The sequence below is a fragment of the Pseudomonas sp. 1152_12 genome, from assembly GCF_052850675.1.
In genome coordinates this window covers 400,639-596,041 of record NZ_VXCW01000002.1, presented here as the reverse complement: position 1 = coordinate 596,041, position 195,403 = coordinate 400,639, and the positions used below count along the sequence as shown (strand labels likewise).

General features: G+C 59.6%; 163 protein-coding genes, 1 tRNA gene and 12 pseudogenes (1 of these 176 cut by a window edge). 80 read left to right on the top strand and 96 right to left on the bottom strand.

Annotation, left to right across the window (positions count from 1 at the left end):
* The first annotated feature begins 477 nt into the window (after positions 1 to 477).
* The gene (locus tag FW764_RS05385) at positions 478 to 819 is read left to right on the top strand and encodes a DUF6124 family protein (RefSeq protein ID WP_446433072.1); all 342 of its coding nucleotides are present in this window, start codon (positions 478 to 480) and stop codon (positions 817 to 819) included.
* Positions 820 to 869: 50 nt separating this feature from the next.
* Here FW764_RS05385 and FW764_RS05380 read toward each other — a convergent pair whose 3' ends face one another.
* Positions 870 to 1,394, bottom strand: a complete 525-nt coding sequence (locus FW764_RS05380) for an N-acetyltransferase family protein (protein ID WP_446433071.1) — start codon at positions 1,392 to 1,394, stop codon at positions 870 to 872.
* A gap of 261 nt (positions 1,395 to 1,655) precedes the next feature.
* Here FW764_RS05380 and FW764_RS05375 point away from each other — a divergent pair, with 261 nt between their 5' ends.
* Both FW764_RS05375 and FW764_RS05370 read left to right on the top strand, forming a co-directional pair.
* Positions 1,656 to 2,120, top strand: a complete 465-nt coding sequence (locus tag FW764_RS05375; RefSeq protein WP_446433070.1) for a hypothetical protein — start codon at positions 1,656 to 1,658, stop codon at positions 2,118 to 2,120.
* A gap of 4 nt (positions 2,121 to 2,124) precedes the next feature.
* Positions 2,125 to 2,451, top strand: a complete 327-nt coding sequence (locus FW764_RS05370) for a hypothetical protein (protein WP_446433069.1) — start codon at positions 2,125 to 2,127, stop codon at positions 2,449 to 2,451.
* Between the two features lie 46 nt (positions 2,452 to 2,497).
* On the opposite strand, the gene FW764_RS05365 is transcribed toward FW764_RS05370, so the two are convergent.
* The 5 genes from FW764_RS05365 to msrA form a co-directional block, all read right to left on the bottom strand.
* Positions 2,498 to 2,839: a hypothetical protein gene (locus FW764_RS05365; protein ID WP_446433068.1), complete on the bottom strand. Its 342-nt coding sequence runs from the start codon at positions 2,837 to 2,839 to the stop codon at positions 2,498 to 2,500.
* Positions 2,840 to 2,852: 13 nt separating this feature from the next.
* Complete coding sequence (locus tag FW764_RS05360; protein WP_446433067.1) at positions 2,853 to 3,095, bottom strand: hypothetical protein; 243 nt, start codon at positions 3,093 to 3,095, stop codon at positions 2,853 to 2,855.
* A gap of 12 nt (positions 3,096 to 3,107) precedes the next feature.
* Entirely contained in the window at positions 3,108 to 3,587 is a 480-nt protein-coding gene (locus FW764_RS05355; protein ID WP_446433066.1) for a hypothetical protein, read from the bottom strand.
* Positions 3,588 to 3,642: 55 nt separating this feature from the next.
* Complete coding sequence (locus FW764_RS05350; RefSeq protein WP_446433065.1) at positions 3,643 to 4,125, bottom strand: GNAT family N-acetyltransferase; 483 nt, start codon at positions 4,123 to 4,125, stop codon at positions 3,643 to 3,645.
* Positions 4,126 to 4,242: 117 nt separating this feature from the next.
* On the bottom strand, positions 4,243 to 4,749 hold the full coding sequence (gene msrA, locus FW764_RS05345) for a peptide-methionine (S)-S-oxide reductase MsrA (protein WP_446433064.1): 507 nt from the start codon (positions 4,747 to 4,749) through the stop codon (positions 4,243 to 4,245).
* Between the two features lie 510 nt (positions 4,750 to 5,259).
* Between msrA and FW764_RS05340 the strand changes: the two genes are divergently transcribed.
* Positions 5,260 to 6,513: a ferredoxin reductase family protein gene (locus tag FW764_RS05340; protein WP_446433063.1), complete on the top strand. Its 1,254-nt coding sequence runs from the start codon at positions 5,260 to 5,262 to the stop codon at positions 6,511 to 6,513.
* 617 nt (positions 6,514 to 7,130) lie between these two features.
* Here FW764_RS05340 and FW764_RS05335 read toward each other — a convergent pair.
* A complete protein-coding gene (locus FW764_RS05335) occupies positions 7,131 to 8,552 on the bottom strand; it encodes a serralysin family metalloprotease (protein ID WP_446433062.1) in 1,422 nt (473 codons plus the stop codon).
* 563 nt (positions 8,553 to 9,115) lie between these two features.
* On the opposite strand from FW764_RS05335, the pseudogene FW764_RS05330 reads away from it, so the two are divergent.
* Positions 9,116 to 9,309: pseudogene (locus tag FW764_RS05330) on the top strand (IS5/IS1182 family transposase); the annotation flags it as partial.
* A gap of 99 nt (positions 9,310 to 9,408) precedes the next feature.
* Here the strand turns inward: FW764_RS05330 and FW764_RS05325 are convergent.
* The gene (locus FW764_RS05325; RefSeq protein ID WP_446433061.1) at positions 9,409 to 9,627 is read right to left on the bottom strand and encodes a LysR substrate-binding domain-containing protein; all 219 of its coding nucleotides are present in this window, start codon (positions 9,625 to 9,627) and stop codon (positions 9,409 to 9,411) included.
* Here FW764_RS05325 and FW764_RS05320 point away from each other — a divergent pair.
* Positions 9,556 to 9,981 (top strand): nuclear transport factor 2 family protein, encoded by a 426-nt coding sequence (locus tag FW764_RS05320; RefSeq protein WP_446433060.1) that lies wholly within the window; start codon positions 9,556 to 9,558, stop codon positions 9,979 to 9,981. The genes FW764_RS05325 and FW764_RS05320 overlap by 72 nt on opposite strands.
* Before the next feature lie 8 nt (positions 9,982 to 9,989).
* Here FW764_RS05320 and FW764_RS05315 read toward each other — a convergent pair.
* Positions 9,990 to 10,109 (bottom strand): annotated as a pseudogene (locus FW764_RS05315) (hypothetical protein); the annotation flags it as partial.
* 103 nt (positions 10,110 to 10,212) lie between these two features.
* On the opposite strand from FW764_RS05315, the gene FW764_RS05310 reads away from it, so the two are divergent.
* A complete protein-coding gene (locus tag FW764_RS05310; RefSeq protein ID WP_446433059.1) occupies positions 10,213 to 10,836 on the top strand; it encodes an SMI1/KNR4 family protein in 624 nt (207 codons plus the stop codon).
* A 57-nt stretch (positions 10,837 to 10,893) separates the two neighbouring features.
* Here FW764_RS05310 and FW764_RS05305 read toward each other — a convergent pair.
* Positions 10,894 to 11,265, bottom strand: a pseudogene (locus tag FW764_RS05305) (NADAR family protein); the annotation flags it as partial.
* 86 nt (positions 11,266 to 11,351) lie between these two features.
* On the opposite strand from FW764_RS05305, the gene FW764_RS05300 reads away from it, so the two are divergent.
* A complete protein-coding gene (locus FW764_RS05300; protein ID WP_446433058.1) occupies positions 11,352 to 11,759 on the top strand; it encodes a hypothetical protein in 408 nt (135 codons plus the stop codon).
* A gap of 108 nt (positions 11,760 to 11,867) precedes the next feature.
* Entirely contained in the window at positions 11,868 to 12,908 is a 1,041-nt protein-coding gene (locus tag FW764_RS05295; RefSeq protein WP_446433057.1) for an alpha/beta hydrolase family protein, read from the top strand.
* Between the two features lie 409 nt (positions 12,909 to 13,317).
* On the opposite strand, the gene FW764_RS05290 is transcribed toward FW764_RS05295, so the two are convergent.
* From FW764_RS05290 to FW764_RS05275, 4 genes are all read right to left on the bottom strand, one after another.
* Positions 13,318 to 14,541: an amidohydrolase family protein gene (locus FW764_RS05290; RefSeq protein WP_446433056.1), complete on the bottom strand. Its 1,224-nt coding sequence runs from the start codon at positions 14,539 to 14,541 to the stop codon at positions 13,318 to 13,320.
* A 71-nt stretch (positions 14,542 to 14,612) separates the two neighbouring features.
* Positions 14,613 to 14,852: a DUF2790 domain-containing protein gene (locus tag FW764_RS05285; protein ID WP_446433081.1), complete on the bottom strand. Its 240-nt coding sequence runs from the start codon at positions 14,850 to 14,852 to the stop codon at positions 14,613 to 14,615.
* 77 nt (positions 14,853 to 14,929) lie between these two features.
* The gene (cynS, locus tag FW764_RS05280; RefSeq protein WP_446433055.1) at positions 14,930 to 15,400 is read right to left on the bottom strand and encodes a cyanase; all 471 of its coding nucleotides are present in this window, start codon (positions 15,398 to 15,400) and stop codon (positions 14,930 to 14,932) included.
* A 30-nt stretch (positions 15,401 to 15,430) separates the two neighbouring features.
* Positions 15,431 to 16,072 (bottom strand): carbonic anhydrase, encoded by a 642-nt coding sequence (locus FW764_RS05275; RefSeq protein ID WP_446433054.1) that lies wholly within the window; start codon positions 16,070 to 16,072, stop codon positions 15,431 to 15,433.
* 111 nt (positions 16,073 to 16,183) lie between these two features.
* On the opposite strand from FW764_RS05275, the gene cynR reads away from it, so the two are divergent.
* Positions 16,184 to 17,062: a transcriptional regulator CynR gene (cynR, locus tag FW764_RS05270; RefSeq protein WP_446433053.1), complete on the top strand. Its 879-nt coding sequence runs from the start codon at positions 16,184 to 16,186 to the stop codon at positions 17,060 to 17,062.
* On the opposite strand, the gene FW764_RS05265 is transcribed toward cynR, so the two are convergent.
* Together FW764_RS05265 and FW764_RS05260 are read right to left on the bottom strand one after the other, a co-directional pair.
* Positions 17,059 to 18,366: an FAD-binding oxidoreductase gene (locus FW764_RS05265; RefSeq protein ID WP_446433052.1), complete on the bottom strand. Its 1,308-nt coding sequence runs from the start codon at positions 18,364 to 18,366 to the stop codon at positions 17,059 to 17,061. The genes cynR and FW764_RS05265 overlap by 4 nt on opposite strands.
* 107 nt (positions 18,367 to 18,473) lie before the next feature.
* Positions 18,474 to 19,103 (bottom strand): YebB family permuted papain-like enzyme, encoded by a 630-nt coding sequence (locus FW764_RS05260; RefSeq protein ID WP_446433051.1) that lies wholly within the window; start codon positions 19,101 to 19,103, stop codon positions 18,474 to 18,476.
* A gap of 109 nt (positions 19,104 to 19,212) precedes the next feature.
* Between FW764_RS05260 and FW764_RS05255 the strand changes: the two genes are divergently transcribed.
* Together FW764_RS05255 and FW764_RS05250 are read left to right on the top strand one after the other, a co-directional pair.
* Entirely contained in the window at positions 19,213 to 19,947 is a 735-nt protein-coding gene (locus FW764_RS05255) for a helix-turn-helix domain-containing protein (RefSeq protein WP_446433050.1), read from the top strand.
* 116 nt (positions 19,948 to 20,063) lie between these two features.
* Positions 20,064 to 21,449 (top strand): aminotransferase-like domain-containing protein, encoded by a 1,386-nt coding sequence (locus FW764_RS05250; RefSeq protein ID WP_446433049.1) that lies wholly within the window; start codon positions 20,064 to 20,066, stop codon positions 21,447 to 21,449.
* On the opposite strand, the gene panB is transcribed toward FW764_RS05250, so the two are convergent.
* A complete protein-coding gene (gene panB / locus FW764_RS05245; protein ID WP_446433048.1) occupies positions 21,437 to 22,252 on the bottom strand; it encodes a 3-methyl-2-oxobutanoate hydroxymethyltransferase in 816 nt (271 codons plus the stop codon). The two genes, FW764_RS05250 and panB, sit on opposite strands and share 13 nt — an antisense overlap.
* A gap of 141 nt (positions 22,253 to 22,393) precedes the next feature.
* Between panB and FW764_RS05240 the strand changes: the two genes are divergently transcribed.
* Positions 22,394 to 22,561, top strand: a complete 168-nt coding sequence (locus tag FW764_RS05240) for a DUF2986 domain-containing protein (RefSeq protein ID WP_446433047.1) — start codon at positions 22,394 to 22,396, stop codon at positions 22,559 to 22,561.
* On the opposite strand, the gene FW764_RS05235 is transcribed toward FW764_RS05240, so the two are convergent.
* The 5 genes from FW764_RS05235 to FW764_RS05215 form a co-directional block, all read right to left on the bottom strand.
* Positions 22,532 to 23,515 carry a GlxA family transcriptional regulator gene (locus tag FW764_RS05235; RefSeq protein WP_446433046.1) on the bottom strand — a complete coding sequence of 328 codons (984 nt, stop codon included), beginning with the start codon at positions 23,513 to 23,515 and terminating at the stop codon, positions 22,532 to 22,534. The two genes, FW764_RS05240 and FW764_RS05235, sit on opposite strands and share 30 nt — an antisense overlap.
* Positions 23,516 to 23,519: 4 nt before the next feature.
* A complete protein-coding gene (locus tag FW764_RS05230) occupies positions 23,520 to 24,062 on the bottom strand; it encodes a cysteine hydrolase family protein (protein WP_446433045.1) in 543 nt (180 codons plus the stop codon).
* Positions 24,063 to 24,201: 139 nt separating this feature from the next.
* A complete protein-coding gene (locus FW764_RS05225) occupies positions 24,202 to 24,627 on the bottom strand; it encodes a VOC family protein (RefSeq protein ID WP_446433044.1) in 426 nt (141 codons plus the stop codon).
* Positions 24,628 to 24,737: 110 nt separating this feature from the next.
* Positions 24,738 to 25,613 carry a LysR family transcriptional regulator gene (locus FW764_RS05220; protein WP_446433043.1) on the bottom strand — a complete coding sequence of 292 codons (876 nt, stop codon included), beginning with the start codon at positions 25,611 to 25,613 and terminating at the stop codon, positions 24,738 to 24,740.
* Positions 25,614 to 25,635: 22 nt separating this feature from the next.
* On the bottom strand, positions 25,636 to 26,847 hold the full coding sequence (locus FW764_RS05215; RefSeq protein WP_446433042.1) for a YeeE/YedE family protein: 1,212 nt from the start codon (positions 26,845 to 26,847) through the stop codon (positions 25,636 to 25,638).
* A 118-nt stretch (positions 26,848 to 26,965) separates the two neighbouring features.
* Between FW764_RS05215 and FW764_RS05210 the strand changes: the two genes are divergently transcribed.
* The 5 genes and pseudogenes from FW764_RS05210 to FW764_RS05190 all read left to right on the top strand — a co-directional run bounded on the left by FW764_RS05210 (position 26,966) and on the right by FW764_RS05190 (position 28,835).
* Positions 26,966 to 27,184 carry a hypothetical protein gene (locus FW764_RS05210; protein ID WP_446433041.1) on the top strand — a complete coding sequence of 73 codons (219 nt, stop codon included), beginning with the start codon at positions 26,966 to 26,968 and terminating at the stop codon, positions 27,182 to 27,184.
* A 58-nt stretch (positions 27,185 to 27,242) separates the two neighbouring features.
* Positions 27,243 to 27,848, top strand: a pseudogene (locus tag FW764_RS05205) (MFS transporter); the annotation flags it as partial.
* On the top strand, positions 27,846 to 28,121 hold the full coding sequence (locus FW764_RS05200) for a metal/formaldehyde-sensitive transcriptional repressor (RefSeq protein ID WP_446433080.1): 276 nt from the start codon (positions 27,846 to 27,848) through the stop codon (positions 28,119 to 28,121). The pseudogene FW764_RS05205 and the gene FW764_RS05200, both read left to right, overlap by 3 nt.
* Positions 28,118 to 28,623, top strand: a pseudogene (locus FW764_RS05195) (cation diffusion facilitator family transporter). The gene FW764_RS05200 and the pseudogene FW764_RS05195 overlap by 4 nt, the downstream one beginning before the upstream one ends.
* Positions 28,624 to 28,655: 32 nt before the next feature.
* A complete protein-coding gene (locus FW764_RS05190) occupies positions 28,656 to 28,835 on the top strand; it encodes a DUF1289 domain-containing protein (RefSeq protein WP_446433040.1) in 180 nt (59 codons plus the stop codon).
* Between the two features lie 34 nt (positions 28,836 to 28,869).
* Here FW764_RS05190 and FW764_RS05185 read toward each other — a convergent pair whose 3' ends face one another.
* Both FW764_RS05185 and FW764_RS05180 read right to left on the bottom strand, forming a co-directional pair.
* Positions 28,870 to 29,742: a DNA/RNA non-specific endonuclease gene (locus FW764_RS05185; RefSeq protein WP_446433039.1), complete on the bottom strand. Its 873-nt coding sequence runs from the start codon at positions 29,740 to 29,742 to the stop codon at positions 28,870 to 28,872.
* Positions 29,743 to 29,789: 47 nt separating this feature from the next.
* Positions 29,790 to 30,413, bottom strand: a complete 624-nt coding sequence (locus FW764_RS05180) for a TetR/AcrR family transcriptional regulator (RefSeq protein WP_446433038.1) — start codon at positions 30,411 to 30,413, stop codon at positions 29,790 to 29,792.
* Between the two features lie 134 nt (positions 30,414 to 30,547).
* Here FW764_RS05180 and FW764_RS05175 point away from each other — a divergent pair, with 134 nt between their 5' ends.
* Positions 30,548 to 30,988 (top strand): hotdog fold domain-containing protein, encoded by a 441-nt coding sequence (locus FW764_RS05175; protein WP_446433037.1) that lies wholly within the window; start codon positions 30,548 to 30,550, stop codon positions 30,986 to 30,988.
* 47 nt (positions 30,989 to 31,035) lie between these two features.
* Here FW764_RS05175 and FW764_RS05170 read toward each other — a convergent pair.
* Positions 31,036 to 31,200, bottom strand: a pseudogene (locus FW764_RS05170) (MFS transporter); the annotation flags it as partial.
* Between the two features lie 13 nt (positions 31,201 to 31,213).
* Here FW764_RS05170 and FW764_RS05165 point away from each other — a divergent pair.
* A pseudogene (locus FW764_RS05165) lies at positions 31,214 to 31,525 on the top strand (TetR/AcrR family transcriptional regulator); the annotation flags it as partial.
* Here FW764_RS05165 and FW764_RS05160 read toward each other — a convergent pair.
* Positions 31,428 to 32,060: pseudogene (locus FW764_RS05160) on the bottom strand (substrate binding domain-containing protein); the annotation flags it as partial. The pseudogenes FW764_RS05165 and FW764_RS05160 sit on opposite strands and share 98 nt — an antisense overlap.
* An 805-nt stretch (positions 32,061 to 32,865) precedes the next feature.
* Positions 32,866 to 33,253: pseudogene (locus FW764_RS05155) on the bottom strand (IS5 family transposase); the annotation flags it as partial.
* 171 nt (positions 33,254 to 33,424) lie between these two features.
* Between FW764_RS05155 and FW764_RS05150 the strand changes: the two are divergent.
* Both FW764_RS05150 and FW764_RS05145 read left to right on the top strand, forming a co-directional pair.
* The gene (locus tag FW764_RS05150; protein ID WP_446433036.1) at positions 33,425 to 33,724 is read left to right on the top strand and encodes a hypothetical protein; all 300 of its coding nucleotides are present in this window, start codon (positions 33,425 to 33,427) and stop codon (positions 33,722 to 33,724) included.
* 338 nt (positions 33,725 to 34,062) lie between these two features.
* Positions 34,063 to 34,434, top strand: a complete 372-nt coding sequence (locus FW764_RS05145) for a hypothetical protein (protein WP_407020433.1) — start codon at positions 34,063 to 34,065, stop codon at positions 34,432 to 34,434.
* 108 nt (positions 34,435 to 34,542) lie between these two features.
* On the opposite strand, the pseudogene FW764_RS05140 reads toward FW764_RS05145, so the two are convergent.
* A pseudogene (locus FW764_RS05140) lies at positions 34,543 to 34,878 on the bottom strand (transposase); the annotation flags it as partial.
* A 311-nt stretch (positions 34,879 to 35,189) separates the two neighbouring features.
* Here FW764_RS05140 and FW764_RS05135 point away from each other — a divergent pair.
* The gene (locus FW764_RS05135; protein WP_446433035.1) at positions 35,190 to 37,052 is read left to right on the top strand and encodes a DUF3857 domain-containing transglutaminase family protein; all 1,863 of its coding nucleotides are present in this window, start codon (positions 35,190 to 35,192) and stop codon (positions 37,050 to 37,052) included.
* 66 nt (positions 37,053 to 37,118) lie between these two features.
* On the opposite strand, the gene FW764_RS05130 is transcribed toward FW764_RS05135, so the two are convergent.
* The 5 genes from FW764_RS05130 to FW764_RS05110 form a co-directional block, all read right to left on the bottom strand.
* Positions 37,119 to 39,953 carry a TonB-dependent receptor domain-containing protein gene (locus FW764_RS05130; protein WP_446433034.1) on the bottom strand — a complete coding sequence of 945 codons (2,835 nt, stop codon included), beginning with the start codon at positions 39,951 to 39,953 and terminating at the stop codon, positions 37,119 to 37,121.
* A 96-nt stretch (positions 39,954 to 40,049) separates the two neighbouring features.
* On the bottom strand, positions 40,050 to 41,015 hold the full coding sequence (locus FW764_RS05125; protein WP_446433033.1) for a DUF4880 domain-containing protein: 966 nt from the start codon (positions 41,013 to 41,015) through the stop codon (positions 40,050 to 40,052).
* Positions 41,012 to 41,518, bottom strand: coding sequence for a sigma-70 family RNA polymerase sigma factor (locus FW764_RS05120; protein WP_446433032.1), 507 nt, complete (start codon positions 41,516 to 41,518; stop codon positions 41,012 to 41,014). The genes FW764_RS05125 and FW764_RS05120 overlap by 4 nt, the downstream gene beginning before the upstream one ends.
* A 134-nt stretch (positions 41,519 to 41,652) precedes the next feature.
* Positions 41,653 to 41,728 (bottom strand) — tRNA-Asn (locus tag FW764_RS05115).
* A gap of 86 nt (positions 41,729 to 41,814) precedes the next feature.
* Positions 41,815 to 42,699, bottom strand: a complete 885-nt coding sequence (locus FW764_RS05110; RefSeq protein ID WP_446433031.1) for a LysR family transcriptional regulator — start codon at positions 42,697 to 42,699, stop codon at positions 41,815 to 41,817.
* 101 nt (positions 42,700 to 42,800) lie between these two features.
* Between FW764_RS05110 and lldD the strand changes: the two genes are divergently transcribed.
* Positions 42,801 to 43,943, top strand: coding sequence for an FMN-dependent L-lactate dehydrogenase LldD (gene lldD / locus FW764_RS05105; protein WP_446433030.1), 1,143 nt, complete (start codon positions 42,801 to 42,803; stop codon positions 43,941 to 43,943).
* A gap of 281 nt (positions 43,944 to 44,224) precedes the next feature.
* Positions 44,225 to 45,151 (top strand): GGDEF domain-containing protein, encoded by a 927-nt coding sequence (locus tag FW764_RS05100; RefSeq protein ID WP_446433029.1) that lies wholly within the window; start codon positions 44,225 to 44,227, stop codon positions 45,149 to 45,151.
* Positions 45,152 to 45,173: 22 nt separating this feature from the next.
* On the opposite strand, the gene FW764_RS05095 is transcribed toward FW764_RS05100, so the two are convergent.
* The 5 genes from FW764_RS05095 to trhO form a co-directional block, all read right to left on the bottom strand.
* Positions 45,174 to 45,947 carry a TenA family transcriptional regulator gene (locus FW764_RS05095; RefSeq protein WP_446433079.1) on the bottom strand — a complete coding sequence of 258 codons (774 nt, stop codon included), beginning with the start codon at positions 45,945 to 45,947 and terminating at the stop codon, positions 45,174 to 45,176.
* 78 nt (positions 45,948 to 46,025) lie between these two features.
* Positions 46,026 to 48,500 carry an EAL domain-containing protein gene (locus FW764_RS05090; RefSeq protein WP_446433028.1) on the bottom strand — a complete coding sequence of 825 codons (2,475 nt, stop codon included), beginning with the start codon at positions 48,498 to 48,500 and terminating at the stop codon, positions 46,026 to 46,028.
* Positions 48,501 to 48,571: 71 nt separating this feature from the next.
* A complete protein-coding gene (locus FW764_RS05085; protein WP_446433027.1) occupies positions 48,572 to 50,392 on the bottom strand; it encodes an ABC transporter ATP-binding protein in 1,821 nt (606 codons plus the stop codon).
* Positions 50,385 to 51,020 (bottom strand): DsbA family protein, encoded by a 636-nt coding sequence (locus tag FW764_RS05080; protein ID WP_446433026.1) that lies wholly within the window; start codon positions 51,018 to 51,020, stop codon positions 50,385 to 50,387. The genes FW764_RS05085 and FW764_RS05080 overlap by 8 nt, the downstream gene beginning before the upstream one ends.
* Before the next feature lie 3 nt (positions 51,021 to 51,023).
* Positions 51,024 to 51,965, bottom strand: a complete 942-nt coding sequence (gene trhO, locus FW764_RS05075) for an oxygen-dependent tRNA uridine(34) hydroxylase TrhO (protein ID WP_446433025.1) — start codon at positions 51,963 to 51,965, stop codon at positions 51,024 to 51,026.
* Positions 51,966 to 52,201: 236 nt separating this feature from the next.
* Between trhO and FW764_RS05070 the strand changes: the two genes are divergently transcribed.
* The 3 genes from FW764_RS05070 to FW764_RS05060 all read left to right on the top strand — a co-directional run bounded on the left by FW764_RS05070 (position 52,202) and on the right by FW764_RS05060 (position 59,925).
* The gene (locus FW764_RS05070) at positions 52,202 to 54,637 is read left to right on the top strand and encodes a Tc toxin subunit A (protein ID WP_446433024.1); all 2,436 of its coding nucleotides are present in this window, start codon (positions 52,202 to 52,204) and stop codon (positions 54,635 to 54,637) included.
* Positions 54,638 to 54,673: 36 nt separating this feature from the next.
* Positions 54,674 to 59,539: a Tc toxin subunit A-related protein gene (locus tag FW764_RS05065; RefSeq protein WP_446433023.1), complete on the top strand. Its 4,866-nt coding sequence runs from the start codon at positions 54,674 to 54,676 to the stop codon at positions 59,537 to 59,539.
* A gap of 140 nt (positions 59,540 to 59,679) precedes the next feature.
* Positions 59,680 to 59,925, top strand: coding sequence for a toxin TcdB middle/C-terminal domain-containing protein (locus tag FW764_RS05060; protein WP_446433078.1), 246 nt, complete (start codon positions 59,680 to 59,682; stop codon positions 59,923 to 59,925).
* A 361-nt stretch (positions 59,926 to 60,286) separates the two neighbouring features.
* Here FW764_RS05060 and FW764_RS05055 read toward each other — a convergent pair whose 3' ends face one another.
* Positions 60,287 to 63,043 carry an RHS repeat-associated core domain-containing protein gene (locus FW764_RS05055; RefSeq protein WP_446433022.1) on the bottom strand — a complete coding sequence of 919 codons (2,757 nt, stop codon included), beginning with the start codon at positions 63,041 to 63,043 and terminating at the stop codon, positions 60,287 to 60,289.
* Between the two features lie 345 nt (positions 63,044 to 63,388).
* On the opposite strand from FW764_RS05055, the gene FW764_RS05050 reads away from it, so the two are divergent.
* On the top strand, positions 63,389 to 67,978 hold the full coding sequence (locus FW764_RS05050) for a SpvB/TcaC N-terminal domain-containing protein (RefSeq protein WP_446433021.1): 4,590 nt from the start codon (positions 63,389 to 63,391) through the stop codon (positions 67,976 to 67,978).
* Positions 67,979 to 68,153: 175 nt separating this feature from the next.
* On the opposite strand, the gene FW764_RS05045 is transcribed toward FW764_RS05050, so the two are convergent.
* From FW764_RS05045 to FW764_RS05035, 3 genes are all read right to left on the bottom strand, one after another.
* Positions 68,154 to 71,144 carry an RHS repeat-associated core domain-containing protein gene (locus tag FW764_RS05045; RefSeq protein ID WP_446433020.1) on the bottom strand — a complete coding sequence of 997 codons (2,991 nt, stop codon included), beginning with the start codon at positions 71,142 to 71,144 and terminating at the stop codon, positions 68,154 to 68,156.
* Positions 71,145 to 71,281: 137 nt separating this feature from the next.
* Positions 71,282 to 71,575, bottom strand: coding sequence for a BolA family protein (locus FW764_RS05040; RefSeq protein ID WP_446433019.1), 294 nt, complete (start codon positions 71,573 to 71,575; stop codon positions 71,282 to 71,284).
* Between the two features lie 6 nt (positions 71,576 to 71,581).
* Positions 71,582 to 72,100 carry a DUF2059 domain-containing protein gene (locus FW764_RS05035; protein ID WP_446433018.1) on the bottom strand — a complete coding sequence of 173 codons (519 nt, stop codon included), beginning with the start codon at positions 72,098 to 72,100 and terminating at the stop codon, positions 71,582 to 71,584.
* Positions 72,101 to 72,293: 193 nt separating this feature from the next.
* Here FW764_RS05035 and FW764_RS05030 point away from each other — a divergent pair, with 193 nt between their 5' ends.
* Positions 72,294 to 73,682 carry a class II fumarate hydratase gene (locus tag FW764_RS05030; protein WP_446433017.1) on the top strand — a complete coding sequence of 463 codons (1,389 nt, stop codon included), beginning with the start codon at positions 72,294 to 72,296 and terminating at the stop codon, positions 73,680 to 73,682.
* Here the strand turns inward: FW764_RS05030 and FW764_RS05025 are convergent.
* The 4 genes from FW764_RS05025 to FW764_RS05010 all read right to left on the bottom strand — a co-directional run bounded on the left by FW764_RS05025 (position 73,679) and on the right by FW764_RS05010 (position 82,715).
* Complete coding sequence (locus tag FW764_RS05025) at positions 73,679 to 74,635, bottom strand: DMT family transporter (RefSeq protein WP_446433016.1); 957 nt, start codon at positions 74,633 to 74,635, stop codon at positions 73,679 to 73,681. The genes FW764_RS05030 and FW764_RS05025 overlap by 4 nt on opposite strands.
* Before the next feature lie 180 nt (positions 74,636 to 74,815).
* Positions 74,816 to 76,000, bottom strand: a complete 1,185-nt coding sequence (locus FW764_RS05020; RefSeq protein WP_446433015.1) for a thiolase family protein — start codon at positions 75,998 to 76,000, stop codon at positions 74,816 to 74,818.
* Between the two features lie 250 nt (positions 76,001 to 76,250).
* Positions 76,251 to 77,765, bottom strand: coding sequence for a polyphosphate:AMP phosphotransferase (gene pap / locus FW764_RS05015; protein ID WP_446433014.1), 1,515 nt, complete (start codon positions 77,763 to 77,765; stop codon positions 76,251 to 76,253).
* A gap of 102 nt (positions 77,766 to 77,867) precedes the next feature.
* Positions 77,868 to 82,715, bottom strand: coding sequence for an NEL-type E3 ubiquitin ligase domain-containing protein (locus FW764_RS05010; RefSeq protein WP_446433013.1), 4,848 nt, complete (start codon positions 82,713 to 82,715; stop codon positions 77,868 to 77,870).
* A gap of 198 nt (positions 82,716 to 82,913) precedes the next feature.
* Between FW764_RS05010 and mnmC the strand changes: the two genes are divergently transcribed.
* The 5 genes from mnmC (at position 82,914) to FW764_RS04985 (ending at position 90,229) form a co-directional block, all read left to right on the top strand.
* Positions 82,914 to 84,914, top strand: coding sequence for a bifunctional tRNA (5-methylaminomethyl-2-thiouridine)(34)-methyltransferase MnmD/FAD-dependent 5-carboxymethylaminomethyl-2-thiouridine(34) oxidoreductase MnmC (mnmC, locus tag FW764_RS05005; RefSeq protein ID WP_446433012.1), 2,001 nt, complete (start codon positions 82,914 to 82,916; stop codon positions 84,912 to 84,914).
* A gap of 134 nt (positions 84,915 to 85,048) precedes the next feature.
* Positions 85,049 to 86,821: an N-acetylglutaminylglutamine amidotransferase gene (locus tag FW764_RS05000; protein WP_446433011.1), complete on the top strand. Its 1,773-nt coding sequence runs from the start codon at positions 85,049 to 85,051 to the stop codon at positions 86,819 to 86,821.
* A 3-nt stretch (positions 86,822 to 86,824) separates the two neighbouring features.
* Positions 86,825 to 88,573, top strand: a complete 1,749-nt coding sequence (gene ngg, locus FW764_RS04995; protein ID WP_446433010.1) for an N-acetylglutaminylglutamine synthetase — start codon at positions 86,825 to 86,827, stop codon at positions 88,571 to 88,573.
* A gap of 169 nt (positions 88,574 to 88,742) precedes the next feature.
* Positions 88,743 to 89,927, top strand: a complete 1,185-nt coding sequence (locus FW764_RS04990) for an osmoprotectant NAGGN system M42 family peptidase (RefSeq protein WP_446433009.1) — start codon at positions 88,743 to 88,745, stop codon at positions 89,925 to 89,927.
* A gap of 74 nt (positions 89,928 to 90,001) precedes the next feature.
* Positions 90,002 to 90,229, top strand: a complete 228-nt coding sequence (locus FW764_RS04985; protein WP_053257215.1) for a YheU family protein — start codon at positions 90,002 to 90,004, stop codon at positions 90,227 to 90,229.
* A gap of 7 nt (positions 90,230 to 90,236) precedes the next feature.
* On the opposite strand, the gene csrA is transcribed toward FW764_RS04985, so the two are convergent.
* Together csrA and FW764_RS04975 are read right to left on the bottom strand one after the other, a co-directional pair.
* Complete coding sequence (csrA, locus tag FW764_RS04980; protein WP_446433008.1) at positions 90,237 to 90,428, bottom strand: carbon storage regulator CsrA; 192 nt, start codon at positions 90,426 to 90,428, stop codon at positions 90,237 to 90,239.
* Positions 90,429 to 90,798: 370 nt separating this feature from the next.
* Positions 90,799 to 91,614 (bottom strand): SDR family oxidoreductase, encoded by an 816-nt coding sequence (locus FW764_RS04975; protein WP_446433007.1) that lies wholly within the window; start codon positions 91,612 to 91,614, stop codon positions 90,799 to 90,801.
* Between the two features lie 327 nt (positions 91,615 to 91,941).
* Between FW764_RS04975 and FW764_RS04970 the strand changes: the two genes are divergently transcribed.
* Entirely contained in the window at positions 91,942 to 92,094 is a 153-nt protein-coding gene (locus tag FW764_RS04970) for a DUF3309 family protein (RefSeq protein WP_003236711.1), read from the top strand.
* Between the two features lie 53 nt (positions 92,095 to 92,147).
* Here the strand turns inward: FW764_RS04970 and FW764_RS04965 are convergent, their stop codons facing one another.
* The 5 genes from FW764_RS04965 to FW764_RS04945 form a co-directional block, all read right to left on the bottom strand.
* A complete protein-coding gene (locus FW764_RS04965; RefSeq protein WP_446433006.1) occupies positions 92,148 to 94,235 on the bottom strand; it encodes an LTA synthase family protein in 2,088 nt (695 codons plus the stop codon).
* Positions 94,236 to 94,651: 416 nt separating this feature from the next.
* Positions 94,652 to 94,843, bottom strand: coding sequence for a PLDc N-terminal domain-containing protein (locus tag FW764_RS04960; RefSeq protein WP_003172956.1), 192 nt, complete (start codon positions 94,841 to 94,843; stop codon positions 94,652 to 94,654).
* 67 nt (positions 94,844 to 94,910) lie between these two features.
* Complete coding sequence (locus tag FW764_RS04955; RefSeq protein WP_446433005.1) at positions 94,911 to 95,441, bottom strand: hypothetical protein; 531 nt, start codon at positions 95,439 to 95,441, stop codon at positions 94,911 to 94,913.
* A 41-nt stretch (positions 95,442 to 95,482) separates the two neighbouring features.
* Positions 95,483 to 95,998, bottom strand: a complete 516-nt coding sequence (locus tag FW764_RS04950; protein WP_446433004.1) for an ankyrin repeat domain-containing protein — start codon at positions 95,996 to 95,998, stop codon at positions 95,483 to 95,485.
* 112 nt (positions 95,999 to 96,110) lie between these two features.
* Complete coding sequence (locus FW764_RS04945; RefSeq protein ID WP_446433003.1) at positions 96,111 to 97,937, bottom strand: long-chain-acyl-CoA synthetase; 1,827 nt, start codon at positions 97,935 to 97,937, stop codon at positions 96,111 to 96,113.
* A 396-nt stretch (positions 97,938 to 98,333) separates the two neighbouring features.
* Between FW764_RS04945 and FW764_RS04940 the strand changes: the two genes are divergently transcribed.
* Positions 98,334 to 98,612 (top strand): DUF3509 domain-containing protein, encoded by a 279-nt coding sequence (locus FW764_RS04940; RefSeq protein WP_016970113.1) that lies wholly within the window; start codon positions 98,334 to 98,336, stop codon positions 98,610 to 98,612.
* A 61-nt stretch (positions 98,613 to 98,673) separates the two neighbouring features.
* Here the strand turns inward: FW764_RS04940 and FW764_RS04935 are convergent, their stop codons facing one another.
* From FW764_RS04935 to aroC, 4 genes are all read right to left on the bottom strand, one after another.
* Positions 98,674 to 98,943: a response regulator transcription factor gene (locus FW764_RS04935; RefSeq protein ID WP_446433002.1), complete on the bottom strand. Its 270-nt coding sequence runs from the start codon at positions 98,941 to 98,943 to the stop codon at positions 98,674 to 98,676.
* Positions 98,944 to 99,166: 223 nt separating this feature from the next.
* Positions 99,167 to 99,697: a 1,2-dihydroxy-3-keto-5-methylthiopentene dioxygenase gene (locus FW764_RS04930; protein ID WP_446433001.1), complete on the bottom strand. Its 531-nt coding sequence runs from the start codon at positions 99,695 to 99,697 to the stop codon at positions 99,167 to 99,169.
* Positions 99,694 to 100,857 (bottom strand): MFS transporter, encoded by a 1,164-nt coding sequence (locus tag FW764_RS04925; protein ID WP_446433000.1) that lies wholly within the window; start codon positions 100,855 to 100,857, stop codon positions 99,694 to 99,696. Before FW764_RS04925 ends, FW764_RS04930 begins: the two co-directional genes overlap by 4 nt.
* Positions 100,858 to 100,918: 61 nt before the next feature.
* Positions 100,919 to 102,010 carry a chorismate synthase gene (aroC, locus tag FW764_RS04920; protein ID WP_446432999.1) on the bottom strand — a complete coding sequence of 364 codons (1,092 nt, stop codon included), beginning with the start codon at positions 102,008 to 102,010 and terminating at the stop codon, positions 100,919 to 100,921.
* 143 nt (positions 102,011 to 102,153) lie between these two features.
* Between aroC and FW764_RS04915 the strand changes: the two genes are divergently transcribed.
* Positions 102,154 to 103,116 carry an alpha/beta hydrolase gene (locus FW764_RS04915; RefSeq protein ID WP_446432998.1) on the top strand — a complete coding sequence of 321 codons (963 nt, stop codon included), beginning with the start codon at positions 102,154 to 102,156 and terminating at the stop codon, positions 103,114 to 103,116.
* 99 nt (positions 103,117 to 103,215) lie between these two features.
* Positions 103,216 to 104,022, top strand: coding sequence for a hypothetical protein (locus FW764_RS04910; RefSeq protein ID WP_446432997.1), 807 nt, complete (start codon positions 103,216 to 103,218; stop codon positions 104,020 to 104,022).
* Positions 104,023 to 104,086: 64 nt separating this feature from the next.
* Here FW764_RS04910 and prmB read toward each other — a convergent pair whose 3' ends face one another.
* Positions 104,087 to 104,995, bottom strand: a complete 909-nt coding sequence (gene prmB, locus FW764_RS04905; protein ID WP_446432996.1) for a 50S ribosomal protein L3 N(5)-glutamine methyltransferase — start codon at positions 104,993 to 104,995, stop codon at positions 104,087 to 104,089.
* Between the two features lie 239 nt (positions 104,996 to 105,234).
* Here prmB and FW764_RS04900 point away from each other — a divergent pair, with 239 nt between their 5' ends.
* The 5 genes from FW764_RS04900 to FW764_RS04880 all read left to right on the top strand — a co-directional run bounded on the left by FW764_RS04900 (position 105,235) and on the right by FW764_RS04880 (position 108,030).
* The gene (locus tag FW764_RS04900) at positions 105,235 to 105,825 is read left to right on the top strand and encodes a cysteine hydrolase family protein (RefSeq protein WP_083357565.1); all 591 of its coding nucleotides are present in this window, start codon (positions 105,235 to 105,237) and stop codon (positions 105,823 to 105,825) included.
* Positions 105,826 to 105,968: 143 nt separating this feature from the next.
* Entirely contained in the window at positions 105,969 to 106,289 is a 321-nt protein-coding gene (locus FW764_RS04895) for a hypothetical protein (protein WP_446432995.1), read from the top strand.
* 75 nt (positions 106,290 to 106,364) lie between these two features.
* The gene (locus FW764_RS04890; protein WP_446432994.1) at positions 106,365 to 106,922 is read left to right on the top strand and encodes a Smr/MutS family protein; all 558 of its coding nucleotides are present in this window, start codon (positions 106,365 to 106,367) and stop codon (positions 106,920 to 106,922) included.
* A gap of 78 nt (positions 106,923 to 107,000) precedes the next feature.
* Positions 107,001 to 107,546, top strand: coding sequence for a GTP cyclohydrolase I FolE (gene folE, locus FW764_RS04885; protein WP_083357562.1), 546 nt, complete (start codon positions 107,001 to 107,003; stop codon positions 107,544 to 107,546).
* A 112-nt stretch (positions 107,547 to 107,658) separates the two neighbouring features.
* A complete protein-coding gene (locus tag FW764_RS04880) occupies positions 107,659 to 108,030 on the top strand; it encodes a glutathione S-transferase N-terminal domain-containing protein (RefSeq protein ID WP_446432993.1) in 372 nt (123 codons plus the stop codon).
* A gap of 124 nt (positions 108,031 to 108,154) precedes the next feature.
* Here FW764_RS04880 and FW764_RS04875 read toward each other — a convergent pair whose 3' ends face one another.
* Positions 108,155 to 108,757: a glutathione S-transferase family protein gene (locus tag FW764_RS04875; protein WP_446432992.1), complete on the bottom strand. Its 603-nt coding sequence runs from the start codon at positions 108,755 to 108,757 to the stop codon at positions 108,155 to 108,157.
* A gap of 10 nt (positions 108,758 to 108,767) precedes the next feature.
* Positions 108,768 to 109,934, bottom strand: coding sequence for an aminotransferase-like domain-containing protein (locus FW764_RS04870; RefSeq protein ID WP_446432991.1), 1,167 nt, complete (start codon positions 109,932 to 109,934; stop codon positions 108,768 to 108,770).
* An 81-nt stretch (positions 109,935 to 110,015) separates the two neighbouring features.
* On the opposite strand from FW764_RS04870, the gene FW764_RS04865 reads away from it, so the two are divergent.
* The 3 genes from FW764_RS04865 to FW764_RS04855 all read left to right on the top strand — a co-directional run bounded on the left by FW764_RS04865 (position 110,016) and on the right by FW764_RS04855 (position 112,651).
* Positions 110,016 to 110,450 (top strand): MarR family winged helix-turn-helix transcriptional regulator, encoded by a 435-nt coding sequence (locus FW764_RS04865; protein ID WP_446432990.1) that lies wholly within the window; start codon positions 110,016 to 110,018, stop codon positions 110,448 to 110,450.
* Positions 110,451 to 110,638: 188 nt separating this feature from the next.
* Complete coding sequence (locus tag FW764_RS04860) at positions 110,639 to 112,000, top strand: NCS2 family permease (protein WP_446432989.1); 1,362 nt, start codon at positions 110,639 to 110,641, stop codon at positions 111,998 to 112,000.
* 12 nt (positions 112,001 to 112,012) lie between these two features.
* Positions 112,013 to 112,651, top strand: a complete 639-nt coding sequence (locus FW764_RS04855) for a LysE family translocator (protein ID WP_446432988.1) — start codon at positions 112,013 to 112,015, stop codon at positions 112,649 to 112,651.
* Here the strand turns inward: FW764_RS04855 and FW764_RS04850 are convergent.
* Both FW764_RS04850 and uraH read right to left on the bottom strand, forming a co-directional pair.
* Positions 112,629 to 117,914, bottom strand: coding sequence for a dermonecrotic toxin domain-containing protein (locus tag FW764_RS04850; RefSeq protein ID WP_446432987.1), 5,286 nt, complete (start codon positions 117,912 to 117,914; stop codon positions 112,629 to 112,631). The genes FW764_RS04855 and FW764_RS04850 overlap by 23 nt on opposite strands.
* A gap of 156 nt (positions 117,915 to 118,070) precedes the next feature.
* Entirely contained in the window at positions 118,071 to 118,424 is a 354-nt protein-coding gene (uraH, locus tag FW764_RS04845) for a hydroxyisourate hydrolase (protein WP_446432986.1), read from the bottom strand.
* Positions 118,425 to 118,813: 389 nt separating this feature from the next.
* Between uraH and puuE the strand changes: the two genes are divergently transcribed.
* The 7 genes from puuE (at position 118,814) to FW764_RS04810 (ending at position 126,073) form a co-directional block, all read left to right on the top strand.
* Positions 118,814 to 119,740 (top strand): allantoinase PuuE, encoded by a 927-nt coding sequence (gene puuE, locus FW764_RS04840; RefSeq protein WP_094951456.1) that lies wholly within the window; start codon positions 118,814 to 118,816, stop codon positions 119,738 to 119,740.
* A complete protein-coding gene (uraD, locus tag FW764_RS04835; protein ID WP_446432985.1) occupies positions 119,737 to 120,252 on the top strand; it encodes a 2-oxo-4-hydroxy-4-carboxy-5-ureidoimidazoline decarboxylase in 516 nt (171 codons plus the stop codon). The genes puuE and uraD overlap by 4 nt, the downstream gene beginning before the upstream one ends.
* 78 nt (positions 120,253 to 120,330) lie before the next feature.
* Complete coding sequence (alc, locus tag FW764_RS04830; RefSeq protein ID WP_446432984.1) at positions 120,331 to 121,326, top strand: allantoicase; 996 nt, start codon at positions 120,331 to 120,333, stop codon at positions 121,324 to 121,326.
* Positions 121,327 to 121,450: 124 nt separating this feature from the next.
* Positions 121,451 to 121,954, top strand: a complete 504-nt coding sequence (locus FW764_RS04825; protein WP_375070746.1) for an ureidoglycolate lyase — start codon at positions 121,451 to 121,453, stop codon at positions 121,952 to 121,954.
* Between the two features lie 51 nt (positions 121,955 to 122,005).
* On the top strand, positions 122,006 to 123,307 hold the full coding sequence (locus tag FW764_RS04820; protein WP_446432983.1) for a urate hydroxylase PuuD: 1,302 nt from the start codon (positions 122,006 to 122,008) through the stop codon (positions 123,305 to 123,307).
* Positions 123,308 to 123,501: 194 nt separating this feature from the next.
* Positions 123,502 to 124,845, top strand: a complete 1,344-nt coding sequence (locus FW764_RS04815; protein WP_446432982.1) for a nucleobase:cation symporter-2 family protein — start codon at positions 123,502 to 123,504, stop codon at positions 124,843 to 124,845.
* Between the two features lie 442 nt (positions 124,846 to 125,287).
* On the top strand, positions 125,288 to 126,073 hold the full coding sequence (locus FW764_RS04810) for an outer membrane protein OmpK (protein ID WP_446432981.1): 786 nt from the start codon (positions 125,288 to 125,290) through the stop codon (positions 126,071 to 126,073).
* A gap of 103 nt (positions 126,074 to 126,176) precedes the next feature.
* On the opposite strand, the gene FW764_RS04805 is transcribed toward FW764_RS04810, so the two are convergent.
* Positions 126,177 to 127,307 carry a patatin-like phospholipase family protein gene (locus tag FW764_RS04805; protein WP_446432980.1) on the bottom strand — a complete coding sequence of 377 codons (1,131 nt, stop codon included), beginning with the start codon at positions 127,305 to 127,307 and terminating at the stop codon, positions 126,177 to 126,179.
* Positions 127,308 to 127,336: 29 nt separating this feature from the next.
* Positions 127,337 to 128,272 carry a lipid A biosynthesis lauroyl acyltransferase gene (locus FW764_RS04800; RefSeq protein ID WP_446432979.1) on the bottom strand — a complete coding sequence of 312 codons (936 nt, stop codon included), beginning with the start codon at positions 128,270 to 128,272 and terminating at the stop codon, positions 127,337 to 127,339.
* Between the two features lie 117 nt (positions 128,273 to 128,389).
* On the opposite strand from FW764_RS04800, the gene minC reads away from it, so the two are divergent.
* The 8 genes from minC to FW764_RS04760 all read left to right on the top strand — a co-directional run bounded on the left by minC (position 128,390) and on the right by FW764_RS04760 (position 136,528).
* Entirely contained in the window at positions 128,390 to 129,127 is a 738-nt protein-coding gene (gene minC, locus FW764_RS04795; RefSeq protein WP_446432978.1) for a septum site-determining protein MinC, read from the top strand.
* 200 nt (positions 129,128 to 129,327) lie between these two features.
* Entirely contained in the window at positions 129,328 to 130,140 is an 813-nt protein-coding gene (gene minD / locus FW764_RS04790; protein ID WP_446432977.1) for a septum site-determining protein MinD, read from the top strand.
* A 3-nt stretch (positions 130,141 to 130,143) separates the two neighbouring features.
* Positions 130,144 to 130,398: a cell division topological specificity factor MinE gene (minE, locus tag FW764_RS04785; RefSeq protein WP_003175252.1), complete on the top strand. Its 255-nt coding sequence runs from the start codon at positions 130,144 to 130,146 to the stop codon at positions 130,396 to 130,398.
* A 97-nt stretch (positions 130,399 to 130,495) separates the two neighbouring features.
* On the top strand, positions 130,496 to 131,131 hold the full coding sequence (locus FW764_RS04780) for an RluA family pseudouridine synthase (protein WP_446432976.1): 636 nt from the start codon (positions 130,496 to 130,498) through the stop codon (positions 131,129 to 131,131).
* Between the two features lie 110 nt (positions 131,132 to 131,241).
* Entirely contained in the window at positions 131,242 to 132,531 is a 1,290-nt protein-coding gene (locus FW764_RS04775) for a M18 family aminopeptidase (RefSeq protein WP_446432975.1), read from the top strand.
* A 219-nt stretch (positions 132,532 to 132,750) separates the two neighbouring features.
* On the top strand, positions 132,751 to 132,927 hold the full coding sequence (locus FW764_RS04770; protein ID WP_167353709.1) for a hypothetical protein: 177 nt from the start codon (positions 132,751 to 132,753) through the stop codon (positions 132,925 to 132,927).
* Positions 132,928 to 132,999: 72 nt separating this feature from the next.
* The gene (locus FW764_RS04765) at positions 133,000 to 135,165 is read left to right on the top strand and encodes a mechanosensitive ion channel family protein (protein ID WP_446432974.1); all 2,166 of its coding nucleotides are present in this window, start codon (positions 133,000 to 133,002) and stop codon (positions 135,163 to 135,165) included.
* 16 nt (positions 135,166 to 135,181) lie between these two features.
* Complete coding sequence (locus tag FW764_RS04760) at positions 135,182 to 136,528, top strand: amidohydrolase (protein WP_446432973.1); 1,347 nt, start codon at positions 135,182 to 135,184, stop codon at positions 136,526 to 136,528.
* Positions 136,529 to 136,641: 113 nt separating this feature from the next.
* Here FW764_RS04760 and FW764_RS04755 read toward each other — a convergent pair whose 3' ends face one another.
* The 5 genes from FW764_RS04755 to FW764_RS04735 form a co-directional block, all read right to left on the bottom strand.
* Positions 136,642 to 136,866: an MbtH family protein gene (locus FW764_RS04755; protein WP_446432972.1), complete on the bottom strand. Its 225-nt coding sequence runs from the start codon at positions 136,864 to 136,866 to the stop codon at positions 136,642 to 136,644.
* Positions 136,867 to 136,949: 83 nt separating this feature from the next.
* The gene (locus tag FW764_RS04750) at positions 136,950 to 138,362 is read right to left on the bottom strand and encodes a diaminobutyrate--2-oxoglutarate transaminase (RefSeq protein ID WP_446432971.1); all 1,413 of its coding nucleotides are present in this window, start codon (positions 138,360 to 138,362) and stop codon (positions 136,950 to 136,952) included.
* Positions 138,363 to 138,527: 165 nt separating this feature from the next.
* On the bottom strand, positions 138,528 to 139,295 hold the full coding sequence (locus FW764_RS04745; RefSeq protein WP_446432970.1) for an N-acetylmuramoyl-L-alanine amidase: 768 nt from the start codon (positions 139,293 to 139,295) through the stop codon (positions 138,528 to 138,530).
* Between the two features lie 135 nt (positions 139,296 to 139,430).
* Positions 139,431 to 140,750 (bottom strand): ATP-binding protein, encoded by a 1,320-nt coding sequence (locus tag FW764_RS04740; protein ID WP_446432969.1) that lies wholly within the window; start codon positions 140,748 to 140,750, stop codon positions 139,431 to 139,433.
* A complete protein-coding gene (locus tag FW764_RS04735; protein WP_446432968.1) occupies positions 140,750 to 141,445 on the bottom strand; it encodes a response regulator in 696 nt (231 codons plus the stop codon). The genes FW764_RS04740 and FW764_RS04735 overlap by 1 nt, the downstream gene beginning before the upstream one ends.
* A gap of 174 nt (positions 141,446 to 141,619) precedes the next feature.
* On the opposite strand from FW764_RS04735, the gene dsbD reads away from it, so the two are divergent.
* From dsbD to dsbG, 3 genes are read left to right on the top strand one after another with little or no spacing between them, the layout of a single operon-like run.
* The gene (gene dsbD, locus FW764_RS04730) at positions 141,620 to 143,362 is read left to right on the top strand and encodes a protein-disulfide reductase DsbD (protein ID WP_446432967.1); all 1,743 of its coding nucleotides are present in this window, start codon (positions 141,620 to 141,622) and stop codon (positions 143,360 to 143,362) included.
* On the top strand, positions 143,362 to 144,207 hold the full coding sequence (locus FW764_RS04725; protein WP_446432966.1) for a prolipoprotein diacylglyceryl transferase family protein: 846 nt from the start codon (positions 143,362 to 143,364) through the stop codon (positions 144,205 to 144,207). The genes dsbD and FW764_RS04725 overlap by 1 nt, the downstream gene beginning before the upstream one ends.
* A complete protein-coding gene (gene dsbG, locus FW764_RS04720; RefSeq protein ID WP_446432965.1) occupies positions 144,183 to 144,944 on the top strand; it encodes a thiol:disulfide interchange protein DsbG in 762 nt (253 codons plus the stop codon). The genes FW764_RS04725 and dsbG overlap by 25 nt, the downstream gene beginning before the upstream one ends.
* Before the next feature lie 200 nt (positions 144,945 to 145,144).
* Here the strand turns inward: dsbG and FW764_RS04715 are convergent.
* The 4 genes and pseudogenes from FW764_RS04715 to FW764_RS04700 all read right to left on the bottom strand — a co-directional run.
* Positions 145,145 to 146,143: pseudogene (locus FW764_RS04715) on the bottom strand (chitinase); the annotation flags it as partial.
* Between the two features lie 40 nt (positions 146,144 to 146,183).
* Positions 146,184 to 146,819, bottom strand: coding sequence for a lytic polysaccharide monooxygenase auxiliary activity family 9 protein (locus FW764_RS04710; protein ID WP_446432964.1), 636 nt, complete (start codon positions 146,817 to 146,819; stop codon positions 146,184 to 146,186).
* 368 nt (positions 146,820 to 147,187) lie between these two features.
* Positions 147,188 to 160,084, bottom strand: a complete 12,897-nt coding sequence (locus tag FW764_RS04705) for a non-ribosomal peptide synthetase (protein WP_446432963.1) — start codon at positions 160,082 to 160,084, stop codon at positions 147,188 to 147,190.
* Positions 160,085 to 160,135: 51 nt separating this feature from the next.
* On the bottom strand, positions 160,136 to 160,888 hold the full coding sequence (locus FW764_RS04700; RefSeq protein ID WP_446432962.1) for a thioesterase II family protein: 753 nt from the start codon (positions 160,886 to 160,888) through the stop codon (positions 160,136 to 160,138).
* Between the two features lie 298 nt (positions 160,889 to 161,186).
* Between FW764_RS04700 and FW764_RS04695 the strand changes: the two genes are divergently transcribed.
* The gene (locus FW764_RS04695) at positions 161,187 to 161,738 is read left to right on the top strand and encodes an RNA polymerase factor sigma-70 (RefSeq protein ID WP_005789991.1); all 552 of its coding nucleotides are present in this window, start codon (positions 161,187 to 161,189) and stop codon (positions 161,736 to 161,738) included.
* Between the two features lie 64 nt (positions 161,739 to 161,802).
* Here the strand turns inward: FW764_RS04695 and FW764_RS04690 are convergent, their stop codons facing one another.
* On the bottom strand, positions 161,803 to 162,591 hold the full coding sequence (locus FW764_RS04690) for a substrate-binding periplasmic protein (RefSeq protein WP_446432961.1): 789 nt from the start codon (positions 162,589 to 162,591) through the stop codon (positions 161,803 to 161,805).
* Positions 162,592 to 162,684: 93 nt separating this feature from the next.
* The gene (locus FW764_RS04685; RefSeq protein ID WP_446432960.1) at positions 162,685 to 163,308 is read right to left on the bottom strand and encodes a TetR family transcriptional regulator; all 624 of its coding nucleotides are present in this window, start codon (positions 163,306 to 163,308) and stop codon (positions 162,685 to 162,687) included.
* Positions 163,309 to 163,461: 153 nt separating this feature from the next.
* Between FW764_RS04685 and FW764_RS04680 the strand changes: the two genes are divergently transcribed.
* From FW764_RS04680 to ppnP, 8 genes are all read left to right on the top strand, one after another.
* Positions 163,462 to 165,240 (top strand): acyclic terpene utilization AtuA family protein, encoded by a 1,779-nt coding sequence (locus FW764_RS04680; RefSeq protein WP_446432959.1) that lies wholly within the window; start codon positions 163,462 to 163,464, stop codon positions 165,238 to 165,240.
* Positions 165,241 to 165,252: 12 nt separating this feature from the next.
* Positions 165,253 to 166,125 carry an SDR family oxidoreductase gene (locus FW764_RS04675; protein WP_446432958.1) on the top strand — a complete coding sequence of 291 codons (873 nt, stop codon included), beginning with the start codon at positions 165,253 to 165,255 and terminating at the stop codon, positions 166,123 to 166,125.
* A gap of 3 nt (positions 166,126 to 166,128) precedes the next feature.
* Entirely contained in the window at positions 166,129 to 167,745 is a 1,617-nt protein-coding gene (gene atuC / locus FW764_RS04670) for a geranyl-CoA carboxylase subunit beta (protein ID WP_446432957.1), read from the top strand.
* Positions 167,746 to 167,760: 15 nt separating this feature from the next.
* Entirely contained in the window at positions 167,761 to 168,918 is a 1,158-nt protein-coding gene (gene atuD / locus FW764_RS04665) for a citronellyl-CoA dehydrogenase (protein WP_446432956.1), read from the top strand.
* The gene (locus FW764_RS04660) at positions 168,915 to 169,676 is read left to right on the top strand and encodes an enoyl-CoA hydratase/isomerase family protein (protein WP_446432955.1); all 762 of its coding nucleotides are present in this window, start codon (positions 168,915 to 168,917) and stop codon (positions 169,674 to 169,676) included. The genes atuD and FW764_RS04660 overlap by 4 nt, the downstream gene beginning before the upstream one ends.
* 108 nt (positions 169,677 to 169,784) lie before the next feature.
* Complete coding sequence (locus FW764_RS04655; protein ID WP_446432954.1) at positions 169,785 to 171,713, top strand: acetyl-CoA carboxylase biotin carboxylase subunit; 1,929 nt, start codon at positions 169,785 to 169,787, stop codon at positions 171,711 to 171,713.
* Between the two features lie 66 nt (positions 171,714 to 171,779).
* Positions 171,780 to 172,322, top strand: a complete 543-nt coding sequence (locus FW764_RS04650) for an exonuclease domain-containing protein (protein ID WP_446432953.1) — start codon at positions 171,780 to 171,782, stop codon at positions 172,320 to 172,322.
* A gap of 63 nt (positions 172,323 to 172,385) precedes the next feature.
* Positions 172,386 to 172,670: a pyrimidine/purine nucleoside phosphorylase gene (ppnP, locus tag FW764_RS04645; protein WP_049712179.1), complete on the top strand. Its 285-nt coding sequence runs from the start codon at positions 172,386 to 172,388 to the stop codon at positions 172,668 to 172,670.
* 65 nt (positions 172,671 to 172,735) lie between these two features.
* Here ppnP and FW764_RS04640 read toward each other — a convergent pair whose 3' ends face one another.
* Positions 172,736 to 173,542: an MOSC domain-containing protein gene (locus FW764_RS04640; RefSeq protein ID WP_446432952.1), complete on the bottom strand. Its 807-nt coding sequence runs from the start codon at positions 173,540 to 173,542 to the stop codon at positions 172,736 to 172,738.
* 39 nt (positions 173,543 to 173,581) lie between these two features.
* On the bottom strand, positions 173,582 to 174,517 hold the full coding sequence (locus FW764_RS04635; RefSeq protein WP_446432951.1) for a chemotaxis protein CheV: 936 nt from the start codon (positions 174,515 to 174,517) through the stop codon (positions 173,582 to 173,584).
* Positions 174,518 to 175,051: 534 nt separating this feature from the next.
* Here FW764_RS04635 and FW764_RS04630 point away from each other — a divergent pair.
* From FW764_RS04630 to FW764_RS04620, 3 genes are all read left to right on the top strand, one after another.
* Complete coding sequence (locus tag FW764_RS04630) at positions 175,052 to 175,501, top strand: hypothetical protein (protein ID WP_446432950.1); 450 nt, start codon at positions 175,052 to 175,054, stop codon at positions 175,499 to 175,501.
* A gap of 348 nt (positions 175,502 to 175,849) precedes the next feature.
* Positions 175,850 to 176,743, top strand: a complete 894-nt coding sequence (locus FW764_RS04625) for a sensor histidine kinase (protein WP_446432949.1) — start codon at positions 175,850 to 175,852, stop codon at positions 176,741 to 176,743.
* Positions 176,740 to 177,399, top strand: a complete 660-nt coding sequence (locus FW764_RS04620) for a response regulator (protein ID WP_446432948.1) — start codon at positions 176,740 to 176,742, stop codon at positions 177,397 to 177,399. The genes FW764_RS04625 and FW764_RS04620 overlap by 4 nt, the downstream gene beginning before the upstream one ends.
* Here FW764_RS04620 and yegS read toward each other — a convergent pair.
* The 3 genes from yegS to FW764_RS04605 form a co-directional block, all read right to left on the bottom strand.
* On the bottom strand, positions 177,358 to 178,278 hold the full coding sequence (gene yegS / locus FW764_RS04615) for a lipid kinase YegS (protein WP_446432947.1): 921 nt from the start codon (positions 178,276 to 178,278) through the stop codon (positions 177,358 to 177,360). The two genes, FW764_RS04620 and yegS, sit on opposite strands and share 42 nt — an antisense overlap.
* Before the next feature lie 92 nt (positions 178,279 to 178,370).
* Positions 178,371 to 178,916, bottom strand: coding sequence for a hypothetical protein (locus FW764_RS04610; RefSeq protein WP_446432946.1), 546 nt, complete (start codon positions 178,914 to 178,916; stop codon positions 178,371 to 178,373).
* 33 nt (positions 178,917 to 178,949) lie between these two features.
* Entirely contained in the window at positions 178,950 to 179,276 is a 327-nt protein-coding gene (locus tag FW764_RS04605; RefSeq protein ID WP_446432945.1) for a hypothetical protein, read from the bottom strand.
* Positions 179,277 to 179,573: 297 nt separating this feature from the next.
* Between FW764_RS04605 and FW764_RS04600 the strand changes: the two genes are divergently transcribed.
* Both FW764_RS04600 and FW764_RS04595 read left to right on the top strand, forming a co-directional pair.
* On the top strand, positions 179,574 to 179,915 hold the full coding sequence (locus FW764_RS04600) for a c-type cytochrome (RefSeq protein ID WP_446432944.1): 342 nt from the start codon (positions 179,574 to 179,576) through the stop codon (positions 179,913 to 179,915).
* A gap of 3 nt (positions 179,916 to 179,918) precedes the next feature.
* Positions 179,919 to 180,128: a hypothetical protein gene (locus FW764_RS04595; protein WP_446432943.1), complete on the top strand. Its 210-nt coding sequence runs from the start codon at positions 179,919 to 179,921 to the stop codon at positions 180,126 to 180,128.
* 9 nt (positions 180,129 to 180,137) lie between these two features.
* On the opposite strand, the gene FW764_RS04590 is transcribed toward FW764_RS04595, so the two are convergent.
* The 14 genes from FW764_RS04590 to flhA all read right to left on the bottom strand — a co-directional run bounded on the left by FW764_RS04590 (position 180,138) and on the right by flhA (position 194,315).
* Complete coding sequence (locus FW764_RS04590; protein WP_446432942.1) at positions 180,138 to 180,530, bottom strand: DUF2802 domain-containing protein; 393 nt, start codon at positions 180,528 to 180,530, stop codon at positions 180,138 to 180,140.
* A complete protein-coding gene (locus FW764_RS04585) occupies positions 180,531 to 181,013 on the bottom strand; it encodes a chemotaxis protein CheW (RefSeq protein ID WP_446432941.1) in 483 nt (160 codons plus the stop codon).
* An 80-nt stretch (positions 181,014 to 181,093) separates the two neighbouring features.
* Entirely contained in the window at positions 181,094 to 181,897 is an 804-nt protein-coding gene (locus FW764_RS04580) for a CheW domain-containing protein (RefSeq protein ID WP_446432940.1), read from the bottom strand.
* Complete coding sequence (locus FW764_RS04575; protein WP_446432939.1) at positions 181,897 to 182,685, bottom strand: ParA family protein; 789 nt, start codon at positions 182,683 to 182,685, stop codon at positions 181,897 to 181,899. The genes FW764_RS04580 and FW764_RS04575 overlap by 1 nt, the downstream gene beginning before the upstream one ends.
* A 51-nt stretch (positions 182,686 to 182,736) precedes the next feature.
* A complete protein-coding gene (gene motD, locus FW764_RS04570) occupies positions 182,737 to 183,624 on the bottom strand; it encodes a flagellar motor protein MotD (protein ID WP_446432938.1) in 888 nt (295 codons plus the stop codon).
* A gap of 15 nt (positions 183,625 to 183,639) precedes the next feature.
* Positions 183,640 to 184,380 (bottom strand): flagellar motor protein, encoded by a 741-nt coding sequence (locus FW764_RS04565; protein WP_446432937.1) that lies wholly within the window; start codon positions 184,378 to 184,380, stop codon positions 183,640 to 183,642.
* Positions 184,380 to 185,501 carry a protein-glutamate methylesterase/protein-glutamine glutaminase gene (locus FW764_RS04560; protein ID WP_446432936.1) on the bottom strand — a complete coding sequence of 374 codons (1,122 nt, stop codon included), beginning with the start codon at positions 185,499 to 185,501 and terminating at the stop codon, positions 184,380 to 184,382. The genes FW764_RS04565 and FW764_RS04560 overlap by 1 nt, the downstream gene beginning before the upstream one ends.
* A gap of 48 nt (positions 185,502 to 185,549) precedes the next feature.
* Entirely contained in the window at positions 185,550 to 187,835 is a 2,286-nt protein-coding gene (locus tag FW764_RS04555) for a chemotaxis protein CheA (protein WP_446432935.1), read from the bottom strand.
* An 11-nt stretch (positions 187,836 to 187,846) separates the two neighbouring features.
* Complete coding sequence (locus tag FW764_RS04550) at positions 187,847 to 188,635, bottom strand: protein phosphatase CheZ (protein ID WP_446432934.1); 789 nt, start codon at positions 188,633 to 188,635, stop codon at positions 187,847 to 187,849.
* Positions 188,636 to 188,653: 18 nt separating this feature from the next.
* Positions 188,654 to 189,028: a chemotaxis response regulator CheY gene (locus tag FW764_RS04545; protein ID WP_242151595.1), complete on the bottom strand. Its 375-nt coding sequence runs from the start codon at positions 189,026 to 189,028 to the stop codon at positions 188,654 to 188,656.
* Positions 189,029 to 189,196: 168 nt separating this feature from the next.
* Complete coding sequence (gene fliA / locus FW764_RS04540) at positions 189,197 to 189,937, bottom strand: RNA polymerase sigma factor FliA (RefSeq protein WP_446432933.1); 741 nt, start codon at positions 189,935 to 189,937, stop codon at positions 189,197 to 189,199.
* Positions 189,934 to 190,767, bottom strand: coding sequence for a flagellar synthesis regulator FleN (fleN, locus tag FW764_RS04535; RefSeq protein WP_003192912.1), 834 nt, complete (start codon positions 190,765 to 190,767; stop codon positions 189,934 to 189,936). The genes fliA and fleN overlap by 4 nt, the downstream gene beginning before the upstream one ends.
* Before the next feature lie 105 nt (positions 190,768 to 190,872).
* Positions 190,873 to 192,189: a flagellar biosynthesis protein FlhF gene (gene flhF / locus FW764_RS04530; RefSeq protein WP_446432932.1), complete on the bottom strand. Its 1,317-nt coding sequence runs from the start codon at positions 192,187 to 192,189 to the stop codon at positions 190,873 to 190,875.
* 11 nt (positions 192,190 to 192,200) lie between these two features.
* Positions 192,201 to 194,315, bottom strand: coding sequence for a flagellar biosynthesis protein FlhA (flhA, locus tag FW764_RS04525; protein WP_446433077.1), 2,115 nt, complete (start codon positions 194,313 to 194,315; stop codon positions 192,201 to 192,203).
* A 411-nt stretch (positions 194,316 to 194,726) separates the two neighbouring features.
* On the opposite strand from flhA, the pseudogene FW764_RS04520 reads away from it, so the two are divergent.
* A pseudogene (locus tag FW764_RS04520) lies at positions 194,727 to 194,988 on the top strand (DUF6124 family protein).
* Positions 194,989 to 195,037: 49 nt separating this feature from the next.
* On the opposite strand, the gene FW764_RS04515 reads toward FW764_RS04520, so the two are convergent.
* The gene (locus FW764_RS04515) at positions 195,038 to 195,241 is read right to left on the bottom strand and encodes a cold-shock protein (protein WP_446432931.1); all 204 of its coding nucleotides are present in this window, start codon (positions 195,239 to 195,241) and stop codon (positions 195,038 to 195,040) included.
* 44 nt (positions 195,242 to 195,285) lie between these two features.
* On the bottom strand, positions 195,286 to 195,403 hold the 3' portion of the coding sequence (locus FW764_RS04510) for a cold shock domain-containing protein (protein ID WP_446432930.1). Its footprint extends 83 nt past the window's final position; the window shows 118 of its 201 coding nt (coding positions 84-201); its start codon lies beyond the right edge, outside the window — the gene reads right to left on this strand; its stop codon occupies positions 195,286 to 195,288.

Below are 195,403 nucleotides of genomic sequence, written 5' to 3'. Positions count from 1 at the left end.
CGCCACATCTCTAGATCCCTCTATATGGCACTGAGCCACTAATTGGCGGCGATAATAGGATGGCGAAATGATGGCGTCAATTAAATGTACAAAAATGTGTCAGGACTGATGCAGGGATAAGCGGTAATAAGGACATGTCCTACAACCAACCCTGAAACAGGAAAGTCCGAGGCGACAGCGCCTTGCTCCCTTGCCTACGCTTGCGTCAGAATCCGCCGGCTTGTGCGCTTGGGTGATCGTCTCTAAGGTTGCTCGGTCGCTGAAAACTCAGTGATCGGGTTTAGTAGCCCGAGTGACAACATGAAGTGCATAAGCCTCATCTCTCAGATGCTCTTGTCTGTGCTTGATGGTGGCTGTGCGCAGGGCGCCTTCGGGCGCGCCGGCTTTGTGTGTTTCCCCGGTCTACTAACCTGTGCACAGCTGCCACCCCTTCGTTTAGTAGCGAAGAGGTGTTGGCCCTCACCAGGTACAACACACATGTTCAAAATAACGCCCAACCCTCCAAACGAGCCGGACCTGAAACTCGATCAGGCAGCGCATCGCACCATTGATCGCTATCTCAACTCAGAATCTGACTCACCTTCCCCACCGCCAGGTTTGTTCAGCGTTGCCGCCGACGCCAGCAACGAAACCCTGATCACCAACAGCTACGAAACCTTTTCCTCGGTGACCGCCTTGCTGCTTGACCCGCCGGAAGACCTGACCGGGAAACAGCGCGATGTGGCGCTGGCGATTCATCAGTTGAGTGAGCTGGGGGTTTTGTTGCTGGACAGGTTGATGGCGCGGGAGGTCAAGCTTTCAACGGCACTGCCCGATTAAACAACAGGGCGCAGGCCACCGTTAAAAGCGTGGCCTGCCTCTAAGCTTGCCTAACCCACCCGAATACACGGCAATCGATACCTCACCTCGACCAACGTCACACCACCGCGTTCAAGCGTGCGCTCACTGCCCGCTTCTTCAGCGCAGCCCGCCCTGCGATAAAAGCGGATAGCGCGCTCATTGCGCGCCAAGACCCAGAGCGTTAACTGTTGAAACCCTTGCTCAGTCAAAAACTGTAAGCCTGCGTTCCACAACGCCAGCCCAACGCCGGTTTGCCAATGCTCCGCTTCAACGTAGAGGGCCATGACCTCACCGGTGTTATCCGCATGAGCATCTTCATCACGGCTGGCGCCGACGGATATCCAGCCGACCACCTGCTGGTTCACTTGCGCGACCCATACATTGGATTCGCCGGATTCAATTGAGCTAATCCAAAACGACTCCCGCCTGGCCAACGTCGCACCCAATGAGTTCAAGTAGTCGGCGGGCATCAGGTCGCGATAGGCTTGCTGCCAACTGCTGATGTGCACTTGGGCAATGGCCTTGGCGTCTGCGGGTGATGCGTGGCGAATCATCGAGGCATTCCTTGTCCGGACATCGAGCGGTAAGCGTAAGCCAGCCTCGATTACGATTTGGCGATACGATTAGATTTTTTAGGCACGGTGAGTCAGAGCAAAATGGTCATGGTCTGTACTCACACTAGATGCGCTTAGCTATGAAACCATGCGGGCCCACATCAAGCTTGAACTACAGATTAATAGCCGTTACCTGACGTCTTCCATCCTTAGGTCATTTAGGTAACTTCACACATTCGCAGTGCATACAGGCTCGCCAAAATGGACATCAGCACCCTCACACTTCAACCATTGCTTCGCCAGGGAAGCGAGTTGAACGGTTGCACGGTGGCCAAACGGTGTTCAATTGATTTTCTGATTAACCAATGTTCGTTGCTCAATACGCTCGTCACCGCTGGCGGTGATCACTCAGACTATATGAGCTGTTTCGTCAAAGGCTTCCCAGTGGCAAACGATCTGTCTTGCGCTCGTCTGCTTTTGCGAGAACCCGCCGGAACGGAAAGCGGCCGTGTCCTGCTGTACGTTTGCCCCGAGTGCGGCGACATCAGTTGTGGCGCTTACTCAGTGCAGGTCAGCCAAAACGATGACGGCTTTACGTGGTACGCGTTTGCTTACGAGAACGGGTATGAAGAGCCCGTCATCATCGATGGCGTTGGCCCCTTTGCCTTCGAACAGCATGCGTATGAAGCAGCCATAAACAATGCCGCAGGGCTAATGAAGGAGTAATCACATGGCGCGCTTTTCAATTTACAGCGGATCGATTTTGGTCGGCTATTCAGCGCTTGAACAGGGCGACCCTTCGATGGGTGTTGCCTTCGGCGCCTTTGAGCCCACCGACGGCTATCGATTGATCCACAGTGAATGTCGCAACAATCACCGCGATCAGTCCGCTTTGTTACTGTCTGTTCAAACCGAGGAAGGCCTGGTGATTGATTGTTCAGGCGTCTCCATCCTGGATTACTCGGAGAAGGACTTCGAGGATGTTATCGAGGTCAACGTTCTGGGTATTTCGTCGCCTCCGTATGAAGCGCTGTTTCCTCAGCACCTACCCCGATAGGTACGCCTGTTTCGTCAATCAAGCTCTCCAGTGGCGCCCGCTGTTATCACACTGGGTATGCGCCCGCCTCAAACATCGGCCCACCAAAGGTGAAGAATCTAAACGTTATCTTCTCGTGCCTGACATCTCGCAGCTCATACCGAATTCGGTCAAGCCCATCATTTATGCGCATCACGTTGAGGCGCATAAATTGGGTAATCCCGCCGCCAAATTCACTGAGGTTGAGCGCGCTGACATCGTGAAAATGTATCGTCACCGTATCCCAGTCTGTTGTATCGACGGACAGCGTCAACGCCAGGTCGTATTTGAAGTCTTCGAACTGGATGTCGATGGCGATGACACAGTCACGCTCGCGCAGCAGCTCGTTCAGACGATCAAGTCTATCCATGTGCCACCCGCCTTCAGCCCATTTGCTCAAACCGCCGCCGCTTCAGGAACAACCCCACCCCGAGCGCCACGGCAAAGATCGACAACAACCCCAGATCAAACCCAACCAAGCGCACCTGGCTCGCAGCAACGCAGCCGAGCACACCGCCCACCACCAGCAACACGCCCAGCCACTTGCGCAGCGGGTAGGACTTAAGAAAGCGATCCAACAAAAAGAACAGCACCAGGGCAATGACCAGCTGGGTAATTTCGGACATGGGTGTCTCCGGTCAGGTCTTGATGATCAGTGTCGAGGCGGTGCGTTGCGGGCCGATACCGCCGTTGACCTGCGCCTCGATGCTGACCAGTACGTCGCCTGCGTGGTAGGTGGGCAGGATTTGATTGGCATACATGCGCACGCCGACCCCGACAGGCGCACCCACGTAAGGGGTAGCAACATAAGAAGTGGCGGAAGCGAAGGCCGCGGCGGCAAGGTTAGCGACCTTGGTGCGTTGCGCATTGAGGGTATCGCCCTGTTGCCGGGTCAGCGGCTTGGAGATGCCGACCATCATCATGCACGGCAGGCCCTTGGCCAACATTTTGTCGTACACCTCGACGACCTTGCTGTTGACCTCGTAGTGGGCGGCTTTGGCTTCGCCAAAATGCAGCTCGCGCAGGCGTCCGCGTTCGTTGTCGGTGAGGGTGATCTGCGATACGTTGAAAACGATCCCGTGATTGCCTATGTATTGGAAAGTCCCTTCGAACTTCATCGCGCGCATCCTTTCGAGCCAAAGACGGCGATTCTCTACAAGGAAGGCGTTGGATTCAATGCATTTCACCCTGCCGGCAAGCTGCGTTGCCTGGCGTAAGGTTCTGACGGACATAATAATTGTCGAATTCACTGGTTTCGACGAACTGGAAGCCATGGCGGGTGTAAAACCGGTTCGAGGCGCTTTCTTTGAGGGCGCCGACTTTAACAGGCAGTGCCGCCGCATCTGCCTCGTTGAAAATCTGGGTGAGCACCGCAGCGCCTATTCCTGATCCTTGCGCGCTCGGTCGCACGTATAAATGGTCGAGCACGAGTTCATTGGGGTGATGCTTGAGCACCACAAAGCCAACCTTGTTTCCAGCCACTTCAATGAAACGGGTGTTGTGGGCTTCAAAGCCGCTTACAAACCGCTCGCGTGCCCGCACTGGGTCAAATCGCCCGACACGCTCCAAACTTTCGCGCATGGCCTCAATTCGAATGGCGACTAGATCATCTACGTCGCTTGGTTGAGCGAGGACTAACTTGAGTGTGATGGGCATATTCTTCGCTCTACGTCCCCATCCTGGTATGGCCAGTGTGGGAGGCCGAGGCCAGACCACGTTTATACGGTTTCCCGGATCGTGGTCTGGCCCATTTTTCTTGGGTGCTGCTCACGCTCAGGCGCGCTTGGGCAATTTCCAATTCGGCCGGATGAAGTGGCAGGTATAGCCATTGGGGATGCGCTCCAGGTAATCCTGATGCTCCGGCTCCGCCTCCCAAAACGGCCCGGCCGGTTCTATTTCAGTGACCACCCGGCCCGGCCATAACTTGGAGGCATCCACGTCGGCAGCGGTGTCTTCGGCAATGTCCCGTTGTTGTTCACTCAGGTAATAAATCGCTGAACGGTAGCCTGGCCCCAGGTCATTGCCCTGCCGGTTAGGCGTGCTGGGGTCGTGTATCTGAAAAAAGAACTCAAGAATCTGCCGGTAAGTGATCACCGCAGGATCAAAGACAATCTCAATCGCTTCGGCATGGTTGCCATGGTTGCGGTAGGTGGCATTCGGCACATCGCCACCGGTGTAGCCGACGCGCGTGCTCAGCACGCCGGGGTAGCGTCGCAACAGGTCTTGCATGCCCCAGAAGCAGCCGCCAGCGAGGATGGCGGTTTCGGTTGGGTTGGTCATGGTTTGTCCTTGTGCTGAATGGGTACAGGGGTAGTTATGGGGCTGTGTTGGGCAATAGCAAGGTTGAACGTCGGGTTGAAGTTCGTGTTCGCCTCACTCAAAAACTCCTCGGCCAACAAATTGGCTGCACAGCGCTGCCATACGGTCGATGCCACGGCGTCCGCCTGGGCAGGTCACGTGCTGGCCGCTGCCCAAGAAGCCGCCGCATCGAGAAACGCGTCAACCGATTCGTTTTCCCAGCCTGGCGCACTTGGCCCATAGGGCGATGAACCCATTGCCCAATAAAAAAGTAAAGAGGACGTGTTGGTCTAAGTGATCAGTAAACACGTCGGGATGCCCAGTCTGCAGAGTGGTGGTGTGTACGAGCGGACTCATTTGGTTTTTCGCCCTAATCATGACTGAGGTCATGGCCCTGTTTCAGCCTTCTGCTAGGGTCTGAAGCCGCTGAAGAATCCAAGGAAGGTGAGATTTCAGTCTTGTAACATCGGACTAATGATTGGAGCGTTCGCGTTGAAAGCCTCGCACTGCATACTCGCCATCTTGCTGATTACAGCAGCACTGCTGCTGATAGACATACCTGTCGATACTTGGCTGACGTCAGCAACCCTTAGCTTGATTCTCGGGACTAGCGCACTGGTTTACATGGCAACTGCCTGCCTGCTGGCGAGTCGCTGGGGTGTAGTTGAGAGTCTGTTTGGCGGCCTGGATCGCGTCTATGCGGCACACAAGTGGCTAGGCATATGGGCTCTGGTGTTTGCCTCGTATCATTTTGTGTTCAAGGCGAATCTGGACGTTTGGAACAGCGTGCCTATCCTGGAACTCCCCAAATACTGGACGCGACTGGTACGCCAGTTGAGCTATGTGGCACTGGGTCTGATCGTGCTGCTGGCGCTGAACCGCAACATTCCTTACCGCCTATGGCGATGGTGGCACAAGCTTTCCGGCCCATTGTTCCTGATCGTGATCTTGCATTGGCTCAGTTTCAAATCGCCGATCACCCTGCTCAGCCCTTCGGGTATCTGGTTGACGCTGTTCTGCGGGTTGGGTGTGCTCGCTGCCCTCTACAAGCTGGTGCTCTATCCATTTGTTGCCCGGGCCGGCGAGTACCGGGTGACCGCCGTGAATAGCGTCAATGACGCACTGCATTTGACACTGGAGCCGATCCATAAAGGGTTTGACTTCAAAGCGGGGCAGTTCGCGTTTCTGGCGATGCAGCAAAAGGGCCTGCGGGAGCCACACCCTTTCACGATAGCAAGCGCCAACGATTCGAATGGGCAGGTTTCGTTCATGATCAGAGGGCTGGGGGATTACACTAAAAAGCTCTGCGAGTGCGCAAAAGTCGGAATGTTCGCGACCCTCTACGCCCCTTACGGACGCTTTAAACGCGCCCCTCAGGCCGAGCGGGAAATCTGGATTGGTGCAGGTGTGGGCATTTCGCCCTTCATTTCTTGGTTACAAGACCCAGACGCAAAAGACTTCGAAAAAGCGACGCTGGTCTATTGCTTCACGCCGTCGCGCGCCTTCCCTGCGCCCGAGGAGTTGCAAGCCATGACCACGATGCGTGGGGCACAATTCGTTCGTAATGTCGGCGGCATCGAACCGTTGGCCGAAACCTTGCGCCAAGCGGTGATTCACACCCAACCACACAAGGTTCACGTCAGTTTTTGCGGCCCCAAAGGTTTACTGGCCAAGGTGCATGAACTGATGGATATCAACCGGATCCCGAAAGCCAATCTGCACTTCGAACTCTTCGAATTCCGTTGAGTCTGCGGGATGCAACCTACTCAATGGCCTCAGGTTGTGTCGCCTCATTTGACCGGCTTACTTTGCTGGCTTAATCAGTTGTCAATGGCAGCAATGGGCCGGAGCAGCCCTTCGTGGGTGGCTGCTTGCGACCGAGACTGTGTAAAAACGCATCCATCGTACTTAGATCTGCAACGTTAAATCTGCCAACCTTAATCAGTCACAGGAGCGTTCAAGGCTGGGTTTATCCCAGTTATCTTGTGAGGAAAGTAATGGAGGCTCTTCAACGTGCTCCCATTCCAAGTACCACTCGTATGTTTCGTTGTCAGCCTTGAATTCATGTTTAACAGTCCAGCCAAGCGCCACTAGCTTTTGAGCCCTGTGAGAGGCATGTGTCTTAGTCAGTCTCGGCGCTTGCATAAATGTCATCACATGTATGATTGCTGGAGATTTTAACGCAGGTATTGCCTGATGAAACGCTTCACTCAAGGCGAATATCGCGGGCAAAGCACCTTGCTCCCCGAGAGCCTCGACGATGACGTCAGCAGTTCATGGGTGACCTCCAAGTGCTGGCGGATAGAACATCTATAACCCGTCAGATGGAGGTCTAATTTCTGAGACTGCAAAACAGCGATGGCTTAAGCGATGATATCAGTCGTCGCGGCCTGCCCGATCGTACCGACTGCAAAGCTCACCAGGCCACTGCCAGTGAGGTCGATCATCAGACTGCTCTGATTACTCTCTTGGAAGTAGGTCAGGATGGCGTCGCCAGCATGACCTGTGAAGCTGCTCACGAAGTTCAGCGTTGCGCTGGCCGACGAGAACGCGGCAATGCCTGACAGGTCTATTTTGTCTTGCCCTGTGGTGAAGTCCATGATCCAGGCAGGCGCTGTCATCGTCGAGTCGCTAGCGTGGCCGAACACAAAAGTGTCTGCCCCGGCACCGCCCCACAAGGAATCCCCACCGCCACCCCCATAGATGATGTCGTTGCCGGCACCGCCTTCAAGAATGTTGGCCGCCGAATTACCCATCAAGAGATCGTTGCCAGCGCCTCCGATCGCGTTTTCCAGTGTTACACCATGAGCAATAGATACGTTACCCACCAGGCCGCCCACATCGGAGAACGAACCTGCATTGAGGTTGATTTTCTGGTTCTGGCTGAAACCGGAGAAGTCCAGGGTGTCGTTACCACCGCCATCCCACACCGAAAACACCAGTTTGTCGCTGGATGCGGTCGCCGTGTAATAGTCGCGCTCGGTGTTCGAGTTGAACCCGTAAACGGTGTTGCCACTGCGGGTATCCAGGTTCGCCCCGTAGAGCTTCTGGATCGCCACGATGTCATCCATTAACGGCGCTGACGAATAAGTACCACTGAAATTCTGCTGGGTATTACTTTCGCTCCAATAACTCATGAGGCTATAGCCACGCGTGTCCTCAGCATAAGTGACATCGTTGTACGTCGGGTTGCCGTTTCCAGCGTTGTAGTTGCCGGGGTGAGACAACCCCAGGGAGTGGCCAATTTCGTGGGTGAGCGTTTGCCGGCCGTAGTTACCGTTGTCCGGCGTGGTGTTGACCTGATACTGATCATTGACCCAATACCAGGACTGACCGTCACGTGAACCACCGGTTGGCAAGTACGCGAAGGCTGCACCGCCGGTATAGTTGCTGTAGTTGCCAAACGTCAGGTGACCATCGGCCCCGCCAGGGGTGTCAGCGAAGGTCACATTGGCAACATCAGACCAAGACTGCAAAGCGAGCACGGTCTGGGCCTTTTGCACGGCATTGAACTCACTGAAATTACCCAGGTTCGGGTTGAAGTCAGCGGGCTTGGAGGTCAGAAATGTGTAGCTGAGGCTGACTTTTCCATCCCCGTTCTGATCGTGCCAGCTTGCGCCTTTACGCAGTAATTCGTCCGCAGCCTGGTCGGCGGTGAACGAAGGCTTACCGTTCACCAGAACAGGCCCGCCACGGTCATACGCATGGTGAAAACTATCGACCTGCTCGTAAGCCGTGCTGGTCTGACTGGTAGTAAGTACTTTATTTTCTTTTAGTTTTGACATATACGTCCTTGTTAATCACTGATAAAGAACCCCTGAGTGGAGAAGGCGCTTCTGAAGAATCAAATGTTTACATTGTTGGCGGGGGCGTGATTGATGACTTAGTGTTGAGCTGAGTTATTAATGTTGCCCCGGGCATGCCAAAGCCCTATTTAAAATATTTAGTGTGCATTGATCACCGTTTGATTATTGTTAAGGGGTTGTAGTGTCCTGAGACATCAGCATTAGCGTTTAAGCACGCGATAAATGCTTTAAAAAGTCATTATCTTTACCCGAAGAGCAAGATAACAGCCACGCACGAGGCTTGGGTGGCCATTGTCAATTCCTAACCTGCGTTGTCCCTGATATCGGGGGCAAGAGCATCGACCAGACCAAACTCTCGTTACAAAATAATCGGTTTGGTACAGTTATTGGATAGCCGGATTCAGTGCGATAAGTCCGCACGGGCAGCGCTGCTCACCCACTTTTTTATCAACCAGCCTCAGCACAACACTTACATGCTCAACACGAAACACCCCCTGAATTAATAGAATAACTGCAACGTTTGAAACGAGTTGCATAAAGCCAGACTGAGCAACGCGCCGGACATGAGGCGAGTCCGCAAGCGCAAGGTGGAGCATCCCTTCGGGACACGCCTTTCCTGACACGAAAGCTGAACGGAGTAAGTGCGTAGATGAGCTTGAACGTACTCGCCTACACCCTGAAGCGGGTCATGAACATTCTCGGCACCCGCGGTTTAATGAAGGCGCTGTGGGCCTGAAGAGGTGTTTATTTTGTCCAACCCGCACGGTAGAAACGACGCTGAGGGCTCCCAAGCCCGAGGGATGATCCGCAGGACTTTTTGCGAGCAATTACTCAGCTAACAGCCTTCTGCACTGCGCATGAAATCAACAAATGCACGCAACTTGCCTGGCATGTGTTTACGATGGGGGTAGTAAAGATGAAACGCATCGTCCATGCCGCTGTGCGGCTTCAATATCTGACTAAGCGTACCGTTTTCTAACGCTTGCTTCGCGAAGTCCTCGAAAACGAAGCCAATGCCTTGGCCTTGTATTGCCGCATCAAGGACGGACCTCATTTCGCGAGCAAGACTTGTGACAAGGAGTCTCTGATCAAAGCGAGCGCAGGTGCTAATGCTGCGCTCAATGACGCGCCGGCCTCCGTCAGGCTGACACTGCGTGTTGTTCGATTGAATAGCCGCACATTGAGTTGTGCTTCCATACTTTTGATCGTGCGTGATACCGCGTTCCGCCCGTCTCCCGAAGCTCAAGGTGTAATCGTCAACATCGACATCGTAGGCACCGCTGCCAGCGTGCGCATCGACACCACTGACGTATCGGACTTTTGCTTTACAGATTTCTTCAACCGGCTAAAAGTCGATGGCAAGTGGACGGTGGTTAGCAAGATTTACTACACACATCCAAAGCATTAAACCCTGTTTTCTCCAAACACTCCCAACGGCCGACACAGCACAACGAACTGGCGACAGACGCCGCGGATGGCCTTGCTGTTATCGTTTCGGAAGTTGGCAATGGTCTTGAATTCGGGTATCAATCGCCCGCCCCGCCCTTCAACAGCCCCCTGCTGGAAGGGGGCCGTGTGCTGACGGTGTTTACTTCAAACCCTTCCCCGATGTTTTTTACTAAGGTGTTGCGAGCCCTCAATGACTGACTACCGTGGATTGACCTTTGACGACACCCGCGAGGGCGCATCCGACCACACCCTCTCGCAACTGGAGGCCCAACTCGGTGCCCGCCTGCCGGACGATTACCGGCAGTTTCTCAAGGTCTGCAACGGCGGCAATGTGGATTACGACGTGCTCGCCACTATGAGCAATGGCGAAGAGGAACTGCTGAGTTTTTCGCTGTATGGGCTGCAGCCCGGCGACGCGTATGAATCCAACCCTTTTGAACTGGAGCAACTGCGCCAGCAACCTGACTTCCCGGCTACGGGGTTGTTGCCGATCGGCCGCGATGGCGGTGCGAGCGTCTTGCTGCTTGACCTGCGCGACGGTCGCCAGGACGTAGGTGCGATGGTCGCGGGTTTGCCCGCATGGACGGGTCGCCGCCAACAAGGCGATGAATACGTGGTGTTGGCGAACAGCTTCACTGCCTACCTGGACGCGCTGCACCTGTCGCAGGAACGGATCGCGGAACATATCAATCACTTTGTCATCAGCGCGGATACGATTGAGGCGACATTAGCGTGGCTGGATCAAGGCAGCCCGGGCTGGCGCGAGCGCTATCGGGACGTCTGGAATGCACGGGTGGTGGACAGGCAGATCTGATACCGGCCAAGCGACGAGCGCGATTTGAATGACCTTTCAAGAGGCGGCGCATTGACCTTGCGGATTCTGAGCGAACTTGGCCTGGTTCGCCCGAACGACGATGTCGTATCGGTGTTGCAGCCAAACCTTATCATCGAATCCGCGCACGTTACGGCCCAGTGCTTTGGCGGCATTAGGCGTAGGCGCGTGGAGCACTTGCGCACGAATGTCCTGATCGTCAAACAAAGCGGCTTTCTCGGCCATCATGAAGTGTTCGGCTGTTGGGTAATGTTGCCCCTCGACAATGAACCCGGCCTCGAACCATTGGCTGAAGCACGACGCGGTGACGACATGTTTGCTGCGCTGGTGCCCCCAGAAAAACGTGAAACTCAGATCTTCTCCCGCGTTGAAACGGGCACACAGTTCTTTGCGGTGGTCAGAGTCGTTCAATGAGATATCCTCGCTAACTGAAGATCGAAGTTACCGCTGTTGTGCCGACCAAGGCAATCACACACCCTCTTTCTCGGAACCCCGCCATGCCGCGACGTCTCACGCTCTTGCTCTTACTTCTCCCCGGCCTGGCGCACGCCCTCCCCGCCCTGAAAGACACCACTCTCTACACCGCCACCGCCCACGACTGCCACGATGTCGACCTCGCCACCTGGCAGCACCCCACTCGGACACTGCTGGAGAAAAACAACTTCCAGCTAGAACGCATCCAACTGTGTAACGGCGGCCACTATCCGATTTTCCAGGTGCAAGCCCCCTACGACCCACGCGGTCAGACCAAGGATTTTTTCCTGCCGCTGTATGAACACATGCGCAAGGCCAACGGTAAGTGGCCCTACGCATTGGTCGTCAGCAGCGATGCGGTGGTGGTGTATGTGAGTTATCCGAAAGACGATGGCATCTCCCTGGATTACGAGGGGTTCGAGGCGCCGTAGAAGTGCTTTCAACTCCGCCCGGACACGCTGCATGCGTCCCAGCAGGGGATGCAGCGCGATAGGATTTCAGGTAATGATGCGCCACCAAATTCAAGGAAGATAACAACAATGAAAACCGCTTCCCGCGCCCTGTTCCTGCTCTGCCTTTCCACGCCCGCCTTCGCCGCCGAAAGCCCGGTCGGGTTCAAAACCGCCACGCTGCCCGATGCCCAGAACCACCGCCCTCTGGAACTGGTGGTCTGGTACCCCGCCGCTGCCACGGCCAAACCTGAGCTGATCGCTGACAACGCGGTGTTCATCGGTGCCCTCGGTGTGCGCGATGCTGCGCCGGCTGCCGGCGAGCATCCGCTGGTGGTGCTGTCCCACGGCTACGGCGGCAATTGGGGTAAGCAAGTGTGGCTGGCCAGTGCATTGGCGCACAAGGGTTACATCGTGGCGGCGGTCAATCACCCTGGTACCACCACCAAAGACCGCAGCCCGCAAGCTGCCGCACAGTTGTGGCAACGCCCGGCCGACCTGAGCCGCGCTATCGACGCGGTACTCGCTCAGCCAAAGCAGTTTGGCGCGGTCGCGAACCACCAGATTGCTGCGGTGGGCCATTCACTCGGCGGCTGGACCGTGATGGAAATCGCCGGTGCACGTTTCGACCCTGACCTGTTCAGCCGCGACTGCGCCGAACACCCTAAATTGGGCGGCTGTATCGGCTACAACGAGATGAACCCTGCCGCTGCGCCAGCGGGTAAGGCGCAGTTGGCCGCGGATTTGAGCGACAAGCGCGTCACCGCCATTGTGTCTTTGGACCTGGGCCTGTCACGCGGCTTCACCAGCGCCAGCCTGAGCACACTGCCGGTGCCCGCGCTGGTGATTGCGGGAGGTGTGCCAACGGAGGATATGTCACCGCAATTGGAGTCCGCCGACATGGTCAAGCGCCTGCCAAAAGCTTCGACGCAGTACGTGGAGATAGGCGACGCCACGCACTTCAGCTTTATGTCGATCTGCAAGCCGGGAGGTATGGCGTTGATTGAAGAGAGCTCGCCCGGCGATGGCATGATTTGCCGGGATGGTGAAGGGGCTCGGCCACGGGCGGTGATTCAGCAGCAGGTGGTGGAGCTGATTACTGGGTTTCTGGGGCGGACAGCTCACCATTAGAAAAAAGGGTGACTTCAGAAGGGCTGCATCTCCCGCCACTCGGCTCAGACGGTGCAGAACGCCAAGCTGTCGAGATCTATCTCTGCATAATTTCCCAACTCACCCCTGCAGAGATAGATTTTTGAGATAGCTAGCTGGGACTTTAAGCACTCAACGAGGTTTCTAAGGTTTTGGTTTTTAGACATTGTTGTCGGCGACATTACATTCGCCGCACCGGGCTCGTCGTCATACGTTCTTACGAGAAACTCATCATTTTCGTTGTGTATGACGTAGTGAAAACCGCGGTACGCATAGCCTATTTCGTAGTCGACGTCATCGAAGCGCGTAGTTTTTACTAGCTTCAAGGGAGTCCTCACTAAAGTAGTCGCTCTAAATCATCAACACCGCTCAGGGTACTACCGCGACAGCATCAAAAAATGATGGAACGCTGACAAACCGACGTCGCCACAACCTTCCCGCGCTTAAGCACCATCAACCGCGCCGGCAAGTCGAGAATCACATCACCCACCGAACGCGTATCCAGCAACACCAAGTCAGCAGCCTTGCCCGGCGCCAATCCATAATCCTTCAGCCCCAGCGCTTTCGCCGGGCTCGTGGTGAGCATCGGCAACACCGTGGCCTGGTCATCCGCCCCGCCCAGGTGGCAGGCAGGAATTGCCAGTTGCGCAATGTTGAGCAAATCGCCGGTGCCAAACGGGGTAAACGCGTTGCGGATGTTGTTGGTGGCCAGGCATACATTCACGCCGCCATCACGCAGTGCTCGCACCGGCGTCAGGGTACGGCGTACGTTATGGCCGTCACCGCGCGCACCGAGGTGCAAGTCGGTGGCGGGCAGGCACATGACGCTGATGCCCGCCTCGCGGATCAAGGCAATGATCTCGCGCTGTTTGTGCGCCGGTACGGCGCCCAGACTGGTCAAGTGGCCGACACACACACGCCCTTGATAGCCTTCTAGAAGGGTCTTGCGCGCGAGGTATTCAATGCTCATGTGCTCGGCGTTGTCGGCGAAGTCCTGATGGAAGTCGATGTCCTTGCCGTAGCGCTTAGCCAGCTTGAATACGTAGTCGATGTGTTCATGCGCTGAGTCATCGTTGTAAGGAATGCCGCCCACTACATCGGCGCCTTTTTCCATGGCCTCGACCATCATTGCCTGCATGCCCGGTAGTTTCAGGATCCCTTCCTGTGGGAAGGCGACCACTTGGATGTCGATGACGTCGCGCAGCCTATCGCGCAGTTCCAGCACCACATCAAAGCCGGTGAAGCCTTGCACCGGGTCGAACTCGGCGTGGGCGCGTACGTGGGTAGTGCCGGCCTGCACGAGAGCACGCAATACTTGGGTGGAACGCTCGAGGATGTCGTCGCGGGTCAATGTGGGTTTGAGTTCGGCGGTGACCGCTATCGCCTCCTTTAAGGTGCCGGAGCGATTGGCCTTGCGGTGCATGACATTGGCCTTTTCCAGGTGCAGGTGCCCTTCGACAAACCCCGGGATCAGCACGTTGCCGTGGCCTTGAACTTCCTGCGTGGCTTGGGCTGAAATGTTCGGCGCAACTTCGATGATTTTGCCGTCGCGCACCGCGACGTCCATCAGCGGTTGTGCGTCGTCGACGCGTACGTTACGAAAGATTAAATCCATGACGATGGCCCTCAATGCTGCTGTCCTCAGGCGCACCGGGCGCAGCGGTAAAAAAACAAACCATGGGTGGTTCAACCGTTGGAGCAGCCGTTACCCATTACGTGGTATTCGAGAATGTGTCGCTGGCCCTTGGAGTCTTCGTAGGTCATGCGCACGGGCACCACGGCGCAGACGTGCGCAACCTCGCTGATGGACATGACGCGGGCGATGTCAAGGTGCTGGGCATAGCTGTATTGCTCAACGGGTAATGGCTCGTCGGCCATCGCCACAGCGCAAAAAGCGCCGAATAGAAGTACAAGTAAGGCTTTCATATTCATCTGACCTCTTGCAGATCTGCAGGAAAGTGGAACCCGGCGGCTGTGCAGCGCCGGGCCCATGGGTAGCGTGATCAGAACGGTTTGGTCGGCAGGTACTTGCCATCCAGGGTGATCACTGCGCGGGAGCCGCCGTCTGGGTCATCGACCTTCTTGATGTCCAGTTTGAAGTTGATGGCACTGATGATGCCGTCGCCAAATTTCTCGTGCACCAGGGCCTTGAGCGTGGTGCCGTAGACCTGAATCATTTCGTAGAAACGGTAAATGGTCGGGTCGGTCGGGATACCGTTGCCGATGCTGCCGCGCACCGGGATGCTTTGCAGCAGGAGCACGGCATCGGCGTCAAGACCCAGGGTGTCAGCAACGGCTTGGGCGGCGTCGGCCGGCAGTGGGTGCTGGCCAAGCAAGGCAGCGGTGACGAACGCTTCATGCAGGCCGGTGCCTTCGGCGATCTGGGCGAACGACAGGTCTTTGCGGGCCTTGGCCAGGAGGATGACGTCGGCCAGGGCAAGGCGAGTGTTTTGGCTGATTTGTGACTGGATCATGGGGGTATCTCCGTGGGTAAAAATGGGGTGTTAGTGGGAAACGGCGCGTACGGTTGGGTTGTCGGCCAGCGGCACGAACTTGCCGGTGCGGCCATCGAAGGCCTGGATGCAGCCACTCTCGATGTCGTAGACCCAGCCATGCAGCGTTACGCGCTTTTCTTCGAGTGCAAGGCGCACTGAGGGGTGCGTTTGGATATTGGCCAACTGCGCGATGACGTTTTCACGCACCATCGAGGCAACTTTGGCGGGCTGGTCAACGTGCTTGCGGGCCTCGTTAACCACCCGGCCGGAATCGGCGTAGCGCAACCAGCCGGCCACGGCGGGCATGTGGTCCAGGCATTTGCAGGTGGCGATGGCGGTCATGGCGCCGCAGTCGGAATGCCCGCAGATCACGATGTCGCTGACTTGCAAGGCGGCGACGGCGTACTCCACCGAGGCCGACACGCCGCCCGGCTCAGGGCCGTAGGACGGCACGATGTTGCCGGCGTTACGGATGACGAACAGGTCGCCCGGCTCACGCTGGGTGACCAGCTCTGGCACCAGCCGGCTGTCGGAGCAAGAGATGAACAGTGCCCGTGGGCTCTGTTGGTTGGCCAGGTCTTTGAACAGACCGGCACGCTCTGGGAAGGCGTTGCGTTGAAATTTCAGGAAACCGTCGATGATGTCTTGCATGGGTGACTCCAGTAGTTCGCGATGCGATGAAGCAAAGGTTACGGAGCCCGTGCAATAAGGTAAAAGTCTCATATATGATAAAGCACATTAGATAAACTTATAGGAGCAAGCATGCTCGCACGTCATATCCAATACTTCCTTGCGGTCGCGCAGCATCAGGGTTTCACCAAGGCGGCGACGGCCCTGCATGTCTCCCAGCCAGCGCTGTCGCAGCAAGTGCGGCAGTTGGAAGAGAGCCTCGGCACAACGCTATTTGATCGCTCAGGACGCAAGACACGCCTGACCGATGCCGGGGAGGTTTACCTCCGTTATGCGCTGCGGGCCGCGCAGGAACTGCAGGAAGGTAAGCGTGCGATCCATGACGTGGGCGATTTGAGCCGGGGAACGCTGCGGATTGCCGTGACGCCGACCTTCACCACTTACCTTGTGGGGCCTCTGGTGGAAGCCTTTCACCAGCGCTACCCGAACATCACGCTGAACGTGCGCGAGGTCGCCCAAGAGCAGATGGAGCACCAACTGCTGGCAGACGAGCTGGACGTAGGCATTGCGTTTGATGAGGTGCATGCGCAAGACATCGAGACCTCTCCCCTGCTGGTCGAGACACTTGCGCTGGTAGTCGGTAAACAGCACCCGCTGGCGGGGGAGCGGGCAATTGGGTTGGAGGCGCTGAACGGCGAATCACTGATTTTGCTGAGCAAGGAGTTCGCCACCCGCGAGCAAATCGACCGCTATTGCAACCAACATGGCATCCGCCCGCGCGTGGTGATGGAGGCCAATGTGATCAGTGCATTGATTGAGGTGGTGCGCAGGACCACGCTGTCGACCTTGCTCCCGGCCGCCATTGCGCGGGCACATCCAGAGTTGGTGGCTATTGAGTTGGGGCCGCAGCGGTTGGAACGCACTGCGGTGTTGATGCAGCGCAAAGGGGCGTATCAGTCGGCGGCTGCACGGGTGTTTATGGACGTAGCGAAGCACGTGGCCGGAGCCTAGGAATAGGTGTCCCAGAGCTTATTGCGGAATCGTTTGCCTGGGTCCAATTGCGCCTTGAGTGCGAACAGGCGCCGCGCGTTCGGGTAGGCGCGTGAGAATTGCTCCGGCGTCGCATGCAACTGGTACGGCAGGTAGTAGGTTCCTCCAAGCGACAGCGCGGCGTCGATAAGCTCACGTGTCCACACGCCGACTGCGTCGCGGTCTGCCACGCCAACGCGTTGCCAGTAATAGAGTACGAACGAAAACACTTCTTCACGCGCCCAAGACAGGCACGATTGAGTGTCACTCGGCGCGTGCCGGATGGAGATGTTGACGGCATTAACAGCGTGCGCCCGCAGGATGCCAGCCATCAATGGTATGAACGCGTTGAGTTGGCCGACGGGAACAAAATACTCCTGCAACGCATAGGTGCTGGTGCGTGTTGCGATAGGCCCCAGTGAGGCGACGTCCGCACTGGCCTCGTAATTGCGCCGTACCACCGGATGGCTGAGATAGCGCAGCGGATCGACCACATCCTTGCGGATCAGTCGGCCGCCGGGAAGCTTTGCCACACTCCAGATCACGGCTTCATCGAAGGCATATGATTGCCCCGGCGCGACCAGCCGGTGTGCGACTGTCGGCGCTTTGTCCGTGGCGCACCAGGTGACGCACGTGGCCCGGTCAAAGAAAGGCGGCGCCAAATCGGCGTTGTGCAAAACAGCCTGGAGGTTTCCACGCACGTGGTCATTGAAAAACGTCGGGTAATCGGTAACGGGCATTCGGCGCACCTGACGCTCCAGGGCGACGTTGGGTACCAGGTCCAATTCGACTTCGGTGATCACTCCCAGCGCGCCATAGCCACCGATAGCAGCGTAGAACACGTCGGCGCGGGTGCTGCGGGAAGCTTCGATTACCGAGCCGTCCGCCAGCACCAGTTGCAGGCAACGTACCGAATTGATCAGCGGGCCGGCGCCGACATATCGCCCATGCGCATTGACAGATAACGACCCGCCGACGGTGAAGTTGGCGTAGCTCTGCATTATTTTTACCGAAAGGTCATGTGGGTCGATGACCGACTGTAAATCGCGCCAGCGCATGCCTGCTTGCACACGTATCACCTGGTTCTCAGGTGAGAACTGGACCACCCGATTGAACGTTCGCATATCGAGGTGCAGGCTGCCCTCGGTGGCAATCTGCCCGCCCATGCTGTAGCGGCCGCCGCCCATACTGACGGGCCCAGCCCCTTCGGCAAGCGCCTGGCGAATCTCTTGCGTCGTACGCGGGGTGAGCACATCGTTAACCCAAATCGGGTTAAGCAACGTCACATCGTTAATCAGCCCACCTGAAGCTGCGGTCGCTATCGACCAAGGTGCTAGCGCACTGGCTGCGATACCGACCATGCCAGCGTGAAGCAACTCGCGCCGTGTGCACTTCACCGGGCCCACCGCTTCACCTCAGCGTGAGCATGCCCAGGCGCGTCGACAATCACTTGCACATGCGAACTGCGCAGCACGCTCGCCGGCGTCACGGTACACCGTTGCCACGGAATGCGGCCCAAATACCAGAAACGCCAGAAGACCAACCTCGGATCGGGATTTTGTTGCAGTAACGTCGCGAACGTCTCCACTTCTCCCACCTGTATATCGGTCGCTTCATAAATAACGTCACGAACGAAGCGCGAACAGAACTGGCGTCGCGAGCTGATGTTGAAGCCGGTGTCGTAGAACGTGCCCATGCGCCGAAGCGCTGCTTCGACCAGCGCACTGCGATGCTGGTCGCTGAGCGCAGAGGTCAACCTCGCAACGGCGTAACGGCCGTGCTCGGAGCGTTGCAGGAAGCGCGTCAGTGGCGTGGTTCGCGCGAAGGGAAACGTGCTTTCCGCTATCAACGGCTCGTCGCCACGGTTGTCGACGACGATGCCCACGTGGTTAGTCCATGAGTTCGTGGCGCTGGCGACTTCCAGGAACGGTCGGGCGGTAACGCGGATGAAAACCAGGTCCCCAATCTGCACATCATCCACGGGCGTTATGAGCGGTGTGATCACTCCATTGTCTACGGGCATGCTGACCTCCTTTTTTTGATGGGCCAGTATGCGAGGAGGACGCATATTTCACACCTTTACTCTAAATAATTTCTTAAACTGCTACTCCCAGTATCGGATTTCAATACTTATGACCCAAATCACCCAGCTCATCAACACAATTAAGCAGCGCCTGAAGTCTGCGGGAATGACCTATCGCGACGTTGCGCAAGCGCTTGACCTTTCAGAGCCCAGCGTAAAACGCCTGCTGGCCAGTGGTCGTCTGACGGTGGAGCGCCTCGCCCAGTTCAGTGATTTGCTCGGCTTGACGATGGCGCAATTGCTTCAGGAGGCGGAGTCGTCGGCACCGCGCCTGCAGATGCTGGAGCGCGAACAGGAAGCGCAGTTGGTATCAGACCAAACGTTGTTGCTGGTGGCCGTGTGTGCACTGAATCACTGGTCGCTGGAAGACATGCTGTCGGCCTATTGCCTGTCGAAAGCCGAGTGCATCAAGCACCTGCTGGTGTTAGAGCGCATGGGCCTGGCGGACCTGAAACCGGGTAACCGGATCAGGTTGCTCGTCGCGCGCGACTTTGATTGGTTGCCGAACGGTCCTATCCGCCAATTTTTTCTGCGCCAGGGTTTACCCGACTTCATGGGCAGCCCGTTCGAGGCACCGGACGAAACCCTGGACTTTGCGCATGGCATGTTGACCAAGCCTGCTTACGCTCAGCTGCAAGTCGAAATGCACAGGCTGCGCAGCAAACTGGCGGCGCTTCACAATGAATCGTTGACCGCGCCTTTGTCTGAGAAACGCGGAACGGCGCTCTTGCTGGCACTGCGTGTATGGGAACCACTGGCCTTCAGGAAGCTCAAGCGCAGCTAGTCGCAAGGGCTGGCGGTCTTTCGCGGGTTTGGGTATTACAGTACCTTGAGTAATACTGGCCCGGCCCCAACCCCGAGGTGTTCCCCGTGTAATCAGGTCGAGTGGCGCGAGTGGTCATGGATAAAACGAAACACAGCGCTTTCGCCTATCAGGCGGTGTACCGCTACCTAGTCGAGTTGATCGAGGCCGGCCCGGTGGATGTCGAGCGCAAACTGCCGTCCCTGCGCCAATTAGCTAAGCGCCTGGGTGTGTCGGTGTCGACCACCAAATACGCCTACGCGCTGCTCGAAGATGAAGGGCGGATCTACGCCAAACCCAAGTTCGGCTATTTCACCCGATTGCTGCCCGCGCCGTTATTGATTGAAGGCTCGCCCTGCCTGCTCGACCTGGTATTCGCCAACGCTCGCCAGCCTGGAGTGCTGGCCATGAGCAGCGATGCGCCAGCAATGCTGCTGTCGTTGGAAAACCCGCTGCTGATGCTCGAGCGTGAGCTGACCCGCCAGCACTCCCGCTCCCTCGCGCCCCTTTACCTGCCATTCGGTGAGCCCGAGCTGCGTGCCGCATTGGCCGAGCGCTACACCCAATCCGCCGACCGTTACTGGCAAGCCGACCATGTGTTTGTCGGCTCGGACTTGCACAGTGTGCTGGACGCGGCGCTTAGCGCCCTGGACCTGACCGGTACGGTGGCGTTGGTAGAGTCGCCGTGCTCTTGGGCGATTTTGCGTCAGTTGCAGGCGGCGAAGATCCGAGTGATTGAGGTGCCGCTGAATGCGCACGGGCGTTTCGACCTGGTCGCACTGAAAGGGCTGCTGATGCAGGTGCCGATTCGATTGGCGGTGCTGTCGTCAACGGTGAATATTCCCCAGGGTGGCGTGATGCCCGCGCAGGACAAGCAGCATATTTGCCGCTGGCTGGCGCAGCGGGATATCTGGTTGTTCGAAAACGACACCTATGGCGAGTTGTATTTCGAGCCGCAACCGGCGCGCTATCGTGATTTTGCCGACCCGCGGAAGCTGTTGGTGTTTTCAACCTTCGACAAAGTCATCGGCTCCGAAGCGCCTTATGGATACGTGCTGTGTCACGGTCAGGGCTCGCCGTTGCAGCGAGAGTTTCTCAAGCGCGGGTTTCGGCTGTCGCCGATCCGCCAGAGGGCAATCGCTAAGCTGTTCACCTCCAAGCGCATCGACGCGCATTTGAAAGCCCTACGGGCCTTGTTGCTGGAACGCATGACCGCCATGAAGACGCTGCTGGACGACGCCCAGTGGCCCGCGGCCGTGCCGCACGGCGGTGCGAGCTTCTGGCTTAAGGCCCCGTCCTCAGTCGACATGCGCCAAGTGTTCGAGCGCTTGCTCGCCCAGCGCATCGTCATCGCCCCCGGCGAGTTGTTCAGCCAACAAGGCGCGTGGCAGCAGCACCTGCGCCTGAGCTACACCCTGGACTGGAGCAAAAATATCGCCCAGGCCGTGCAGCAACTGGCCCAGGCGGTGCGTCAAAGCCCGTAGCAATGCCGCGCTTCGGGGAAACGGCCGTGGCGCACGTCGTCGGCAAAGCGCTCGCAGGCATCGCGAATCACCGCGCCAACATCGGCGTACTGTTTAACGAAGCGCGGCAGGTGCTCACCGCCCAGGCCCAACACATCTTCGGTGACCAGCACCTGGCCGTCGCAAGCTGGCGAAGCACCGATGCCAATAGTGGGCATATTCGAGTCCAAAGTGATCTGCCGGGCTACCCCCTCGGCCACCCCTTCCAGCAACAGGCTGAAAGCGCCCGCTTGCAGCGTGGCGCTTGCATCGGCGGCAATCACCGCCGCCGTTTCAGCCGTGAGGCCCTGGGCCTTGAACCCGCCCATCACATTGACGAACTGCGGCATCAACCCCACGTGGGCCATCACCGGAATGCCGCGCGCAACCAGAAACTCAACGGTGCCCGCCAACGCCTGGTTGGCCTCCAACTTGACGGCATCGCAACCGGTACGCGCCAGCACCTGGGCGCAGTTGCGGAACGCTTGCTGGTTGGATTCCTGATAACTGCCGAATGGCATGTCGGCGATGACACAGGCCAGGCGCGTGCTGTCCACCACTGCGCGGGTGTGGCCGATGATTTCTTCGAGCTGCATGCTTAAGGTCGAGGGGCGGCCATAGCCGACCATGGCCGTGGAGTCACCGACCAGAATGAAGTCGACCAACGGGTCGATCAGCTTGGCGAGGGCACTGGAATACGCGGTCAGGGCGACGATTTTCTGTTGGCCCTTCATCGCGACCAGCTGTGGGACAGTGATGCGTTTAGTGCGGGTGTGGATGCTCATCGAGGGTCTTCCGTTTGCGCTGAATACCCGGCCCGATTATTGGCAGAACGCACGGCGATTCAATGCACAGATTTGCGCTAAAAAGCGACCCAGGTTTTTAAGCTGCTATCATCCAGACCTTCACCGATCAGGCAAAAAGAAATGAACCGCCAGAAAAAACTCAAGCAGCTCTTCAAGGCCAAAGCGAAGAAGGCCAGTGCCAAATTGGCGCCGAAAAGCAAAGACAAATACATCAGCAAAGCCGACCGCGCCAAACTCGACGCCGAGGCTGATCAAGCGTCAAGCACTGCCACCCACACGTCCAGCTGAAGGCGTCCCTGCTTCATATTTGCCCCAGATGCGCCGCAGATGCCGCGCCGAGCCAAAACCGGCGCGCTCGGCGACGGTTTCAATGTCCAGGGTTGATTCAACCAGTAATTCACGCGCCACGGTCAACCGCAGTTGGTGCAGGTAATCCAGCGGGCTGATGCCGACGTGCTCGTGAAATAACCGCGCCAAGTGACGGCTGCTGGTGTAGGCCAGGCCAGCCATGCGCGTAACGGTCCACGGCTCACACGGGGATGCGGCGATGGCGTCCTGCACCCGATGCACGGCGGGATGCAGGTGGTTGCGCCCGGCCAGCCATGGCGACAACTGCGGGTCGGCGCCGCTGCGGCGCATGTACACCACCATGTCCCGCGCCACCGCGCAGGCCAGCCGTGGCCCGGCCAGTTCGGCGACCAAATGCAGCATCAAGTCGATGCCCGCTGTAACGCCAGCGCTGCAACTGATATTGCCATCGGTGACGTATAGGCGGTTTTCCAATACCCGGGCCTTTGGCGCCATGGTTTGCAAAATAGGGCACAGCGCGTGGTGAGTGGTGCACTGGCGCCCGTCGAGCAACCCTGCACGAGCGGCGCTCAAGGCACCGGCACACACGCACACCAGCCGTTCGCCGGAGGGCGCGAACACGGCTTGCAGCCACTGGGTGAGTTTCTTGCTGGCCGATTCGAACGCCTGCTGACGTGCCTGGGTGACCTTCGACGTGGAGCCCACCAACACCACCAGCGTGCCGGGCGCCAGGATTGGCGGCAATGGCGCCAACGCGCTCAGGGGCAAGCCGATAGAGGTTTGCAGCGACGCCACCGGGCTGACGTACTGCAAATCGAAGTCGATGGTCGCCGGGTCTTCGGCTTGAGCCGCCAGGCGCAGCACTTCGGCGGGGCCTGCCAGGTCCAACATCAGCACGTTGGGCAACAGCACGAACAGCACCGGCACGCTCATAGGTTCAACCTTCCAGTGCCTGGGCCACGCTTACAATGCGCGCGAAACGCCCTTCCAGTACCAACTCCGTACGCTCGCGAATCTCAGCCGCGGTGTAGACCCGACCGCTACGCTCGTGGGTCATCGGGAAGGTCAAGGTCGCCTCACTGACAAAATCCACACTCAGGCCGCTGTCCGAGGCCTGCCGTGTGGTGGTTTCACAGCACTGTTCGGTGCGAATGCCACTGATGATCACCGTCGTCACGCCCATCTCCGTGAGCCGCGCAGCCAGGGGCGTGCCGGCAAAAGCGCTGTGGTAGCGCTTGTGAATAACCACATCGGGGTTGATCGACAATTCGCTCAATGCCCGCACGTTGCCCGAGGCCAGGGAAAAATGCCCTTGGTCCTCGACATGCAAGACTTGTATCACCGGGATGCCGTGTTGAACACACCCATCGATGAGCGCCTGTTGTTTTTCCAAGTAAGCTGGCAGGTCATTTTCGGACCAATAGGTGGAATGGCGAAACGAATGCTGGGCATCGATAACGATAAGGGCTTTGCGGTTCATGAAGGGGCCTTCTGGCTTGCAGATCAGTGAATGATGCAAGCCATACTAGGCATTCCGACAGGTGAGCAACAGGCGCATGCCGGACCACTTCAGGACGGATTCGGACATGCGTGTCAGCGTGGCCAGGCACAGCGTGTAATCACTTGGCGAACAGTTGGCTCATGTCCTTGAACGCTTTGAACTCCAGCGCGTTGCCGCACGGGTCAAACAGAAACATCGTGGCTTGCTCGCCGACCTGGCCTTCAAAGCGAATATAGGGCTCGATCACAAATTGGGTTTCGCGCGCCCGCAGCCGATCGGCCAAGGCTTGCCACTGCTCCCACTGCAAAATGATGCCGAAATGCGGGACCGGCACAGCGTGACCATCGACCGGATTGGAGTGCACCGACGCCTGGGATTGGGTCTTGGGGTGTTCGTGAATAACCAACTGGTGGCCATAGAAATCGAAATCGACCCATTGCGCGCTGGAGCGGCCTTCGGAGAGCCCAAACACGTCGCCATAGAAATGACGAGCGGCAGCGAGGTCGTAGACAGGAATAGCTAAATGAAAGGGCGAAAGGCTCACGGTGGCTACCTACAGGTTCTGTTATTCAGAATGCGATTCTTCACCAGAACGACCGCGCGATAAAGCGCATATCTTTCGCCCTGAGCCTCAATTTTTTCGATGCTCGCGCCCTACTTCGGCGCACCCAGCACGTCTATGACGCACGCCCGGAATAGCGCGAAGAGCGGCAATTGGCGCTGGGTGTACTTGGTCAGCAACACGATTTCGCGATAGAACGTGAGCGTGTCCAATCGCAGAACCCGCACGTCGCTGCCGTGCTCCAACCACAACCCAGCCATCGGCACCAGGGACACGCCGAGGCCGCTGCGGACCATTTTGACGATGGCATCCAACTCATCGAGCTCAAGCGCCTGTTGCGTCTGGATCTTCTGTTCCTTGAGAAACTGGGTGACCTGGCGCCCGCCGAACGAGCCACGGTCATAGCGCACAAAAGGTTGCTCGCGCAGGATCTGCAACGGGTCATCGCCGGGCACGTCCTTGGCGGTGATCAGCACAAAGGGCTCGCGGGCGATGACCTCGATATTCAGGTCCTTGGGCAGGTTGAACGGCGGGTGGATCATGATCGCCAGGTCCAGCTCGCCGGCATCGACCTGGCTGAGCAGGTTCAGCGAAACCCCCGGCACCAGGTTGACCTCGATGAACGGCGCGCGGCGCTTAAGCGCCACCAGCGCCTGGGGCAGAAGGCCGGTTTGCACACTGCCGATGGCGCCGATGCGCAATGAGCCGTGGAAGTCGTTGGCGCTGTCGGGGGTACCCATGCGCGAGAATATGTCGAGGATTTCCTCCGCCAGCGGCACCGCGCGCTGCCCCGCTGAGTTGAGGGTGGCGGAGCGGCCGGTGCGGTCGAACAGCTTTACCCCGAGCGCGTCTTCAAGGTGTTTGATTTGTGCGCTCACAGCCGATTGCGTCAGCCCCACCTGCTGGCCGGCGGCGGCAAAGGTGCCGCGCCGCGCCGCACTCACGAAGGTTCTCAACTCTCTGATCATGCCGGTTACCTCACTGGTTCACTCAGCAGCCGTTCAACGCCACCTGCGGCCGCTCGCCCGCAAAGAACAACGGCCGCAGCCGCACGCCCACGCTGTTACCGATGAACGCCGCCACCAACCACACCCAGCCATGCAGGCTGCCCGAGGCGATGCCACTGAAGTACGCGCCGATATTGCAACCGTACGCCAGGCGCGAGCCATAGCCCAGCAACAAGCCACCGATCACCGCCGCCAGCAGCGAGCGGGCCGGGATGTTCAGGCTCGGCGCAAAACGCCCGGCCAGGCCTGCCGCCAACAGCGCACCGAGGACGATGCCGATGTCCATGACGCTGGTGATGTCTTCCCACACCGGCGCGGCCAGGGCCTTGGCATTGCCCGGCATTTGCCAGAACGCCCAGCTGGCCACATCCACACCCAGACCGCTGGCGACTTTGGCGCCCCACAGCGCGAACGCCGAGGTGATGCCCCACGGCCGCCCGGCCAGTGCCAGGGTCGCGTAGTTGAGCAGCGCCAGGCCAATCGCGCCCCACACCAACGGCCAGGGCCCGCGCAAGAAACGCCGCCAGCCTGTGTGTTCGCTGGTGGCGCGCGAATCAAGCTGGCCATGACGACCCTTCTCGAGGCGCACGCTGACCGCTGCGATGATCGCGAACACGGCCAAGCTCAAGAGCAATGCTGGCACTACGCCGAAGCTTTTGACGATGGAAACCGCTGGAAACGACGGCAATGCAAACCACCAATCGACATGGTGGGTCGCAATCAACGAGCCGCAAATAAAGAAGAGTAACGTCACCAACATGCGCGCATTGCCGCCGCCCACGGTAAACAACGTGCCCGAGGCGCAACCGCCGCCCAACTGCATGCCGATGCCGAAAATAAACGCACCAAACACCACCGATACCCCGGCCGGCGCCACCAGCCCGAGCACCGGCTGGCCAAACAACGTACCCGCCCCCAGCGCTGGGAAAAACAGCACGACCGCCACCGCCAGCATCACCATCTGCGCGCGTAAACCAGCGCCGCGCCGATCATTGATGAAGACACGCCAGGCCGACGTGAAGCCGAAGGCGGCGTGGTACAGGGTCAAGCCCAGCGCCGCGCCGACCACCAGCAACAGCACCTGCCGCGAGCCGACGCTGTTCTGCAGGAACACGGCGCCCACCACCAGGATGATAAACGCCAGCAGTGGCGCGATGGGCTTGCGCGCGGGGGTCAGGGAAAGGGAGGTGCTCATGGGGAGTCTCGGTGTGTTTGAATGGGGGTAGGTATGATCGCATGGAATCCAGACGCCAAGGCCAACAGGTCGAGTGTGGGCGTCTTGCGTGTTCTCTGAATGAATAGAACGAGTTCACATGGGCAATACACCGAAACTGGAAATCGAGCGTGCCGCTTACGACGACTTTCTAGACCGTTGGAACCAGGGAGCGTTCGAGCAACAGCGGCTTGGCCAAGCGTTCTACAACCATTTTCAACTGCACAAACTCAACGATCAGGCGTCCATTTGTGCACTCCATGGCAGCGATGGAGAGAAAGCGAAGGCCGCGATTTTGCGGCAGTTTGAAATCAAGTGATCTGTCAGCGAACCGGCCATCATCGAGTGGCCCGACAACCGGAGGAACTAACGCCCTCATGTACGTGTTTGCGTTTTTATCCGGCTGCGCCTCGGCATTCGATGCACCGGTGCGGCAGATTTTCGTGGCCGAACGGGTGGGCGAGAAAGATTTGTCCAACGCCATCGCGCTCAACTCCACCTCGTTCAACATGGCGCGCATGATCGGCCAGGCCGTGACGGGCGTGACGATCGCCTCAGTCGGCACCGGCTGGGCGTTCCTGCTTAATGGCTCGAGCTTTTTTGCGGTGCTGGCGTCGCTGTTTTTCCTGCGCGTTTCCAGCCAACACTTCAAGGTGCGCGCGCTGCGGACCAAAGGCAGCCTCACCGAGGGCATGCGTTATGTGTAGGCGCGGCCGGACCTGAAGGCGATCTTGCTGATGCTGTTTCTAATCGGCACCTTCGGCATGAACTTCCCGATTTTCATCTCGACCATGGCCGTCACCGAATTCCATGCCGATACGCGTGGCTACGGCCTGCTGACCTCGACGCTGGCCATCGGCACCATCGCCGGCGCGCTGATTGCTGCCGGCAGTGAGCGACCGCAGTTCAAGTCACTGCTGACCGGCGCCGCGGTGTTTGGCTTTGGTTGCATACTCGCAGCGTTGGCACCGAACTACTGGATGGGCCATATTGCCGCAAACAAAGACAGCCTGATCAAGCGTGTCAAACGCATCGCCGGGCAGATACAGGCGGTTGAAAAAGCCTTGGAGTCGGACCTCGACTGCGCCAAAACCCTGCACCTGGTGGCCGCCACACGCGGCGCCATCAACGGTTTGATGGAAGAAATCATCGAAGACCACGCCAGAGCCCATGTGGCCGACCCCGCCCTCAGCGAGGAAGCCCGCGCCCGTGGCGTCGAAGAGCTGCTGGAAGCCATTCGGCGGTATTCCAAATGAACGCCGCCCATAGCGCTCACACCCACGAACATGTGTTCCTCGGCTCGGCCCACGACGAAAACGCCAAACGCAATGCGAGCAACTCACGCTACAGCTTCGGCACCGGCAAAGTCGGCGACCTGGGCGGGTTCGCCTCGGCGCTTATCCTGGCGCTGGTGTCGCTGGGTATCGGTGTCGAGTCGGTGATACGCTTGCTGCAGCCTACCGAAGTACAGTTCGGTACCGCCACGCTGATTGCGGTGGTGGAGTTGGCGGTGAATATCGTCAGCGCGCTGTTGCTGGGCCACGGTCACAGCCATGGGCACGATCATGATCACGACCCTCATGGTCACGACAACAACATGCGCTCAGCCTACGGCATGTACTCGCCGATGCGTTGACCTCCGTGCTCGCCATCGTCAGCGTCGTTGGCTGCTCGACCATCGACGCCGAGCGCATTCGCGAGCGCCTCAAACCGGTTCATGAAGTGAGCCACCTCACCGTTGAATTCCGTGCGGCCTAGCGGCACACCCTTGATCAAACCCAGGTGAGACCTTGGCTAAAGATATCGAAAACCCGTGCATCGCCACCTGCCAACTCAGCGGCGATCTCTGCGTCAGCTGCGGGCGCAGCAAGGACGACATTCGCAAATGGAAACGCATGAAACGCCCGGAAAAGATGGCCGCTGTACAGCGTGCGACGTTGCGCTTGAAGACGCTGAAAAAGGCCAAGTAAGGCTGACGTTGCCGCCAGCCTTTGAGGTGTGACCTCAGGTGCGCCCCACCGAGCCTGTCACCGGAAGATTGCCGAGCAATTTCAGCCCCGTAGTCTTCACAAACGCGTCGTAGTCCATCGGTTTCTGGATACGCGTTTCAGCGTTGGGCAGCACATAGGCCCAGGCGCGTTTCGACGAGGCGTCATACACCAGCTTGAACAAGCGCGTCGGTACCCACACTTTGTTGTCGCCGATGGTGCTGTAGCCCGCATCAAACAATGGGCCGGTGAACACAAACACATTGCCGCCGGCACGCACGGCGAACTTGCGCACGTCCGCCTCGACCTTGCTCCAGATCTTGCGGTTGTTGGTGGGGTCTTGCGGGACCATATTCGACAGCGCAAAGGACTGCGCCATGGCATTCGCACTCGGGGCGTCGGCAGCCGGGGACTGATGGCCACGGTCCACGGCCGGGTGTTGGCTGCGGTAGTCGCTCAACTCGGCGCGGGCGCCTTTAGGGATGCGCGGGTCAGGGTAGAACTGGTTGGTGCGCTCTTCACCTTTGGCGTTTTTCAGTTGAGCGGCATTCAGGCGTTCGACCACCACCAGCGGTGTCTTGCTGGTTTGCGAATAAAGCACCGCGAAGTGATCGGAACACAACGCCAAAGGTTTCATCGTGGCGGGCACAGTGGCGATGTTGATCGGCCTGGCGCCTGGGAACAGGTCGGCGCAGCTGGCGAACGAGGGTTGCTGTTGTTGACTGGAATAGAGGGCTAGGGCCGCACGCTGACTGATTGAGCTTGCGCGCGAGGTGTGCTGCTGATGCTTGGCGGGCGGCGTGATCAAGTCCAGCAGGCTGCGAGCCTGCGCCCCGGGCGAGAGCAAGAGCAACGCCGACAAGCCAACGGCAATAATGCGTAAGTGCATGTTTTATATCTTAAAGTGAGGGGCTTTATGGACCCTCACATTGCACTTTAGTGCGACACCTGACTGATCGAATTCCAGGCCGCCTCGGCCAGCAGCTCGCGATATTCCCAAGGGCTCTTTTTGACCTTCGCCGACAGCCAGGCCCGTGAGTAGCTTTCAGCCGCGCCGATGATCAGCGAGAGGATCAGTTCAGCGGGCAGGTGGCTGAAGTGTTCCTTGCGTTCCGGCGCGCTCATCCAACTTTTCAACTGCTGGTTGCGCTGGCGGTTGCGCGCAATCAGCTCGTCTTTGAACGGGCCGTTGGACACTGCGAAGCGGCTTTGAAAAACAAATCGCGCCCAGTCCGGTTGTTCGTGCACCCATTCAACGTAGCTGTGCACCAGCCCCACGACCCCGGCGTACGCCGTGTGCGCATCCTGCAGATAACGGTCTCGCAGGGTGGCCTGGTCCTCCAGCGCGGCGAAAAACAGCGCAGCGACCAACCCCTCTTTATTGCCAAAGTGATGATAGATCGCGCCGACGCTGGTGTCGCAGCGTGCACGAATGGTTTCGATGTTAGTCGCCTCGATCCCCACCTCGTTAAAGCACGCCAGGGCCGCACGCAGGATGGTGCGCTTGAGGTCGCTGCGCCTGCCCGGGAAGGTACGCTCGATAAGGTCGATGGGGTGCATGCACGCAGACGCCAAATAAAAACAGTTTATAGGTTCATCGACCACCAGAGAAAGCTCGGGTTGACAGGCATGAAACTTACAGAATATTGTTCCGTTACAGAATATTATTCTGTTAATCCACTTGAGGATATCCCATGAGCCCATTGCTCAGCCTGTTCAATAGCGCAGGCCCCGCCGCATTCACGCAGATGGCCTGCCAGATGGCGCCGTACTTCAGCACCATCGCCCCCGAGTTCGCCGAGTTGAGCCCGAACCGTGCGGTGGTGAATGTGCCGTTTCGCAAGGAAATCACCAACCACCTGGCCTCCGTACACGCCATTGCACTGTGCAATGCTGCCGAACTGGCCGGCGGCACCATGACCGATGTGTCGATTCCTGCCGGTGCACGCTGGATTCCCAAAGGCATGACCGTGGAGTACCTGGCCAAGGCGAAGTCGAACATTCGCGCCGTGGCCGAGGGTGGCGGGATTGACTGGCAAACCGCTGGCGACAAGATCGTGCCGGTGGAGATTTTCGATGAGGGCGGCGTCAAGGTATTCACCGCCCATATCACCATGAATGTGAAACTCGCCTAGACCTATTGGGGGTCAGTGCTCGGACACCACAGGCCCATCGGCTGAGCGCCATCTCGGCTTGAAGCCATGGGCATGAGCGCCAGCACTGAACCCAGCGCGTAGGCGGTGACCATCTGCCCGGCCATCGACGGCGAAATCACCAAGCCGTCGCTGATCAACGGCAACAGGCCGGCGGGCAGGGTTTCGGTGACGATGCAGATGAAACCGGTCATGGCACAAATGGGCCTGTGGGACGAAACCCTGCCCCGCGCAAAGCCCACGAAACCGCGCTGCGCCAATCGGCGCGCATGCAGTGTGATGATGTGCCACCCAAGGGCTGCATGGTGGCGCTGGGGGTGATGAGCGCAGGGCGTTTCGATCCTGGCCCGCGATGATGTGCCGTACCAGGTGATCGACGCGGCGATCAGCCAAATCCTGCTGACATGGGATATCGCCGCGTCTACGACGCCGCCCATTCGTCCCGACACGCCAGTAAAAAATCCACAAACGCCCGCACCCGATGCGGCACATACCGCCCGTGGGGATACAGCAAGCTAAACGGTCGCGAGCGCCCGCCAAACGGTTTCAGCACCTCAACAAGCGTGCCGTCAGCCAGTTCCTGCTCGACGATGAATCTGTAGGTCTGAAACAGACCCGCCCCGTGCTTGGCCAAGGTCACGCCGCCCAACACATCATGCGAAATGCTGTACCCCGCCTCCCCCGCGAACTCTTGCTCCTGGCCTTGCACCTGAAACAACCAGGGAATGCGTCGGCCATTGCTGGGTAATTCAAACTGAATACATTCGTGCAACGCCAGCTCCTCCAACGTCTGTGGCGTGCCGGCGCGTTGCAGGTAGGCCGGCGCGGCGACCACCACCAGCTCGGCGTCTTCCAGCAACCGGGCAATCAGCGATGAGTCCGGTTGGGCGCGCACGCGAATGGCCAGGTCATAGCCTTCGGCAACGAAGTCGATATTGCGGTTGCTGATATGGATGTCCACGCTCACGTGCGGGTACAGCGCGCGGAGTTTGGGCAGCAGCGGTAGCAGCCGGTGATGGCCGTACGTGGTCGGGACGCTGATGCGCAACAGGCCGACAAGGGAAAGCAAGCTGGCAATCACCCCCACCTTGATTTGCAGCAGCGCCCTAAAGTAAACATCAAAGGCTAATTATGAAGCTTGAAGCCAAAAAGTAATGCCGCTGACGCTTACTCAAGGACCCGTCATGAAAAAACAATTGGGGCATGGAATGATTAAGAGCGTGCGAGAATAAATGCCAACCTAGAAAGTCGTATTTATACACCTATACAGGCAGCAACCAATAAATATTCTAATCAGCCATCTTCCTGAGTGAAACTTGGCCTTTGACCCTTAGATAGAGATTCCTTATACAAAGTCAATTAAGATGAATATTTATGAGCGATAAAGCATAGGCGTCAACTCTTAGCGCAACGCGCGTGGCTTTATTAATTTCTACAAACGACCTCCCGACGGGAGAAGTAAAGGGTGCAATAACCAATGACAGTATATTTGAGATCAATTTCCTTGCGGTCAACAGCGCAAATTCAAAGCTGGAATTTTCTCCAGGCAGGTAATAAAATGGAAACGTTAGTATCTCCCTGGCGGTGAGTCTTTATTGACTTTTAGTCTCAAGGGTTATTACCTTTTGGCCCTGACATCGTCTTGCCACCTCCGGCAATCAACAGCGCCGAAGGCAACGTCAACTCTGTCAACGTTTCAGGCACCGTTCTTCAAGGGGCAAGCATTAGGGTAAATATCGCTGGGACGATCCAAGTGGTCAACGCCAGTAGCAATATTTGAAGCAATACCCCCCATCATCAATCAGCTCTTAACGTTTCTTGCAGGTACGCGAGCGACCGAACGCATTATTCGGACTGGAGCGCTTGTCCACGCTCGTGTAACCCGCATCTCCAGACCTACGTTTCCTCGCCGCGCAACAACTGATCGACCTGCGTCACGTCCGCGACATTCGCCGCCGTGACCACCAGTGTATGAAATAAGCCGTATTCGGCATCGACACCGATGTGCGCCTTCATTCCAAAAAAGTATTGGTTTCCTTTCTTGGTTTGATGCATCTCGGGATCACGTTTGCCATCCTTGTTCTTGGTCGAACTCGGCGCGTGAATGATCGTCGCATCGACCACGGTGCCTTGGCGCAGCAGCAAGCCCCGATCGCCCAGATAACCGTTGATGACCTGCAAAATCCCACCGGCCAGTTCGTGTTTCTCCAGCAGGCGGCGAACGTTGAGGATCGTGGTTTCATCGGGCTCAACCGTTCAATTCGTGTGAGGCGGGTATTTCACCAAATCTGGAGGTCTTTTTCAGAGTTCCCTTAGAGTCTCTGAATTCGCTGTCTCTTGACTTTAAAAATTTGGATATGCGAAAATTAGATGGTTAGTAAAGTTCTACAGATTTTACCAAAGGTAAGAAGTACAAATATGGAACAGCCATTTACCGAAAGCGAACAAGCATACTTGGCGGACAGAGTCGCTCATTATGTAGGCGAAGTAGTTGAGCGTGTCACTCAAGTTATTTGCGAAGCAGAGGCGGCTGCAAATGCAGACTTTTCAGCACAAGGGTTTACGTTTGCTGAGCATTCTCCTGCCAACGCGGATTATCTGACGGTATGTTTGATGGAGGAGCTTTTTCGTAAAGTTCACTCTGGAGATATGGCAATGGCAGAATTGATGTTGACCATGATGGCCAAGCAAGAAGGCATCAGTCTGCATGTCGATTGATTCGGTGCTGTATCTATTATTGCAAGTGGTTAACAGTGTCGCGCGACTCTGTGGGTGATCCAGATTTTTACTCTGCCTGCTGTAATGCTGATGTTGAGAGGTTAGTTGCACGCACTTTATCTGATCGATATTAAGTTGCGTATTCGACAGGACCAACTAAAGTTGGCGTTGAATGTTCATTTTTCTTCATGTCGCTCAACTCAAATGAGGTGGATGTTCGGTTCTTTTCAGTCGCTTGAATGGAGCTAATGCCGTTTGGTAAAATGTGTGTACTAGTCCGCCAAGTATTGGCGGCTCATGTTGAGGCGTGAATTTTCCATATGACGAGGCGGACGTTGATGAATTTAAAGATTTGTGGTGTCGCAATAATGGTATGGGGGTTGTCAGCATACTCAGCGGCCAGTGGGTTGCCAGATGAGTCGATCTTGCAGCGTTTCGGTGTGAGTGCCGATCAACTTCCAAAATCCCCGGAACCTGCGCCTGCGGAGGCCGCTGTCGTCGATAGTCTGTTTCGGATTGAGGCTGAAAAACCGCTGATTACTTTCCGGCCGTCTAAAGAAATCAAACCCGCGCCTACCGGCAACCCAAGTGTTGATAGATTGATTGCTCGGGATTTTGAAAGGTGCCGTAAGGCGGGAATGTCTGAATTGGTATGCGGTTCTGGTCACATATTTCAAGACGACAGCGACAGCTATACCGTTGGGGAGTAACCGCAGTTAACATGCCTTAGTAGCTTTAGCTTAAAAAGCAGGGCGGCTTGCATTTTGCGATTATTTTGTCTGTATTCACTGCGGCAAAACATAGGTTTCACCACCGTGCAGCAACTGGGTGACATCCGGTGCCGACTCGCGGCCCAGGTCGATGCCTATAAAACCACGGATGGCCTGGCTGTCGTAGACGGCATCTTCGCAACCTTCATCGGAGAAACCGAAACACTGTTGCACGACATACATGCGCAGCATGCGTGACAACCCAATCGCAGGGCGCCCGCGCCTGCCTGTGGTGTCGCTATAGAACGGCGCCACTTGCGCCTCCAGTTGTGCCCAAGGCGCCAGCTATTCAAGGTCAGCCAGGAAGCGATCTCGGCGAGTCTGCTTTTTCTTGCCGGTGTATTCGAGTTCGGAGAAGGTCTTCGTAACGCCCGTAACGCTCACGGAGAGTGTGGCTGGTTGAAGGTACTCAGTGCGCCAAGGCTGGGGACGGTTGGCTATTTTTGCAGCGTCTCCCTAGCTTTTTTATCAAGCGCCTCAAAAAAAAATGAATACTTCAAGCCTGCAAATCAAGAGCGCCGTGAGGCGAAACCCGTTTTACAGAGCAATACCCAGAACGTTCCTACACCTCTTTAAGTTACAAAAACCTGCAAGCTCATCGCCACCTCTCTATAGTAACGCTTCGCATTTGGCGGTTTACCAAGGAACGTGCACCCTCCTCCAGACGGTGCGCGTCATCGCTTAGAAGGATCTCTATGCAAAGCGCAACTCTCTTACCGACGCGCCTGTTCGGCGCACTCACGGTGGTCATCTGCGGGCTCTTCAGCGCGCAGGCAAGTGCTGATTACACCGACCGCTCGCTGACTGTCGAAAAAAACAAGCAGTCCTACGTAGTGAATGCCGACGGCAGTTTTGTGCTCGACGTCGAGCTGGTCCGGCGCATCAATGAAGAGCGCGCGATCAAGCCGAACGCCGAGCGCTCGGTGAGTTTCAACCGCACGCTTGAAACCGTGGACATCGTGGATGCCTACACGCTGAAAGCTGATGGGCGCAAAGTGCCGGTCGCCACCGACCAGATCAAGGAGCAGCAGGAACAGGCTTCAGCCGAAGCGCCGATGTTCCAGGACTCGCGGGTCAAAGTGGTGATCTTCCCCGACGTTGCCGTGGGTGACCGCATGGTGCTGCACTACCAACGCCAGCGCACCACGCCGATGTTCCCCGGCCAGTTCGAAGACCTGTATGCACCGGACTTCTACGAGAGCCAGCAGATCCACCTGACCTACGACATGCCGGCCGACATGCCGTTGTTCGCTGACGTGAGGGGCTTCAATGCCACCGCCCCCACCCTAGCCAACGGGCGCAAGATCTACCGCTGGGACCTGGAGCCCACCGAGAAAAATCGCGTTGAAGTCGGCTCTGTTGCCTACACGGATTACGGCCAGCGCTTAGCCGTGTCGACGTTCACCGACTACAAACAGTTTGCGCAGGCGTACGCCGCCAGGGCGCAGGTCGAGGTGACACCGGCCATCACCGAACTGGCCAATAAACTCACCGCCAGCCTGGACTCACCGCGCAGCAAAGCGTTGGTATTGAGTGACTGGGTGCGCAAGAACATTCGCTACGTCGCGGTTTACGTCGGCAATGGCGGTGTGGTGCCGCACTCGGCGCAGGCGGTGCTGGATAACCGTTATGGCGACTGCAAGGACCATGTGGCCTTGCTCGAAGCGCTGCTCAAGGCCGTGGCGATTGAAAGCTCCCCCGCACTGATCAATCTCGGCGACGCCTATGTACTGCCAAAGGTGCCGACCTTGGGTGTGCTTAACCATGCGATCACTTACATCCCGGCCCTCGACCTTTACTTGGACTCCACCGCCACCCCCATCGCCGCCGGCTACTTGCTGCTTCCGGAATTGGGCAAACCTGTGTTGCTGACCCAGCGCGGCGAACTGGCGCGTACTCCCGTAAACCAACTGGGCAAAGTGGACGGCACGCTGCATTTCAATATCGACCCGAGCGGCGCGGCGGACTTCACCAACGGCACCACGGTGGAAGGCTGGGCGACGGAGCTCAACCGCTTCCTGTTCAAATCGATGATGCCTGCCGACCTTGATCAATTGACCCAGAAAGTCCTCAGCCTGTACGGGCAAACCGGCAGCGGCAAGATCGAAACCGACCCACTGGACAGCAACGCCGCCACCTTCACCTCCACGGTCAAGGGGCGTACTGACAACCTGGTCAACCTGCCCGGCCCTACCGGCGTGCCCACGCTTAGCAGTCTGGCCGGCGGTATCGGCCAGAACGTGTTCAGCTTCCTGTCGGAACAGGACCGTACTCAGAACTTCACCTGTACTTCCGGGATGATCGAAGAAAAGGCACGCTTCGATTTCCCCAAAGAAGTGAACATCCTGGCGGTGCCCAAGGCCGTCGCCCTGAACACCGGCGGATTCAACTACCAGACCACTTACGTCAAGGAAGGCAACAGCGTAATGATCACCCGCAGCTACGCGTTTAACCACCCCGACGTGGTGTGCAGCCCGCAGGATTTCGTCGCCATGAAGCCGGCGATTGAAGGCATGGTCAACGACCTGAAAAGCCAGATTATTGTGCAGACGTTGTAACCCCGCCTTGCCGATTCTCGCGTGGGGGGCTGTTGCACTGCCACGCGAGCATCGCCACCTTCCCCTTTAGAACTTCGCCTGCACGCCCACCCGCAGCGTGCGCCCCGGTGCCGGCATGAAACTCTGCGCCAGCGGGTCCAGGTAGTAGCGATCGGTCAGGTTCTGCAGCGACACGTTGAGGCTGGCATCGTCCTGCAACGTGTAGTTAAGGAACAGATCGACCAAGGCCACTTCGCGGTAATTCAATTGCGGCGTGGTGGCGCCGGTCTGCCAGGGTTTGTCGGCGGTGACGGTGGGGCCTGAGGTGTAGGTGATTCGTGTGCCGAGCGTAAGGCTCTGGTCGAAAAAGCGCAGGCCTGTGGTCAGATTGCCCGCGAACCGAGGTGGGTTCTGGGTGTTGGTGTAGGACCCCATGAAGCTGCCCGGCGTGCAGTTCGGCGTATGACTGGTTTGCTGATAACGGTTGCTGGTGGCGCGCAGTGTGGCGGCGAAGGCTGCATCGCAGGTTTCGGTCTTCAGGTAGTAGGTGGACGACAGGTCGGCAAATACGCGCCCGGCATCGTAGCGGGTTTGCAACTCCAGGCCGCTGGTTTTGTAGCTGTCGGTATTGCTGAAGCGCATCAAGCCCCACATGCCAGGGCTCGGGTCGTAGTAACGAGTGATGTAGTTTTTGATGGTGTTGTTGAAGTAAGCCAGCTTGATCGCTGCCGAGTCGTCATCGAACAACAACCCCTTTTGCAGCGTGCTCGCGCCGATCTCCCAGTTGCTCGAACGCTCGGGCTTCAGGCCTTTACCGGGCATGGTCTGCAGCACGCCCTGGCTGGTTTCAAACAGCGACGGCATACGAAAGCCTTGGGTGTAAGAGGCATACACAAAGGTGTCCGGCAACACCTCGATATTGATGCCCACCGCCGGGGCAAAGGCGCCGCCGCTGTTGCTCGCCTTGGCGGAATAATCATAGCCGGTAACCACTTCCCCGACCTGGGACGGATAGACCGTGGAATCAACTGCGCCAAAGGTGTTGTACCGAACGCCCTCGAAAGGAAAGTTAGTGTTCTGGAAGACAATGCCATTGTTCAGGCGTGGATCGGTGGCGTCGGTGTAATCGCCGTTCTGGTCAGGGAACCACATCATGTTGCCGGAATGGCCGCCGTTGTAGACGCGCAGGTAGCGCAGGTCACGTTCCTCACGCCGTGCCGTGGCATTGGCGATGTGGTCTTTGCTGCGATAGTGGGTGTAACGCCCGCCGCCCCATAACGTGAGGCTGTCCACAGGCTTGTATTCCAACTTGCTATTGACGCTGAACTCCTGCCGCGACCCTTCGCGCAGCATACGGTTGGCGTTGATATCGTCCTGGTTGGTGACCACGCCTTTTTGCGGGCGCAGTTCTTCGAGTTGGAACGAGCTGCCCAGGTCCAACGTCAAGTCGCCGTAGTCGGTCGCCCAGCGCGAGGTATTAGCCACGCCGCCGCCAATGCGTTGGTTAGCCTGACGGCTCCAGGCGCGGTCCGAGCGATACGCCTGGGACGCCGGCGCTCGTACCGAGGTGAGCTGGCTGGTTTGCGCATCGGTCAGCCATAGGTCGGCAGTCAGGTCCACCAACGGGTTACCCGAAGGCAAGTAGTTGTAACGCGCCGTGTAGGTGTCGATCTTGGTGTGGCCCCGCGGGTACTGATAAATGCCGCCGGTGCCGAAGCGGAAGATATCCGAGGGCATGATCTCGCCGATACGCCCATCGTAACGGCGATAGCCCAGGTCGAAGGTATGTCCGTGCGCCGGGCGCAGAGTGGTCTTGAGCAGGAGCGATGCGGTGCTCGACGACGAATTGAGCACTTCTTCGCCAGCATTGTAGGTGGTGGCCACGCTGGTCTGTTCATCGCCCCAGCGGTCGTAGGTACGGTAGCGGTCCTGGCCCTTCCTACCGGCGAAATAGTTGCCTTGATCGCGCTTGGCATAGGCTGCCACGACGTCGAAAAACTCATGGGTATAGGCAAATGCAGCGCTGCCGGCCTGCGCCTCTGAGCCGAACAGCCCACCGCGACTCTGATGTGGCTCAGAGTACAGGGCCTCGGTCTCGGAATGCGGGTCTCGGGCGGCTGGGGCGACGCCGTTGTTCCACAGGTCGCCTTTGAGGCGCAGGCCGATGCTCTGGCCGTCCTTGAGGATATCGTCGACGGTGAGCGTGCGCATCCTCACCGTGCCGCCGATGGCGCTGGAGGTCAGGCTGGGGCCCTTGTCGATCGTGATGTCGCTGATCATATCCGGGTCAATGTAACTGCGCTGCTGGGTACCGGCGTAACCGCGATAGACATCCAGCGCCTGCTGCGACCCATCCACCGTAACCGCCACCCGGCTCTGGCCCTGAATGCCACGGATGTTCACATCCAGGCCGCCGCCATTACGGCTGTCGCCAACCTGCACGCCAGGCTGGCCCTTGAGCACATCGCCCACCGAGACCACACCAAAGCGCTGCATGTCTTCGCCGGAGATATACACCGATGAACGCGGCGCCCGGTAGACCTCCTCTTCATCGAGATTTTCGCCAATCACCTTTTGCGTCGGCAGGGAAATTGCCTGTTGATGTGGGCGCAAAACATAGCCATCGTCCGCCTGGCGCTGATAGCCCAGGCCAGTGCCCGACAGCAGCTGAGTCAAACCCGCCTCGGTATTGAAATCGCCCTGCAAGCCCTGACTGGTCTTGCCGGCGGTGAGCAGCGAACTGCCCGCCATACTGATCCCGGCCTCGGCACCAAAGCGCGACAGCACTTGGTCCAACGGGCCGGCACTGATGCTATAGGCGCGCTCGCCGGCCGCAAAAACCAACTCGCCGTAGAGCGGCTGGAGACCGAGAAACAGTAAGCTGAATGTATGGGTACGCAAGACACGAGCGGGGGAAATCATGCAAGGCTCCTAAGGGTCGACACCCACCTGTGCCGGTGGGTAATACCTAAAGGCCAAGCCAGAACGAAAAAACTATCGCGTCGCCGAAAAAAAATTTCACGCGGGCACCACCGTCACCCAATAACGCGTTCTTTGCTCGACACGCACCGGCAAGGTATTGGCAACCAACGCTAGCGCTGCATCGGTATCGTCCAGCTGAAAACTGCCGGTAATGCGCAGGCCCGCCACCGCTTCGCTGCAACGTAAGAAGCCTTGGCGATAGCGCGAAAGTTCGGCCAGCAATTGGTCCAGGCGCATGCGTTCGGCGGGCAGGATGCCGCGCATCCAGGCCTGGGCCAGTAACACATCGATAGGGCTCGGGCGCCCGGCTCCACGCTCATCAACCTTGAGTTGCCAGCCCGCCTGTAACGGCACCGGTATCGGCTGATGCCGCGTGCTCACCTGCGCCAGCCCGCGCAAAACTGTCACCCGCGTGCCTTGGCGATCATGGCGCACCAGCAGGTGGGCGCCATGGCTGTAGAGCGCCGCGTTGGGGGTCAGCAGTTCCAGCGACGCGGAACCTGCCGGGGTATCCAGGGCCAACTCGCCCTCGACCAACTGCACGCTGCGCCGCCCGGCGCTCAAGTCCAGGTTTGCAGCGCTGGCGGTGCTCAGCCACAGCGAGTAGCCACCCGCCAGGGCCCAGCGCCGCCGCTCGCCCACACGAGTGCGATAGCTGGCCAACGCCGAACGTACCAACGTGGCGTCCGCGGCGTGCCAGGACACTCCACCGAGCAGCCCCAACGCCAGCAGGCACTTGAGCACCTGTCGACGGCGCTGTGGAGCGGCCCCAGCCAACTGCAACGCCCGTCGCGCCGTAGTATCGGCTAACAGGTTGGCACCCGGCTGAAGCAGCAGAGGCAAGCCACTGACCCGCTGCCACGCGTACTCGTGCTCGGCACTGGCCTGGCGCCACAGCTGCAAGGCCTGGTGATCACTGGCACTCATCAAGCCGGACTGCAGCTGCACCAGCCAATCAATGGCAGTGTCGCGCACGCGAGGCTCAACAGCGGCGCCACTCATTCGAACCGGCTCGCGTAGCAAACACTGAACGCCTTGCCCATGGCGCGCTGCACCTGGGCCACGGTCAGGCTCAACTGGGCGGCGATCTGCGGATAAGTCAGGCCATCGAGCTGGGACAAAAAGAAAATCTGCCGCACCCGTGCCGACAACCCGACCAGCAGCGAATCGAGCTGCAACAACGTCTCGATCATCAAGTGGCGCTCTTCCGGCGACGGCTCCTCGCCTACCGGCCGCGCCGCCAACGCTTCCAGATACGCCCGCTCAATCGCTTGGCGACGCCAGCGATTGATCAGCAAACTATTGGCGATAGTGGCCAGAAACGCCATGGGCTGGCGCAGCTCGTGTACATCTTCCTTGGAGCGCAACACGCGGATAAAGGTATCGTGCGCCAAGTCTTCGGCATCGGCACTGTGCCCCAAACGCCGATGCAGCCAGCCCCGAAGCCAGCCATGATGATTCGCATACAGCTGGGCGACGGGCGAGGCGATGCTGTCGTCGTGCATGTCAGATCCGCATTAAATGATAATGCTTCTCATCTTATGACCTTAGGGTGGGCCTTGTATAGGGGCGGGGATCGCTGCCATGGGCCAAATCCAAAGCAAAAAAAAGCCTGCATCGCTGCAGGCTTTTCTCTATCTGGCTCCACGACCTGGACTCGAACCAGGGACCCAATGATTAACAGTCATTTGCTCTACCAACTGAGCTATCGCGGAATGCGCCGTATGTTACTGATTAAAAAGAAGAAGTCAAGCACCGAGGTGCATTTGGACGAATTCCTACAAATAATCGCTGCAACCTTCTACACCGGGCTGGCCATTTCTTTGGCCAGATCCAGCCAGGCGCGGGCCGCAGGCGGCAGGTGGGCGCTGGCGCGCCAGGCCAGGGCGATGTGCCAATCGGTGTGGGGCTCGTCCAAGGGGATCAGGGCGATGCCGGGGTGTTGGTGTTTGTGCGCGAGCATGCGTGGCAGGAAGGCGACGCCCAATCCTGCGGAAACCAGGTCGACGATAAAGTCGATTTGCCCGCTGCGGGCGGTGACCCGAGGCGTGACGCCTTTGCGCTCGCAGGCAGCGAGGATTTTGGCGTTCAGGGCAAAACCGGCTTCGAACAAGATGAACGGTGAGTCGGCCAGGTCAGTGAAGTCGATGAGTTTGCGTCGCGCCAGTGGGTGGCTCATGGGCAACACGGCCATCAGCGGTTCATTGCGCACGGGTTGGTAGTCGAAGCCTTCGTCCGCTGGCAGTAGCAAGGCCGCCAGGTCGACCTCCCCGGCTTCGAGGCATTCGCGCAGGCGTTTGCTGCCGTATTCGGTGAGTTCGATGTCGATGTCGGGGTAGCGCGTGCGGTAGGCGGCGAACATCGCCGCAAACAATACCCCGCAGCCCACCGGTGGCAGGCCGATGCGCAACACGCCGCGTTTGAGGCCGCGCAGGTCGTTGATCTCGGCCACCAAGTCATTGTGCTCGGCGAGCAACACCAGTGCGCGGCGGTAGGCAATTTCACCGGCGGCGGTCAGTTCATTCTTGTGGCCTAGGCGATTGAGCAGCGGCGTGCCCAACTCATCTTCCAGCGTCTTGACCGCCTTGCTCACCGTGGATTGGGTCAACGCCACTACGTCAGCCGCCTGGGAAAAGCCGCCCTGGCGCACCACTTCAACGAAGGCACGCAATGTTCGCAGGTTCATCGGTATTCTCTTAGCGACTGGATGCTAGTAATAAAAGTTGTTTTTATCATGCCAGCTTTTTGCTTATGGTGGAGCAACCTTGCTCTGTGGAGAACCCGTTCATGATCATCTCGTCCGCCTCCGACTACCGTGCCGCCGCGAAGCGCAAGCTGCCGCGCTTTCTGTTCGACTACATCGACGGTGGCGCCTACGCCGAGCACACGCTGCGTGCCAATAGTTCGGACCTGGCCGAGATCAGCCTGCGCCAGCGCGTCCTGCGCAATGTCGACAACCTGAGCCTGAAGACCACGTTGTTCGGCCAGGAACTGGCCATGCCGGTCATCCTCAGCCCGGTCGGCCTGACCGGCATGTACGCGCGGCGCGGTGAAGTGCAGGCCGCCAAGGCGGCGGCGAACAAGGGCATCCCGTTCTGTTTGTCGACAGTGTCGGTGTGCTCGATTGAAGAAGTGGCGTCGCAAAGCCCGCAGTCGATCTGGTTCCAGCTGTATGTGCTCAAGGACCGCGGCTTTATGCGCAACGCCCTGGAACGGGCGCAGGCCGCCGGCGTGACCACGCTGGTGTTCACCGTCGACATGCCCACGCCGGGTGCGCGTTACCGCGATGCGCACTCGGGCATGTCCGGGCCGTTCGCGGCTTCGCGACGCATGCTGCAGGCCATCACCAAGCCGCAATGGGCCTTCGATGTAGGATTGATGGGCCGCCCGCACGACCTCGGTAATATCTCTAAGTACCTTGGCAAGCCGACCCACCTGGAAGATTACATCGGCTGGCTGGCGAACAATTTCGACCCGTCGATCAGTTGGAAAGACCTGGAGTGGATCCGCGAGTTCTGGAAAGGCCCGATGATCATCAAAGGCATCCTCGACCCCCAGGACGCCAAGGATGCGGTGAGCTTCGGCGCCGACGGTATCGTCGTCTCCAACCACGGCGGGCGCCAATTGGACGGCGTGCTGTCCACCGCCAAAGCCCTGCCACCGATTGCCGAGGTGGTGGGCGACGACCTCACGGTGCTGGTGGACTCCGGCATTCGCTCCGGGCTCGACGTGGTGCGCATGCTTGCCCTGGGTGCCAAGGGCTGCCTGCTGGGGCGCGCCAACGCCTATGCACTGGCTGCCGATGGCCAGCGCGGGGTGGAGAACCTGCTGGATATTTTCGCCAAGGAAATGCGCGTGGCGATGACCTTGACTGGCGTCACCTCGATTAATCAGATTGACCATACCACGTTGGTCCAATCAGCCAATTAACTGGCGTCATTACGCGAGGACCGTTTTTGACTTCAAAAACGGCCGTTGATTTATAAGGATTTTTATCAAGTTAAACGAACTGGCATGAATATCGCTCTAATCACTTTCAAGCAGGTTAAACGATGACAAGACGTGTGGCAGTACCCAGGGGTTATAACCTCGGGTAAAGCGGTTTAAACTGTTTCTAAAGTTTTACGGAACTGAAGGAACAGTAAGACGCTTGGCATTCGCCACTCTCATCGAGCCTGTAAGACAGTTAAGTGCTTAGAGGCCGCAAGCTTATGAAATCACCGACCCAGACCAACGCAATTGACTTCGACAGTGCCAAATTGCAACGCCTGGGATTTGGTCAGCCAGCCCTGCGTCCACGACGCCCCGTCACCTTTAGCGAGCTTCGCCAGCAACTGGGTCAACAATTGCAAACCAGCCTGGAGCCGGAGCGCATCCTCGGCCTGTTCTTTCGTGAGGTCCAGCGCCTGGTGCCCTTGGACGCGTTGCAATATCGTCATGAACCCAGCGACCTGCGCCTGGAATTCGGCCATCGCGGCCACCACTCGGTGAGCTATAGCTTGAGCCATGAAGGTGAGCATTTGGGCGAGCTGATATTCCGTCGCAACCAACGCTTGCTGGATGACGAAATGAGCCAGTTGGAGGCGCTGCTCGCCACCTTGCTCTACCCGATGCGTAACGCCCTGCTCTACCGCGCCGCGACCCGCAACGCCCTGCGTGATCCTTTGACGGAAACCGGCAACCGGATTGCCATGGACCAGACCCTGCAACGGGAAATCGATATGGCACGGCGGCACATGAGCCCGTTGTCGTTGCTGATGCTGGACATCGATCACTTCAAGACTGTCAACGACACCCACGGCCATGCGGCCGGCGACAAAGTACTGCGCGCCGTGGCCGGGTCGATCAAAAGCCAGTTGCGCAACGTGGACATGGTCTTTCGGTTTGGCGGGGAAGAGTTTCTGATTCTGCTGTCGAACACCGGTCGAGATGCCGCAAACCTGGTTGGCGAGCGCCTGCGCCGGGCTGCACACGCCCAGGATTACTGGGCCGACAATACGAAGATTGAGTTGACGGTGAGCCTGGGCTGCTCGACCTTGTTGGCCGCAGAGTCTGCCGAAAGCCTGTTGCGCCGAGCCGACAGCGCCTTATACGTGGCAAAGCGCGAAGGCCGCAACCGCTTGGCAATGGCGGGATAAGCACCCCGCCATCACGCTTACATCACGCCTCGCTGGCGATGCGAACCTGACGCTCGCGAACGGCGGCTGGCGCCGTTGCTTTTTCGTTCTCCAACCGCATGCAGCTTTCCAAAAAAAGATACATGTAGTCGTAGCTCTTGCACACCGCCTGGCGCAACTCTTCCTGCAGAGCCTTGCTTGGGTTCATCCCGGCCAGCGTGCAGATGATTTCCAGCGCTTCCCAAGGGTGGGCGTCGTCGTACTGCGCGTGCATTTTCAACCACTTCATCGCGCGCTTGCAGTCTTCCTCAGGGAAGGCTGCCGCGTACACGCCGGTCGAACACACCACGGCGGACCACTCCCCTGTCGCGCCCTCGATGGCGTAATTGGTCGCGGCAATCGCAACAATCAACGAATCGGCCGAGCTGGTGTGCCAGCACCAATGGCTCAGCGCGTGCAATTCAGGCGGTACGTTCTGCGCTTGCAGCTCTTCGAGGCTGACGCCATGGGCGCGAGCCCAATGTACCCAATAGTCGGCATGGTTCAGTTCCACACGAATATTACGCATCAGCCACCGGCGCGCCATGTCCTCCCCAGGATGGCGGGCAAATTTGGTCTTGGTGAGGTTCTGTGCCATGTACAAGGCAAACTGTTCCACCACTGGCCAGCCACCAATCAAGTAGTGGCGCAGAGTCTTGGCGCTGAGCGAGTTATCACGCATGCGCTGGTACAGTTCGTGCTCGACAACTCGGCGCTTGCTCTCGCTACAGTCCTGGATCAATTGCTGCGCCCAGGCGGGGTAACTCGAGGCTTCCATAAGCGGGCCGGTTCTATTGAAGGTGTCGATCACTTTAAGGCTCCTTTTTTAGTGTGATAGTACAGACCAGTGAAGGGTTCAGCGGAATGTGCCGGGCGCCTTGAACAACAGAGGCTGCGGCCGCACGGGTCGACACTGCAAGCTATCAAAGGTAAACAATTGCGGGCGTTCAATCAGATAGCCCTGAGCGTAATCCACACCGATCTCAAGTAAAGCCTGTTCGATTTGCGGTGTCTCAACAAACTCAGCAATGGTGCGCTTACCCATGACATGGCCAATGTGATTGATCACTTCGACCATGGCGCGGTTAATCGGGTCGTCCAGCATATCCTTTACGAAACTTCCATCGATCTTCAGGAAGTCTACAGGTAAATGTTTGAGATAGGCGAATGAGGACATTCCGGCACAAAAGTCATCGAGTGAAAAATGGCAACCTAACGCTTTGAGTTCATTAATAAAACGAATTGCACTACCGAGATTTGCGATAGCACTGGTTTCTGTTATTTCAAAACATATCATTGCCGGCGGAATGTTATAAGCCGTAAATTTCTCACGTAAAAATCCGAGAAACTCGTCATCACCAATGGTAATACCTGACAGATTAATCGCACACATCGCCATCGGCCGGCCTGGCCGCTCGCGAATACAGTCGGCGATAAGCGTGAACACATTCTCAACTACCCAGCGATCCAGTGACGTCATCAGGCCGTAACGCTCAGCGGCCGGAATAAAGCTGTCCGGCAAAATGATCCTGCCGGCTTCATCGTGCAGGCGCAGCAGAATTTCGATGTGCCCATTGCCGCCATTAGTCTGGCCCAAAGGCGAAATTTCCTGCGCATACAGACAGAAGCGATTTTCATCCAAGGCCATGTGCAGGCGCTGGACCCAGGCCATTTCACCGAATCGCAGCGTCAACTCCGAGTCGTCCGCATGGTAAACCTGCACACGGTTGCGGCCCTTTTCCTTGGCCATGTAACACGCCATATCGGCGGCACGCAGCGATGTTTCCAAGGTCGTCGGGGTTTGCGAGATATGCACCAGGCCAATACTGACAGTGGTCATGAATGGCCGCCCCTTCCACACAAAATGCAGGTTTTGCACGGTATGGCGCAGGCTCTCGGCGATCTTTTCCGCGACCGCTGCCGGGCAATGCTCCAGCAGGATGCCAAACTCATCGCCGCCCAGGCGCGCCAGGGTGTCACCTTCGCGCAAGTCCGATTGCAACAGCGCGCAGATATGCCGGAGCAGCTCGTCACCGGCGGCATGACCGCAGGTGTCGTTGACCAGCTTGAACTGGTCCAGATCGAGGAACATCAAGGCATGTCGCGGGTTTTGCTGGCGAGCGACCTGTTGCAGCACCTGTTCCAAACGGAACTCAAACTCGCGGCGGTTGGCAAGGCCAGTCAAGGCATCATGGGTCGCCTGCCACGAAAGGTTGGCGATGTACTGGCGCTCCTGGGTCATATCGTGCAGCACCAACACCGCGCCGCTGACCTTGCCGGCACTGCGGATAGGGGCGCCCACCAGGGTTACCGACACCGTACTGCCGTCCACACGCTGGATCAGCTTGGAATGCTCACTGCCGCCACCGAGTTCACCCTTGATGACGTGCTCTAACAAGGTAAAGGCATCAGGCTCGGCATTTTCATCGAGCAGGTTGAATAATGCCGCCAAGGGCAAACCCTGAGCCTGGGCCGTCTTCCAATGGGTCAGCGCCTCGGCGGCGGGGTTCATGTAGGCAATGGCACCATCAACATCGGTGGTGATCACGCCATCGCCAATCGACTCCAGGGTAATCTGCGCGCGCTCTTTCTCCGCTTGCAGGGCGCTGGCGAACGCGTGGCGCTGGGTCAGCAACTTGTGAGTACGTAGCAACGCCAGGGCAATCAGACCTAGGGCGGTGGCCAGGTTGGTGATCAACAATAGCCGCAGAATGACCCGCGAGCCTTCGCCCAAGGCGTCGCTGAACGCTTTCGCAGCCGGCGTCACGCCATCGTTGATGGCCGTGATGCGCCCCTTCCATTCCCTTACATCGCGGCTGCTGACCTGATCACTGCTGATCGCCCGGTGCATCGCCTGCGCAAGGTCGTCCAATTGCACCAGATAACCATCGCCCACGGTCCACAGTTCAATGGCTTTTTCCAGATAGCTGAAATGGCGAAAATTCAGGTACAGCCAGATCAGGCTGGACACATCATCAGGGTGGTTACCGCCTTTGAGAATGCCCAGGCGCGCGGCGGTGAGGTCGGGGGTCGGGCTGTCGAGGGCAATACGCAACTCATGACCGCCCTGCGGCACGGCGATGGCTTGCTGGTACTTGAGGTAAGTGGCGGGGTCGCGATTATCGGCGTAAAGCGTGAGGTAGTAGATAGCATCTTTCTGGCCCTTGGACCATAGGCTCTCCCCCGCTACATAACCGCGTACCGCTGAGAGAACGTAGAGACTGACGCAGCCTAACAATGCCTGAAACAGTACGACGGCGATGAAGGGCCAGACCATGCCCAACAGCCGAGGCCTGCTTAACGTCGCTCCGAGAGTCCGTTTTTGCTTCATGAAGTCCCTTGCACATGCACAGCCAAATACGCACGCGAAAATCCGCTCCCGATAGCACAGCCTAGGCTAATTCAACGCACTTGTTGCAGGTGCCCATAGAGTTTGGCGTACAACCCGCCCTCCGCGATCAATTGCTGATGGTCACCATCCTCGGCGATGTGCCCGCCGTCAAACACCAACACCCGATCAGCCTGCTTCACCGCTGACAGCCGGTGAGCGATGATCAGTGTAGTACGCCCACTGAGAAACCGCGCCAGCGCCTGGTGCAGGTTGTACTCGGTGGCGGCGTCCAGGGCGGACGTGGCCTCATCCAGAATCACCACTTTCGGATCGGCCAGCACCATGCGCGCAATCGCCAGACGTTGTCGCTGTCCACCGGAAAAACGCACACCGGAGCGCCCCACTATGCTGTCCAACCCCAAGGGCAATGCCCTCACGGTAGCATCCAACTGGGCGATTTCCAGTGCCTGCCAACAGGCCTGGTCGCTGCGGGCGCGGCCCATGGTCAGGTTGGCGCGCACGGTGTCATTGAACAACGCCGGGTGTTGCAGTACCACGGCGACGTTTTCGCGGATAGTCGCGAGGCCGATTTCCTGCTGGGTTGCACCGCCGAAACGAATACTGCCGGCCTGCGGCGTGTAAAGCCCCAACAGCAGTTGCACAAGCGTACTTTTGCCGCCGCCGCTGGCGCCGACAATCGCGACTTTCTCACCCGGCGCAATGGCCAGGTTCAACTGGCTGAGTACCCGGTCTTCACCGTAGCCAAAATCCAGGCCGCGCACCTCGATACCGACCGTCTCACGCCCGCTGAATGGGTCGGCGCCGCCGGCGTATTGCGGCTCGTCGGCGCGCGCCAGCAACTCGTTGATCCGCGTCAGCGCTCCGCCCGCGGCATAGAAGGCGTATTGCAGGTTCAGCAGCTGCTCCACCGGGCCGATCATGAACCACAGGTAGCTGAACACCGCGAGCATCTGGCCGATGGACAGGTCGGAAAACAGCACCGTGAGCATCGCCGCCGCACGGAAGATGTCGATGCCGAACTGGAACAACAAGCCACTGGCACGGCTGGAGGCATCGGTTTTCCATTGGGAATGAATGGCGTAGTCGCGCACTTCCTGGGCACGCTGGCCAAGGCGCCCCAGGAAAAACCCCTGGCGATTGCCGGCCCGCACTTCCTGGATGGCGTCGAGGGTTTCGGTCAGGGCCTGGGTGAAGCGCGACGTGCTGTCGTTCTCAAGCTTCTTCAAGTGTTTGACGCGCTTGCCCAGCTGTACCGTGGCGTAGATCACCAAGGGGTTGAACAGCAGGATCAGCAACGCCAATTGCCAGTGCATCCACACCAGGACTGCCGAAGTGCCCACCAGCGTCAGCATGGCCACCAGGAAGCGGCTAAGGGTTTCGCCGACAAACTTATCCAGGGTATCCAGGTCGGTGACCAGGTGCGTAGTCACCGTACCGCTGCCCAGGCTTTCGTACTCGCCGAGGGAAATGCGCTTGAGCCGTTCAATCAGGCGCACGCGGATACGATAGACAATGTCCTTGGCCAGCCGCGCAAACAGGCGTGCCTGCACCACGTTGAACACCAGTGCGCCACAACGCAGGCATAGCGTCACCAACAGCATCAGACCGATATAACCAGCAGCCTTCTGCCAACCCAGGGGCAATGCGTTGTTCATCACTTTGAGGGCGGCATCGCCACGGCCCAACAGCACTTCGTCCACCAGCAAGGGCAGCAGCAATGGAATCGGCACGCTGCACAGGGTGGCCAGCACGGCGACGCCATTAGCGATCCACAAGGCTTTTTTGTGACGCAGGGCCAGGCGGCGAATGTCCGCCCAGGTCAGTCGGTCAGTGCGCTTGGGCTGCTCGGCAATGTCAGGCTGATCATGCACAGCTAGCTCGCTCCAACCAGCGGGCAAGCAATGGCGATAGCTCGGACAGCGGCTGATAGCCGTTGGTCAGCAAAGCCAACTGGCCATTACGTTCGGCCAACAAGGTTGGGAAACCGGCAATCCCCAAATCCTGCACCCAGGTGAAATCGGCGGCCGTCGCGGCGTGCTGCTCGGCACGGTCGAAGGCACCGGCAAACTCGATACGCGGTATGCCGGCCTCTTCAGCCAGCGCCACCAACACGCTGGCGAGGGTCACGTCCCGGCCTTCGACATAAAACGCGCGCTGGATCAGCCCCAGCAACGTCCAGGCGCAGTCCGGCGCCAGGCTGCGTGCAGTGACGATGGCGCGGCACGCAGGCTCTGTGTCGTAGACGAAACCGTCGGGCAATGCACCTTCACGCTTGAACGGCTGGCCGGTGGCCTCGGTGACTGCCTGCCAATGCTCCAGAATGTAGCGCCGGGTCGTTGGCTCCAACGCCGCGCCGCTGCCCGTGCGCAAGCCGCCCACCACCAGGTGCACATCCACGCCGGCCACCTGGGCCTGCTCGACCAACGCCTGCGCGACCGGGGCAAAGCCCCAGCACCAGGAACACATCGGGTCCATCACATAGAGCAGGCGCGCGGGCATGGGTCAGGCCTCGGAAGGGGTTTGCTTATAGTTGAAGCCAATCGGGTGCGGCATGTTGCGAGCCTTGGCCAGCTCGATCTGCTTTTGCCGGTCGGTTGCGCTACGACGGGTCTTCTCCGGCAGCTTATCCCAGCAATGCGGGCAACTGATGCCAGCCACATAATGCTCGGACGCACGGTCTTCTACGCTCACGGGTGTGCGGCAGGCATGACATTGATCGTAGTCACCTTCGCTCAAGTCGTGGCGTACGGTCACGCGGTTGTCGAACACAAAGCAGTCACCCTGCCACTTGGTTTCTTCCTGGGGCACTTCTTCGAGGTACTTCAGGATGCCGCCCTTGAGGTGGTAGACCTCATCGAAACCTTGGCTGAGCATATAGCTCGAAGCCTTCTCACAACGAATACCGCCGGTGCAGAACATGGCGACTTTCTTGTGTTTGGCCGGGTCGAAATTGGCTTTGATGTAATCGGGAAATTCGCGAAAACTGGTGGTTTTCGGGTCGATCGCGCCTTCAAAGGTACCGATGGACACTTCATAGTCATTACGCGTGTCGATCAACAGCACTTGCGGGTCGCTTATCAGCGCGTTCCAGTCCTGCGGGTTGACGTAGGTGCCGACTTTTTTGTTCGGGTCGACGCCTTCGACGCCCAGGGTCACGATCTCTTTCTTAAGCTTGACCTTGGTGCGGTAGAACGGTTGGTCATCGCAGTACGACTCTTTGTGGTCGATGTCGACCATGCGTGGGTCGTTCTTGAGCCAGGCCATCAGGCCATCAATGCCTTCGCGGCTGCCGGAAACGGTGCCGTTGATGCCTTCTTCGGCGATCAGCAAGGTGCCTTTGATGCCATTGTCGACCATTGCCTGCAACAGGGGCTCGCGCAGGGCGACGTAATCTTCGAGGGTGACGAACTTATACAGTGCCGCCACGACGATCGGTTGAGTCATGGGTGTTGTCTCCAGGTGGCTACCCTCGTAAGGGGTGAACCGGATGTAGAAAAATGCAGGCCAAGCCGCGCGGCGCGCATTCTAACAAAACCACGACGCCACTGCATCGACACTCAGTCACCGATATTTCCTTGACTCACTCACGGCTTTGGCTGACCTCGGCCCGCACAGCCTAAGTGATAGCGTCTTGCGTCGCCCATTGGATCCACCTTTGGGCTCACAGGAAGATCGATGACATGGAAACTTCAAACCGCTCATTATTGGCCAGACTGGTCGAACGGCCCGTCCCTCCAGGTGTTGGGAAGGTCGACTTCACCACAGCCATGCATCAACTCGGCTTCACCAGCGTCTTTGACATCGTCGAGCTGCCCAAGACCGAGTTCATCCATCAACTGGCCCGCTGCAATGATGACGATGGCGCCCAAGCTTACGAAAACGCGCTGTCCTACACCACGCAGTTGCAATGGCTGTACGACCAACAACAAGTGAACGCTCCAGCCCCCACGCGTAGCAAACGCGACGTGGAATCGAACGTGCCCAGCCGGCTCAACGAGGACTGGGGGAATGCCTGCCACCCCGATGCCATCGCCGCTATTGATTCGCCTGTCGCCTACCTGCGTGCACTGTTTCTTTTTGCAACTCAGCTCGAAAAAAACGGCAGGGGAACGAAAGCCAAAATCCCCTTGAACCAACGCCGCCCAGACCTGAAAACATTATCGATTGACCACGATACAACCTTTGCCCAGCGCCCGCTGCTGACGCTGATCGATGATATGTTGCACAAACAGATCAAACTCCATCACCCGCAGAAAAAGTTGTACCCGCTACTCAGCACGCAACACTACCCCTTGACGCTGCCTTACCACCATCATCACCTTCAATGCCGCCTGGGGCTGTCGGGAACCCAGCACGCCTTGGGGGAGTTGAATTATCGACTCAGCAAGCGGCTACCGTTTGACGATGCCGGCAGCGCACTGTACGGCACGGTCAAAACACGCAATGGTGAGGCGCAATGCCTGCTAAGCGAACTGAACCCCCAACAGCAAGAACTCTTGACGCAGCCACCCGTCACGCAAAGCACACTGTTTGAAACCTACTTTGGCAGCCCCCTTGCACCGAAAAACCTTGACGAGTTTCTGAAATGTACGGCGCTGGACACTACCCAGTTACAAGCCCTTCTGGCGCAAAACAGTTTCGCCCCCCATGCCTCCCGCTCGAAACCTAAAAACACGTTGCCGACCTATGGTGCCCGCTATGTCAATGGCACAAACCCTCAGCCCAAGCTAAAGGTCGGCCAACTCGGCGACGGGAAAACTGCGACACTACTCAATACCACCCCTGAACGGTTCGACCGCCTGCATCGGATGATCCGCCTGCAAAAGTGGGTCGATCTACCGTTCGCCGAACTGGACACGCTGATCGTCAGCGCCATGGCGCTTGAGGGCACAGCCGACACCAAGCTTGAGATAAGCAAAAATACCTTGCGCGCACTGGGGGTCTACCGATACCTCCGTCGGCGCTACGGGCTTAAGCCGTTGGAGTTTTCGGCGTGGCTGGATCGCTTACCCCTGCAAGCCAGCGCCAACGAACAACCCTTATTCGATCAGGTGTTCAATCGCACACTGTTGTCCGGGCGACCGCTATCGCTGGACAACCAAACCTTCGATTCACATACCCGTCAGCAGCTTTGCGCCGCGTTGGCGTTGAGTGATACGCCCGATTCGCTGCAACTGCTGACAGACGCATCAGCCAAACCTATCGTTAGAGATCTTGCCACGTACTCCGTGATCTATCGGCTGGCACGCATCGCCGAGGTTTTCGGCCTTTCTATCTTGCACTGTAAACAACTGGCCGACCTGCTCGGCCCGTCCACCTGGAGCAATCTGGCCAAACCCACATTGAGCAGCGAGATGGACTTTCTCGATGTACTCATGCAATTGGACTGGGCCGTCACCTGGCTCAGGGACAGTAACACCCGCGTAACGCAGTTGCGCCAGCGATTGCTGCTGGAGCCCGCCGCTGATAACCCGGCGCTGAAGCGCTGGGTCGACGTACTGCCAAAGGGACTTGAGGCGTGCATCCAACAGTTTTTGGAAAACCCAGCGCCGGCCCTCTACAGCAATGAGCTTAAGCTCTACTACAAGCTACATTTCAAAATAACGGAGACTGATCCCAACCACCTGATCCTGCTGGCGCCGGATATCACCACGCTGTTGCCGTTGCCGGTTAACAGCGCCTCACTGCGTCAATTGCTGCTCAACCCCCATTGGCTGAACAGCGTTAAGTCAACCACAGAGCTGGTCGAGCTGAGCCTGGGCACACTCTATCTGTTGCAGCGTTTCAGAGACTGCTGCGATACGTATGGCCTGGCACAGGACGGCCTCTTGGCGTATTTCCAGAGCGCCAACAGCAACGAGCCTCTAACCCTCGATACCCGGCTAAGTCAGTGGTTGGGGTGGGACGAAGAAGAACTGCGGGTACTCACTGAGACCTTGCCCGAACGCAGGGTCAAGTCCATGGACCAACTGGATTGGATCATGCGCTGTCGACACGCCTGCACCATCACCCGGCTCTCCAGCCAAACACTGCTCAACACCCGCGAACTGGATAACACCAGCGACTTCAGTAAATGGAAGCTCGTGGGCGAAGCCATCATCGCCGCACATCAATAACGGCTAACTCTCAACCCGCAGACTCAAGGAATGACCATGTCTGAGACCCTCGACCAGCGCCTCAATGAAGCCCGGCGTGATGCCATGCTGAGTTACTATCTGGCTCACTGCATCAGCCCCGCCCTTAAAAACTCGTTGCACACACCCAATGACCTGTACGACTACTGGCTAATGGACGTACAAGTCAGCCAAGCGGTGCCAACCAGCGAGGTCGCCAGTGCGATCACCAGCCTGCAGCACTACATCAACCGGATTCACTCGGGCCTCGAACCGGGTTATGAAACCCAGGGCATGTCGCCTCACGAGACCCTGGCCTGGCAGCAGTCCCTGCACACTTACCCCCTGTGGAGCGCCAGCCAGCAACTGCGCTATCACCCGCAAAACTTCCTCGACCCCACGCTGCGCGAGGACAAGAGCGAGAGCTTTGAGCAGCTGGAAAACGAGCTCAACCAGCATCGGATTCAACCCGCCACCGTGCAGAACGCCGTGCAAGGCTACCTGTCACGGTTCGAAGAAGTCGCCAGCATTCAGACGCTCAATGGCTACATCGATGGCACTGTCAACCAGTGGGATGCCAGCACCTACTACTTCGTCGGTAAATCGGCCGCCGATGAGCTCTATTACTGGCGTTCGTTGGACCTGTCCAAACGCTCCACCGTCAAGGCTGAGGCACCCGCGCCCCTGGCCTGGACAGACTGGAAACCCATCAACCTGACGTTTCCCGCCGATACGCCTGCCCACAGTATTCGCCCCGTGATGTTCAATCATCGGTTGTTCATTGTTTGGGCCGAGAGCATCAAGCCTGCGCCCTACCAATCCTTCAAGGCACAGGGAAACGGCAATGGCGACAATGGGGACGAGGACGACCACGAAAAACAACGCCAGGCTGAGTGGCTGAACAGCCGGTTCGTGAAGTTTCGCCTATGTTTTTCCTATAAAAAACTGGATGGCACTTGGAGCCTTCCGCACACGGGCCTGGAAGAACACTGCGTTACGCGGGGCATCAACGCGCTCAAATCGGCGCAACTCATCAGCATCACACAGACCGTTGCCGTGGTTGATAGCCGCGCCCCTCACACACTGTTCCTGGGTATAAAGGCCAATACGCTGAATCATGGCAGCGACCAAATGGGCGAATTCTTCCAGGCCATCAGTGTCGATCAGTCATTGGGGATAAAAATCGTCGCTTCTGCGGGCAGCCCTGGCCAATACAAGATCGTGCCGGGCTCCGACGTTGCTCAGGAGGCCATCAGGTTGCTGGAAGCCTATGAGGCTAGACAAAACACGCCACTGCAGAGCGCTTTGTTGGGCGGCGTCGACCCCGACAACGTATTTTCCAGCGTGTTACTCCCCCCGTTCGCCCACCGATACTTCCTCCTGTTTTTCGATATAAACAAGGACAACTTACAGTTCAAGACCCACGTCGCGCAGAAGCAGGACAAAAGAACCGTAACCTTGACGGCTCAAACACTCGAGGCCGAACACCAGAAAGCGTGGGACTTTGAATCCAGAAGCAAGGATATAGAGGCTGCCGATATCGCCGCCACAACCTTTGACTCCGTCACCAACGAGTTGGCCTTCACCTCGAAAATCGCTCAGCCCTTTCTGCAGACTTACAGCGTCACCCTTGCATCCCGGCACTCCGAGCTCAGCATTACCCTGGTCACCAAGTCTGCGTTGCATGACTCGACCCTATCCGAAGTTGAACTCATAAACGGCTCTACCATCAGGATCGACTGCGCGATACACCCCGTCACGCCCGCCAAATACCACACGATGTTCTTTAAAAACCCCAGGACCGGAAAAACCTTTTCCAACGCCATTTATGACAATGGCTCCCCGTTGTTGAGCCTTACCCCTGTGCCGATAACGATGCCGGACTTACGACCCGTGCTGAATAATCAAACAAAGCAAGTCACTGAATACTCCCTGGAAGGAAAGTTTCTCAACAAAAATGCGTTTATCCACTTATATACCCATCATCAGGATCCCTTCCTTGCGATACTCGACCGCTACAGCGACTACAACCTGCCAGGTGATGATGCCGCAAACAGAAAACTGCACTTCATAGATAACGTGAGGCTCGAGTCCACCCATACTTACGCGCCCACGGTGCGTTTCTACAAACACGTCATCATGCAGTCAAAACTGGAAGACGTACCCACACCGCAAGCCATCAATAACAACACTGCCCGAATCCTTAACTTCACGGACACCGAACACGAAAGTCTGGCGGGCGCGTCTCCGGAATTAGCCGCCGGGCATCTGGCGAGTGCACGGATAAAGTTACCCGATGAGCAAACTGCATCAGCCATCATGGTGATCCATGGCGTCATCACACTTGAGAGTCAAGAGAATAAGGTAAAAGTTCTCGGCTATGCACTCAAGGCCGTCAGATGCGCCCTCGGTACATCCCCTGCCGTCGACACGCCTGCGCATTCCCCGCGAATCACGCGCCAACAGCAAAACACCGGAGAGACTGCCGAATCCATTGATTTTTCCAGCAGCTTAAACCCGACGATCCCGGCAATCCGACTCAATACCAGTGTTGCGAGTCAATTGACCCAGACCGCCATGCTCAGCTTCGACCCTTCATTTTTACGCTCCCCTGAGGATTGGACGGAACCGACATTAGCTGCTGACGCCTCACGCGTGGCCCTGGACTTTCAGGGTGCGCACGGCAAAAGTTTGCGTGAACTGTTTATCTATTTGCCCTGGACCATTGCCCATTACTTCAATCAGCAACAGCAATACGCTCACGCCGAAACCTGGTTGCACTACCTGTTCGACCCTCGCCAACCCAACGCCGGGGCGTTGAGTTCGGTGCCAAGCGCACCCGTCGAGCTGAGCTACGCCTGCCAATACCCCGAGAGCCCGCATTACCTGGCTCTGAGCTTTGTGACCTACCTGCGCAAAGCGTTGTACTACCTCAATGTGGATATTCTGCTCAATCGGGGCGACGCGGCCTATCGCCAGTTGAGCCCCGACAGCCTGGCCGAGGCCAAACTCTGGTACATCCAGGCGCAGAACCTGCTCGGCCCGCGCCCGACGGTCACGCGCGCCGATACCTGGACCTCGCGCACACTGGAAACACTGGCGACAACTTCTTCCAAGGCACTACGCCCGTTGGAGCATCAGCCCGAATACACCAATCAACTGTCTTCACACTGTAAAAATATAGGACAACGCACCTGGCTCACGGACAGCCCCTACTTATACCAACCGCTAAACACGCAACTGGTTGCACGCTGGGACACATTGGAAAGTCGCCTGCATGGGCTACGCCATCATCTGGACATTTCCGGCAAGCCGTTGCGCCAAACCCTCTTTGCGCCCCCCTTGTCCCCCGTCGCCCTGCTGGCACGCAACGCACAAAGTACCGCGGGTGGCGCCAGTGCCCTGCCACCGGTCCGTCCGGAAGTGGGTCACTACCGGTTCCAGATCATGCAGGGGCACGCCCTGAGTGCGGTCGACAGCTTGGCGCAGTTCGGCACCACGCTGCTCACGCTGATCGAGCGCAAGGAACAGGCGCATTACCTTGAGGTGCAACAGCAAAACGCTTGGCAATTGGCCGAACTGGTGTTGACCCAGCAGACCCAGGCCCTGGCCATCGATGAAAAAAACAAAGACGCGCTACGTCGCAGCCGCGCAATCGTCCAGGGGCGATTGGACTTCCTGACGCGCCAGCTCAGCGAAGGCATCAGCACAGGTGAAATGTCGGCCGGCCAGCACTACCTGGAGAGCGCCGAGTGGGAGAGAAAAGTCGCTATTGCCGGTATGGGTGCGGGCGCCGCCATGCTCGTGCCCAATATCTTCGGTACGTCGTTCGGTGGTATGCGTCTTGAAGGTGTGTTTCACGCCTACCAGGCCTTCGCCCAGGGCGAGGCCAACGCCGCCCGCGCCAACGGTAACGAGCTGGAACGTACCGAACAGTTGAATCGTCGCGCTCAGGAGTGGAGCCACGCCGAACAACAGGCCCGCCTGGAGCTGGCCCAGATCGACGCCCTGCTGCTGGTGCATGCTGAGCAGGAAAAAGCCACTCGCCTGCAACTGCGCAGTACCCACACCGCATTGGGCCAAGCCAAATCAGCCTACCAACTGCTCGGCATGCGCTTTACGGGGGCACAGCTTTATCAATGGCTCACTGCGCAACTGAGCACGTTCTATTACGCACTGTATGACAGCGTCCACTCCCTGTGCCTGGCCGCTGAAGCCTGCTGGCAGTATGAGACCGCCGAGAGCCGGCAGTTCTTTCAAGGTGACGCCTGGCACCACACCTCCCGAGGACTGTTGAGTGCTGAAAATTTGAAACTGAACCTGGTGAAAATGAACACTGCGTACCTGCAGCACACGCCACGCGAGCTGGAAATCAGCAAAACCGTGTCGCTGCGCCATCGCTTGATCGAGTGCTCGGTCACAACCGAAGGAAAGGCTTCTCAAGCCACCAAAACCTGGGCCGAGCATATGGCGGGGCTGGTAAGCAGCGGCACGATTGGTTTTGCCCTGACCCAAGCGTTGCTGGATGAGGACTATCCTGGACACACCCTGCGGCGGATCAAGCACGTCAGCGTCTCACTGCCTGCCACGCTGGGGCCTTATGAAGACATCAAGGCGACATTGACCCAAACCAGCAATAGCATTCAGATGCCTGATGGCATCACCAGAACCGACTTCAGGGCACACCAGCAAATCGCCTTGTCACGCGGGCTGGATGATGACGGCCTGTTTACCCTCAGCTTCGACAACGATCCGCGTTACCTGCCGTTTGAATACACCGGTGCCGAGTCGACCTGGCTCTTGAACTTTCCCAAGCCGCTGCAGCAAAAAAATCTACTTGAGTCCATCACCGACATCATTATTCATGTGCGCTATACCGCAAGGCCCGACGGGAGCAAAGCATGAGCACCCAAGCGAATGAATCGCCCCTCAAGGTGCCGTCGCTGCCCGAGGCAGGCAACGCCATCGAAGGGTCGCCAAAGGCTGGGGCAACATGATGCACCCGAACAACCGCAACCGACCGATCATCACAACAGCTTAATCCTATCACCCACCTCACAGGAGGCGCAGGAGACGGCCTTTGCATTACGGGGCCTGCCGTTACGGGTGGAAGTACTCACCCTCGACCCGGCCAACAAGGCCCCTATACGGTGCAGCAGTACCGCTATAGGGTCCGCCGATTGTCCCAGGCCAACGGCTCACGACCCTGGGCGCGAATGCTGCCGCTGACGCTGGAGTCAGTGCATTTTCAGTACGAACGGGTGCCCGATGATCCGGTCTGCCAACACTAGGTCAACTTGCGCTGGGACGCCTATGGCAGCTTGGTGCACCGCGCACGGCGCAAGACCGATAAGGATGCACCACCGGTACTGCTCGATGATGGGCACATACGCGCCACCGCCAGGTTGCGCTTGAAAAAAAAAGCAAAACCGCTGAGTGCGAGTGAGAAAACCTTGGCTGACTTGATCCATAAGACCCGGCGCGAACCCGCCCGTAACCTGATGCTCGCCGCCGACCGCTGTACCCATGACCAGGACCAACTCATCCACATGACCCCAGCCTGCCAGGACGGCTTTGGGCGCACCTTGCAAAGCAAACAAAAAGCCGAACCGGGGTCGGCTCAGTCGAGTCACAGCGACGCTGATTCGCAAATCAGCGGCGCCACCCTGCACGTGCAATGGCTACGCCTCGGGGCCTGTAGGCGCGCCACAGGGCTGAGTGAGTCTCCCACGGCGCGTCGACCTTGAATTGACCTTGATAGAAAATGACCTTGCCGGCCAGTTGCGTTCGATGCCGATAGAGCCAGCGCAGCTCCGAGGCCGTAGCCGATCGTTGCGACTTGCTGACCACCGTCCCGATGTCCAGATCGTCAAGGGCGAAATGGACCACCGCCGTACTCTGCGGATGGATCAGGGTTTCCAAAGCGGATTTGCTGCTTCGACTGACCAGCTTTTGCTGGATGCCGAGTACACCTTCGCCGATGAATTGAATAGCAGTTGCCTCGGCTGAATATTTTCCTGCCGCAAGGTTACGAACAAATCTCCTCGCGAACTGCTGGTTGCAAGTGGTCGCCGTACAACCTGAGTACTTGGCAACAATACCTTCAGAGAAGGACCGAACGTTGGCCGATATTCGCGTACGTAGTTCTGCCTTGAGACGTGTTGCTATCGGATCTTCACCCTGCACCGGCGTCACCAAGTCCCTGAACTCGACAGGCGCCTCTTCGCGAAAAGTGAAGAACTCGTGAACGCTGCCCCCCAGCCCGGCAGTCCAGCGCTGTACGTCCGCACCTGAGAAATAGGCCGCCATCGTGTCCCCACGCCCACTCAGTTTCGACCAGAAGCTGCGGTAGCTGTGCACCGTATCAGCCAAACCGAAAATGATGTCGCCTCGCCCCGGCTGGAACTGCTCGCCAAAGGTCGCCTGCCCACCATCAACATCCGTGAACCGCAAGGGGTTGCCCAGGACCATCGCATACAGGTTCAAGCCGTCCACGTCGCTCAACGGGTCCGGGCTGATCCAGCGCTGCAACCACGGCGCGTAATACCGCGATCCGTAGTAATACAACCCTGTCGCATCGCGCTCCTTACCTGCGTAGCGGCGGACTTTATAGGTGGACCGCTGCGTACCGTTGGTAGCCCACCACGCCGTTGCGCCATAAGGATAATAATGCTCCTGGCTCAACAACTGCGCTTGCTCGTCCAGCGCCAGTAAATGGCTATTGAGGTGATCGAGGATACTGAATTGCAACTGTTCTTCACTCATATCACTGGGGCCACCGGCCTCCCACTGCAACACCGTGACCCGGCCGCCGCCCGTATCAATGTCCAGCACGTTCAAGCGCTTGCCAGTTTGTATATGCAGATGCAAACCCGGCAAGTAACACGTGATATGTGCATGGGGTTTCGCGGCGACCTGCTGACTTCTGATCTTGGCTGCCCGCTGGCCCTGACTGTCGTAGAGATAACGTTCCACATCAGGGTCACCCTGCTCTCGCTGCACCTGGGTCGCGTGAGTGAGTTGGTTACGCACGTTCCAGCCTAGCTGCTGGCCGCCGCCCAGCATTTGCTGATTACCGTTGGCATCAAACATCGTCGCCCAGTGTCCCGGCGCACCGTCAGTGACTGACAAGGCACGATTGCTACCCGCAGCCACACTCATGTCCTGGGTGTAACCTGTTCCACTGCTCGGCACATGGCGAAGGCGTGTCAAGTTGCCATGTTCATCGTAGGTATAATGCTGGGTGTAATTGCGCCAGAGCCCGGTATCGGTTGCCCCGAACGTCACCCGCCCCGGGGCGGCCTGGCCACCGCTGTTGCCGGCATTTTCCCGACCGCTGGCCTGGGTTAACTGGTACAGACTGTCGTACTGGTAACGACTGACCGCATCAATGCGAGTATTGCTGTGCCATTGAGTCGGCTGGGCTTGGTCGCTGAGGCTGAGGATGTTGCCTACCGGGTCGTACTCGTACACAAGGTCCTGTAAAGGCGTGGCGACCTCGCCCTTGCGATACACCGTCAGTTGCAGCAAGCGATAATCCTCAGCAGCGTATTTCGCTGCTTTGGTGACATCATTGCCCATACGCTCGGACTCCGCTTGCCCATTGGCGTTGTACACGCGCTGGTCCATCAACACCTGACGCGTTCCCCCCTTTAGGGTCAGCGCTACCTCCTTCAACCAGCCTTGTTGCCCGTAGCGCCAGTGCCGGCGATTGTTTTTTGCGTCGACCTGCTCGAGCAGTGCCCCCAAAGCGTCGTACCGCCAGGCCGTGGTATGGGCTTTGGGCTCCAACTGTTCGGCTTGTTTGTCATCGCTCGATGGCCAGTCAACTGTCGACGTATCCATGCGCAACCGTCGAGTCTGCTTGATGACGCTCCCACCGATCCCGTACTCATCCATCGACAGAACACCGGCCGGGTCCGCATGACGAATCAGACGACCACAACGGTTGCCGGCCCCCTCGGCGGGCTCGGCTGCCGCATAGGTCAGGCGCTCAACACAACGCGGCCGTGGCTCCTGCGCAGCCTGTTCAAATACCGCCACTGGGCGTAGCAGGCGGTCGTAGCGCCGCTCCTGATGAGCTTGACGCGAATCCCAGCAGTGCAACGGCTGCCCTGCTTCACCGCGTAATACCAAGCGCCAGCCCGCATCGACGCTCTCGGTGCGAACGGCCTCGCCCGACAGACTGTAAATGTTCGATTGCGACGCCACACCCGCAGCGCCGCGCGCAAATTGACGCGGGTCCCACTGTTCGAGCAAAAAAACACTGGCCCCAAACACCTGACGGGTGACCCGTGCCTGCAGGGTATGCGTCACGTTCTCGCGGTGATATTGAACGGTACGCACCGCCAGTCCGCGAGGGTCCATGGCCTTCAAGGTAGGTGTATTTCGATGCAGAGAATTAGACATAAACTCATGACCTGATTGGCTAAGGTCAAAAAAGTCTAAGGAGGCGCTCTGCGCAGTGGAGGTATTGTTAGGGGGTTTTATGTGTCTAATTACAGGAACAGAATACGATTAGGTCTGCTCCGCAGCCCAACGGGAACAAGCGCTTACCGCCACAGGGCTACGGCGGTGTAAATACCTATGCCCGGCTCCGTTAACCTGCGTGATAGCGTTTTTTCATTGCCCGCCGACCCCCTCGGTGGGAGTGAAGGAACGTATGAATATGCAAGCCGAAAGCAGCTCCTTGCTCACTCAACTGATTGATCCCGCACGCCCTCGCGCCCCCGCCCCAGCCAGTCGGGGTCAGGCATGAGCGACGACACTCTCAAACGGCAGGTCAATACCCCGACGCTGCCCAAAGGCGGTGCTGCCATCCAAGGCACCGGCAAGGGTTGGGGCGATATCGGCTCCAGTGGTACGGCAAGCTTTGAAATTCCCTTGCCGATCTCTCCCGCGCGCGGCTACGCGCCGGCCATGTCACTGACCTACCACAGCAGCGCCGGCAACGGCCCCTTCGGATTGGGTTGGGGGGTGCCCCTGCCAGCCATCAGCCGGCGCACCTCCCATGGCGTGCCGGCCTACACGGAGCACGACGTATTAGTAGGCCCCGACGTGCAAATATGGCTACCCGAACGCGATGTTCAGGGTGCAACCGTCAGCCGCCGACCGACCGCGTTCAATGGTTTGACACTGACTATCGCGTACACGGTTACCCAATACTTTCCCAGGATCGAGGGCCACTTCGACCATATCGAGCACTGGCACTCGGCAACCGATACGGCAGGCTTCTGGTTGATACAAAGCGCCGATGGCAGTCAGCACTTTTACGGAAAAACCCCGTTGGCCCGAATTGCCGATCCGGACCACCCGCACCATGTGGCGCAATGGTTGTTGCAGGAAAGCCTGAACCCCCACGGCGAACACATTTATTATCACTACAAAAAAGAAACCGATCCCTCGCGCTACCCGAGGGACTGTCGAGCCCAGCATTACCTGGAGCGCGTCTGCTACGGCAACTTCACCGCCAAGGAGCAGGAACAGCTCTACCTCTGGCAGACCGACAATGAGCCGGACATGGGCTGGCACTTTCAGTTGCTCTTTGACTATGGCGAACGCGCCCTCGAACTGGATCAGCGGCCGACGTATCAGGCTACACAGAAGTGGCCAGCACGCAGCGACCCCTGCTCGGACTTTTCGTTCGGCTTCGAGCTACGCACCCTGCGCTGTTGCAACCAGATTCTGATGTTTCACCACTTCCCCAAGGAAGCGCAAATGGGCGCCGACCCGGTGCTGGTCAAGCGTCTGCTGCTGGAATACCGCGCGCCCAGCCATGTCAGCCTGTTGATTGGGGTGCATGAGCAGGCCTTCGACCGCTCGGGCAATAGCGTGAGCCGCCCGCCACTGGAGTGTTTTTACCAATCGAGCCAGCTCAAGGTGGACCAGCGCCGCTATCAGCCCTTCAGTTCACTGCCCGGGCTGCATGACAACGATCGCTATCAACTGGTCGATCTGTATGGCGAAGGCATACCCGGTCTGTTATATCGCGCTGACAAGAGTTGGTACTACCGTGAACCCCTGAGGTCACAGCACACGAAAACCGGCGACAAGGTGACTTACGGCGCGGCCCAGGCGTTGGGGCGAGTGCCGGTCGCCGATAGCACCCGGCCCATCCACCAGGTGCTAGCCGATGTGGACGGCGATGGCCGTCTGGACTGGCTGGTTGCCCACCCAGGAATGAGCGGCTTTTTCAGCCTGGACGAACAGCGCAACTGGTCAACCTTCACGCCGTTCGATGCATTCCCGTCGGAGTTCTTCCATCCCCTGGGAATACTCGCCGACTTGATGGGTACGGGACATCCTGACGTTGCCATGATCGGCCCCCGTAGCGTGCGCCTGTATGCCAATCGCCGAAACACCGGCTTCGCACCCGCTATCGAGGTGCCTCATACGCTCGACGACGCCTTGCCGATTGTTTCCGCCTCACCCAGCGAACTGGTGGCGTTCAGCGATGTGCTCGCCACGGGCCAGCAGCATCTGGTGCGTATCCGTCATAACGAAGTCAAATGTTGGCCGAACCTGGGTCGAGGACGTTTTGCCCAGGGGTTTGTGTTGGCCACGTTGCCGCTCCGTTATGAAACGTTCAAGGCAGCCAATGTACTGCTCGTCGACCTCAATGGAAGTGGCGCTACGGACTTACTGTATTTGAGCGCCGCGCACCTGTGTATTTTCCTCAATAAAGCTGGCAACGGCTTCGAGACAGAGGCGATCAAAGTCCCGTGGCCAGAGGACGTGCGGTATGACGACCAATGCCAGGTCAACGTCGTCGACTTGAACGGCCTGGGCTGCCCTAGCCTGATCCTGACCGCCGCCCACCAGACGCCCATTCACTGGCGCTACGATTTTTTTACCCAAAAGCCTAGGTTGCTCCTGCGAACCGACAACAACATGGGCGCTCAGACCTCGATCAAGTATCGCAGCAGTGCCCAGGAATGGCTGGATGAAAAACATGAGTGCCATGCCAACGGCCAACCTGCGATCAGCCAGCTACCCTTTGCGCTGATGCTGGTCAGCCAACAAACCCAGCGAGATGAAATTACCGGCAACCAACTGACCCAACACTGGCACTATCGCCAGGCTTATTACGACCGCACGGACCGCGAATTTAGGGGGTTCGGGCTGGTGCTGCAAACCGACACCGAAAGCAGCAAAGACACGCAACACGCTCAGGGTTTCAGTGCACCCGTGCGCACCAAAACCTGGTTTCATACCGGGCAATCCATCGACATGCCCACCCTCGGCCACAGCACTCACGACACACAGGCCAAGGCTATGGGCCGCACGCTGGTCAGCCGTTACAGGGTGACGGCCGGGGCGCAGCCGCTGGATCATCACGACGACTTGATCAGCGACCCTGCGCCGCCGCTGGCACGCGAAGTGGCACGCGCACTCAGCGGCAGTGTGCTACGCGTGGAGGTGGCAGCGGCGGCCCCGGCGCAAGGTGCCGTGCCCTATTCAGTTAAGCAACAGCGTTATCTGATCCGCGAACTGGCGCCGAAGAGTGCCCATACGCCCTATGCCCGGCTGCTGCCATTAGCCCTGGAGTCGATCAGTTATCAATATGAAGGGGTGGAAGACGATCCCGTGTGCCAGCACCAGATCAACCTGCGCTGGGATGCCTATGGCTGCCTGGTGCATGGCGTCACCCTGCATTATGCCCGCCGTACAAGCACCCTCAGCTCACCGCCCGCGGTGCTGGTCGATGATCATCACCAGCGCTGGTGGCGCGATACCCATGACAGCGCGCAACAGTCCTATTACCTGAGCGAAACGCTGGCACAGCACATTCATCTGGACGACGCACAACACTGGCGCCTGGCCTTGCCCTACCGCCAACGAAACAATGCTCTGGTGCTGGGCAAAACTCCAGCGGCCGACGGGTTAGACCTCGGGCGTATCGCCTATGAGGGGTTCATCGACAACCGCGATGGGCCATTGGCCGCAGGTGCCACGCGCGAACTGAGCAGCTTGTCGGTGCAGCACTATCGGCAAGCCGGTGGCCTGGGCAAAACCCTGGAGCCCGGCGTCGCCACTGCCCAGGCCTTGACCGATTATCTGGAAACCGCAGAGCTGGATGACAACGCCCTGAATGTTTACAAGGACATACCGGCGATGCCCAACCAACCGCCGGTTGACTTGGTGCAAAAGCTCAGCGACAGCGGCTATCACCCCATGGTGCTATTTTTTCTATTCGACGGCGAGGTGCCGCCCAAGGAGAATCGCCTGTGGTCGATTCGCCGGCACTTTCCACGCTATGCCAAGGCCTCCCAGTTTTATCGGTTACGGGCGCTGCGGGCCACCGAGGCTCATGGCGAAACAGCGCTCAACTATGACGCCTATTGGTTGCAAACCGTGCGTGTAAAAATGCCCGACGGTTGCGTAACCAACGCCCAATACGACTATCGATTGCTGCTGCCGACCAAAATTGTCGACCCCAATGGCAATATTCAAGAAGCGCTTTATGACGGTTTCGGGCAACTGCTCGTCAACACCTTTCACGGTCACGAACAAAGCCGCAAAGTGGGGTTCGCCGCCTTGGAGAGCTACCGCCCGCTCAAACATGTAACGCCCGGGTTTGCCATAGAACACGCGCAAAGCGTGTTGCAGAGCATGGCCAGCGCACACTGCTACGCCCCGTTCAGTTGGATGGGCGCGATCGACCTGGCCCTGGTCAAGCCAGAGTGGATCACCAAGGCCTATCTGCTCCCCAGCGGGCATATCCGCATGAGCGCGCGGGCACGCCTAGGCGCTCGCAAGGCGCTCAGTGACAGCGATAAACAACTCAAGGCGTTGATCGACAAAGCCAGCCAGACCCCGGTACATGGGCTCATGTTGCAAGCCGACCGCTACCCGGATGATGCCGCCCAACAAATTCGCCTGACCTTGACCTGTTGGGATGGCTTCAGTCGTACCTTACAGACCAAGCAAAAGACTGAGCCTGGCCTGGCCAATGCGGTCGACGACAAGGGCAACTTGCTGGTCGACGAGATACCCGATACGGCACCCGGCACCTTGAAAAAACAGCTGCGCCAAGTGCACGCCGACTCGCGCTGGCGCGTCAGTGAGCGTGTCGAATACAACAATAAGGGCTTGGTCATTCGCGTGTACCGCCCCTACTTCGCTGACAAGCACGCCTACGTCAATGATCAATCCATGCGCGAGTTGGGCCACAGCGACCGACAGTTCTACGACCCTCTAGGACGCCCGACACAGACACTGACCGCCGCAGGATTCATGCGACGTACCACCTATTGGGCCTGGTACACCGTCAATGAGGATGAAAACGATACCTACGAAGAGCTGCAGGCTGCGCCCTCCAACGCACTGATTGAAAAACGATAAGGACGCGGCTGCGCGGTTGTGGCGCGGGAGCAAGCTCCCTCGCCACAGCAAACTTGCCGCCTGTTCTCTCTGAATCACCACTGCTTAGGCCTTCGGCACAGAGACCTTGAAAGGGCTGGCCCTTACGGTGGGTCACTTTCGAACAGCCGTTGCGGCGGCCCATCCACCCTCCTAGTTACTGAGGCCGCGGGCTTCGGCGCCAGCCCGCCGACAAGGTCGAATACCCGCCCCTGGCGAACTGAACGAAAAAGCCACGCCATTCGGTCAGCGCGGAAATCACGCCGCGGGCCGCCATCACAATGTTGCGAGTCATCCGGCCCTGTGCGGCCACGGGCAAGCCCGTCAGCGCAACGGCCAATGCCTCGACACCGGTCGCCGCCCAGTACGTCCACACCTGATTGAACATTCTGCTCAGCCCACCGTGCATCGTCGCGACAGGGTCGGGGATCTGCAGAGTTTGGCCATGGGGGTCGTGGGAGGCCGTCGGGTGACCGCCACGAATCATCGTTCCCATCGCTCCATCGTAGGCTTCTATTGCAGGTGACACATTGGGTTGCATCAGCGCAGGCACTTCCCCGCCGTATACCGCGTTGGCCACAGTCACAAGGGCATAGGCCGCCGTCGCTCCGGCGGTGCGCGTGACCCTGCCGCGCAGGGGCGTGCTGCCCCAGGAGACGCCAGTACCGTGCCCACGGAGGACCTGCTGCGCGAGCTCCCTGGACAGCGCGCGCACATGCCCGCCCAACCGTTGGACCGCTACCGGGTCCCAGCTGTCCTCGGTTTGAGCACCTGTCGAGACGCCATAAACGGCAAACCCCATCCCCGCGGCACCTGCAAAAAGAGCACCGATCTGTGGCGCCAATTGCGTCCAGTTACCGGCGATACCGGTGCTCATATGTGCCGTGGACACGGCATCCAGCACCGCGACGGTAAGGCGCAAGATTTGGTTGCGTTGCGCCGTGGGCTGGACGTTACTGAAGATCGCCAGATCGACGCCCGTCGAAATAGCATTGGAAATATAGGTGGATAAACCGTCGCGAATCGCGGCCGATGCACCCGCCTGTATCCTGGGGCGAGCAATACGTGCGATATGCGCGATCCTGCGGCTGATGGAAGGCCTGCGCAGTTGCATCTGGCGGGGCTGCTCCAAAGCCGGTGTCGCCGCCAGCCCCTGCGCATCAACCTTAGTGACAGGGTTACCGCCAACCATGGCGTAAACATTCAAGCCATCGGCATCGCCGGTCGGGTCCGGGCTGATCCAGCGACACAACCACGGCGCGTAATACCGGAAGCCGTAGTAGGACAACCCACTGGCATCGCGCTCCTTGCCCGAATAACGGATGAATTTATAGCTCGCCTCGCTGGCGCTTTTCGCCGCCCACCACGCGGTACCACCATAGGGATAATAGCTTTCCTGGCTGAGCAGTTGCGCCTGCTCGCCCAACTCGATCGTGCTGCTGCCTAAGTGGTCCGACAAACCGTAACGGATCTGCGTAGCCTGGCTGCCGCCCGAGGGGTGACGATCCCAGGACAGTACCCGGATAGTGAGGGTCCCGACATCGAGGTTGAGTACATTCAGTTGCTCACCCGTTGCACTGTCATGGCGAATCTCCAACCCTGGCAAGTAGTGCACCTGCGCCGTATGCGACACCCCTTTGGCTTGGGTTACCCGGCGCTTGAGGATGCGTCGTCCGGTCGCATCGTATGCGTAGCGTTCCTCATCGTCGCGTCCTCCCTCGCGCAGCACCTGGGTGATGCGCACCAGTTGATTGCGCACATCCCAGCCCATGCGTTGATCGCCCTCCAATGCTTGCAGATTGCCGTTGCGGTCAAAGTCCTGCCCCAACCCCGGCACGGCCCTGCCATCGGCCTGCGGCACGAAATGATTGCTGCGCGCGGCCACGCTCATCTGGCGCGTGAACCCTGTGCCGCTGCTGGGCACGTGCTGCAACTCAAGCAAGTTGCCAGCCGCGTCATAACTGAACTGCTGGGTGTAGCGACGCCAGACGCTGTCGTCAGTCGAGCCGAACGCCACCCTCGCCGGTAACGCGGGGCCCCACTTGTTGCCCGCAGTTTCGCGCCCGGTGGCCTTGGTCAATTGCGATAACGTGTCGTACTCATAGAGGCTGGCCGAGCTGATCCGGGTGTTACTCGACCATTGTGTTGGCTGGGCAAGATCGTCGATCCGTACAACGTTGCCGACGCAATCATAATCGTAGGTCAGATCTTGCAGTGCTGTGCCCGTCGGCCCTTGCACACGGGCACTCATCTGCCGCAAGCGGCCATCGGCTTCCTGGTACTGCAAGGTACGCACAACGCCATTCCCGGCGCGTTCGCTGATCACTTGGCCCGCCGCATTGTAGCGACGCTGGCCCATCAACGGCGTGTGCACACCGCCCGCAGGCAACACAGCGATGCTCGCCGGCTGGCCGTCAATGCCATAGGCATACTCCAGGCGATTGCCCTTGGCATCCGTGTGATGCAAGCGCTCACCCTGCGCGTTGAAACCCGTTGATGTCTGGAAACGCTCGGGGTCCAGGCGCACGTCCCGTTGTGCATCGGGCAGCGGCCAATCCAGCGCAGCAGTAGCCTGCCGGAAGCGTCGAGTCTGCTGGACAACGTCTCCGTTCAGCCCATAAAACTCGTGGAACAACGATCCCCCGCCATCATCATGGCGAATCACCCGGCCACAGCGATTGCGTGCGGCCTCCTCAAGCGAGTTTGAAGCATAGGCAATACGCTCGACACATAGCGGTTGCTCGTCATTGGCCGCTTGCTCGAAGACGGCGGCGGGCCGTACGTATTGATCGTAGTGATGCGCCTGATGGGCGCCCCGCCCGTCCCACTCGTCCAGTAACTGCCCGGCCTCACCCGGCAACGCGAGCCGCCAGCCGGCATCCACGCTGTCGATGCGCAACGCATGCCCGCCAAGGCTGTAGACCGTGCGTTGATTGGCTTGAGTGCCAGCCTGTGAGCGCGACAATTGCAACAGGCGCGGGTCCCACTGCTCGATCATCAAGCCAGAACTGCCGAACACCTGACGATGAATGCGCACTTGCGGTTCAACCTCTGCCGTTGAACGGTGATAGTCGATGTGACGGACAATCAATCCACGCGGGTCGATAGCGGCCAGGGACGGCGTATTTCGGTGGACGGAATTAGACATGACCTCAAGACCTCATTTCTGAATAAGTAGTCTTGAAAGTCTAGGGAAGGTGGAGGGGGCAAGGTGGTGCAGGAAGATGGTTTATATATCCGGGTACTGGCATCGCCTCGACCCGCTCACGCGGGTCGAGGCTGAGCTCAATGCCCGCCGGCGCAGGTCGGCGAGGCCGGGGCTGCGTCGGTTTTCGCCCATTCCTCAGGCGTATAGGTATGCAGCGCCAGCGCATGAAATTCGCTCATCAGGTCACCCAGAGTGGCGTAGACCTTCTGGTGGCGCTTGACGCGGTTAAGCCCCTCGAACTGCTGGCTGACCAGCACGGCCTTGAAGTGGGTCTGCAACCCACGGCTGTGCATGTGGCTTTCATCCAGCACGCTCAAGTGTTGTGGGCTCAGAGCGGCGAGCGCCGTTTCGATACGCTGTTGCATGGTCATTCCTGCTTACTTCTTCTTGGCCGGGGCGGCGGCTTTAGGCGTCAGCTCTTTGGTCATGTCTTCCAACAGCTTGTTCACCACCGGCACGGCGCTTTCCAGTTTGGCCTGGGTCATCTGGGCCGATTGCTGGGTCAGTTGCGGCATTTTTTCCAGGACTTTCTTGCCCAATGGCGACTGGTAGAACGCAACCAGGTCCTTGAGCTCCGATTCGCTGAAGTTAGTAGTGTAGAGCTTGACCATGTCCGGCTTCAACTTCGGCCAGCCGATGGCCTGGTCCAGGGCGGCATTGGCCTTGGCCTGATAGCTGTCCAGTACGGACTGCTTGGCGGCAGGTGCCTTGGTCTGTTCGAAACGCTGGGCGAACATTTGCTGAACTTGCATGTACACCGGAGTACCCAGCTTGTCGGCGTGGGCCAGGGTAAGGAAGGCTTCGGCACTGGCGTTATGGCTGGCGGTATCGGCAAACACTTGGCCGCTGGCGCAAACCAGAGCAACCGCGGTACAGATGGCACGAAGACGAGTCATCGAGTTTCCTTTCTAGCAGGCGAGGTATTACCCCCAAAGGCGACTATTCTGCGCCTAATAAACGAAATGTCTCAACCCCACCCCTTATCGGGCCTGGTTTTGCGGGACTTGAACCCGATGAACAGTCTTTTATGGAACCCCACTGGCCCATCACGGCCTAAACTGCGCAAACGAACCTGAAGGAGTGTGCCCGATGAGCCGTATCGAAACCGACAGCCTGGGAGACGTTCACGTCCCGGATGACGCTTACTGGGGCGCGCAGACCCAACGTTCACTGGTGAATTTCGCCATCGGCGAGCAGCGCATGCCCCTGGCGGTGCTGCACGCCTTAGCCCTGATCAAAAAGGCCGCGGCGCGGGTCAACGACCGCAACGGCGACTTGCCCGCCGATATCGCCCGCCTGATCGAACAGGCCGCCGATGAGGTGCTCGACGGTCAACATGACGACCAGTTCCCGCTGGTAGTGTGGCAAACCGGCAGCGGCACCCAGAGCAACATGAACGCCAATGAAGTGATCGCTGGCCGTGCCAACGAGCTGTCGGGCAAGACCCGCGGCGGCAAGAGCCCGGTGCACCCTAACGATCATGTGAACCGCTCACAGAGTTCCAACGATTGCTTCCCCACCGCCATGAGCATTGCGACGGTGCAGGCGGTAAACAAACAGCTGCTGCCGGCGATCAGCAACCTGTCGGGTGGGCTGGCGGAACTGTCGGCGCGGCACATGAAGCTGGTAAAGACCGGGCGAACCCACATGATGGACGCCACACCGATCACCTTTGGCCAGGAAGTCTCGGCGTTTATCGCCCAGCTCGATTACGCCGAACGCGCGATCCGCAGCGCCCTGCCTGCAGTCTGCGAACTGGCCCAAGGCGGCACCGCCGTCGGCACCGGGCTCAACTCGCCTCATGGCTTTGGCGAGGCAATTGCCGCCGAGCTGGCCGCGTTATCGGGGTTTGCGTTCGTCACCGCACCGAACAAGTTCGCCGCCCTCTCCGGCCATGAGCCACTGGTGACCCTGCACGGCGCGCTGAAAACCCTGGCCGTGGCCCTGATGAAAATCGCCAACGACCTGCGCCTGCTAGGCTCCGGCCCCCGTGCCGGGCTGGCCGAGGTCAAGTTGCCGGCCAACGAGCCGGGCAGCTCGATCATGCCAGGCAAGGTCAACCCGACCCAGTGCGAAGCGCTGTCAATGCTCGCCTGCCAGGTGCTGGGCAATGACGTCACCATCGGCATCGCCGCCAGCCAAGGGCATCTGCAACTGAACGTGTACAAGCCGGTGATCATCCACAACCTGCTGGAATCAATCCGCCTGCTGGCCGACGGCTGCAACAACTTCCAGGAACACTGCATCGCTGGCCTCGAGCCCGACGCCGAGCAAATGGCCGCGCACCTGGAGCGCGGTCTGATGCTGGTGACCGCGCTCAATCCACACATCGGCTACGACAAGTCGGCGCAGATCGCCAAGAAGGCTTACGCCGAAGGCCTGACGCTACGTGAAGCCGCGTTGGACCTGGGCTACCTCACCGACGCGGAGTTCGACCAGTGGGTGCGCCCGGAAAACATGCTCGAAGCCGGGCATTAAGGCGCCAGGCGTAAACGCCGGGCCTTGAGCCCGGCGAGCAACGATGGCGCAAGCGCGACGGTCGCCGAGCCCAACACCACCACCAGCGCCCCGGCATAGCCCAGGGCGTTGATTTCTTCGGCGTGCACAAAGTCCGGCCATAACCACGCCGCCACCGCCACCGCCACAAAGGTCACCAATGGCGTCAGTGCCAGGGTCGCGCTGACCCGTGAGGCCTCCCAATGCGCCAGCGCTTCGGCAAAGGCACCGTAAGCCACCAGGGTATTCATGCAGCACGCCAGCAACAGCCAGCTTTGCAGCGGGCTCAACTGCAGCGCCTCCAGTGGATGCGCCCACGGCGTCAGCAGCGCAGCGCACGACAGATAGATCACCATCATCACTTGCAGCGAATTCCACACCGTCAGCAATTGCTTCTGGCCCAATGCGTAGAACACCCAAATGGTAGTGGCGAGCAGAATGGTCAGCACACCTGCGGTGTAGGTGCCCATCGACGTCAACAGTTCCACCAGGCGTTGATTGAAGAACAACCCGAAGCCGATGATCAGTACCACCAGGCCAACGCCCTGCCCGAGACTGAAACGCTCCTTGAACACAAACACACTGGCGACCATCAGAAAGATCGGCCCCATTTGCACCACCAACTGTGCGGTGCCGGGGCTGAGCATTTTCAGGCCGACCAAGTACAGCACGTAGTTGCCCACCAGCCCGCACACCGCCATGGCCACCAGCCAACCGCCCTTGGGGCCGAGCACTTTACGACTGGGCAGGCGCTTGGTGAGGGCCAGGTAGATAAACAAGCAGCTGCCAGCGACGATCAGGCGAAACCAGGTGACCGTCACCGGATCCATCACCAACAGCACTTGTTTGAGTTTGATCGGCAGGATGCCCCAGAGGAACGCGGTCAGCAGGGTCAAGCCAAAGCCATAGACCCAGCGGCCGGAAGAGATGTGCATGAGTGCCCCGAATGCCTGAGGAAGAGTGGAACGGGCATTCTAGGCCGATTTGGGAGACGCCACTGATTAAATGCGGGCTTGCCTGCGATAGCGGTGGATCAGTCGATATCTAGTGGGCTGACACTCCGCCATCGCAGGCAAGCCAGCCCCCACATAGGCCCATGTTTTTTTCAGTGAGGTCTAGCGTACGGCTTCAAACAGGCCGGTGGCGCCCATGCCGCCGCCCACGCACATGGTGACAATGCCGTAACGCAAATTGCGTCGCTGCAACTCGCGCACCAAATGCCCGACTTGCCGCGAACCGGTCATACCGAACGGGTGCCCGATGGAAATCGAGCCGCCATTGACGTTGTACTTGGCGTTGTCGATTTGCAAACGGTTACGCGCATACAGGCACTGCGAGGCAAACGCTTCGTTGAGTTCCCACAGGTCAATATCCGCCACTTGCAAGCCCCTGGCCTTGAGCAACTTGGGCACCGAGAACACCGGGCCGATGCCCATCTCGTCCGGATCGCAACCGGCCACGGTGAACCCACGGAAAAATGCCTTGGGCTTGAGCCCCAATGCCAAGGCCTTTTCCAGGCTCATGACCAATGTCATCGAGGCACCATCGGATAGCTGCGACGAATTGCCCGCCGTCACCGAGCCGTCTTCGGCAAACACCGGCTTCAGGCCCTGCAAGCTAGCGAGCGTGGTGTCAGGGCGGTTGCAGTCGTCGCGATCCACCACACCGTCAAGGATCTGCACCGCGCCGGTGTTCTTGTCCTCGACCTTGTACTTGATCGTCATCGGCACAATTTCATCGTCGAACAAGCCGTCGGCCTGGGCCTGAGCCGTACGCTGCTGGCTTTGCAGGGCATACAGGTCCTGCTCTTCGCGGCTGACGTTATAGCGACGCGCGACAACTTCGGCGGTCTGGCCCATGGGGAAGTAGATGCCCGGCACCTGCTCTTTAAGCAGCGGGTTGATCAGGTTATCGGTGTTGACACTTTTCATGGTCAGGCTGATCGACTCGACGCCACCGGCAACGATGATGTCGCTGCACCCCGAGGCAATCTGATTGGCGGCAATCGCAATCGCCTGCAAGCCTGAGGAGCAGAAGCGGTTGAGGGTCATCCCAGCCGTGCCAGTACCCAATTGCGACAATACCGCGACGTTGCGCCCGATGTTGTAGCCCTGCGCGCCCTCATTGGAGCCAGCGCCGACGATACAGTCTTCGACAGTCACTGGGTCGATGCCATTGCGCGAAAGCAGCGCATTGACGCAATGGGCCGCCATGTCATCCGGACGGGTCTGGTTGAACTTGCCACGAAAGGACTTGGCCAGGCCGGTTCGCACGCTGTCGACGATCACTACTTCACGCATGGGACTACCTCGATCTTGTCGTTGCTGGGAGATGCATCGAGGATAGATCCAGGCCTTTGCAACCGCGACGATCATTCACCCGGCATATACAAAAGCATGGCGGCAAGCAGGCTTGCCCTGCGTTGGGGCGCGAAGCGGCTCTGATCCAGACGCCGCATTCTTTCAGTTAACACTCATTGACCGGGTTTGGGGCCGCTTCGCAGCCCAACGCAGGGTCAGCCCGTTCGCCACAGATTAGCGCCAGCCCCCGTTATTTCTTTTTCTTCTTGTCGTGCTTGTCGGACTTGTCGAAGGCCTCTTCCAGCGCGCGGTTAATGGTGCGCAGCACCTTGACCCGCGCCCAGCGTTTGTCGTTAGCCTCCACCAAGGTCCATGGTGCAATTTCGGTACTGGTGCGGTCGACCATATCGCCCACGGCAGCACGGTAGTCGTCCCACTTGTCGCGGTTGCGCCAGTCGTCTTCAGTGATCTTGAAGCGCTTGAACGGGATTTCCTCGCGAGCCTGGAAGCGCTCCAGTTGGGTCTGCTTGTCGATGGCGAGCCAGAACTTGACCACGATCACACCCGCATCGCGCAACTGCTCCTCAAAGTCATTGATCTCGCCATAGGCACGCATCCAGTCCACCGGGGTGCAGAAGCCTTCGACGCGTTCAACCAGCACCCGCCCGTACCATGAGCGGTCGAAGACCGTGAAGATGCCGCGCGCCGGGATCTTCTGCCAGAACCGCCACAGATAAGGCTGGGCACGTTCGTCTTCACTCGGCGCGGCAATCGGCACAATGTGGTATTGGCGCGGGTCGAGTGCCGCCGCCACACGGCGGATCGCACCGCCCTTGCCCGCCGCGTCGTTACCTTCAAAAACCGTCACCAAGGCATGCTTGCGCATGCGTTTGTCGCGCATCAGACCGGAGAAACGCGCCTGTTCGGTGATCAGCTGTTCCTCGTAATCATCCTTGTCCAGGCGCAAGGTCATATCGAGGCTGTCGAGCAGACTCTTCTGGTCCACCGACGCCAGCAACGGCGCCGGGTTCATGCCGCTGGCCTTACCCTTGGGCAGTTTCAAGGCATTTTGCAGGCTCTCAAGCAGGATCTTGCCCACGGTGAGGCTGCGGTAATGCGCGTCGACGCCTTCGATCACATACCACGGCGCGTAGTCACGGCTGGTACGGCGTAGGATACGCTCACCAAAATGCACAAATTTGTCGTAAGTCTCGGACTGCTGCCAGTCCAACGGGCTGATGCGCCAGCTGTGCAGCGGGTCGTCGGCGAGGGCCTTGAGACGTGCCTTCATCTGTTTTTTGGACAGGTGGAACCAGAACTTGAAAATCAGCGCGCCTTCATCACACAGCATCTTTTCCAGGCGTTCGGCGCCGGCGATGGCTTGGTCCAGGCGCGCGTCCTTGATCTCACCGTGCACCCGGTTTTGCAACATCTGGCTGTACCAGTTGCCGAAAAAGATGCCCATGCGCCCTTTGGCTGGCAGTTGCCGCCAGTAGCGCCACGCAGGTGGGCGCGCCAGTTCTTCGTCAGTCTGCTGATCGAAGGTACGCACTTCGATCAGGCGCGGGTCCATCCATTCATTGAGTAGCTTGACCGTCTCGCCTTTGCCCGCGCCTTCGATGCCGTTGATCAAAATGATCACCGGGAAGCGCTTCTGCTGTTGCAGCTCGTACTGCACCTCCAGTAAGGCTTCACGCAGGGCCGGCACCTCGGCGTCGTAAGTATCTTTGTCGATGGCGTGACCGATTTCGGCGGATTCGAACATGAACGGCTCCTTCCCAATAGGGTTCCAGACTAGCGGATTGGGCACCACGCCAGTCAAGGAATTCCAACAGGCTTGCCGTAGATCAATCAGCCGACCCGCTGGTTAATTGCCGGGAACATGACAAATACCCAGGTCCTGGTGCTTCAACATCTGCTGCGTCAGGCGCTCTACTACTTCGGTTATTGCCTGACGGCGAGGCGAGCGCAGTGCCTCCATTTGCTCGAGATACTCCCCATCAGTGAGGTTCTGGCTGTTCTCAAACAGCCTTTGCTGCTGCGTATCAAAGGGCATGGTTGCCGACTGGAATGCTCCGGGAAACTGCTGTTTGAGGTGGGTTCTCCAGAACGCCAACTGTGTAATAAAACGCAAGAATGCGGGGGACAGCTCTGCCGTGCGCACTTGGGAGTGCGCCACTTCCAGACCGTCGCTGGTCACATCGGCAAATAGTGCAAAATTCATGTGTTTGGGCTGCCCGGGCAGTTGCAGGACTTGGGCCAACCCGACCCGGAATGCCAGGCTGACTTCCAGGGGGTCCGCACAGAAGTTTTCGACGGCATAGGTAGCCGCAATTGTTTCCAGTTCACTGAGGCGAAACAAACCTCGGCTTAAGGTCAGCAGCGCCCCGGAATTGCCCTGCGTGCGATCCGCCTCAAGCATGGCCTTTTCGATCTCCTTCAAGACTTCGATCTGACTGAACATCTCAGCCGTACCGTCTGAACAGTTCGCCGGATGAGCCGCCAGTTGAAAGACCCGCTCGCGCAATTCAACGCTGTCATGGGTCGCCTGCAATACCTCCCAGACGCGCCGGGTCAAGTCTTCGTGCACGTAACGACTGTCGGCAGTGCCGGACAGTTGAGCCAGTAATTGGAACAACGGTGTCGATTCCGGATCGTCTCGAAGGTTAGCCCAGACGGTCCGCTTGCGCAGGTCTCGATTAGCAACTTCATCCGGCAACCATAATGCCCGGGCCTTCAACTCGGTCATGCGGGGTTGATCGTCCTCTACATAGCCCATGCCGATACCGACGTCGTCGCGATAACGAACGAGCGCGTTTACCGTCGACCTGGATAACGGGTTACCGCCCAGATTTATCGACTGGCTGAAACTACGCGGCGTTGTGAACAACCACTCGGGCAACACCGTGATCGAGTTGCCGCGCAGGTCCATTTGCTCCAGGTGAGCTGGCCGCTCTAGCCCCAGAGGTAGATCAGTAATTTTTGTGTCTTGTAATAATAGGGTATGCAAGTCACGCATCTTGCTGATATCCACCAGCTTCTCAAGCGGGTTATGGCTCAGGTCCAGCAAGCGCAATGCGCTCAAATCAGCCAATTTCACCCGTGTGTATTCGGTCAGCGCCAAGCGGTTGCGCGGCATCGACAAATGATTGAGTTCAAACATTCGTGAAAGTACTTCCGGTAACCGGGTCAGGCGATTTCGATCCAGCTCCAGACGCCTGAGCCCCTTGAAACACTTCAGAAAATAAGCGACGTCATCACCTAACCGCATGTTCTTGAGTGACAACTGCTGTACATGATCGAAGCGGACCTCTGCAGGCAGCGTCGGCAACGAACCCACGCGCATCCCGTCCAGGTTCAAACTGGCAACGGACACTTGGTGCTCATTGAGGACAAAGCTTTGACGCCGCCAACAGGCCTCAATGCGTTCTGCCACCTGCTGGCGGCTATCGCGAATATCACTCAGGCCCGGCTGTTTTTCCATGCCTTGGGTATCGCTTTTCCAATGTTTGAGCAGCGCTCGCAAATGACCGAGCTCCGCCTCCAAACGCTTTACCGCCTTGGCCCGAGAAAGAGGGTCAGCGCCCAACGCCATCAGCAGCGAAGACACTTGCGTGTCGCTGAACAAGGGGTATAACCGCCTCACCTTGCGCACCAGCGCACGCGGGTGGACTAACGGCCCCGTCGGCAAATCGGCCATTTCACAGGGAACCGCTTCCTCGACTGGCTCGCGGCCCTTGCGGGAAAAACCCTGCGCTGCCAGTTCCCGTTCCCCCTTGGCCTGCGAAGCGCTCATGTATCGCAGGCGCCAAATGTTACTGGGCTCCTTCGGTGGTAATCCCAGTGCTACTCGCTGGGTGTTTGTCAGCACCGAATCGACCGCCTCGAACAGGCCGTCCGGCCCGGCATAAGGCCCACCGCTGCTCACGCCGTGTTCATCAAACGCTTCAAACCCTGCGTTCGACCTGACCACAACTCGCCGCACGTCAGCACCGTTCAGTGCGCCCAGAGCCAGTAAGTCTCCCTCTGGCGAATCCTCGCGCAACTCAAGCCGCAGCGCCTTGCCCCATCCCGCCACGTGCGGCAATGACCGAATCGCGACCAGCGCGGTATCCAAGCCAGCCAACTCCGGCTGCTCAAGCCCCATCAAGGCGCGGTCCAGGCGTTGTTCCTCAAGGGCACGCTGCACCTTCTCGGCCAATGCCATGGGAATACGTTGATTATCACGCAGGGACTCACGCTGCACGGTGGAGGTCTCGGCCATTAATTCGCGCATCAGCGCACGGGGCAATTGCGGATAGGTGCGCCTGAGCAACGCCCATTCGGCCGGTACGGGGCCGTCGTAAGCCTGATACAACTGTTCAAACAAGGGCTTGCGATCAGCCCTGAGCTGCGCGAGCAACTGACGCGTGAGTACGGCGAGCTCCTGATCAGCTGCAACGCCCTCTCCGAGCAGGCTGGCCTTTTGGCTTGCATCCAGCTCGGACAACAGCACATCAAACACTTTCCCATCGCTGAGCATCTGGTCGGTGACCAGCAAACGCAGGCCGATATCACTAGACGTTGCGCTGACTGGATAACGGGCCTTGACGCTGCGCTGTGCATCCAACACCTCAAAGTAGCGTCCTCGTGGCCAACCTTGTAACAAGGGCAAGGCATGCATCTGCACGATCGAGTTTTCGACGTTGGGGGACGCGCCGTTCTCCAACTGCCAGATCAAGTCGCGAATGGATTGATCCAGCCTGAAACGCTCGTACAGATCGCGAAAGCGTGCGGGAAAGGGCAAGCACTCCTGGGCCTGGTAGACGCCCCAATCAGAGGGCATATCCATGATGGACTTGATCTGAACAAGTTTGCGGGGATGGAGCGAGGAACCAGGCCCCGTCGGCTTCAACCGTGAAAAGAGATACTCCTGATCCTCCCAATCGTCAGGTTTTTCGAACGCAAAACGCCAGCGTCCTTCACCGTTATGCAGCAATTGCGGGCGATAAGCCGTCTGCCGGACCCGGTGGCTGGCCCGCCATTGATCCAGCTTGGCGTCGAATGAAACCCGATGCACATAGTCGTTGACCTTGACGTATGAATGCCCGCCTACCTTGTAGACCCCCGAGGCGTCCGCAACCTCGTCGTCAACAACGCGCTGATCGTGGGCGTACTGAGAAATATCCGGGCGCCACAGCCGCAGATTGCCATCCGCGGGGCGTACCACCTCAAACTGACGAAAAAAACTGCCCAGGTTAAGACCGGTGCGTTTCATCGCCGAACCGACAACCTTCATCCCTGCCGCGAACACCACCATCGACGTGATATTTTCCGCGACCTCTGTCAGTTGCTTGAATGCCTCGCCCTTATCACCACGGCGCCAGTCTTCAACGCCCTCATAGAGCTCGCCCAGTATCTGGCCGACCGCCACTGCCGTCATCAGCAATCCCAGCTCGGGGACCACAAACCCGGCGAGGTTGAGCACCGTCAACCCGGCGTCCAGATACGCCTGCAAGCGCTGCTCACGGACCTGCTCATCCACCTCCGCCACCGGTACCGCCAGGGCCCGCGCGTCGGCTTGCAGCTTCGCGGTGTAAGTCTCAAAAAAATGCCTGGCCAGGCTGACCGTAATAGGGTTCGCCTCCAGCGCTCCCAGGGTACCGGCTTGATCGAAACGGTTGAAAAAACCGACTCGGTCGCCCTGGCTCAAATACCGGTTAAAGAAGGCACGATACGCGGCCACTTCAAGCTTTTGCTTGAGGTAGACCTGGAAGTCATCCAGCGAGGCATACTCAAAAAATGCCCGCTCCGGCTCATTGGGCATATACACCACGCAGGGCTCTTGTGGGTATTGCGCAATCGACCGACCGGAGAACACCAGAATGCTCCACAGGCAACCGCCTTGGGTATTCAGGCCTTGCCAAGTGACCGGCCGCCCTTGAAACAACACACCTGCGGTCTGGGCCTGAGCAGATGTCAGCTGGCGCTCCAGCAGCGTGCACAACATCCCATAGGTGCCCGGTGAAAGATCCCCCCGCATCAGCGCAATGTGGGCATCGATTTTCATATCCAGGGTTTTCATCTGGCCGATATCGGTCGCCACCTCATTTACGTAGGCCCCATCACCCGTAGGGCCATTGCCCAGTTCGAACACTTCACTGATGTGCCGCTGATACAAACGGCCAAGGTCGAGAGTACGGCACCCCTGGGCAAACTCGAGGGGAGTAATGCCAATGACTTGACGAACGGCGGACCCCGACTGCAACAGCGAACCTTCCGGAAAGTGCTGCGCCCGCGCTTCATCCTCGGAAAAGTTCTGCATCGCCACATGCAGCAGGCTGTCCTGCACCAGCCTCACCGTTTTCACATACGTCAATGGCAAAAGTTCTTTCTCGTATTCGTTTACAGCACGAATCAGCAGATCCTTTCTGGGCTCCACAGTCAGTTGCCAGCGTGTCCGGCAGTAATCCTTGAGCCGCTCACTGCAAAACTCATCCAGCGCCTGCAAGGGCTTCAATCGCTCGGCAACCGCTGCCTGGGCATCTGCAACCTGCACCGCATCTCTCGTCAAAGCATCCAGCGCGCCAGGCGGTGCGCTGATCATCCAGCCCGGCAGCTTCTTTTGCAGCACCTGGGCTTTGTCCAGGTCGCCGGTCATTTCCAGCAAGGCGGCTTGCAGTTGCCTTTGGGTCAACTGGCTCAACTTGCTGTTCAAATCATCCTGTGTTCGCATCAGCAATATCCTTTATTGCCTATAAATCAAGGCATTACGATACCGCAGCGACCTGCACCGGATTAGCGCTGATTGTTGATCGATTGACCGCCGCGCGAAGCAGTTTTTTGCATGCGAAAAATACCGAGATACCACCCGGGATCAGCTCCCCGGCCCGTGATCAGCTAGAATGCCCGACTTGTCTTTACCGAGCCGCCCATGAACCCCATCACCCACGCCCAGCTCGACTGGGATGACCAAGGTCGCCCGCACTCGCGGGTGTTCGACGATGTGTATTTCTCCGACAAGTCGGGCCTTGAAGAAACCCGCTATGTGTTCCTCGAACAGAACCGTTTGCAGGCGCGCTTTGCGGCCTTGCCGGCAGGTGGGCGGTTGGTGATTGGCGAGACCGGTTTCGGCACCGGGTTGAATTTTCTCTGTGCCTGGCAGCTGTTCGAGCAACACGCAGTGGCCGGTGCACGCCTGCATTTTATCAGCGTGGAAAAGTACCCGCTGAGCCACGCCGACCTGCAACACGCCCTTGCCCTTTGGCCGGAACTTGCGCCCTTCGCCGAGCAATTGTTGGCGCAATACATCGCCATCCACCAGGGCTTCCAACGCCTGGTGCTGGACAACGGCCGCGTGACCCTGACGCTGTTGATCGGCGACGCCCTGGAGCAGTTGCCACAACTGGATGCGCAGGTCGATGTGTGGTTTCTCGACGGTTTTGCTCCGGCGAAAAACCCGGACATGTGGACCGCCGAGCTGTTTGCCGAACTGGCGCGCCTCGCGGCACCAGGCTCGACCATCAGCACCTTCACCAGCACCGGCTGGGTACGGCGATTGATCAACGCGGCCGGCTTCAAGATGAAGCGCACGCCCGGCATCGGGCATAAATGGGAAATCCTGCGCGGCGAGTTCCTCGGCTGGCCCGAAGACGCGCCGCCGCCCACCAAAGCTAAACCCTGGTTCGCCCGCCCGGCACCTATCGACAGTGAGCGCCACGCGTTGATCATCGGTGGCGGTCTGGCCGGTTGCGCCACCGCTGCCAGCCTCGCCGCCCGAGGTTGGCGTGTGAGCCTGCTGGAGCGCCACGCCGCGCTGGCCCAGGAAGCGTCGGGCAACCCGCAGGGCGTGCTGTACCTCAAGCTTTCCGCGCATGGCACGGCTTTATCGCAGCTGATACTCAGCGGTTTCGGCCACACGCGGCGCCTGCTGGAGCAGTTGCATCGCGGCGTCGATTGGGATGGCTGTGGCGTGCTGCAACTGGCGTTCGACGCCAAAGAGGCTCAGCGTCAGGCGCAATTGGCCGAGGCGTTCGCGCCGCACTTGCTGCACGTGCTGGACCGCGATCAGGCGCAACACCGCGCCGGCATCGACCTGGCGTACGGCGGCCTGTTTTTCCCGGAAGGTGGCTGGGTGCATCCGCCAGCGCTGTGCCAATGGCAGGTAGCACATCCGTTGATTGAAGTGCTCACCCATCACCACGCCCTTGAGCTGCACCGGGTCGACGATCAGTGGCAAGCCCACGACGGCGAGCGCGTACTGGCGAGCGCCAGCGTAGTGGTGCTCGCGGGGGCCGCCGAGATCAAGCGATTTGCGCCCAGCGCCGACTTGCCGCTCAAACGTATTCGCGGGCAAATCACCCGGCTGGCGCAAACGTCGGCGAGTGAAGCACTGGCCACGGTGGTCTGCGCTGAGGGTTATGTGGCGCCCGCCCGACTGGGTGAACACACCCTGGGCGCGAGTTTTGATTTCACCAATGAAGACCTCACGCCCACCGTCGCCGAACATGTCGGCAACCTGGCGATGCTGCGTGAGATTTCCGAAGATTTGTTGCAACGTCTGGGCGCCGACCATCTGGCCCCCGAACGGCTGGAGGGGCGCGCCGCGTTTCGTTGCACCAGCCCTGACTACCTGCCGATCGTCGGACCGTTGGCCGATCCTGCAGCGTTCCAACAGGCGTATGCCGTGCTCGGCAAAGACGCTCGGCAGGTGCCGGATACGCCCTGCCCCTGGCTGCCGGGTTTGTACATCAACAGCGGCCACGGCTCACGCGGGCTGATCACAGCGCCCCTGTGCGGCGAGCTGATTGCCGCCTGGCTCAATGATGAGCCGTTGCCAGTTCCGAGCAGCGTGGCCGAGGCCTGTCACCCTAATCGGTTCACCCTGCGGGCCTTGGTTAAAGGCAAGCGCTCAGCAAGCAACGGAGGGCATTGAAGACATCACGGCTATTTGCCTTATAACTTATCGGTCTAAAACTCCAAGGATAGCACTGGGTCAGTTTCTGGGTACGCGCCCTTTGGGCGTATTGAGTGTTGACCCTCCCCAACGGAAAAACCGGTAAGGAATTTATGTGCGGATTAGCTGGAGAACTACGTTTCGATGCCCAACCTGCCGACCTGGCTGCGATTGAACGCATCACCCATCATTTGGCCCCACGTGGCCCTGACGCCTGGGGCTTTCACGCCCAAGGGCCGATTGCCCTGGGCCACCGGCGTCTGAAGATCATGGACCTGTCGGACGGCTCAGCCCAACCGATGGTCGATGCCCAGCTTGGGCTTTCCCTGGCCTTCAACGGTGCCATCTACAACTTCCCGGAAATACGTGAAGAGCTGGAGGCCCTGGGCTACGCCTTCTATTCCGGCGGCGACACCGAAGTGCTTCTCAAGGGCTACCACGCCTGGGGCGAAGCACTATTGCCCAAGCTCAACGGCATGTTTGCCTTTGCCATCTGGGAGCGCGATGCCCAGCGCCTGTTCATCGCCCGTGACCGTCTTGGGGTCAAGCCTTTGTATCTGTCGCGAACCGGACAGCGCCTGCGTTTTGCGTCGGCTTTGCCGGCACTGCTCAAGGGCGGCGATATCAACCCGATCCTCGACCCGGTGGCGCTGAATCACTACCTGAACTTCCACGCCGTGGTACCGGCGCCGCGCACTTTACTGGCAGGCATTGAAAAATTGCCGCCGGCGAGCTGGATGCGCATCGACGCTAACGGCAAGATCGAGCAGAAAACCTGGTGGACCCTGCCCTATGGTCCACATGACGATGAGAAGAATCTGAGCCTGGAAGACTGGACCGACCGCGTGCTCGACAGCACTCGCGAAGCCGTGGCGATTCGTCAACGTGCCGCCGTGGATGTCGGCGTGCTGCTCTCCGGCGGTGTCGACTCGAGCATGCTCGTCGGCCTGCTGCGCGAAGTCGGCGTACAGGACTTGTCGACCTTCTCCATCGGTTTTGAAGATGCCGGTGGCGAGCGCGGCGACGAGTTCCAATATTCGGACCTGATCGCCAAGCACTACGGCACCCGTCACCACCAACTGCGCATCGCCGAAAGCGAGATCATCGAGCAACTGCCAGCCGCGTTCCGCGCCATGAGCGAGCCGATGGTCAGCCATGACTGCATCGCCTTCTACCTGCTGTCGCGAGAAGTCGCCAAGCATTGCAAGGTGGTGCAAAGCGGCCAGGGTGCCGACGAGCTGTTCGCCGGTTACCATTGGTACCCGCAAGTCGACGGCGCCAGCGACCCGTACGCCGCTTACCGCGATGCATTTTTCGACCGCAGCTACGACGACTACGCGGCGACCGTCGCACCGAAGTGGCTGACCGCCAATGACGCTGCCGGTGACTTTGTGCGTGAGCACTTTGCTATGCCGGGCGCCGACGCCCCCGTGGACAAGGCCCTACGCCTGGACAGCACGGTGATGCTGGTGGACGACCCGGTCAAACGCGTCGACAACATGACCATGGCCTGGGGGCTGGAGGCGCGAACGCCATTTCTGGACTACCGCCTGGTCGAACTGTCGGCCCGCGTACCCGGCACATTCAAATTGCCCGACGGCGGCAAACAGGTATTGAAAGAAGCTGCGCGCCGGGTCATCCCAAGCGAAGTCATCGACCGCAAGAAAGGCTACTTCCCAGTACCGGGTCTCAAGCATTTGCAGGGCGACACCTTGAACTGGGTGCGAGAGCTGCTGCTGGACCCAAGCCAGGATCGCGGCCTATTCAATCCAGCCATGCTTGATCGCCTGTTGACCGACCCGCAGGGCCAACTGACCCCGTTGCGCGGCTCCAAGCTGTGGCAACTGGCGGCGCTGAACCTGTGGCTCAGCGAACAAGGAATCTGATTGATGAAACCTCTCGCAGCGGCTTACAGCCAACGCTTGCTGAAGGGCCAGGCGCCGACCTACGAGCGTCTACAAGCGCGCCTGGCAGAAGATGGCAGCCCACTGGGCGCCGAGCCGATTGCCGTACATTGCGGGTGGGGCCGGTTATTGATCGGCCATACCTTCCCGGACCCGGCGAGCCTGGCTCAGGAACTGCTCAATGAGCAACCTGGCGAGCGCGATATCGCGTTATATGTGGCCGCGCCCCAGCAAATCCTGGGGATCGATCCGCAGCAGTTGTTCTTGGACCCCTCGGACACGCTGCGCCTATGGTTCAGCGACTACCGCCCAGCCGCCCGCGTGTTTCGCGGCTTTCGTATTCGTCGCGTGCAAACCGAGGCCGACTGGGCGGCGGTCAACCTGCTCTATCAAGGGCGCGGCATGTTGCCGGTCGACCCACGACGCCTGACCCCACGCCATCAAGGTGGCCCGGTGTATTGGCTGGCCGAAGACGAAGACAGCGGCGCGGTGATCGGCAGTGTAATGGGCCTCAACCATCAGAAAGCCTTCGAGGACCCGGAAAACGGTTGCAGCCTCTGGTGCCTGGCTGTCGACCCGCAGTGCACACGCCCTGGCGTGGGTGAAGTGCTGGTGCGCCACCTGGTAGAGCACTTTATGAGCCGTGGCCTGAGCTACCTCGACCTGTCGGTGTTACACGATAACCGCCAGGCCAAAAGCCTGTATGCCAAGTTGGGATTTCGCGCGCTGACCACCTTTGCGATCAAGCGCAAAAACGGCATCAACCAGCCACTGTTTCTCGGCCCTGGGCCGCAGGCGGGGTTCAACCCTTACGCGCGGATCATTGTCGATGAGGCTCATCGGCGCGGCATTGATGTGCATGTGGATGACGCGGATGCGGGCCTGTTCACCCTCAGTCACGGCGGGCGCCGCGTGCGTTGCCGTGAATCTCTGAGTGACCTGACCAGCGCCATCAGCATGACCCTGTGCCAGGACAAAAGTCTGACCCACAAGGTGCTCAAGGCCGCCGGTTTGAAACTGCCGCAACAACAATTGGCGGGCAGTGCCGACGACAACCTGGAGTTTCTCGACGAACACCAGCGCATCGTGGTCAAGCCGCTGGACGGCGAGCAGGGCCAGGGCGTGGCGGTGGACTTACAGACCATCGAGGACGTGCAGAAAGCTATCCAAGCGGCGCGTCAGTTCGACGGCCGCGTGCTGCTCGAAAGCTTTCACGAAGGCCTCGACCTGCGCATTGTGGTGATCGGCTTTGAAGTGGTCGCCGCCGCCATCCGCCGCCCTGCGGAGGTGACCGGTGACGGCCAGCATTCCATCGGCGCCTTGATCGAAGCCCAAAGCCGTCGGCGCCAAGCCGCCACCGACGGCGAAAGCAAAATCCCACTGGACGCCGAAACCCAACGCACTCTGCATGCCGCCGGTTACGACTACAGCAGCATCTTGCCGCGTGGCGAAACCCTGGCGGTGCGCCGCACCGCCAACCTGCACACAGGCGGCTGCCTGGAGGATGTCACTGCGATTTTGCACCCGACGTTGGTAGACGCCGCCGTGCGTGCGGCCCGGGCGCTGGACATTCCCATGGTGGGCCTGGACCTGATGGTGCCTGCTGCCGATCAACCTGAGTATGTATTTATCGAAGCCAACGAACGCGCTGGGCTGGCCAACCATGAGCCGCAACCTACTGCGCAGAAGTTTGTGGATTTGCTGTTTCCGCACAGTCAGTCGACCGCCCAATAACCCTATGGCGAGCGGTGTCCTGTGGCGAGCGGGCTTGCCCGCGTTGGGCTGAGCAGCAGCCCTGACCCAGGCACCGCGGTCTTTCAGCCAAAACTCATTGGCAGGTTAGGGGCCGCTTCGCGACCCAACGCGGGGCAAGCCCGCTCGCCACAATTCATCAGGAGTCTTTATGAGCCGAACCATTCCCGAACCGGATCTCAACTACCTGCAAAAAGTGCTGCTGGAGATGCTCGCTATTCCCAGCCCTACCGGGTTTACCGACACCATCGTGCGCTACGTCGCCGAGCGCCTGGAAGAACTCGGCATTCCCTTTGAAATGACCCGGCGCGGCACGATTCGCGCCACCCTCAAGGGCCAGAAAAACAGCCCCGACCGTGCAGTGTCAGCGCATTTGGACACCATCGGCGCCGCCGTACGTGCGATCAAGGACAACGGCCGCCTGACGCTTGCACCCGTAGGCTGCTGGTCGAGCCGTTTTGCCGAAGGCAGCCGCGTCAGCTTGTTCACTGATAACGGCGTGATTCGCGGCAGCGTGTTGCCGCTGATGGCCTCAGGGCACGCGTTCAACACCGCCGTGGATGAAATGCCAGTGAGCTGGGACCACGTGGAATTGCGCCTCGACGCTTACTGCGCCACCCGCGCCGACTGCGACTCCTTAGGCATCAGCATCGGCGACTACGTGGCCTTTGACCCACTGCCCGAGTTCACCGAGAGCGGGCATATCAGTGCACGTCACCTGGACGACAAAGCCGGTGTTGCCGCGCTGCTCGCCGCACTCAAGGCGATCGTCGACAGCGGCGAACCGTTGCTGATCGACTGCCACCCGCTGTTCACCATCACCGAAGAAACCGGCAGTGGTGCCGCTGCGGCCCTGCCTTGGGATGTGAGTGAGTTTGTCGGCATCGATATCGCCCCGGTCGCTCCCGGCCAGCACTCCAGCGAGCATGCCGTGAGCGTGGCGATGCAGGACTCCGGCGGGCCATATGACTATCACCTGTCCCGGCACTTGCTGCGCCTGGCCTCAGACAATGAACTGCCGGTACGGCGCGACCTGTTCCGCTATTACTTCAGCGATGCGCACTCGGCGGTGACTGCTGGCCACGACATTCGCACCGCGCTGCTGGCGTTCGGTTGCGACGCGACCCACGGCTACGAACGCACACACATCGACAGCCTGGCGGCGTTGAGTCGCCTGTTGGGCGCGTACATCCTCAGCCCGCCGGTATTCGCCAGCGACGCGCAACCAGCGCAGGGTTCACTGGACCGCTTCAGCCATCAGATCGAGCACGAAACGCAGATGGAGAGCGACACCCGCGTGCCGTCGGTGGACAGCTTGGTGGGCCAGAAGTCCTGACGCGGGCACATCGGACACTGGCAAGACGGATCCCGGCGCAGTAGCATCGCCGGGATTCTACCTCTGAGGCTTTTATGCTGATTCCCTACGACGCACTTGAAGTCGACACCCTGACGCGCCTCATCGAAGACTTCGTCACCCGCGACGGCACGGATAACGGCGATGAAACGCCCCTGGAAACCCGCGTATTACGTGTGCGACAGGCGCTGACCAAGGGCCAGGCGCTGATTGTGTTCGACCCTGATAGCGAGCAATGCCAGTTGATGCTCAAGCACGATGTGCCCAAGCATCTGTTCGATTGAGGGTGTTTTAGGGGTTGGTTTGGACTTGTGTGGCTTGGCGTTCGAGGATTTTCTGATACACCTCGGCCCGGTGTACGTTGACCCCGACGGGTGCCTGAATACCGAATTTTACTTGGGTGCCACTTAGTTCGAGGATGTGCAAGGTGATGTCATCGCCGATAGAGATGATTTCGCCTACGGCGCGGCTTAAGACCAGCATGGCGGTTGTCCTTTTGGAGTGACAGGACCTTGACCATGCGTGATTGGGTGGGGGGCGACAATGGTCTGCCGCTAAATAAGACGAGACCTACATTTGTAGGTAATTTGCCTGACAGACACGGAGTGATTAGGGTGGGGGTTGGGTTGTTGAGTACATATCCGTTGCTGCGGTAACGGCTGATATTGGTTCCGCCCTTACGGCGGGTCACTTTTGAAAGAGCCCAAAAGTAATCAAAAGGCTCTTGCCCCACCGCACGGCACCTCGCCTAGGCTCGGTGTGCCCTCACGCAGGCTTTGGACCGTGGGCCGCCGTAAGGGCGGAACCCTAAGTGGCCGTTACCGCAGCAACGGATATGCCCCCCACCAAAACCTCACCCCCTAACCGCTTGCGCCTTAGCCCGCATCTTATCCGCCATCGAAGCCATCTCGTCATACAGCAACTGCGGATTCTTCTGCTTCAACGCCCAAGCCATACGCCCCTGCTCATGCGGCAGAATCATAAACTCCCCCTCCGCCACCCGCTGGTAAATATAGTCAGCAATGTCCGCCGCCGAAATCGGCGAACTCTCGAGCAACTTACCCACCTGCGCCTTCATCGCCGGGGTTGGTCCGCGAAACGAATCCAGCAAGTTGGTCTGGAAGAACGACGGGCACACCACATGCACGCCCACTTCCTGCTGCTTGAGCTCCACCAGCAAACTCTCCGACAAGGCCACCACACCCGCCTTGGCCACGTTGTAGTTGCTCATCGCCGGCCCCTGCATCAGCGCTGCCATTGAAGCGATATTGATAATCCGGCCCTTGCTCTTCTCCAGCAGCGGCAGAAACGCCTTGCACCCCTTGACCACACCCATCAAGTTGATCGCAATCTGCCAGTCCCAATCCTCAAGGGACAACTCGGCAAAAAAACCACCTGAGGCGACGCCGGCATTGTTGACGATCACATCAACCCCACCCAGCTTCACCTCGCAGGCCTGGGCAAATGCGGTGAGCTGGCTGTAATCACGCACATCACAACGCTGGACAAAGCCATCGCCACCCGCCTCTCGTACCCGTCTCAGGGTTTCCTGCAAGCCAGGCTCACTGACATCTGACAAGGCCAACTGCCAACCCTCACGGGCCCAGCGCAGCGCGATTTCGCGACCCAGGCCGGACCCGGCGCCGGTGATCATCATGCGATTTTGCATAGGAAAGTAGCCTTGTGGTTCACGGAAGAAGTGATCGGCAGTGTAGCGAAGGTTTTTCCCACACCCACGCACCATCCAATTGATGAATGCCTCGGGCAAACCTGGGGCCGGGTGGGAAAGCTACGTATAGCGTAAGTTCAATCTTTTTCAACTAGTACGGCGCGTTTGCGAACGCATTAAAAGAAATAAGCAAGTTTGCAAAATGCTTTAAAAACCAGGGAATTTTCTGCTGAACGTTACAGTCGGAGTTAATAAGGCGTCCGTATTGAAATGACGGCCTATTATTTAACAACCGGTCTTTACAGAAGGCCTATAAGGAAAAAAACTATGAGCCTCATTCTGATCATTATCCTGATCCTGTTACTGGTAGGCGGTCTGCCAGTATTCCCGCATTCGCGTAACTGGGGTTACGGCCCGTCGGGTATCCTGGGTGTTGTATTGGTAGTTCTGGTGGTACTGCTGTTGCTCGGTCGAATATAAAATCCGCACAAAAAAAGAGGCCTCATAGAGGCCTCTTTTTTATTGCCGGCTAATTAGTCCGGCTTGCCATCCATGACACCTGCGGTGTTTTCCAACAGGCTCTTGGTGGCCGTCTGCAGGAACGACTCAAGCTTGTGCTTCAGCGCCGCTTCGTCCGGCGATTCAGGAATCACTTTGCCGGTCGGGTTAGCGCCCAGCTCGTATTCCCACAGCTTTGGCGGCATTTCCTTGGGCAGTACCAGGATGCGATCTGCGGTGACCAAGGCCACCGTCTGGTCGCTGCCCGACGGTTTGATCACGCCGAAGCCCTTGTCGCCTTCCGGCAGGTTCAGCAGGTCACGGCCCCAGCACTGGTGCAGGGTGTCGCCACCCAGGCGGCCCATGATGGTCGGCACGATGTCGATCTGAGTGCCCACGGTGTGGTCACGCTCGCCGAATTTCTCCTGCATGCCCGGTGCAATCATCAGCATCGGCACGTTGAAACGGCCTAGGTCCATTTCGGTGATCTGCTGTTCGTTGCCGAAGCCGTGGTCACCCACGATCACGAACAGGGTTTCCTTGAAGTAAGGCTCCTTGCGGGCCTTTTCAAAGAACTGGCCCAACGCCCAGTCGGAGTAACGCATGGCCGTCAAATGCTCGTTAAGGCTGCCACGGTCGGTGACTTTTTCGACCGGCAATGGCGTCGGCAACGCGTACGGCGTGTGGTTGGACAGGGTTTGCAGCAGTGCGTAGAACGGCTTGCCGCCTTCGCGGGCTTTGAGTTCTTCCAGGCCACGGTTGAACATGTCTTGGTCGGACACGCCCCACGTCGGGTCGGAGAACACCGGGTTGACGAAGTCGTTACGCCCGATGAAGTTGGTCATACCCTGGTTGCTGAAGAAGCCCGACTGGTTGTCCCAGGCGAAGTCGCCGTTGTAGACATACACGTCGTCAAACTTGCGCGCGCTGAGCAACTGCGGCAGGCCCGACAGCTTGTGGCTGCCTTCCGGGGTCTGCATCAGGTATTCAAAACCCGGCAGATTAGGGAAGCACGCCATGGTGGCGAACATACCCTGATGGGTGTGCGTGCCGTTGGAGAAGAAGCGGTCGAACAGCAAACCTTCTTTGGACAACTTGTCGAAGTACGGCGTGATGTTGCCGGGGCGACCCAATACGCCAACCGAGTGACCGGCGAAGCTTTCCATCAGGATCACTACGACGTTCTTGATCGGCAGGGTCTTCTCGGCCGGCGGCGTGTAGTCACGGCGCACGGCAGCGGTGTCGGGATCTACCAGCTTCTCTTGCGGCAGCACCAGCATGTCACGCACGGTCTGGGTCGCCAGCAGCTGGTCCAGGGTGGCCTTCCAGATATTGGAACGCTCTTCGGAGAAGCGCGACTTGGCTGCGGCGATCAGCGACAGCGTGCCATTCAAGCCCAACTGGTTGGCGAAGTTCGACTCGGTGGTATAGACATCACCCCAACGCAGCGGCGGGCCCTGGCGAAGGGTGCCACGGATGGCGACCACGGCGATCAACAGGCAGACCACGAACACAGCGATGCGGCTGTACCACGGCGCCACCTGGCGCGTGCCGACGGTGCCGCCGCTGAACGGGCCACGTGGACGTGTCGCACGGTCGGCACCCTTGAAGGCGATGCTCAGGATCAGCGTACCCACGGCCCAGGCCAGCAGGTAGCGCACCACCGGGAAACCGTACCAGAGCATGCTCATGACGGTTTTCGGGTCTTCCTTCACGTACTGGAAGACCAAGCCGTTGAGGCGCTGGTGGAACTCGCGGTAGAAGTCCATTTCCATCAGGCCCAGGAACAGGGCAACGCTGGAGGCGACGGTCAGCCAGAAACGGAAGAACCCGCGTGCCGCCATGGCCCGTACACTGAACAAGGCCAGCAGCAGCGGCACCAACGCATACATCACAAAGCGTAAGTCAAAGCGTGTGCCGTTGACGAACGCTTCAAGGAAGGTCGAGGCCGGTGTATCGAGGATCATCTCGCGGTTGTAAACCAGCAGCGCCAGGCGCAGCAGCGAGAGCATCACCATCATGACCAGTGCGCAAAGCAGCGTGTATGCCAGATGGGATTTGACGGTAGGTTGCAGCAGGCGATTAGAAGCTCGCTGCTGACTCAGGGCGTCCGGGTTTGCCATGTCGTTTCAGGACCCATTGGAAGTTTAAGTTGCGAAAAAATGCAGTGGCGTCCGTCCCTCGCCCAGGCTGGCTGGGGTAGGCGGTTAACGCGGTGGCGCAAATGGTGCCCGATCAGTGGCATCAACGCTATTAATTACTGAACGTGCGCCACGGCCCTGCCTTTAATGGCACTGGAGATAGAGCCTTGGCAGTCAGATAAAGCCGGCGAATTGTCTTGGATAAGATGTGAAAATTTCGTACACCGAATACTTTCGACACATAAAACTCATGAGTGCACTGAAAAAAATGTGGGAGGGGGCTCGCTCCCGATTGCCATGTATCAGCACCCGCTATAGTGGCCGATACACCGCAATCGAGAGCAAGCCCCCTCCCACATTTACTGCGCCCACTCGGGAAAAAGTGAACGCTGGTTGTGTCAGATCCGCACGTTGCCGCGCGGCCCGGCAATCGCCCAGATGATCAGGCCCAACACCGGCAGCAACAGGATCAGCAGAATCCAAAGCACCTTGGCACCTGTGCTCGCGCCGCTTTTGAATACATTGATGATCGCCCAAATATCCAGCGCCAGGATGATCAGGCCAATCAGACCATTAAAAGTGGAACCCATGGTGTCGCTCCTAAGTGAGGGCATGCACTTGTAGGATAGTCAGCCCTGGCAGGGGTTCCGTTTTATTTCAGACGTGCAAGGCGATACGCAACGCTTCCAGGGACGGCTCGGCCTTGATGCCAACTTCTGCGCACAGTTCCAGCGCACGCGGCAAGTCGTTGCCGTAGACCAGCACCGCCTGGATCTCATCGTCCAACAATTGACTAAAGTTCAACAGCACGTAGCCGCCGTCTTCCGGGCTGAGGGCGCTCATCTGGATCTGGATACGATTGAGCGCGGTGAGGTCTTCGGCCTTGGCCAACTGCTTGGGCTTGAGGTTGAACGTCACGCCCGGGCCGAACGACGCAACGATCTGGGCAAACAGATCGACGTAGGTGTCAGCCTGAAACAGCACCGTATCCGGCAGGCTACCGACAACGACCCACTCGCCCAGAGGCATCGGGAAGGTGTCGTCGTAGTTGATATCCGGGTTGGCCGCCAGAAAGGCCTCAGGATCGGCGTAAGCCTGGGCCGCTTCCTCGGCGATACGTGCCACCTGGTCCTCGCCCATGACGCCGGCGCTGATTTTGCTGATTAGTTCGACGAGGGCGGTTTTCATGGAATGATCCTGTGGCGGGCTGGTTTTTGAGGGCGCGTAGCCTACACCAGTTTCTGCAAATGCGCCGTCGTATCCGCCGCCCCCATGGTCTGTGCCGCGGCCAGTGCTGTCGCGCCCTGGGCATCGGTGGCGTTAGGGTTGGCGCCCTGGCCGAGCAGGTAATCGACCATTTCGACACGGTTGAACATCGCCGCCATCATCAACGCCGTGCGGCCGTCCGAGGACGCCGCGTCAACCGGCGCGCCGCCCTCGATCAACGCCTTGACCACCGGCAGGTTGCCCTTGAACGCTGCACCGGCCATCGGCAGCTGGTGCTTGTCATTGGCGATTTGCGGGTCAGCCTTGAATTCGAGCAGCACCTTCACCGCGTCGGCGTGGCCGTGGTAGGCGGCGAGCATCAGCAACGTGTCGCCATTGTGGTTGCGCAGGTTGGGCGGCAAGCCTTTGGCAAGCAGTGCGGCGAGCATGGCGGCGTCGCCTTTGCGGGCCACGTCGAAGACTTGCTCGGCAAACTCGGCGGCTTCGTCTTCGGTCATTTGTTTAGGCTGGTCTGACATGTGGGGCTCCTTGTCTGAAGTGCTCTGTAGGCGCCCAGTGTCGCGATGGAGTTCCCCACTGTCATGGTTTTTTTGTCAAAAGCGGCCATAGGCAGAATCAATAGCGCTATTTTTAATAACGGAAATGCCCAGCCTGAATCTGCGCCAGCAATGGCCCCGTGACCGGCACATAACTGTCAGACCCCGGCAACCACGCATACACCGGATCATTGCCGGCCTTGTCCGGGTCGAAAGCCTCCTCTTTAAGTTTGACCTTCTGGTATTTGAAGGTGCCGGTGGTTTCCATTTTCACCTTGATCCGTAGAAACAGTGGCACCGCATAGTGCGGCAACTGGCCGTGGGCGAATTGCAGCAGTTCACGCATATCCAGGGAAGCCAGGGATTCGCTGGGGGTGATGGCAACCATGCCCGCGCGACCATTGGTGTTTTCGATCTCCACGCCGTAGGCCACTACCTCGGCGATCTGTGGGTGCTGCAGCAGCACATTCTCCACTTCAGTGGTGGAGACGTTTTCGCCCTTCCAACGGTAGGTGTCGCCGAGGCGGTCGACAAATTGCGCATGGCCGAAGCCGATACTGCGCAACAAGTCTCCAGTATTGAAATAGCGGTCGCCCTTCTCGAACACGTCGGTGAGCACCACCTTGCGGTTCTTTTCCGGGTCGGTGTAGCCGTCAAACGGCGACTTTTCGTCGATCCGAGCCAACAGCAACCCCTGCCCGCCCGTTTGCACCTTGCGCATGAAGCCATCCGCGCCTCGGATCGGCTCACCGGCTTCCTGGGCGTAGTCCACCAGCGCCCAATGCTGCAGGCAAAAGCCGATGGTGTTGTCGAAGTTCAGCACGTTGGTAAAGCCAATATTACCGTCGCTGGCGGCATACAGCTCGCAGATATGATCAACGCCATAACGCTGTTTGAACTGCGCCCAGACACCGGGGCGCAGACCGTTGCCGACCATCTTGGTCACGCGGTTATCCAGATCCTGTGCACTGGCGGGTTGATCGAGCAGGTAGCGGCATAACTCACCGACGTAACCCAGGGTCGTCGCGTTGAATCTGCGCGCATCGTCCCAGAACTGGCTGGCGCTGAATTTACGCCGGATGGCAAAACCCGACGCCCCGACAATCGCCGAGCCCCAGCACACGCATAGACCGGTGGCGTGGTAGAGCGGCAAGGTGCAATACAGGACGTCTTCGGGCCCCATGTCCAAAGCAATGCTGCCGAAGCTGACGGCCGTTTTGGTCCAGCGCCCGTGCTTCATGATGCCAGCCTTGGGCAAGCCGGTGGTTCCGGAGGTGTAGATATAGAAGCACGGATCGTTGAAGAAGATTTGCCCGGTGCTGGCGGGGTTGTCTACCGAGTATTCGGCGCTGGCGGTCATCAGGTCGATATAACCACCGGGCATTGTGCTTGACTGCTGATCGGCCACAAACCAGGTCCGGTCGGGGCGGATCGCAACGTGATCGCGCACCGCCGCAAAGGCAACCACCAACTCCGCTCCCACCACAATCGCCACCGGGCTAACCAGATTCAGGCTGTGCACCAACGCCGCCTGAGTTTGTGAGGTGTTGAGCATGGCGCAGATGCCACCCAGCTTGGCCACGGCCAGCACGCTCAACAACAATTCGGGGCGATTTTCGATAAACAGCGCGACGACATCACCTTTGCTGATGCCCTGCTCGTGCAGATGATGGGCGATACGGTTGGCGCGTTGATTGGCTTCGCGGTAACTGAGCACGCTGTCGGCGTATAACAACGCAGCCCCATCAGGGTTGCGCAGGGCGGCCTGTTCGAAGTGCCAACCCAGGCCGCAGGGCTGCTGGGGGTCGGTTACATTCGCGGCGCGCATGCCACGCACCACGCGCGGCAGGGCCCGAACAATCGCGGGCACCTTACGCAGTATCTTGCCCCAAGTGATCATGTCGTCTTGCGGATGAGTCATGGCGGAACGTCCTTTTTCTTATTCTTCGCAGGATCCAGAAGCAGCAGCGCTCCTGCAGGTAGGAGGCCGAGTGCCTTGCGGAAAAATACCCCTGCCGTTCTCTGGCTGTACACGCAGGATTTGAAAAGTTTTGTATCCCGGGCCGATACGCCGACAAAAATGGAATTGTGCGCTGCATCGGCAGTCTTTATCAGTAAGTCGAGCCGCTAACGGATGATCCCTATAGCTCAAAATGCAGGATGCACGATGGCCATTCATGCAATTTGCACGAAACTGAAAATCAATAAAATTATTAAGCTATTGATTTATAACGATATTTTATAAAATCTAATACTGGCACAATCACTGCACCTATCACTCCATGCTTGCCAACTTGAGCCAACGGAGCTGATAGACATGAGCCTGATCCAAGATAAATTCGCTTCTGTATTCTCCCAATACGACGTCACCACTCAGCCGCGCCCGGACGGCGGGATTTTGTTGACCCTGCGCAACAGCGAAGGCAAACAGGTCAAGCGCTCGATTTCGTATCAGCAACTGCATACCGCCGACCAACTGACCTGGGTGATCAGCGCCATCCGCCGCGACTTGGCAGAACAAGCCAGCGAATTGCCGCAAATTTCCATGCTGCAAAGCCAGAACCGCTTTGCGCTGCCGACTTACCATTCGGCGTAAGCAACAGATAGATAAAAGGGCCGCGACGCCTTCCAGTGTCGCGGCCCTTTTTTGTGCAGCGTCAACACAGCCCCTGGCGGCTGGCCTCGTTCATTGCCTGCACACGGTTGGTGACTTCCAGCTTGCCGTAGATGTTACGCAAGTGAAATTTCACCGTGGCTTCGGACGTGGCGCGAATCTGGCTGATTTCCCACACGGTCTTGCCTTCCGAAGCCCAGCGCAGGATTTCCAGTTCGGTCGGCGTTAGCGGCTTGCCGCCCAGGCTCAGACGCCTTCTCACGGCCAAAGGCTCAACCACCGGTGTACGACACGACTCCTTTCGGCCACTCATTGATCTCTCTCCTTTAATAGTAAATTTCATATCACCTTTCGGATTCCTGCTATTGACAGGTGATATAAACATCGAGTGAGGAGAGAGTTACATAACGAATGGATTTAAAGCATAGGGCGCCGCATAAACAGCCACACCCTACAAACAATTAAGCTTATTCCCACGACAACTTCCAACTTACCGGGGTTGCAGATTCGGCGAGTCGCACTTAGTGCCACCAGACTCAATCATCCAGCCCTGGAAAACCAGCAGCAATATCGCTACCGGTGAATACCGGCTCACCGGCTTGTGCGGTGTCGAACAGACGCAGGGTCACACAATGTGGGTTCTCGCCGATGTCGAACCAATGCGAGGTTCCGGCGGGAATGACCAACAGGTCGTTTTTCTCACAGCGCACGGCGTAGACATACTCGCCCACGTGCACGGCAAACAGCCCCTGCCCTGCGATAAAGAAACGCACTTCATTGCTGGTGTAACGGCGCTCGGCCAGGAACTGCGCACGCAGCTCGGCTTTCTGTGGGTGGTTGTCCGTCACACTGAGCACTTGCACCGAACCGTACCCAAGCGCGTCAATCTGCGGCTGGTACGCGGCGATCATTTCAGCGTCGCTGGCGCCCTTCTCGACAGGAGCAGGCTGCCAGCGCTCAAACCGCACGCCCTGCTCGGCCAACGCCGTGACGATATCGTCAAAATGGGTCAGGACCTTGTTCGGCGTATCCGGTGTGGCAACGTGGTAAACAGCGACATAACTCATTGCTCGTGTCCTTTATTCGGCTCTTGCAATCGAAGGCCAATGATAATGGCGGCAGCCAGCGCCGCGACGCTGGCGATGCTGAAGGTCAGGGTCGGGCCCAGCAGGTTCCAGCTATATCCGGCATACAGCGCGCCTACTGCGCCGCCGGTGCCGGCCAGTGCGGCATACAGCGCCTGGCCCTGGCCTTGCTGGCGATCCCCGAAGCTGCGCTGCACAAAGGCAATCGCCGCTGCGTGGAAACTGCCGAAGGTAGCCGCGTGCATCACCTGCGCCAGCAACAATACCCAGAAGAATTCGGCGAATGAGCCCAGCAGCAACCAGCGCATGGCTGCCAGCAGGAAACTGGCCAGCAGCACCCGACGCACCGAAAAGTGCGTGAGGATGCGACTCATGGCCAGGAACATCAACACTTCCGCCACCACCCCCAAGGCCCAGAGCATGCCGATCACGCCACGGCTGTAGCCCAAGTGTTCAAGGTGTAGGGTGAGAAAGGTGTAATACGGGCCGTGGCTCATTTGCATCAGCGCCACGCAGGCATAAAACGCCAGCACGCCAGGGCTGCGCAATTGTTTGAGGAAGCCGTCACCGGCCAGCCGATTGCCATGGGGAGTGGGTTGCGCATTCGGCACCCACAAGCTGGCGCCGATGATGCCAGCCATGATCACCACGACCACTACCGGGTAAATGTCCAGGCTCAGCCAGTCAAACAGACGGCCCATGATCACCACGGTGAGGATAAAACCAATCGAGCCCCACAGGCGGACCTGGCTGTAGCGCGAGGTCTGCTTCTGCAGATGGGCCAGCGTGATCACTTCAAACTGCGGCAACACAGCGTGCCAAAAGAATGCGTGCAGCGCCATGACCAGGGCCAGCCAGGCGTAGGTCTTGCTGATGAAAATCAGTGAAAAGCTCGCCAACGTACACACCGCACCAAACCGCACAATGGCGAGGCGCCGGCCGGTGTGGTCGCCGAGCCAACCCCACAGGTTGGGTGCCACGCAGCGCATCAACATGGGGATGGCCACCAGTTCGCCAATGCGCGCGCTGGAGAACCCCAGGTGATCGAAATACAGCGCCAGGAACGGCGCCGTCGCCCCGAGCAGGGCGAAGTAAAACAGGTAGAAGCTGGAGAGGCGCCAGTACGGGAGAGCGTGGGTCATGTTGTGAGAGCCCAGCGCGAGCAAGCTGCCTCGCCACAGCAAGCTCGCTCGCCCCAGGCTGTCACAGCTGGCCCAGCACCGGGGTATTCACACGCACGTCGGCATTTTGCCCACGGTTGCGCAGCAGGTGGTCCATCAACACGATAGCCATCATTGCCTCGGCAATCGGCGTGGCACGGATGCCGACGCACGGGTCGTGGCGGCCCTTAGTGATCACGTCTACCGGGTTGCCGTGTACATCGATCGAACGGCCAGGTGTGGTGATGCTCGACGTGGCTTTCAACGCCAGGTGCGCAACGATCGGCTGGCCGGAAGAAATACCACCGAGGATGCCGCCCGCGTTGTTGCTGAGGAAACCTTCCGGGGTCAGCTCATCGCGATGCTCGGTGCCGCGCTGGGAGACACAGGCGAAACCGGCGCCGATTTCCACGCCCTTCACCGCGTTGATGCTCATCAGTGCGTGGGCCAGTTCGGCGTCAAGGCGGTCGAAGATCGGCTCGCCCAAACCGGGTTTCACACCTTCTGCGACCACAGTGATCTTGGCGCCCACGGAGTCCTGATCGCGGCGTAACTGGTCCATGTACGCTTCCAGTTCCGGCACTTTGTCCGGGTCAGGGCTGAAGAAAGCGTTGTCATCCACGCTGTCCCAGGTTTTGAACGGGATTTCGATCGGGCCCAGTTGGCTCATGTAGCCACGGACCACGATGCCCTGGGTGGCCAGGTACTTCTTGGCAATCGCACCTGCGGCCACACGCATGGCGGTTTCGCGGGCCGAGCTGCGGCCACCGCCACGGTAGTCGCGTTCGCCGTATTTGTGGTGGTAGGTGTAGTCCGCATGGGCCGGGCGGAACAGGTCCTTGATCGCCGAGTAGTCCTTGGACTTCTGGTCGGTATTGCGAATCAACAGGCCGATGGCGCAACCGGTGGTGCGGCCTTCGAACACGCCGGAGAGAATCTCGACTTCGTCGGGTTCCTGGCGCTGGGTGGTGTGGCGGCTGGTGCCGGGCTTGCGGCGATCGAGGTCACGTTGCAGGTCTTCCAGAGACAGCTCGAGGCCTGGCGGGCAGCCGTCGACAATGGCGACCAACGCCGGGCCATGGCTTTCGCCGGCGGTGGTGACAGTGAACAGTTTGCCGAAGGTATTGCCGGACATGCAGGGCGCTCCGTGAAATCAGTTGAATCAAGTCAACCGTAATAACTTAAGGCGGCCAGTATACGCAGGCTAACCGACTAGTTCATCCTCGAAACCTTACCGGTAGACGTTGGTCCAACCGGCACCCTCCTCATGATGGCGCGATGATGCTACGAGTTTTGCTTTTGACCCTGACCCTGTTTTCCAGCCTTGGCTTCGCCGCCTCCCCTGTCGTGCTGCAACGGCCCATCAGCCTGGACACTGGCAGCGGCGAGCTGTTTGGCTCGCTGTTACTGCCCAAATCCGACAAGCCAGTACCGGTAGTGCTGATCATTGCTGGCTCCGGGCCCACCGACCGCAACGGCAATAGCGCCGACGGCGCACGCAACGACAGCCTCAAGCGCCTGGCCTGGGTACTCGCCCGGCATAACATTGCCAGCGTGCGCTATGACAAGCGCGGCGTGGCCGCCAGCCTGGCGGCCACGCCCGACGAACGCAACCTCACGCTGGACGCCTACGTGGCCGACGCCGTGGCCTGGGGCAAGCTGCTCAAAGCCGACAACCGCATGGGCCCGTTGATTGTACTGGGCCATAGCGAAGGCGCGCTGGTCGCCGCCCTCGCCGCACCGCAACTTGATCCAGCCGGTGTCATTTCCTTGTCCGGCAGCGCCCGCCCGGTGGACCAGGTGATCCGCCAGCAGTTAGCCGATCACCTGCCGCCTGCCCTGTTGCTGCGCAGCAATGAAATCCTCGACCACCTCAAGGCAGGCCAAGTGGATGCCGATGTACCGGGCCCGCTGGAAGGTATTTTCCGCCCCAGCGTGCAGCCGTATCTGATCAGCCTGTTTCGCGCTGATCCGTCAGCCGCCTTCGCCAAGCTGAGCATGCCGGCGCTGATCGTCCAGGGCACCAACGATATCCAGGTCGGCGTCGCGGATGCCCGGCAACTGAAAAACGCCAAGCCCGACGCACATTTGACGGTGATCGAGGGCATGAACCATGTGATGCGCATCGTGCCCAAGGATGTGAAGGAGCAATTGGCCTCCTACAACGACCCGAAATTGCCCCTCGCCGCCGAACTGGGCGAGCGCATCGTGCGTTTTATCGACGGACTTCAACCCCGTTGAGCGACTATTTGCCTCCAGTCCTGTGAAAAGCGGCCGATAAGCCCAGGGTCGACAGTAAAAAGACTGTCGACTCGCAGGGCTTGGACAGGATCGCGCCGCATGACAACCACAGACGCTACACCAGAACCCATCGCCGACACCCCGGCCGAAAAAACCGAGGCCGTCGAGGTGGCGGCACTGCCGTGGGCGGACGTGCAGGCTGAGCATTTCAAGATGCTGCGCCTGGCGCCCCTGACCACGGACCGCGCCACCGGCGTGCGGCCGTTGCGGTTTGTACAATTCGGCTATGCCGAACGCCACGATAAACACCACAGCCTGTTGCGCATGGTCATCCAGTTGCCGGGCCAACGGGTACGGCGCGAGCAGAACCACTTGGACATCTGGGTCGATCACGATAAACACCGCGTGCACTTCGGCCCGGGCAACAGCCTGGAAATCGAACCGGCCAACCGTGGCATCGGTCGCTTTCTCGTCGCCCAAAGCGCGGCGTGGGCGAAAAAGAAGTGGTCACACTACCGCGTCGACGGCGTGGACCTGGCCAACAAAGACGCCCTGAACGAAGCCACGCGCCTGCGCCGCGATCACTTCCTGCGCATCCAGGGCTTTGATGTGGCCTACGCCGATGTGCAGCACCTGAAAGGCATTGTGCAGCCGGGCAAAGTCAGTGAAGTGCTGGACAGCTGGAATACCGAGAAGGTGCAGTTCGTGGAAATCCTCGAAGCCGCACAGATGCTGCAACAGGCCGAGCAGAACCTGGCAGAGCAGGAAGTGAAGCTGCGCAAGGAAGAGGAAAAGGTCACCAAGTTCAAGCGCGAGGACAGCGGCTTGCGCTTTACCATCACCTGCCTAGTGGCGTTTACCGTGTTTCAGGCGGGGTTGCTGATCTGGATTGCGACACACCGATAATCAGGCAGGCACGCAATTGAGAATGTGGGAGCAAGCCCCTCCCACATTGATGGTGTTTCTTCAGTTAAACCCGGGCGGCAAACACTGCTTGATGCTCGCGGCACTGCTGCGCCGTCAACATAAACACACCATGCCCGCCGCGCTGGAAATCAAGCCAAGCGAAATCAACTTCCGGGTACAGCAACTCGACGTGCACCTGGCTGTTGCCGACTTCGACAATCAGCAAGCCTTTCTCGGTCAGGTGGTCCGCCGCCTCGGCCAGCATGCGCCGCACCAGGTTCAAGCCATCATCTCCGCAGGCCAGGCCCAGCTCCGGCTCGTGCTGGTATTCGTCCGGCATGTCGGCGAAGTCTTCGGCATCCACATACGGCGGGTTGGACACGATCAAGTCAAAACGCTGGCCCGGCAAGCCATCGAAGCCATCGCCTTGCACGGTATAGACGCGCTCATCGACGCCATGCCGCTCGATGTTCTGGTTGGCCACTTCCAATGCTTCGAAGGACAGGTCACCCAGTACCACTTCGGCGTCCTGGAACTCATAGGCACACGCGATGCCAATGCAACCGGAGCCGGTGCACAGGTCGAGGATGCGCGCTGGCGGTTGGGCCAGCCAGGGTTCGAAGCGGTTTTCAATCAGCTCGCCAATCGGGGAACGTGGGATCAATACGCGCTCATCAACGATAAACGACATGCCGCAGAACCAGGCTTCCTTCAATAGGTAAGCGGTGGGCACACGCTCGTGGATGCGACGGTGCAGCAAGCGCTGTACGTAGGAGATTTCCTCTTCTTCCAGATTGCAGTCCAGGTAGCTGTCGGCAATTTCCCAAGGCAAGTGCAAGGCGCCGAGCACCAATTGCCGGGCTTCGTCCCAGGCGTTGTCGGTGCCATGGCCGAAAAACAGGTCTTCCCCATGGAAACGGCTGACAGCCCAACGGATGTGGTCGCGCAATGTGCGCAGGCGGGATGTGATCACTGGGGCAAGCTCCTGGAAAAAACGACTGGCGATTCTAACAGCCTTCGCCTGTCCCTTCGATGGATGAAACCCCTTCGCCATCCGTCGGATTTCACCCAATTTGCCATCATTGGGTTAAACAAGTCACCCACTTGACATGGCTGCACGTCAACAACGGCGTACCTTACGATGGTAGCGATTCACAGAACCGCTCAGCCAGTGGACAATGTCACAAAAGCCCCCCTCACAGGAGCCCCAGAATGTCCGTTCCAAAGACGATGTTTCAACTCAGCGGTCGCGGTTACGCAGCAGCCAACCTGAACCATGCGACCCTCGTGATCATCGACGCCCAGAAGGAATACCTCAGCGGCCCACTCGCCCTCTCGGGCATGGACGCAGCGGTCGCCAACATCCAGCAACTGGTCGCCGCTGCGCGCAACGCCGGGCGGCCGATCGTACATGTGCGCCACTTGGGCACCGTCGGCGGCCTGTTTGACCCGCAGGGCGAGCGTGGCGAATTCATCCCCGGCCTGGAACCCCTCGGCGATGAAACCATCATCGGCAAGCTGCTGCCCAGCGCGTTCCACGGCACCGGCCTTGAAAAGCACCTGCAAGACCTTGGCTCCCTGGACCTGATCGTCAGCGGCTTCATGAGCCACTCCAGCGTCAGCACCACCGTTCGCGCGGCCAAGAACCTGGGCTTTCGCTGCACGTTGGTGGAAGACGCCTGCGCAACGCGCGACTTGCCTTACAAAGGCGGCATCCTGAGTGCCGAACACGTGCAACAAACCGAAATGGCCATCATGGCCGACAACTTCGCAACCCTGGCGTTGACCAAAGATCTGATCTGATCGACCTTCTGATGAGCGGCGCGGCAATGTTTTATTGCCCCGCTCATCCGCAAAACCTTTTCATTTTCTGCAATTGCCTCAGGCACAGGAACAACCTGTGTATCTTCCGGTCGAAGGGCCGATACCCTGGAGGAAAGGTCGGAATGAAGATATCCGATGGTTTTGATGCTCGTCGCTTGCGCCCCAAGGGCCCGAGCAACTGGCGTCTGCGCCTGGTAGCCGGCTTTGCCGCGCTGCTGGCCATTGTAGGTTTACTGCTGGCGGGTGCCGGTGGCGCCGGCTTGTTTGGTCATTCGCCAGCGCTCGGCGAACTGAACGCCAGCCCGGGCGGCTCGGCTATCTTGTTGGCAATCGGGCTGTCGGTGCTCTGGTTTGGCGTGTGGTTATGGCGTCGCAGCCGTCGACGGATGCGCCAGCCGTTGTCGCTGAACATTGCTTCACACCTGATGAAAAAGCACGACTGATGGCGCTTGGATAGCGTTTCCTGCGCCCTGGCCGCCGCGATTTAGGTAAACTGCCCGCCCTTCGCGGAGGCTGACATGCAAGACGACGATTTTTCCCTGTTCAAGAACGAGCTGCGCGGCGTCAAGCCGCTCAAGCACGACCGCGCCGACACCGGCAAACCCAAGACCGACCGGGCGCAGATCGCCAAGCTGCGCCAGGCCGCGACCGTGCGCACCGACGCCACTACCGTCGATGGCCTGTCAGACCAATTCGTGATCGACGTCGGCCCCGAAGATGAGCTGATGTGGGCCCGCGACGGCGTGCAGGAAAGCCAGATGCGCAAGCTCAAGGTCGGCCAGATCCCGTTCGAGGGCAGCCTGGATCTGCACGGCATGAACGTGGAAAAGGCCCGCGAAACCCTATGGGCCTTCCTGGCCGAAGCAACCAAATTCGAAATCCGCTGCGTGCGCGTCACCCATGGCAAGGCCGTGCGGCTGGACGGCAAGCGGCCGATGATAAAGAGCCACGTCAACACTTGGCTGCGCCAGCATGCCCAAGTGCTCGGTTTTACCTCTTGCCAGGCCCGTCACGGCGGCGCGGGTGCGGTGTATGTGATGCTCAAGCGCACGATGATGGAAGGGCGCGACGAGTAACAAGTGCCATCGTCAGGCTTGCAGCGATGGGTCCGCCACCGTAACCTTGCGCTTTGCGAAAATCCCACAGGTAGTTTCATGTCCCTGGAACAGAATTACACAGAGATCCTCGGCCAGCTCGGCGAGGACGTCTCCCGCGAGGGCCTGCTCGACACGCCAAAGCGTGCCGCCAAGGCGATGCAGTACCTTTGCCGCGGCTATGAGCAGACCCTCGAAGAAGTCACCAACGGTGCCTTATTCAGCTCTGACAACAGCGAAATGGTGCTGGTGAAGGACATCGAGCTGTACTCGCTGTGCGAACACCATCTGCTGCCGTTTATCGGTAAAGCTCACGTCGCGTATATCCCGAGCGGCAAAGTGCTGGGCTTGTCGAAAGTCGCACGGATTGTCGACATGTATGCGCGCCGCCTGCAGATCCAGGAAAACCTCAGCCGCCAGATCGCCGATGCCGTGATGCAAGTGACCGGCGCACTGGGCGTTGCGGTGGTGATTGAAGCCAAGCACATGTGCATGATGATGCGCGGTGTAGAGAAACAGAATTCGTCAATGATCACCTCGGTGATGCTGGGTGAGTTCCGCGAGAACGCGGCCACCCGCAGCGAATTCCTCAGCCTGATCAAGTAACAGGCTGCGTAGGAAAAAGCCGGCGTTCATCGCCGGTTTTTTTTCGCCCCCAAATCATGTAAGCAATTCAGGTAAGATGCGGCCCTCTGTAATGGGCAAGAGGTTTTCAGCCATGTTCGTCAAAGCACTTCGAGTGGGCCTCGGCCACGTCATTATCGCGGGCGACTTCATTACCCGCCCACGCAAAAAGCAGCGCCCCGCCGAACAACAGGCGCAGGTGAACGCTGCGGCCAAGAGCTTGACCCTGTATCAGTTCCACGCCTGCCCGTTCTGCGTGAAAACCCGTCGTACGCTGCACCGCCTGAATGTGCCGGTGGCGTTGAAGGATGCGAAGAACAACGCGCAAGACCGACAGACCCTGCTGGAACAAGGCGGCAAGATCAAAGTGCCGTGCCTGCGCATCGAAGAGAATGGCCAGACCACCTGGATGTATGACTCCAAAGTGATCATCGACTACCTGGACAAGCGGTTTGCTGCGGTCTGACAAACACTGAAGATCAAATGTGGGAGGGGGCTTGCTCCCGATAGCAGTGGATCAGTCAACCCATAAAGTGACTGACACACCGCGATCGGGAGCAAGCCCCCTCCCACATTTTGACCGCCTGAATTCAGTCCAGCATGGCTACGTGTTTCGGATGGCCGGCCACGCGCTTGAGCCACGCCTGCACCGCCGGGTAAGGCGCCAGATCAAAACCGCCTTCATGCGCCACATGGGTGTAGGCATACAGTGCGATATCGGCAATCGAATATTGCTCGCCCACCAGGTACGGCGTGGCTTGCAACTGACGCTCCATCACCTTCAGCGCCTTGTAACCGCCCTTATGCGTGGTTTTGTATTCTTCAAGACGATCTTCCGGCATGTTCAGGTAGAACTGGATAAACCGCGCCACGGCGATATACGGTTCGTGGCTGTATTGCTCGAAGAACTGCCACTGCAACACCTGAGTGCGCAGGCGCGGCTCGCTCGGCAAAAACTCGCTGCCATCGGCCAGGAAGTTGAGGATCGCATTGGATTCCCACAGGCACGTGCCATCTTCCAGTTCCAGCACCGGGATCTTGCCGTTAGGGTTCTTGGCCAGGAATTCGGCGGTCTGGGTGTCACCGTTGAGGATGTCGACATCGACCCACTGGTATGGAATGCCCAATAGATTGAGCATCAATTTGACCTTGTAGCAGTTGCCCGACCTGTAATCGCCATAAACCTTGTACATGAGGCTCCCCTTATGCCGCTTGCGCGTGCTGTGCTTGACGGACCACCGCGGCCAGGCGCTTGAGACCTTCGTCCAAACGGGCCGGGTCGATATGGCTGAAATTGAGCCGAAACGAACCAAGGTGCTGGTCCGGCTCGGAAAAGAACGGTTCGCCGGGCATGAACGCGACGTTCTGATCTAATGCTTGCGCCAACAAGGTGCGGGTGTCGAGCGGTTGTTTCAAGGTCAACCAGAAGAATAATCCGCCCTGAGGCGTTTGCCAGTCGGCCAAATCACCGAAGTGGCGCTCAAGAGCGGCCTGAAATGCATCGCGGCGTTCGCGGTAAAAGCTGCGCAGTTCCGCCAGATGTTGCTGGTAGCGCTCGGTGCCGATCCACTGCATCGCCTGCCACTGGCCAACGCGGTTGGTGTGCAGGTCCGCCGATTGCTTGAGCTTGAGCAGGTGCGGGAACAGGTCCGGGCTGGCGATCAGGTAACCGACGCGCAGGCCTGGCAACAAGGTCTTGGAGACCGTGCCGGTGTAGATCCAGCTGGCTTTCTTCAGGCGCCCGGCAATCGGCTGCGCACTGCCGCCATCGAAGGTCAGCTCGCGGTAGGGTTCGTCTTCGATCAGGGTCACACCGAACTCATCGAGCAACGCCGCGACAGCTGCTCGCTTGGCCTCGCTGTAGCGCACGGCCGAAGGGTTCTGGAAGGTCGGGATCAGGTAGATGAACGCCGGCCGGTGGCGTTCGAGGTTGTCGCGCAGGGTGCCCAGGTTCGGGCCATCAGCCTCCAGTTGCACGCTCAGGCAGTCGGCGCCGAACAATTGGAAGATCTGCAAGGCCGCCAGGTAAGTCGGGCCTTCCAGCAGCACCTTGGTCCCCTTGTCTATGTACAACTTGGCCGCCAGGTCCAGGGTTTGCTGGGACCCGCTGACCACCAGCACCTGGCTGGCCTGGCACGGTACGCCCAACGTGCGCGCCTCGGCGGCAAGCCGTTCGCGCAAGTGCGGCTCGCCTTCGCTCATGCCGTATTGGCCAATGTTGAGCGGCATGCCTTCCCAGTTCAGCGCGGGCAACATGGCTTCGGCGGGCAGGCCACCGGCGAACGACATCACCTCCGGGCGCTGGGCCGCCGCGAGAATTTCACGGATCAAGGAGCTTTTGAGGCGCGTAACACGTTCAGAGAAGGCCATAAGGTCACCGGTAGCGAAGCCTGTGGGAAATACGTCAAACTGGTTGACCGAAATTACGACGACTTGGGTAGATACGTCAATATGCTTGACCTTAAAAACCAGAGCAGCCAGCAACAAGCTATGGAAGCCTTCTTCTTCGGCTATCAGGCCTTTACCGCCAAGGCCGACGAGATGCTTGAGCGCCGTGGCCTGAGCAGGGTGCACCAGCGCATCGTGTTTTTCATCGCGCGCTACCCTGCCTTGAGCGTGAAGGAGCTGCTGGAATTGCTCGGTGTGAGCAAACAGGCGCTGAACATGCCGCTGCGCCAGTTGCAGGAGATGCACTTGGTCAACAGCGTCGCGTCCGAGACCGACAAGCGCAAACGCCTGCTGGAATTGAGCGACGAAGGCCTGCGTTTCGAACAGTCGCTGCGCCGCGAACAGGTGAAGCTGTTGCAGCGCGCGTTCAGTGAGGCCGGCGAAGAAGCGGTGGCTGGATGGCTGGCGGTAAACCAGGCGCTGAGTGCCGTGAATTAGCCTTTCATCCACTTTCGCCCATACATTCGAAAACATTATTTGCTTTATTTGTATACAAAAGCATAATTCGCTTCGTGCGAGTTCCTGACCTATTGGTCAACAAAAACCCGCCAGTACCTCAAAGCGCTGTTGCCCACACCTGTGACCGGCGCTGGAAATAACAATAAAACTCTTGAGGAGTACTCGCTGTGGAAAGCCGAAAATCCGAAGCCCCAACGCTGGACCTACCCCCGCCAAGCCTCACCGCCACAAAGCATGGCTGGCTGGAGCGCCTGTTCAAACTGAGCTTGCATGGCACCACAGTGAAGACCGAGTTGATCGCCGGCCTCACCACCTTCATCACCATGGCCTACATCATCTTCGTCAACCCCAACATCATGGCCGATGCTGGCATTGATCACGGCGCGGCGTTTGTTGCCACGTGTATTGCCGCTGCACTGGGTTGCCTGTTGATGGGCCTGTACGCCAACTGGCCGGTGGGCCTGGCACCGGGCATGGGCCTGAACGCGTTTTTCACCTACACCGTGGTCGGCACCATGGGCTACCACTGGGAAACGGCGCTGGGTGCGGTGTTTATCTCGGGCGTGCTGTTCATGGGCCTGACTTTGTCGCGCGTGCGCGAATGGCTGCTCAACAGTATTCCGGTGAGCTTGCGCCATGCCATGGGCGCGGGCGTCGGTTTGTTCCTCGGAGTGATCGGCCTGAAAACCGCCGGCATCATCGTCGAAAGCCCATCTACCTTGATCAAACTCGGTTCGTTGCACGAGCCCGCACCACTGCTGGCGGCGCTGTGCTTCTTGTTGATCGCGATCCTCAGCTACCACCGCGTGTTCGGGGCGATCCTCATCAGCATCATTGCCGTAACCCTGGCCGGCTGGGGCCTGGACCTGGTGCACTACAACGGCATCCTCTCGACGCCCCCGAGCCTGGCACCGACCTGGATGGCCATGGACGTAAAAGGTGTATTCAATATCAGCATGATCAGTGTGGTATTTGCCTTTCTTTTTGTGCACATGTTTGACACCGCCGGTACACTGATGGGCGTTGCACAGCGCGCCGGGCTGGTGGGCGCCGATGGCAAGATCCAGAACCTGTCCCGTGCATTGAAAGCTGACAGTGCGTCCAGCGTGTTCGGCGCCATGGTTGGTGTACCTCCGGTGACCAGCTACGTGGAAAGTGCTGCTGGTGTGGCTGCAGGCGGTCGCACCGGGTTAACTGCGGTGACCGTGGGCGTGCTGTTTGTGGCGGCGATGTTTTTCGCCCCACTGGCGGGCATGATCCCCGCCTATGCCACCGCAGGCGCTTTGATCTACGTGGCGATGCTGATGATGGCGAGCATGGCCCATATCAATTGGGATGAAGCCACCGACAGCATTCCGGCGATTGTCACAGCGATCATGATGCCGCTGACGTTCTCGGTCGCCGACGGCATCGCCCTGGGCTTTATCACGTATGTGGCGCTCAAGGCCGGCACCGGCAAGTACCGTGAGATTTCCATCAGCCTGTGGGTGCTTTGCGCGATTTTCATCGCGAAATTCATATTTCTATAAAAGGAGCAAATGATGAACCTGGATACCTGGCTGCTGTTCAGTAGCGCAGCTTTGATTGTGATCCTGATCCCAGGGCCACTGTCACTGCTGATGATCAGCAACAGCCTCAACTACGGTTTGCGCCGCTCTTACCCGGCTTTTCTGGGCGGGGTGTCTGCGTCGATCTGCCTGTTGAGTGCCTCTGCCCTGGGTCTGGGTGCGTTGTTGCTGGCGTCGGAACGGCTGTTCAGTGCCTTGAAAATCGTCGGCGCGGCCTACCTGTTCTACCTCGCCTGGCAGAGCTGGCAGCAGTCGCGCCAACCGAGCCAGGGCGCGGTGGTGCCGGCCGCCGCGGCGACACCACGGTTGCGCACGCTGTTTGGACGGGCCTTTGTACTGGGCGCCAGTAACCCCAAAGACATCCTGTTTTTCGCGGCCTTCCTGCCGCAGTTTCTCAGCAGCCAGCAACCGTTCCTGCCACAGCTGTTGATCATGATCGCCACCTGGACCGTGCTCGACCTGCTGTGCAAATTGGCCTACGGCCTCGGCGCCCATGGCGCTGCGCGGTATTTGCGCAGCGGTTCAGGCCAGAGCTGGTTCAACCGGGTCAGCGCTGCATTGTTCAGTTGCGCCGGTGTGGTGTCGCTGATCAAGACTCGGGGAGCAATTTGATAAAGTACACGGTAGGCGATTTGACCCTCCAGTCAGGCCAGTGAATGCCTGCCATAATCCGAATTAAGCGCTTCTCGCGAAGCGCACGGATGACCTCGGCCGTTAACTTCACGCTGCCTGCATCGGGCTTTAAAGACAACACCCAGCGGTCCGTAAGCCTGGCCCCCCTCCTGAAAGATCCCTTCTCAATCCACTGGAAGGAAATGTAGTAAACCGATGTTGGAGAACGGGGGTGAGTGGCGATCAACCCCCGGGTAGGATTGTTGTAGCGTTCTCCCTCAAGCGCCTGGAGCGTGAAGCCTTGCTGCTCCAGCACGACCCTGACTGCCGAACGCTGCGCGCCCTCTCTCAGCGGCGCAACCGACCTGCCTCCCAACCGTAGACTCGGATCCAACGGGGCAGGCAACGTGAAGTCGACGCGTGTGAAACCCGGCGCTTCGCCATCGTAACCGATGAAGGTAGATTCGCCAGACGTTTGCAGGGGCCGCAGCATCCGCAGTAACTCATCGGTCTGGCCTGGCCTTGCGGGTGCAGGGGGCAACCAATTGTCCAGCGTCGCACGGGTATTGAGCAGATGACTGGCCGTTGCACTGTACGAAGAATCTGCCAATTCAATCATCCTTCTGCTTGCAAACTCTCGACTTGGCGCTGTCATAGTGGGGAAAGCCGCCCCCACAGACTCCGGCACAGGCCTGTCGAACAAGGGCGCATGGATCAGCCAATCACCGGTTGGAGAACGTGATGCGGGAAGAGGCTGCTCATTAAGCGCCGTCGTTGTCCAACGCTCAATATCAACACGGGCCGATGAGATCAACGGCTCATCTCGATGGATAAATACTATGCCGTTCAACGGCGCCTGATCACCCTGGGGGAGCAACCTGTAATAACCGCACAGCGGATGCATCAGGTCGACATACGGCGGGGCAACCCGCAGGACATTGTGGGGAAAACCTTGAGGATCCGAGGCAATGTGATAGACCCCGGGGGCTGGGGAAGTCACATCCGAATTCTGGAGTGAGGTGCGCCAATTCAACCAATGGTTAGTCGTCGGAACTGACTGAAGAATTGCCTGTTCCGTAACCGTGCGCACAACAGGGGGATACCAGTCCACCGGCGTCGCCGAGGGCGCGAGCCACGGGTTGAGCCCACTCGAGCTCGTTCCCGCCACCGGTTGCGGCGCATCGGCGCCCAGTAGCCATTCCCTGGGCTGATGAATGGTCAAAATCAGTTCGTCTTGCCCTGGTGCCTGCTTGTTTTTCAGGCGAAACGACGACTCATCGCTGCGCCGATAAAGCGGGTAATGGTGCGTGTCATCTGCCACAAAGGGTTCACCGTTTTTCACATACACGCCTTTCTCTCCCGGCCCTTTCAACGCCACCGCCCCCTCAGGCGTGCCCTTGATCCTGAAGTGCTCCAGCGCGTTGAGCTGAGTCACGGGGGACGGCGCCAGGCGGGGAGTCTCGCTCGTCGTCATGCGCAAGCGGTGTATCCGCCCCAAGGCCGACCTGAGTGAGGGGCGAACACCGCGAGTCGCCGTACCGCCCACCTTCTTCGGGCCGGGGATAAAATTCGATAACAGGTCGATCGCCATAAATCCGCTCATAAAGCCCACATCGACCGCATCGCGAGGGTCGCCAAAACGGTGATAACGTCGGGCTACGAGCAGTAGCTCATAGAAGTCATTGAACATCCCGAATAGCGGGCTGAAAAACGCGACTAGCCTGCGTTTAGTCGTATCGCTTTGCTCGCCTAAGCGATGGACTCTATAGTCCTTGAGCGCCTTGCCGGAGCGGCTGGCAGCCTGGGCCTGACGTTGCAGCCCAAGCACGCTGGCGCGGTACAGCAATGCCTGGGCGTCGCTGTGGGACGTGGCGACAATCGCCAGCCATTCTTGCGGATCACTGGCAATTTGCTCAAGGGTTTGCGCTTCGATCTCATCGAGCAATGCCGTCGGTTCCAGATGTTTAATACGGAATGAGCGAATAAACTCGATGCCCTGCCATACCCCTTTCACTAGGAAAAACGTGGGCGTCGCATCGAGCACGCTGAATACCTGACCGAACTCATCGGCGTTGGCCGGATGGTGACTGATCGCCTCAAATGCCCAGCCGGGCGCGATCTGTCGCGCCAGCCTCTTGAGATTTTCAGGCAATGCGCCAATACGGTTCAGCGCGTCATGGGCCTGCTGCAGGCTGGCATACTCGGTGAGCACCGTCGCTTGCTCAGCCTCGGGCCAATAGACCACACACAACCCGGAGCGCTTGTCGTGCACCACCACTATCCCAGCGATGTAGCGATCATGCTGCAGTGTGTGGCCCACCAAATGAACCACGCACAGTTGCAGCTCATGCTTGTTTTTCAACAGGTCTTGTGGCGTACGTGCCGCCATCGCCGTGTTGAATACACTTTGTGCATTCGCCGACAGCCCTCGTTGCGTCGCCGCGAACAGATGATGCGCAAAGCCCGCTTGCAGCGTGCGATGGAGTAACTCGGGAATGCGCCCTTGGCTCAGCGTGTGATTGATGTGATTCGGCGGGTAAAACACCTTGTTGATCAAGGCGTCATACTGACCACCGATATCCAGCGAAGACACCATACGAATCAGATAGTCGACATTGAGCTGTTGTTGCCAGTCGGGTTGCAGAAAACGCGCGTGGTTAAACCGCCACCGCGTCCAGGGCGCCAACGGGTCCATGTTATGCAGCACCAGTTGCAGCAGGCTGAAGGTTGTGCGCTTAAGGCTTGGGGTCAGAATTATGTTGCGATCACCCACGCTACAGGCGCTTGAATACCCACAATAGCTGCCTTGAACATCATCGGGTAAGTCAATGAAGTCTTGCTCAATATCAAACCCTGGAGAGATGCCGTCCGCACGCAAACGCGCCGTCAAAGCGCGACGGGCAAATGTGCCCACGTCGGGAAGGCAGTGCTCAAGCCGGGCTTTAAAGGCAAAAGCCCCACTGAGGTAAACCCGCTGCAAGCGCTTGAAGTGGGTGCGCTGGGCACGCGTTGCCTGCGCCAGCCACGCCGGCCAGTTTTTCGTCTCGGACGCGGCCTTGCGCAGCAACTCGACATTCGCCTGGGCCTGGCTTAGAGCGCTGTTGACGGGAATTTCCAACTGTTGCTCCAGCTCGGCCTTTAACAGCGCGCGGCTTAGCTCGACATCCTTGACCTCACTGAAAATACGCGTGATGTCCTCGGTGCTGTTCAGCAAGCGGCTGTAGGTCCCAAGCAGCTTCTCGATTGACGCCAGCGCAGGCTTTCTGTCAATGGGCACGTAGCGCAGTGCCAACGTTTCACGCATCGCATGGGCCCGCAAGTCGTTACGTTTATCGCGCTCGACACAGCCCCATAACACCGAGTCGTCCCGGCTACTCAGGCTCGCCTTGACGCTTCGGGTCAAGGCGTCCAACCCGGCAAAAGCCGTCACCCCGCCACCCGCCCCGAACACGTACAGCACCACCGGAAGCTGACGCGCCGGCACCCTCACCGCCGCCGCTGTAGTCACCAGCCATAGGTTATGCAGTGAATAGAAAGCGTCTGGCTCAGTGCCCACCGCGATCGACAGCACCTGGGTTTTACTGCCCAAGCGTTGTTCCGGCGAAGGCCGCTCCACGACTTCGATCACCAGGTCCCGATGCACCGTGCTCATGAGCTTGAGCTGGTGTTGCAACTCTACCTCGCACCGCAGCGCCTCGGTTTGGGCGCTCATGAACAGAGTGCCTCGCCGGGGAGTTCCCGCCCCACCTGGGCGCTCAGCCCAAAAGTCTTTCTCGCCCAGCCGATGCTTCGCATCGTGCGTCAACATCTTCAATGTTTGGGCATAGACCTTGAGCTGGTTCACCCGCGATACGAACTGCAGATACGCGGGCGTCTCTGCACTGGGATCCTGCGGATCCAGCAGCGCGACGAGGCCTTTCTCGTAACGCTTGACCTGCTGCTCTACGGTGCGCAAGGCCAGGCCAGGCGCGGTACTGGCAAAGATAATTTCCGCGCTTCGTCGTTGCTGATCCCACCGGAGCAATTCGTTACGCACGGCGCCCAGCCGTGCGCTGCCGACCAGCTGCTTGCGGGTACCCTCTACGTACGCAAGAAACAGCGCGGCATCCAGCGGCTCAGGCCGAGGCCGTTGCGTAGAAAACACGTGGCCGTGATAGATCATCGCAGCACAGGCCAATTCGTTGTTCCATTGCTCACTCAACAACGCCTGCGCGCCCACCTCCAGCGCATCCCCCATCACTTCCAAGCCACGGCCGACACTGGACGCCGGGGACAAATCCGCGGGCCGACAGAGCTTAGTGCGACGGTTTAATGGCAGGCACTGCCAGAGATCGTGAAACAGCGCCCTGTGCAACTCCAGCACGCCACACTGCAGCGCGACGAAGGAGGGGTACTCGTAGAAGTTGCGGACGACTCCCGGCAAATACATCACATGCGGCATGTCGCTGGGGTCGCCTTCACGAAAGAAATGCAAGGCACCGGGGATCGTCAGTGCCGGCGTACCGGGCCACATCAGTTGGCCCACCCTGACACTCGCCCAGTCTCCACCTGCGCGCTGGCGTGCTTGCGCGGTCGGGGCATCGATCACGGCCTGCACCATGCCCATTCCCGTTTTCGATAGCTCGTCCAGTTGCCGCGCCATGAAGGCCCGGTCCGCAAAGAGTTCCTTGCTCAGCTCCACCCAGCGCTCTCGGCGGGTCAGCCAGGAGCCCCGCGCCAGGCTGTCCCAGTAGTCGGTTTGCGCACGGGACAAGCGCTCGAACAGCCTCAACGCGATGACTCGCTGCAAGACCTGCAACGGTGTGTCAGGCAACCGCCGGTTCGGATCACCCTTGACGCTCAGGACGGTAAATTGATTGGTGTTGATCGGCACCGCGGGCTTGACCAGCAGCAACAACGCCCGCTGGGTCAAATTGTCGACTTTCGGCGGCACACCTGGAGCCCCGGACTCGGTAAACAGCACGCTGTCCGGATCAATCTCAAAGGCTTTGCGCAGCTCGGCGCGGATCACCTTTAAGACTTTGGGTGCGCGCCCCATCAAGCGTGTGAGCGCCTGTGCCGACTCCTTGCACCGCCAGTCGGCAAGGCCGATCTGATTGATCTGGCGGCTGGGATGGGTATAGGTGTTAATCCGTCGTCCCAGTTGATCGCGAATGACCTGCAACGCGGACTCGGCAGCGATCTCGGCGTCGATGATGGCGGTTTTTTCAGGTGAGCGATTGGAAGGCGGTGTAGCGTGCGGGTGAACGGCAGACGAAGTCATGGAGTTTTCTGCTCTATGAGGAAAACACCCAGCCTAAGCAACACTGACGCGCGAAAGGCGCTAGATAGTTGAACGTGCACTGCGCAAAAAAAGCCCGCAGTGTGCGCGGGCAAAAAACCAACGAAGAGCTTTGGAGGTGTGAAGCGAGGTGACGACTCAGCTGCCGCGGTAAGTGGAATAGCTGTAAGGCGAAATCAGTAGCGGGACATGGTAATGGTCCTGTTCGGCGCTGATGCCAAAGCGCAGTACCACCACGTCGAGGAAGGCCGGTGCAGGCAATTGCACGCCACGGGCACGGTAGTAATCGCCGGCGCAAAATTGCAGTTGGTAGACACCGCTGCGGTAGTCGTCGCCTTGTAGCAGCGGTGCATCACAACGGCCATCGCTGTTAGTGGTGGCGCTGGCAACCAGCTCCAGCTGCGCACCTTCGACGCGGTACAGCTCAACCTTGATTGCGCTGCCGGGGCAGCCGTGTGCGGCGTCCAAAACGTGTGTGGTCAAGCGTCCCATGGCGTCTGCGCGCCTCCCGAAGTCAGTAGATAAAAAGACCGCACTTTTTCAGGGCATCAAAAAAGTCGGTGGCGGCCAATTAAGACACTTTTTAAAAAAATTGTACACAATAAAAATCACACGCTCAGTGATGCTCCCGACTGCGTTAATCGACAGGGCAATTGAAGGGGAATCCTTGCTTTCAAACGACCTTTTGTCCATTAACTGACCAGTTAGGCAAGTTTCTTGCTAAGCCATATGCACAGTCCTCCGCAGAAAAAATGCAGAAATGCAGGCTTACAAAGTTGCCGATAAGTTGTATACAATCACTCATCGCTGTGACGCCACCCAGTCTTTTCACTGCCCGGCCGCCACACACATCGCTACCACGAACAAGAAGGAAGACTGCAGTGAGCGCTGACTACCCACGCGACCTGATCGGTTACGGCAGTAACCCTCCTCACCCCCACTGGCCGGGCAAGGCACGCATCGCGTTGTCTTTCGTACTCAACTACGAAGAAGGCGGCGAGCGCAATATTTTGCACGGCGACAAAGAGTCCGAAGCCTTCCTCTCGGAAATGGTTTCGGCCCAGCCGCTGCAAGGCGAGCGCAACATGAGCATGGAGTCGCTGTACGAATACGGCAGCCGTGCCGGCGTGTGGCGCATCCTAAGGCTGTTTAAAGAATTCGACATTCCGCTGACTATCTTCGCCGTGGCCATGGCCGCCCAGCGCCACCCGAACGTGATCCGCGCGATGGTCGCCGCCGGCCATGAGATCTGCAGCCACGGCTATCGCTGGATCGACTACCAGTACATGGACGAGGCCCAGGAGCGCGAGCACATGCTCGAAGCCATCCGCATCCTCACCGAGCTGACCGGCGAGCGCCCATTGGGCTGGTACACCGGCCGTACCGGCCCCAACACGCGGCGGCTGGTGATGGAGGAAGGCGGCTTTCTCTACGACTGCGACACCTACGACGACGACCTGCCCTACTGGGAACCCAACAACCCCACCGGCAAGCCGCACCTGGTGATCCCCTACACCCTGGACACCAACGACATGCGCTTCACCCAGGTGCAGGGTTTCAACAAGGGCGATGATTTTTTCGAGTACCTCAAGGACGCCTTCGACGTGCTGTATGCCGAAGGTGCTGAAGCACCGAAGATGCTCTCCATCGGCCTGCATTGCCGCCTGATCGGCCGTCCGGCGCGCCTCGCCGCCCTGAAACGTTTTATCGAGTACGCCAAAGGTCATGAACAGGTGTGGTTCACCCGCCGCGTCGACATTGCCCGCCACTGGCACGAAACCCACCCGTACACGGGAGCGGCAAAATGACTGCGTTCCAAACCTTGAAACCGTCGAGCCTGAGCCGCGACGCATTCGTCAACGCCTTTGCCGACATCTACGAACATTCGCCATGGGTGGCCGAAAAGGCCTTCGACCTGGGCCAGGACAGCTCGATCGATGAGATCGAAACCCTGCACCAGCGCATGAGCGACATCCTGTTGAGTGCCGATCACGCCAGCCAGCTGGCGCTGATCAACGCTCACCCGGACTTGGCCGGCAAAGCTGCCGTCCAGGGCCAGCTTACCGCAGCCAGCACTGAAGAACAGTCTGGCGCGGGTATTCACCAATGCTCGAGCGACGAGTTTTCGCGCTTCACCGAGCTGAACGACGCCTACAAGGCCAAGTTCAAGTTTCCCTTCATCATGGCGGTAAAAGGCAGCAACCGGCACCAAATCCTCGCCGCGTTCGAAACGCGCATTCACAATTCGGTGGAAGCCGAGTTCAAGTGCGCCCTGGCCGAGATCAATAAAATCGCGTTGTTCCGATTACTGACCCTTTAGCAGACCTGGCCCGAGCGCTCATGACGCCCAGGGCCTGGCGAGCATCCCAAGCCACTTAATCTAAGGCAGACAAGAAGAATGAAAGCGCAACCCGTACCTTTCGAAAAGTTCGTCAACCTGGCCGACGCCCGTCTGGGCACCAAGATCATTTCAGTGACCGATGATTGGTTCGCTGACGCCAATCGCCTGTTCCAGCCGACCCCGGCCGTGTGGAAGGAGGGCGTTTTCGATGACAACGGCAAGTGGATGGACGGCTGGGAGTCGCGCCGCAAGCGCTTCGAAGGCTACGACAGTGCGGTGATCCGTCTGGGCGTACCCGGCTCGATCAAAGGCGTGGACATCGACACTTCATTCTTCACCGGCAACTACCCGCCGTCGGCGTCCCTGGAAGCCTGCTTCCTGACCTCGGGCGAACCTGACGACAACACCCAGTGGGTTGAAGTGCTGTCGGCCGTTGAGCTGCAAGGCAACAGCCACCACTTCCACGAGATCAACAACGATCAGGCGTTCAGCCACTTGCGTTTCAACATCTACCCGGATGGCGGCGTGGCCCGTCTGCGTGTGTACGGCGTGCCGTTCCGCGACTGGTCGTCGGTGGGTGACAACGAACAAGTCGACTTGGCCGCAGCCTTGAACGGCGGCCGTGCCCTGGCCTGTTCCGATGAACACTTCGGGCGCATGAGCAACATCCTTAACCCAGGCCGTGGCATCAACATGGGCGACGGCTGGGAAACTGCGCGTCGTCGTACGCCAGGCAATGACTGGGTGATCGTCGCGCTGGGCCACCCGGGCGAGATCGAGAAAATCATCGTCGACACCCTGCACTTCAAGGGCAACTACCCGGACACCTGCTCAATTCAGGGCGCGTTCGTGAAGGGCGGCACCGACAGCCAGATCGAAACCCAATCACTGTTCTGGCGCGAACTGCTGCCAGTGCAGAAACTGGAAATGCACGCTGAACACACGTTTGCCGAGCAGATCAAGGCACTGGGGCCGATTACCCACATCCGCCTGAACGTGTTCCCGGACGGTGGTGTGAGCCGCCTGCGGGTTCTCGGTAAGGTAGCGAAATAAGGGTGAGCCCAATCGCGGGCAAGCCCAGCTCCCACAGGGGTACGCGGTCAAATGTGGGAGCCGGGCTTGCCCGCGACAGCGGTAGACCAGACACCATCAAATTCGACAAATTAAGAAGACAGCCATGCGCACACTGATGATCGAACCCCTGACCAAAGAAGCCTTCGCGCCTTTCGGCGATGTTATCGAAACCGATGGCAGCGATCACTTCATGATCAACAACGGGTCGACCATGCGCTTTCATAAACTGGCGACGGTGCAAACCGCCACGCCTGAAGACAACGCGATCATCAGCATCTTCCGCGCCGACGCGCAGGACATGCCGCTGACCGTGTGCATGCTGGAGAGACACCCGCTGGGCAGCCAGGCGTTCATACCGCTGCTCGGCAACCCCTTTCTGATCGTGGTCGCGCCACTTGGCGATGCACCTGTATCGGGCTTGGTCCGCGCCTTCGTTACCAACGGCAGGCAGGGCATTAATTACCATCGCGGCGTCTGGCACCACCCGGTGCTGACGATCGAAAAGCGGGATGACTTCCTGGTGGTTGATCGCAGTGGCACCGGCAATAACTGCGATGAGCATTTTTTCAAAGAGGATGAGCGGTTGATCCTCGCCCCCCACCAATAAGAGAAGGTCTGATCACCCGACAACAAGGGTGACAGGCGAGAGGTAAAGACTGTGGAAGCACATTTGATGGAATGGCTGAACCTTAGCGTGCGCTGGGTTCACATGATCACCGGCGTCGCGTGGATCGGCGCTTCCTTCTATTTCGTCTGGCTGGAAAACAACCTAAATCGCGTCAACCCCAAGGACGGCCTGGCCGGTGACTTGTGGGCGATCCACGGTGGCGGTATCTACCACCTGGAAAAATACAAACTGGCTCCACCGACCATGCCGGACAACCTGCACTGGTTCAAATGGGAGGCGTATTTCACTTGGATGTCGGGCGTCGCGCTGCTGTGCGTGGTGTTCTACGCCAACCCGACCTTGTACCTACTGGCCCCGGGCAGCAGCCTCAGCGGTGCGGAAGGTGTGTTGCTGGGCCTCGGCTCGTTGCTGGCCGGCTGGTTCATCTACTCCTTCCTCTGCGACTCCGCACTGGGCAAGCGCCCCGCTCTACTCGGCCTGATCCTGTTCGTGCTGTTGATTGCCGCTGCGTACGGCTTCAGCAAAGTGTTCAGCGGCCGTGGCGCCTACCTGCATGTGGGCGCCGTGATCGGCACCATCATGGTCGGTAACGTGTTCCGCATCATCATGCCCGCGCAGCGCGCGCTGGTGGCGGCGATCGCGGAGAACCGCACACCCGATCCGGCGCTGCCGGCCAAGGGCCTATTGCGTTCGCGACACAACAACTACTTCACCTTGCCCGTGCTGTTCATCATGATCAGCAACCACTTCCCGAGCACCTATGGCAGCCAATACAACTGGCTGATCCTGGCCGGTATCGCGGTAGCAGCGGTGTTGGTGCGTCACTACTTCAACACTCGGCATAACAGCCAGAAATATGCGTGGACCTTACCAGTGGGCGCCTTGGCGATGATTTGCCTGGCTTACGTGACCGGCCCAAAACCGCTGGCGACCGCACCGGACGTGGCCAAGGCACCTGCCGCAATCGAATACCAGCCACTGCCCGAAACGGCGTTGGGTGGCGGCCTGAAACCAGCTGCACCCGCCGCCCCGGCAGAACCGGCTGCGGCACCTGCACCGGCCCAGGCATCGATTGATTTCGATAAGGTGCATGGGGTGATCCAGGAACGCTGCGCCGTGTGCCATTCGGCCAAGCCCACCAGCCCGCTGTTCAGCACCGCACCGGCGGGCGTGATGTTTGATACACCGCAGCAGATCCAACAAATGGCACCACGGATCCAGGCGCAGGCGGTGGCGAGCCAGATCATGCCACTGGGCAACATCACCCAGATGACCCAGCAGGAGCGGGATTTAATAGGTACTTGGATCAACCAAGGAGCCCGCACAAATTAACTGATTCACACAGAACCCCATGTGGGAGCGGGCTTGCTCGCGAAAGTGGTGTGTCATTCAATCAATCAGTGACTGAACTAACGCATTCGCGAGCAAGCCCGCTCCCACCGGGGTTATGCAGTGTTTGAAAGATCGCGTTCCACCCGGCAATTGAATGCCAAACAACACAACAATAAAAAGATCCGAGGTGTTGCATGTCCCAGCTAGAAACGCAGACTCCTGCCGCGCCCGCCATGGTGCGGCTGCCCCTCTTGCAACTGATGCTGGTAGGCCTGCAACACGTCTTGCTGATGTACGGCGGCGCCGTCGCCGTGCCTCTGATTATCGGCCAGGCCGCGGGCCTCAGCCGTGAAGAAATCGCCTTCCTGATTAACGCCGACCTGCTGGTAGCCGGCATCGCCACCTTGGTGCAGTCGTTCGGTATCGGCCCGGTGGGCATTCGCATGCCGGTGATGATGGGCGCCAGTTTTGCCGCCGTCGGCAGCATGGTAGCCATGGCTGGCATGCCCGGCATCGGCTTACAGGGGATCTTCGGCGCAACCATCGCCGCCGGGTTCTTTGGCATGTTGATCGCACCGTTCATGTCCAAGATCGTGCGGTTTTTCCCGCCGTTGGTGACCGGCACCGTGATTACCGCCATCGGCCTGTCGCTGTTTCCAGTGGCCGTGAACTGGGCCGGTGGCGGCAGCGCCGCTGCTACCTTCGGCTCACCGGTTTACCTGGCAATTGCTGCGTTGGTGCTGGGTACTATCCTGTTGATCAACCGTTTCATGCGTGGCTTCTGGGTGAACATCTCGGTGCTCATCGGCATGGCGCTCGGCTACGGCCTGTGCGGCATGCTTGGCATGGTCGACCTCAGCGGCCTGGCCCAGGCGCCATGGGTGCAGGTGGTCACGCCGCTGCATTTCGGCATGCCTGCATTCGAGTTGGCGCCGATCCTGTCGATGTGCCTCGTGGTGGTGATTATCTTTGTCGAGTCCACCGGCATGTTCCTCGCCCTGGGCAAGATCACCGGCCAGGAGGTCACGCCGAAGATGCTGCGCCGTGGCTTGCTGTGTGATGCCGGCGCGTCGTTCTTTGCCGGCTTCTTCAACACGTTTACTCACTCCTCGTTCGCGCAGAATATCGGCTTGGTGCAAATGACCGGCGTGCGTTGCCGCTCGGTGACGATCATGGCAGGGGCGTTTTTGATTGTGCTGAGCCTGTTGCCCAAAGCAGCGTATTTGGTCGCGTCGATTCCGCCGGCGGTACTCGGCGGCGCAGCAATTGCCATGTTCGGCATGGTTGCGGCGACCGGGATCAAGATCCTGCAGGAGGCCGACATCGCCGACCGCCGTAACCAACTGCTGGTAGCGGTGAGTATCGGCATGGGCCTGATCCCGGTGGTACGTCCGGAGTTCTTCGCGCAGTTGCCATTATGGATGAGCCCGATCACCCACAGCGGGATTGCCATGGCCACCCTCAGTGCGTTGTCGCTGAATGTACTGTTCAACATCTTCGGCGGTGCTGAACGCCCCGTCGTCGCCCCTACACACTGATGCGTTCTTGCTCTTAACAAAAATAATAACGAACAGAGAACAACTCCATGCACGCCATTCACCTGGGGCCGGCCATAAGCCGCGCCCCATTCTTGCCCCACGCGCTCGCTAACAGCGCACTTGAGCCAAGGCCTGGGAGCCAGTATTCTCCGCGCCCGCTCGAATCGACTCAAAAAAAAACGGCGAATGTAAAAGCTGACTGCAGGGCCAACTTATCCCGGCCCCGTGTCTGCGGCCAACGTGCACAAAAGAACCTGCGTATTCGACTGCATCAAGTGCAACCGAAGGCGTTTTATTGGCTTTTTAAACACCTTGGCGCAGCTCTTGCTAAAAGCATTAAAGCTGACCAAACAGACGATTTTTTCTCAGCGAACCAAAAGGCGCCACACCAGAGCGCCTACGTAGAAAAACAACCATAAAACTTTGACTCGGGAGCAACCGAATGAAACCTATGTTGAAAGGCCTGATGCTGGCGGGATCTCTGCTGGCCGGTGGCCAAGCCATGGCCGGCGATTTGTTGCAGTGGCAGAACAACAGCCTGACTTACCTGTGGGGCAAGAACTTCACCGTCAACCCGCAGATCCAGCAAACCGTCACCTTCGAACATGCCGACGCGTGGAAGTACGGCGACAACTTCCTGTTCGTCGACCGCATCTTTTACAACGGCAAGGAAGACGGCAACGTCGGCCCGAGTACTTACTACGGCGAGTTCAGCCCACGTTTGTCGTTCGGCAAGATTTTCGACAAAGACCTGTCATTCGGCCCGATCAAAGATGTGTTGCTGGCTTTCACTTACGAGTTCGGCGAAGGCGATAACGAGTCGTACCTGCTGGGCCCGGGCTTCGACTTGAACATCCCCGGCTTCGACTACTTCCAACTGAACTTCTACCAGCGCCAAACCGAAGGCAATCGCCCGGGTGACGGCGTATGGCAGATCACTCCGGTCTGGTCGTACACCATTCCGGTGGGCAACTCCAACGTGTTGATCGACGGCTTTATGGACTGGGTCGTGGATAACGACAAGAACGCCCGTGGCACTTACCACGCCAACCTGCATTTCAACCCGCAGGTCAAATATGACCTTGGCAAGGCACTGCATTGGGGCGAGAAACAGTTGTATGTCGGCTTTGAATACGACTATTGGAAGAACAAATACGGGATTGAAGATTCCGGTGCGTTCAAGACGAACCAGGACACCGCGAGCTTTTTGGTCAAGTACCACTTCTAAATAACATCGCAGCCAAACTGTGAGCGGGCGTGCCCGCGAATGCGGTGTGTCAGTCACTCAATCCGCTGACTGATCCACTGTATTCGCGAGCAAGCCGCCACATTTAGTTCAGCGTCAATCCAAGGAATCGTGAGAGTTCCTCACGCTTGGCCAACGCATCTTTGCGCCCCAACTCAATCAACTCGCTGCAATACCCTGCCTCGAACAGCAAGTAACTCAACACCCCTGCCCCACTGGTCTTAGTCGCCCCTGGCCCGCGCAAGAACAGGCGCAATGCCGCCGGCAGCTCTTGCCGATGCCGCGCGGCAATTTCATCGATCGGCTGGCTCGGCGCGATTACCAGCACGTCCACCGCGGCCAACCCAGGCGCGGCATGGCTGAACTGGTTCAGACGCTCAAGCAGTTCGATATCACCTTCCAGGCTGTCAATGAACGTACTGTTGAGCATGTGCCCACCGATCTGCGCCAAGGTGGGTTGCTGACCGGTGTAAGTGCGCTGGGTCGACGGTTCATTACCCCTTGGGTTGCCACTCACCCCCACCACCAACACCCGGTTTGCGCCCAAATGCAATGCAGGACTGATGGGCGCTGACTGCCGTACGGCGCCATCGCCAAAAAACTCCTGGTCGAGTTTGACCGGTGCGAACAGCAGGGGTATCGCCGAGCTGGCCAGCAGGTGCTCGACCGTCAGTTGGGTTGGCAAACCGATACGCCGATGACGCAGCCAAGCATTGATGGTGCCGCCACCTTGGTAAAAGGTCACCGCCTGCCCGGATTCGTAACCAAACGCCGTGACCGCCACCGCATGCAGATGTTTTTTGCGGATGGCTTCGTCAATGCCATACAGGTTCAACCTGTCGTTGAGCAAATGCCGCAACGGTGCACTGTCGAGCAGTGCGACCGGCACTGGGGCGCCCAGGCCCAGCAGGCTGTGGATAAGGAAACGAGCGGCTTGGTGGATGACGCCTGGCCAGTCGCTGCGCAACACCAAATGGCTGCGAAAGCCCTGCCAGAAGGCAGTGAGGCGCTGGACAGCGGCGGTGAAGTCCATGGCCCCGCTGGCCAGGCTCACCGCATTGATCGCCCCTGCCGAGGTGCCGACAATCACCGGAAAAGGATTCGGAGCCCCGGGCGGCAGCAACTCGGCAATCGCCGCCAATACGCCTACCTGATACGCCGCACGCGCCCCGCCGCCGGAAAGAATCAAGCCTGTGACCGGTTCCGCTGGGCGCATTACGTCACTCCCTGTGCAGCAGTTAAGTGTTATCGACGGCGTTTTTCGTACAGCTTAGGCTCACCCGGTGGCCGGCTCTTGAAGCGTCGGTGAGTCCACAGGTACTGCTCGGGGCATTCGCGTACCGACGCCTCGACCCACTGGTTGATGCGCAGGCAGTCGACCTCATCGGTCTCGCCAGGGAAGTCCGTCAACGGCGGGTGGATCACCAGACGGTAACCGCGGCCGTCAGCCAGGCGCTCCTGGGTGAACGGCACCACCCGCGCCTTGCCCAGGCGTGCGAACTTGCTGGTGGCGGTGACGGTGGCGGCCTGAATGCCGAACAGCGGCACAAAAATGCTTTGCTTGGCGCCGTAGTCTTGGTCCGGCGCGTACCAGATGGCGCGGCCAGCGCGCAGCAGCTTGAGCATGCCACGCACGTCCTCGCGCTCAATGGCCAGGGAATCAAGGTTATGCCGCTCGCGACCACGGCGCTGGACGAAGTCGAACAGCGGGTTGCCATGCTCGCGGTACATGCCATCAATGGTGTGCTTCTGGCCTAGCAAGGCCGCGCCGATCTCCAGCGTGGTGAAGTGCAGCGCCATGAGAATCACGCCCTTGCCATCCAGTTGCGCCTGCTTGAGGTGCTCGAGCCCTTCGACATGGGCCAGGCGCGCCAGACGCTGACGCGACCACCACCAGCTCATGGCCATTTCAAAGAAGGCGATGCCAGTGGAGGCGAAATTTTCCTTGAGCAACTGTTTACGCGCTTTGGCGGATTTTTCCGGGAAGCACAGTTCCAAATTACGCGCGGCGATACGGCGACGCTCACCGGCTACACGGTACATGCCGGCACCGAGTAATCGACCAATGGTCAGCAACGCGCGGTACGGCAACTGGGTGATCAGCCACAGCAGGCCGAGCCCCAGCCATAGCAGCCAAAAACGCGGGTGAAAAAATACAGCTCGAAAACGCGGGCGATCCATTACAGATTCCGGTAAAGACAGGGCCGCGCATTCTACAACGTTCGACTCGGCTTGCGGCCCGTGGATGTTCTCGTTATAAGTCTCGACACTTTTCGTGACAAGCCGCTTTTGCCGACCATGAGCCAAACCGAACCGCTAGACCAAGATCCCGTGTTCCAGCTGAAAGGCAGTATGCTCGCCATTACCGTGCTGGAACTGGCCCGCAACGACCTCGACGCCCTGGACCGCCAACTGGCCGCCAAGGTCGCCCTGGCGCCGAATTTTTTCAACAACGCCCCGCTGGTATTGGCCCTGGACAAACTCCCGGCGGGCCAAGGCTCAATTGATTTACCCGGCCTGATGCGCGTATGCCGCTCCCATGGTTTGCGCACCCTGGCAATTCGCGCCAGCCGTATCGAAGACATTGCCGCGGCAATCGCTATTGAACTGCCGGTACTGCCACCATCAGGAGCCCGCGAACGTTCGCTCGAGCCGACCGAAGGTGAAGTGAAGAAAAAACCGGAAAAACCACCGGAGCCCACCGTCAAGCCTACCAAGATCATCACCTCTCCCGTACGCGGCGGGCAGCAAATTTACGCCCAGGGCGGCGACTTGGTGGTGATCGCTCCGGTAAGCCCCGGCGCGGAACTTCTGGCCGATGGCAACATCCATGTATACGGCCCAATGCGCGGACGTGCCCTCGCCGGCATCAAGGGTGATACCAAGGCGCGGATTTTTTGCCAGCAGTTGACCGCTGAGCTAGTGTCCATCGCAGGCCAGTACAAGGTTTCAGAAGATTTGCGCCGTGATCCGCTGTGGGGGGCCGGGGTACAAGTCAGCCTGTCGGGCGATGTGTTGAACATCATCCGTCTTTAACGGATACTGCCGCATTTTCCAAGCATCTCTAGACTCTGATAGCACAGCGAAACCGGCAAGACTTGCGTAGGAATATTTGGAAGTTGGCGTTCCCCCGTGGAAACCACATCTTTTTCCTACAAAGGCTGTCCGCCTGCGGCGAGTTCCAAGAGATGTTTTTCAGGGACCGAAAAGTCCTTTTTCCTTAGGGGTGAAACACCTTGGCCAAGATTCTCGTGGTTACATCCGGCAAGGGTGGTGTGGGTAAGACCACCACCAGCGCCGCTATCGGTACCGGCCTCGCTCTGCGCGGCCACAAGACAGTCATCGTCGACTTCGACGTCGGTTTGCGTAACCTCGACCTCATCATGGGCTGCGAACGCCGCGTGGTGTACGACTTCGTCAACGTGGTCAACGGTGAAGCGAACCTGCAACAGGCCCTGATCAAGGACAAGCGCCTTGAGAACCTGTACGTATTGGCCGCCAGCCAGACGCGCGACAAAGATGCGCTGACCAAAGAAGGCGTAGGCAAAGTACTCGCCGAGCTGAAAGAAAGTTTCGAATACGTGGTGTGCGACTCCCCGGCCGGTATCGAAACCGGTGCTCACCTGGCGATGTACTTCGCCGATGAAGCGATCGTAGTGACCAACCCGGAAGTGTCTTCAGTACGTGACTCGGACCGCATGCTCGGCCTGCTGGCCAGCAAATCCAAGCGCGCCGAAGAAGGCCAGGACCCGATCAAGGAACACCTGCTGCTGACCCGCTACAACCCGGAGCGCGTCAGCAACGGCGAAATGCTCGGTGTGGAAGACGTGAAGGAAATCCTCGCCGTGACCCTGCTGGGTGTTATTCCAGAATCCCAGGCGGTCCTGAAGGCTTCCAACCAGGGCGTACCGGTGATTCTTGACGACCAGAGCGACGCCGGCCAGGCGTACAGCGATGCCGTTGATCGCTTGCTGGGCAAGACCGTGGAACATCGCTTCCTCGATGTTAAGAAGAAGGGATTCTTCGAGCGTATCTTTGGAGGCAACTAAACAATGAAATTTCTCGACTTCTTTCGCGCCAACAAAAAGCCAAGTACCGCGTCGGTGGCGAAAGAGCGTCTACAGATTATCGTGGCGCACGAACGCGGCCAACGCAGCACGCCGGACTACCTGCCAGCCTTGCAGAAGGAACTGGTGGAGGTGATCCGCAAGTACGTCAACATCGGCAACGATGACGTGCATGTCGCTCTGGAAAATGACGGCAGCTGCTCGATTCTGGAACTCAATATCACCCTGCCTGATCGTTAATCGAACAGGCGGCTGCCACGGCGGCTCGGGCACCTTGATCCCTTTTATGGGAACCGGGTGAGCGAGCCGCCGTTGGCGTTTGTTACGAGGCTGTTTAATGCCGCTGTCCAATATCCATATCCTGCATCAGGACGACGCTGTCCTGGTGGTGAACAAGCCGACCCTGTTGCTCTCAGTGCCCGGCCGCGCCGATGACAACAAGGATTGCCTGATCACCCGTCTGCAGGAAAACGGCTACCCCGAAGCCCGTATTGTCCATCGCCTGGACTGGGAAACCTCGGGCATCATCCTGCTCGCGCGGGACGCCGATACCCACCGCGAACTGTCACGCCAGTTTCACGACCGCGAAACCGAAAAGGCCTACACCGCCCTGGCCTGGGGCCAGCCGACCCTGGACAGCGGCAGCATCGACCTGCCCCTGCGCTACGACCCGCCGACCAAGCCACGCCATGTGGTCGACCATGAATTCGGCAAGCACGCGCTGACCTTCTGGAAGGTGCTGGAGCGTTGCGGCGACTGGTGCCGCGTCGAGCTGACACCGATCACCGGGCGCTCGCACCAGCTGCGCGTGCACATGCTGTCGATCGGCCACCCGCTGCTCGGTGATGGCCTGTACGCCCACGCACAAGCGCTGGCCGCCTGGCCGCGTTTGTGCCTGCATGCGAGCATGTTGAGCTTTACCCATCCGCAAAGCGGCGAGCGTTTGCGCTTCGAGTGCCCTGCACCTTTCTAAGTTGGCAATGTATTACAAATGTGCGAGAGGGCTTGCTCCCTCCCACATTTGTAATGTGCACTTCTGACCATCGAACGGTAAACTCCGCGCATTGCTGTCTGGAGCTATTTATGCGCGAAGCGTTGAATCAAGGCCTGATCGACTTCCTCAAGGCCTCCCCTACTCCTTTTCATGCCACTGCCGCCCTCGCCCAGCGCCTGGAAGCGGCCGGTTATCAGCGTCTCGATGAGCGCGAAAGCTGGACCACCGAGGCCAACGGGCGCTATTACGTCACCCGCAACGACTCCTCGATCATCGCCTTCAAGCTCGGCCGCCACTCGCCGCTGCAAGGCGGGATTCGCCTGGTCGGCGCCCATACCGACAGCCCGTGCCTGCGCGTCAAGCCTCAGCCCGAACTGCAGCGCCAGGGCTTCTGGCAGTTAGGTGTGGAAGTCTACGGCGGTGCGCTGCTGGCGCCGTGGTTCGACCGCGACCTGTCGCTGGCTGGCCGTGTAACCTTCCGCCGCGACGGCAAGGTCGAGAGCCAACTGATCGACTTCAAGCTGCCGATTGCCATCATCCCCAACCTGGCCATTCACCTGAACCGTGAAGCCAACCAGGGTTGGGCGATCAATGCGCAAACCGAGTTGCCGCCGATCCTCGCGCAATTTGCCGGTGACGAGCGCATGGACTTCCGTGCCGTGCTCACCGAGCAACTGACCCGTGAACATGACCTGAACGCCGACGTTGTGCTCGACTATGAGCTGAGCTTTTACGATACGCAAAGCGCTGCGGTGATCGGCCTCAATGGCGATTTCATTGCCGGCGCGCGCCTCGACAACCTGCTGTCGTGCTACGCCGGCCTGCAAGCCCTGCTCACCAGCGAAACCGATGAAACCTGCGTGCTCGTGTGCAACGACCACGAAGAAGTCGGCTCCTGCTCGGCATGCGGTGCCGACGGCCCGATGCTGGAACAAACCCTGCGCCGCCTGTTGCCCGAAGGTGATGAATTCGTACGCACCATTCAGAAATCACTATTGGTGTCTGCGGACAATGCCCACGGCGTGCACCCGAACTACGCCGAGAAACACGACGCCAACCACGGCCCCAAACTCAACGCAGGCCCGGTGATCAAGGTCAACAGCAACCAGCGCTACGCCACCAACAGCGAAACCGCAGGTTTCTTCCGCCACCTGTGCATGGCTCAGGAAGTACCGGTGCAAAGCTTTGTGGTGCGCAGCGACATGGGCTGCGGCTCGACCATCGGCCCGATCACCGCCAGCCACCTGGGTGTGCGTACCGTGGACATCGGCCTGCCGACGTTTGCCATGCACTCGATCCGTGAGCTGTGCGGCAGCCATGACCTGGCACATTTGGTGAAAGTGTTGGGCGCGTTTTACGCGAGTCGCGACCTGCCCTGATTTTGCGGGACAACTCGGTCAAGAATGTGGGAAGGGGCTTGCCCCCGATAGCAGTGGGTCAGTCAACATTTTAGTGACTGATAGACTGTCATCGGGAGCTAGCCCCTCCCACATTGGGTTTTGTGTACACATGGCCTGCAAGCTGACCTGCATCATCTGCACTTCTGATAATCCGACCTAGACTTGTCAGTAATCCTACTCCGACAAGGCCGTCGCCCCATGATCTCCATGTCCTCTTTCCACGCCATGCTCATTCCCATCCTCATCGGCATGATCCTGCTCGCGACCGGCTTCAACTTTCGCGACAAGCCGGTCGGCGTGTTTGGCATGTGGGTCGGCATGCTGCTGATACTAGGCACGGTGGTGTACAAGATCCTCGCCAAACTGGCGGAATGACAAATGCACTCGCATTGGGCATAACGGCCTCGTACACTCGGTCAATTCGTCGTTTTCAAGGTTGACCGCCTCGTGCTCTACCGTCTGCATGCCCTGCCCCGCTACGTTCTGATCGCCCTGCTGATGCTGCTGCCGCTCACGCCCGCCCAAGCCGTGAGTTTGCCCGGCCTGCTCGGCAGCGCCAACAAGCCCCAACCCCAGGCCGACGTGCCTCTGGGGCAATCGTTGGACGAGGTGATCAAGACCCTTGAAAACGATCAGCAGCGCACTCAGTTGCTGAGCGACCTGAAGAAGCTGCGCGAAGCCACGCAAAAAGCCCAACCCGCCGCCGAACAAGGCGTACTCGGCTTGATCGGCAGCACGCTGTCCAGCCTTGAGCAGCAGTTCTCCGGTGCCGACAGCCCGGTGCAGCGCTGGTCCAAAGAGGTCGACCTGGCCAAGGATGAACTCAGCGCATTGACGCTGCCGGCCAGAGAATGGCTGCCGATCATTTTCGGCTTTGCCGTGATTCTGGCGGTGTGGAGCCTGTTGGCCGCCGCGCTGATCTGGCTCAGCCACCGTGTGCGCGAGCGTTTCGGTTTGCCCGAAGAGCTGCCACAACACCCGCGTACCTGGGACATGCTGCGCTTCGCCCTGCGCAAGTTGGGGCCGTGGCTGATCGCCCTGGTGATCACGGTTTACCTGAGCTATGTCCTGCCCTCGTCCCTGGGCAAATCCCTGGCAATGGTGCTGGCTTATGCGTTGGTGGTCGGCACCTGCTTCTCGGCTATCTGCGTGATTGCCTTCTCCGTACTCGACGGCCCACACCGCCACCGCGCGCTCTACATCCTGCGCCGCCAGGCCTTCCGCCCGTTGTGGCTGATCGGCAGCTTTGCCGCCTTCGGTGAAGCGCTGAGCGACCCGCGAATGATGCAGGCCTTGGGTCAGCACTTGGCCCATACGGCGGCGACCGTCGCCAATGTGATGGCGGCATTGTCCACCGGCGTGTTTATCCTGCGCTTCCGTCGGCCAATCGCGCACCTGATCCGCAACCAGCCACTGTCGCGTCGTCTCACGCGCCGCGCCCTCACCGATACGCTCTCGATTATCGGCAGCTTCTGGTATTTGCCAGCGCTGCTGCTGGTGGGCATCTCGCTGTTCGCCACGTTCCTGTCTGCCGGTGACACCAGCACGGCATTGCGTCAGTCGCTGTTGTGCACAGTGCTATTGGTGTTGTGCATGGTGATCAACGGCCTGGTGCGCCGTCATGCGCTCAAGCCGTTACGCGGGCACAAGCGCCATGCGCTGTACTCCGAGCGCCTGAAAAGCTTCGTGTACACCCTGGCCCATTTAGTGGTGTGGTTGGCGTTTATCGAGCTAGGTCTGCGCGTGTGGGGCCTGTCGCTGATTCGCTTTACCGAAGGCGATGGCCATGAAGTCAGCGTCAAGCTGTTCGGTCTCGGCGGCACGCTGCTATTTGCCTGGCTGATCTGGATCCTCAGCGACACCGCGATTCACCACGCCCTGACCCGCTCGCGCAAAGGCCTGGCCAACGCGCGTGCACAGACGATGATGCCGCTGATCCGCAACGTGCTGTTCGTGACCATTTTTATCATCGCCGCCATCGTCGCCCTGGCGAACATGGGCATGAACGTCACGCCACTGCTGGCCGGTGCCGGTGTGATCGGCCTGGCCATTGGTTTTGGTGCACAGTCACTGGTGGCGGACCTGATCACCGGCCTGTTCATCATCATCGAGGATTCCCTGGCGATTGATGACTACGTGGACGTCGGAGGTCATCTCGGCACCGTCGAAGGCCTGACCATCCGTACCGTACGCCTGCGTGACATCGACGGCATTGTGCACACCATCCCGTTCAGCGAAATCAAGAGCATCAAGAACTACTCGCGCGAATTCGGCTACGCGATCTTCCGGGTGGCAATCCCCTACAACATGGAAATCGACGACGCCATCAAATTGATGCGCGACGTCGGCCAGAAGATGCGCAACGACCCACTGCAACGCCGCAACATCTGGTCGCCGCTGGAGATTCAGGGCGTGGAAAGTTTTGAGTCCGGCAGCGCGATTCTGCGTGCACGTTTCAAGACCGCGCCGATCAAACAGTGGGAAGTCTCGCGGGCGTTCAACCTGTCGCTCAAGCGCCATCTGGATGAAGCCGGGCTCGACCTGGCCACACCGCGCTTAAGCGTGCAGGTGGTGACCGCAGGTTCTGTGCAGGAGAAAGATTCACAACAATAAAGAGGGAGAGGTACTTATGCGCTTGACCGGTCTGACACACCCATGGTTTTTCGGCATGCTATGCGCGATCGCCAGCAGTGCCGTGATTGCCGCCAGCAGTGGCCAGGACAGTGCCCGGGAGGAAATCGCCGCCCAGGCCAAAATCATCGAACCGGCCCTGTTGGAAACCCGTCGTGATATCCACGCCCACCCCGAACTGGGCAACACCGAAACGCGCACGGCCGAATTGGTCGCCAAGCAACTGCGCGACCTGGGCCTTGAAGTGAAAACTGGCGTGGCCCGCACCGGGGTCGTCGCCATCTTGAAGGGCGCCCTGCCTGGCCCCACCGTCGCCCTGCGCGCGGACATGGATGCGTTGCCGGTCAAGGAAGTCGCCGACCTGCCCTTCGCCTCCAAAGCCAAGGGCACCTACCTGGGCAAGGAAGTCGACGTGATGCACGCCTGCGGCCACGACGCCCACACAGCCATCCTACTGAGCACGGCAAAAATCCTCACCGGCATGCGCGACCGCCTGCCGGGCACAGTAGTGTTTTATTTCCAACCGGCCGAAGAAGGCCCGAGCGACTTCATCCCCGACGGCAAGAACACTTGGGGCGCGAAAATGATGGTGCAGGAAGGCGTGATGAAAGCGCCCAAGCCAGACGCCGTGTTCGGCCTGCATGTGTGGGCCGGTGTGCCCGCCGGGCAAATCGCCTACCGCCCTGGCCCGACCCTGGCCAGCTCCGATGACTTGCGCATCAAGATCCTCGGCAAACAGACCCACGCCGGCCGCCCTTGGGACGGTATCGACCCGATCACCGTAGGCGCGCAGACCATTGTCGGCTTGCAAACCGTGGTCAGCCGTCGTACCGACATCTCCTCATTTCCGTCGGTGGTGAGCATCGGCACTATCAATGGCGGCACCCGCTACAACATCATCCCCGAGTCGGTGGACATGAGCGGCACCATTCGCTCCTACGACTACGGTATCCGCCAGAAACTGCACGCGGACGTGCGCCAGACCGTGGAGAAAATCGCCGAGAGTGGCGGCGCGAAGGCCGAAGTCACGATCATCGAGAAATACGACCCAACCATCAACAACCCGGCACTCACCGAGAAAATGCTGCCAAGTCTGCGCTGGGCGGCCAAGGATGATGTCGTGCAAGGGCCACTGGTCGGCGGGGCCGAAGACTTCTCGTTCTATGCCAAGGAAGCGCCGGGGCTGTTTGTGTTTCTGGGGGTGACGCCGAGGGATCAAGACATGAGCAAAGCAGCGCCGAACCATAATCCGGGGTTCTTTGTAGATGAGTCGGCGTTGGTGGTGGGGGTGCGGACACTGGCGTCGTTGGCGACGGATTACCTGTACACCAATACACCGCAATAACGCCGTTATGTGGAAAGGGGCTTGCGCCCGATGGCGGTGTGCCAGTCACTGTGCGTCTTGACTGACCCACTGCTATCGGGAGCCAAGCCCCTCCCACATTGGGCGGCCGTGTATCAGCCCGCCAGCGCAGCAGCGTCCATCTTCTGGCGCAGGCTCAGCGGACGCATGTCGGTCCAGACTTCTTCGATGTAGGCCAGGCACTCTTTCTTCATGCCGCTCTTGCCCACGGTGCGCCAGCCTTGCGGCACGGCCTTGTAATCAGGCCAGATGGAATACTGTTCTTCGTGGTTGACCACTACCTGAAACAGGATGTCGTCGCGGTCAAATACTGAGGTCATTGCTGTTCTCCATCGCTCAAAGGGCTGGCTGCGCACCACGCGCAGCGCTGATATCTGTAGAAACGTACCAAGCGTGCGAAAAATTAGAGGCTGGCGACCGCTGCCACCAAGGCGCGACCGAAAATCTCGGCAACCCGGTCGACTTCGGCGGCGGTGATCACCAACGGCGGCAGGAAGCGCACTACGCTGCCGTGACGGCCACCCAGCTCCAGGATCAGCCCGCGTTTGAGGCATTCACGCTGAACCAGCGGTGCCAGTTGGCGATGCACCGGCGGATGGCCCTGGGTATCGACAGCGCCGTTCGGGTCCACCAGCTCGACGCCGAGCATCAGCCCGCGCCCACGGATATCGCCCAGGTGCGGGAAGTCGCGCTGCAGGAGACGCAGGTGTTCACCCAGGCGCTCGCCCATGGCCGCCGCGTGGCCGGCCAGGTTGTGTTCCTTGAGGTAGCGCATCACCGCCGAACCTGCCGCCATCGCCATCTGGTTACCGCGAAACGTCCCGGCATGCGCGCCCGGCAGCCAGGTGTCGAGCCAGTCGCGGTACACCACCACTGCCAGCGGCAGGCTGCCGCCGATGGCTTTGGACATCACCACCACATCCGGGATGATGCCGGCATGCTCGAAGGCAAACATCTTGCCGGTGCGGCCGAAACCACTCTGGATTTCATCCACAATCAACGCCACGCCCGCCTGCTCGGTGATGCGGCGCAAGCCACGCAGCCAATCAAGATCGGCAGGAATCACCCCGCCTTCGCCCTGCACCACTTCGACAATCACCGCCGCTGGCATTAGCACCCCGGCTTCCGGGTCGTTCAAGAGATTTTCCAGGTAATGCAGATTGACCCGCACTCCTTCCGCACCGCCCAGGCCGAATGGGCAACGGTAGTCGTAGGGATAGGGAAGAAATTGCACACCGTTACTGAGCAAGGCCCCCAGAGGCTTTTTCGGCCCCAGGCTGCCCATCAGGCTCAGCGCGCCTTGGCTCATGCCGTGGTAACCGCCCTGGAATGACAATACGGTGCTGCGACCGGTGGCGGTGCGGACGAGCTTCAGCGCGGCTTCGACGGCATCAGTGCCGGTGGGGCCGCAGAACTGGATTTTCGCTTCGCGCGCCAGCTCGGTCGGTAGCAAGCCGAACAGATCTTGTACAAATTGGTCTTTGACTGGCGTGGTGAGGTCAAGGGTGTGCAGCGGCAGTTCGTCGCTAAGGACTTGTTGAATGGCGTCGATCACCACCGGGTGGTTGTGGCCCAACGCCAAGGTGCCGGCGCCAGCCAGGCAGTCGATGAAATGGCGGCCTTCGACGTCCTCCACGTAGATGCCCTTGGCGCGTTTGAGCGCCAGGGGGATGCGCCGAGGGTAACTGCGGGCGTTGGATTCCTGCTCGCGTTGACGGGCCAGCAACGGGGTTTCTTCGAACTGGTAGAGCGTCTCCACGGGTGCCGGGCTGGCGTGCACCGGGGCGTCTTCGATACGGCTGGTAGCGACTGACATCTCTCGATCCCTCAATACGCTGGTGGGGTGACCAAACAGGCGATCCGCGTACGCGCGGATTTCATGTTCTGGAGACGCTCCAGGGGGTGGGGGATTTAGGCTTGTTGTGGTTTTTTGAGCGGGGTGTATCCGTAACCGCAACAAAGGATATGTACGCCACCCACCTCACACCCCCCGATACCGCTCATTCAGCGCGTACAAAATCGCACACGTCTCCTCATCCAAAACCCCACCATAATCCCTCGCCCGAAAGTGCATCTGAAACGCTCGCGTCCGAAGCTCAAACGCCCGGCGGTTCCAAGCCGGCCTATACCCATACCGCTGAAATGCACGCTCCACCTCCACCTCGGGCGGCAACCCGAGACGAAACCGCCGCTGATACATCGCCCGCGTCGGCTCATCAAACCAAGCCCCTACGCCTGCCTCGAATAAACACCGCCAAGGCAACCTGGGCCCTGGATCACTCTTGCGCCAATACGCAACATCCGAATGCCCCAGAATGTCGACAGGTCCAATCTGCGGATACCGCCCAAGAATGTCGCGAACCAGCGCAATCAATACGTCAACCTGCTCCTCAGCGTACGCAGGAAAGGTAAACACGCCACTATCATCCCGCGCCAGATTAACCATCTCGATGCCAATCGAGTGACTATTGAGGTTATCCCGCCCCGCCCAATGACTCACCCCGGCATGCCAGGCACACTTGTCTTCATCCACCAACCGAAACGCCCGCAACTCGTCATACCCAGTGGCGTGATAGCCAGGGTCATCAGGGTCCGGAAGCAGATAGTGAACGCTAACACCATCTCGCGTGAGCGTACGCAGCGATGAAGCAAAGGGCGCCGCCGTGTAATGCAGAACCACCTGCCGCACCGGCTCGCCGTTGCGTTCATTGAAATCCCTCGCCGGGAAACTGCTATCGACAACCAACATCAGAACCATCCTTTTCAGTGCAGGCCGATTCATTCAGCCCGTTCAAACGCAAAAAATTACCGCCATCCTGAAGGGTTGAACTCAAGAAGGGCGGTAACTATGCAGTTGAAGAAAAGTGACACGTGAAGAACGTGATCAGCGCCGCAGCGGCATCCCCAGGTCGACCCGCAAGCCATCCGGCTGGCTGTCGAACTTCAGTGAGCACGAGCAGCGCTGCACGATCGCCTGGACAATCGCCAGACCCAGCCCACAGCCCTCGCTGCTGCCATTGCGCCAGAAGCGTTGGGTCAGGTATTGCAGGTCCTCGCTGGAAATTTGCTTGCCATAGTCACGCACACGGAACACCACCGTGTCAGCGGTGGTGAATACATTCAGCTCCACGCGGGTATCACCCGGCGTGTGGCGCAGGGCGTTATCCAGCAGGTTGCGCAGGGCCGCAACCGCGAGTGCCACCGGCATTTCCACCGGGGTGTCCGTGAGGCTGGCCGACAGCATCAGGTCAATACGCCGATTGTCGCCGGCGTTGGCATCCTGGATCGCCAACCGTGCGACTTGTTCGGCGCTGGATTGCAGGCCGTCATCAAACGACAGGCTGCCCTCCACCCGCGCCAGCAACAGTAATTGCTCCAGGGTACGGTGCAGGCGGTCGGCGCCTTCTTCGGCGTGGGCCAGGGATTGGTCGCGCGCCGCGCCGTCAGTCATGCGCGCCACTTGCAGGTGGGTCTTGATCGCCGTCAGCGGGCTGCGCAGTTCATGCGCCGCGTCACCGGTGAGACGACGCTCACGCTCGATGGTCTTGGCAATGCGTTGCAACAGTTGGTTCTGGGTGTCGAGCAGTGGTTTAAGCTCGCTGGGCAACGGGTGAATCTGCAGCGGTTCGAGGGAGTCGGCACTGCGGCGCATTAACGCATCGCGCATGCGGTTGAGCGGCAACAGGCTCTGGCCGATGCCCAGCCACAGCAGGCACAGACACCCCAGCAAGGCCACGCCCACCGGTACCGACGCCGCCAGCAGGATCGACAGGTTCAGTGCCTCGCGCTCCACCTGGCGGTCGGCCGTAGTGATCAGCAGGTCGCCACGGGAGAGGGTGAAGCTGCGCCAGCCCACCCCGTCAATAATCTGGTCGCGAAAGCCACTCTTGCGCGACTCCAGGCCTTCGTCCGGGGTGGTGTGGCTGCGCGCCAGAATTTCCCCGCGCAACGAGCTGACCTGGCAGGCCATGCCACCCGGAACATTCACTTGTTCGGTGCGCAAATGTGCACCGCCGCTCACGCTGGCAAGGCCCGGCATCTGCTCGGTGAGCCCCGCCACCATGCGTGCCGACGCCACCAGGCGCTGATCAAGGGAGAACATCATCTGGTTGCGCAGGTCATTGAGCATCCAGGCCGCCGCCAGCACCCAAATCAGCACAAAGACAGCGCCCAGTTTGAACGTCAGGCGCAGGCGCAAGCTCATCACGAAGCGTTCTCTCCATCATCCGCCGCGCCACCGTCCGCCGTGCCCAGGCGATAACCGAGGCCACGCACGGTCTCGACGATGCCGTTACCTAATTTGCGCCGCAGGTGGTGGATATGCACGTTGAGTGCGTTGCTTTCCAGCTCGTCATTAAAACCATAGACGCTGTCCTTGAGCTGTTCGCTGGACAGCACCCGGCCTTTGTTGTGCAACAGCGCCTGCAGCAATGCTTGCTCGCGACGGGAAAGGTCCACCGGTTCGCCAGCCAGGAAGGTTTCGCGACTGCTGGGGTCATAGGCCAGGCGGCCATGCTCGATCAGGTTGACTCTGCGCCCCGCCACACGCCGTAACAGGGTTTGCAGGCGCGCGGCAAGTTCGCGCAGGTCGAAAGGCTTGAGCAGGTAGTCGTCGGCGCCGGCTTGCAGGCCATCGACACGGTTGGTCACCGAATCTCGCGCGGTGAGGATCAGTACTGGGATTTCCAAGCCTTGGCTGCGCTGTTGCTGCAGCAGCTTGAGGCCATCTTCGTCGGGCAAACCGAGGTCGAGCACCATGATGTCGAACGTGGCCGCCTTGAGCATGGCCCGTGCAGCGGCAGCCGTGGCCACGCGCTCAACGGTAAAGCCCTGGGCGCCGAGGCCAGCGACGATGCCGCTGGCGATCAGTTCGTCGTCTTCACAGACCAGTACGTGCATGGTTAACCCTTCATGAAAATGGTGAGAATTAAAGGTGCAACGGATTAAGCGCCGATTATGCCGTGAAAAGAGCCGCACTCAGCGTGCCCTTCACTTTAGAATAGCCCCGGTTAATCATCGGTTAATCAACACCCCACATTGTGTGCCTAACTTGCAACGAACTAAGGCTTGCCCATGCGGTATTTGTTTACCTTTCTGCTGATATTGTTCGCAGGATTCGTCCAGGCCGCGCCGGGCAATCCATTCGAGACCAAACCCGACTTCCTCCCGGTGGGCAAAGCTTTCACCTTTACCTCCGAGCGTCTTGAAAGTGGCGAGACCCAGCTGTATTGGCAGATTGCCGACGGATATTACCTCTACCAGCAGCGCATGAAGTTCGACGGCCTGGCCGAAAAGCCGGTATTGCCGCAGGGCGAAGCCCATAGCGACGAGTTCTTCGGTGAGCAGCAGGTGTATCGCCAAGGCCTGGAAGTGAAGATTCCCGCCGGTGCCACCGGCCAGGTCAAGCTGGGCTGGCAGGGTTGTGCTGATGCGGGGCTGTGCTACCCGCCGCAGTCGACCACCGTGGACCTGGGCGGGCCATCCGTCGCCCCCCCTCCTGCCCTGGCAGCCACTGGTGCTGCTGACGACCAACAGCTCGCAAAATTCCTCGGCGAAAGCAACCTGTTCTGGAGCCTCTTGGCCATGTTCGGCCTTGGCCTGTTGCTGGCCTTCCTGCCCTGCTCATTACCCATGCTGCCAATTCTCGCCGGCCTGGTGGTCGGCAGCGGCGCCAGCCCACGCCGGGGGTTCGCCCTCGCCGGTAGCTACGTGGTGAGCATGGCACTGGTCTACGCCGCGCTGGGCGTGGCCGCCGCCTTGCTGGGTGGCAACCTGCAAGCCTGGTTGCAACAACCCTGGATTCTGGGCTCTTTCGCCGCGCTGTTTATCCTGCTGTCGTTGCCGATGTTCGGTTTCTTCGAGCTGCAACTCCCGGCATTCCTGCGTGACCGTCTCGACAACCTCAGCCGCCAGCAAAGCGGTGGCAGCCTGATCGGGGCCGGCGTCCTCGGCGCCTTGTCCGGGCTACTGGTTGGCCCGTGCATGACCGCACCGCTGGCGGGCCTGCTGCTGTACATCGCGCAGACCGGCGATGTGGTGTTTGGTGGCCTGGCGCTGTTCACCTTGGGCATTGGCATTGGCGTGCCGCTGCTGCTGTTGGTGACCGTCGGCAACAGCGTGCTGCCCAAGTCCGGCACCTGGATGAACCTGCTCAAGGGTATCTTCGGTTTCCTGTTCCTGGGCACGGCACTGGTGTTGATCCAGCCGCTGCTCGGCGATGCTGTTTGGGTCGGCGCGTGGGGCGCGCTGGCGCTATTGGTCGGCTATTGCGGCTGGCAGGTAGCCCCCGATACCGGCCGCGCGGCCATGCTGGTCGGCGCCGGCTCCCTGCTGCTGGGCCTCTGGGGCGGCGCGCTGGTGATCGGCGCGGCAGGCGGCAGCGATGACGTGTGGCAGCCATTGAAGGTCTATAGCGGTGCCAGCACTGCAGGCGCACCCAGCGCCCACGAAGCCTTCACCAACGTGAACACGCCCGCGACCCTGCAAAGCCAACTCGACGAAGCCAAGGCCCAGGGCCAGTGGGTGCTGCTCGACTACTACGCCGACTGGTGCAGGTCGTGCAAAATCATGGAAAAAGCCGTGTTCGGCAAACCTGAGGTCATGGCCGCCCTGAACGGCGTGCGCCTGCTGCGGGTCGACGTGACGGCAGACAATGCCGCCAGCCGTGAACTGCTGGAGCGCTACCAAATTCACGGGCCGCCGACCTTCATCTGGATCGGCCCCAACGGTGAAGAACGCCGCGCCCAACGCATCACCGGCGAAGTGGATGCCGCCGCCTTCCTGCAACGCTGGACGCAAACTCGAGACGCACGCTGATGCTGACCCTGACCATCGGCACCTTCGCCATCGCCCTGAATCACCTCCTGCTGATCAGCGCGCTGATTCTCGCCACACTGGTGGGCTGGCGCGTGGCCAAGCGCGGCGGCGAGAACCCGGAGTCGGTGCTGTTCAGCCTGTTCCTGCTGGGCATGCTGGTGGCGCGCATCAGTTTTGTATTGATGTATTGGAGCGATTACCGCCACGACCCGCTGCAGATAGTCGACCTGCGCGACGGCGGCTTTCTCGCCTGGCCCGGCGTGATCGCACTGGTGCTCGGTGCACTGCTGTACGGCTGGCGCCGTCCTGCCCTGCGCAAACCGCTGAGCGCCGGAGTGGTCACAGGGCTGCTGTTCTGGGGCATGACCAGTTTATCCCTGAGCCTTTACGACAAGGGCGCGCAACTGCCGGATATCACCTTGCGCAACGCTGAAGGCGATGTGGTGCAGCTGGCCGATTACAAAGGCGGCCCGCTGGTGATCAACCTCTGGGCCACCTGGTGCCCACCGTGCCGCCGAGAAATGCCAGTGCTGGAACGCGCACAGCAACAACGCCCCGACGTGACCTTTCTGTTCGTCAACCAGGCCGAGAGCATGCAAAGCGTCAGCACTTACCTCGCGACCCAAGGCCTGACCCTCGGCAATGTGCTGTTTGACGCCAGCGGCCGCCTCGGCCAGGCCGTCGGTTCGATGGCCTTGCCGACCACCCTGTTTTACCAAGCCGATGGGCGCCTGATCAACAGCCACCTCGGTGAGCTGTCCCAGGCCAGCCTGGCCCGTGCCATGGAGCCCTTCGATACCGTCACGACAAGGAAACCGACATGCCAAGCCTCCGCCACCTGCTGACCCTGCTGCCGCTGACGCTCGCGGCCACCCTGGCCCAGGCCGAAGACTGGCCGGCACCGATCAAACAGATCGAAGCCAAGGGCGCCAAGATCCTCGGCAAGTTTGACGCACCCAGCGGGCTCACCGGCTACGCTGCGCAGTACCAGAACCGGGGCATGGCCCTGTACCTGACCGCCGATGGCAAAAGCGTGATCGCCGGCAACCTGTACGACGCCAACGGCAAAGACCTGAGCAGCGCGCCACTGGAAAAACTGGTGTACGCGCCAATGGCCAAGGAAGTCTGGGCCAAGATGGAACACAGCAACTGGATTCAGGACGGCGATAAAAACGCGCCACGCACCGTCTACCTGTTCAGCGACCCCAATTGCCCCTACTGCAACATGTTCTGGGAACAGGCACGCCCATGGGTAAAGGCTGGCAAGGTGCAGTTGCGCCACATCATGGTCGGTATCATCCGCGAAGACAGCCCGGGCAAATCGGCCGCCCTGTTCGCCGCCAAAGACCCGCAAAAAGCCCTGGAAGAACACGAAGCCGCCGGCAAACGCAGCAAATTGCAGGCGCTGGACAAGATCCCGGCCGATATCGAAGCCAAGCTCGATGCCAATATGAAGTTGATGCAAGAGCTGGAATTGTCGGCGACGCCGGCGATTTTCTACCTGGATGACAAAGGTGGGTTGCAGCAGCAGCAAGGCGCACCATCGCCGGACAAGCTGGCGAAGATTCTGGGGCCGAAGTAATCGGATGCAGATTTGGGCTTGACGCAGAAAATCCGATGCCCAAACAGGCATCGGATTTTATTTCATAAAGCCAACGATCAGATCATAAACATAGCTGTTTGAGATCAGGCACGTCTGCCAGATGTCTCGTTGCGCTACCGCCGATTGGCGACTTCGAGATCCGCCTCATCCTCACCGAGGCCAGAGAGATGAGTGCCTTTGATCAACGGCCCATAACGGCGGCTGAATTCCCCGTTGTAGGGTACGTGGTCTTTGCTGATCCCGTTGTCCCAATTCACCGACCATGTCATCAGGCCCTTGATCGATAACCCTTTGTCGTACAAACGCTTGAACGCATTGGTCACGGCTGCGGGGTTGATCACATAACCGGTGGCGGCTGCGTCGACGTTGGCCGGGAGGCCAATGACGAACTTGTCCGCCGGGATTTTGGTAAACCCTCGCGTTCCGCTCACCAGACTTTCGGTCAGGTAAAACAGGAAATCCTCTTTCATCGCGTCGTTGTTCTGGGCAATCCAGGCACCGTTGCCGTTGTTGACCTCCTGCACCCAGATCCCGTCGCCCCCTTGGTTGTAATACTGCGGGGCAATGAAGTCGTAATAGCCTTCCAGCGCCTGGAGGTAACCGACGTATTTGCCGGCGGTGGTCAGGTAAGGAAACTCCGGCGCCATGCTGATAATGAAGTGTTTGCCTTCACCGGCGTAATGGTCCTTGACCAGTTTCAACGCGGCTGGCAGGACGGTCTTGTTGTCGGCGAAATCAATCGCGCTCTGTTCAAGATCGATGTCCAGGCCATCAAAGCCATAGGTTTCCACCAGGCGGATAATCTCGTTGGCCAGTGGCTGTTCGTTGCCTTTATGCAACTCGATGTGCGCATCGGCGCCGCCAAGGGAAATCAGCACCGCCCTGCCCTGGCTGTTTAGCACGCCCACCTGGCGGCGGAACTCGGCGTCGGAAAGGTTGTACGGCTTGAACGTTGGGATACCGTTGCCTTTCATGAAGGCCACGGCCACCACGTTGTAATCACTCGGCACGTCTTCCAGGTTCATATTGGCGAACTGGCCACGCTGGTAGCCGTCGCTCGCGCCGGCAGGCCAGTTGTGCCAGAAGCCCATGAGGATCTTTTTGCCGGCAATGCTCGGCATCAGCGAGGCGACATCGCTCAGCGGGGATTTCAGTAAGGTGAAGTCAATCTTTGACATGTTCTAATCCTTCAGAACGTATGGGTTTAACGGCGTGGGCTTATTTAAAGTCCACGTCGAAGGCTTGATAGAAGGCATTGCCGGTGTTGGCGACGATCCACATCAACACGATCACATGCTGGCCCTTTTTGTTGGCCGGCAGTTTCACTTCGTGATTGACCTTGGCCTTCAGTTCACCTGCATGACTGTAGTACGGCACCTGGGTATAGAAGTCTTCGGCGAAAGGCTGGGTTTCCAGTTGTGCGCGGGTGATGCGCTGTTTCGGATCCCAGCCATCCTTGGTGATCAGCCAGCGATAGCCACGGGTGGTGTGCGGCGCGGTGTATTCCCAGGTGACCTTGAAGGTCTGGCCCGGGTCGACATTGAGCAGCGGCCAAGTGAAGTCGCGGCTGAGTTTCTTGGCCATTTCCTCGTTGGTGAAGTTGATGCAGTCACGGGCATCGGTCTTGCCGCCGCTGAGGATGAAGCCGTCGGCTGGTGGGGTGACGCTGTCACTGTCGGTTTGATAAGGCGCCGGGAACGGACCGGCGATCAATGCCGGAAAGTTCTTGCCGCCTTCCATTTCATTGACCTGCCAGGTAGCCAGCAGGCCGAGATCCACGGCGACTGCGCCACGGCTGGAAGGAGACGTGACACGACCATGGCGAAGAGGTGTCTGGGTTTGTGGGTTATTCATGTGTTACTCCATTGAGATTGATTAAGAACTCTCCTTTCTTGAAGGAGAGAACCTCAAACTAACGGAGTTGCTTTTTTTTTCCACAGGCCCGTTTTTCACTCATTTTCTTCTCATGAGATGAAAGCTCCGAAAACACTGTATATAAAAACAGTACAATGGCAATAACCTACGCCACCAGAGGTCAATTTCCTACAATTCAAGGCGCAAATAGACACCGTTTCTCTCGTAAGTCGCTTTATTCCGTCCATCAGTGATGAGGCATTGGCCTGGCGGCGAGAACGATCTGTCCCCGCGCCAGGGCACTGTCACCGATGTCACGATGTCGTTTCGACCAACAGCACGCTCACCACCAGTTGTTAGAGGTTGCCTTAAAGCCCCTCCAACTCCGCCATCAAATCACTCAACCGATCGACCTTCTCGGCGCTGATCTCATTCGCCGCCAGCCCATCGATATACTCGGCCAACTCCGCCACTGTGCTGCACTCGAACATCGCCCGCAGTGGCACGTCGCGTTGTAGGGTTTTCTGCACGCGCGAAGCAATCTGCGTGGCCAGCAACGAGTGCCCGCCCAGCTCGAAGAAGTTGTCCTGCACACCGACGCGCTCAACCTTGAGCACTTCAGCCCAAATCGCGGCCAAGGTGGTTTCCAACTCGTTGCTCGGGGCCAGGTAATCCTGGCTGTGCAACTGGCCGATCTCCAGAGCTGGCAGGGCCTTGCGGTCGAGTTTGCCGTTGGCATTGAGCGGCAACCGGTCGAGCCATAACCAGTGCAGCGGCACCATGTATTCCGGCAGCTCAGCGCGCAGGCGTTGCTTGATGCGGTCCAGGCGATCAGTTGGGTTCAGCACGTCGTCCGCCGCGACCAGATAACCCACCAGATGCTTGCCGTTGACGCCTTCCTGCACGCCGACGGCCGCGTCACGCACCTCCGGTTGTTCATGCAGGCGCGCTTCGATTTCGCCCAGTTCGATACGGTAGCCGCGAATTTTCACCTGGTGGTCAATACGCCCCACATATTCGAGCACGCCATCACTGCGTCGACGCGCCAGGTCGCCCGTGCGATAGAGGCGTTCGCCCGCTGCGCCAAACGGGTTGGGCACAAACACTTGAGCGCTGCGCAATGGGTCGCTGACATAGCCCCGCCCCACACCCGTACCCGCCACGCACAACTCGCCGACGGCGCCCTGGGGCACCAACTCCAATGCGCCATCGAGCACGTACAGCCGGTTGTTGTCGGTCGGCGTACCTATCGGCAGATAAGTGCCACGGGTAGACGCCAGCTCGACACGGAAAAACGCCACGTCATCCGAACACTCGGCCGGGCCGTACGCGTTGACCAAGCCAATTTCTGGATAGCGCAGCAACCATTGGTGCGCCAATTCCGGTGGCATCGCTTCGCCCGTCGGCAACATCCAGCGCAGGCCGTCCAGGCTCATGCGCTCCTGGGCCAGCATGCCCTGGATCATCGACGGCACGCTTTCCAGCACGGTAATACCCTGGGCCTGAACATGCGCCAGCAAACCCTGCGGATCATGGGCAAGGGTGTTCGGCACGATATCCACCCGCGCGCCAAACAGCGGCGCTGCGAGGAACTGCCACACGGAAATATCGAAGCTTTGCGACGCGGTCTGGGCGATTACATCCGCCGGGCTCAGGTCCAGGTACGGCACCTTGCTCAATTGGTTATTGAGCATGCCGCGCTGTTCGACCATCACGCCTTTGGGCAGACCAGTGGAGCCTGAGGTGTAGATCACGTAGGCGAGGTTGTCCGGGCCACTGTAGATCCCTGGATTCTCCCCACGGCCCGGCACTTCCTCCCACACCAACAACTGGCAGTCGGTGCCATCCAGCAAATCAATCGCCTGCTCACGGCACGCCTCAGTGCACACCAGCAACGGCGTGCGGCTCAGGTCAATGATGCGGCTCAAGCGCTGGCTCGGAAGGCCTGGGTCCAGTGGCAAGTAACCGGCACCGGCCTTGAAGCTGCCGATGATCATGCCCAGTAGGTCCAGCTTGCGTTCGGCCAGCAACGCCACCGGTTGGTCCAGGCCGACACCCGCCGCAATTAGCGCGTAACCCAGACCGTTACTGCGCCGGTTTAATTCGTCATAGGTCCATTGCTGGTCAAGGCAACTGGCGGCGATGCGCTGCGGATGCTCGGCCACCTGTGCTTCAAACAGCTCGACGTAGCTGCGTTCCAGCGGGTAGGCATGCTCACTCTGGTTGCAGCCGTCCAACAGGAATTCACGCTCCTGCTCGCCAATCAGCGGCAGGTCGGCCATGTCGCCATGGAAGCCTTGCACCAATGCGAGTAACAACCGCTTAAACTCACCGAGCATGCCTTGCACGGTGGTTTCGTCGAAATAACGCTGGTCGTAAGACAGGTGCAAACCGAGGTCATCGCCCGGGTAGCACACGGCGGTCAGCGGAAAGTTGGTGTGGGTGCGGCCGGAATCCGAGGTGGCATTCAGGCTTTGCGCGCGGTCCAGCACCGAGACGTCCACCGGCGCGTTCTCGAACACGAACAGGCTGTCGAACAGCGGCTGGCCCTTGGGCAATTCACTGTGTTCCTGAATAGTCACCAGCGGCAGGTATTCGTACTCGCGCAGCCGCATGTTGCTGTCGAGCAAGCCGTTCAACCACTGGCGCACGCTGCAACGCTGATCGTTTTCAGGCAGTTTCACCCTTAGCGCGATGCTGTTGATAAATAGCCCGACGGTGCGTTGCATCTGCGGCATTTCCACCGGACGCCCGGCCACGGTCACGCCGAAAAGCACATCACGATCGCCGCTCAAGCGCCGCAGCACCAACGCCCAGGCCGCCTGGGCGAAGGTATTAACGGTGAGTTGATGGGCCTGTGCCAATTCGCGCAGTTGCGCACCGTCGCAAGCATCGAGGCGGGTGTAGCAGTCGCCCACCACCATGCCGCCGCTGTGACCTGCGTGTTCACGCAAGAACGGCCGGTCGCTGGGGATCGGCGTGGTGCGCTCAAAGCCTTGCAGATTCTGCTGCCACCACTGGCGCGCTTCGGCGAGGTTCTGGCGTTGCAGCCAGGCGATGTAATCGCGGTAGCGCGGCGGCGTGGCCAACTGCGCTTCGCGCCCCTCGCCCAAGGCCATGTAGATATCAAAGAAATCATTCATCAGCAGCGAACGGCACCAGGCATCGATGAGGATGTGGTGGTTGCTCATCATGAACCAATAGCGCGCTTCGCCGACGCGGATCAGGCGCAGGTGGAACGGCGCCTGGTTGAGCAGGTCGAAACCGGCCTCGCGCTCGGCTTTGAGCAAGGCTTGCAGGCGCGGCTCCTGTTCACTTTCCGGGTCGGCGCTCCAATCCAGGTACTCAATCGGCGTGCTGCCCGGTTTGTGGATCACTTGCAGCATGTCTTCGCCGACGTTCCAGCAGAACGACGCGCGCAAGGCTTCATGCCGAGCGATCACCGCCTGCCAGGCCTGGGCAAAACGCTCTGGGTCGAGCACGCTGTTAATGCGGTAGCGGTCCTGCATGTAGTAGAGGCCGGTGCCCGGTTCCAGCAAGGTGTGCAGCAGCAAGCCTTCCTGCATCGGCGTCAGCGGGTAGACGTCTTCGATGACACTCGCCGCAATCGGCAAGCTGTCGAGTTGCGCTTGAGTCAGGTGCGCCAGCGGAAAGTCGGACGGCGTGAGGCCACCGGCCTCGTCCTTGAGGCAGTGCACAATCAGGCTTTGCAGTTCTGCGAGGTAGGCATCGGCCAGTTCGCCAATGGTCTGCTGATCATGGCGCTCGCGGCTGTAGGTCCAGCGCAGCACCAATTCGCCGCCATACACTTGACTGTCGACGCTCAATGCATTCGGCAGCGGCGCCTCCGGATCATGGGCCAGCCCGGCCGATTCATCCAGCGGGTGGAACAGCGCATCGGCGCCAAAGCTCTGGTCGAATTGGCCGAGGTAGTTGAAGGTAATCTCGGCGCTTGGCAGTGCAGCCATGGTCTGTTGACACAGGTCGTCCGCCAGGTAACGCAGCACACCATAGCCCAAGCCTTTGTGCGGCACGCCGCGCAGTTGCTCCTTGATTGCCTTGATCGAGGCGCCCTGCTCTGCATGCGGCGTCAGACGCAATGGATAAGCACTGGTGAACCAGCCGACACTGCGGGTCAGGTCGATGTCATCAAACAAGGTTTCACGACCATGCCCCTCCAGCTGAATCAGCGCTGAGTCGTGCCCACTCCAGCGGCACAGCACACGGGCCAAAGCTGTCAGCAACAGGTCGTTGACCTGGGTGCGGTAGGCACTCGGCGCCTGTTGCAACAACTGGCGAGTATGTTCGGCATCCAGGCGCACGCTGACCGTGTCGGCATCGCGATTGCGCAGCGCGCCGTTCGGGCGATCCACCGGCAATGCCACCTGTGGGCCGGCCAACTGGTCTTGCCATACAGTCAACTCTTCACGCAGGGATTCGCTGCTCGCATAGACCTGCAGCCGCGCAGCCCAATCGCGCAAGGCGCTAGTCTTGGCTGGCAGGCGCACGGACTGACCGTCGCACAACTGGAGGTAAACCGTTTGCAGGTCTTCCAACAGCACCCGCCACGACACGCCATCCACCACCAGGTGATGAATCGCGATCAGCAAGCGTTGCTGACCTTGCGGGCCGTCCACCAACAACGCGCGCAACAGCGGGCCGTGTTCAAGATCGAGGCTGCGCTGGGTGTCGGTGAACAGCGCGGTGCACTGCTGCATCTCGCGCACTTGCGCCTGCATCAGCACACCGCCTTGCGGCACAGCCAAATGCTCGGCGTGCCACTGGGCATCGCGCGGGGTGAAGCTCAGGCGCAGGGCGTCGTGGTGTTCCAGCACCGCCAACAGCGCTTGCTCCAGGCGATGCGGGTCGAGCAGTTGCAGCGGTTTGAGCAGTAATGCCTGGTTCCAGTGCTGGCGATTGGGGATATCGGTATCAAAGAACCAATGCTGAATCGGTGTAAGCCCCGAGCTGCCGGTCAGCACGCCTTGCTCGGCGCTCACCTGCTCGGAACGCGTGACCACGCCAGCCAGGGTTTGCACGGTCTGGTGCTGGAACAGGTCCCGCGGGCTGAAGTGAATACCGGCCTGCCGCGCACGGCTGACCACTTGGATCGAGAGGATCGAGTCGCCGCCCAGCTCAAAGAAATTATCGTCCAGGCCGACTTGCTGCACGTTCAATACGGCACACCAGATCGCAGCCAAGGTGTGCTCCAGCTCGTTGCGCGGCGCCACGTAGTGCTGGCGATTGGCTTCCGGGTCCGGTTGCGGCAAGGCACGACGGTCGAGTTTGCCGTTAGCGGTCAGCGGCATACTGTCCAGCACGATCAGGTGCGCGGGCACCATGTAGTCCGGCAGTTGCGCCTTGAGGTTGGCCTTCAGCGCCTCGCGCAGGGAGCCGTGGTCGGCGTCGCTGACCAGATAGGCCACCAACTGTTTGCCGCTGGGTGATTCCAGCGCCAGCACCACCGCCTCACGCACCGCTTCGTGTTCCAGCAGGCGTGTTTCGATTTCGCCCAGCTCAATACGGAAACCGCGAATCTTCACTTGATGGTCGATACGGCCCAGGTACTCCGCTAGGCCATCGGCGCGTTGGCGCACCAGGTCGCCGGTGCGGTACAAACGCCCACCGTTCGTGGCAAACGGGTCGGCGACAAAGCGCTCTGCGGTCATGCCCGGGCGCTCGTGGTAACCCTGGGCCAGACCGGCGCCGCCGACATACAACTCGCCGGTCGCGCCTTGTGGCACCAGCGCGAGGTCGGCGTCGAGAATGTAAGCCACACGGCCGCCGATGATGCTGCCGATCGGCACGCTGGCGGCACCCTCGTCCAACTGCTGCGGCGCCAGGCTGGCCAGCGGCATGACCACCGTCTCGGTCGGGCCATAGGCGTTAAAAAACACCTCGGGCTTGAACGCCGCGCGGATACGCTGCAAGTGTTCGCCGGTCAGCGCCTCACCGCCGGTGATGCACATACGCACCGGCAAGGTCTGGTGCTGGGTCGCCAGCCATTGCGCCAACTGGCTGCCGTAGCTTGGGGTAAAGCCGAGAATATTGATGCGATGGGTGCGGATCAGCGCGCAGATTTCTTCGGCATCCCACTGGCCTTGAGCACGTAAAACCACCTGCGCACCGCTGAGCAGCGGCACCAGCAAACGCTCGGTGGCGGCGTCGAAGTTGATCGAATAGAAATGCAGCTCGCAATCGTCCGGGCGCATGCCGAAACGCTCGATCACCGCCTGGCAATGCATGGCGATTTCACCGTGGGACACCACTACACCTTTCGGTTTGCCGGTTGAGCCGGAGGTGTAAATCAGGTAGGCCTGATGCTGCGGCAAGCTGATAAAAGGCAGCTCGTTGGCCGGGTAATTGGCGAGCACCGCAAGGTCATCTTCCAGGCACCAGCAGGCCACCGTCGACGGCAGCTCACCGAGCGCTTCAAACATCGCCGCGTCACTGAGCAGCAGGCCAATGCCGCTGTCTTCGATCATGTAGTGCAAGCGGTCCAGCGGGTATTCCGGGTCCAGCGGCACGTAGGCACCGCCTGCCTTGAGGATCGCCAACAGGCCGATCACCATTTCCAGGGAACGTGGCAGCGCCAGGCCGACGCGCACCTGCGGGCCTACACCGCGCTCGCGCAGCATCCAGGCCAGACGATTGGCGCGGGCGTCCAGTTCGCGGTACGTCAGCGTAACGCCGGCAAAGGTCAGCGCAGGCGCATCGGCACGCTGAATCGCCTGCTGGGTGAACAGCGGATGCAGGCACTGGTCGAGGCGATGCTCACCGGCTTCGACACCCAAACTGTTTTGCAGCGTGCGCTGCTCGGTGGCCGTCAGCAGTGGCAGTTCGCTGAGCCGCTGTTGCGGGTTGGCGATCAACGCTTCCAGCAGGTTGCGCCAATGCTCGGCCATACGTGCAATGCGTGGCTCGTCGAACAGGTCGGTGCTGTAGGTCAGGCAGCAACCCAGGCGATGGTCGAGGTCGGTGACTTCCAGGTTGAGGTCGAACTTAGTCGCGCGTGCATCGTTGGCCAGGTACTCGACAGTCATGCCGGCCAGTTGGCGGCTCTGCTGGAATTCCCAGCGCTGCACGTTGCACATCACCTGGAACAGCGGGTTGTATGCCGCGCTGCGCGGGGGTTGCAGGGCTTCCACCAAGTGGTCGAACGGCAGGTCCTGGTGGGACTGGCCTTCAATCACGGTGTGGCGCACCTGCTCGAACAACTCGCCCACTTTCATCTGCCCATTGAGCTGGCAACGCAGCACCTGGGTGTTGAGGAAGGCACCGATCAGCCCTTCGCTTTCCGGGCGAATCCGGTTGGCCACCGGGGCGCCGATGCGCAGGTCGGTCTGGCCGCTGTAGCGGTAGAGCAACACGGCTAGGGTAGCGGTCATGGTCATGAACAGCGTCAGGCCACGCTCGGCATTGAACCCACGCACGCGGGCGGCCAGTTCATCGCTCAGGTCAAAGCGGTACAGCTCGCCCTGATGGCTTTGCACCGGCGGGCGTGGGCGGTCGCCGGGCAGCTCGAGCAATGGATGCTCGTGGCCCAACTGGGCGGTCCAGTAATCCAGTTGACGCTGACGCTCACCGGACTCCAGCCACTGGCGTTGCCACACGCTGTAGTCGAGATATTGCACCGGCAACGGCGCCAACGGCGAGTCGCGTTCGTCAATAAAGGCTTCGTACAGCGCGCTGAGTTCACGCGCGAAGATGTCCATCGCCCAGCCTTCGGTGACGATGTGGTGCAGGGTCAGCACCAGGTAGTGTTCCTGCTCGCCGGCCTTGACCAGGCAGGCGCGCAGCAGTGGCCCGGTTTCCAGGTTGAAGGGCGTGTGAGCTTCATGGTCGGCGAGCTGTTGCAGATGCCGCTGGCGCTCGGTGTCGTTCAGCGCCGAGAAATCCTGCCAATCCATGCGCAGCCCGGTTTGCTTGGCGACCTTTTGCTCGGCCACGCCGTCGACGCTCGGGAAAGTGGTGCGCAAGGTTTCGTGGCGCATGATCAAGGCTTGCAACGCGGCCTCGAAACGCCCCACATCCAGCACCCCACGCAGGCGCGCCATGCCGCCGACGTTGTAGGCCGGGCTGTCCGGCTCCATCTGCCAGAGGAACCACATACGCTGCTGGGAATAGGACAGCGGCACCGGCGTACTGCGGTCGACCTTGGCGATGGCGGTTTGCTGGTTGCGCCGGCCCGAGGCTTGGATCAGCCCGACTTGCTCGGCAAACGCGCCCAGCTCGCTGGCTTCGAACAAGGTCCGCAATGGCAGCTCGACGTCGCAGGCCTGGCGGGTGCGCGAGATGATTTGCGTAGCCAGCAACGAATGGCCGCCGAGGGCGAAGAAGTCGTCGCTCAGGCCAATACGTGGCAGGCCGAGGACTTCGCGCCAGATCGCCGCAATCTGCTGCTGCAACGGCGTTTCGGGTTCGATGTGTTCACGGGTTTGCCACACCGGCTCGGGCAATGCGCGCCGGTCGAGTTTGCCGCTGGGGCTCAGGGGCATGGCGTCCAGGCGCATCAGTTGCGCGGGCACCATGTATTCCGGCAGCTCGGTGGCCAGGGCGGTTTTTACCTCCTGTGCGTCCAACTCGGAGCTGGCGGTGTAGTAACCGATCAACTGCTGCTCACGCACCAGCACCACGGCTTGGGCGATGCCGTCCATGGCCAACAGGCGCGCTTCGATTTCTTCCGGCTCCACACGAAAGCCACGCAGTTTGACCTGCTGATCAAGGCGGCCGAGGTATTCGAGCACGCCGTCGGCAGTCCAGCGCACACGGTCACCGGTGCGATACAGGCGTGTGCCCGCCTCGCCCAGTGGGTCGGCGACAAAACGTTCAGCGGTCAGCCCGGCGCGGCCGAGGTAACCACGCGCCAGGCCGATGCCGCCGATGCACAGTTCGCCCGGCACCCCGGCCGGCAGTGGGTTGAGCTGGTCGTCCAGCACACGGCAGATCACATTGCCCAGCGGCCGGCCGATCGGCGAACGCTCGCCATCTTCGGCTTTGCATTGCCAATGGGTGACGTTGATTGCGGTTTCGGTCGGGCCATAACGGTTGTGCAGTTGCACTGCCGGCAGGTGTGCCAACACGCGGTTGCGCAGCTCGACGGGCAAGGCCTCACCGCCGGAGAACAGGCGGCGCAGGCTGGTGCATTCGGCCACCAACGGCTCGTCGATAAACAACTGCAACAGCGGCGGCACAAAGTGCAAGGTAGTCACGCCATGCTCCTGCACCAACTGCGCGATGCGATGCGGGTCGCGATGCTCGCCGGGGCCGGCCAGCACCAAGCGGCAGCCGGTGATCAGCGGCCAGAAGCATTCCCACACCGACACGTCGAAACTGATCGGCGCCTTTTGCATCAGTACATCGGTTTCGTTGAGTTGATACATGGCCTGCATCCACTGCAAGCGCTCGGCCAGTGCCGCATGGGTATTGCCCACGCCTTTGGGCTGGCCGGTGGAGCCGGAGGTGTAGATCACGTAGGCGAGGTTGTCGCCGTGCAAGTGCAAGCCCGGTGCCTGGGTCGGCCAGCTGTCAAGGTGCAGGCTGTCCATGGCGATCACGCACACGCCTTCGGTGGCCGGTAACAGCTCCAGCAGCGAGGTTTGGGTCAGCAGCAAGTGTACGCCGCTGTCCTGGAGCATGTAGGCCAGGCGGTCGGCGGGGTAATCCGGGTCCAGCGGCACGTAGGCGCCACCGGCCTTGATGATCGCCAGCAAGCCGATCAACAGTTGCGGCGAACGCTCGGCGGCGATGGCCACGCACACATCCGGGCCGACGCCTTTGTCACGCAGGTAATGGGCCAGGCGGTTGGCCTGGGTGTGCAGTTGAGCGAAGGTCAGGCTAGCGCCCTGCCAGACCAGTGCGGTGCTGTCCGAGGTGTGCCAGTTAAGTAACTCGGGCAACCACTGCTGCGCAGGCATGCACGGCGCTTCGCTCCACGGCTGCTGCTCGTCGGTTTGCATCAGCTTCAGGTCACCGATGGCCTGTTGCGGTTGCTCGCATGCGGCGTGCAGCAGGTTGATGAAGTGCTCGGCGAGACGCTGAATGGTTGCGCTGTCGAACAATTCATCGGCGTAGTCGAACGACAGGCTCAGGCGCCCGTTGTGGTCTGCTTCGCTGTGCAGTTGCAGGTCGAACTTGGCCTCGCGGCTGTGCCACGCCAGCTCATCGGCGAGCATGCCCGGCAGGCGACGCAAGGCACTCAAGTCGCGCTGCTGGTGGTTGAACATGACCTGGAACAGGCCTTGCTCACGCGCTTGCGGGAAGGCTTCCAGCAATTGTTCGAACGGCAGATCCTGATGGGCCTGGGCCCCCAACGCCGTTTGGCGGGTTGCAGCCAACAGCTGGTTGAACGGCAGGCGCCCGTCCAGCTCGGCACGCAGCACCAACGTATTGATGAAAAAGCCGACCAGGCCTTGGGTTTCCTGGCGCGGGCGGTTGGCATTCGGCACGCCGATGCGAATATCACGCTGGCCGCTGTAGCGGTAGAGCAGGCTTTGGAATGCCGCCAAGAGCAGCATGAACGGCGTGGATTCGTTGGCTTGGGCGGTCTGGCGAATCGCGGCATTGAGGCCTGCATCCAGACGCACACTATGGCGCGAGGCGCTGTTGCGCTTCTGCGCCGAACGCGGGTGGTCGGTGGCCAGGCTCAGGGCTGGATGCTCCTCACCCAACTGCGCTTTCCAATACGCCAGCTGCCGCTGACCTTCGCCTTCGGCCAGCCACTGGCGCTGCCAACTGCCGTAGTCGGCGTATTGCAGGGCCAGTGGCGGTAACTCCAGGGTCTGGCCTTGAGTCGCGGCGGCATACAGGCGCGAGAACTCGTCGATGAGGATATTCAGCGACCAACCGTCGGCGATGATGTGGTGCAGCGTCACCAGCAGTTGGTGATCTTCAGCGTCCAGGCGCACCAGGGTCACCCACAGCAGCGGGCCTTTTTCCAGGTCGAACTGGGTGCGCGCGTTGTCTTCGCGGATCTGATGCGCGCGCGCTTCACGCTCGGCGGCGGGCAGGTCGCTGAGGTCGACGACTTGCAGGTCGAACCCGGTGGTTGCATCCACGCGTTGAAAGGCCTGGCCGTCGCGCTCGTAAAAGCGGGTGCGCAGGGCTTCGTGGCGCTGGATCAGGTGCTGGAAGCTGGCGCGCAACGCGTCTTCGTCCAATTCGCCGCGCAGGCGCAAAGCACCGGGGATGGTGTAGGCACTGCTCTGCGGGTCGAGTTGCCAGGTGATCCACAGGCGGTTTTGTGCCAGGGATTGCGGCAGGTCGTCCTGGCGCGACAAGGCATGAATCGCGTGTTGAGCGATGCCGCCGTCCTGCTGCAATTGCGCGACGTTTGCGGCAAAGCTCGCAAGCGTCGGCGCTTCAAACAGCGTGCGCAGGTTCAGCTCCAGGCCCAGGATTTCGCGCAGGCGTGCGACCACTTGGGTGGCAGTGATGGAGTTACCGCCGAGCAGGAAGAAATGGTCATCGCCCGCGACGGTTGCAACCTGCAACTGCTCGCACCAGATCGCCGCGATCTGGCTTTGCAGTTCGGATGCCAACGCCGCATCGCTCGTTTGCGCTTGCAGGTCGGGGAACTGCGCATAACAGTCGAGGCTGCCGTCTGCGTGGCGAAGAGCGCAGGCTGCACGCTGCACTTTACCGCTGGAGGTCTTCGGCAATGCGCCGGGGTTGAGTAATACCACCACGCTCGGTGCTTGTTGATAGGCCTCGGCGACGGCCTGGCGAATGGCTTTGATCAGCGCTTCGGGCGGCAGGATTTTCTGCACGCTGCGGCTGATTTCGGCGGCAATGCCGATACCTTCCAGACCCTGATCATTCACTGCAAAGGCGGCGACGCGGCCCTTGCGCACCACTTCCACTTCGCGCTCGATGGTTTGTTCGATGTCCTGAGGGTACAGGTTGTGGCCGCGCACGATCAGCAGGTCTTTCAGGCGACCGGTGATGTACACCTCGCCGTCGCGGATAAACCCCAGGTCGCCGGTGCGCAGCCAGGTGCGGCCGGCATGGTGTACGAACGTCTTGGCAGTGGCCTCAGGGTTGCGCCAGTAGCCGTGGGCGATGCTCGGGCCAGTGGCCCATAGCTCGCCGACACAGCTATCCGGCAGTTCGCTCAGCGTGTGCGGGTCGGCGATCAGCACCGCGTGTTCCGGCTGGTGGGTGCCGCAGCTCATGATCGCGCAGCCCTGCCCCGGTTCGGCGCGGTTGGCGGCCAGCGCCTGTTCGTCCACGTACAAGGCCGGGATACCACGCCCACGGGTGCCGCCGGCGACAAACAGGGTCGCTTCGGCCAGACCGTAGGAGGCGAAGAAATTGTTCGAGCTGAACCCGCAGGTGGCGAACTTCTCGGCGAAGCATTCCAGGGTGTCGAGGCGGATCGGTTCGGAGCCCGAATACGCCACGCGCCAAGTGCTCAAGTCCAGGCGTTCCAGTACGGATTCACTGACCCGCTCGCTGCATAGCCGGTAGGCGAAATCCGGGCCACCGCTGATCGTGCCGCCGTATTCGCTGATCGCTTCGAGCCAGCGCAAGGGGCGGCCAAGGAAGTAAGCCGGCGACATCAACACGCACGGCACGCCGCTGAAGATCGGTTGCAGCAGGCCGCCGATCAGGCCCATGTCGTGGTACAGCGGCAGCCAACTGACAATCACGTCATCCGGGTTGAGGTCGATGCCGAAGCCACGACGGATCAACACTTCGTTGGCCACCAGATTGCCGTGGCTGACTTGCACACCTTTTGGCAATGCGGTGGAGCCGGAGGTGTATTGCAGGAATGCAATGTCATCGGCGTGCAGTTCAGGTTCAATCCAATCACTGGAGATCTGCGCATCCAAGGTGTCGACGCTCAGCACCGGCGGGGCATTCTCGATTTGCGCCAGGCCGTCGCCGAGGCTGGCGATGGTCAGCAGCAGGCTTGGCTCGGCATCGGCGATGATCGACAGCAGGCGCTCCTGATGATGCCGACGGGTGGATTCGGGCGGATAGGCTGGCACCGCGATGACCCCGGCGTATAAGCAACCAAAGAACGCCGCGACGTAGTCCGGGCCGCTAGGGAACAACAGCACCGCACGCTCGCCCAACGCCGCGTTGGCCTGCAAGGCGGCGGCGATGGTGCGGGCGCGCTGGTCCAGGTCACGGTAGCTGAGCACAACGTTGTGCTCGGCGGTTTCGGCGAGGAAGCGCAGGGCAACCTGGTCCGGGGTCTGCGCGGCGCGACGTAGAAGGGACTGGACCAGTGTGCGGGGAAGTTCGAAGGCGTCCATCATGGGGTTCCTGCCTGAAATCGGCTTGCGGGAAAATCGGGAATTAGGGAGCGCTTAACTGGCGACCAGTGGCCGCGCGACGCCATTGCGCCAGCGCGCGAGGTGCTCCTCGGCGTAGCGCCGCAGACAGCGCAGCACGGCGCTTTCGTGCTGCACGAGGAAGAAGTGGTGGCCGTCAAACATGTCCAGGGAAAAGCCGCTGGCGGTGTCGGCCTGCCAGTCGAGTAACTGTTCGGCGCGCACGCTGTCTTGCTTGCCGCCGAACACATGGATCGGTATGCCCAGCGGCTCACGCACGCCGTAGGTGAAGCTGCCGCACAGCAGGAAATCGGCGCGCAGGATCGGCAGCATCAACTGCATCAGTTCGGGATTGGCCAGGGCTTCTTCGGCGGTGCCTTGCAGCTCTCGCAGGCGGGTGATCAGTTGTTCGTCGGTCTTTTCGATGGCGTATTCGCTGACATCACGGCGCGCCGGGCCGGCGGTACCGGAAGCAAACAACGCCAGTGGCGCAGGCACGCCGCGCTCACGTAGGGCATGGGCCAATTCGAACGCCAACAAACCGCCAAGGCTGTGGCCGAACAAGGCATAGGGGCCATTCAGCTCACGGCTGATTTCATCTGCAAGCTGCGCTGCCAAGGCCTTGATGTCGCGCTGCAACGGCTCATCCATGCGCATGCCGCGCCCGGGCAATTCCAGCGGACACACCTGCAACCAGTCCGGCAGAGCCCGGCGCCAACGCACATAAACCATGGCGCTGGCACCCGAGTAGGGCAGGCAAAATAGGCGCAGTCGCGTGGAGCCACTCATCGAAGGGCTCCAGACTGAAACACGCTGTATGCACGATACAAACCCATGTCGTCCTCCTGCGGGCGCTGGTCCTTGGCCGTTTGTTAACGGACCTGTCACCCATGAGAACGGACGGAGCGGGCAAATAATTAGTCGCCGGGAAGACGCGAGACGTCGCTCACACCTTCCAAGAAAGCATAAGATTAGTTCGCCTTCTCATTTGACAATCATTATCATTCGTCATAATTTGTTGCCCGATGTGTAGGAGGCCTCAGCAAGGACGCCCTCCCCTAACCTCTTTTGCAACAAGGTGATTTCCATGACGGAACAAGTATCCACAGGTAGGTGCGACTCACCGCTTCTCCAGGCATTCGTCGACAATCGTTTAATTCTGGTGAAGATCGCGGCACGCATTACCGGCTGCCGCTCGCGCGCCGAAGACGTCGTGCAGGACGCCTACTTCCGGCTGCAATCGGCGCCGACGATCACCTCATCGTTCAAGGCCCAACTGAGTTATCTGTTCCAGATCGTGCGCAACCTGGCGATTGATCACTACCGCAAGCAGGCCTTGGAGCTCAAGTACTCGGGGACGGAAGAGGAAGGTTTGAATGTGGTCATTCACGGCGCATCTCCGGAAACCTCTCACATCAACTTCAATACTCTGGAAAACATTGCCGACGCCCTGACGGAGCTGCCCCAGCGCACCCGCTATGCGTTCGAGATGTACCGTCTGCATGGTGTGCCGCAAAAGGACATCGCCAAGGAGCTCGGCGTGTCGCCGACCCTGGTGAACTTCATGATTCGCGATGCGCTGGTGCACTGCCGCAAGGTGTCGGGCAGCCATAGCGATACGTTTGCGCGACGGGTTTAAAAACAGCGCAATTCCAATGGGGGAGAGGCTTGCTCCTGCCCACATGTTGATCGGTACTCTGACCTCAAGACGCGGGCATCACATCAATGCGATACGGCTCGAAAATCTTCAACATCTGCCCAGTATCACGCAGGCGCTTGAGCAGCTCGGCAAACGCCGCCCCGCTAATCGGTGCCTTCGGACGCAGCAGCGCGTAGTGGTGATACACTTGGTCAATCCGCTCCGAGACTAGGAATTGCCCGGCCATGTCCGCGTTGCGCACCATGAAATCACTCAAGTACGAGCGCGTGACCAACGCGATGTCGGCACGCCCGCGCGCAACCATCAGCAGATTGCTGTCATGGGAATAGGTCAACGTGGCGTTGAAGTGTTCGGCCATGTATTTGGGGTCAGGATTGAAGTGGGCGAAGGCGTAGTGATAGCCGCTGAACACGGCCAGGCGCTTGCCTTTTAAGTCGGCGAAATAGCTTTGATCGCGACCGGTCTCACGCTGGGCGACGAAGATTTCCGCGTCTTCCAAGCCCATGTCGACGCTGGTATGGGCAATGTTCTGCCACCCCCAGTCGGGGTTTTCAAAGATAGCCATGTCGACTCGGCCTTGCTCGAAATCCCGAAACCGCCGTGGGATAGACGTTGGCACCAGCACAAACTGGTAGTCGGTTTGCGCAGCGTTCAAGGCTTCGACCAGTTGCGGCAGTAAACCAGTGTCGGCACCTTGCTCAGGGCGTACGGTGTACGGCGGAAAATGCGCGGCGCCGATCCTCACCAATTGCGCAGCCGAGGCCGGCACGCACCCTGCGATGCCCAGTGCCCATAAAGTCAATCCTGCAGCCAGCCGCCATGGCGAAAACATTGAGGCACACACCGTTTAATACTCTGATGGCAATAAGCTAGGCGTTTTTGTCAGGTGAGACAACTTTCCATCGGCAAATTAATGGCTTGCACCTCAATCGGCCTTCAGCACCATCAGCAGGGCTTCTTCGGCCAACTGCTCCAAGGTCAGGCTGCCTTGGGCGCGAAACCACGTGGTGGTCCAAGACAACGCCCCCGTGAGGAAGCGCCGGGTAATAAATACGTCGCCCCTGATGTAACCCGCGGCCTTGGCCTCACCCAGCACCTGCAACCAGATCTCCTCGTAGACATCGCGCAACGCCAGCACCTGGGCCTGGCCATCGACCGACAGTGAGCGCCATTCGTAGACCAGCACCGCCATGGCTTCACCGCTGCCGCCCATAATCGACTGCAGTTCGCAACGAATCAGGGCCAACACGCGCTCACGCACGTCTCTCGCTTCTTCAAGGGAAGCGCGCATCATCGCGGTGTTGTAGTGGATGGTTTCCTCCATCACCGCGCGTAGGATCTCGTCCTTGCTCTTGAAGTGATGAAAGATGCTGCCGGACTGAATCCCCACTGCGCTGGCCAGGTCACGCACAGTGGTGCGCTCAAAGCCCTTGTTGCGGAACAGGTGAGCTGCCGTTTGCAGCAATTTACCCCGAGCACTGTCAGGGTCGGTCAATTGGCCGGCATCGACCATGGTGCGCATCACCCGTAGGGCTTTTTGCTCATCCATGCCTCTCTCCTTCACGTGTGCTGACATCTTGGGCGGCAATTTAGGCCGTGGCCGCCAGCCAAGCAAGCGCTTGGGCAAAACTTATGCGCCCAGTTTACAAACCAAGCGCTTGCTTGGTAGTCTCGACACCAGCCATTCGAGGAAGGATTTCTCATGAGCAAGACGGTTCGTATCGGCTGCGCCAGCGCCTTCTGGGGTGATACCTGCACCGCCGCCGCCCAATTGGTGCACGGCGGCGCGCTGGATTACCTGGTGTTCGACTATTTGGCGGAAGTCACGATGTCGATCCTCGCCGGTGCGCGGTTGAAAGATCCCCAGGCCGGCTACGCCACCGATTTTGTCGAGGTGCTCACACCGCTGCTGGCCAATATCCAACGTCAGGGCATTCGGGTGATCAGCAATGCGGGGGGCATTAACCCTCAGGCCTGCGCTGCCGCCCTGCAAGCGGCCTGCGACAAGGCTCAGACCCCGCTGAAAATCGCCGTACTGCTGGGCGACGACCTGCAACCGCAGCTCAAACACCTGCACGGCGTCACCGACATGTTCAACGGCGCGCCGCTGCCGCCGATGTGCGTATCTGCCAACGCCTACCTCGGCGCGCCGGGCATTACCGCCGCGCTGGAACTGGGCGCGGACATCGTCATCACCGGCCGCGTGGTCGACAGCGCGGTGGTCAGCGCTGCACTGGTGCACGAATTCAACTGGTCGTGGCAGGACTACGACCGCCTAGCCCAAGCCGCACTGGCCGGGCATATCATCGAGTGCGGCGCGCAGTGCACCGGCGGCAACTTCACCGACTGGCGCGACGTGCCGGACTACGAACACATCGGGTTTCCCATCGTTGAGGTCAGCGCCGACGGCCAGTTCACCGTCAACAAGGTCGACGACAGCGGCGGGCTGATCAGCGAACTCAGCGTGGCCGAGCAACTGCTGTATGAAATCGGTGACCCGCGCGCCTATCTGCTGCCAGACGTGATCTGCGATTTCAGCCAGGTCAAATTGCAGCAGCAAGGCAAACACAGCGTGCGCCTGCACGGGGCCAAGGGCTTGCCACCGACCGATCAATACAAGGTCAGCGCCACCTACCCGGACGGTTTTCGATGCACCGCCAGCTGCCTGATCGCCGGGATCGACGCGGTGGCCAAGGCCGAGCGGGTCAGCCAGGCGATCATCAACAAGACCTCGGAACTGTTCAGCCAACGCGGCTGGGCGCCTTACACCGAGGTGAACATCGAATTGCTCGGCAGCGAAGCCACTTACGGCGCCCACGCCCAGCGCCAGGATTGCCGCGAAGTGGTGGTAAAACTCGCGGTGCGACACCCGAGCAAACAGGCCCTGGTGTTGTTCGCCCGCGAGATCGCCCAGGCAGCGACCGGCATGGCGCCCGGCTTGACCGGGATCGTCGGCGGGCGGCCGACGGTGTATCCGCTGATTCGGCTGTTTTCGATGCTCATCGATAAATCCTCCTGCGCGCTGGTGATCGACTTCCAAGGCCAGCGCCACGCCGTTGAACTACCCGTCTCTGCCCCACTCGTCACCCCGGCCGCATCGATCGACCCACCCAAGCCCCAAGGCCGTGCCGACGCCAGTGTGCCGCTGGTGAAACTGGCCGTGGCGCGCTCCGGCGACAAAGGCAACCACAGCAATATCGGCGTGATCGCGCGCCATCCCGACTACCTGCCGTGGATCGCCGAAGTGCTCACACCGCAAGTCATCGTCGACTGGATGAACCACGTACTCGCCCCCCTCCACGGCCGTGTCGAGCGCTGGTACTTGCCCGGCAGCCACAGCCTGAATTTCTTGCTGGAAAACGCTTTAGGCGGCGGCGGCATTGCCAGCCTGCGCATCGACCCGCAGGGCAAAGCCTTCGCCCAGCAACTGCTGGAAATCCCCATCGCCGTGCCGCAATACATCGCCGATCAATTCAAATAAAGGAGCGTTGCCGTGGCCTTCGCCTCAATCTTCAAAGCCGACCTGTTCCAAGGGCAAACCGTGATCGTCACTGGCGGCGGCAGTGGCATTGGCCGCTGCACCGCTCATGAGCTGGCGGCACTCGGCGCCCACGTGATCCTGGTGGGGCGCAAGCCGGAAAAACTGCAAGCGGTGGTGGAGGAAATTGCCGAAGACGGCGGCACGGCCCATTGGCAGGCCTGCGATATTCGCGATGAAGAGGCGGTGAAGGCGCTGGTGGCACAGGTCATTCACGCCCACGGGCCGATTCACGGGCTGGTGAATAACGCGGGCGGCCAATACCCGTCGCCCCTGGCTTCGATCAATCAAAAAGGCTTTGAAACCGTGCTGCGCACCAACCTGGTCGGCGGTTTCCTGGTGGCGCGGGAAGTGTTCAACCAGTCGATGAGCAAGCACGGTGGCGCGATCGTCAACATGCTCGCCGACATGTGGGGCGGCATGCCCGGCATGGGTCACTCGGGCGCGGCGCGCTCAGGGATGGACAACTTCACCAAGACCGCCGCCTTCGAATGGGGTTACGCCGGGGTGCGCGTAAACGCCGTGGCGCCGGGCTGGATTGCCTCCAGCGGCATGGACACCTACGAAGGCGCGTTCAAGGCGGTGATCCCGACCCTGCGCGAACACGTGCCGCTCAAGCGTATCGGCACCGAGTCGGAAGTCAGCGCGGCCATCGTGTTCCTGCTCAGCCCCGCCGCCGCGTTCATCAGCGGCAGCACCTTGCGCATCGATGGCGCCGCCAGCCTGGGCAGCCGCGCCTGGCCGTTACCCAAGGCGCAGCCGTCGAGTGAGCCCTTCAATGGTTTCCACCGCGCCTACCTGCCGGATGTACTCAAGGTGGAGCAATAGAGCATGCCGGTAATTGAAAGCTTGATCGACGCCCACAGCCCGCAGTTCGCGCAAAACCGCGAAGCCATGCTGGCCGCCATCACGCAGTTGCGCCAGTTGGAACACACCCTGTTGAGCAAGGCCCAGCAAGCCAAAACCAAATTCGACAAGCGCGGCCAACTGCTGCCCCGCGAGCGCCTAAACCTGCTGCTAGACCCCGGCGCGCCGTTCCTGGAACTGGCCAGCCTGGCCGGCTACAAACTCCACGACGACAAAGACGGCAGCGCGGCCGGCGGCGGCTTGATTGCCGGCATCGGCTACGTCAGCGGCGTGCGCATGTTGGTGGTGGCCAATAACAGCGCAATCAAGGGCGGCACCATTTCCCCCGCAGGGCTGAAAAAATCCCTGCGCCTGCAACAGATCGCCATGGAAAACAAACTGCCGGTGGTGACCCTCGCCGAAAGCGGCGGCGCCAACCTCAACTATGCCGCCGAGATTTTCGTCGAAGGCGCGCGCAGCTTTGCCAATCAGGCGCGCATGTCGGCCATGGGCTTGCCGCAGATCACCGTGGTGCACGGCTCGGCCACGGCGGGCGGTGCGTATCAGCCGGGGCTATCGGACTACGTGGTGGTGGTGCGCGGCAAGGCCAAGCTGTTCCTCGCCGGACCGCCGCTGCTCAAGGCCGCCACCGGCGAAGTGGCGACGGATGAGGCATTGGGCGGCGCCGAGATGCACGCGCAAACCGCCGGCACGGCCGAATACCTGGCCGAAAACGATGCCGACGGCGTGCGCATCGTGCGCGAAATTGTCAGCCTGTTGCCTTGGGACGATCGCCTGCCAATTGCGCTCGAACGCAATTACAAGGAGCCGCTGTATCCCATCGAAGACTTGCTGGGGCTGATCCCCGACGACCCGAAAAAACCCTACGACGTACGCGAAATCCTCGCGCGCCTGGCGGACGGTTCCTACTTCCTCGAATTCAAGGGCGAGTTCGATACCCACACCGTCTGCGGCCATTTGCATATTCAAGGCCGCGCCGTTGGCGTGATCGGCAATAACGGACCAATCACGCCCAAAGGCGCAAGCAAGGCCGCGCAGTTTATCCAGCTCTGCGACCAGAGCCGCACGCCGCTGCTGTTCTTGCACAACACCACTGGTTTTATGGTGGGCACCGAGTCAGAGCAGCAAGGTGTGATCAAGCACGGCGCGAAGATGATCCAGGCGGTGGCTAACGCGCGGGTGCCTAAACTCACGGTGGTGGTCGGCGGCTCTTACGGCGCCGGTAACTATGCAATGTGCGGCCGGGGTTTGGACCCACGGTTTATCTTCGCCTGGCCCAACAGCCGTACGGCAGTGATGGGCGGCGCGCAAGCGGGCAAGGTGCTGCGCATCGTCACCGAGGCCAAGCAACTCAAGGATGGTTTAGTGCCCGATCCCAAGGTGCTCGACATGCTCGAACAGGTCACCGCGCAGAAGCTCGACAGCCAGTCCACCGCGCTCTATGGCAGCGCGAATCTGTGGGACGACGGGCTGATCGATCCACGCGATACCCGCACTTTGCTGGGATATCTACTGGATATCTGCCACGAAGCCGAGGTACGGCAGTTACAAACCAACAGCTTTGGCGTGGCTCGTTTCTAAAGGAGAACAACAAAAATGATCTTCACCCAGGAACATCAGGAACTGCGCCGCACCGTCCGCGCCTTCGTCGACCGCGAGATCAACCCGTATGTGGATGAATGGGAAAAAGCCGGGCGCTTTCCCATCCACGCCATTTTCCGCAAGGCCGGCGACCTCGGCCTACTGGGGATTTCCAAACCGGAAAAATTCGGCGGCATGGGCCTGGACTACAGCTACTCCATCGTCGCGGCCGAAGAGTTCGGCACCATCCGCTGCGGCGGCATCCCGATGTCCATCGGCGTGCAGACCGACATGTGCACCCCCGCCCTCGCCCGCTTCGGCTCCGATGAACTGCGCGACGAGTTCCTGCGCCCGGCCATCAGCGGCGAGCAAGTGGGTTGCATCGGCGTTTCGGAAACCGGCGCCGGCTCCGACGTGGCTGGGCTGAAAACCCATGCACGCAAGGACGGCGACGACTACGTGATCAACGGCAGCAAAATGTGGATCACCAACTCGCCCAGCGCCGACTTTATCTGCCTGCTGGCCAACACCTCGGACGACAAGCCGCACATCAACAAATCGCTGATCATAGTGCCGATGAACACGCCGGGCATCAGCGTCAGCCCGCCCCTGGAAAAACTCGGCATGCACAGCTCCGAGACCGCCCAGGTGTTCTTCGACGGCGTGCGCGTGCCGCAGCGCAACCGTATCGGCCACGAAGGCGCGGGCTTCATGATGCAAATGCTGCAGTTCCAGGAGGAGCGCCTGTTTGGCGCGGCCAACATGATCAAGGGCCTGGAGTACTGCATCGACAGCACCATCGACTACTGCAAGGAGCGCCAGACCTTCGGCAAGGCGCTGATCGACAATCAGGTCATCCACTTTCGCCTGGCAGAATTGGCCACCGAAATCGAATGCCTGCGCGCGCTGGTCTACCAAGCCACCGAGCAATATATCAAAGGCCAGGACGTGACCCGCCTGGCCTCCATGGCCAAGCTCAAGGCCGGGCGCCTGGGCCGCGAAGTCAGCGACAGTTGCCTGCAATACTGGGGCGGCATGGGCTTTATGTGGGACAACCCAGTGGCCCGTGCCTATCGTGACGTGCGCCTGGTGTCGATTGGCGGCGGCGCCGACGAAATCATGCTGGGCATCATTTGCAAATTGATGGGCACCTTGCCAGGGAAAAAATCATGAACACCCTGCTGCTCGAACCGCATAACGGCGTGCTGCACATCAGCCTCAACCGCCCGGCGCACCGCAATGCCATGAGTTTGGAGATGGTCAACGAACTGCGTGCGGTGTTGGCGCAGCTCGACAGCCAGGTGCGCGCACTGGTGATCAGCGGCGCGGGCGGGCATTTCTGCGCGGGGGCGGATGTGAAGGACATGGTGATGGCCGGCGACCAATTGCAGGCCTTGAACCGTGCATTTGGCACCTTGCTGCAAGAAGTCGAAGCGGTGCCGCAAGTGGTGATTGTGGTGCTGCAAGGCGCGGTGCTGGGCGGCGGGTTCGGGCTGGCCTGTGTGAGCGACATTGCGATTGCCGACCATAAGGCCCAGTTCGGCCTGCCGGAGACCAGCCTGGGCTTGCTGCCCGCGCAGATTGCGCCGTTTGTGGTCAAGCGGATCGGCTTGACCCAAGCGCGGCGACTGGCACTCACGGCGGCGCGCTTTGATGGGCTTGAAGCGCAGCGCTTGGGCGTGGTGCATTTTGCTGAGAGCGACGCGCAGGCATTGGCGGAGCGTCTGGATGAGGTGTTGGGGCAAGTGCTGCAGTGTGCGCCGGGGGCGAATGGGCGGACCAAAGCCCTGTTGCTCGCCAGCACCGATGAGCCGCTTGAGGCGGTATTGGACCGCGGGGCGCAGTGGTTTGCCGAGGCGGTGAGGAGTGAAGAAGGGATTGAGGGGACTCAAGCCTTTGTGCAAAAGCGCAAGCCTAGGTGGTGCAAATGACGCCATCGCAGACAAGCCAGCGCCCCCAGTTGGAACGCCGTTCAAGGTGGGCGCTGGCTTGCCTGCGATGGGGCCAGAACCAACACCCGATTACCCAGGGATAAACCCATGTCAGCATTCAGCAAAGTCCTGATCGCCAACCGCGGCGAAATCGCCTGCCGTATCCAACGCACCGCCCAAGCCCTGGGCTACCGCACCGTCGCGGTCTACAGCGATGCCGACGCCCAGGCCCTGCATGTGCAGATGGCCGACGAAGCCGTGAATATCGGCCCGGCTCCGGTTAACCAGTCATACCTGAACATCACGGCCATCCTTGATGCAGCCCAACGCACAGGTGCCGACGCCGTGCACCCCGGCTACGGCTTTCTCTCCGAAAACGCCGCATTCGCCAACGCCTGCCTGAACGCCGGGCTCACCTTCATCGGGCCCAGCGTGCAAGCCATCGAACTGATGGGCAGCAAACGCCGCTCCAAACTCGCCATGATCGAGGCGGGTGTGCCCTGCATCGCCGGTTACCAAGGCCACCAGCAAGACGATGCGACGTTGCAACAAGAAGCCCAGCGTATCGGCTACCCCGTAATGATCAAAGCCAGTGCTGGCGGCGGCGGGCGCGGCATGCGCCTGGTGCATGACAGCAGCCAACTGCTCGACCAGTTGCGCATCGCCCGCTCCGAAGCCCTGAACGCGTTCGGCAGCGACGAACTGATCCTCGAACAAGCCTTGATCGAGCCGCGCCACGTTGAAATCCAAGTGTTCGGCGACAGCCACGGCCACCTCATTTACCTGGGTGAACGCGACTGTTCGATCCAGCGCCGCCATCAAAAAATCATCGAAGAAGCGCCCTGCCCCGTCATGACACCCGAGTTGCGCCAGGCCATGGGCGAAGCCGCGCTCAAGGCCGGGCGTGCCGTTAACTACGTGGGCGCCGGCACCGTGGAGTTCCTGCTCGACCGCAACGGCCACTTCTACTTCCTGGAAATGAACACGCGCCTGCAAGTGGAGCACCCGGTCACTGAGCTGATCACCGGCCTCGATCTGGTGGAGTGGCAGCTGAACATAGCCGCCGGTGAGCCGCTGCCACTCAAACAGGCCGACGTGACCCTGAACGGCCACGCCATGGAAGTACGCCTATATGCCGAAGACCCCGCGCAAGGCTTCCTGCCGCAAACCGGTGACGTACTGCGTTGGGAGCCAGCCGTCGGTGGGCGGATTGACCACGGCCTACTCGAAGGCCAACGCATCAGCCCGTTCTATGACGCCATGCTCGGTAAGATCATCGCCCATGGCGCCACGCGCGAAGAGGCTCGGCGCAAAGTGTTACGGGCCGTCGAGGACACGCTGCTGCTGGGCGTAACCACCAATCAAACGCTACTGATTGAGCTGCTCAAGCACCCGGACTTTGTCGCTGGCGATTTCAGCACCGGGTTTATCGCCGAGCACTTCAACCAGATCACCTGCCATGCCCCGACACATGAACAGATCGCCTTGGCCGCTGCGCTGTTTTATCAACACAGCGCCGATGCGCACCGCCAAGGTCTGGTGGGCTGGCGCAACAACCCCAGCGTGCCGTGGGCGTATCGCCTGGAGATTAACGAGCAGGTCCACGGCATCGTCGTCAGCGCACTGGAGGGCAACCGACTGCAGGCCAATGGCATCGACATCAGCAACCTCAGCACCGATGGCCGCCAGGCCACGCTGGTAATCAACGGCATCCGTCGCCGCGTTGCCTACCACCTCGACGATACCCAGCTTTGGCTGCCCGGTATGAAGGTGATCAACCGCACGCAGCAAGTCGCCAGCCGCCAGACCGACGCCGGTAGCGGCACCGTCAAGGCCCCGATGGACGGCGCCATTGTCGAGGTATGCGTAAGCGCCGGTGAGACGGTCACCCAAGGCCAACTGTTGCTGGTGCTCGAGGCGATGAAAATGGAGCATCCACTGACCGCCGGTATCGATGGTGTGATCAAGGGCGTGCAGGTGATGGCGGGCGATCAGGTGCGCAATCGCCAGGTTTTGCTGGAGATCGAAAAGCCCTAGGCGGAACTACAAGGCTTGGCTACGCTCTATCCCCATCTGGAAGGGAAGAGCATGGGAACCTGCACGATGCCTCATTGGCTGATTATTGACCTTGAAGCCACAACGGATGAAGGCGGCTGGCCCGTGACGGAGATGGAAGTCATCGAGATCGGCGCGAGCCTGGTAAATCGCCAGGGCCGTGAGCTGGATCACTTCCAGCGCTTTGTGCGGCCGCTGCGTCGGCCACTGCTGACGCCCTTCTGTCGCCAACTCACGCATATCACCCAGGCCAACATCGACGGTGCTGCACCGATGACCGATGTGTGGCCGCTGTTCGAACGCTGGCTGGGCCAGCATCACACGCGCCTGGAAGGCTGGGCCAGCTGGGGCGACTACGATCGCAAGCAGCTTGAACTGGAATGGCAACGCCACGGCCTGGCCAGCGCGCTCGCGCAAACGCCGCATGTGAACCTCAAGCAGCGCTTCGCCAAGGCTCGGCGCCTGGATAAGCCGTTAGGGCTCAACGGCGCCCTGCAATTGGCGGGGATGCAGTTCAACGGCCAGCAACACCGGGCGCTGGAGGATGCACGCAACACCGCACGCCTGCTGCCGTTGATTTTGCCGGTCTAGGCAGCTCCTCTGGCCTTGGGCATACTGGCCTACCTTTTCAGACCCTTTTCCGAGGATTCACCCATGTTTAAAGTCAACGAATACTTCGACGGCACCGTCAAGTCGATCGCTTTCGGCACCGCTGAAGGTCCGGCGACCATCGGCGTGATGGCTCCGGGTGAATACGAGTTCGGTACCGCCCAACGTGAAATCATGCACGTAGTGTCCGGCGCCCTGACCGTCAAGCTGCCTGATGCCAACGACTGGGAAACCTTCGCCGCCGGCAGCCAGTTCAACGTACCGGCCAACAGCAAGTTCCAGCTGAAGGTCGCCGTAGATACCGCTTACCTGTGCGAATACCGCGGCTAAGCGTTCGTCCGGTGAAAAAAAATGCCCGTCTCGCAGGAGACGGGCATTTTTTATGGCGCAAGTATCTATTCGAGGATGGTCACCGGCATGCCCACTTCCAGATGCCCCGGACTATCGTTGACCAGGTTCTGGCCGAACATCACATCGCCGTCCTGCTCGCGGTAGGTCTTGAGGGTGGTCAACGGTTCCCGGTCAGCGCTGCGTTCGCCGCTGGCAGGGTCGATGGTGGTGAGGATACAACGTGAACAGGACTTGACCACGCGAAACTCCACATCGCCAATGCGCAAGCGCTTCCACCCATCTTCGGCAAACGCCTCGCTGCCTTCGATCACAAGGTTGGGGCGAAAACGCAGCATTTCCATGGGGCGGCCGACACGCTGGGACAGGTCGTCCAACGAGGCCTGTCCGATCAGCAGCAGCGGGAATCCGTCGGCGAACCCGACTTTATCATCGTCCCTGCCGTAGCCATCTTGAGTGGTGCGTGCACGTTCCACCGGCACCTGCACCAGCCGCGTGGGCTTGCCGATAAAACTGCTGACCCAGGCCGCTGCCGCATCGCCCGCATCCGGCACGCGCAAGGTGTCGCGCCAAAGGGTCACGCCGCGCAACTGCGCCGTGCTGCCGGGCAACGCCACGTCCAACGGCGCGTAGCCAGGCGAGTTCAGGGTCAGGCCGCCGCTGCTGTTCCACAGCGCCGACAGTTGGCTCATCTTCGCCACGGCCCGTTGCGTGAGAAAGCGCCCAGTGGCTTCATCCACCAGCATCCAGCGTCGATCCCCCTCCAACCCGAGTTTATCCAGACCGCTCTGCGGCAAGGCTTCGGCCTTGCCGGACTTCAAGGGGTAACGGTACAACGCGCTGAGACGAAGCATGAGCCTGCTTTCCTGAGGGGCAAAGCCGTTACCCTAAGGTCAACTGGGCACTTCGTCCAGCATCAAGCGTTGACGCACCACATCCACCAGCTTGTCGGGCTGGAATTTGGACAGGAAATTATCGCAACCGACCTTCTTCACCATCGATTCATTGAAGCTGCCTGACAGCGAGGTGTGCAGCACCACATACAAGCTACGCAGACGTGGGTCGTTGCGAATCTCGGTGGTCAGGCGGTAGCCATCCATCTCGGGCATTTCGGCGTCGGTGAAGATCATCAGCAGTTTATCGGTCATCACCTGGCCACTGTCGGCCCATGCCTTGAGCATGTTCAGCGCCTTAAGGCCGTCACTGGCGATGTGCATTTTCACGCCGAGCTGCCCGAGGGTGTCGCGCAGTTGCGACAAGGCTACGTTGGAGTCATCCACCAGCAGCACTTCGCGACCACGGGCGCGTTCCAGTACCGGGTCTTCGAGTTTCTCGCGGGAGACCTTGGCGTTGTACGGCACGATTTCGGCGAGGACTTTCTCCACGTCAATGATTTCCACCAACTGGTCATCGACTTTGCTGATGGCCGTGAGGTAATGCTGGCGCCCAGCGCTGGCCGGCGGCGGCAGGATAGCCTCCCAATTCATGTTAACGATGCGGTCCACGCCGCCCACTAGAAACGCCTGCACCGAACGGTTGTATTCGGTGACGATAATGGTGCTGTTGGGCCCCGGCACGAGCGGGCGCATGCCAATAGCCTGGGACAAGTCGATCACCGGCAAGGTCTGGCCACGCAGGTTGACCACGCCGCACACAAACGGGTGGCGCTGGGGCATCAGGGTCAGCTTGGGCAGTTGCAACACTTCCTGCACCTTGAACACGTTGATCGCGAACAGCTGCCGTCCGGCCAGGCGGAACATAAGAATCTCCAGGCGATTCTCACCCACCAGTTGCGTGCGTTGATCTACCGTGTCGAGAATGCCGGCCATTAAAAGCTCCTGATATGGGATTGTGCTGCTCACTTAGGTTAGTTATCGGCGGCAAACGCCAGACCTTGACCCCCGTAAAATGCCACGTAAATTCATTGATGTCACACTGACATCATGCTTTACTGCATCGGCCTCTCCAAACGGCATTACAGCAACGACGCGCGACATTCAAATCGACGCGGGGTTCCGCTGCGTAAGGGATTCCCCTAGGTACAATCAGGCCCAACCTGATATTCGCGATATCTAATAGCCATTAATGTGACGCCATTCTCATTGCATGAATGGAGTCAGGCTTTTGTTTGCCATCCCAAGCCCTCGGTCCACGAGTTTTCCAGAGACTCACGTGGCGGCAAATGAAGTTGTGCAATCTCCCCGAATAATGCGGGACTTGCGCGGCATTTGTAATCATTCAAGTATCGGTCCTACTGAAATTTCAGAATGGGGCTACAGATTCCAGTCATATTTCAGCGGTAGTTTGACGCCATTCAGCCGGTGCGACATCTCATCACCCGACCTTATGTTGTGGAGACTTGCATGATGAATAAGGCAAACGAATGGCAAACGGCTCTTCCGGAATTCCTGCTCGAAGCCGAGATGCTCCTGGCCAAATCAGAAGAGTGCTTGAACCACCTGCATTTGATTCGCAACGACAGCGATGCCATCGACTGCATGAAAGTCAGCCTGAGCAAGCTGGCCGAAAAAGCCGAAGGCCTCGCATTAGAGGCGATCAGCGAATTCTCCCGGCATATTCAGTACCTCATTGCCAATGCTGTAAGCCCCATGGAATTGCATGACCAGGCATTGAGTGCCTTGCATGACTGCCTGACACTACTGGCTTGGCAACTGGAACTGATCGACACCCGAACAGGAGAATTGGCCCTGGATGAGACCGAGCAAACTAAACTGATTGCGACCGTCACCCTGCAGATCCCACAGAAAGGCTTCGGCTATAAACCGCAGCAGCGTCTACATCACTCACTTTGAGTGCTGACCAAGTCGTATTTAATCGGTGGGTTATCTAAAAACGACGCAAACATATCAATTAGCCATCATCGGTATAACGCTACAAACTCACTTAATAAATACATTTGCCTCCTCTTTGAACTCTGGAACCTTTAACTCTGGGTTGAGGTGACGGCGCGTTTGTGCGTGGTTAATAGCTTGTGAGGCGAGGCGCCAGGCGACCAGCGGTAATAGTGGTGGTACTATGCCTCGCTCGAAGTGACTCAACTTCATCCTGTATAAAATGTTTTGGCACCGCATTCCAAACAGAGCCCTGTCAGCCGCCATGACCGGTCTTTCCGCAGCGAACCTTCATTGGCTCCATCCGCTATGTACGCCAGCCTAAAGTCACTCATCGCAAGATCCGTGTCCCGCAGCAATGCCCGTCGTATCGTTCTCGCCCTGTGCCTTTGCTCATTGCTGGTCAGCCTGTGGGCCTACACCCGTTCCGCGCCGTTACCGTTGTCGGTGCTGCTGCTCAATCTCGCCACCTTGCTGGTGGTGGGTTTGCAACAGTGGCGCTCGCGTAAATCGATAAAATTCCAGCCGCAGGAATTGGCTGATCGCTTGCTGCAAGTCCAGGAAAACGAGCGCCATCGCCTCAGCCGTGAGTTGCACGACGACATCGGCCAACTGCTCACCGCTGCCAAACTGCAGAGCGAATGGCTCAAGCGCCGCCTGCCGCAAGACCTGCAAAACCAATGCACAGTGCTGTGCAACACTCTGAATGAAACTCTGGCCAAAGTGCGCGACGTGTCCGCCATTCTCAACCCAAGGCAGCTGGCCAGCCTCGGTTTAGAAGCCAGCCTGCGCGCGCACCTGCTCAAAACCTTGGAAAACACCCCAATTCACTGGAGCCTGGAATGCCAGCAACGGCTGACCGGTCTCCCGGAGGAAATGGCGGTGGCGGCCTTTCGCATCACCCAGGAAGCGGTAACCAATATGCTTCGCCATGCCCAGGCGCAGAACTTGCTGGTACGCCTGCAACGCCTGCCCGAAGGCCTGTCGCTGATAATCTGCGATGACGGCCTGGGCTTCTCGCCTGCCATCAACCCCGCCCAGGAAGGCCAGCGGGGCATGGCCGGTATGTCCGAGCGGATCGATCAGTTGGGGGGCACGTTGTCCGTCAACAGCCAGCCAGGCAAAGGGACAAGGATCGACGCACTTTTCCCCTGGGCGCCTCGCGCCCTCGAACGGGCCAGTTCCCCTAAGGTTCTCGAGTGACCTGCAATTTACTCTTGGTGGATGACCACACACTGATCCGGGCCGGCGTACGCGCGCTGATCCAAGACACTCCCGGCTACACCGTGATTGGTGAAGCCAGCGACGGTGCGCAGTTGCTGGAGAAATTCAGTGCCCTGCAGCCGGACATCGTGCTGCTAGACCTGTCGATGAAGCACATCGGCGGCTTGGATGCCTTGCAGCAACTCAAGGCCGCCTACCCCAAGAGCAAGGTGCTTATCCTGTCGATGCACACCGACCCGGAGCTGATCATGCGTGCGCTGGAATCCGGCGCCCATGGTTACCTGCTCAAGGACACCACCGCCAACGAGCTGGAACACGCGTTGATGGCCTTGCGCAACAATGAGCGTTACCTGAGCCCGGCGATTGCCCACACGGTGATCAATCAGGCGTTGATCCGCAGCCAGGGCCTGAGCGCCCCCGTCGCCCACAGCCATAACCTCACGGCGCGCCAGCTGGAAATTCTGCGATTGATTGTGCGCGGCAAATCCACCCGGGAAATCGCCCACGGCTTGGGCCTGAGCATCAAGACCGTGGAAGCACACCGCTCGCAGATCATGAAGCGCCTGCAGATTTTCGACGTGGCGGGCCTGGTGCTATTCGCCGTTCGCGAGCAGATCATCAGCCTGGACGACTAGGGGCGAATTCAACGGCAGGTGCACGCGCAGAGCTTTGGGCAGAGCAGAAAAACGCAAATCATCGCCCTTCAGCGGCTCACCATCCAGGTTGATGTACAGCCCTTCGGCCACCTTGATCTCAACCCAGGGCAGGCGCGCTCGTACAAACATGTTGTCCAGGCCCCAGCCTTCGCTCATCACGGTCAGCAGCGTGCCGACCACTTCCTGCGGCGCCGGCAGAATGCTGATATCCAGCAAGCCATCATCGACCAACGCGCCGGGGCATAGCACATGCCCACCGCCCGCCTGACGACCGTTGCCGATACCCAACGCCAGCAAGTCACCTTTCCAATGAAAATCCGGGCCTTGCAGCTCACCGTAAGCAGCCTTCAATTCACTGAAACGCGTCAACCCGGTGAACAGATAGGCCGCGCCGCCCAGCACTTTTTTCAGATCTTCGGAGGTATTGGCGGTGACCTGGCTGCCGAAGCCGCCCGTGGCCATGTTGAGGAATATTTGCCCATCGGCCTGGCCGAGGTCGATGGCCCTTGGCGGCACATCCAGCAGCGCCAGCGCCTGGGCAGGCTCAACGGGCACACCGGCGGCGCGCGCGAAGTCATTGGCAGTGCCCAGTGGCATCAGCACCAGGCTGGCGTCGGTTTTGGCCAATGCCATCGCCTCGGCCACATCACGCAAGGTGCCGTCGCCGCCACCGGCAATCAGGTGGGTATAACCATCGGCCAAGGCTTCGTTGACCAGCCGCTGGGCGTCACCGCCCTCCCACGTCACCCGCACCGCCAGCTCCCAGCCCTGTTCGCGCCGGGCCTGCACGGCGGCGCGCACGTCCTCGTTGAGGGCTTGCTTGCCGTGCAGAATCAGCAGTGCCTTGGGGGTGGTCATGGTGGGCTTACTCCTGGAGTCAAAGATGCTTGAAGGATGTGGACCTTTGCGGTGGGGAAAAAAGCCATCGAGGTTGCAAATTAATTGCCCGGCTAGAAGTTATCCATCGCGTTGCACATCGACAGCTTGCCCTTGGGCGTGGGCTCTACAGGCTCCCATTGCTGACCGTGCGCAGGCAGTTCATGCAGTTGGATGGAACAGTTCGCGTAGATAGTCGCCTGCACCATGTAATCCACTCCGGGGCGCGGCACGAAGGTCATGCTGCTGAAGCATTGTCGGGAATACTGCAATTGCCCCAGGTAATGCAGCGCGATGGGCTTGTTTGCCGGCACCACCAGCTCGGTGGTCACCGCGCCGCTCCAGGTATAAATCGGCCCGGGCATGCCAAGGCTTTCGCCGTTGTGGTCAGGGAAGCCGGATTTGGTCGACGCCATCACCCCGGCGCCCGGCACATTCCAGTCCAGGCAATCGCGCCCTGGTACTGCGCGCACCAGGCCGTCGGTGATCAACCGCACACGAGCGGTCTCGCCTGACTGCGGTGGGGCGTAGCCGGTGGACAGGGAACGGATGTTCGCCACCTGGCCGCACCCCGTCAGCAGCACCAAAAGCGCCACGGGAATAACACGCAAAACAGTCATCAGCATTCAACTCGCAGGGGAAGAAAGGGCCGGTTACGGCTGGCGGCAATTTTGCTTGACCGACAACTGCGGCGCTGGCTCAAAACTCACCATCTGCAAGCCATCGGCGCCCTGGAAGATGAAGTACTTGGTGCGGCAATCCTGGAACATCTTCGAGTAGCCTTGCGCTCGGAAGCCTTGGCCCTCGACCTGCTTGGTCACGGTATTGTTGCGGCTCACTACGGCGAGCACCTGCGCATAGCTGTCGCCCATTTTCACCCCGGGCTCGTTGGTGACGCTCATCGACGAGGCGCAACCGCCCAGCGCTGCTGCCGCCAGCATCAAAGCGGCGCCGTACACTCCATTACGTGTGGCGTTCATCCCTGTGTCCTTTAATAGCCCGCGAGAAAAATAGCGCCCATACACGCGCAGACGGCGGCACAGGGCCGCCGAAAACCAGACAGTTTTATGCCAACAAAAGCGTGGAAAGACATTTCAAATCCTTGTGCGTAAAACCTCCTACAGTTACAGGCTTGGTCAGCACAAAGAGGCAAAAGTGCCATGCTCATGCATGGTGCGATCACATGTCCCGCAGATTCAACTGCGAGCGATAGGCGAGGGATTCGAGCGGAACACTCGCAACTTGGCCGTTGAGCCGTGGTGATCACGCTGGGGCTGATGAGTCTGTGTCTGTGTGCCTACGCCGCGCCTGACCCGAAGCTCGGCGTGGGCCGCCCCGTGACTGAACACTACATCGCTGGCTGGAACATTGACGTTGCACCCGATGGCAACAACCTGCCGCCCGGCCAAGGCACCGTCAAGGGAGGTGAGAAGGTGTATCAGGCAGCCTGCCTGGGCTGTCATGGCGCCCACCTGGAAGGCGGCATGGGCCCCGCGCTAGCGGGTGGAGCTGGCTCTCTGCCCACACCCAAGCCGTTAAAAGCCGTCGGCAGCTATTGGCCCTACGCCACCACCCTGTTCGACTACGTGCGGCGCACCATGCCGTTTCAACAACCATAATCATTGAGCAATGATCAGGTGTACGCGGTGGTGGGGTATATCCTGAACCAGAACCAGATACTGGAAGCGAGCGCCACGGTTGACGCGGCCACCCTCACCCACTTGCAGATGCCCAATCGCGATGGCTTCTACGTCGACGACAGGCCCGGTGTCAGCGAGCAACCTTGCTACAAGGACTGTATAGGGCTCCAGCTGACCGGGAAAATCCGCTAAACAAGCACATCAGCTCTTGTGTAACTTACTCATCAACTGCGCTTCAGCCTGGGTCAACCCGCACGACTGGGTCAGCTCATCCACCGTCGCGCCCATGCCCACCAGCTTCGCCGCCTGGGCAAATGACAGGCTCGAGGGGTCGCGCTGTTCGATCTGCGCCAGCTTGTCCGGCAACGGCCCAAGGATCGCGCGCAGTTCATGCACCTCATCCCCGACCTTCACCGCACTCTGCTGGAAGTGATCCACGCGCTTGACCAGGTCGAGGATGCGCCGGTCACGCACGGCATCGCGCTCGGCCTGTTGAAGGGCCAATTCCCGCTGCTGGCGCATGTAGCGCAGCAGGAATGCCACCGTCCCGGCCCACAACAGGGCCAGGACAATCACCGCTGCCTCAAAGAACAATCAGATGCTCTCCAGTTCCGACCACTCTTCTTCGCTCATCATCTTGTCCAGCTCAACCAGAATCAGCAGTTCGCCGTTCTTGTTGCACACGCCCTGGATGAACTTGGCCGATTCTTCGTTGCCCACGTTCGGCGCGGTTTCCACTTCTGATTGGCGCAGGTAAACCACCTCAGCCACGCTGTCGACCATGATCCCGACCACTTGCTTGTCGGCTTCGATGATGACGATACGGGTGTTGTCGTTGACTTCGGTCGACACCAGACCAAAACGCTGGCGGGTGTCGATCACGGTCACGACGTTACCGCGCAGGTTGATGATGCCCAGCACATAGCTTGGCGCACCTGGGACCGGTGCGATCTCGGTGTAACGCAGCACTTCCTGCACGCGCATCACGTTGATGCCATACGACTCGTTGTCCAGTTTGAAGGTAACCCATTGCAGGATCGGATCATCTAAACCTTGTGCGGACGCTGACTTGTTCATCTCTCTGACCCCTTCAAATGCCGTTTTACTCGGCGTGTGTACTTCGCTGACCGCACTCGCATGCGGGCCTTATTGTTCAATCAACTGTGTTTGTTCGGTGCCATCGTCTTGACGGCGCCGCTGGCGATCAACTCGGCCAGCTCGGCGACATCCAGCAACGCGCACATATGTTCAATCACGGTGCCCGCCAACCACGGCCGTTGGCCACGGTGGCTGCGCCATTTGATCTCGTTCGGGTCCAGGCGCAACGAGCGGCTGACTTGATGCACCGCCAGCCCCCACTCGTAGCCCTGCACCGAGATCACGTATTGCAAGCCTTGGCGAAAATCATCGCGGTAGCGGTCGGGCATCACCCAGCGCGCGGTGTCCAGCACTTTGAGGTTGCCAGCCTGGCTTGGCAGGATGCCGAGGAACCACTCCGGTTGCCCGAACAGTGGCGTCAGCTCCTGGCCTTCCAGCGAATAGATCGAACCCAGGCACACCAGCGGCACCGCCAGGGTCAACCCGGCGACGTCGAACAACAGGCATTCGAACGGCTCGGCCGCCCATGACGGTCGACCATCACCCGTGACCGGCGGCGGCGTGATGCTCGGTGGCCGATGGACTTCCACCACCGGTTCAACCACCATCGGTTCGACCACCACCGGCGCCACAACAACCGGCGCAACCGGCACAGCAATCGGCACGACGTGCGCATCACGGGCTTGTTCTTCAAGCACCGCCAGCTGGAATTCGTCCAGCGTGCTTTCGGGCTCTACGACGAGAGGTTCAAGTACCAGAATCGGTTCCGGCAGTTCCTCCGCGGTCGCGTCCTGCAGCAACGCATCCAGGTAGGATTCGAGCGCCAGTTGCGGCCGGGTCTTGAGTTTAACGGGACGGTTCATCACGCCACCTGCGCCACAAGCTGCTGCGACAGCAGATGCTTGAGCAACGCGCGGTAAGCCAGCACACCACGGCTTTTACCGTCGAACTGCGAAGGCGTGAGCCCGGCACGGCTGGCGTCACGCAGGCGCGTGTCCACCGGAATGTAACCATTCCAGATAGTCTGCGGGTAAGCGTCACGCAGCACCCGTAAAGTCCCGAGAGACGCCTGGGTACGACGGTCAAACAGGGTGGGCACGATGCTGAACGGCAGCGGCTGTTTGCGCGAACGGTTGATCATCGCCAGGGTGCTGACCATGCGCTCCAGGCCTTTGACCGCCAGGTGCTCGGTTTGCACCGGGATCACCAATTGCTGGCTGGCCGCCAAGGCGTTGACCATCAGCACGCCGAGTAACGGTGGGCTGTCGATGATGGCGTAGTCGAACTCTTGCCACAGCTGCGCCAGGGTCTTGGCGATGACCAGGCCCAGGCCGCTCTGCCCCGGCGACTGACGCTCAAGGGTGGCCAAGGCGGTGCTCGACGGCAGCAAGGAAATGCTTTCGTTACTGGTGGGTAGCAGCAGTTGCCCAGGCAAGTCCGCAGGCACGCTGCCCTTGTGCAGGAACAAGTCGTAGCAGCTGTGCTCCAGCGCATCCGGGTCGTAGCCGAAATAGCTGGTCATTGAGCCATGCGGGTCGAGGTCGACCACGACCACACGCTTGCCCGCCTCGGCCAGCAAACCGGCTAAGGCGATGGAGGTGGTGGTCTTGCCGACTCCACCTTTTTGATTGGCAACTGCCCAGACTCTCATTCGGTTGATTCCTCCCGGTGGGCTAACGCGCGACCGAGACAGTGCATAAAGTTATTTTGCCGGTGACGGAGAATTGACGGCACTCTGACGAACCGACGGCTTAACGGTTGGCGGTGCAGTTTGTGTGCCAGCCCGCCTCAAGGCCGCATCCGGTGTTGCATTAGCCGTGCCGGTACCGGTCAGGCTGCGGCGTACATCCAGGTTACGTGACACCACCAACACCACACGACGGTTGCGCGCGCGGCCTTCGGCGGTGGCATTATTGGCCACTGGCTGGAATTCACCATAGCCCACCGACGCCAACCGGCCAGGGTTCACACCCTGCATCGCGAGCATGCGCACAATGCTCGCGGCACGCGCTGAGGACAGTTCCCAGTTGGTCGGGTACTGCGCGGTTGCAATCGGGAAGTTGTCGGTAAAGCCTTCAACGTGAATCGGGTTTTCAAACGGTTTGAGGATCGCCGCCACTTTGTCGATGATGGTGAACGCCTGATCGCTCGGCATCGCGTCGGCGCTGGCGAACAGCAGGCTGGAATTAAGCTCGATCTCCACCCACAGTTCATTGCCGCGCACGGTCATCTGGTTTGAGCTAATCAGGTCGCCAAACGCGGCGCTGATATCGTCGGCGATACTTTTCAGCGGGTCGCTGGTGCCCCCCACACCCGCAGCGGTTTCGTCGCTGTCGTTGACCAGCGGCTTGGCCGGGGTCACGGTCTTGGGCCGCTCTTCGCCGATAGGGATCGGCTTGAGCGCACGGTCGGCGTCGTTGAACACACCGATCAGCGCCTGGGAAATCACCTTGTACTTGCCTTCGTTGATCGACGAGATGGAGTACATCACCACGAAAAACGCGAACAACAAGGTAATGAAGTCGGCGTAGGACACCAGCCAGCGTTCATGGTTGACGTGTTCTTCAGGCTCGCGACGGCGACGGCTCACACTCAGTTCCTCCCATCAATCCATGAAGCCCTGGAGCTTTAATTCGATGGAGCGCGGGTTTTCACCCTCGGCAATCGACAAGATACCTTCGAGCAGCATCTCGCGATAACGCGATTGGCGCATGGCGATCGACTTGAGCTTGCTGGCCACCGGCAACAACACCAGGTTGGCACTCGCCACACCGTAGATGGTGGCGACAAACGCCACGGCAATGCCGCTGCCCAGCTGCGACGGGTCGGCCAGGTTACCCATCACGTGGATCAAGCCCATCACCGCACCGATGATGCCGATAGTCGGCGCGTAGCCACCCATGCTTTCAAAGACTTTGGCCGCGTTGATGTCGCGGCTTTCCTGGGTGAGAAAATCCACCTCCAGGATGCTGCGAATCGCTTCCGGTTCGGCGCCGTCCACCAGCAACTGCAGGCCTTTGCGCGCGTAGCTGTCGGGCTCGGCATCGGCCACGCCCTCCAGCCCCAGTAGGCCTTCCTTGCGAGCAGTAAGGCTCCAATTGACCACGCGGTCAATGCCACCGGGCAGGTCAACGCGTGGCGGGAAAATAATCCAAATCAGAGTCTGCATCGCGCGTTTGAACGAACTCATGGGCGACTGCAGCAACGCAGCGCCCACAGTGCCGCCAATCACGATCAGCGCAGCCGGGCCGTTGGCCAAGGCGCCGAGGTGGCCGCCTTCAAGGTAGTTGCCGCCGATAATCGCGACAAACGCCAGGGTGATGCCAATCAGGCTCAAGACATCCATCAGAGGCAGGCCTCCACCAGATGTTTACCGATGTCGTCCAGACTGTAGACGGCGTCGGCCAGGTCAGCCTTGACGATGGCCATCGGCATGCCATAGATCACACAGCTGGCTTCGTCCTGGGCCCAGATTGCGCTGCCGCCCTGCTTGAGCAGGCGCGCGCCTTCACGGCCGTCGGCGCCCATGCCGGTGAGCACCACCGCCAGAACTTTGTCGCCGTAGGACTTGGCTGCCGAACCGAAGGTGATGTCCACGCATGGCTTGTAGTTGAGACGCTCGTCACCCGGCAGGATTTTGACCGCGCCACGGCCATCGACCATCATCTGCTTGCCGCCCGGGGCCAACAGCGCCAAGCCAGGACGCAGGATGTCGCCATCTTCGGCCTCCTTGACGGTAATGCGGCACAGCTTGTCCAGGCGCTCGGCAAAAGCCTTGGTAAAGGCTGCCGGCATGTGCTGAATCAGCACAATCGGCGCCGGGAAGTTTGCCGGCAATTGGGTCAACACCCGTTGCAAGGCCACCGGGCCACCGGTGGACGTGCCAATCGCGACCAGCTTGTAGGCTTTGCGCTTGGGTGCCGGCGAATGCGCGCTTGACGCAGACGCACGAACCGGCGCCGCCGCAGGGCGTGCCACGGGGGCAGGTGCCGGGCGTGCAAACGAGGAACTCGGCGCAGCCGGTGCGGCAACCGGTGCAGGCGCCGGCGCACTGAACAAGCTGCGACGGTTACTGCGCGAAATGCTGTGCACCTTCTCGCACAGCATCTGCTTGACCTTCTCGGGGTTGCGCGAGATGTCTTCGAAATTCTTCGGCAGGAAGTCCACCGCACCGGCATCCAGTGCGTCCAGAGTGACTCGGGCGCCTTCGTGGGTCAGCGATGAGAACATCAACACCGGAGTCGGGCAGCGCTGCATGATGTGCCGAACTGCCGTGATGCCATCCATCATCGGCATCTCGTAGTCCATAGTGATCACGTCCGGCTTCAAGGCAATGGCCTGATCAATCGCCTCTTTGCCGTTAGTGGCCGTGCCGACCACCTGAATCGTTGGATCGGCGGAAAGAATTTCCGAGACGCGGCGGCGGAAGAAACCCGAATCGTCCACCACCAGGACCTTGACTGCCATAAACACTCCGTTAGGCGGGGCGGGCAATACCGCCCTGCCCCGCCAAAATCAAATACGCCGTGCGGCGTAACGCTTGAGCATGCTCGGAACATCGAGAATCAGCGCGATCCGACCGTCACCGGTGATGGTCGCACCCGACATGCCCGGGGTTCCCTGCAGCATTTTGCCCAAAGGCTTGATAACCACCTCTTCCTGGCCCACCAACTGATCGACGACAAAGCCGATCCGCTGAGTGCCCACGGAGAGAATCACCACGTGGCCTTCGTGCTGCTCTTCATGCTTGGCCGATGCCACCAGCCAGCGCTTGAGGTAGAACAGGGGCAACGCCTTGTCGCGCACGATCACCACTTCCTGGCCGTCCACCACATTGGTGCGCGACAGGTCGAGGTGGAAGATCTCGTTGACGTTGACCAGTGGGAAAGCGAACGCCTGGTTGCCCAGCATCACCATCAGGGTCGGCATGATCGCCAAGGTCAACGGCACCTTGATGACGATTTTGGAGCCCTGGCCCTTGGTCGAGTAAATATTGATCGAGCCGTTGAGCTGGCTGATCTTGGTCTTCACCACGTCCATGCCCACGCCACGGCCGGACACGTCGGAAATCTCGGTCTTGGTCGAGAAGCCCGGGGCAAAGATCAGGTTGTAGCACTCGGTGTCGGTCAGGCGGTCGGCGGCGTCCTTGTCCATCACGCCACGCTTGACCGCGATATTGCGCAGAATCGCCGGGTCCATGCCTTTGCCGTCATCGGTGATCGACAGCAGGATATGGTCGCCTTCTTGCTCGGCCGCCAGAATCACCTTGCCGTTGCGGGACTTACCCGAGGCTTCGCGTTCTTCCGGGGTTTCGACGCCGTGGTCGACGGCGTTGCGCACCAAGTGGACCAGCGGGTCGGCCAGGGCCTCGACAAGGTTTTTATCGAGATCGGTTTCTTCACCCACCAGCTCCAAGTTGATCTCTTTCTTGAGCTGGCGCGCCAGGTCGCGAACCAAGCGCGGGAAGCGGCCGAAGACTTTCTTGATCGGCTGCATCCGCGTTTTCATCACGGCGGTCTGCAAGTCTGCAGTGACCACGTCAAGGTTCGACACGGCCTTTTGCATGGCTTCATCACCACTGCTCAGGCCCAGGCGCACCAGGCGGTTACGCACCAGCACCAGTTCGCCGACCATGTTCATGATGTCGTCCAGGCGTGCGGTATCAACCCGCACGGTGGTTTCGGCTTCACTGGCAGGCTTATCGGCCACCGGCGCCGCTGCAGCACGCGCAGGCGCCGGGGCGGCTGCGGCTGCGGGAGCGGGAGCGGGAGCGGGAGCGGGTTTGGCAGGAGCGGGTTTCGCGGCAGCAGGTGCGGCAGCAGGTGCCGCGGCTTCGACCGGCGCGGGTTTCGCCTCGACAGGCGTGGCGGTCGCCGCAGCGGCCGGGGCCACCTCGGTGAACTTGCCTTTGCCGTGCAGTTCGTCGAGCAGGGCTTCGAATTCGTGATCGGAAATCAGCCCGTCACCGGCCGGTGCAGCACTGGCAGGCGCTGCACTGGCGGCTGGCGCGACGGCGGTCGCTGCAACTTCCGGCAAGGCATCAGCTGCAAACGTGCCTTTGCCGTGCAGTTGGTCGAGTAACGCCTCGAATTCGTCGTCGGTAATGTCGGTGCTGGTAGACGCCGCAGGCGCTTGCGCCTCGGTGGCAGCAGGCGCCACCGCGTCAGCAGCGAACTGGCCTTTGCCGTGCAACTGATCGAGCAACGACTCGAACTCAGCGTCGGTAATGTCTTCGCTCGTCGGCGTTGCAGGCGCCGACGCAGGCGTAGGCGCTTCAGCCGCTTGCGGCGCTTCAGCCTCGGCCTTGACCGCGCTGAGTGAGTTGAGCAGTTGTTCGAACTCGCTGTCGGTCACGTCGGCTTCCGGCTCAGCCACCGGAGCCGCTTCCACCACCGGCTCAGCCGCGGTGTCCGCAGGTTCCGCCAGGCGCGCCAGGGCGGCCAGCAGTTCCGGTGTGGCGGCAGTGATCGGTGCACGTTCGCGCACTTCACTGAACATGCCGTTGACCGCATCCAGTGCTTCGAGAATCACGTCCATCAGTTCCGAGTCGACGTGGCGCTCACCCTTACGCAGGATGTCGAACACGTTCTCGGCGATGTGACAGCACTCCACCAGCTCATGGAGCTGGAGGAAGCCGGCGCCCCCTTTTACAGTGTGAAAACCGCGAAAAATTGCATTGAGCAGGTTCGCATCATCCGGTCGGCTTTCCAGCTCAACCAGTTGTTCGGACAGCTGCTCTAAAATTTCGCCGGCCTCTACAAGGAAATCCTGAAGGATTTCTTCATCGGCGCCGAAGCTCATGTGGGTGCTCCTTAGAAGCCTAAACTGGATAACAGGTCATCTACGTCATCCTGACCTGACATAACGTCTTCACGTTTATCGGCATGAATCTGCGGACCTTCACCCTTGGCGAGATGTTTTTGTGGATCTTTTTCCGAGAGGATCGCCTCACGGTCATGTTCGATGCCGGCAAAACGATCAACTTGGCCGGCCATGAGCACCAGTTTGAGCAGGTTGCTTTCCACTTCAGTGACCAACTGGGTCACGCGCTTGATCACCTGACCGGTGAGGTCCTGGTAATCCTGGGCGAGCAGAATGTCATTGAGGTTGCTGGCAACCGTGCGATTTTCCTGTTCGCTGCGCGACAGAAAACCTTCGACTCGACGGGCCAATTCACGAAACTCTTCGGCCCCGACTTCCCGACGCATAAAGCGGCCCCAGTCAACGCTCAAAGCCTGCGCCTCAGTGGCCATGCCATTGACCAGCGGCGTGGCGTTTTCCACCAGGTCCATGGTGCGGTTAGCCGCCGCCTCAGTCAGCCTGACCACGTACGACAGGCGTTCGGTGGCATCGGTGATCTGCGAAATCTCTTCGGCCTGGGGCATATGCGGGTCAATCTGGAAATTGACGATCGCACTGTGCAATTCGCGTGTGAGCTTGCCCACTTCCTGGTACAGGCCGCGGTCACGGGTCTGGTTAAGCTCATGGATTAACTGCACGGCGTCGCCGAACTGCCCTTTTTCGAGGCTTTCGACCAACTGGTGAGCATGCTTTTTCAGGGTCGACTCAAAATCCGCCTGCGATGATTCTTTATGCTCCATAGCTCCCCCGTGGCAGCATCAATGACCGATGCGTTCGAAGATTTTTTCAATCTTCTCTTTCAAGGCCTGTGCAGTGAATGGCTTGACCACGTAACCGTTTACCCCAGCTTGGGCGGCTTCGATGATCTGTTCACGCTTGGCTTCGGCGGTCACCATCAACACGGGAAGGCTGCGCAATTTTTCGTCGGCACGCACGTGGCGCAACAAGTCGATACCGGTCATGCCCGGCATGTTCCAGTCAGTTACCAGAAAGTCGATGCTCCCGCTGTTGAGGATCGGAATCGCCGTAATGCCGTCATCCGCCTCAACCGTGTTTGTGAACCCAAGGTCACGCAACAGGTTTTTTATGATCCGCCGCATCGTTGAGAAGTCATCAACGATGAGGATTTTCATGTTCTTGTCCAATTCGACCTCCAAGCAGTCTTAAACGCGCCCAGCACTTGGACGCGCCATTTCAATCAACAGGCGTTACACAAAAAGGACTGCCCAGGGCACCACGGTACGAACCCGCGAAAACCTGAAGCGTTCGCGGTAGCGTCTGCAGTGTCCCCACACTGCCTGTCAGCGCGCGCGCCACTCTCCCAATCGCCCCCGTAAACGGGCTGCGCACTGGCTGTGCAACTGGCTGACACGCGATTCGCTGACCCCCAGGACCTCACCGATTTCCTTGAGGTTCAGCTCTTCGTCGTAGTACAGCGCCAACACCAACCGCTCACGCTCCGGCAAATTGGCTATCGCTTCCGCCAGCGCACTCTGGAAACGTTCATCTTCCAGATCGCGCGACGGCTCGAGATGAGCACTCGCGCCGTCCTCGTGCAACCCTTCGTGTTCGCCGTCCTGCAACAGGTCGTCGAAACTGAACAGGCGGCTGCCCAAGGTATCGTTCAAAATCCCGTAGTAATCGTCGAGACTCAATTGGAGTTCGGCCGCAACTTCATGATCTTTAGCGTCACGACCGGTTTTTGCTTCAATTGAGCGAATTGCGTCACTGACCATGCGCGTGTTGCGGTGTACCGAACGCGGCGCCCAATCCCCTTTACGCACCTCATCGAGCATCGCACCACGGATACGGATACCCGCGTACGTCTCAAAACTCGCACCTTTGCTCGCGTCGTATTTGGTCGAGACTTCAAGCAAACCGATCATACCGGCCTGAATCAGGTCTTCGACCTGCACACTGGCAGGCAGGCGTGCCAACAAATGGTAGGCAATGCGCTTGACCAAGGGCGCATAGCGCTCGATCAACTCGCCCTGGCTGTCACGTGCCGACTTTTTGTAAAGGTTATAGCCGCTGGCTGTCATAGCACCGGTCCTGCGCTCGTCTGATGCACCAATCGCTCGACGAAAAACTCCAGATGCCCCCTAGGGTTTGCGGGCAACGGCCAAGTATCGACCTTCTGGGCAATAGCCTTGAACGCCAATGCGCATTTGGAACGAGGGAACGCTTCGTAGACTGCACGCTGCTTTTGCACAGCCTTGCGTACACACTCGTCATAGGGAACTGCACCTACGTATTGTAGGGCAACATCGAGGAAGCGATCCGTGACTTTGGTCAACTTGGCGAACAGGTTTCGCCCCTCCTGCGGGCTTTGGGCCATGTTGGCCAGCACGCGGAAGCGATTCATGCCGTAGTCGCGGTTAAGCAGTTTGATCAGAGCGTAGGCATCAGTGATCGAAGTGGGCTCATCGCAAACCACCAGCAATACTTCCTGCGCTGCGCGGACGAAGCTGACCACCGACTCGCCAATCCCGGCGGCGGTGTCGATCACCAGCACGTCGAGGTTGTCGCCAATATCACTGAACGCCTGGATCAGGCCGGCATGCTGCGCCGGGCTCAGGTGCACCATGCTCTGGGTGCCCGAGGCGGCCGGCACGATACGAATGCCACCGGGGCCCTGCAGCAGCACATCGCGCAGCTCGCAGCGGCCTTCGATTACATCAGCAAGGGTATGTTTGGGTGTCAGCCCCAGCAGAACGTCGACGTTCGCCAGGCCCAGGTCAGCATCCAACAGCATGACACGACGGCCAAGCTCTGCCAGGGCCAGGGACAAATTCACTGACACGTTAGTTTTCCCGACGCCACCTTTGCCGCCGGTCACCGCGATCACCTGTACGGGATGCATGCTGCCCATTTTATTTCTTTACCTTGTCTTGCTTAGACGCAGGCTACATGACTTGGCCGCGTGAATCGCTTGCAGACCATCGATGTAGGTACATTTCACGGCGTTCATCCTGCCTCACCCCACCCGCTTTTCCGGGTGGTGGTAAAGGTCGGCGAACATATCGGCCATCGCTTCCTCGCTAGGCTCTTCTTGCATTTGCACGCTGACAGCACGGCTGACCAACTGATGACGGCGCGGCAGATGCAGATCATCCGGAATCCGCGGCCCGTCGGTCAGGTAAGCAACCGGTAATTCATGACTGATGGCCAGGCTCAGCACTTCGCCCAAGCTCGCAGTTTCGTCGAGTTTGGTGAGGATGCAACCGGCGAGGCCGCAACGCTTGTAGCTGTGGTAGGCAGCGGTAAGAACCTGTTTCTGGCTGGTGGTTGCAAGCACCAGGTAATTTTTCGACTTGATGCCACGCCCGGCCAGGCTTTCGAGCTGCATGCGCAACGCCGGGTCGCTGGCTTGCAGGCCGGCAGTGTCAATCAACACCACGCGTTTGCGCAGCAGCGGGTCGAGGGCGTTGGCCAGAGACTGGCCCGGATCGACGTGGGTCACCGGCACATTGAGAATGCGCCCCAGGGTCTTGAGCTGCTCCTGGGCGCCGATGCGGTAGCTGTCCATGCTCACCAGCGCGATGTTTTGCGCGCCGTACTTGAGCACATAACGCGCCGCCAGCTTGGCCAGGGTGGTGGTCTTGCCCATGCCGGCAGGGCCGACCATGGCAATCACACCGCCCTCTTCCAAGGGTTCGATTTGCGGAGTGACGATCATGCGTGCCAAGTGCGCCAGCAGCATGCGCCAGGCTTGGCGAGGTTCTTCGACTTCGGCGGTGAGCGCCAGCAAGTCACGGGACAACGGGCCGGACAGGCCGATCCGTTGCAGGCGACGCCACAGGTTGGCCTGTTGCGGCTTGCTGCCTTGCAACTGGTTCCACGCCAACGAACCCAGCTGCACTTCGAGCAGCTCACGCAGGCCATTGAGTTCAAAGCGCATTGAATCAAACGCGCGCTGGTCAACTGCGGCAGCCGGGGCAGGCGCTGCAGGACGCGGCGGTTCTTTGAATGTTGGTTCAACCAGCGGCTCGGCAGCGGTCAGTGGCAGGCCAGCGAACAACTGGCGATTGGTGGAGGCATCGCTATCGCCACGCATGCTCAGCTCAGCCTGGGCCGAGACAATGCGTGAGGCAGTCTTACGCAGCTCGTCTTCGAGTTCCATGTTCGGCACGCGCGGCGCCAGCGCCGAGGGCGTGTAATCCAGGGCAGCCGTTAGCTCAACACCGCCGGCAATACGACGGTTACCGATAATCGCGGCATCGGCGCCCAGCTCATCACGTACCAGTTTCATGGCCTGACGCATATCGGCGGCGAAAAAACGCTTAACTTGCATAACCCACTACCTCAGCCATTGGGCCCTACTGTCGCGACGATAGTCACTTGCTTGTTGTCAGGAATTTCCTGATAAGCCAAAACGTGCAAATTCGGCACTGCCAAGCGCCCAAACCGCGACAACATCGCGCGGACCGGGCCTGCTACCAGCAGAATCACCGGGTGGCCCGCCATTTCCTGGCGCTGCGCGGCTTCGATCAACGAGCGCTGCAGTTTTTCCGCCATGCTTGGCTCCAGCAGAACGCCTTCTTCCTGGCCTTGTCCTGCCTTCTGAATACTATTGAGCAATATTTGTTCCAACCTGGGTTCCAAGGTGATCACAGGCAGCTCAGACTCAACCCCTACAATGCTTTGCACGATTGCGCGGGACAATCCGACGCGTACCGCAGCCACCAGCGCGGCAGTATCTTGACTCTTGGCGGCATTGTTGGCGATGGCCTCGGCAATGCTGCGAATGTCGCGTACCGGCACCTGTTCGGCGAGTAGCGCCTGCAACACCTTGAGCAGTTGCGACAGCGACAACACGCCCGGCACCAGCTCTTCGGCCAACTTTGGCGAGGCTTTGGCCAGCAAGCCCATCAATTGCTGGACTTCCTCGTGGCCGATCAGCTCGTGGGAGTGTTTGTAGAGAATCTGGTTGAGGTGCGTGGCGACCACGGTGCTGGCGTCTACCACGGTGTAACCCAGTGATTGTGCCTGGCTGCGCTGGCTGACTTCGATCCACACCGCTTCCAGGCCAAAAGCCGGATCTTTGGCGGTAATGCCGTTGAGCGTGCCGAAGACCTGGCCAGGGTTGATCGCCAGTTCGCGGTCGGGGTAAATCTCGGCTTCGGCGAGGATCACACCCATCAGCGTCAGGCGGTAGGCGCTGGGCGCCAAGTCGAGGTTGTCGCGGATATGCACGGTGGGCATCAGGAAGCCCAAGTCCTGGGACAGCTTCTTACGCACGCCCTTGATCCGCGCGAGCAATTGCCCGCCCTGGTTGCGGTCCACCAGCGGAATCAGGCGGTAGCCGACTTCCAGGCCGATCATGTCAATCGGGGTCACGTCATCCCAGCCCAATTCCTTGGTTTCCTGGGCGCGGGCCGGCGATGGCAGCAGTTCCTGTTGACGGGCGATTTCCTGTTGAGCCTTGACCTTGACCAAGTTCTGCTTGCGCCAGAACAGGTAAGCCCCTCCCGCGGCCATGGCCGCCATGCTGAGGAACGACACATGCGGCATGCCCGGCACGATGCCCATGATCGCCATAATGCCTGCCGCCACGGCCAGCGCCTTGGGCGAGGCAAACATCTGGCGGCTGATCTGCTTGCCCATGTCTTCGGAGCCCGAAGCACGGGTGACCATGATGGCCGCCGCTGTGGATAACAACAGTGATGGCAATTGCGCCACTAAACCGTCACCGATGGTCAGCAAGGCGTAGACCTTGCCCGCATCGCCGAAGGTCATGCCGTGCTGGAAGATGCCGACGGCTATCCCGCCGATCAAGTTGATGAACAGAATCAACAGGCCCGCGATGGCGTCACCGCGCACGAATTTGCTCGCGCCGTCCATGGAGCCGTAGAACTCGGCTTCCTGGGCCACTTCCAGGCGACGGGATTTGGCTTGGTTCTGGTCAATCAGGCCGGCGTTGAGGTCGGCGTCGATTGCCATCTGTTTGCCCGGCATGGCGTCGAGGGTAAACCGCGCGCTCACCTCGGAAATCCGCCCGGCGCCCTTGGTCACCACCACGAAGTTGATGATCATCAGGATCGCGAACACCACGATACCGACCACGTAGTTACCGCCGATCACCACCTCACCAAAGGCCTGGATCACCTTACCGGCGGCGGCATGGCCGTCCTGGCCGTTCAGCATCACCACCCGCGTAGACGCCACGTTCAACGCCAGACGCAACAGGGTTGCGATCAGTAGAATGGTCGGGAACACCGCGAAATCCAGCGGCCGCAAGGCGTAGACGCACACCAGCAGCACAACGACGGACAGGGCAATGTTGAAGGTGAAGAAAACGTCGAGCAGGAACGGCGGCATCGGCAACATCATCATTGCCAGCATCACCAGCAACAACAACGGCACGCCCAGGTTGCCCCGCGACAAGTCAGTCAGGGTGCCACGGGCCGTGCTGAGCATTTGAGAGCGATCTACCACCGGTATTCCTCGTGTTCCTTGAAGCAAAGTTTTGACGCTGGGGAGCGTCCTGGAAGCGGTATTGCAAGAAGCCTTCCAACTTTTGCTTTGAGGCTCAGATGACCGCACAAGCGACCGCGCCTACTGGGTGTAAATCGATTCAACTGTGGAAGCTGGCTTGCCTGCGATTGCGGCGTGCCAGTCACCTGATCGGCTAGCTGCGATCCAGTCATTGCCGGCAAGCCAGCTCTCACATTTAGATGGGTATACATCTGCTGCTATCGAGCAAATTTCCGACAGGGCTTTAAGGTTGCCCCCCCTAGGAAACTCGCTCTCTAGTCTCCGTACACAGCGGTCGGGCGTCGCGGCTCGCAATGTCAAGGTGATCCCTTATTCTTTCCGCGGAGCGACGCCATGTCTAAAACCACACAAAACGCCCCCACCGTACTCGTCACCGTCATCGGCAACATCAGCACCGAAGACCTGCTGGTTAACCTCTCCGAAACCCTGGCGTCCGCCCACGCCCTGAGCTGCGATTTCGCTTTTGATCTGGAACGAACACAGCGAGAAGCCGCGCTGGGCATTGCGCAGTTGATTGAGGTGGGGGTGATTGTTGGCTGAGCGAGTGCTGGATGACAGGGGGCCGTCAGCCGAGCCTGCACCGGGCAAAATCTAGGCTGGATCAGCGGACTGATTGTTCCCACGCGCGAGCGTGGGTACGATCATCATAGAGCCCTCACATTCTCGGCCTGCGGCCCTTTTTGCCCCTGGGTAGTGTCGAACGCTACCTTTTGTTGCTCTTCCAACGTTTTGAACCCAACCGTTGTAATTGCCGAATAATGGACGAAAACATCCGGGCTCCCATCGTCAGGTGTAATAAAACCAAAGCCCTTTTCCGCGTTAAACCACTTCACTGTGCCTGTTGCCATTGCCCTTCTCCTGACTTCGCGTTCGAGACGCCGCATGTACGTCGCTAAATAATCTTGATGTGGGACGCAAAGATGCCCGTGGGTCGATGAATCCTCGCAAATTGCACCCGCTGGCCGTTTTTCAGTCGACGCGCTCCCGAACTCCTGAAATCCACACGTACC

Bases quoted from the DNA above. Each gene is read 5' to 3' on its own strand.
- FW764_RS05385 (WP_446433072.1), top strand. From the start codon at position 478: ATGTTCAAAATAACGCCCAACCCTCCAAACGAGCCGGACCTGAAACTC.
- FW764_RS05380 (WP_446433071.1), bottom strand. From the start codon at position 1,394: ATGATTCGCCACGCATCACCCGCAGACGCCAAGGCCATTGCCCAAGTG.
- FW764_RS05375 (WP_446433070.1), top strand. From the start codon at position 1,656: ATGGACATCAGCACCCTCACACTTCAACCATTGCTTCGCCAGGGAAGC.
- FW764_RS05370 (WP_446433069.1), top strand. From the start codon at position 2,125: ATGGCGCGCTTTTCAATTTACAGCGGATCGATTTTGGTCGGCTATTCA.
- FW764_RS05365 (WP_446433068.1), bottom strand. From the start codon at position 2,839: ATGGATAGACTTGATCGTCTGAACGAGCTGCTGCGCGAGCGTGACTGT.
- FW764_RS05360 (WP_446433067.1), bottom strand. From the start codon at position 3,095: ATGTCCGAAATTACCCAGCTGGTCATTGCCCTGGTGCTGTTCTTTTTG.
- FW764_RS05355 (WP_446433066.1), bottom strand. From the start codon at position 3,587: ATGAAGTTCGAAGGGACTTTCCAATACATAGGCAATCACGGGATCGTT.
- FW764_RS05350 (WP_446433065.1), bottom strand. From the start codon at position 4,125: ATGCCCATCACACTCAAGTTAGTCCTCGCTCAACCAAGCGACGTAGAT.
- msrA (WP_446433064.1), bottom strand. From the start codon at position 4,749: ATGACCAACCCAACCGAAACCGCCATCCTCGCTGGCGGCTGCTTCTGG.
- FW764_RS05335 (WP_446433062.1), bottom strand. From the start codon at position 8,552: ATGTCAAAACTAAAAGAAAATAAAGTACTTACTACCAGTCAGACCAGC.
- FW764_RS05325 (WP_446433061.1), bottom strand. From the start codon at position 9,627: ATGAGGTCCGTCCTTGATGCGGCAATACAAGGCCAAGGCATTGGCTTC.
- FW764_RS05310 (WP_446433059.1), top strand. From the start codon at position 10,213: ATGACTGACTACCGTGGATTGACCTTTGACGACACCCGCGAGGGCGCA.
- FW764_RS05300 (WP_446433058.1), top strand. From the start codon at position 11,352: ATGCCGCGACGTCTCACGCTCTTGCTCTTACTTCTCCCCGGCCTGGCG.
- FW764_RS05295 (WP_446433057.1), top strand. From the start codon at position 11,868: ATGAAAACCGCTTCCCGCGCCCTGTTCCTGCTCTGCCTTTCCACGCCC.
- FW764_RS05290 (WP_446433056.1), bottom strand. From the start codon at position 14,541: ATGGATTTAATCTTTCGTAACGTACGCGTCGACGACGCACAACCGCTG.
- FW764_RS05285 (WP_446433081.1), bottom strand. From the start codon at position 14,852: ATGAAAGCCTTACTTGTACTTCTATTCGGCGCTTTTTGCGCTGTGGCG.
- cynS (WP_446433055.1), bottom strand. From the start codon at position 15,400: ATGATCCAGTCACAAATCAGCCAAAACACTCGCCTTGCCCTGGCCGAC.
- FW764_RS05275 (WP_446433054.1), bottom strand. From the start codon at position 16,072: ATGCAAGACATCATCGACGGTTTCCTGAAATTTCAACGCAACGCCTTC.
- cynR (WP_446433053.1), top strand. From the start codon at position 16,184: ATGCTCGCACGTCATATCCAATACTTCCTTGCGGTCGCGCAGCATCAG.
- FW764_RS05260 (WP_446433051.1), bottom strand. From the start codon at position 19,103: ATGCCCGTAGACAATGGAGTGATCACACCGCTCATAACGCCCGTGGAT.
- FW764_RS05255 (WP_446433050.1), top strand. From the start codon at position 19,213: ATGACCCAAATCACCCAGCTCATCAACACAATTAAGCAGCGCCTGAAG.
- FW764_RS05250 (WP_446433049.1), top strand. From the start codon at position 20,064: ATGGATAAAACGAAACACAGCGCTTTCGCCTATCAGGCGGTGTACCGC.
- panB (WP_446433048.1), bottom strand. From the start codon at position 22,252: ATGAGCATCCACACCCGCACTAAACGCATCACTGTCCCACAGCTGGTC.
- FW764_RS05240 (WP_446433047.1), top strand. From the start codon at position 22,394: ATGAACCGCCAGAAAAAACTCAAGCAGCTCTTCAAGGCCAAAGCGAAG.
- FW764_RS05235 (WP_446433046.1), bottom strand. From the start codon at position 23,515: ATGAGCGTGCCGGTGCTGTTCGTGCTGTTGCCCAACGTGCTGATGTTG.
- FW764_RS05230 (WP_446433045.1), bottom strand. From the start codon at position 24,062: ATGAACCGCAAAGCCCTTATCGTTATCGATGCCCAGCATTCGTTTCGC.
- FW764_RS05220 (WP_446433043.1), bottom strand. From the start codon at position 25,613: ATGATCAGAGAGTTGAGAACCTTCGTGAGTGCGGCGCGGCGCGGCACC.
- FW764_RS05215 (WP_446433042.1), bottom strand. From the start codon at position 26,847: ATGAGCACCTCCCTTTCCCTGACCCCCGCGCGCAAGCCCATCGCGCCA.
- FW764_RS05210 (WP_446433041.1), top strand. From the start codon at position 26,966: ATGGGCAATACACCGAAACTGGAAATCGAGCGTGCCGCTTACGACGAC.
- FW764_RS05200 (WP_446433080.1), top strand. From the start codon at position 27,846: ATGGGCCATATTGCCGCAAACAAAGACAGCCTGATCAAGCGTGTCAAA.
- FW764_RS05185 (WP_446433039.1), bottom strand. From the start codon at position 29,742: ATGCACTTACGCATTATTGCCGTTGGCTTGTCGGCGTTGCTCTTGCTC.
- FW764_RS05180 (WP_446433038.1), bottom strand. From the start codon at position 30,413: ATGCACCCCATCGACCTTATCGAGCGTACCTTCCCGGGCAGGCGCAGC.
- FW764_RS05175 (WP_446433037.1), top strand. From the start codon at position 30,548: ATGAGCCCATTGCTCAGCCTGTTCAATAGCGCAGGCCCCGCCGCATTC.
- FW764_RS05150 (WP_446433036.1), top strand. From the start codon at position 33,425: ATGGAACAGCCATTTACCGAAAGCGAACAAGCATACTTGGCGGACAGA.
- FW764_RS05145 (WP_407020433.1), top strand. From the start codon at position 34,063: ATGAATTTAAAGATTTGTGGTGTCGCAATAATGGTATGGGGGTTGTCA.
- FW764_RS05135 (WP_446433035.1), top strand. From the start codon at position 35,190: ATGCAAAGCGCAACTCTCTTACCGACGCGCCTGTTCGGCGCACTCACG.
- FW764_RS05130 (WP_446433034.1), bottom strand. From the start codon at position 39,953: ATGATTTCCCCCGCTCGTGTCTTGCGTACCCATACATTCAGCTTACTG.
- FW764_RS05125 (WP_446433033.1), bottom strand. From the start codon at position 41,015: ATGAGTGGCGCCGCTGTTGAGCCTCGCGTGCGCGACACTGCCATTGAT.
- FW764_RS05120 (WP_446433032.1), bottom strand. From the start codon at position 41,518: ATGCACGACGACAGCATCGCCTCGCCCGTCGCCCAGCTGTATGCGAAT.
- FW764_RS05110 (WP_446433031.1), bottom strand. From the start codon at position 42,699: ATGAACCTGCGAACATTGCGTGCCTTCGTTGAAGTGGTGCGCCAGGGC.
- lldD (WP_446433030.1), top strand. From the start codon at position 42,801: ATGATCATCTCGTCCGCCTCCGACTACCGTGCCGCCGCGAAGCGCAAG.
- FW764_RS05100 (WP_446433029.1), top strand. From the start codon at position 44,225: ATGAAATCACCGACCCAGACCAACGCAATTGACTTCGACAGTGCCAAA.
- FW764_RS05095 (WP_446433079.1), bottom strand. From the start codon at position 45,947: ATGGAAGCCTCGAGTTACCCCGCCTGGGCGCAGCAATTGATCCAGGAC.
- FW764_RS05090 (WP_446433028.1), bottom strand. From the start codon at position 48,500: ATGAAGCAAAAACGGACTCTCGGAGCGACGTTAAGCAGGCCTCGGCTG.
- FW764_RS05080 (WP_446433026.1), bottom strand. From the start codon at position 51,020: ATGCCCGCGCGCCTGCTCTATGTGATGGACCCGATGTGTTCCTGGTGC.
- trhO (WP_446433025.1), bottom strand. From the start codon at position 51,965: ATGACTCAACCGATCGTCGTGGCGGCACTGTATAAGTTCGTCACCCTC.
- FW764_RS05070 (WP_446433024.1), top strand. From the start codon at position 52,202: ATGGAAACTTCAAACCGCTCATTATTGGCCAGACTGGTCGAACGGCCC.
- FW764_RS05065 (WP_446433023.1), top strand. From the start codon at position 54,674: ATGTCTGAGACCCTCGACCAGCGCCTCAATGAAGCCCGGCGTGATGCC.
- FW764_RS05055 (WP_446433022.1), bottom strand. From the start codon at position 63,043: ATGTCTAATTCTCTGCATCGAAATACACCTACCTTGAAGGCCATGGAC.
- FW764_RS05050 (WP_446433021.1), top strand. From the start codon at position 63,389: ATGAGCGACGACACTCTCAAACGGCAGGTCAATACCCCGACGCTGCCC.
- FW764_RS05045 (WP_446433020.1), bottom strand. From the start codon at position 71,144: ATGTCTAATTCCGTCCACCGAAATACGCCGTCCCTGGCCGCTATCGAC.
- FW764_RS05040 (WP_446433019.1), bottom strand. From the start codon at position 71,575: ATGACCATGCAACAGCGTATCGAAACGGCGCTCGCCGCTCTGAGCCCA.
- FW764_RS05035 (WP_446433018.1), bottom strand. From the start codon at position 72,100: ATGACTCGTCTTCGTGCCATCTGTACCGCGGTTGCTCTGGTTTGCGCC.
- FW764_RS05030 (WP_446433017.1), top strand. From the start codon at position 72,294: ATGAGCCGTATCGAAACCGACAGCCTGGGAGACGTTCACGTCCCGGAT.
- FW764_RS05025 (WP_446433016.1), bottom strand. From the start codon at position 74,635: ATGCACATCTCTTCCGGCCGCTGGGTCTATGGCTTTGGCTTGACCCTG.
- FW764_RS05020 (WP_446433015.1), bottom strand. From the start codon at position 76,000: ATGCGTGAAGTAGTGATCGTCGACAGCGTGCGAACCGGCCTGGCCAAG.
- pap (WP_446433014.1), bottom strand. From the start codon at position 77,765: ATGTTCGAATCCGCCGAAATCGGTCACGCCATCGACAAAGATACTTAC.
- FW764_RS05010 (WP_446433013.1), bottom strand. From the start codon at position 82,715: ATGCGAACACAGGATGATTTGAACAGCAAGTTGAGCCAGTTGACCCAA.
- mnmC (WP_446433012.1), top strand. From the start codon at position 82,914: ATGAACCCCATCACCCACGCCCAGCTCGACTGGGATGACCAAGGTCGC.
- FW764_RS05000 (WP_446433011.1), top strand. From the start codon at position 85,049: ATGTGCGGATTAGCTGGAGAACTACGTTTCGATGCCCAACCTGCCGAC.
- ngg (WP_446433010.1), top strand. From the start codon at position 86,825: ATGAAACCTCTCGCAGCGGCTTACAGCCAACGCTTGCTGAAGGGCCAG.
- FW764_RS04990 (WP_446433009.1), top strand. From the start codon at position 88,743: ATGAGCCGAACCATTCCCGAACCGGATCTCAACTACCTGCAAAAAGTG.
- FW764_RS04985 (WP_053257215.1), top strand. From the start codon at position 90,002: ATGCTGATTCCCTACGACGCACTTGAAGTCGACACCCTGACGCGCCTC.
- csrA (WP_446433008.1), bottom strand. From the start codon at position 90,428: ATGCTGGTCTTAAGCCGCGCCGTAGGCGAAATCATCTCTATCGGCGAT.
- FW764_RS04975 (WP_446433007.1), bottom strand. From the start codon at position 91,614: ATGCAAAATCGCATGATGATCACCGGCGCCGGGTCCGGCCTGGGTCGC.
- FW764_RS04970 (WP_003236711.1), top strand. From the start codon at position 91,942: ATGAGCCTCATTCTGATCATTATCCTGATCCTGTTACTGGTAGGCGGT.
- FW764_RS04965 (WP_446433006.1), bottom strand. From the start codon at position 94,235: ATGGCAAACCCGGACGCCCTGAGTCAGCAGCGAGCTTCTAATCGCCTG.
- FW764_RS04960 (WP_003172956.1), bottom strand. From the start codon at position 94,843: ATGGGTTCCACTTTTAATGGTCTGATTGGCCTGATCATCCTGGCGCTG.
- FW764_RS04955 (WP_446433005.1), bottom strand. From the start codon at position 95,441: ATGAAAACCGCCCTCGTCGAACTAATCAGCAAAATCAGCGCCGGCGTC.
- FW764_RS04950 (WP_446433004.1), bottom strand. From the start codon at position 95,998: ATGTCAGACCAGCCTAAACAAATGACCGAAGACGAAGCCGCCGAGTTT.
- FW764_RS04945 (WP_446433003.1), bottom strand. From the start codon at position 97,937: ATGACTCATCCGCAAGACGACATGATCACTTGGGGCAAGATACTGCGT.
- FW764_RS04940 (WP_016970113.1), top strand. From the start codon at position 98,334: ATGAGCCTGATCCAAGATAAATTCGCTTCTGTATTCTCCCAATACGAC.
- FW764_RS04935 (WP_446433002.1), bottom strand. From the start codon at position 98,943: ATGAGTGGCCGAAAGGAGTCGTGTCGTACACCGGTGGTTGAGCCTTTG.
- FW764_RS04930 (WP_446433001.1), bottom strand. From the start codon at position 99,697: ATGAGTTATGTCGCTGTTTACCACGTTGCCACACCGGATACGCCGAAC.
- FW764_RS04925 (WP_446433000.1), bottom strand. From the start codon at position 100,857: ATGACCCACGCTCTCCCGTACTGGCGCCTCTCCAGCTTCTACCTGTTT.
- aroC (WP_446432999.1), bottom strand. From the start codon at position 102,010: ATGTCCGGCAATACCTTCGGCAAACTGTTCACTGTCACCACCGCCGGC.
- FW764_RS04915 (WP_446432998.1), top strand. From the start codon at position 102,154: ATGATGCTACGAGTTTTGCTTTTGACCCTGACCCTGTTTTCCAGCCTT.
- FW764_RS04910 (WP_446432997.1), top strand. From the start codon at position 103,216: ATGACAACCACAGACGCTACACCAGAACCCATCGCCGACACCCCGGCC.
- FW764_RS04900 (WP_083357565.1), top strand. From the start codon at position 105,235: ATGTCCGTTCCAAAGACGATGTTTCAACTCAGCGGTCGCGGTTACGCA.
- FW764_RS04895 (WP_446432995.1), top strand. From the start codon at position 105,969: ATGAAGATATCCGATGGTTTTGATGCTCGTCGCTTGCGCCCCAAGGGC.
- FW764_RS04890 (WP_446432994.1), top strand. From the start codon at position 106,365: ATGCAAGACGACGATTTTTCCCTGTTCAAGAACGAGCTGCGCGGCGTC.
- folE (WP_083357562.1), top strand. From the start codon at position 107,001: ATGTCCCTGGAACAGAATTACACAGAGATCCTCGGCCAGCTCGGCGAG.
- FW764_RS04880 (WP_446432993.1), top strand. From the start codon at position 107,659: ATGTTCGTCAAAGCACTTCGAGTGGGCCTCGGCCACGTCATTATCGCG.
- FW764_RS04875 (WP_446432992.1), bottom strand. From the start codon at position 108,757: ATGTACAAGGTTTATGGCGATTACAGGTCGGGCAACTGCTACAAGGTC.
- FW764_RS04870 (WP_446432991.1), bottom strand. From the start codon at position 109,934: ATGGCCTTCTCTGAACGTGTTACGCGCCTCAAAAGCTCCTTGATCCGT.
- FW764_RS04865 (WP_446432990.1), top strand. From the start codon at position 110,016: ATGCTTGACCTTAAAAACCAGAGCAGCCAGCAACAAGCTATGGAAGCC.
- FW764_RS04855 (WP_446432988.1), top strand. From the start codon at position 112,013: ATGAACCTGGATACCTGGCTGCTGTTCAGTAGCGCAGCTTTGATTGTG.
- FW764_RS04850 (WP_446432987.1), bottom strand. From the start codon at position 117,914: ATGACTTCGTCTGCCGTTCACCCGCACGCTACACCGCCTTCCAATCGC.
- uraH (WP_446432986.1), bottom strand. From the start codon at position 118,424: ATGGGACGCTTGACCACACACGTTTTGGACGCCGCACACGGCTGCCCC.
- uraD (WP_446432985.1), top strand. From the start codon at position 119,737: ATGACTGCGTTCCAAACCTTGAAACCGTCGAGCCTGAGCCGCGACGCA.
- alc (WP_446432984.1), top strand. From the start codon at position 120,331: ATGAAAGCGCAACCCGTACCTTTCGAAAAGTTCGTCAACCTGGCCGAC.
- FW764_RS04825 (WP_375070746.1), top strand. From the start codon at position 121,451: ATGCGCACACTGATGATCGAACCCCTGACCAAAGAAGCCTTCGCGCCT.
- FW764_RS04815 (WP_446432982.1), top strand. From the start codon at position 123,502: ATGTCCCAGCTAGAAACGCAGACTCCTGCCGCGCCCGCCATGGTGCGG.
- FW764_RS04810 (WP_446432981.1), top strand. From the start codon at position 125,288: ATGAAACCTATGTTGAAAGGCCTGATGCTGGCGGGATCTCTGCTGGCC.
- FW764_RS04805 (WP_446432980.1), bottom strand. From the start codon at position 127,307: ATGCGCCCAGCGGAACCGGTCACAGGCTTGATTCTTTCCGGCGGCGGG.
- FW764_RS04800 (WP_446432979.1), bottom strand. From the start codon at position 128,272: ATGGATCGCCCGCGTTTTCGAGCTGTATTTTTTCACCCGCGTTTTTGG.
- minC (WP_446432978.1), top strand. From the start codon at position 128,390: ATGAGCCAAACCGAACCGCTAGACCAAGATCCCGTGTTCCAGCTGAAA.
- minE (WP_003175252.1), top strand. From the start codon at position 130,144: ATGAAATTTCTCGACTTCTTTCGCGCCAACAAAAAGCCAAGTACCGCG.
- FW764_RS04780 (WP_446432976.1), top strand. From the start codon at position 130,496: ATGCCGCTGTCCAATATCCATATCCTGCATCAGGACGACGCTGTCCTG.
- FW764_RS04775 (WP_446432975.1), top strand. From the start codon at position 131,242: ATGCGCGAAGCGTTGAATCAAGGCCTGATCGACTTCCTCAAGGCCTCC.
- FW764_RS04770 (WP_167353709.1), top strand. From the start codon at position 132,751: ATGATCTCCATGTCCTCTTTCCACGCCATGCTCATTCCCATCCTCATC.
- FW764_RS04760 (WP_446432973.1), top strand. From the start codon at position 135,182: ATGCGCTTGACCGGTCTGACACACCCATGGTTTTTCGGCATGCTATGC.
- FW764_RS04755 (WP_446432972.1), bottom strand. From the start codon at position 136,866: ATGACCTCAGTATTTGACCGCGACGACATCCTGTTTCAGGTAGTGGTC.
- FW764_RS04750 (WP_446432971.1), bottom strand. From the start codon at position 138,362: ATGTCAGTCGCTACCAGCCGTATCGAAGACGCCCCGGTGCACGCCAGC.
- FW764_RS04745 (WP_446432970.1), bottom strand. From the start codon at position 139,295: ATGTTGGTTGTCGATAGCAGTTTCCCGGCGAGGGATTTCAATGAACGC.
- FW764_RS04740 (WP_446432969.1), bottom strand. From the start codon at position 140,750: ATGAGCTTGCGCCTGCGCCTGACGTTCAAACTGGGCGCTGTCTTTGTG.
- FW764_RS04735 (WP_446432968.1), bottom strand. From the start codon at position 141,445: ATGCACGTACTGGTCTGTGAAGACGACGAACTGATCGCCAGCGGCATC.
- dsbD (WP_446432967.1), top strand. From the start codon at position 141,620: ATGCGGTATTTGTTTACCTTTCTGCTGATATTGTTCGCAGGATTCGTC.
- FW764_RS04725 (WP_446432966.1), top strand. From the start codon at position 143,362: ATGCTGACCCTGACCATCGGCACCTTCGCCATCGCCCTGAATCACCTC.
- dsbG (WP_446432965.1), top strand. From the start codon at position 144,183: ATGCCAAGCCTCCGCCACCTGCTGACCCTGCTGCCGCTGACGCTCGCG.
- FW764_RS04710 (WP_446432964.1), bottom strand. From the start codon at position 146,819: ATGAATAACCCACAAACCCAGACACCTCTTCGCCATGGTCGTGTCACG.
- FW764_RS04705 (WP_446432963.1), bottom strand. From the start codon at position 160,084: ATGATGGACGCCTTCGAACTTCCCCGCACACTGGTCCAGTCCCTTCTA.
- FW764_RS04700 (WP_446432962.1), bottom strand. From the start codon at position 160,888: ATGAGTGGCTCCACGCGACTGCGCCTATTTTGCCTGCCCTACTCGGGT.
- FW764_RS04695 (WP_005789991.1), top strand. From the start codon at position 161,187: ATGACGGAACAAGTATCCACAGGTAGGTGCGACTCACCGCTTCTCCAG.
- FW764_RS04690 (WP_446432961.1), bottom strand. From the start codon at position 162,591: ATGTTTTCGCCATGGCGGCTGGCTGCAGGATTGACTTTATGGGCACTG.
- FW764_RS04685 (WP_446432960.1), bottom strand. From the start codon at position 163,308: ATGGATGAGCAAAAAGCCCTACGGGTGATGCGCACCATGGTCGATGCC.
- FW764_RS04680 (WP_446432959.1), top strand. From the start codon at position 163,462: ATGAGCAAGACGGTTCGTATCGGCTGCGCCAGCGCCTTCTGGGGTGAT.
- atuC (WP_446432957.1), top strand. From the start codon at position 166,129: ATGCCGGTAATTGAAAGCTTGATCGACGCCCACAGCCCGCAGTTCGCG.
- atuD (WP_446432956.1), top strand. From the start codon at position 167,761: ATGATCTTCACCCAGGAACATCAGGAACTGCGCCGCACCGTCCGCGCC.
- FW764_RS04660 (WP_446432955.1), top strand. From the start codon at position 168,915: ATGAACACCCTGCTGCTCGAACCGCATAACGGCGTGCTGCACATCAGC.
- FW764_RS04655 (WP_446432954.1), top strand. From the start codon at position 169,785: ATGTCAGCATTCAGCAAAGTCCTGATCGCCAACCGCGGCGAAATCGCC.
- FW764_RS04650 (WP_446432953.1), top strand. From the start codon at position 171,780: ATGCCTCATTGGCTGATTATTGACCTTGAAGCCACAACGGATGAAGGC.
- ppnP (WP_049712179.1), top strand. From the start codon at position 172,386: ATGTTTAAAGTCAACGAATACTTCGACGGCACCGTCAAGTCGATCGCT.
- FW764_RS04640 (WP_446432952.1), bottom strand. From the start codon at position 173,542: ATGCTTCGTCTCAGCGCGTTGTACCGTTACCCCTTGAAGTCCGGCAAG.
- FW764_RS04635 (WP_446432951.1), bottom strand. From the start codon at position 174,517: ATGGCCGGCATTCTCGACACGGTAGATCAACGCACGCAACTGGTGGGT.
- FW764_RS04630 (WP_446432950.1), top strand. From the start codon at position 175,052: ATGATGAATAAGGCAAACGAATGGCAAACGGCTCTTCCGGAATTCCTG.
- FW764_RS04625 (WP_446432949.1), top strand. From the start codon at position 175,850: ATGTACGCCAGCCTAAAGTCACTCATCGCAAGATCCGTGTCCCGCAGC.
- yegS (WP_446432947.1), bottom strand. From the start codon at position 178,278: ATGACCACCCCCAAGGCACTGCTGATTCTGCACGGCAAGCAAGCCCTC.
- FW764_RS04610 (WP_446432946.1), bottom strand. From the start codon at position 178,916: ATGACTGTTTTGCGTGTTATTCCCGTGGCGCTTTTGGTGCTGCTGACG.
- FW764_RS04605 (WP_446432945.1), bottom strand. From the start codon at position 179,276: ATGAACGCCACACGTAATGGAGTGTACGGCGCCGCTTTGATGCTGGCG.
- FW764_RS04600 (WP_446432944.1), top strand. From the start codon at position 179,574: ATGAGTCTGTGTCTGTGTGCCTACGCCGCGCCTGACCCGAAGCTCGGC.
- FW764_RS04585 (WP_446432941.1), bottom strand. From the start codon at position 181,013: ATGAACAAGTCAGCGTCCGCACAAGGTTTAGATGATCCGATCCTGCAA.
- FW764_RS04580 (WP_446432940.1), bottom strand. From the start codon at position 181,897: ATGAACCGTCCCGTTAAACTCAAGACCCGGCCGCAACTGGCGCTCGAA.
- FW764_RS04575 (WP_446432939.1), bottom strand. From the start codon at position 182,685: ATGAGAGTCTGGGCAGTTGCCAATCAAAAAGGTGGAGTCGGCAAGACC.
- FW764_RS04565 (WP_446432937.1), bottom strand. From the start codon at position 184,380: ATGGATGTCTTGAGCCTGATTGGCATCACCCTGGCGTTTGTCGCGATT.
- FW764_RS04560 (WP_446432936.1), bottom strand. From the start codon at position 185,501: ATGGCAGTCAAGGTCCTGGTGGTGGACGATTCGGGTTTCTTCCGCCGC.
- FW764_RS04555 (WP_446432935.1), bottom strand. From the start codon at position 187,835: ATGAGCTTCGGCGCCGATGAAGAAATCCTTCAGGATTTCCTTGTAGAG.
- FW764_RS04550 (WP_446432934.1), bottom strand. From the start codon at position 188,635: ATGGAGCATAAAGAATCATCGCAGGCGGATTTTGAGTCGACCCTGAAA.
- FW764_RS04545 (WP_242151595.1), bottom strand. From the start codon at position 189,028: ATGAAAATCCTCATCGTTGATGACTTCTCAACGATGCGGCGGATCATA.
- fliA (WP_446432933.1), bottom strand. From the start codon at position 189,937: ATGACAGCCAGCGGCTATAACCTTTACAAAAAGTCGGCACGTGACAGC.
- fleN (WP_003192912.1), bottom strand. From the start codon at position 190,767: ATGGGCAGCATGCATCCCGTACAGGTGATCGCGGTGACCGGCGGCAAA.
- flhF (WP_446432932.1), bottom strand. From the start codon at position 192,189: ATGCAAGTTAAGCGTTTTTTCGCCGCCGATATGCGTCAGGCCATGAAA.
- flhA (WP_446433077.1), bottom strand. From the start codon at position 194,315: ATGCTCAGCACGGCCCGTGGCACCCTGACTGACTTGTCGCGGGGCAAC.
- FW764_RS04515 (WP_446432931.1), bottom strand. From the start codon at position 195,241: ATGGCAACAGGCACAGTGAAGTGGTTTAACGCGGAAAAGGGCTTTGGT.